General features: G+C 62.8%; 172 protein-coding genes. 102 read left to right on the top strand and 70 right to left on the bottom strand.

Translation table 11 applies throughout. From position 1 onward, the window contains the following. Together BUE39_RS11695 and BUE39_RS11690 are read left to right on the top strand one after the other, a co-directional pair. A partial coding sequence (locus tag BUE39_RS11695) for a transposase (RefSeq protein ID WP_200799511.1) occupies nucleotides 1-181 on the top strand: 181 nt, incomplete at its 5' end. A 517-nt stretch (nucleotides 182-698) separates the two neighbouring features. Beyond that, complete coding sequence (locus BUE39_RS11690) at nucleotides 699-1703, top strand: GlxA family transcriptional regulator (RefSeq protein ID WP_073428811.1); 1005 nt, start codon at nucleotides 699-701, stop codon at nucleotides 1701-1703. 90 nt (nucleotides 1704-1793) lie between these two features. On the opposite strand, the gene BUE39_RS11685 is transcribed toward BUE39_RS11690, so the two are convergent. Next, nucleotides 1794-1979 carry a hypothetical protein gene (locus BUE39_RS11685; RefSeq protein WP_073428810.1) on the bottom strand — a complete coding sequence of 62 codons (186 nt, stop codon included), beginning with the start codon at nucleotides 1977-1979 and terminating at the stop codon, nucleotides 1794-1796. 499 nt (nucleotides 1980-2478) lie between these two features. On the opposite strand from BUE39_RS11685, the gene BUE39_RS11680 reads away from it, so the two are divergent. The 6 genes from BUE39_RS11680 (at nucleotide 2479) to BUE39_RS11650 (ending at nucleotide 10169) form a co-directional block, all read left to right on the top strand. Next, nucleotides 2479-3477, top strand: a complete 999-nt coding sequence (locus BUE39_RS11680; protein ID WP_073428809.1) for a GlxA family transcriptional regulator — start codon at nucleotides 2479-2481, stop codon at nucleotides 3475-3477. Nucleotides 3478-4526: 1049 nt separating this feature from the next. Next, nucleotides 4527-5897 carry a UDP-glucose dehydrogenase family protein gene (locus BUE39_RS11670; protein WP_073428807.1) on the top strand — a complete coding sequence of 457 codons (1371 nt, stop codon included), beginning with the start codon at nucleotides 4527-4529 and terminating at the stop codon, nucleotides 5895-5897. Between the two features lie 25 nt (nucleotides 5898-5922). Further along, nucleotides 5923-6687, top strand: coding sequence for an acyltransferase (locus BUE39_RS11665; RefSeq protein ID WP_084561395.1), 765 nt, complete (start codon nucleotides 5923-5925; stop codon nucleotides 6685-6687). Next, on the top strand, nucleotides 6674-7504 hold the full coding sequence (locus BUE39_RS11660; protein WP_159442558.1) for a glycosyltransferase family 2 protein: 831 nt from the start codon (nucleotides 6674-6676) through the stop codon (nucleotides 7502-7504). The genes BUE39_RS11665 and BUE39_RS11660 overlap by 14 nt, the downstream gene beginning before the upstream one ends. Before the next feature lie 242 nt (nucleotides 7505-7746). After that, complete coding sequence (locus tag BUE39_RS11655; protein WP_235004863.1) at nucleotides 7747-8655, top strand: glycosyltransferase family 4 protein; 909 nt, start codon at nucleotides 7747-7749, stop codon at nucleotides 8653-8655. Further along, on the top strand, nucleotides 8655-10169 hold the full coding sequence (locus tag BUE39_RS11650) for a flippase (RefSeq protein ID WP_073428804.1): 1515 nt from the start codon (nucleotides 8655-8657) through the stop codon (nucleotides 10167-10169). Before BUE39_RS11655 ends, BUE39_RS11650 begins: the two co-directional genes overlap by 1 nt. Nucleotides 10170-10256: 87 nt before the next feature. Here BUE39_RS11650 and BUE39_RS11645 read toward each other — a convergent pair whose 3' ends face one another. The 3 genes from BUE39_RS11645 to BUE39_RS11635 all read right to left on the bottom strand — a co-directional run bounded on the left by BUE39_RS11645 (nucleotide 10257) and on the right by BUE39_RS11635 (nucleotide 15228). Next, entirely contained in the window at nucleotides 10257-12344 is a 2088-nt protein-coding gene (locus BUE39_RS11645; protein ID WP_143031928.1) for a hypothetical protein, read from the bottom strand. A 107-nt stretch (nucleotides 12345-12451) separates the two neighbouring features. After that, the gene (locus BUE39_RS11640; RefSeq protein ID WP_073428802.1) at nucleotides 12452-13858 is read right to left on the bottom strand and encodes a hypothetical protein; all 1407 of its coding nucleotides are present in this window, start codon (nucleotides 13856-13858) and stop codon (nucleotides 12452-12454) included. Nucleotides 13859-13890: 32 nt separating this feature from the next. Then, nucleotides 13891-15228 carry a DUF1972 domain-containing protein gene (locus BUE39_RS11635; RefSeq protein WP_235004861.1) on the bottom strand — a complete coding sequence of 446 codons (1338 nt, stop codon included), beginning with the start codon at nucleotides 15226-15228 and terminating at the stop codon, nucleotides 13891-13893. A gap of 303 nt (nucleotides 15229-15531) precedes the next feature. On the opposite strand from BUE39_RS11635, the gene rfbC (BUE39_RS11630) reads away from it, so the two are divergent. From rfbC (BUE39_RS11630) to BUE39_RS34140, 7 genes are all read left to right on the top strand, one after another. Continuing rightward, complete coding sequence (gene rfbC / locus BUE39_RS11630; RefSeq protein WP_073428829.1) at nucleotides 15532-16080, top strand: dTDP-4-dehydrorhamnose 3,5-epimerase; 549 nt, start codon at nucleotides 15532-15534, stop codon at nucleotides 16078-16080. An 18-nt stretch (nucleotides 16081-16098) separates the two neighbouring features. Then, a complete protein-coding gene (locus tag BUE39_RS11625) occupies nucleotides 16099-17418 on the top strand; it encodes a polysaccharide biosynthesis/export family protein (RefSeq protein ID WP_159442556.1) in 1320 nt (439 codons plus the stop codon). A gap of 34 nt (nucleotides 17419-17452) precedes the next feature. Next, nucleotides 17453-17905, top strand: coding sequence for an arsenate reductase/protein-tyrosine-phosphatase family protein (locus BUE39_RS11620; protein ID WP_073428800.1), 453 nt, complete (start codon nucleotides 17453-17455; stop codon nucleotides 17903-17905). Between the two features lie 41 nt (nucleotides 17906-17946). Beyond that, complete coding sequence (locus BUE39_RS11615) at nucleotides 17947-20166, top strand: polysaccharide biosynthesis tyrosine autokinase (protein ID WP_159442555.1); 2220 nt, start codon at nucleotides 17947-17949, stop codon at nucleotides 20164-20166. Between the two features lie 264 nt (nucleotides 20167-20430). Then, on the top strand, nucleotides 20431-21459 hold the full coding sequence (locus BUE39_RS11610) for a GlxA family transcriptional regulator (RefSeq protein ID WP_073428798.1): 1029 nt from the start codon (nucleotides 20431-20433) through the stop codon (nucleotides 21457-21459). A gap of 24 nt (nucleotides 21460-21483) precedes the next feature. Further along, entirely contained in the window at nucleotides 21484-22575 is a 1092-nt protein-coding gene (locus BUE39_RS11605) for an undecaprenyl-phosphate glucose phosphotransferase (RefSeq protein ID WP_073428797.1), read from the top strand. 46 nt (nucleotides 22576-22621) lie between these two features. Then, the gene (locus BUE39_RS34140; RefSeq protein WP_143031927.1) at nucleotides 22622-23155 is read left to right on the top strand and encodes a hypothetical protein; all 534 of its coding nucleotides are present in this window, start codon (nucleotides 22622-22624) and stop codon (nucleotides 23153-23155) included. A 76-nt stretch (nucleotides 23156-23231) separates the two neighbouring features. Here BUE39_RS34140 and rfbC (BUE39_RS11595) read toward each other — a convergent pair whose 3' ends face one another. From rfbC (BUE39_RS11595) to rfbB, 3 genes are read right to left on the bottom strand one after another with little or no spacing between them, the layout of a single operon-like run. Continuing rightward, on the bottom strand, nucleotides 23232-23783 hold the full coding sequence (rfbC, locus tag BUE39_RS11595; RefSeq protein ID WP_073428795.1) for a dTDP-4-dehydrorhamnose 3,5-epimerase: 552 nt from the start codon (nucleotides 23781-23783) through the stop codon (nucleotides 23232-23234). Continuing rightward, the gene (rfbA, locus tag BUE39_RS11590; protein ID WP_073428794.1) at nucleotides 23768-24661 is read right to left on the bottom strand and encodes a glucose-1-phosphate thymidylyltransferase RfbA; all 894 of its coding nucleotides are present in this window, start codon (nucleotides 24659-24661) and stop codon (nucleotides 23768-23770) included. The genes rfbC (BUE39_RS11595) and rfbA overlap by 16 nt, the downstream gene beginning before the upstream one ends. A 10-nt stretch (nucleotides 24662-24671) precedes the next feature. Next, nucleotides 24672-25733: a dTDP-glucose 4,6-dehydratase gene (rfbB, locus tag BUE39_RS11585; RefSeq protein ID WP_073428793.1), complete on the bottom strand. Its 1062-nt coding sequence runs from the start codon at nucleotides 25731-25733 to the stop codon at nucleotides 24672-24674. A gap of 560 nt (nucleotides 25734-26293) precedes the next feature. On the opposite strand from rfbB, the gene BUE39_RS11580 reads away from it, so the two are divergent. Continuing rightward, nucleotides 26294-27220 (top strand): GlxA family transcriptional regulator, encoded by a 927-nt coding sequence (locus BUE39_RS11580; protein WP_073428827.1) that lies wholly within the window; start codon nucleotides 26294-26296, stop codon nucleotides 27218-27220. Between the two features lie 871 nt (nucleotides 27221-28091). Here BUE39_RS11580 and BUE39_RS11570 read toward each other — a convergent pair. From BUE39_RS11570 to galU, 3 genes are all read right to left on the bottom strand, one after another. After that, nucleotides 28092-28466 (bottom strand): hypothetical protein, encoded by a 375-nt coding sequence (locus BUE39_RS11570; RefSeq protein WP_073428791.1) that lies wholly within the window; start codon nucleotides 28464-28466, stop codon nucleotides 28092-28094. 198 nt (nucleotides 28467-28664) lie between these two features. Further along, nucleotides 28665-29192, bottom strand: coding sequence for a hypothetical protein (locus BUE39_RS11565; protein WP_143031926.1), 528 nt, complete (start codon nucleotides 29190-29192; stop codon nucleotides 28665-28667). A gap of 80 nt (nucleotides 29193-29272) precedes the next feature. Then, nucleotides 29273-30154: a UTP--glucose-1-phosphate uridylyltransferase GalU gene (gene galU, locus BUE39_RS11560; protein WP_073428789.1), complete on the bottom strand. Its 882-nt coding sequence runs from the start codon at nucleotides 30152-30154 to the stop codon at nucleotides 29273-29275. 983 nt (nucleotides 30155-31137) lie between these two features. Here galU and BUE39_RS11555 point away from each other — a divergent pair. The 4 genes from BUE39_RS11555 (at nucleotide 31138) to BUE39_RS11540 (ending at nucleotide 36791) form a co-directional block, all read left to right on the top strand. Beyond that, a complete protein-coding gene (locus tag BUE39_RS11555) occupies nucleotides 31138-31560 on the top strand; it encodes a DUF2844 domain-containing protein (protein ID WP_073428788.1) in 423 nt (140 codons plus the stop codon). A 10-nt stretch (nucleotides 31561-31570) separates the two neighbouring features. Continuing rightward, a complete protein-coding gene (locus BUE39_RS11550) occupies nucleotides 31571-32851 on the top strand; it encodes a DUF3443 domain-containing protein (protein ID WP_073428787.1) in 1281 nt (426 codons plus the stop codon). Nucleotides 32852-33670: 819 nt separating this feature from the next. Further along, entirely contained in the window at nucleotides 33671-35923 is a 2253-nt protein-coding gene (locus BUE39_RS11545) for a YjbH domain-containing protein (RefSeq protein WP_235004860.1), read from the top strand. 136 nt (nucleotides 35924-36059) lie between these two features. Then, nucleotides 36060-36791: a hypothetical protein gene (locus BUE39_RS11540; RefSeq protein ID WP_073428786.1), complete on the top strand. Its 732-nt coding sequence runs from the start codon at nucleotides 36060-36062 to the stop codon at nucleotides 36789-36791. Between the two features lie 74 nt (nucleotides 36792-36865). Here the strand turns inward: BUE39_RS11540 and BUE39_RS11535 are convergent, their stop codons facing one another. Beyond that, nucleotides 36866-37384, bottom strand: coding sequence for a hypothetical protein (locus BUE39_RS11535; protein WP_073428785.1), 519 nt, complete (start codon nucleotides 37382-37384; stop codon nucleotides 36866-36868). A 135-nt stretch (nucleotides 37385-37519) separates the two neighbouring features. Continuing rightward, nucleotides 37520-37963 (bottom strand): VirK family protein, encoded by a 444-nt coding sequence (locus BUE39_RS11530; RefSeq protein WP_159442554.1) that lies wholly within the window; start codon nucleotides 37961-37963, stop codon nucleotides 37520-37522. 278 nt (nucleotides 37964-38241) lie between these two features. On the opposite strand from BUE39_RS11530, the gene mqo reads away from it, so the two are divergent. From mqo to BUE39_RS11515, 3 genes are all read left to right on the top strand, one after another. After that, nucleotides 38242-39945: a malate dehydrogenase (quinone) gene (mqo, locus tag BUE39_RS11525; RefSeq protein WP_073428784.1), complete on the top strand. Its 1704-nt coding sequence runs from the start codon at nucleotides 38242-38244 to the stop codon at nucleotides 39943-39945. 30 nt (nucleotides 39946-39975) lie between these two features. Next, nucleotides 39976-40473 (top strand): lipocalin-like domain-containing protein, encoded by a 498-nt coding sequence (locus BUE39_RS11520; RefSeq protein ID WP_090518751.1) that lies wholly within the window; start codon nucleotides 39976-39978, stop codon nucleotides 40471-40473. A 773-nt stretch (nucleotides 40474-41246) separates the two neighbouring features. Next, nucleotides 41247-43181 (top strand): putative bifunctional diguanylate cyclase/phosphodiesterase, encoded by a 1935-nt coding sequence (locus BUE39_RS11515; protein ID WP_073428782.1) that lies wholly within the window; start codon nucleotides 41247-41249, stop codon nucleotides 43179-43181. A gap of 12 nt (nucleotides 43182-43193) precedes the next feature. On the opposite strand, the gene BUE39_RS11510 is transcribed toward BUE39_RS11515, so the two are convergent. Next, a complete protein-coding gene (locus tag BUE39_RS11510; RefSeq protein WP_073428781.1) occupies nucleotides 43194-43817 on the bottom strand; it encodes a TetR/AcrR family transcriptional regulator in 624 nt (207 codons plus the stop codon). 146 nt (nucleotides 43818-43963) lie between these two features. Between BUE39_RS11510 and BUE39_RS11505 the strand changes: the two genes are divergently transcribed. After that, on the top strand, nucleotides 43964-44383 hold the full coding sequence (locus BUE39_RS11505) for a hypothetical protein (RefSeq protein WP_073428780.1): 420 nt from the start codon (nucleotides 43964-43966) through the stop codon (nucleotides 44381-44383). 19 nt (nucleotides 44384-44402) lie between these two features. Here BUE39_RS11505 and BUE39_RS11500 read toward each other — a convergent pair whose 3' ends face one another. Next, nucleotides 44403-45362 (bottom strand): LysR family transcriptional regulator, encoded by a 960-nt coding sequence (locus tag BUE39_RS11500; protein WP_073428779.1) that lies wholly within the window; start codon nucleotides 45360-45362, stop codon nucleotides 44403-44405. A gap of 152 nt (nucleotides 45363-45514) precedes the next feature. Between BUE39_RS11500 and BUE39_RS11495 the strand changes: the two genes are divergently transcribed. The 4 genes from BUE39_RS11495 (at nucleotide 45515) to BUE39_RS11480 (ending at nucleotide 51392) form a co-directional block, all read left to right on the top strand. Then, entirely contained in the window at nucleotides 45515-47257 is a 1743-nt protein-coding gene (locus BUE39_RS11495) for an IlvD/Edd family dehydratase (RefSeq protein WP_073428778.1), read from the top strand. A 181-nt stretch (nucleotides 47258-47438) separates the two neighbouring features. Continuing rightward, nucleotides 47439-48791, top strand: a complete 1353-nt coding sequence (locus tag BUE39_RS11490; protein ID WP_073428824.1) for an MFS transporter — start codon at nucleotides 47439-47441, stop codon at nucleotides 48789-48791. Between the two features lie 259 nt (nucleotides 48792-49050). Next, nucleotides 49051-50742, top strand: coding sequence for a purple acid phosphatase family protein (locus BUE39_RS11485; protein WP_073428777.1), 1692 nt, complete (start codon nucleotides 49051-49053; stop codon nucleotides 50740-50742). Nucleotides 50743-50951: 209 nt separating this feature from the next. Then, a complete protein-coding gene (locus BUE39_RS11480; protein WP_073428776.1) occupies nucleotides 50952-51392 on the top strand; it encodes a hypothetical protein in 441 nt (146 codons plus the stop codon). A gap of 227 nt (nucleotides 51393-51619) precedes the next feature. Here BUE39_RS11480 and BUE39_RS11475 read toward each other — a convergent pair whose 3' ends face one another. Together BUE39_RS11475 and BUE39_RS11470 are read right to left on the bottom strand one after the other, a co-directional pair. Beyond that, nucleotides 51620-52054: a YeeE/YedE family protein gene (locus BUE39_RS11475; RefSeq protein ID WP_073428775.1), complete on the bottom strand. Its 435-nt coding sequence runs from the start codon at nucleotides 52052-52054 to the stop codon at nucleotides 51620-51622. A 1-nt stretch (nucleotide 52055) separates the two neighbouring features. Continuing rightward, the gene (locus tag BUE39_RS11470; protein WP_073428774.1) at nucleotides 52056-52490 is read right to left on the bottom strand and encodes a YeeE/YedE family protein; all 435 of its coding nucleotides are present in this window, start codon (nucleotides 52488-52490) and stop codon (nucleotides 52056-52058) included. Nucleotides 52491-52681: 191 nt separating this feature from the next. Here BUE39_RS11470 and BUE39_RS11465 point away from each other — a divergent pair, with 191 nt between their 5' ends. Then, a complete protein-coding gene (locus BUE39_RS11465; RefSeq protein WP_073428773.1) occupies nucleotides 52682-53275 on the top strand; it encodes a nucleoside 2-deoxyribosyltransferase in 594 nt (197 codons plus the stop codon). On the opposite strand, the gene BUE39_RS11460 is transcribed toward BUE39_RS11465, so the two are convergent. The 4 genes from BUE39_RS11460 to BUE39_RS11445 all read right to left on the bottom strand — a co-directional run bounded on the left by BUE39_RS11460 (nucleotide 53253) and on the right by BUE39_RS11445 (nucleotide 56980). After that, nucleotides 53253-54014 (bottom strand): enoyl-CoA hydratase, encoded by a 762-nt coding sequence (locus BUE39_RS11460; protein WP_073428772.1) that lies wholly within the window; start codon nucleotides 54012-54014, stop codon nucleotides 53253-53255. The two genes, BUE39_RS11465 and BUE39_RS11460, sit on opposite strands and share 23 nt — an antisense overlap. After that, nucleotides 54011-55177 carry a CaiB/BaiF CoA transferase family protein gene (locus tag BUE39_RS11455; RefSeq protein ID WP_073428771.1) on the bottom strand — a complete coding sequence of 389 codons (1167 nt, stop codon included), beginning with the start codon at nucleotides 55175-55177 and terminating at the stop codon, nucleotides 54011-54013. The genes BUE39_RS11460 and BUE39_RS11455 overlap by 4 nt, the downstream gene beginning before the upstream one ends. A 164-nt stretch (nucleotides 55178-55341) precedes the next feature. Further along, nucleotides 55342-56232: a LysR family transcriptional regulator gene (locus BUE39_RS11450; protein ID WP_073428770.1), complete on the bottom strand. Its 891-nt coding sequence runs from the start codon at nucleotides 56230-56232 to the stop codon at nucleotides 55342-55344. Between the two features lie 277 nt (nucleotides 56233-56509). Continuing rightward, nucleotides 56510-56980 carry a hypothetical protein gene (locus BUE39_RS11445; protein WP_073428769.1) on the bottom strand — a complete coding sequence of 157 codons (471 nt, stop codon included), beginning with the start codon at nucleotides 56978-56980 and terminating at the stop codon, nucleotides 56510-56512. Between the two features lie 521 nt (nucleotides 56981-57501). Between BUE39_RS11445 and BUE39_RS11440 the strand changes: the two genes are divergently transcribed. The 3 genes from BUE39_RS11440 to BUE39_RS11430 are packed head-to-tail and all read left to right on the top strand — an operon-like array spanning nucleotide 57502 to nucleotide 59123. Beyond that, nucleotides 57502-58083 (top strand): PAAR domain-containing protein, encoded by a 582-nt coding sequence (locus tag BUE39_RS11440; RefSeq protein WP_073428768.1) that lies wholly within the window; start codon nucleotides 57502-57504, stop codon nucleotides 58081-58083. Further along, nucleotides 58080-58883, top strand: a complete 804-nt coding sequence (locus tag BUE39_RS11435; protein WP_235004858.1) for a hypothetical protein — start codon at nucleotides 58080-58082, stop codon at nucleotides 58881-58883. Before BUE39_RS11440 ends, BUE39_RS11435 begins: the two co-directional genes overlap by 4 nt. 15 nt (nucleotides 58884-58898) lie before the next feature. Then, nucleotides 58899-59123: a hypothetical protein gene (locus tag BUE39_RS11430; RefSeq protein WP_073428767.1), complete on the top strand. Its 225-nt coding sequence runs from the start codon at nucleotides 58899-58901 to the stop codon at nucleotides 59121-59123. Between the two features lie 225 nt (nucleotides 59124-59348). Here the strand turns inward: BUE39_RS11430 and BUE39_RS11425 are convergent, their stop codons facing one another. The 3 genes from BUE39_RS11425 to BUE39_RS11415 all read right to left on the bottom strand — a co-directional run bounded on the left by BUE39_RS11425 (nucleotide 59349) and on the right by BUE39_RS11415 (nucleotide 62483). Next, the gene (locus BUE39_RS11425; protein WP_073428766.1) at nucleotides 59349-60200 is read right to left on the bottom strand and encodes a carbohydrate ABC transporter permease; all 852 of its coding nucleotides are present in this window, start codon (nucleotides 60198-60200) and stop codon (nucleotides 59349-59351) included. After that, nucleotides 60197-61087, bottom strand: a complete 891-nt coding sequence (locus tag BUE39_RS11420) for a carbohydrate ABC transporter permease (RefSeq protein ID WP_073428765.1) — start codon at nucleotides 61085-61087, stop codon at nucleotides 60197-60199. The genes BUE39_RS11425 and BUE39_RS11420 overlap by 4 nt, the downstream gene beginning before the upstream one ends. Before the next feature lie 163 nt (nucleotides 61088-61250). Next, nucleotides 61251-62483 carry an ABC transporter substrate-binding protein gene (locus BUE39_RS11415; RefSeq protein WP_073428764.1) on the bottom strand — a complete coding sequence of 411 codons (1233 nt, stop codon included), beginning with the start codon at nucleotides 62481-62483 and terminating at the stop codon, nucleotides 61251-61253. 386 nt (nucleotides 62484-62869) lie between these two features. On the opposite strand from BUE39_RS11415, the gene BUE39_RS11410 reads away from it, so the two are divergent. From BUE39_RS11410 to BUE39_RS11400, 3 genes are all read left to right on the top strand, one after another. Then, nucleotides 62870-63643: an SDR family oxidoreductase gene (locus tag BUE39_RS11410; protein WP_073428763.1), complete on the top strand. Its 774-nt coding sequence runs from the start codon at nucleotides 62870-62872 to the stop codon at nucleotides 63641-63643. A 63-nt stretch (nucleotides 63644-63706) separates the two neighbouring features. Next, on the top strand, nucleotides 63707-64789 hold the full coding sequence (locus BUE39_RS11405) for an ABC transporter ATP-binding protein (RefSeq protein WP_073428762.1): 1083 nt from the start codon (nucleotides 63707-63709) through the stop codon (nucleotides 64787-64789). A 94-nt stretch (nucleotides 64790-64883) separates the two neighbouring features. Continuing rightward, complete coding sequence (locus BUE39_RS11400) at nucleotides 64884-65747, top strand: MurR/RpiR family transcriptional regulator (protein ID WP_073428761.1); 864 nt, start codon at nucleotides 64884-64886, stop codon at nucleotides 65745-65747. A 133-nt stretch (nucleotides 65748-65880) separates the two neighbouring features. Here BUE39_RS11400 and BUE39_RS11395 read toward each other — a convergent pair whose 3' ends face one another. Both BUE39_RS11395 and BUE39_RS11390 read right to left on the bottom strand, forming a co-directional pair. Further along, nucleotides 65881-66783, bottom strand: a complete 903-nt coding sequence (locus BUE39_RS11395; RefSeq protein WP_073428760.1) for an IclR family transcriptional regulator — start codon at nucleotides 66781-66783, stop codon at nucleotides 65881-65883. Next, nucleotides 66780-67679, bottom strand: a complete 900-nt coding sequence (locus BUE39_RS11390; RefSeq protein WP_073428759.1) for an IclR family transcriptional regulator — start codon at nucleotides 67677-67679, stop codon at nucleotides 66780-66782. The genes BUE39_RS11395 and BUE39_RS11390 overlap by 4 nt, the downstream gene beginning before the upstream one ends. 235 nt (nucleotides 67680-67914) lie before the next feature. Here BUE39_RS11390 and BUE39_RS11385 point away from each other — a divergent pair, with 235 nt between their 5' ends. The 5 genes from BUE39_RS11385 to BUE39_RS11365 all read left to right on the top strand — a co-directional run bounded on the left by BUE39_RS11385 (nucleotide 67915) and on the right by BUE39_RS11365 (nucleotide 73192). Beyond that, nucleotides 67915-68874 (top strand): MBL fold metallo-hydrolase, encoded by a 960-nt coding sequence (locus BUE39_RS11385; RefSeq protein ID WP_073428758.1) that lies wholly within the window; start codon nucleotides 67915-67917, stop codon nucleotides 68872-68874. A gap of 36 nt (nucleotides 68875-68910) precedes the next feature. After that, complete coding sequence (locus BUE39_RS11380) at nucleotides 68911-70620, top strand: FAD-dependent oxidoreductase (protein WP_073428757.1); 1710 nt, start codon at nucleotides 68911-68913, stop codon at nucleotides 70618-70620. A gap of 44 nt (nucleotides 70621-70664) precedes the next feature. Beyond that, nucleotides 70665-70901: a DUF2783 domain-containing protein gene (locus tag BUE39_RS11375; protein WP_073428756.1), complete on the top strand. Its 237-nt coding sequence runs from the start codon at nucleotides 70665-70667 to the stop codon at nucleotides 70899-70901. Nucleotides 70902-71084: 183 nt separating this feature from the next. After that, nucleotides 71085-72413, top strand: coding sequence for an MFS transporter (locus BUE39_RS11370; RefSeq protein ID WP_073428755.1), 1329 nt, complete (start codon nucleotides 71085-71087; stop codon nucleotides 72411-72413). 83 nt (nucleotides 72414-72496) lie between these two features. Then, complete coding sequence (locus BUE39_RS11365) at nucleotides 72497-73192, top strand: 4'-phosphopantetheinyl transferase family protein (protein WP_073428754.1); 696 nt, start codon at nucleotides 72497-72499, stop codon at nucleotides 73190-73192. On the opposite strand, the gene BUE39_RS11360 is transcribed toward BUE39_RS11365, so the two are convergent. Together BUE39_RS11360 and BUE39_RS11355 are read right to left on the bottom strand one after the other, a co-directional pair. Next, a complete protein-coding gene (locus tag BUE39_RS11360; RefSeq protein ID WP_073428753.1) occupies nucleotides 73189-74061 on the bottom strand; it encodes a 4'-phosphopantetheinyl transferase family protein in 873 nt (290 codons plus the stop codon). The genes BUE39_RS11365 and BUE39_RS11360 overlap by 4 nt on opposite strands. Before the next feature lie 12 nt (nucleotides 74062-74073). Then, nucleotides 74074-74553 (bottom strand): hypothetical protein, encoded by a 480-nt coding sequence (locus BUE39_RS11355; RefSeq protein WP_073428752.1) that lies wholly within the window; start codon nucleotides 74551-74553, stop codon nucleotides 74074-74076. Nucleotides 74554-74957: 404 nt separating this feature from the next. Here BUE39_RS11355 and BUE39_RS11350 point away from each other — a divergent pair, with 404 nt between their 5' ends. Beyond that, on the top strand, nucleotides 74958-76193 hold the full coding sequence (locus BUE39_RS11350; protein WP_073428751.1) for a YbfB/YjiJ family MFS transporter: 1236 nt from the start codon (nucleotides 74958-74960) through the stop codon (nucleotides 76191-76193). A gap of 9 nt (nucleotides 76194-76202) precedes the next feature. Here the strand turns inward: BUE39_RS11350 and BUE39_RS11345 are convergent, their stop codons facing one another. Together BUE39_RS11345 and BUE39_RS11340 are read right to left on the bottom strand one after the other, a co-directional pair. Continuing rightward, nucleotides 76203-76676, bottom strand: a complete 474-nt coding sequence (locus BUE39_RS11345; RefSeq protein WP_073428750.1) for an Lrp/AsnC family transcriptional regulator — start codon at nucleotides 76674-76676, stop codon at nucleotides 76203-76205. A 602-nt stretch (nucleotides 76677-77278) separates the two neighbouring features. Then, the gene (locus BUE39_RS11340) at nucleotides 77279-78334 is read right to left on the bottom strand and encodes a LacI family DNA-binding transcriptional regulator (RefSeq protein WP_073428749.1); all 1056 of its coding nucleotides are present in this window, start codon (nucleotides 78332-78334) and stop codon (nucleotides 77279-77281) included. A 195-nt stretch (nucleotides 78335-78529) separates the two neighbouring features. Between BUE39_RS11340 and BUE39_RS11335 the strand changes: the two genes are divergently transcribed. The 5 genes from BUE39_RS11335 (at nucleotide 78530) to BUE39_RS11315 (ending at nucleotide 84846) form a co-directional block, all read left to right on the top strand. Then, entirely contained in the window at nucleotides 78530-79555 is a 1026-nt protein-coding gene (locus BUE39_RS11335; protein WP_073428748.1) for a TRAP transporter substrate-binding protein, read from the top strand. A 79-nt stretch (nucleotides 79556-79634) separates the two neighbouring features. Continuing rightward, nucleotides 79635-81521, top strand: coding sequence for a TRAP transporter large permease (locus BUE39_RS11330; RefSeq protein ID WP_073428747.1), 1887 nt, complete (start codon nucleotides 79635-79637; stop codon nucleotides 81519-81521). A 93-nt stretch (nucleotides 81522-81614) separates the two neighbouring features. Beyond that, nucleotides 81615-82154, top strand: coding sequence for a VOC family protein (locus BUE39_RS11325; RefSeq protein ID WP_073428746.1), 540 nt, complete (start codon nucleotides 81615-81617; stop codon nucleotides 82152-82154). Further along, nucleotides 82151-83449, top strand: a complete 1299-nt coding sequence (locus BUE39_RS11320) for a ribulose-bisphosphate carboxylase large subunit family protein (RefSeq protein WP_073428745.1) — start codon at nucleotides 82151-82153, stop codon at nucleotides 83447-83449. Before BUE39_RS11325 ends, BUE39_RS11320 begins: the two co-directional genes overlap by 4 nt. Further along, the gene (locus BUE39_RS11315) at nucleotides 83446-84846 is read left to right on the top strand and encodes a four-carbon acid sugar kinase family protein (protein WP_235004856.1); all 1401 of its coding nucleotides are present in this window, start codon (nucleotides 83446-83448) and stop codon (nucleotides 84844-84846) included. The genes BUE39_RS11320 and BUE39_RS11315 overlap by 4 nt, the downstream gene beginning before the upstream one ends. On the opposite strand, the gene BUE39_RS11310 is transcribed toward BUE39_RS11315, so the two are convergent. From BUE39_RS11310 to BUE39_RS11285, 6 genes are all read right to left on the bottom strand, one after another. Continuing rightward, nucleotides 84843-85643 (bottom strand): glucose 1-dehydrogenase, encoded by an 801-nt coding sequence (locus BUE39_RS11310; protein WP_073428821.1) that lies wholly within the window; start codon nucleotides 85641-85643, stop codon nucleotides 84843-84845. The two genes, BUE39_RS11315 and BUE39_RS11310, sit on opposite strands and share 4 nt — an antisense overlap. 135 nt (nucleotides 85644-85778) lie before the next feature. Further along, complete coding sequence (locus BUE39_RS11305) at nucleotides 85779-85934, bottom strand: DUF3309 family protein (RefSeq protein WP_073428744.1); 156 nt, start codon at nucleotides 85932-85934, stop codon at nucleotides 85779-85781. 243 nt (nucleotides 85935-86177) lie between these two features. Next, entirely contained in the window at nucleotides 86178-86381 is a 204-nt protein-coding gene (locus BUE39_RS11300) for a hypothetical protein (protein WP_073428743.1), read from the bottom strand. 397 nt (nucleotides 86382-86778) lie between these two features. Continuing rightward, the gene (locus tag BUE39_RS11295; protein WP_073428742.1) at nucleotides 86779-87000 is read right to left on the bottom strand and encodes a hypothetical protein; all 222 of its coding nucleotides are present in this window, start codon (nucleotides 86998-87000) and stop codon (nucleotides 86779-86781) included. A 183-nt stretch (nucleotides 87001-87183) separates the two neighbouring features. After that, complete coding sequence (locus BUE39_RS11290; RefSeq protein ID WP_073428741.1) at nucleotides 87184-87462, bottom strand: hypothetical protein; 279 nt, start codon at nucleotides 87460-87462, stop codon at nucleotides 87184-87186. Nucleotides 87463-87550: 88 nt separating this feature from the next. Continuing rightward, entirely contained in the window at nucleotides 87551-87823 is a 273-nt protein-coding gene (locus BUE39_RS11285; protein WP_073428740.1) for a hypothetical protein, read from the bottom strand. Between the two features lie 415 nt (nucleotides 87824-88238). Here BUE39_RS11285 and BUE39_RS11280 point away from each other — a divergent pair, with 415 nt between their 5' ends. Further along, nucleotides 88239-90419, top strand: a complete 2181-nt coding sequence (locus BUE39_RS11280; protein WP_073428739.1) for a serine/threonine protein kinase — start codon at nucleotides 88239-88241, stop codon at nucleotides 90417-90419. Between the two features lie 66 nt (nucleotides 90420-90485). Here the strand turns inward: BUE39_RS11280 and BUE39_RS11275 are convergent, their stop codons facing one another. Then, nucleotides 90486-92438, bottom strand: a complete 1953-nt coding sequence (locus BUE39_RS11275) for an SUMF1/EgtB/PvdO family nonheme iron enzyme (RefSeq protein WP_073428820.1) — start codon at nucleotides 92436-92438, stop codon at nucleotides 90486-90488. Between the two features lie 394 nt (nucleotides 92439-92832). On the opposite strand from BUE39_RS11275, the gene BUE39_RS11270 reads away from it, so the two are divergent. The 9 genes from BUE39_RS11270 (at nucleotide 92833) to BUE39_RS11230 (ending at nucleotide 105474) form a co-directional block, all read left to right on the top strand. Further along, entirely contained in the window at nucleotides 92833-93231 is a 399-nt protein-coding gene (locus BUE39_RS11270) for a DUF4399 domain-containing protein (protein WP_073428738.1), read from the top strand. A 53-nt stretch (nucleotides 93232-93284) separates the two neighbouring features. Continuing rightward, on the top strand, nucleotides 93285-93719 hold the full coding sequence (locus tag BUE39_RS11265) for a DUF4399 domain-containing protein (protein ID WP_073428737.1): 435 nt from the start codon (nucleotides 93285-93287) through the stop codon (nucleotides 93717-93719). Between the two features lie 283 nt (nucleotides 93720-94002). Further along, a complete protein-coding gene (locus tag BUE39_RS11260; RefSeq protein WP_073428736.1) occupies nucleotides 94003-94278 on the top strand; it encodes a hypothetical protein in 276 nt (91 codons plus the stop codon). Nucleotides 94279-94571: 293 nt separating this feature from the next. Beyond that, nucleotides 94572-96008, top strand: a complete 1437-nt coding sequence (locus tag BUE39_RS11255) for an efflux transporter outer membrane subunit (RefSeq protein ID WP_176035765.1) — start codon at nucleotides 94572-94574, stop codon at nucleotides 96006-96008. 251 nt (nucleotides 96009-96259) lie between these two features. Then, nucleotides 96260-98860, top strand: coding sequence for an FHA domain-containing protein (locus tag BUE39_RS11250; RefSeq protein ID WP_073428818.1), 2601 nt, complete (start codon nucleotides 96260-96262; stop codon nucleotides 98858-98860). Continuing rightward, a complete protein-coding gene (locus BUE39_RS11245; protein ID WP_073428735.1) occupies nucleotides 98838-100211 on the top strand; it encodes an HlyD family efflux transporter periplasmic adaptor subunit in 1374 nt (457 codons plus the stop codon). The genes BUE39_RS11250 and BUE39_RS11245 overlap by 23 nt, the downstream gene beginning before the upstream one ends. Before the next feature lie 37 nt (nucleotides 100212-100248). Continuing rightward, nucleotides 100249-101001, top strand: coding sequence for a peptidylprolyl isomerase (locus BUE39_RS11240; RefSeq protein WP_073428734.1), 753 nt, complete (start codon nucleotides 100249-100251; stop codon nucleotides 100999-101001). Between the two features lie 61 nt (nucleotides 101002-101062). After that, nucleotides 101063-104119, top strand: coding sequence for a peptidase domain-containing ABC transporter (locus BUE39_RS11235; protein ID WP_073428733.1), 3057 nt, complete (start codon nucleotides 101063-101065; stop codon nucleotides 104117-104119). Continuing rightward, complete coding sequence (locus BUE39_RS11230) at nucleotides 104119-105474, top strand: sigma-54 interaction domain-containing protein (protein WP_073428732.1); 1356 nt, start codon at nucleotides 104119-104121, stop codon at nucleotides 105472-105474. Before BUE39_RS11235 ends, BUE39_RS11230 begins: the two co-directional genes overlap by 1 nt. A gap of 18 nt (nucleotides 105475-105492) precedes the next feature. Here the strand turns inward: BUE39_RS11230 and BUE39_RS11225 are convergent, their stop codons facing one another. Beyond that, nucleotides 105493-106263 (bottom strand): PP2C family protein-serine/threonine phosphatase, encoded by a 771-nt coding sequence (locus BUE39_RS11225; protein WP_073428731.1) that lies wholly within the window; start codon nucleotides 106261-106263, stop codon nucleotides 105493-105495. 5 nt (nucleotides 106264-106268) lie between these two features. Further along, nucleotides 106269-106556 (bottom strand): hypothetical protein, encoded by a 288-nt coding sequence (locus BUE39_RS11220; protein WP_073428730.1) that lies wholly within the window; start codon nucleotides 106554-106556, stop codon nucleotides 106269-106271. Nucleotides 106557-107015: 459 nt separating this feature from the next. Here BUE39_RS11220 and BUE39_RS11215 point away from each other — a divergent pair, with 459 nt between their 5' ends. Together BUE39_RS11215 and BUE39_RS11210 are read left to right on the top strand one after the other, a co-directional pair. Continuing rightward, complete coding sequence (locus BUE39_RS11215; protein ID WP_073428729.1) at nucleotides 107016-107513, top strand: lecithin retinol acyltransferase family protein; 498 nt, start codon at nucleotides 107016-107018, stop codon at nucleotides 107511-107513. A 46-nt stretch (nucleotides 107514-107559) separates the two neighbouring features. Next, entirely contained in the window at nucleotides 107560-107814 is a 255-nt protein-coding gene (locus BUE39_RS11210) for a hypothetical protein (RefSeq protein ID WP_073428728.1), read from the top strand. Here BUE39_RS11210 and BUE39_RS11205 read toward each other — a convergent pair. Next, nucleotides 107811-108728: a LysR family transcriptional regulator gene (locus BUE39_RS11205; RefSeq protein ID WP_073428727.1), complete on the bottom strand. Its 918-nt coding sequence runs from the start codon at nucleotides 108726-108728 to the stop codon at nucleotides 107811-107813. The two genes, BUE39_RS11210 and BUE39_RS11205, sit on opposite strands and share 4 nt — an antisense overlap. Before the next feature lie 99 nt (nucleotides 108729-108827). Here BUE39_RS11205 and bla point away from each other — a divergent pair, with 99 nt between their 5' ends. Further along, nucleotides 108828-109769 (top strand): class A beta-lactamase, encoded by a 942-nt coding sequence (gene bla / locus BUE39_RS11200; RefSeq protein ID WP_073428726.1) that lies wholly within the window; start codon nucleotides 108828-108830, stop codon nucleotides 109767-109769. Between the two features lie 112 nt (nucleotides 109770-109881). On the opposite strand, the gene BUE39_RS11195 is transcribed toward bla, so the two are convergent. Continuing rightward, entirely contained in the window at nucleotides 109882-110271 is a 390-nt protein-coding gene (locus BUE39_RS11195) for a hypothetical protein (protein ID WP_073428725.1), read from the bottom strand. A gap of 119 nt (nucleotides 110272-110390) precedes the next feature. Continuing rightward, nucleotides 110391-111359, bottom strand: a complete 969-nt coding sequence (locus tag BUE39_RS11190) for a LysR family transcriptional regulator (protein ID WP_073428724.1) — start codon at nucleotides 111357-111359, stop codon at nucleotides 110391-110393. Between the two features lie 296 nt (nucleotides 111360-111655). On the opposite strand from BUE39_RS11190, the gene oxlT reads away from it, so the two are divergent. From oxlT to BUE39_RS11135, 11 genes are all read left to right on the top strand, one after another. Further along, the gene (gene oxlT / locus BUE39_RS11185) at nucleotides 111656-112963 is read left to right on the top strand and encodes an oxalate/formate MFS antiporter (RefSeq protein WP_073428723.1); all 1308 of its coding nucleotides are present in this window, start codon (nucleotides 111656-111658) and stop codon (nucleotides 112961-112963) included. A 353-nt stretch (nucleotides 112964-113316) separates the two neighbouring features. Further along, the gene (locus tag BUE39_RS11180) at nucleotides 113317-114033 is read left to right on the top strand and encodes a GntR family transcriptional regulator (RefSeq protein ID WP_073428722.1); all 717 of its coding nucleotides are present in this window, start codon (nucleotides 113317-113319) and stop codon (nucleotides 114031-114033) included. A 401-nt stretch (nucleotides 114034-114434) separates the two neighbouring features. Next, on the top strand, nucleotides 114435-116177 hold the full coding sequence (gene oxc, locus BUE39_RS11175; protein ID WP_073428721.1) for an oxalyl-CoA decarboxylase: 1743 nt from the start codon (nucleotides 114435-114437) through the stop codon (nucleotides 116175-116177). Nucleotides 116178-116202: 25 nt separating this feature from the next. Continuing rightward, complete coding sequence (frc, locus tag BUE39_RS11170) at nucleotides 116203-117453, top strand: formyl-CoA transferase (protein WP_073428720.1); 1251 nt, start codon at nucleotides 116203-116205, stop codon at nucleotides 117451-117453. A 112-nt stretch (nucleotides 117454-117565) separates the two neighbouring features. Continuing rightward, nucleotides 117566-118000 carry a PAS domain-containing protein gene (locus BUE39_RS11165; RefSeq protein WP_073428719.1) on the top strand — a complete coding sequence of 145 codons (435 nt, stop codon included), beginning with the start codon at nucleotides 117566-117568 and terminating at the stop codon, nucleotides 117998-118000. Nucleotides 118001-118022: 22 nt separating this feature from the next. Beyond that, nucleotides 118023-118265: a hypothetical protein gene (locus BUE39_RS11160; protein WP_073428718.1), complete on the top strand. Its 243-nt coding sequence runs from the start codon at nucleotides 118023-118025 to the stop codon at nucleotides 118263-118265. Nucleotides 118266-118345: 80 nt separating this feature from the next. After that, nucleotides 118346-119593, top strand: coding sequence for a formyl-CoA transferase (frc, locus tag BUE39_RS11155; RefSeq protein ID WP_073428717.1), 1248 nt, complete (start codon nucleotides 118346-118348; stop codon nucleotides 119591-119593). Between the two features lie 110 nt (nucleotides 119594-119703). Further along, entirely contained in the window at nucleotides 119704-120483 is a 780-nt protein-coding gene (locus tag BUE39_RS11150; RefSeq protein WP_073428716.1) for a fumarylacetoacetate hydrolase family protein, read from the top strand. 1 nt (nucleotide 120484) lies between these two features. Beyond that, nucleotides 120485-122059: a Re/Si-specific NAD(P)(+) transhydrogenase subunit alpha gene (locus tag BUE39_RS11145; RefSeq protein ID WP_073428715.1), complete on the top strand. Its 1575-nt coding sequence runs from the start codon at nucleotides 120485-120487 to the stop codon at nucleotides 122057-122059. Between the two features lie 9 nt (nucleotides 122060-122068). Next, on the top strand, nucleotides 122069-123463 hold the full coding sequence (gene pntB, locus BUE39_RS11140; RefSeq protein WP_073428714.1) for a Re/Si-specific NAD(P)(+) transhydrogenase subunit beta: 1395 nt from the start codon (nucleotides 122069-122071) through the stop codon (nucleotides 123461-123463). 84 nt (nucleotides 123464-123547) lie between these two features. Further along, nucleotides 123548-124549, top strand: a complete 1002-nt coding sequence (locus tag BUE39_RS11135; RefSeq protein WP_073428713.1) for an HPP family protein — start codon at nucleotides 123548-123550, stop codon at nucleotides 124547-124549. A 41-nt stretch (nucleotides 124550-124590) separates the two neighbouring features. Here BUE39_RS11135 and BUE39_RS11130 read toward each other — a convergent pair whose 3' ends face one another. The 6 genes from BUE39_RS11130 to BUE39_RS11105 all read right to left on the bottom strand — a co-directional run bounded on the left by BUE39_RS11130 (nucleotide 124591) and on the right by BUE39_RS11105 (nucleotide 131906). Then, entirely contained in the window at nucleotides 124591-124941 is a 351-nt protein-coding gene (locus BUE39_RS11130) for a response regulator (RefSeq protein WP_073428712.1), read from the bottom strand. A 6-nt stretch (nucleotides 124942-124947) separates the two neighbouring features. Further along, nucleotides 124948-126423 carry an ATPase domain-containing protein gene (locus tag BUE39_RS11125; protein WP_073428711.1) on the bottom strand — a complete coding sequence of 492 codons (1476 nt, stop codon included), beginning with the start codon at nucleotides 126421-126423 and terminating at the stop codon, nucleotides 124948-124950. Between the two features lie 390 nt (nucleotides 126424-126813). Further along, the gene (locus BUE39_RS11120) at nucleotides 126814-128547 is read right to left on the bottom strand and encodes a tannase/feruloyl esterase family alpha/beta hydrolase (protein WP_073428710.1); all 1734 of its coding nucleotides are present in this window, start codon (nucleotides 128545-128547) and stop codon (nucleotides 126814-126816) included. A gap of 10 nt (nucleotides 128548-128557) precedes the next feature. Beyond that, complete coding sequence (locus BUE39_RS11115; protein WP_073428709.1) at nucleotides 128558-129697, bottom strand: porin; 1140 nt, start codon at nucleotides 129695-129697, stop codon at nucleotides 128558-128560. Between the two features lie 82 nt (nucleotides 129698-129779). After that, entirely contained in the window at nucleotides 129780-130952 is a 1173-nt protein-coding gene (gene mhpT / locus BUE39_RS11110) for a 3-(3-hydroxy-phenyl)propionate transporter MhpT (RefSeq protein ID WP_235004862.1), read from the bottom strand. Nucleotides 130953-131426: 474 nt separating this feature from the next. Beyond that, nucleotides 131427-131906, bottom strand: a complete 480-nt coding sequence (locus BUE39_RS11105; protein ID WP_374709801.1) for a MarR family winged helix-turn-helix transcriptional regulator — start codon at nucleotides 131904-131906, stop codon at nucleotides 131427-131429. 158 nt (nucleotides 131907-132064) lie between these two features. Between BUE39_RS11105 and BUE39_RS11100 the strand changes: the two genes are divergently transcribed. The 5 genes from BUE39_RS11100 (at nucleotide 132065) to BUE39_RS11080 (ending at nucleotide 138182) form a co-directional block, all read left to right on the top strand. Continuing rightward, nucleotides 132065-132892 carry a p-hydroxycinnamoyl CoA hydratase/lyase gene (locus BUE39_RS11100; protein ID WP_073428706.1) on the top strand — a complete coding sequence of 276 codons (828 nt, stop codon included), beginning with the start codon at nucleotides 132065-132067 and terminating at the stop codon, nucleotides 132890-132892. Between the two features lie 51 nt (nucleotides 132893-132943). Next, the gene (locus tag BUE39_RS11095; RefSeq protein WP_073428705.1) at nucleotides 132944-134395 is read left to right on the top strand and encodes an aldehyde dehydrogenase; all 1452 of its coding nucleotides are present in this window, start codon (nucleotides 132944-132946) and stop codon (nucleotides 134393-134395) included. A gap of 121 nt (nucleotides 134396-134516) precedes the next feature. Further along, nucleotides 134517-136418 carry a feruloyl-CoA synthase gene (locus tag BUE39_RS11090; RefSeq protein WP_073428704.1) on the top strand — a complete coding sequence of 634 codons (1902 nt, stop codon included), beginning with the start codon at nucleotides 134517-134519 and terminating at the stop codon, nucleotides 136416-136418. 230 nt (nucleotides 136419-136648) lie between these two features. Continuing rightward, complete coding sequence (locus BUE39_RS11085) at nucleotides 136649-137695, top strand: phytoene/squalene synthase family protein (protein WP_073428817.1); 1047 nt, start codon at nucleotides 136649-136651, stop codon at nucleotides 137693-137695. 238 nt (nucleotides 137696-137933) lie between these two features. After that, nucleotides 137934-138182, top strand: coding sequence for a hypothetical protein (locus BUE39_RS11080; protein WP_073428703.1), 249 nt, complete (start codon nucleotides 137934-137936; stop codon nucleotides 138180-138182). 226 nt (nucleotides 138183-138408) lie between these two features. Here BUE39_RS11080 and BUE39_RS11075 read toward each other — a convergent pair whose 3' ends face one another. The 4 genes from BUE39_RS11075 to BUE39_RS11060 all read right to left on the bottom strand — a co-directional run bounded on the left by BUE39_RS11075 (nucleotide 138409) and on the right by BUE39_RS11060 (nucleotide 141789). After that, a complete protein-coding gene (locus tag BUE39_RS11075; protein ID WP_073428702.1) occupies nucleotides 138409-138726 on the bottom strand; it encodes a DUF4148 domain-containing protein in 318 nt (105 codons plus the stop codon). A 314-nt stretch (nucleotides 138727-139040) separates the two neighbouring features. Then, on the bottom strand, nucleotides 139041-139883 hold the full coding sequence (locus BUE39_RS11070; protein ID WP_073428701.1) for an ABC transporter permease: 843 nt from the start codon (nucleotides 139881-139883) through the stop codon (nucleotides 139041-139043). A gap of 40 nt (nucleotides 139884-139923) precedes the next feature. After that, nucleotides 139924-140718, bottom strand: a complete 795-nt coding sequence (locus BUE39_RS11065) for an ABC transporter ATP-binding protein (RefSeq protein WP_073428700.1) — start codon at nucleotides 140716-140718, stop codon at nucleotides 139924-139926. A 51-nt stretch (nucleotides 140719-140769) separates the two neighbouring features. Further along, complete coding sequence (locus BUE39_RS11060; RefSeq protein WP_073428699.1) at nucleotides 140770-141789, bottom strand: ABC transporter substrate-binding protein; 1020 nt, start codon at nucleotides 141787-141789, stop codon at nucleotides 140770-140772. A gap of 259 nt (nucleotides 141790-142048) precedes the next feature. Here BUE39_RS11060 and BUE39_RS11055 point away from each other — a divergent pair, with 259 nt between their 5' ends. The 3 genes from BUE39_RS11055 (at nucleotide 142049) to BUE39_RS11045 (ending at nucleotide 145213) form a co-directional block, all read left to right on the top strand. Continuing rightward, nucleotides 142049-142726 (top strand): response regulator, encoded by a 678-nt coding sequence (locus BUE39_RS11055; protein WP_073428698.1) that lies wholly within the window; start codon nucleotides 142049-142051, stop codon nucleotides 142724-142726. Further along, nucleotides 142716-144110, top strand: coding sequence for a sensor histidine kinase (locus tag BUE39_RS11050; protein ID WP_073428697.1), 1395 nt, complete (start codon nucleotides 142716-142718; stop codon nucleotides 144108-144110). Before BUE39_RS11055 ends, BUE39_RS11050 begins: the two co-directional genes overlap by 11 nt. A 62-nt stretch (nucleotides 144111-144172) precedes the next feature. Further along, nucleotides 144173-145213 (top strand): ABC transporter substrate-binding protein, encoded by a 1041-nt coding sequence (locus tag BUE39_RS11045; protein WP_073428696.1) that lies wholly within the window; start codon nucleotides 144173-144175, stop codon nucleotides 145211-145213. A gap of 64 nt (nucleotides 145214-145277) precedes the next feature. On the opposite strand, the gene BUE39_RS11040 is transcribed toward BUE39_RS11045, so the two are convergent. Next, the gene (locus BUE39_RS11040; protein ID WP_073428695.1) at nucleotides 145278-146441 is read right to left on the bottom strand and encodes an iron-containing alcohol dehydrogenase; all 1164 of its coding nucleotides are present in this window, start codon (nucleotides 146439-146441) and stop codon (nucleotides 145278-145280) included. Between the two features lie 576 nt (nucleotides 146442-147017). Between BUE39_RS11040 and BUE39_RS11035 the strand changes: the two genes are divergently transcribed. Both BUE39_RS11035 and BUE39_RS11030 read left to right on the top strand, forming a co-directional pair. Next, entirely contained in the window at nucleotides 147018-148025 is a 1008-nt protein-coding gene (locus tag BUE39_RS11035) for a TauD/TfdA family dioxygenase (RefSeq protein WP_073428694.1), read from the top strand. Nucleotides 148026-148446: 421 nt separating this feature from the next. Beyond that, nucleotides 148447-150675 carry an NADP-dependent isocitrate dehydrogenase gene (locus BUE39_RS11030; protein ID WP_073428693.1) on the top strand — a complete coding sequence of 743 codons (2229 nt, stop codon included), beginning with the start codon at nucleotides 148447-148449 and terminating at the stop codon, nucleotides 150673-150675. Between the two features lie 101 nt (nucleotides 150676-150776). On the opposite strand, the gene BUE39_RS11025 is transcribed toward BUE39_RS11030, so the two are convergent. From BUE39_RS11025 to BUE39_RS11015, 3 genes are all read right to left on the bottom strand, one after another. Beyond that, nucleotides 150777-151004 (bottom strand): hypothetical protein, encoded by a 228-nt coding sequence (locus BUE39_RS11025; protein WP_073428692.1) that lies wholly within the window; start codon nucleotides 151002-151004, stop codon nucleotides 150777-150779. 391 nt (nucleotides 151005-151395) lie between these two features. Next, complete coding sequence (locus BUE39_RS11020; RefSeq protein WP_073428691.1) at nucleotides 151396-152214, bottom strand: alpha/beta fold hydrolase; 819 nt, start codon at nucleotides 152212-152214, stop codon at nucleotides 151396-151398. Between the two features lie 51 nt (nucleotides 152215-152265). Further along, nucleotides 152266-152979 carry a FadR/GntR family transcriptional regulator gene (locus BUE39_RS11015; protein WP_073428690.1) on the bottom strand — a complete coding sequence of 238 codons (714 nt, stop codon included), beginning with the start codon at nucleotides 152977-152979 and terminating at the stop codon, nucleotides 152266-152268. 408 nt (nucleotides 152980-153387) lie between these two features. Here BUE39_RS11015 and BUE39_RS11010 point away from each other — a divergent pair, with 408 nt between their 5' ends. From BUE39_RS11010 to kdgD, 3 genes are all read left to right on the top strand, one after another. Beyond that, nucleotides 153388-154716 carry an MFS transporter gene (locus BUE39_RS11010; protein ID WP_073428689.1) on the top strand — a complete coding sequence of 443 codons (1329 nt, stop codon included), beginning with the start codon at nucleotides 153388-153390 and terminating at the stop codon, nucleotides 154714-154716. A 145-nt stretch (nucleotides 154717-154861) separates the two neighbouring features. After that, the gene (gene gudD, locus BUE39_RS11005; RefSeq protein ID WP_073428688.1) at nucleotides 154862-156211 is read left to right on the top strand and encodes a glucarate dehydratase; all 1350 of its coding nucleotides are present in this window, start codon (nucleotides 154862-154864) and stop codon (nucleotides 156209-156211) included. Nucleotides 156212-156265: 54 nt separating this feature from the next. Continuing rightward, nucleotides 156266-157183 carry a 5-dehydro-4-deoxyglucarate dehydratase gene (gene kdgD / locus BUE39_RS11000; protein ID WP_073428687.1) on the top strand — a complete coding sequence of 306 codons (918 nt, stop codon included), beginning with the start codon at nucleotides 156266-156268 and terminating at the stop codon, nucleotides 157181-157183. 144 nt (nucleotides 157184-157327) lie between these two features. On the opposite strand, the gene BUE39_RS10995 is transcribed toward kdgD, so the two are convergent. From BUE39_RS10995 to BUE39_RS10985, 3 genes are all read right to left on the bottom strand, one after another. Beyond that, on the bottom strand, nucleotides 157328-158836 hold the full coding sequence (locus BUE39_RS10995; RefSeq protein WP_073428686.1) for an MFS transporter: 1509 nt from the start codon (nucleotides 158834-158836) through the stop codon (nucleotides 157328-157330). 291 nt (nucleotides 158837-159127) lie between these two features. Further along, complete coding sequence (locus BUE39_RS10990; RefSeq protein WP_073428685.1) at nucleotides 159128-159769, bottom strand: Vgb family protein; 642 nt, start codon at nucleotides 159767-159769, stop codon at nucleotides 159128-159130. Nucleotides 159770-159813: 44 nt separating this feature from the next. Continuing rightward, the gene (locus tag BUE39_RS10985) at nucleotides 159814-161034 is read right to left on the bottom strand and encodes a helix-turn-helix domain-containing protein (protein ID WP_073428684.1); all 1221 of its coding nucleotides are present in this window, start codon (nucleotides 161032-161034) and stop codon (nucleotides 159814-159816) included. 127 nt (nucleotides 161035-161161) lie between these two features. Here BUE39_RS10985 and BUE39_RS10980 point away from each other — a divergent pair, with 127 nt between their 5' ends. Further along, complete coding sequence (locus tag BUE39_RS10980; RefSeq protein ID WP_073428683.1) at nucleotides 161162-161929, top strand: DUF899 domain-containing protein; 768 nt, start codon at nucleotides 161162-161164, stop codon at nucleotides 161927-161929. Between the two features lie 156 nt (nucleotides 161930-162085). Here BUE39_RS10980 and BUE39_RS10975 read toward each other — a convergent pair whose 3' ends face one another. The 4 genes from BUE39_RS10975 to BUE39_RS10960 are packed head-to-tail and all read right to left on the bottom strand — an operon-like array spanning nucleotide 162086 to nucleotide 166552. Next, nucleotides 162086-163318: an NAD(P)/FAD-dependent oxidoreductase gene (locus tag BUE39_RS10975; protein ID WP_073428682.1), complete on the bottom strand. Its 1233-nt coding sequence runs from the start codon at nucleotides 163316-163318 to the stop codon at nucleotides 162086-162088. Between the two features lie 31 nt (nucleotides 163319-163349). Beyond that, on the bottom strand, nucleotides 163350-163706 hold the full coding sequence (locus BUE39_RS10970) for a RidA family protein (protein ID WP_073428681.1): 357 nt from the start codon (nucleotides 163704-163706) through the stop codon (nucleotides 163350-163352). 4 nt (nucleotides 163707-163710) lie between these two features. Beyond that, nucleotides 163711-165237 carry an amidase gene (locus BUE39_RS10965; protein WP_073428816.1) on the bottom strand — a complete coding sequence of 509 codons (1527 nt, stop codon included), beginning with the start codon at nucleotides 165235-165237 and terminating at the stop codon, nucleotides 163711-163713. 25 nt (nucleotides 165238-165262) lie between these two features. Further along, entirely contained in the window at nucleotides 165263-166552 is a 1290-nt protein-coding gene (locus BUE39_RS10960) for an MFS transporter (RefSeq protein WP_073428680.1), read from the bottom strand. 103 nt (nucleotides 166553-166655) lie between these two features. Between BUE39_RS10960 and BUE39_RS10955 the strand changes: the two genes are divergently transcribed. The 4 genes from BUE39_RS10955 to BUE39_RS10935 all read left to right on the top strand — a co-directional run bounded on the left by BUE39_RS10955 (nucleotide 166656) and on the right by BUE39_RS10935 (nucleotide 170872). Next, nucleotides 166656-167303, top strand: a complete 648-nt coding sequence (locus BUE39_RS10955) for a helix-turn-helix domain-containing protein (RefSeq protein WP_073428815.1) — start codon at nucleotides 166656-166658, stop codon at nucleotides 167301-167303. Nucleotides 167304-167424: 121 nt separating this feature from the next. Continuing rightward, entirely contained in the window at nucleotides 167425-168132 is a 708-nt protein-coding gene (locus BUE39_RS10950; RefSeq protein ID WP_073428679.1) for a dienelactone hydrolase family protein, read from the top strand. Between the two features lie 138 nt (nucleotides 168133-168270). After that, nucleotides 168271-169863: an alpha/beta hydrolase gene (locus BUE39_RS10945; RefSeq protein WP_073428678.1), complete on the top strand. Its 1593-nt coding sequence runs from the start codon at nucleotides 168271-168273 to the stop codon at nucleotides 169861-169863. 148 nt (nucleotides 169864-170011) lie between these two features. Continuing rightward, nucleotides 170012-170872, top strand: a complete 861-nt coding sequence (locus BUE39_RS10935) for a GNAT family N-acetyltransferase (RefSeq protein ID WP_073428814.1) — start codon at nucleotides 170012-170014, stop codon at nucleotides 170870-170872. A 117-nt stretch (nucleotides 170873-170989) separates the two neighbouring features. Here the strand turns inward: BUE39_RS10935 and BUE39_RS10930 are convergent, their stop codons facing one another. Together BUE39_RS10930 and BUE39_RS10925 are read right to left on the bottom strand one after the other, a co-directional pair. Next, nucleotides 170990-171295 carry a panthothenate synthetase gene (locus BUE39_RS10930; RefSeq protein ID WP_073428677.1) on the bottom strand — a complete coding sequence of 102 codons (306 nt, stop codon included), beginning with the start codon at nucleotides 171293-171295 and terminating at the stop codon, nucleotides 170990-170992. 137 nt (nucleotides 171296-171432) lie between these two features. After that, a complete protein-coding gene (locus BUE39_RS10925) occupies nucleotides 171433-172056 on the bottom strand; it encodes a methylated-DNA--[protein]-cysteine S-methyltransferase (RefSeq protein WP_073428813.1) in 624 nt (207 codons plus the stop codon). Between the two features lie 201 nt (nucleotides 172057-172257). Here BUE39_RS10925 and BUE39_RS10920 point away from each other — a divergent pair, with 201 nt between their 5' ends. The 10 genes from BUE39_RS10920 to BUE39_RS10875 all read left to right on the top strand — a co-directional run bounded on the left by BUE39_RS10920 (nucleotide 172258) and on the right by BUE39_RS10875 (nucleotide 183131). Further along, entirely contained in the window at nucleotides 172258-173595 is a 1338-nt protein-coding gene (locus tag BUE39_RS10920; protein WP_073428676.1) for a leucine-rich repeat-containing protein kinase family protein, read from the top strand. A 94-nt stretch (nucleotides 173596-173689) separates the two neighbouring features. Continuing rightward, on the top strand, nucleotides 173690-174694 hold the full coding sequence (locus BUE39_RS10915) for a substrate-binding domain-containing protein (RefSeq protein WP_073428675.1): 1005 nt from the start codon (nucleotides 173690-173692) through the stop codon (nucleotides 174692-174694). A gap of 270 nt (nucleotides 174695-174964) precedes the next feature. Beyond that, a complete protein-coding gene (locus tag BUE39_RS10910) occupies nucleotides 174965-176413 on the top strand; it encodes an MEDS domain-containing protein (RefSeq protein WP_073428674.1) in 1449 nt (482 codons plus the stop codon). 207 nt (nucleotides 176414-176620) lie between these two features. Beyond that, nucleotides 176621-176926 (top strand): hypothetical protein, encoded by a 306-nt coding sequence (locus BUE39_RS10905; protein WP_073428673.1) that lies wholly within the window; start codon nucleotides 176621-176623, stop codon nucleotides 176924-176926. 113 nt (nucleotides 176927-177039) lie between these two features. Then, on the top strand, nucleotides 177040-179217 hold the full coding sequence (locus BUE39_RS10900) for an ATP-binding protein (RefSeq protein WP_073428672.1): 2178 nt from the start codon (nucleotides 177040-177042) through the stop codon (nucleotides 179215-179217). Next, nucleotides 179214-180863: a response regulator gene (locus tag BUE39_RS10895; RefSeq protein WP_073428671.1), complete on the top strand. Its 1650-nt coding sequence runs from the start codon at nucleotides 179214-179216 to the stop codon at nucleotides 180861-180863. Before BUE39_RS10900 ends, BUE39_RS10895 begins: the two co-directional genes overlap by 4 nt. Beyond that, complete coding sequence (locus BUE39_RS10890) at nucleotides 180841-181473, top strand: response regulator (protein ID WP_073428670.1); 633 nt, start codon at nucleotides 180841-180843, stop codon at nucleotides 181471-181473. The genes BUE39_RS10895 and BUE39_RS10890 overlap by 23 nt, the downstream gene beginning before the upstream one ends. 114 nt (nucleotides 181474-181587) lie before the next feature. Next, on the top strand, nucleotides 181588-181854 hold the full coding sequence (locus BUE39_RS10885; protein WP_073428669.1) for a hypothetical protein: 267 nt from the start codon (nucleotides 181588-181590) through the stop codon (nucleotides 181852-181854). A 31-nt stretch (nucleotides 181855-181885) separates the two neighbouring features. Next, the gene (locus BUE39_RS10880) at nucleotides 181886-182095 is read left to right on the top strand and encodes a hypothetical protein (protein WP_073428668.1); all 210 of its coding nucleotides are present in this window, start codon (nucleotides 181886-181888) and stop codon (nucleotides 182093-182095) included. Nucleotides 182096-182258: 163 nt separating this feature from the next. Further along, nucleotides 182259-183131 carry a hypothetical protein gene (locus tag BUE39_RS10875; RefSeq protein WP_073428667.1) on the top strand — a complete coding sequence of 291 codons (873 nt, stop codon included), beginning with the start codon at nucleotides 182259-182261 and terminating at the stop codon, nucleotides 183129-183131. A 7-nt stretch (nucleotides 183132-183138) separates the two neighbouring features. Here BUE39_RS10875 and BUE39_RS10870 read toward each other — a convergent pair whose 3' ends face one another. Next, entirely contained in the window at nucleotides 183139-183351 is a 213-nt protein-coding gene (locus BUE39_RS10870; protein ID WP_310122418.1) for a hypothetical protein, read from the bottom strand. 488 nt (nucleotides 183352-183839) lie between these two features. Between BUE39_RS10870 and BUE39_RS10865 the strand changes: the two genes are divergently transcribed. Further along, the gene (locus tag BUE39_RS10865; protein ID WP_073428665.1) at nucleotides 183840-186488 is read left to right on the top strand and encodes a sensor histidine kinase; all 2649 of its coding nucleotides are present in this window, start codon (nucleotides 183840-183842) and stop codon (nucleotides 186486-186488) included. Between the two features lie 77 nt (nucleotides 186489-186565). Here the strand turns inward: BUE39_RS10865 and BUE39_RS10860 are convergent, their stop codons facing one another. After that, nucleotides 186566-189616, bottom strand: coding sequence for a hypothetical protein (locus BUE39_RS10860; protein ID WP_073428664.1), 3051 nt, complete (start codon nucleotides 189614-189616; stop codon nucleotides 186566-186568). Between the two features lie 79 nt (nucleotides 189617-189695). Here BUE39_RS10860 and BUE39_RS10855 point away from each other — a divergent pair, with 79 nt between their 5' ends. Next, on the top strand, nucleotides 189696-189950 hold the full coding sequence (locus tag BUE39_RS10855; protein WP_073428663.1) for a hypothetical protein: 255 nt from the start codon (nucleotides 189696-189698) through the stop codon (nucleotides 189948-189950). Nucleotides 189951-190046: 96 nt separating this feature from the next. Here the strand turns inward: BUE39_RS10855 and BUE39_RS10850 are convergent, their stop codons facing one another. The 3 genes from BUE39_RS10850 to BUE39_RS10840 are packed head-to-tail and all read right to left on the bottom strand — an operon-like array spanning nucleotide 190047 to nucleotide 195826. Beyond that, nucleotides 190047-193697 carry a hydantoinase B/oxoprolinase family protein gene (locus tag BUE39_RS10850; RefSeq protein ID WP_073428662.1) on the bottom strand — a complete coding sequence of 1217 codons (3651 nt, stop codon included), beginning with the start codon at nucleotides 193695-193697 and terminating at the stop codon, nucleotides 190047-190049. 31 nt (nucleotides 193698-193728) lie between these two features. Next, nucleotides 193729-195036 (bottom strand): MFS transporter, encoded by a 1308-nt coding sequence (locus tag BUE39_RS10845; RefSeq protein WP_083082261.1) that lies wholly within the window; start codon nucleotides 195034-195036, stop codon nucleotides 193729-193731. A 19-nt stretch (nucleotides 195037-195055) separates the two neighbouring features. Continuing rightward, nucleotides 195056-195826: a putative hydro-lyase gene (locus tag BUE39_RS10840; protein ID WP_073428661.1), complete on the bottom strand. Its 771-nt coding sequence runs from the start codon at nucleotides 195824-195826 to the stop codon at nucleotides 195056-195058. Between the two features lie 357 nt (nucleotides 195827-196183). Here BUE39_RS10840 and BUE39_RS10835 point away from each other — a divergent pair, with 357 nt between their 5' ends. Both BUE39_RS10835 and BUE39_RS10830 read left to right on the top strand, forming a co-directional pair. Then, entirely contained in the window at nucleotides 196184-197116 is a 933-nt protein-coding gene (locus tag BUE39_RS10835; RefSeq protein WP_073428660.1) for a LysR family transcriptional regulator, read from the top strand. Nucleotides 197117-197261: 145 nt separating this feature from the next. Beyond that, nucleotides 197262-197567, top strand: a complete 306-nt coding sequence (locus BUE39_RS10830) for a hypothetical protein (protein ID WP_073428659.1) — start codon at nucleotides 197262-197264, stop codon at nucleotides 197565-197567. A gap of 44 nt (nucleotides 197568-197611) precedes the next feature. On the opposite strand, the gene BUE39_RS10825 is transcribed toward BUE39_RS10830, so the two are convergent. Then, nucleotides 197612-198235, bottom strand: a 624-nt coding sequence (locus BUE39_RS10825; RefSeq protein ID WP_159442553.1) for a S8 family serine peptidase, incomplete at its 5' end; no start/stop codon positions are given.

Genomic DNA, 198235 nt, shown 5'->3' with positions numbered 1-198235 from the left:
CTACGCCATTTCGCAGCAAAAGCGCAAGTTGATCGAACAAGGCTTCGGGTGGGCCAAGACCGTGGGGCGCATGCGCCAGGTGGTGGTGCGCGGGTTGAAGAAAGTGGACCAGATGTTCGTGTTGAACATGGCTGCCTACAACCTCGTGCGCATGCGCTCACTGACACAAGTCCGTCTGTAGCAGCGAAAAACGCGGCAATGAAGCCAGAAATTGGCCTCAAACTGCCGAACAAGCGTGGAATTCACGTTGAAATTGCACAATGCGATAAACCTTGTGGCGAGAGCCGCGTAAGTGCAGAAAGGCTGCTTCTGTCGGACTGTATTTCAGCAGCCTGCTAGGGACGGCCGCGGCGGGCCGACGAAACCTACCAGATCGACTCGAGGCCGCATGGGGGTGGGAGCATGGGGTGGGATTCCGACTCCCAGTGCATCAGAAATCGTTAATTGGATAAATTGCCAGAATTAATCTGTCAATTAACGATTGCATGCATCGGTTAATTATAAATGCATTTTTCTGAAAAAACGAATCCCTCCCAAAACGCATCGAAGGTAAAGCCCGGCATTGACCTTGCACGCCAACATATTGGCGAATTCAGACGCCACTTAGCAACGTCATTAATGCTTATGTAGGATCGGACCGAACAAATCCGGTTCCAGGTCAGCCGGAATATTGCGACCAATTCTGAGGGAAAACTACGATGGCGTGTTCTGCGGAAGTTCACAGTGACAAGGCGGTGAGCCCGGAAGCGCTACTCAGTCCTCGACCGGTCGGACATATCGGCATCGTTTTGTTCGATGGTTTCGCGCTCCCGGAGGCTGCCGCGATCATCGAGGTATTCCAGTCGGCAAACGCGCTTGCCGGAATCGAGCGGTCTGGCCGAACACCTTATGACGTGGGTCTTTTATCGGCTTCCGGTGGCAGAGTCGCAAGTTCGTCTTCGGTGTTCGTCTGGAGTGAGAGCATTGAAACGTTCCGCCCCGCCGACAATTTCCGGGCACTATTTGTCGTAGGCGGTACGGAGGCGCACAACGCACTGCGTGACGAGCGACTGATTACCTGGCTGCGTTTGGCCTACCTGCGCAGCGAACTGGTCTTTCCAACCGGCGAAGGGCGCGTTGTTCTGGAAGCCGCTGGATTCGGACAAAGCTTCAGCGCTCGCCACTACGGCGAAAGTCATTATCAAACCGTGCGGAACGCGCCGGTTGCTGGCGTTTTGACCGTTCCGTTCAGCCCACTGCAAGCTGCATTGAGCGTTGTCGAAGCCGATTTGGGTACCGCAATCGCGGGCCAAATCGCAGGCTGGGTGGCGCCGCCCGCCGAGACACAGTTCACCGCGATTTTAAGTAAAAGTGCGTCGGCGTCCGTCAGCGAAAAAATTCAGGCGGCAGCGCGATGGTTGGAGGCAAACGGTGATCGACCGATCGTGATCGACGAGGCGGCGCAGGTCGCGGCCATGAGTGAGAGAAATTTTCTTCGGCGCTTCAAGATCGAAATGGGCGTCACGCCCTCCGACTATCTTCTGTATGTGCGACTAAACATGAGTTGCAGACTGCTTATTGAAACCAGTCTGCCGGTCGACAAAATAGCGCGCCGCAGTGGAATCGGCAGCGGCGGCCGACTTTCGAAACTTTTTCGCAAGTATCTAGGGAAAACACCTACCGAGTACCGCTCCAGCAAACGGCATTCACGGATGTCGTCATAACCGCTGATTTAAACGTATGCGTTGCGCTTTATCGGAATATCGGCCGGTCGGGCTGCGGACAATGCGCGGCCAGCACTACGCGCGAAGCGCTCAATCCAGAATCGACAAAAGATCGGCCATGGTCATATCGGGCAAGCGCTTGACGATCATGTCCCAAAAGATCACGTCGTGCATCGCGCTGGCATCTTCGACCGAATTCCACTCTCTCGCGCCTACAATGGTATTGGCGGTTTCGAGGGCGGCATCAACGATTGCCTGAATGTCTTTTTTGTGCATGAATGCGTTAACGGCTGCGCGTCCGGCTTTTTTAGCCCCGCGCGCAATCGTTTGCTGAAAGTATGGCGGCCCCGATAAATCCTGTCTGAACGAGACGTTCAGCCCGCAACTCGATGCTAACTGACTGGCAGTCGCTCATATAATAACGGCGGCATCTGTCAGTACAAACTCAGGAAAGCCCTACCTCCAAAATTCCGAATCGATCTTGAGGTGAACAAACGCCGCGCCGGAATGCTTCGGCTTCGATTCCTCAACGCCTTCTTTATATCAAACCGCATATAACTCAATTTGAATCAGGTTATATACATTCCGTCTCAGTTTTTCGTTTTCATCTGGAAGCGTCGCGCCAGGTGTCGTGGTTCAATGTCCTGAGCGGCCAATGTGTTGGCTATTTCGGCCATGTAATAACGGCGCGAGAGTCATTTGTATAGGATGGGCCAAAAGAAAATGAAACAGTCTTCAGAGAGTTTTGCAGGCCACAATATTCCGGGGGAAAAGAATGGAACTGGTTCATAGTCCGCCGCCGTGCTGCTCGCGGCAAGCAACCGTGCCGGAGCAAACGAGCGAAACGACACGCGTCGACGTAGCGTTGTTCAATGGCTTTGCGCTGCCAAAGGTCGCAGCGATCATCGAGATCTTCCAGAAGGCGAACGCGCTCAGCGTCTCTCCGCGATCGGGCTCCGCACGCTATGACGTCTCGCTGCTGTCCGCTTCGGGTGGCCGCATCGCGAGTTCGTCGTCGATGTTCGTCTGGACCGAGGGCGTCGAGTCGCACCGCGGCACGAATGACACGCACCTGCTGTTCATCGCGGGCGGCGCCGGCGTGCAGCAGGCGTGCCGCGACGAACGCCTCGGCAACTGGCTGCGCCGCAGGCATCCGTTCAGCGAGATTGTTCATCCGATCTCCGAAGGACAACTGCTTCTGGAAGCGGCCGGGCTTCCCAGCCGATACTCTCCGCTTCTCTACGGCCGCAATGAAGCGCGCGGCCTTCATCCGGCACTGCCGCTGAGCGAAGCGCCCGATGCGGTGGCGACGGCACTGCGCATTGTCGAAGAGGATCTCGGCTTTGAACTGGCGCGGCGGGTTGCCGAATCGGTCGAGCCGCGGCACGAGACGCCCTTCGACTCGTCCATTACACGCAGCGGGGCGCATCGGGTCAGCGAGAAGATCCTGGCGTCGGCGCGCTGGCTGGATGCGAACGTCGATCGGCCTATCTCGATCGACGATGCCGCGCAAGTCGCGGCAATGAGCGAGCGCAATTTTCTGCGCCGCTTCAAGAGCGAAATTGGCATGACGCCCTCCGAGTATCTGCTTCGTGCGCGTCTGAACATGAGCTGCCGGATGCTCGTTGAATCGCGTTTGCCAATCGACAAGATCGCGCGGCGCTGCGGAATCGGCAGCGGCGGTCAGTTGGCCAAGCTGTTCAGAAAGTATCTGGACACGACACCTACCGACTATCGACTACGCGAAGAAGCGTCTTCAGGCAATTTGTCCTAAGCGCGGATTTCTCAAATCTGCAGGCGGATCGCCGCGCCTCGGCGACAGAGTTGGACCGGCGATCGTTAATGCCGGGTCGGGGCGAGGTCGCCAAACGATTAATAGAAGTCGACGTTATTGGCCGAACCGATGAAGCCGCAAAAGCGTTGGTCGATCCGCTTGCCGCCAGCGCTTCGGTGGTCTTGAAGCAGGTATCGGTGGTGGTTTGAATCGCTCCGTCCCGGCCGTGAGATCGGTGGCTGTGGATCAGGAAACGATGGCGGATGCGATGAACGATGCTATGCCGATCGGCACTAGAAAAATCGTGGACAGTCTCATCCGCTTCATCCATCTGGTTCTCGCAGCCTCCCACGATCCACGCGCCCGACGCGGCTGAAACTCGAGGAATACCAGCCTTTGATAGTGTCGCCTTCCGACCTCCAAGGCGGAGAAGAAGCTGAAGATCAGATAGACGAGGGTCCACGCGAGACAAAATTTGGAAAGAAGCGAAAGAGCGATCACCATATTGCCGTCCGTTTTGCCTAACGATATTTGAAATTCAGATGAGTGGAGACTACAGAGCGACACAGTGAATTTCTTGACAAACGTTTGTCTTTATCCGCCGTCTCGTGTGTGACCTGTAGGCGCGTCTGGCTTGGGGAGCCGGCAAATCGGTGAACCGCGACCGTTTTAGCGGCCGAAGTAAAGCCGGCAACATCCCTCGCGCGACTTGCTATTGAATGTTGATTCGCCGCAGCGTCACTCGCGCAAAGTGGCGAAAGAAGCCCCGCTTTTTGGCTAGAGCAAATGCACGCCGCCTTCCGAAGGTAACGTCGCGCGTCGTGTCACGTGTGCGTTACGAATGGTTTGCGTGAACGCTCGGCGAGCCCGTCACATCTCGGCTTCGAACTTGCGATATACGGAAATTATGTTGGCGAAATCCGCCAGATAAATCTCCTCGCCGGAAGATTCGTGAAGAATGGCACCGATCGAGTGTTAACCATCGTGAGGCGTGCAGGCATGTTTGTCGCCGCTACGCCGTCTATTCTCACTTCCTGATACGCGGATCAATGAAAGTCACCATTATCGGAACCGGATACGTCGGCCTCGTCACGGGCGCGTGCCTGGCAGAGCTGGGCAATGACGTGCTATGCCTCGACGTCAACGAAGCAAAAATCGCGATGCTCAACAACGGCCAGGTGCCGATCTACGAGCCGGGTTTGGCAGACGTGATCGAGCGCAATCGCGAAGCGGGCCGGCTGACGTTCTCGACTGACGTGGCGTTGGCCGCCGCACACGGCGACATCCAGTTCATCGCGGTCGGCACGCCGCCTGACGAGGACGGGTCCGCCGATCTACAGTACGTGCTTGCTGCGGCGAAGGGCATCGGCAAGTACATGAGCGCCTTTAAAGTGATCGTCGACAAATCGACTGTGCCGGTCGGCACCGCCGACAAGGTTCGCGACGCGATTGCAAAAGAACTGACCGCGCGTAATGCCGATTTGCCGTTCGCGGTGGTGTCGAATCCCGAGTTCCTCAAGGAAGGGGCCGCTATCGACGACTTCATGCGACCGGATCGCATCGTCATCGGCTGTGATGACGATGTCTCAGGCTTGCGCGCGCGGAGCCTGCTCGAGCATCTCTATGCGCCGTTCAATCGCAATCACCAGCGCACGCTGTTCATGGACGTGCGCTCGGCCGAATTCACGAAGTATGCAGCGAACGCGATGCTGGCAACACGCATCTCCTTTATGAACGAGATGGCCAATCTCGCGGATTGCGTGGGCGCCGACATTGAAAACGTTCGCCGCGGCATCGGCTCCGATCCACGCATCGGCTATAGCTTCCTGTATGCGGGGTGCGGATACGGCGGCTCGTGCTTTCCGAAAGATGTGCAGGCGCTAATTCGAACCGCCGCGGAATACGACATGGAACTGAATATTCTCGCTTCGGCCGAGTTCGTCAACGAACGTCAGAAGACCGTGCTCTTCAACAAGGTGCGCAAACATTTTGGCGGCGAACTGGCGGGCAAGCGTTTCGCGGTGTGGGGTCTGTCGTTCAAACCGAATACCGACGATATGCGAGAAGCAACGAGCCGCCGCCTGATCGCCGATCTGCTGCGGCACGGTGCGACGTTGAGCGTCTACGATCCGGTCGCGACAGAAGAAGCCCGCCATTGCCTCAGCACGGACCTCAATGCGGAAAGCTTTTCGCGCATCGAATTCTCGCACGACCGTGACGCAGCGCTTGTCGGTGCCGATGCGCTCGTGATCCTCACTGAATGGAAGGAATTTCGCAGCCCCGATTTCGAGCAGATGAAGGTTGCGCTCAACGACACCTTGATCTTCGACGGACGCAATCTGTACGACCCGCATGCGATGAGAGAGGCCGGCTGGGCCTACTACACGATTGGCCGCGACGCCGCGCTTGCAGCAGGTTAAGCGCGACGAGCAATGCGCGTAACGCGTGTCCCGGCTGCATCGTGCCGCCGGTACGCGCATCTTGAATGGCGATGCGATGTTGAGAAAGATGATGAATCTGGCACTGGCGCGTGTTCGTCCCGGCAAGCAGATCGCCAATGAAGTGGGTGGCGTGGATCTGATGCTCTATCTCGCGGAACAGAGCTGGAATGCTCTGCGAGGCACGCTGCTGTCGCTGCGTTGCAAACGGGCGGGCGTGTGCTTTGTCGGCCGGAACGTGCGGCTGCGGTTCGCGAGGAATATCGAAATCGGACGCTACGCCACCATTGGCGACGGCGCGATTCTCAGCGGACTGGGGCGTGATGGTTTGCGGCTTGGTGCACGGGTCAACATCGGCGCGTATTCGAGGCTCATTGTCGGCACGGACGTGGCGCGGCCCGGCAGCCATATTCATATCGACGACGGATGCGGCATCGGCGAGTATTCGAGCGTCGGCGGTTCAGGGGGCGTGTCGATCGGGAAGAACACGATCATCGGTCAGTACTTCAGCGCGCATCCGGAAAATCACAATTTCAAAGATCTGTCGCGGCCGATTCGGGAGCAAGGGACGACTCGCAAGCCGATCGCCATCGAAGAGGATTGCTGGCTGGGCGCACGCGTTACCGTGCTGGGCGGGGTGACAATAGGGCGGGGCAGTGTTATCGCGGCGAGTTCGGTGATCACGCACGACGTGGCGCCGTTTTCGATCGTGGCGGGTATCCCGGGGCGTGTGGTGGGCAGCAGGCGTGGGGATGACCATGACCGCACTTGATATCTTCGTCGTCCTGTACCGATGCGATCCGGAGGCATCCGAAACTCTTGTTTCGTTGAGCCGTATCGATTTCGCCGCGCTTGGAATCGACGTCGAGGTTCATATCTGGGACAACGCGCGCTCAGTGCCTGCGCCGCCGAATCCCAACTTTCTGCCGTTCCTCTGGCGCTATCTGGCTTCTCCGGATAACGAGCCGCTATCGAAGGTGTACAACCTGCTGGTGCGTGAGTCGACGCGTCGGCATGTGGTTATCTTCGATCAGGATTCCAATGTGGGCGCGAATTTCTTCGAAAAACTGACCAACGGCATCGACAAGGTCGAGGCGGACGTATTCGTGCCCGTCATCCGTCACGGCGAGCGTTTGATCAGCCCGGGGCGCTTGCGGTGGATCAAGGGCGAGGCGTTGCGCAGCGTCGCCACGAACGCGATGTTGCCGCGACACTTTACCGCGATGATGAGCGGGCTATGCATCAGTAGCGCCTTGCTTGCACAACTTGCACCGCAGCCGTTTGATGAGCGGCTGCGTCTTTATGGCGTCGACACGCAGTTCTGCCGTGATCTGGCGCGGCACGGTGCGAGGGCTTACCTGCACGACGCGGAACTCGGTCACGATTCAGCGCTGCGCAGCACGACCGACGCGCGAGCGGCCCTGCAACGTCAGATATGGCTATGGCAGTCGTGGCTGCATGTGTTCGACCGTAACCTGCTCGAAGTACTGGCGATACGATGTTATGTGCTGTGGAAGGCCTTGCGAGTGTCGGTTGGTCCGCGCGCGCCGGGAAAGTTCTTTGACGTGATTGCCGAGGTGTTTCGATGAGTGCATCGCTTGCCATTTTGATGGTTCATCAGGGCGCGGAACTGTACGGATCGGATCGGAGTTTCGCGTCGGCGTTGGAGGCGTTGCGTGAACGGCATCCGCAGGCGGTGATCGATGTGGTGTTGCCTGAGCAAGGCCCACTGGTCGAACTGGTTCGGCCGTACGCGACGCGCTGCCTTTTCAATCGACGCGGCATACTGCGCAAGGTCGAACTGAAGGCGCGGCCGTGGCATACGTTGAGCATGCTGCTGGCCGGCTGGCGGGCCTACCGGGATATGTTTGCCTCATACGATGTGTGCTACGTGAACACAGTGGTGTGCGTGGCGGCCATTGCAGCGCTGCGTGGCCGGCGCGGTGGCGCTTATGTCCATGTGCGGGAAATTCCATCGCCCGGCGTGCGTTGGGTGTTCAAGGCGCTATTGCGGTTTTCCGGCGCAACCGTGATGTACAACTCGGGCGCGACGGCTGCTGCGTTCGGGCTGCCTGGAGCCGTGATCTACAACGGCGTTGGTGCGCCGGCCTACATGTCTGAGCCCGGCTATACGGGCGCTCGCGAATTGAGGATTGCGATCATCGGTCGTATCAATCCCTGGAAGGGTCAGCAGTTCGTCCTTGAAGCGCTGCAAACCGTAGGCCGTGCGCTGCCGGTACAGATTCGCATCATCGGCGATGTTTTCCCGGGCTATGAAGCGTTGCTCGACGCTTTGCGCGCGGCAGCCGGCGCATGCGACCAGATCGTCGAGATCGAGGGCTTTACGAATCATCCTGAGGCTCATTTTGCATGGGCCGATTTCGTGCTCGTGCCGTCGATCCTGCCAGAACCGTTTGGAAGGGTGGCGATCGAGAGCTTTGCTGCTGGGCGACCAGTGATCGCGTCCAACGCGGGCGGCTTGCAGGAGATCGTGACAGACGGGGCGACTGGTTTGCTGTTCGCTCCCGGCGACGCGGAGGATCTCGTGCGCGTCTTGCAGCGTGCCGTTGCACTCACTCCGGAGCAGTATGGCGCGATGGCGGAGGCGGCGCGACAGACGTACGAGCGCCGCTTTACAGTGCGTAGCTATATGGACGCGATAGCCGAGCACGTCAGCGCGCCGCACGTGCTGCAACCGGTGCAGCCGCAGCCTTCACCGCATTCCACGGGACAGTCCTGATGACGGGTTCGACGGAAAGAGTGGTGCCGCGGGCGGCGGGCTCGAGCCTGATGCGCAACCTGTCGTATAACATTTTTGGGCAACTACTGCCGCTGATCGTCGCCGCGGTCAGCATTCCGATGTTGATCCGGCACATCGGCAACGACCGTTTCGGCTTGTTGACGATCGCGTGGATGGTGGTGGGCTATTTCAACCTGTTCGATCTCGGGCTGGGGCGAGCCTTGACGAAGCTGGTCGCCGATCGGCTCGGGGCGGCACGGGCCGCCGAGGTGGCGCCGCTTGTCTCGACGGGACTCGTTTTGATGATCGGTCTCGGCACGGTGGGCGCCATCACCGTCGCATTCGCGACTCCCGCACTGACAGCGCTGCTGCGTGTGCCGGCGCAGTATCGCGACGAGACCGTGAACGCATTTTATCTGCTCGCGCTGTCGATTCCCGCCGTGATCCTGACAACTGGGTTGCGTGGTGTACTGGAGGCGTATCAGCGTTTCGACATCACCAATGCGGTGCGGACGCCGCTGGGCCTGTGGACCTTCGGCGGCCCGCTTTGCGTGCTGCCATTTTCCACGCGGCTCGACTGGATTGTCCTGTCGCTCGTGGCTGGACGTCTCGTGTCCGTGTGCGTCTATTGGCATTTCGCGGCACGTCAACTCGGCACGCGGTTAATCGGTGCAGCACCGGATCGCACCGTGTGCAAGGAACTGTTGTCGTTCGGCGGCTGGATGACTGTGTCGAATATCGTCTCGCCGTTGATGGTCTATATGGATCGTTTCTTCATCGGCGCATTGCTGGGCACTTCGGCAGTGGCGTTTTACACGACCCCGTATGAAGTGGTGTTCAAGCTGAACATCGTATCGGAGGGATTGTTCGGCGTGTTGTTTCCTATGATGGCAAGCCGTTTCGTGGTCGACCGCTCGCAGTCCGCCGCGATGCTGACGCTAGGCTCGAAATTGATCGCCGCCTGCCTGTTCCCGCTGGTGCTGGGGATTGTCGCGCTGGCTGAACCATTCCTCGGCTTATGGGTCGGGCCGGCCTTCGCGTTGCATAGCGCGCTGGTAATGCAACTGCTGGCGATCGGACTGTTCGTCAATGGGTTTTCGAAAGTCGCGTTCAACCTGATTCAGGCGCACGGTCGCGCCGACGTCACCGCGAAGCTGCATCTGATCGAATTGCCTGTGTATGTGCTCGCGCTGGTTCTGCTGACGCGTCACGCCGGCATCGTCGGTGCGGCCGCCGGGTGGGCGATGCGGATGCTGCTCGATGCCGGCTTGCTGTACTGGATGAGCGCGCGCGTCGCGCACGTCGGGCCGCGCGCGATACGCGATACCGTGGCGCTCGCGCTTGGAGCCGTTGCGTTGCTGTGCGGCCTGCTATTTGTGCCGATGCTGACTGCGAGAATCGGATTGGCAGCCGTTGCGCTAAGCGTATTTGGCTGGGTTTTCTGGCGCACCGTGATGAATGACGATGATCGCAGTGCGGTGATGCAGATAGCCACGCGGTCGCGGTTGCGATAACGGAGGTAAAGAGGAGACGTGTGGAACGATGCCCGATGCTGCGGCTCGGCGTGGCCGAAACCGCACACCGGGACGTAGGAGCGGCGCTTAACGCTGGGTCACGATCTCGTAACTGGCCGCGAACGGTTGCCCGGCGCCGTTCACCGAAAACGTGATGCGTTCGCCGTCGGTATGTGCTTCGATTGTTGAAATACGTTGCCCGTAAGCGTCCAGTGCATAGACCGATACATGCGCGCGGTGCACGTAGAGCGCGATGTTGGCGGGAATCCGTTCCATTTGCACGGGCGCGCTGACCGCATATAGGTTTGACGATGGCGCATTGCCGGTGTCTGGCGGGATCGTCCACCACGCATCGCGGAAGCCGGTTGATTTGAGCTGTTGTGGACCTTTGGTCGCCGTTCCCATTGTTGAGCCGGGCAATGACAACAGCATCCGTGTGGACTGCATGAGCGGTGCACTGTCGATGCTTGTCAAGAAAGCGGTGGCGAAGCCACGATTGCGCGGAGCTAGGGTCAATTCCAGCATCGAGGAGCGCACCGGCTGGTTTACCGACAGATAGCCGGAGAGTCCTGCGGCGTATGACGAACCAAACACGATCTGGCGCGCGTTCCGGTCATACGACAGGTAGGACGACGATTGCTGCGGGCCGTCTGTCGACTGAACGCCGAAGCGCGCGGCATCGCCGATCTGGATCTGCTTATCCATCGCAATCGAGGATGGCACATTGAAGTGTGTCGAAAGGTAGGAAGCGAGATTGCCCGACACGTTGTTCAGTGCTGCGGTGGTCCTTTCATCGCGCGGCAATGAAATTATCGCGCGGGGCAGCGCGGTTGCGGGGACGCCTTCGCGAAAGTAGCGCGCGCACTGAGCGAACTGCACCAACTTGGTCCAGTCGCCTTTCAGGCTGAAATCCGATGGCGTGGCCGTGTCCCACTGCTGGTCATGCGAATACGAATAAAGGATCAGCCCGTCCCAGTCCTGCGAAAGGGCGAACTGCGTGACAACCGGCAACAGGTCCGAGCCTTGCTGATTTGGCCATGGCTGGTTGAACTCGCTGACGACGAACGGTTTGCCCTGTGCGCGCGCAAAGGCGACATTGAGCAGCGTGTTCTCAAAGGCGTCACCGAGCCAGCTATTCGAAATGCGCCAGTTCGACCAGTCCCATTGACGGGCGGGAAACCAGTAGTGGTCGATATAGAAATGAGCGTCGATATAGTTCGCCGCTGCGTTGACGTCGAAATTGGCGAAGCCACCGTGCTTCCAACGCCCCGAATGAATGATCTGCGTGCCGGAGACTGCCACGCCGTCGCCGGCGACGGCGTGCACCGCCTTGGCGATGCGGGCGATGTAGCGCTGGTCGAGCGAGACGAAGAACTCCGCGGCGTGGCGGGCATCGTCGGGTGCGAGGCCGGTTCGTGCGATCGGCAGCGGCCTGCCTGCCAGTTCATGTGTCTGCTCGTATAGCGCCCACTGTTTGGCCAGTTCGTCGCGATATCGGCCGGTCACGAGCGTGGGCAGGCGTCCTTCTTGCCAGTTGTCGATTAAGGTGGATTCATTGTCGATTTCCACCAGCGCGAGGTTGAATGTATTTCGAAGATCGAGCGCGGCCGCCAGATTCCGTGTGTACTGCTCCTGCCAACGCACCATATCCCCATCGAATATCTGCAACGGTTTGCTTTGCGGCGGAATGGCATCGCCGCTCCTCAAGGCAGGAAAGGTATGGTTGACGTGAAGATTCAGGTCGGCGTAAATGCCGTGCCGGCCGAGTTGGGCAATTAAACGCTTCAACGTCTGTGCGGCACCTTGGTCTAGATCGGGGCGGGAAGCATCGACAAGAATCCCGGCGGGGTACACATCGGCATGATGAGCCGGTTGATCGATCGCATGCAGCCGTACGATGTTGACGCCGAGTGCGGCGAGGCGGCTGGCGAGTGCTTCACCGGCAGCTTGGGAAGGAAAATTGGCGGAAAGCGCGAGACTGACGCCGAAAAAGCGAATCCGTTTATCGTCTGCCGAGCCGGCTTTGAGGTCCGCGCCGACTGTGTAGAAATGTCCGTCTTTGACGAACACGCGATCCTCGGGACCGAGCGCTGGTTGGGGCGACGTCGCGACGGACTGTGCGCCGGCTAGGGCCGGCCCGGCGGAGCGGGTGGACGCGAGGGTAGCGCCGGGCATTGTCTCGTACCAGATCGCCTTGGGCGCCGGTGATGACGAACACGCGAGCACAGAGCCGAGCACAAGCAACGTGCAGCCCCGCGCGACAAGCCGGTTCGATCGCCTGTTCATCGTTCGAGCGGCGCTAATCCCGGCGCTCCGTGGTTCAACGTAGGCGCGCGCTTGGGCGAGGCATTCCGTAATCCATAGGCTACTTGAAACATAAAGATTTGCAGTAGGTAGAGGTGAGAGAGGCCGGTCGAGTAGTGAAAGCCAAACACATAGAGCTGCGCACAGAAAAAACCAATCGTGCCGACGGCAAAAGCATAGGCAGTGCGGTCGCTTTTCAGTTCGGCACGATGACGGACCCTCAAATGGGCGAGGGCGTCGATCAACGGGCTGAACATGAGCCATGCATAACCGATCGATGCGATGCCGAACACCATCAGAACCGAGATGTACCAGGAGTCCTTGTAAGTTTCGCCGTTGTTTGTGATCGCGCCGAGGCCATAGCCCTCCGGTCTGAACGCGGACGGCACCGACGCGTACTGCGCAAGCCGACCGACCGACGACGCGTCGAGATCAGCTTTGCTGACGATAATTAAAGCAAATGACAGGAGCAAAATGACAACCGGCGCGATAGCCAGTTTGCGAAACGATCTTGTTCCGAAGAAATGGACTTGGGTTGCGCAAAGCAGCGCGACCGCAAAGACGATCCAGCCGATCCGGACATTCGCCACGATTTCTCCGCCCGCCAGCAGAATCGAAATCAGTGAAAAATGAAGGCGTCCGGAGAAGCTACGACTGGTATAAATCGAAATCACCGCATAGGTCAACGCGAGTGCATTGAACAGGCTGTACTCGATTGCTGAGATAAAAAATCCGGTTGCTCTCAGTTCGTCGCCACGCATGAACTGGTATTGCAGCAGGTGCGTGTCCGTATTGATGCTTTCCTTGGCCTGGGCGACGAAGTCGTAGTACCAGAGCTTGGTGAAATCGCCGGAGAAGGTCAAATTCTCGTAAATGGCATAAACGGACATGACGCATGCCATTGACAGTAGCAGTCGCATCAGCGTACGTGCGGAGGCTCGCCTTGCGAGGCCGGACGACGTCAGCAGCACAGCGAGCAGGATCGGGACAAAGTAGCGACGCCATTGCTGAATGGCTTCGCCGAGCCCGCTGCGTGTCAAACCGACCGCGAAGCCGAGCGCCGACAGCACGAGGATCACGCAGACGATTCGCGCCGTATCGCTCGACAGCGAGAGCCGGTTATGCTGGTTGCTGCGCATCAGGTTGAGCAGCAGCAGGCCGGAGATGAAAATCTCCTTCCACGCCTTTGAGACGACCAGCAACGTGGGGCTGAGGGTATCGCTCAGCGGCACGAATACCAGATCGTTGACGGTAACGAAGAATACCGTGATGTAGAAGACGTAGTGGCGTTGTTTCGTGAACAGCAGACACACACATCCCGTGTATAGCGATAGAAAGAAGAGCGTTAACAGCGTATCCAAAGCGGCCTCGAGGTTGATCGTCATGGGCGCGTCAGCGTCATATCCGGCGCTGCGCGTTATACCTCGGTCTCCAGCCGGTCTTGGCCTGCCGCATTGCTGGCACGTTGCGCGGCAAGGGTCGCTGGCATGAGCGTGTCGGGCGCGGCCTCGCGTTGCGCCGTTCCCAAGGCCGGCCGGGGAGTCTTGTTCGGCAGGCGCGTCGCGCCCTTGTCCAGATGCCGATACAACAACGCCTCATACTGAGCCAGCACGCTATCCCAACGAAACGAACTCTCAAACCGATGCGTGCTCGCCTCGCCCATCGCCCGAGCCGTAGCGGGATCGCCTAGCAATGCCGAGATGTGCATATCGCAGTCCGCCTCCGTGGCGAAGAACCGCGCGTCGGGCCCCGCTACCCACCGATTGAATACGTTGTCATGCGCAATCACCGCGCTCCCGGCGCCAAGCGCTTCGACGAGAGACGGATTCGTGCCGCCCACGCGATGCCCATGCAGATAGAAATGGGCATGCCGCCGTAGCGACCGCACGGCCGATTGATCATAGATCGCACCGGGAAACATGACCTCGTCGCTTGCCGCTTCCAACACGTCGCGATGGTAGCTATGGACTTCAGGATCGTATTTTCCCAACACGACGAGTTTGGCCTGGCGTGGCCTGCGCGAAAAGGCGGTGACGATTTCCAGCACCGAGTTCTCCGGCTCAGGACGTGCGATCACGAGCCCGTAGAAAGTGTCTTCGAGCCCATGCTCCTTGAGGGGCGCAAGACTGGCCGCGCCGACCGGATCCGCGCCATATGGAATCGTCGTGATCTTCCTGCGATTGACGCGCGTTGCCAGGTGCGCTGCGATGGCAGGGTGATCAGCGATCAAATGATTGCCCGTCCAGCACCCGACGCGCTCGTTGAGCCACAGCCACACACGCTCATGGAATTTCCACTTCTCGCGCCGCCACTCGAGCCCATCCATGTTGATCAGGTTCGTAATGCCGTGCCAACGCAAATACGTGCAGAAGACGGCGGTGTTATAGCCGAGCGTCAGCACGAGCTCGGGCTTGCGTTCGGTCGTGTCGCGAACCGACTTCCAGTCGAATTCCATCGTGCCCATTGCGCCCTCGCGCGTGACGGGGACGATGATCCGATTTATGCCGCGCCATATGTCCTCGATGGTCTCAGTCTGGCCAGCTTCGCCCTGGCAATACACGGTCACTTTCCAGTCCCGCTGCGTGAGATAAAGCGCAAGCCTCTCGGCAAATGTTTCGAAACCACCGTGGCGCGCCGGAATACCTCGCGTACCCAAAATGAAAAGTTGCCTGACTGGCATATCGTTCGATCCCGTCGTGATTCGCGCGCCGATAATGCGCTGAACAAAAGCTACCAATGCGATAGCGTAGGGCAACAGGCATGGTGAAATCGGTCACTGTCGTCGTCGAATCCGCCAAAGTGATAGGCGCGACTTCTTTGTAGAACCATAATGGGCCAATACGGTCAGCGCACGCCCACATGTCCTTGGACGATGTCGGAATGCGCCAACGATTTGACCGAATCGGCTACTTCAACGCTCCTAACATAGCGTTCCTCTAGCCGCGCTTTTTCGTGCGGTGCGTCACTGCGTGAGTGACACAGGACCAGTGTCGGAATAGGACCTATGCAGGACCGACTATGGCCGTTATCTGTCTTCACTTCTTTCTACGGTTTCGCCATGCCAATCAACGTAAAGCACACTGCCATTCACGATGTGAAGCTAATCGAACCGAAGATTTTCGGCGACGCGCGCGGCGCCTTCTTCGAAAGCTTCAATCAGAACGAGTTCGAAGAAAAAGTTGCTCGTGGCTTCCGGTTCGTGCAGGACAACCATTCAGTGTCGGCGCGCCATGTGCTGCGCGGTCTGCACTATCAGATCCAGCATCCGCAGGGCAAGCTGGTGCGAGTGGTGGTCGGTGAAGTGTTCGATGTTGCCGTCGATCTGCGCCGCTGGTCGCCCACCTTCGGGCGCTGGGTCGGCGCGCGCGTGTCGGCTGCTAACGGGCACCAACTCTGGATTCCGCCGGGTTTCGCGCACGGTTTCGTGGTGCTGTCCGATGTTGCCGAAGTTCTTTACAGGACGACCGACTATTACTCCCCCGACCACGAACGCACGCTGTTGTGGAACGACCCGGATATCGGCATCGAGTGGGGTGTCGACGGCACGCCGCTAGTCGCGCCGAAGGATGCGGCGGGCGTTCTCTTCAGTTCAGCGGAAGTTTATTGACGTGGGCCGATGCGAGGCATGCAGGTGAAAACCATCCGGAATCGTGACGCCTGCACCGGCAGCGGTGCGACGGCTCAAGTAGTCAAGGATCGACAATTGAATAAAAGAAATGCTTTCATTCATGGGCCGTTCAAGGCGCGCCTCGCGAATCGGGCCAACGCCACGCTCGGTTTCTCACTGGCACTTCTGGCCACGCTCAGCGGTTGCGCTCTGGCGCCCGGGTCTTACATGGGCGCCCCTCCCGCACAAACCGCCAACGCACAGTCCGGTTCAGAGCCGCAGGTGACCGAAGTGGTGCAGGACGGCATCACGTTTCGTCTGCATTCACTCAACGGCGACCTGATTGCGCGTCTGTCGTCGCAGCCGGATGGTGTGGTACCGACTTCGTTGCGCTTGCCGGCGGGTACGCCTTCGGCATACCGCGTTCGCAGCGGCGATTCGTTGCGGGTGATCGTGTGGGATCGGCCGGAACTGAACAACCCCGGGTTTTCGGCGTTGAATACATCGATCGTCTCGATCGGCGGGACGGAGAGTGCAAGTGTGCCGTCAGCGACCGCGGGAGGTAACCTCGATCCCGTGGGCCGCGTCGTGCAGCCGGACGGCTCGATCTACTTCCCATACATCGGGAAGGTGAAGGTCGCCGGCGAGACGATCGATGCGATTCGCGCCGATCTCACCAGCCGGCTGAACAAAGTCGTGAAAAACCCGCAACTCGATGTGACTGTCTCGTCGTATCGCAGCCAGAAAATATATGTGTCGGGCGCGGTGAGGGCCCCAGGCTCGCTGGCCTTGACCGATACGCCGGAGACGGTCGCCGATGCCATCTCGGGCGCCGGGGGGTATAGCGCGGGTGCGGACCTTGCAGGGGCGACGCTCAATCGGGGCGGCAAAGTATTTCCGCTCGACCTGTACGCGTTTTTCTACAACGGCGATCTTTCGCAAAACGTGCTTCTCAAGGACGGTGACGTCGTCAACGTGCCAGAGCGCCGCTTCAAGAAGGTGTTCGTACTCGGCGAGGTCACGAAGCCCGTATCGCAGGTGATGCCGGTCGGGGTCCTCACTTTGTCTGAAGCGATCTCGGACGCCGGCGGCCTCAATCAGTTGTCGGCCAATGCATCGCAAGTCTACGTATTCCGGCAGGGACCCAACCGCACAGTGGACGTGTTCCATCTCGACGCGACCTCGCCGGGCATGCTGGTGCTGGCCGATCAATTTCTCCTGCAACCACGCGACGTGATCTTCGTCGATGCCGCGCACGTAACCCGCTTCTATCGCGTGGTTTCGCAGATTTTGCCGTTCGCGAGCGCCCTGTACCTTGGAGCCGAGGCCTTCAAGTAACGCGCGCGACGATCATGAACGACTGACGGAGGCCATGTTGAATCTGCTGCTGATCTGCTATGCGAACGTGTGCCGGAGCCCCATGGCCGAGTGCGTGTTCCGCGAGGCGTTGTCCGATGCGTCGGGCGCATCTATCCAGTCAGCGGGACTGGAAGCGCTGAGCGGAGTGCCGATCCATCCGATTGCACAAAAGGTTTTGACCGCAAAAGGCTACGCGGTCCCCGCCGACTCTTCCTCGATGCGTTTGGCGTCGCCGATGCTGCACTGGGCCAACCTCGTACTCGTCATGGAGATGTCCCAGCGGCGCGAAGTGCTCAGACGCTATCCGTTCGCCGCCGGCAAGGTCTGGACGCTGGGTCACTGGCTCGGCCGCGAAGTTCACGACCCGGTCGGCGGCGACGAAGCGCTGTTCGATGAGTCGTTGACGCTCATCGAGCGCAGTGCGAATAGCTGGCTGCCCGCGCTCACCATGCAACCTGCCCTATGAAGGCGACATTTACCATGAAGTCAGAATCGACTTTGCATAACATGCCGGTCCCTAACATGGCGCCCAATCAGGTGGATGAGGACGTAAGCCTTCTGATGCTCTGGCATAACGTCCGGAGCCATGCGCGGCTGTTCGCGGGCGTGGCTGCGGGGATCGCCGCTCTGGCGGTGCTCTACATACTGGTCGCGGCACCGGTGTACAAAGCAAACGCACTCATTCAGGTCGATGAACAACAGGGCTCCGCGCTCGGCGCGCTGTCGGATGTTGCCAGTGCGCTCAGCCTGAACAAGCCGATCGACGGCGAACTCGACATTCTCTCTTCGCGCGCCGTGTTGGGACCCGCCATCGATGCCACGCAGGCGCGGACCACCATAGCCGTGGCCAACCGCGTACCGCTGCTGGGGCGTCTCTATGGACGCTTCGCCACGCCGCCAGATGGCGTGGCCGATGCGCCGCTGGGGCTCACGCAGTTTGCGTGGGGCGGTGAGCGCATGGAACTGACCGTCTTCGAGGTGCCGAATACGCTCTACGGCGAGAAGTTCCGTTTGCAGGTTCAGGCTGGCGATCGCTGGACCCTCGAAGATCGCGATGGCGTGAACGTGGCGTCGGGGCGCGTCGGTCAACGCGTGGAATTCACAGTGCAAAGCGACTATGGCCCCGGCAAAGGCGTTATCGAGGTGCGTTCCTTGCGCGGTCGTCCCGGCACGTCGTTCAAGCTGATTGAAGCGTCGCTCCAGGACACGATCGAGTCAATATCCAAGCGCATGAAGGTGGAGGAAACGACAAAGGAATCGTCGATGATCGCGCTCTCCGTCAAGAACAGCGACCCGGAACGGGCCGCGCGCTTTGCCAATGAGGTTGCACGCGCTTACGTGGCGCTGAACATCCGCCATCGTGCGGAACAGTCGCGCTTGAGCCTGCAATTCCTCAACCGCAAGCTGCCTGCGTTTCGCGAGGAACTGGAGCAGTCCGAGGACCGCTTGAACGCCTATCGCATCCGCACGAAAACGATCGACGTCGAGCAGCAGACGGAGGCGCTGCTCACGCGCGCCGTGGATCTGACGAAACAGAAGACGCTGGTCGATCTTAACCTGCAGGCGACACGCGAGCAGTTCCGTGCGGGCCATCCGGCTGTCCAGACGCTGCAGGCTCAGTCCGCGGCGCTCGATCAAGGGCTGCATGAGATCGAAAAGCAGGTGCAGGCGTTGCCTTCGACGCAACAGGACTATCTGCGTCTTGCGCGTGACGTGGCGGTGAATACGCAGCTTTACACGGCGCTGGTAGCGAACGGACAGCAGCTCGAGGTCGCCGAGGCTGGCACCACGGGTAACGTGTCCATTATCGATCTGGCGGTTCCGCCCGAGTCAATGGACTGGCCGAAGGTTCCGGTTGTGATCGGTGGCGGCGTATTCGGCGGATTGCTGATCGCGTTCGTCCTGGTGCAGGCGCTGGCTGCGATCAAGGACGCGCTGCATGATCCGCTCGAGGCGGAGCGCGTGGGACAAGTGCCGATCTTCGCGGTGGTTCCGTCCAGCTCCGCCGAGTTGGAGACCGCCAAGGAAAATCACAAAGGCGGCAAGGGGGTGATGGCGCTGCTTGCGGGTAAGGACACGTCCGATCCGAGCGTGGAAGCCCTGCGTTCCCTGAGAACCACGCTCAAGTTCGCGCTGCTTGGCAAGGAGGGCGGCTCGATTCTGTTCACAGGGCCGACGCAAGGTGTCGGCAAGACGTTCGTCGCGGCGAACTTCGCCTATCTGTTGGCAATGAAGGGGCTGCGTGTGCTGATCGTGGATGCCGACATGCGGCGCTCGGGACTCAAGCGGTATTTCTCGCTGGCGCCTTCGCACGCCGGACTGGCGAATGTTTTGGCGGGCGACGTGACGCTCGATGGCGCGATTGTCAAGACCGGCCACGACGGATTCGATCTTTTGCCTGCAGGTGGCGTGCTACCGCCCAATCCTGGTGAGTTGCTCGAGCGGCCCGCATTCGCAACCCTCCTGAAAGACGCCGAAGCGCGCTATGACTACGTGATCATCGATTCGCCGCCGGTTCTGCCGGTTAGCGACGCGGTGACACTCTCACAGGTCTGCGGCGCGGTGTTCGTGGTGTCGCGCGCCAACTTGACGAGCCGGCATCAACTGGTCGAAACGATGAACCGTTTGAACCAATCGGGCACCAAGGTTACGGGGCAGGTGTTCAACGGCTTTCACGCGACACGCTACGGCTACGGCTACGGTTACCGCTATCGATACAGTAACTGAGGCCCGGTAAAGAAACGACTGCGACAGTGTCACGCGTGTGCTGCGTCCGGCTTCGCTTGAGCGGGAAACACGCGCCTGCGGCACAAGGTCGAGCAGACGCTGCAAGTTCGAAAAAATCTCGCCGCTCGAATGATGTGGTTAGCGTTCCGGATGTTGATGGGAAACGCATAAAAACCAGATTTCCTTGAACGGTCAAGATGTGGCTTCATTCGGCCACCATGGTACTTCGGTGGTTCTCCTTTCGTAACATGAACTACTTGAACGATGGCGTCGGTGTTCCGCTGTCGTGGCGTTCGTTCGCACGAGACCGCCGCAGCAGATATCGGACGCAGTCTACCCAACACTGACACAGTGAAAACAATAGGCATCGCACTATTTGATGGCTTTGCGCTCCCAGAGATCGCTTGCATCATGGAGGTGTTCCAGCGCGCGAACGAAATCGCCAGATCCGATCAACGTAACTCGGCGCACTTCGACGTTTGCCTGCTTTCTACCATCGGCGGGCGCATCGCGAGCTCGTCCTCTGTCTTCGTCTGGACGAGGAGCCTCGAAGCGCGACAGTACCCGGACGGCTTCCATGCGCTCTTCGTCGCGGGCGGTGCGGATTTGAATCAGGCGTTGCACGACGCGGAACTGCTCGCATGGCTGCGCCGTATATGTCCGATCACGGAACACGTGTTTCCGGTCGGCGAAGGGGGTTTGCTGCTGAAGGCGGCGGGATGCGGGCGTTATGCCGCGAGTGAATCGGCTGGCGACAAAGCGTCTTATCGTGGATCGGAAGGCAGGATCACGCTGGCGCCGCCGCACGGTGTCATGCCGAATTCGCTGCGCGCCGCACTGGCGATGATCCAGGAAGAGTTGGGGGCGCATGCGACCCGTCAGATCACGGACCTCGTGTCGCCGGCCGCGCCAAATCAGTTCGCCGACATCGTCCACCGCAATGCGACGCGCAAGGTCAGCGAAAACATTCAGGCCTCGGCCCGTTGGCTCGAAGAGAACGGGCACCGGCAGGTAAGCATCGACGAAGCGGCGCGGATCGCCGCAATGAGCGAGCGGCATTTTTTGCGGCGCTTCAAGGCTGAGTTTGGCGTGACGCCTTCCGATTATCTGCTCTACGTTCGGCTCGACATGTCATGCCGGCTGCTGGCGGAAACGACGTTGCCAGTCGACAAGATTGCGCGGCGTTGTGGCATCGGCAGCGGTGGGCGACTCGCGAAGCTGTTTCGTAAACACCTGGGCAAGACACCAACCGACTATCGCGCCAACCATCGACCGGCATTTCGACCCAATTAAGCCAATGTTCCTCGGGGGTTCATCATGTTCTCCGTTATCCTGAACCTGACCTATCTCGCGTTCGCCGCCATCGGCGCGTCGCTGGTGGCAAAGGCTGCATTCGTCAAATTGGCGAAGCTGGGCGGCGGCGCGCCGCGCGATCGTTCGCCGGTCGCGATCGCTCTCGGTCCCGCTTCGGCCACGCTGTTTGAGCATGTGCTCGCGTCCTCGGCGGGACCCTACTCGCCCGCGATCGTGTACGACGAGCACGCGCCGGAAGCGGGCGTCATCGCCGGTTTGCCACTCGTCTGCTCGCTTGAAACGCTGGGTGCCCAGATGCGGCGGCGTGGCATCGGTGAACTGTGGCTGCTCGGCTATCCCATGCGCCAGCCGTCAATCGAATGCTATGTTCGCGAGTTCCGGCATGATTTCGTCAACATTCGTCTGATACCGGACCTGCGCGAGTTTGCGCTCGCGAAGCCGGCTTTCGTCGACGTGCACGGCTTGCCGGCGATCAATCTGGTGGCCTCGCCCTTGACGCCGGGCGCCGAGTGGCCCAAGCGTCTATTTGATTGCCTGTTCGCCGCACTCGTACTGCTGTCGATCTCGCCCTTGCTGGCGGTGATCGCGATTGCCGTACGTTTTTCTTCACCTGGCCCGATCCTGTTCCGTCAGATGCGCAAAGGCGTGGGTGGCCGCGAATTTGCGATCTACAAGTTCCGCACGATGCGCCAGCACGTCGAGGAAACCGGCCGCTTGACGCAGGCGCGCCGCGGCGACTCGCGCATCACCCGGGTTGGTGCATTCCTGCGCAAGACGAGTCTCGACGAGCTGCCGCAGTTCGTCAACGTGCTCAAAGGACAGATGTCGGTAGTGGGACCGCGGCCGCATGCAGTCGAGCACGACGAGTTGTACAAGGATCTCGTCGACGACTATATGTACCGGTATCGCATCAAACCGGGGATCACCGGATGGGCGCAAATCAACGGCTTGCGTGGCGAAACCGATCGCGTGGAGAAGATGGCAGCGCGCGTGATGTTCGACCTCTACTACATCCAGAACTGGAGCTTCTGGCTGGACCTCAAGATCATCGGCATTACGATGCTCAAAGGCTTTTTCGGCAAGACCGCTTATTGAGTCCGCGTATGACGACGGCGTCTACCGTTTTTAATTGAGACCGCACATGACAACTTCTGCAAAGTACCTTCGGCACTGCGTGTTCGTTTCGGCGTGGCTTGCGATGCTTAGCGCTCCCGGCGTACTTCATGCGCAGCTAATGAGCGACTCTGAGGGGCTGCGCTCGGCGTTTAGGTCATCGCTTTTGCAAACGACACAACAGAAGCATCGCCGACACACGTCGTCCGATCCGTACATGGCGCTCATCGAGCAGAGCGATCCGACGCGGCGGTTGCGGGTGATCACCCAGAACTCGGACCCGCTGTCGCAAACAATGCGGATCACACCATCACAAATCGCATTGGCGGGCAGCGCCGGGTTGAGCCTCGGCGCCGCGGGCGCGCTTTCAAATCGGATGGTTCGTGGGAGCGGCGCTGGCGCGTTGAGCGGCATGATGCCCATGCCGGGTGCCGCGCCGTCGTTCGGCGTGGGCGCCGCGTCGCTTTCGCCCGCAGCCATGGCGGGAGCATTGAGCGCCGGTTGCTCAGTGTCCGTGCCGAGTATGGCGATGACGCTGCCAGGCTCGGGTCCGTGTCGCTGATCCGCACTCGCCGACCTGACCATTCACGCCAGTCAGCAGGATAGTCGCGGGTTTCCGTGTAGTCATTCAGCCATCCTCACGCGAAATGCTCGGCATCGGCCAACCGCTTGCCCGCCGCATCCTTCGCGGCCAGCAACGGCTCGGCGTCGATCGGCCACTCGATGCCGATCGCCGGATCGTTCCAGACGATGCTGCGCTCGTGCTCGGGGAACCAGTAGTCGGTGGTCTTGTAGAGAAACTGCGCGGACTCCGACAACACCACGAAACCGTGCGCGAAACCCGGCGGCACCCACAGTTGCCGGTGGTTGTCCACCGAGAGCGTCACGCCCACCCACTTGCCGAAATTCGGCGAGCTCCTGCGGATGTCGACGGCCACGTCGAACACCTCGCCTTCCACCACGCGCACGAGCTTGCCCTGCGCATGCTGGATCTGGTAGTGCAGCCCGCGCAACACACCCTTCGCCGAGCGCGAATGGTTGTCCTGCACGAACGTCACGCCGGCTTCCACGTGTTCGGCAAACTCCAGCGCATTAAAGCTCTCGTAGAAATAGCCGCGCGCATCACCGAACACCTTCGGCTCGATGATCTTCACTTCAGGCAGCGCCGTAGCGGTTACTTGGATGGCCATGCGACTTGATCCGTAAGAATGTTTTGCAGATATTGCCCGTAGGCGTTCTTCGCGAGCGGCCTGGCGAGCGTCAGCAACTGCTCGCCGTCGATCCACTGCTGGCGGTAGGCAATCTCCTCCGGACAGGCGACCACGAGGCCCTGGCGCTTCTGCAGCGTCGCGATGAAGGTTGCGGCCTCGATCAGCGAATCGTGCGTGCCGGTGTCGAGCCACGCATAGCCGCGCCCCATGATTTCGACATTGAGCGCGGCGTCCGCCAGATAACGCGAGTTGACATCGGTGATTTCAAGCTCGCCGCGCGGCGACGGCTTGATGTCCGCGGCGATATCGCACACCCGCCTGTCGTAGAAGTAGAGACCCGTAACCGCGTAGTTCGAGCGCGGCTTGAGCGGCTTCTCCTCGATCGAGAGCGCGCGGAACTGCTTGTCGAATTCGACCACGCCGTATCGCTCGGGATCGTGCACGTGATACGCGAATACGGTCGCGCCATGATCCTGCTGATCGGCGCGCTCCAGCTGCTTCGCGAGATCGTGGCCGTAGAAAATGTTGTCGCCGAGAATCAGCGCCGACGGATCGTTGCCCACGAAATCACGGCCGATGATGAACGCCTGCGCGAGGCCGTCCGGCGAAGGCTGAACCGCGTACTGGATGTTCATGCCCCACTGGCTGCCGTCGCCGAGCATGGCTTCGAAGCGCGGCGTGTCCTGCGGCGTGGAGATGATCAGCACGTCGCGGATGCCCGCCACCATCAGCGTGGACAGCGGGTAGTAGATCATCGGCTTGTCGTACACCGGCAGCAGCTGCTTGGAAACGACGTGCGTGATCGGATACAGGCGTGTGCCCGATCCGCCCGCGAGAATAATGCCTTTGCGCGCCATTGCCGTGCCCTTACGCGCGCTGCGCGTAGTTGGTTTCAACCCACTTGCGGTATTCACCCGACGCCACTTCGTCGGACCACTCCTGATTGTCCAGATACCACTGAACCGTTTTGGCGAGGCCCGTCTCGAACGTTTCCGCCGGCTTCCAGCCGAGTTCGCGCTCGAGCTTGCGGGCGTCGATCGCATAACGGCGGTCGTGGCCGGGACGATCCTTCACATAGGTGATCTGGTCGCGATACGAGCCGCCCGCCTTCGGACGCAGTCGATCGAGCAGGTCGCACAACGTGTGCACCACGTCGAGATTCTTCTTCTCGTTCCAGCCGCCGATGTTGTACGTCTCCCCCGGCGTGCCGCGCGCGAGCACTTCGCGGATCGCGCTGCAATGGTCGCCGACGTACAGCCAGTCGCGCACGTTCTGGCCGTCGCCGTACACCGGCAGGGGCTTGCCGCCGAGCGCGTTGGCGATCATCAGCGGGATCAGCTTCTCGGGGAACTGGTACGGACCGTAGTTGTTCGAGCAGTTCGTGGTGAGCACCGGCAGACCATACGTGTGATGGTAGGCGCGCACCAGATGGTCGGAACCGGCCTTGGTCGCCGAGTACGGGCTATTCGGCGCGTACGGCGTGGTTTCGGAGAATTGCGGATCGGTGGCGGAGAGCGAGCCGAACACTTCGTCGGTGGAGACGTGCAGGAAACGGAAGGCGGCCTTCTCATCGCCGGCCAGCGAGTTCCAGTAGCTGCGGGCGGCTTCGAGCAACGTGAACGTGCCGACCACGTTGGTCTGCACGAAATCAGCGGGGCCGTGAATCGAACGGTCCACATGGCTTTCGGCGGCGAAGTGCAGCACGGCACGCGGCTTGTGTTCGGCAAAGAGCGCGTCGAGCGCGGCGCGATCGCAGATGTCCGCGCGCACGAAGACATGTTTGGGATTGCCCTGTTGCGACTTGAGCGTACCCAGATTGCCGGCGTAGGTCAGCTTGTCTACATTCAGCACCGCTTCGTCCGACGCGTTGAGCCAGTCGAGCACGAAATTGGCGCCGATAAAGCCGGCACCGCCCGTTACCAGGATCATGAGGCTTCCTTTGGACGCTTACGTCCGTATTCGTTTGCTTCTCTGGAACGTCTTGGCATGACTTGTTCACCGATTAAAAAAGCGCTTCGAGGTAGCTACTCTGCGTTTGGAGTTCGATATTCAAGCTGAAGCGCTAATGCACAAAAGTAGCTCGTTGCTGCCCACGGTGATGCAGGGCGGAATCCGCCGTATCCCTATGTGGCTGCTCGTTGAGCATGCATCATTACCAATCGATAGTCACTGTAGGGAGATGTGGCGAAGAACGACCAGATAATTTCATTTTTCGACAACGCCGGATTGAACTGCCCAGGTTCTTGGAAAGCTGTCAACGCTCAAGGGTATGGAATCACGAAGGTTGCATGCACCGTCTGAACTGGCGTCTACTGGGCATATATCGGCCGGCTCGGCATTCTTATCATCACGCTTTCCTATCTCCGCCAAAGTGTTGGCGTATCAAGCCGCAAAAATCGGAGTTCGGCATGAGGTGTGTAGGATTGGTCAACCGTAAAAAACTAATAGAGACAGTTGGAACAATAGACTAGTCTTCGATGGACAGTTTGATGAAAAACTATTCGAGAGACTATCGTCGCTATGCGACGCAGCCTCGCGGCTTGACTGACGAACACACCGTTAGGCGTGTCGGACTTACGCTATTTAACGGCTTTTCGTTACCGGAAACCGCCTTGGTATTGGAAGCTTTCCATTGTGCGAATGCGATCATCAAGGCTGATGGAATCGATGGGTTGCGCTTCGATGTCTATCTGTTATCGGTTGCGGGAGGCAAAATTGCCAGTTCGTCAGCGGTCTCGGTGTGGACCGACAGTGTCGATTCGCATGTTCAGGCAGGCGATTTTTACGCACTGTTTGTCGCTGATGGCGCGGGCGTACAAAATGCGCAACAGGATGACCGCCTGATCACCTGGTTGCAGAGAGTCCATTCTCGTAGCGAACGAATATTCTCCATCTCTGGGGGACTGCAACTCCAAGCCGCAGGTTTCCACCCAGGCGACAGCGACCCACTCCAAGCCGCGCTCTCATTAATTGGGAATGATCTCGGCGTTGAAGCCGCGCGTCAAATCGCCCAGCGACTCGAGCAGCGGCTCGAGGACCAGTCGCTCGCTATAGTACGCAAAGATACCTCGATCATTGTCAGTGACCAGATCCGGGCATCGGCGCGCTGGTTGGAAATGAACGCCTACCGTCCGATTGCAATGGAAGAGGTCGCCCAGGTAGCCTCGATGAGCGAACGGAACTTCTTGCGGCGCTTCAAACTGGAAATGGGCAAGACACCTTCGGACTATCTCCTGTTGGTGCGCTTATCCAGATGCTGCCATCTACTCGCCGAAACGGATCTACCGGTCGACAAGGTCGCGCGGCGTTGTGGAATCAGCAGCGGCGGCCGTCTCTCCAAGGTTCTGCGCAAACATCTCGGCGTAACGCCCATTGAATACCGCGCAAGCAGGCGCAAATCAACTGATTCGAAATGACCTCTCTTTCCGTTCAGGGTATGCCGGCTAATGGTGAACCGCCCGGCATGCGGCGCTTAAATGACTTCCATCGGATTAATTGCCGCTGCACTGCATAGCGCATCCTCTTGTCGAGATTTGAAATTACTTAACAATTTCAAAAATCGCATTCGGGTAGACTTGCCCGCGCGACGCGCATTCATCCTGATGGGCGTTACCCGTCAATCAGCCGACTGGTCCCTCATTAACACCTGTCTTCGCTACGCTGGGCGAACCTACCTGCCCATTCGCTTACATGAGAATCGCCGTCCTCGAACCCGATATTGTGGCGCTAGATCATGCGCTCGAAGTACTGTCATCCGCAGGGCATTTCCCTTTCGGTGCGCTATGCGACAAAACGCTTCGGGTACTACTCGCAGAAGTGTCTGTCGATCTGGTCATACTCGATTGGGCGAATCCAGATGCGCTCCGATACGATACTTTGCGCGTTCTGTGCGGGCATGAACCCGCGATACCCGTCATTCTGTGCGCGATGCCTCATACACAGCAGCACGTGATTAACGCCGGGCTAATGAGTGGCGCGAACGTCTGCCTGGAAAAGCCGATCGGCGGCGCGCGGTCGCTTGCGCACATTCATGCGTTGGGACTCATCGGGCGGTCGTTTCTTCCACAGTCCTGTTCCGCACAACCCGCGTATCAGCATTAAATGACATGCCGGCATGCGCAAAAAAAGGCCGACACAAAGTGTCGGCCGAAAAACCTCCGGCTTTTCCGAGGTCATTGCCGGAAGCCAAAGAAGATATTCGCCGATAACCGCTACGTGAATCCGACATCCTGTTGTACCACCCCGCCAAAGTGAATTGCCGAGGCGCCTTATCCCCTGTATCGGCTGTCAGGTTGCGCTCGATTTGCCTGGGAATGAGAGCGTGACATGGGCCATGCAGGCGCTGTAGACCTCGACGACGGCAGGCGATTTATAGTCGAGGCGAGGATAATCGGCAAACGCGTCTGCCAAGGCTTTAACGTCAAATCGTATCTTCGACACTCGTATCACATGCGCCGCCAGTTCTTGTGCCCTGCTGGCCAGCGCTACGCGCTGCAGCAGATTCAACTCGCCGTTGACATGCATCCATAGATGCGTTGATTCGACCACGTGCTGCGTCGTGAGCCACTTTCCAATCAGACGATGCCTCAGCAATTGAGACACCACCAGATAGGTCAGCAGATCGACGCGCGCATTAATGTCGGGATAACTTGACCAGGGCATCGGAAATGTGGAGAGAGGCGAAGTTCCGCGCGTTGCGCACGACGAGCATTCTTAGGCTGGAAGAGCGCACAAAAATGGTCGCCCGTTTCGCGGGGCGGCCGCAGAGGACATCATCACGAGATCGGATAATCCTCAAAGCATATGATCCTCGCTCCAATTTATCCGTTCCGTCAAAACCGTGGCGGATTCCGCTGAGTGCTACTCGCCAGCCGAGGGATTTCGAGCACCCGCGAGCGCGACGCGGCTCACGCCATCACGTTTGCTCATACGTGGAAACACCAGCGTCCTGATGATCTCGTGAAGTGTGTCTTCTTCCGAGAGCGGCCCGGCCATTGCCCATAGGCCGTAGCGCGGCGTGGGCAGGCGGCGGGCATCACCGGAAAAGAGGGCGACGTGCAACGCAGGTCCGCCTTGCGCGCGGCGGATTGCCCGATTTGCGCCGACACAATTCCAACAAAACGGACTGAGCGCGTCGGCGGACGATCTCACGAGATGGATCATCATGTCGGCGCCCTCGCCATCCCGATCGTGCACGATCTGCCACGATAGGCGTGCGCCCAAAGTCGGGAGGTTCCCGATCCAGCGTTCCACTTCATGTTCGGTAAATCCCCACAATCGCAAGCCGACTCGAAGCTTCGGATGCGTGGCACTCAACACGTCGCCGTGTGAGCGAGAGCCTGTGCTGACCGCGCGAGTGAGGGGTCTAAACGTGCTGTCGTGGCTCATGATGGGTATTGGTTAGATCGCCGCGTCCGGGGATTCGTGAAGCGGACCGACGCTCGGGTGAGAGTGAATGCGAACGCGCGTCAGCAAGCGAATTCAACCGAAAGCGCGCGCAGATACGCGTCGAACTCCGCCGACACTTCTGGATGACGCAGCGCGAATTCCACCGTCGCCTTCAGGTAGCCGAGCTTGCTGCCGCAGTCGAAACGCGTGCCGTGGTACTTGTACGCCAGCACCTGCTCGTCGGCGAGCAGCGACTGAATCGCGTCCGTCAGCTGCAATTCGCCGCCGGCGCCCGGCTTGACCGAGCGAAGGTGTTTGAAGATACGTGGCTTGAGCACGTAGCGTCCCACCACGCCGAGATTCGACGGCGCCACGCTCGGCTCCGGCTTTTCGACGATGCCCGACATCTTGATGATCGACTTTTCCCACTCCTTGCCGTCGACGATGCCGTACGACCTGGTTTCGTGCGCCGGAATCTCTTCCACCCCGATCACCGAGCTGTGATAGTGATCGAATACCTCGATCATCTGCGTCATCACGGGCGGCTTGCCGTATAGCAGATCGTCCGCGAGAATCACGGCGAACGGGTTGTCGCCCACCAGTTTTTCCGCGCACAGCACCGCGTGACCGAGACCCAGCGCTTCCGCCTGGCGCACGTAGAAACAGTCGACGTGGCTCGGCTTGATGCCGCGCACCAGTTCGAGCAGCTTGTCTTTGCCGCGCGCCTCGAGTTCCGCCTCGATCTCATACGACTTGTCGAAATGGTCTTCGATCGCGCGCTTGCTGCGTCCCGTCACGAAGATCATTTCGGTGATACCAGCCGCCATCGCCTCTTCCACCGCGTATTGGATCAGTGGCTTGTCGACGATCGGCAGCATCTCTTTCGGGCTCGCCTTCGTGGCAGGGAGGAACCGGGTGCCGAGACCCGCGACTGGGAATACCGCCTTGGTAACTTTAAGCATGAGCGATTCCGGTGTTCGTCATAGCGACGCAAAAAAGGGGAGCCTAGGCTGTGGAGAAGGCGGGCGGTAGTTCGAAGTTGATCCAGGTGCGCTCGCGCGAGCCAATCAGATCATCTTTGGCATGCCCGAGAGCCAGCATAAGAGAGGACGCCACTGCCTGACGCGAGGTGGCGGAAGAAGCCCCGTTTTTGTCTAAAGCGAATACATGTCCGCTTTTTCTTTCGCAAGAAGGGCCGCGCCGTTGCGCGAAAAAAAAGCCTGCCACCCGAGGGAGCGGCAGGCCAGAAAGATCGAGGGTGGGGTTGCCTCCAGGAGGCGTCCCTCGAAGACCGAAGCGGAGTTTAGTCTACGGAAGCGGTCGGCGGATGGCGGTGGCGGATTGGATCAAGCTGTTGACCGAACTGGACCCGACATGTGTTGGTGAAAGCGTTTCGCTGGCGCAAGCGGCCCGTCGACGAAGCTCGCGGAATCAAAAAGACCTGCGTCCGCGTAAAGGGTCCATGCGGTATCTCCAACCAGATCGCGGATGTTGGCGACGTCGGCGGCCCCCATCGCGTCTCAATGTTGAAACAGGTTTTGCGGCACGTCACTTCCTGTTCGTTTCCGCCTCGCCGCGCCTGAACATTCGACGGACCCCCGCGTCAGCGCTCGTGCGCGCTGGAGGTGCGACTGTCAGCAGCGCCATGCCCCCCTTTGAAAGACGCGCATTTCCAACCAGATCGTCCCCCACGCGTGTAACGGTTGCGAAACATCGGGAGCCTTTCCAGCATTCGCCGGCAGCAGTGGAGCAACGCTGTTTGTCGCGTAGCAAGCGTTTGCGCCCTGATGGCACAGTCGTTGCAGTATGAGATTCACGATCAAACCATGAAAGACCGACAAGTGGTTTGCATTAGATATTAATTAAAGAGGGTGAGAACGGCCGATCCGGCTGTTTTCAGGGGGGACTCGTGAAAACGATATATCGGACTGGCATTGCTTGCGCAATGCTTGTGGCGACTTGCGCCTTGTCTTTATCCGCGCACGCCACGCTTGGCGAGAAGGTCAGCAGCGTAGGCGGCGACCAGGTTCGAATGCGTGCCACCGCACACAGCGTCGCTTCGCGGATCGCATACACCGTGCATTTGATTACGCTGCCGTCCGGCACCGTGGTGCGCGAGTATGTCGCGGGGAACGGAATCGTATTCGGCGTCGCCTGGGAAGGACCGACCTTGCCTGATCTGAAGGCCACGCTGGGTGAAGCTTTCGATCGATACGTCGCCGCCACCGCGATGCGCCGGACAACCCCGCTCGCCGTCTCGACCGATGCCCTGGTGGTCTTCTCGGCCGGCCATTTACGTGCATTCGCGGGCTACGCGTATTTGCCGCAAGCGGTCCCGGCTGGCGTCGACGCCAGCGTCATTCAATAGCGGGGCAATCATGCGCGATCCGGATTCGCTCCCTAGCTCAGGTCCGCTTCTCAAGTTGCTCGCGGCCACATTGCTCGCGGTGTTAATGGCAGGATGCGGGGGAGGCGGCGGCGGCGGCGGGAGCAGCAATTCATCCAGCGCAACGGCGCCAGCGCAGTCGCTCACGAGTACACCGCCCGCGTCGCAACTGCCGGCATCTAACACCACCTCGGTGACCGTCGATTTCGGCGTGATCGGTGTGCCGAATATGCCCTTCGTCAGCATCACGCTGTGCGTGCCGGGCACGACGCAGTGTCAAACCATCGATCACGTCCAGGTCGACACCGGCTCGTCGGGGCTGCGCGTGTTCGCCTCGCAACTGCCGCCCTCGTTGGTACTGCCGCGGCAGAAGGACGGTGCGGGCAATCTGCTCGCCGAATGCATGCAGTTCTTCGATGGTTATACGTGGGGTTCGGTACAGCTTGCCGATGTACTGATCGGCGGTGAAAAAGCGGCGTCGCTGCCCATTCAGGTAATCGACCCGAACTACGGCGCGATACCGTCCGACTGCAGCAGTCTCGGCGCGTCACGCAACTCACCCGTGAGTCTCGCAGCCAACGGAGTGCTCGGCATTGGCGTGTTCAAGCGCGATTGCGGGCCGGCTTGCGTGCGCAGTGCCGTGCCGGCGACCTATTACGGCTGCGTGGAAAACACTTGCACGTCGATCGCGGTCGCCGAAAACCTGCAGGTTGGCAATCCGATTCCCTACTTCGCGACCAATAACAACGGTTCGATCTTGACGTTGCCGGCTGCGTCGCCGAGCGGCGAAACCTCGCTTACCGGGCAACTGGTGTTCGGCATTGGTACGCAGAGCAATAACGGCTTGGGCAGTGCGCAGGTGATCGGGCTCAGTCCGTCCAACGGCACGTTCAGAACGGTGTTGAATGGCACGAGCTATTCGAGGGGCATGATGGACAGCGGCTCGAACGGGCTATTCTTTCAAACCAGCGCGCTGCCTGTCTGCGCGAGTCCGAACGACTTGTATTATTGCCCCTTATCCACCCAGCAATTAAGCGCGATGATTGAAGGTGTAAATGGCACGACGAGCGCTGTCTCGTTTGCCGTCGGCAATGCCGCGGAGCTCAAGCTGAGTCGCGGCGGCAATTCAGTGATGCCGCTGCTCGCCGGTCCGGCATTCGTCTCCTCGACGATCTTCGTTTGGGGCATGCCATTCTTCTACGGGCGTAGCGTCTATGCCGCTGTCGAGCAACAACCGACGCCCGGCGGAGCGGGTCCCTATATCGCGTATTGAGAGACGCCGCGATCATCTGGCGTCTTGCGGCGGATCGATCATTCAATGCCGATACCTGGTTGGCTCGATTGAATACCTTCAAGAACTAAAAAAACCAATTAGCATTCCACCGATTACCTGTACACGCGACGCAACGATGCGCCGCCCTCACGCATGACTGCATTCGCCAACATTGGGTCTCATTCGGACACGCGGTGTCGAAAGTTTTAATTGTTCTATAGGATCGACTCTGATGACGAAAGCGCTTCAGTGTGAAGTTCCAGACAGTTAAACGATAAAGATGTGATGCGGGCGGCAGATCGGGAAGCAGGGGCGAGTGGCGGGCGGCGCTTGAATCTTTTTGCAGAAGCGCTTCGTTGCAATCGTGCAATCGTGCGTGAAGCAAGTCTGCGGTGGTGAGCAGGTGTTGCGGGCCGATGGGCTGCCGCCGCGCTCAACGCAAGGCAACTGCGAATCGAAAAGGGCGGCGTGCCGATACGAAGACCGCCTTGCCGCTGCTCGCCGTCATTAGATGCGCCGGAACGCTCATGGCGACCTTCCACCTTGCCAGCAGGGTCTGCCCGACACCGCTCATGCGGATTCCGTTGGTGCTTCATGCGGGCACCGCATCTTCCCAGCCCGTACAGCATTTGTCTATTTGCAGAGCAACAGTCGCGCGAGGCTGGGTTGCACGCTTTCGTGCGTGCTGACGAAATTCTCTGATGCGTCGAGAGAAGCTGATTGTGTGGAGAAGTCCAGGGAGTCGATCGGTCCTGTCATGTGATCCCTGTTTGGTTAAACCATCCGTCAACGGCTTCATCACAAAAGGGACTGTGGACATTGCGCGCATATCGACCTCAATTCGCGCCGCAAGCGCTGGCACTCGGCGCGGCACTGGCATTTTCGGCGTCGGCGCATGCTGTCGACCCGGCACTGAACTCGCTCGGCCAGGCAGGCGGCCTGGTGATTCCGTATGCGTTCCCATTGCCGGAGGGGGTCGGCGAAGGACAGTTCAACAACTACATCGACCCCCGGTACGGTGCGCGCGCGACGGGTTCCCAGATCTACTGGGGGGCGGTTGGGCTCTTTCCGTATGTCGAGGTGGCCGGTGGGCTGGCGAACTATCCGGCGGAGGTGTCGTCGCGATTCGCCGGACAGGACCATATCGTCCTTCGTCATTTGATGGCCGATGTCAAATTGACCGTGCCGAAGTTCTTCAAATATCAACCGGCCATTGCGTTCGGCATGGTCGACGTCGGCGGTCAAACCCATTTCTTTCGCTCGAAGTATGGCGCGGTATCGCAACCGTTCGGGCCGCTCAACCTGACAGTCGGCTATGGACAAGGCGACCGGCTCGATGGCCCGTTTGGCGGCGCCCAGTTGTCGCTTTGGCACACGGGACTCTCGCTGCTGGCGGAACACGACTCGAAGACGCCCTACGTAGGCATGCGCTATCAGTCGCCCCGCATCAGTTGGCTGGCGGATGCCAACGTGATTGCCACGATAATGCGCGCGGTCAGATCGACAGATGGCGTGTCGCCGCGCACGTCGATCTCGGTCGGGATTCAGATACCGTTCGGCAAGCGGTTCAGTTCGGAGCGCTGCGCAGACGGTCTGTGCGACGGAACCAGCGCTCCGGTTCAACAGGCGCAAACGGACCCAGGCGCGAGCGAAGCGATCGCGTCGCATGACGTGCAGCCGCATTACGAGCCAGAGACGGCGGACCAGGCGCATCCGCTTGCGGGAGAGGCGGTTCCATTTGCGCCGCCGTCGCGATCCTACGCGTCTGTCGTCATGGCGAATGCAGCGGCTGCGGTGTCCGCTAAGGACGCGCCGGCTATCTCCGAGCCGCTGGACGCTTCCGCGCTCGATTCGATTGCCGCGCAGCTCTTTGCCGCAGGCCTCGAACGCGTGCGCGTGGGGATCAGCGGCCGGGATCTCATCGTCGAATACGAGAACCACCGGTACAACCAGAACGAGGCTGACGCGCTTGGCATCGTGCTGGGCGTGGCGAGCATCAATGCACCGCATGGCATCGAGCGAGTACGCGCGGTCGTCAAGAAGGCCAATGAGCCGCTCGCCGATATCGCCGTCGATCGTGAAGCGTACCAGCAGTTCCTCGCCGGTGGATCGCCCACGGCGGCGAGCGCATCGATGACGATGCGAACGCGACCGACTTACGACGCGGACTCGATTGCATGGCACGGCGACGATCGGCGTCATGGTCTTACGCGCATTCAGATCTCGCCCGTGACGAGTTATCTCTATGGCACCGAGTACGGCAACTTCGATATTTCGTTCGGGGCGAATATTCAAGGATTCGTGCCGCTCTGGCGGGGCGCTGAACTGTACGCAAGCTACATCGCACCGTTGTACAACACGAAGAACATGGACAACGGCCGGGTGTTCAGCCAATACCGTCTGCGCGGCGGGCTGGCCACCGCGGCGTTGGCACAAAGTTTCTGGATCATGCCGGGGGTGCTGAACGTGGCCGCCGTAGGCCGGTTCAACTACCGCTACGTCGGCATCGAGAACGAAACGACTGCATTCGTCCCCGGCCGCCCGGACCTCGTGCGACTACGCCTCGCGTATCTACGCCAGCAACCGGGTGAAGATTCGCTGCCGCACCAGGAAAACGCAATGCTCACCTACCGATGGGTTCAGCCATCGTGGAACCTATGGATCGAGGCCGGGGTGGCGCGCTATGTGGGGGGCGACAAGGGTCCCCTGATCACGCTGACCCGCTGGTTCGACGATGTCTCCGTGAGTGTGCATGGCGAACACAGCGGCCGGGCCAGCTTCGTGGGTGCAAGCATCAGCTTCCCGCTCACGCCGCGTCAAGGTATGAAGCCGGGCATTACCCAGGTCGATGGGCCCCAGTCGTTTGCATTGGATTTCCGCACGCGCGTTGGATCGACCAACTACCTCTCGCCCGGTGTCACGCAGAACCTCGGTTTTCCCTATAGCACCGGACAATTTCTGCTGAACCAGGGACGTTTTAGCGCGGCCTATTTTTCGACGCAGATGTATCGCATGCGTGACGCGTACGTCCGTTATGCGCGACCGGACGACAGGCCGTCGAAGCAGGATTGACATGGCGAGCCAACCGGTTCTTCCACTGCCACAGAAAGCGCCGCGGGTTGTTTGCGAAGCCAGTTTGCAGGAAGTAGCGACAGTGCAGGCTTATCCGCCTGTGAAATTGTGAGTGACTTTCTCTCGGAGAGAAACCATGAAGCTAGTTAACACCCGCGCGTGGCGCGCGTTGCAGCTTGGATCGATTGTGCTTGCGAGCGGCGTGCTCGTTGCATGTGGAGGCGGCGGCGATTCGCCGACTGCCACGATCAAGGGAACGGCGGCGGTCGGCGATCCGGTGGCCAACGGGGCGATCCGGATAAGCTGCAAGAACGGCTCCAGTAACGTGACTTCCGATTCGAACGGAGCATTTTCGAGTACCTTCCACTTCGACGGTCCATGTCTGCTGACGGTCACAAGTGGCTCGATCTCCCTCAATTCATTTGCCATCGCCGCGGGCACTTATAACATCACGCCGCTTACCCAACTGCTTCTGACCTACCTGGCCGGACAGCTCGGCACGACGCTCAATGGTTTGATTAGCGGCATTACGACCAATTCGACTTACCAGAGCGCACTGACGAATAGCACGGTAATAACGAATGCCGAGAACGCGGTGGCGCAACTGATAAAGAGTCTGTATGGCGTGACGTTGTCCACGAATTCGTTCTTGACTGTGTCGTTCACGCCGGGCCAACCCGGGGCGGACGCGGATCTCGACGCGCTGCTGGCCGCCGGAGCGATTACGAATAATGGTCAGCCTGTCGCATCGCTCGCCACCGCGGCGCTTGCCGCTGGCGCGGCAGCACCCATTTCGGGCGGCGGCGGCTCACCTACGCCGACTGGCGGTACGGGTGGCACGGGCGGCACAGGCGGAACGGGGACGTAGCCAGCTTCCTCGGCGGAGGCCGGCAGGTTCATTCCGATTGGAGTCGTTCAATCAGGAGGGCCTGCGGGTGACGTTTATTGCGCGTCGAAAGGCAACAAGAAACCGACGCCGCCTTGTCCTGCCATGTCGAAGTACAGCCTCCCGGGCGGATGCCTATCCACGATCCCGAACGCGCCAGTGGGATTAAAGAAGATCGTATGGGCCACGAGGCGGATGCATATCGATCCGTCCGGATAATGCACGGCTGACTCGTCAGTCAATTCTGGCACGCTCCAGTTGTCGAGACTCGCCCGTGCCATTGCCTTGATGATTTCGTCGCGCGCCTCCTCCGAACTCGATGGCGAAGGATTGATCTGGCCGAGTTCATGGCGCAAGCGATGAAGCCGCTGCCGCGTCTGCAGTGCGCGCATGAGCTTTGGCCGGTCCATCGAGGACGGCTTGCGGTGCGCGGCTGTCGACTTCAAGTCGTCCAGACCTTGACCGATCCTTGCCTTGAGATGCGCTGACGACCGTGTAGCCGTTTCCTCGGGGGTTTCTGCTGTTAGGGAATCAGTCAGCGCCTGGGTGCCGCTTCCCGCCAATACCTTCGACATGGTGAATTCTTAGCTACCGTTGCATACGCTATGGCGCGGTCCCTACGCGGCCACGCGGAGGAGGCGGCGAGGCCGGCCGCTTCCCTGGGCGTTCGGGCGCCGCGAACGGACCCGAAACGCACATCGTCGAACCGTCTAGTGACGTTCCGTGAAAAACGCGACGCCTTGATTAACCGCGCACGCGTAGTTGATCTCCGGCATTAGCCGGCTATACGACGGCAGGGAAAACAGGTCGGTCGAAAACGCAATGGTCTGGTCGGGCTTCACGCGATAGCGGATAAATTGCCAGATCGGCTGACCGCTGGAATCGACCGTGGCGTGTTCGTCGGCAAAGCTGAGGGTGCCGTCCGGGGTGATTCGGAAAGCATTGATCTTCAGGCCGCCGCGCGTGGTGCCGGGAGAAGTCGTGGTGCCTGTAGGGGCGCACTTCGTCAGGTCGACCGTTACGGATACGTCAGCGCCCCGGTTCAGGGCGTTTTCCACATCGTCCAGGCTGGATAGCTGGACGGTCTGCCCGGCATGCGCAGAGAGAGTGGGAGCGATGAGCGACAGCACGACAAGCAGCTTCTTCAAGTTCAAGATAAGGACCTCGCAATCGGAATGGATGAAACGAATTGGCGATGATTCGGCTGTAAACGAACTTCTTTGGCCCGGGAGAGGATGGTTGAGAGTGGGCGTCGCCGAAGAGTTTACGGTGCGCTTCATCGTCGAGTGTCACGCTAAACAGAACCGGTGTCCTCGAAAACGAATAAACCATTTTCTGTTTCGCCACCGGCTCACTCCTTTCGTCCCATCGAGGCCGCGCATCTCATCCATGCCGCTACGATGCGCAACTCATCATTAAGAGAGAGTGCGTCATGGGTAGCCGATTCCACAGTAACTTGCCGTCGATACGAGTACTTTTATCGGGGCTCGTTATTTCCGTGGCGGCACTGTCCGCGCATGCCGCCGAGATCAAAAAGGTCGACGTGCTGCTGGTCGGCGGCGGCATCATGAGTTCGACGCTCGGCATCTGGCTTCGTGAACTCGAACCCGAATGGTCGATGATGATGGTCGAGCGACTCGACGGCGTGGCGCAGGAAAGCTCGAACGGCTGGAACAATGCGGGCACAGGGCATTCGGCGCTCGCCGAGCTCAACTACACGCCGGAGAAACCGGACGGCGAGATCGACATTTCGAAAGCCGTCGAAATCAACGAGGCGTTTCAGGTATCGCGGCAGTTCTGGTCATGGCAAGTCAGAAACGGCGTACTTGGAAACCCCCATTCGTTCATCAATTCGACGCCGCATCTGAGCTTTGTGTGGGGCGACGACAATGTGCGTTACCTCAGGAAGCGCTACGACGCGCTGCAGGCAAGTCCGCTATTTCGCGGGATGAAGTATTCCGAAGACGTCGAGCAGATCAAGCAGTGGGTGCCGCTGATGATGGAAGGCCGCGATCCGCAGCAGAAGGTCGCGGCGACCTGGTCCCCGGTGGGTACAGACGTGAACTTCGGCGAGATCACGCGTCAGTTCATCGGCTACCTGCAAAGCCAGCCTAATTTCAGTCTGTCGCTGTCCAGCGAGGTTCGAAGCATCACGCGCAACGGTGACGGCAGTTGGCGGGTGTCGTATGTGACAACCCATTCCGATGGCCCGCAACACGACGTCGACGCGAAATTTGTGTTCATCGGCGCAGGCGGCGGTGCGCTGAAACTGCTACAGGCATCCGGCATTCCCGAGGCCAGGGACTATGCCGGGTTCCCCGTCGGTGGCTCGTTCCTCGTGACGGAAAATCCCGAGGTCGTGAATCGGCACCTGGCGAAGGCCTACGGCAAGGCGTCCGTGGGTTCGCCGCCGATGTCGGTTCCTCACCTCGACACACGGATCATCGACGGCAAGAAAATCATTCTGTTCGGCCCCTTCGCGACCTTCTCGACGAAGTTCCTGAAGAATGGCTCATACCTCGATCTTCTGAAAAGCACTAACACGAACAACGTCATGCCGATGGCGCACGTGGGCATCGATGAGTTTCCACTGGTCGAATACCTGGCGGGCCAGCTCATGCTCTCGGACGAAGACCGCTTCAATGCGTTGAAGGCGTACTTTCCTCTGGCGAAGAAGGAAGACTGGCGCCTATGGCAAGCAGGACAGCGCGTGCAGATCATCAAGCGCGATAGCGCGAAAGGCGGTGTGCTGAAACTCGGTACGGAGATCGTCAGTTCGAAAGACGGCAGCATTGCCGGCCTGCTCGGCGCGTCGCCTGGCGCATCGACTGCGGCGCCGATCATGCTCGGCGTGCTGGAGCAGGTGTTCAAGGACAAGGTCGCCACGCCGTCGTGGCAGGCCAGGATTCGGCAGATCGTCCCGAGCTACGGCACGAAACTCAATGACAGTCCGGCGAAGGTCCATGAGGAATGGACGTACACCAGCGCCGCGTTGCAACTCGCGCCACCGCCTGCGATCGACCTCGCGGCGAAGCCCGCATTAAAGCCCGCTTCAAAGCCGGATTCAACACCCGCCTTAAAGCCCGATGCCGCCGCACCGCACGCCGCCAAGGCCGCAGCTGACGTGGCGCTATAAATCACAGCAAGCGCTCATAAGAGGTAAATGATGAAATCATGGTCGATGGCGGCTGTCGCCGTCCTTATCTCCATCGCAGGTGCGTCCGGCGCGGCGCGGGCAGAACCGTCCACACTGTCGGGCTCGTGGCATCTGATTTCCTACGAGGTCGAATCGAAGGACACCGGCGGCAAGATCCCGGCGATGGGCGAGCATCCGAGCGGTCGAGTGATTTTCGCGGCCGACCATCGTGTCGCGTTCGTATTGACCGGCGACGGTCGCAAGGTAGGCAAGAGCGACGCGGAGAAGGCGGCCCTCCTGAATAGCCTCGTGGCCTACACCGGCGTCGAGCGTACCGAAAACAATCAGTGGTGCACCAACGTCGAGGCGGCCTGGAACCCCGAGTGGGTCGGCACGACGCAGTGTCGTGAATTCCATCTCGCCGGCGACCGCCTGGAAGTGCTGACGCCGTGGCGGCAGATGCCGAACTGGCCCGGCACGACACGGTCGATTATTACTTTCGAGCGCGACAGATCGATCACGCCATGATCGGTTGTAGTGAAGCAGCGGCGCCGTCTCCGCCTTCACCGCATGACGCATTCCGATGAGCAACGCGAGTCAACGGCCCCTCACTTTATTTGCGTCCTTGTTCGATCGTTTGATTATCGGATGGTCGAGCGCGGACCGCTATTCATTAGCCGCCCCCGTGACCGCGCTTGACACGTCTTTCTGACAGGCGCAGCGTTAATGCTGCATTGCAATAACCAAAATTCAAGTCGAAGCCGGCACATCGGAACGGGTCAATGGCAGGGGGCGCTCACGGGTCGAAGACCTAATTTTTCAAAGTCTCCTGCGAGGCGAATCATGTTCAAAACCGCGGTGCTTTCTAGCATCTTCGTTGTATTGGCGGCTCCGACGCTGAGCTATTCACAGGCGGTAGTCACCGAGTCGCGCGTCATTGCCGTCACGGTCAGTGACTCGCGGCCGGCAAGCGTGGACGACGGCACGTCCGGTCGGCCGACCACGTCATCTCCGGCCGCGCGAGCGGTACATGTCGACTACGAAAGCGCATGCGATGGCCGTATGCACCGAGTGCAAGTCGACATGCGCGGTTCCATAGACGGCGGCGCACGATGCGGAGCCTTTCCAAGCTGAAGCCATTTTTGCAGGGCGGTCGAACCACTGCCCTGCAATTCCGCATTCATCGCGGTGCGTGAAGTCCCTTAGCATCTTCGCGGAGCGAAACCCACCTCAGGTCTAATGTTTACGTAATAATTGCTGCGCACCATTTCGACTCACTAACCGTCAAAGATGCGCAGGTCATGGCTTTCAGCGAACCAAGGTCTCCATTTTTCAAGTGGGTCGTTTCTTCCGCCCAGCATCTGAGCGCGGACAACCGGCAAATATTGCTGGCCAATCTATTCACGCGAACCGCGTCCATCGTCTTCGCGTCGATTTGCGAAATCAGCGTCTGCGTTACCGCTTACTACCTTTATCCCACTGCGCTTTATGCGGCGTGGGGCAGCGCCGTTGTCGCGTTGCTGACAGCGCGTCTGCTGTTGATCTGGCTATGCTGCCGGCGCAGCGCCGAAGGGCGACCCACGCCCACGTCCGCGTTTCTGTTCGCGAGCCTGCTGTGGAGCGCGCTATTCGGCTACGGTGCTTTTTTGTGCAATACCAGCGGAGACCAGACGCTCTTTCTACTCGGCAACGTTTGCGCGGTGGGCGTGATCGGCGGGCTAGCCGGACGCAATGCCGGCATACCGCGGCTCGTGTTGCTGCAGATCAGCTTCATTCTCGGGCTATTAGGTTTAGGCGCGGCGCTTTCGCCCGGCTCCGGCAAACTGGTGCTGTTATTTCAGGCGCCCTTTTGCGCCGCCGGTTTTTTTGCGGTCGCACTGCGCAGCAATCGCGACACGGTCGCGTTGCTTCTCGCGCGCGAAAACAGTCATCGCCTTGCCCGCCAGGACAGCCTGACCGGCCTGCCCAATCGCGCGCGCGTCAATGAACTGCTGCTGGAGCGCACGGAAGCGGACCCGTTGCGCCAGAATCAATCGTTTGCCGTTCTGCTGATCGATCTGGACGGTTTCAAGGCCATCAATGACAGTCTCGGCCACGCCGCGGGCGATCGGATTCTGCAGGAAGTCGCGATTCGATTGCGCGACGTCCTGCCGGAAGGCGATGTGGTCGGACGCCTGGCGGGCGATGAATTCGTGGCGATTTGCGGCACGACTGGCGAGGCCCGCGACATACGTCTGCTGGGCGATCGCGTCGTGAAAGAACTGGCGCGCCCATTCACGTTGAGCGACGCGCTGGTGCATATCGGCGCGAGCGTGGGCGTCTCGCGCTATCCCGAACATGCACGAACAGGCCCGCAACTGCTGATTTGCGCCGATCGCGCGTTGTACGCGGTCAAGCGTAGCGGCAAGAGCGCGTTCACCCTCTTCGACGCCGAGAAGCACGTATCCGACGAAAGCCTGAGCCTTTTGCGAAGCGATCTGGAGGGCGCGCTGAGGTCGTTGACCGGTTTGCGCATGGAGTATCAGCCGATCGTCGATCTCGGCAACGGTGCGATTTCCGGCCGCGAGGCGCTGATGCGGTGGACGCACCCGACTCGCGGCGAACTCGCACCGTCGGCGTTCATTCCCACCGCCGAACGTACCGGGCTCATCCTCGCATTGGGCGAATGGGCGCTGTTGCAGTCATGCAAGGAAGCGGCGACATGGCGCGACCGCGTGCCGGTCGCCGTCAACGTATCGCCGGTGCAGTTGCGCGAGGAAACGTTCGCATCGAGCGTGGCTGCGATTCTTCGCAAGACGAGGCTCTCGCCCACGCGCCTGAATATCGAGGTCACGGAAACCGTGCTGTTGAGCGACGATACCGTCACTCGCCGCAACGTCGCGAGGCTGCGCGCGTTGGGTATCGGACTCGCGCTCGACGATTTCGGCACCGGTTTTTCGACTATGTCGACGCTGGTGCGTTTCTCGTTCGACAAGCTGAAGATCGACAGCTCGTTCGTCAAGGAGTCCGCGCATCGACGCGAATCCGCCGCGGTGGTGCGCGGGATCGTGGCCCTCGCGCGAGAAATCGGCATGCCCACCACGGCCGAAGGCATCGAGACACAGGAGCAACTGGATTTCGTGCGCGCGTGCGGATGCACGCACGCTCAGGGTTTTCTTCTCGGCAGGCCGGTACGCAGCAGCGAGATTGCGCAGATCGAGGAAAAAATCGCCGCCCATTCCGCCAATAAGGCTTGAGCGGCGGCGAACCTACAGGCTGCTTTTCTTCACGGCACGCGGCGCGCGTGCGGCACGCGGCTTCGTTTTGGTTTCGGCAGCCGCGGGCCATTGGCTATCGTCGAGCAGGCGATCGAACAGACGGCCGCGCTCTTTCTCCGAAAGCGGGCTAAGCCCCAACAGCGTCGTAAACACGAGACCGCGGGCCGCCGACCAGCGCAGCAGCGCCAGATCGGGATCGGCGGCCTCGGCCTTGATCCGCTTGACCTTCTGCGCGCTCATTTCCTTCGTGACGGACAACAGCGTGGGGTCCTCGACCAGCGCGGCGAGAACGGCGAACCCGCCGGCCTGCGGATTCTCGGCGGCTTCGCGCATGGTCGCGATCTCGGCGGCGAGATTGGCCTCGGGCGTCGTGTCGCCGGCTTGCGCGAGGTAGCGCTGCGAGAAGTTTTCGAAATGCGCGATGTCGTGCTCGAGCAGCGCCTTCAGCACGTCCGTCTTGGTGCGGAACTGATGCATCAACCCGCCCTTGCTAATGCCGCTCTCGCGCGACATCGCGTCGAACGTGAGCTGACCCGGACCGTCGCGAGCGATGATGGTGAGCGCCGCCTGAAGCGCCGCTCGGCGGGAGCGTTCGGAACGAGTGGGGTTGTCCATGAAGTGTGTGGTGCGTGGTGCGATGTGCGCGGTTGATGTTGTAGTGATCGACGGTCTTCTGCCGGGCCGCGATGTCGGTTACTCTTTATTTTACAGTCCATGAGCGTGCCGACTGCAGGTCGCTCGATTCCGACACGGAGGTAGGCATGGAGCCCACATGGCAATTCCAGTTGAGGATCACCGTCTCGCCCGAACTGGCGGACGCCGTGCGCCGCGAGCCTGCGAACCCGCCGCACGCGGCGCTTCGCGGGATTCTACGCAGGCATGACGCGACGTTGAAATGCCAGTTCGACGCATTCGCCGACTACGTGAGCGAAGCCGAAAGACTGGGCACCGAGAACTTTCCGCTGCATCAATGGACGCGGGCGACCATCGAGAATCCGGAGAAAAAGGCGAAGTACTTGCAGTCTTTCACGGTCTACGTGAATGGCGAAGAAGTCTACGACAAGGAAATCGCGGACGTCATCGAAGCCGAATTGCTCGCGTTGACGGGCGAGGGCGCGATCCGAAGCGTCTCAAGGTTCGATTCCAATCCGGCGAATAATCCGCAGCCGCCCCAACGTTAAGGTCCGCGCCAGGGTCCGCTTACATCGACCTTTCGGCGCCCGTGTACAACTCGCCCGCCGCCCGCTTCAATCCGCGCACGACCTGCGCCGCCGCCGGCGACAACAGCTTGCCCGTGCGCGTGATGATGCCGAAGTCGTCCATTCGCAGCGGCATGCGCAGCGGCAGGATCGACAGCATGCCGTGCCCGGCATAGTAGTGAGCGACTTCGGCGGCCAGCACCGCGACCATGTCGCTTTGTTCCAGCAGACTCGTCACGACCAGCAGCGCCGCGCTCTCGACCACATCGGATGGGGGCGCCAGGCTTTCCCGCTGAAACATCAACTCGAAGCGATGCCGCAGCACGCTCTGCGCGGGCGGCACGACCCACGACGCGCCGGCCACGTCGGACAAGGCCAGCGACGCCGCGCCGAGCAAAGGATGCCCCGGCCGCACCACCGCGCAAACCTGTTCGTCGGCGAGCGGTTCGTAGCGCAAGTGCAGCTTGTCGTGCTCGGCGGAAAGCCGGCCGATCACCAGATCGAGCTTGTCTTGCGCGAGGCTTTCGAGCAGCACGTTGCTGTTCTCCATCTCGACGCTCACGCTCAGGCCCGGATGCTCCAGCTTGATTTGCGCGATCGCCGCCGGCAGCAGGCTGACGGCCGGCGACGTAATCGTGCCGACCGCGACGCGCCCCAGTTGGCCCGACTTCAACGCGAGTACTTCCTCGCGCGCCTGATCGAGACTGCCGACCACCGCGCGCGCGTGGCGGATCATCACGTCACCGTAAAGCGTGGGCCGCATGCCGCGCGGCATGCGCTCGAAGAGCGGCGCGTCGACCATCTCCTCGAGTTCGCGCAGCAGCTTCGACGCGGCCGGCTGCGTCATATTGAGCGTGGCCGCCGCGCGGTGAATGTTGCCTTCCTCGTCGAGCGCGACGAGCAGCAGGAGTTGCCGCGTCTTCAGGCGGGTTCGCACATACCAGGGATTCGATTCGAGCATAGGGTTTACATCAATCCATAAAACGATATCGGTTCGGCTCAAAGTTTCATTAGAAGGATATCAGGCCGATCCGTACACTCGTCATTCCAGAAGCGCCCCACCCACGAACGAGGGGCGGCAGTCGAGCAGGCACCAGCATTCAGGAAGCGAGCATGTCGGATAACACGGATAAGAAACACAAACTGCGCTCCGCGCAATGGTTCGGCACGGCCGACAAGAACGGCTTCATGTACCGAAGCTGGATGAAGAATCAGGGCATTCCCGATCACGCGTTCGACGGCCGTCCGGTCATCGGCATCTGCAATACCTGGTCCGAACTCACGCCGTGCAATGCGCACTTTCGCAAGCTCGCCGAGCACGTGAAGCGCGGCATTTATGAAGCGGGCGGTTTTCCCGTCGAATTCCCGGTGTTTTCGAACGGCGAATCGAACCTGCGGCCCACCGCGATGCTCACGCGCAATCTCGCGGCCATGGACGTGGAGGAAGCGATTCGCGGCAATCCCATTGACGCGGTGGTGCTGCTCACCGGCTGCGACAAGACCACGCCCGCCTTGCTGATGGGCGCGGCAAGCTGCGACGTGCCGGCCATCGTCGTGACGGGCGGGCCGATGCTGAACGGCAAACTCGACGGCAAGAACATCGGCTCGGGCACGGCCGTCTGGCAACTGCACGAATCGCTGAAGGCGGGCGAGATCAATCTGCACCAGTTCCTCTCGGCGGAAGCGGGCATGTCGCGCTCCGCGGGCACCTGCAACACGATGGGCACGGCCTCGACCATGGCCTGCATGGCCGAGGCGCTCGGCACCTCGCTGCCGCACAACGCCGCGATTCCCGCCGTCGATTCGCGCCGCTACGTGCTCGCGCATATGTCGGGGATTCGCATTGTCGAGATGGCGCATGAAGGTTTGACGCTGTCGAAGATCTTGACGCGTGAAGCGTTCATGAACGCGATTCGCGTGAACGCGGCGATTGGCGGCTCGACCAATGCCGTGATCCATCTGAAGGCGATTGCCGGCCGCATCGGCGTGCAACTCGATCTGGACGACTGGGTGCGCGTGGGCCGCAATACGCCGACCATCGTCGACCTGATGCCCTCGGGCCGCTTCCTGATGGAAGAGTTCTATTACGCGGGCGGCTTGCCGGCCGTGCTGCGCCGCCTCGGCGAAGCGGACCTGCTGCCGCATCCGGGCGCGTTGACGGTGAACGGCAAGGCGCTGTGGGACAACGTAAAAGACGCGCCGATCACGGATAGCGAGGTCATTCGCACGCTCGACAATCCGCTGCTCGCGGACGGCGGCATTCGCGTGCTGCGCGGCAATCTCGCGCCGCGCGGCGCGGTGCTCAAGCCCTCGGCCGCGACGCCCGCGCTGTTGAAGCATCGCGGTCGCGCCGTGGTATTCGAGGACTTCGATCACTACAAGGCGCGCATCGTGGACGAGACGCTCGACGTCGACGCGGACTCCGTTCTCGTGATGAAGAACTGCGGGCCGAAAGGCTATCCGGGCATGGCGGAAGTCGGCAACATGGGCCTGCCGCCGAAGCTGCTGCGCCAGGGCGTGAAGGACATGGTGCGCATCTCCGACGCGCGCATGAGCGGCACCGCCTACGGCACGGTCGTGCTGCACGTCACGCCGGAAGCGGCGGCGGGCGGCCCGCTCGCCGCGGTGCAGGACGGCGACTGGATCGAACTCGATTGCGACGCCGGTTCGTTGCACCTCGACATTAGCGACGCGGAACTCGCGCGCCGCCTCGAACGTCACACGCCGCCGCCGGCGCCCGCTGAAGGCGGCTACCAGCGTCTTTATATCGACCACGTATTGCAGGCGGACGAAGGCTGCGACCTCGACTTCCTGGTCGGCTGCCGGGGCGCCGCCGTGCCGCGCCATTCGCATTGAGATGAGCGCGATGAGCCCGACGCGCGAACTGCTGATTCGCGACTAGACGCGACAACGGGTAACGGGCCGCGTGGGGCCGCATGGAAGCCGCGCAAGCGCATTGAAAAAACAGACGCCACGGGCGGCAGTGTTCGACGCTGCCGCCTTGCACGGCGCAATCCGCTCAACAGGAGACATGCTCATGACAACACAAACCGCCCATGCGCAGCACGCGGCGCCCGCTCCCATCGCGGGTGCGCCGTCGAGCGATGCGGCGCGCGACGAACAGCGCATCATCGGCCTGCTGACGCGGCGGCTCATTCCGTTCCTCGCGTTGATCTACGTGGTCGCCTATATCGACCGCTCGGTCGTCGGCTTCGCGAAGCTGCACATGAACGCCGCGGTCGGCCTGAGCGACGCGGCTTATGGCCTGGGCGCGGGGCTCTTCTTCATCGGCTATTTCCTGTGCGAAGTGCCGAGCAATCTCGCGCTCGAACGGTACGGCGCGCGCGTGTGGTTCGCCCGCATCCTGGTCACGTGGGGCGTCATCACGATGGCGATGGCGTTCGTGCGCGGCCCGGCGAGTTTCTACACGCTGCGTTTTCTACTGGGCGCCGCCGAAGCGGGGCTGTATCCCGGCATTCTGTATTTCCTCACGAAGTGGTTTCCGATGCGCCATCGCGCGCGCATCATCGGCTTGCTGGTGCTCGCGCAGCCGATCGCCGGCATTATCGTGGGACCGATTGCGGGCCTGGTTCTGTCGACGCATGGCGCGCTCGGCATGTCGAACTGGCAGACGCTGTTCGTGTTGAGCGGCTTGCCCGCCGTGCTGCTGTGCGTGCCGACGTTGCGTCTGTTGCCCGAATCGCCGGCCAATGCGCGCTGGCTCGAACCGGCGGATCGCGCCTGGATCGAACGCGAACTCGCGGTGGACACGGCGTCGTATGCGTTGAAGCCGCATGGCAATCCGCTTGCCGCGCTGAAGGACAAGCGCGTGCTGCTGCTCGCGCTGCTGTTCCTGCCGTTTCCGCTGAGCATCTATGGGCTCTCGCTGTGGCTGCCGACGATCATCAAGGCGTTCGGCGTCAGCGACTCGACCACGGGTTTGCTGTCCGCCGTGCCGTATCTGTTCGCGGTCGCCGGTTTGTTTCTGGTGCCGCGTCATTCGGACCGCAAGGGCGAGCGTTACTGGCACATCGTCGTCGTCTCGACGCTGGCCGCGATCACGATGGCCGCGAGCGCATGGACGCATGTGGCCGCGCTGCAATTCCTGTTCATCTGCTTGACGGCGTTCTCGCTGTATTCGATCCAGGCGGTGGTGTGGGCGCTGCCCGGCCAGTTCCTGACGGGCGCAAGCGCGGCAGTCGGCATCGCGACGATCAATTCTCTCGCGAACCTGGGCGGCTACGTCGGGCCGTATGGCATCGGCCTCATCAAGGACGCTACGGGCAATCTCGCCGCCGGTCTGTACTTCCTGGCGGCGACGCTGCTGTTCGCTGCTGCGATGACCTTCGTCGTGCGCCGCGCGTTGCCGGCGCCGAAGGGATCCACGTAACTTTTTTGCGCTGTGCGGCCCATGTTCGCGGCGTCTCCGCTCGCCGCGCAAAGGTCGCCCGCAACGCTCTGGTGTCCGCATCGCTCGCCTCGCCTCGCTTGAGCGGTTGGGCCGTTTCATCCGCTTGTCATGGCTTCGCGACTAGGATCAACGGTCACATCCGTCGCGCACGAGTAGAGCGGTGCACTCGCGGTCCATTTTGCACGGTGCAGCCGACGTACGCGTCGACCTCCTTCCACCACCGTACAAAACACCAGACATGTCGAACAGAAAAACCGATAAGGCTTCGGCGGCCGATCAGGGCGCCAGCATCGTTTCGCGTCGCGGGTTCTTGAAGCTGGCCGGCGCATCCAGTCTCGCGACCGCCGCGGGCACGCTTTCCTCGACGGCGCGGGCCGCCGGCGGCGCACCCGACGGCACACCCGAGCAGGTCCATCTCACCTGGGGCAACGATCCGACGCGCGAGGTCACCGTGTCGTGGGCGTCGCCGGCGCAGGCGGTGAATCCGCACGTGCGCATCGGCGCGGTGGGCGAGGCGAAACGCACGGTGCATGGCATTCAAAGCACGTATACCGATGGCCTCAACGGCGAGGTCGTGTTCACGTATCACGCGCGTCTGCACGATCTGAAGCCCGATACGAGCTACGAGTATGAAGTGACGGCCGAGAACGCGGGCAACGCGGCGCAGCCTTTCACGGCGAGTTTCCGCACCGCGCCGCGCGGGCGCGCGCCGTTCCGCTGGACGAGCTACGGCGATCTCGCGACGCCCAACACCGGCTGGGTGCTGTCGTCGCCGCAAAGCCGTTTCGCGGTGCAGGCCGTCGAGCGTTTTCAGCCGCTGTTCCACCTGCTCAACGGCGACCTGTGCTACGCCAATCTGAACCCGGCGCATCAGCCGGAGGTGTGGCGCGACTTCGGCAACAACTGTCAGACGTCCGCGTCGAACCGCCCGTGGATGCCGTGCCCCGGCAATCACGAAATCGAATTCCACAACGGCGAACAAGGGTTCGCGTCGTATCTCGCGCGCTATACGCTGCCCGACAATCACACGCGTTTTCAGGGACGCTGGTACAGCTTTCGCGTGAGCTCGGTGCTGTTCATTTCGCTCGACGCCGACGATGTCGTCTATCAGGACGCGGCGGCTTTCGTGGCCGGCCCGAGTCCGCTGGTGCCGGCCGCGAGCACCGGCAATCCGCCGATTCAACCGGGCACGTCGCTGTACGTGCGCGGCTATAGCGACGGCGAGCAAACGCGCTGGCTCGAAAGGACACTGCGCCGCGCGGCCGAAGACGACGAGGTGGACTGGATCGTCGTGCAGATGCACCAGGACGCGCTGAGTTCATCGAAAACCGGCAACGGTTCGGACAAGGGCATCCGCGAAGCCTGGCTGCCGCTGTTCGACCGCTACGGCGTCGATCTCGTGTTGTGCGGCCACGATCACGACTACGAGCGCAGCTATCCCGTGCGCGGTTGCCATCACAACAAGGGCACCGATATCGCCACGGGAAGGCCGGTCGACACGTTGCAGCCGAAGCCGGTGATGTCGGCGGTGTCGCCGGGGGCGTCCACATTCGATACGAGCCACGGCACGATCCACCTGATTCTCGGCGGTGGCGGCACCAGCGCGCCGCTCGACGTGTACGGCGTGAATGTCGGCACGGGGATGCCGCAAGCGCGGATTTTCACGCGGCCCAACCGCCCGGCTCCCGGCACGACGGCGGGCACCTTCGTGCGTGCCAGTGCGGATGCGGTGGAAGACGCGATCTGGTCGGCGCAACGCGATACCGGAACCGGCTACGGCATTGCGGTGTTCGATCATGATCCGGGGCAGCCGGGCGGTGAGACGACGATCACGATGAACTACTACCACGCGCCCGGCGCGGATCAGACGCCGACGCAGAGCTATGAACTGTTCGAAACGATCGAGCTGAAGAAGAAGCGGCGGCGCTGAAGTCTGGTCGAAGCGCTGCGGGCCGCTGCCGCTGGGTCAAGGCGGCGGCCCGCCGATGCCCCGAACCGGGCGCCAGGCAGGGCGCGAGCCGATCTGGTCGCCGGATCATTTTTGTTACACCTCTTACGGACCCAGACGCGGCAAGTTACAGAGGGCTTTCGAATGGCCGGTTATACTCGGCGCCATCCTAAAAAACGAAAGACCTAACTATGTCGAACAAACTCATCCAGATGGTTGCCATTGCAGCGCTCACTGCTGCGGCATCGATGTCGGCCGTGGCCGGCGATTTGAACAATGCGCTTGGCGGCGCGGTCGGCGGTGTCGCTGGCGCCGCGCTGGGCGGCGCGGTGGGCGGCAGCACGGGCGCTGTGATCGGCGGTGCGGTGGGCGGCGGCGCCGGTGGCGCGGTCACCTCGAATCGCCGCGAACGCACGGGCGCCATCATCGGCGGCGCGCTGGGCGGCGGCGCGGGCACGGCGGCAGGCAATGCGATGGGCGGCCGCACGGGTGGCCTCGTCGGCGCAGCCGTGGGCGGCGGCGCGGGCTCGGCGCTCGGCGGCAACATCTCGCGCTCCAACTCGTACGCGGACGACTATTCGCGCGGCAGCCATTCGGGCAAGCGTCGTCACAAGCATCGCCACTACGATTAAGCAGCGCGTGAAGGCGGCGCGGTTGGCTCGAGGGCAAACCTCGGGCTCGCTGCAAATGTTCAGCAAGTTGGGGCGAACGCGCTGCCGTTACCGAATTCCGAATTCCGCATTCGCAGCGGACCGTTTTCGTTTGAAAAGAATTCAGCCGGACGATGCGTTGCGATGAACTATCTCCCGATAGTTGACGCGTCGCGGCCAACCCACGGCGGCGGCGCTTCGAATGGTAGTCAGGCCGGTTTCTCTGTTCCGGCGAAGCGTCTCTCAAGCAGAGAAAAAATCTGCATCCCAACCAGCATGGCGGCGACGAACAGCACCGCCTTGGGCTCGCCACTGCCCGCGCTCACAAGCGCGGGACCGGGGCAGAAACCCGCCAGCCCCCAACCCGCGCCGAACAGTGCGCTGCCCGCAAGCAGACGACGGTCGATACGCGTTGCCTTCGGCAACGACATCGGCACACCTAACACACTGCGCTTGAGCCGGCGCGCAATCGCGAAACCCACCACGCCGATAGCGATCGCACCGCCCATGACGAACGCCAATGACGGGTCCCAGTTGCCGGCGAGGTCGAGAAAGCCCAGCACCTTCGCGGGATTGGCCATGCCCGAAACGATCAGACCGACGCCAAATATCAGCCCGGCGAGCAGCGCGTTGAGAATCAGCATGTCAAAGCCCCAGCAGATGACGGGTGACGAAAACGGTGAGGAAGCCCGCGGCCATGAACGTCGCGGTGGCGGCAAGCGATCGCACCGATCCGCGTGAGAGGCCGCATACGCCATGACCGCTGGTGCAACCGGACGCATAGCGCGTGCCGATGCCGACGAGCAGGCCGGCCACGATCAGCACGGGCGGCGATGCCGCGATGGTGACCGCCGGTAGCGACGCGAAAAACTTGAATGCCCAAGGTGCGGCGAATAGTCCGAGCACGAATGCGGCGCGCCACAAGCGATCACGGGACGTCGTGTCGAGCAGACCGCCCAGAATCCCGCTGATACCCGCAACGCGGCCGTTGCCGAGTACGAGCAGCGTCGCCGAGAAACCGATCAGCAAGCCGCCGACGAGGGAAGGAAATGGCGTGAAGTGGGCGAGGTCGATGTTCATTTCTGGCGTCGTTTGAATTGGCCGCTGGAGAGGCTGGAAAGCAATCTAGTGTATTCCAATGTGCCGGTGCGAACGGGCGATATCGGTCATAGTCAACGTGGCGTCGGCTGCGCGCGTGCGCTCCTATAATCGGTGTCTTCGAAGGGACCGTCTGCCGCCGGTCTCGATCATCCCTCAAGGAGACGTGGAAGATGCCACGAGCCTATTGCGCCGGCCCGCTCTTCAATGCCGCCGAGCGCGCGGAAATGGATTCGATCGCCCGCACGCTGGAAGCCGCGGGTTACGCGACCTTCCTTCCGCATCGCGATGGCTTGGAGTTCGCGAGGCTGAAGCCGGAACTGGAGAAACTCGGCGCGTCGGCCGACGAAGCCGCGCGCATTCTCGACCGTGCGATTTTCAGTCTCGACACGTATCAGTTGCTCAGGCGCTGCGATGTGGTCGTCGCCAATCTGAACGGACGCGTGGCCGACGAGGGCACGGTGGTCGAGGCGTCGCTCGCCTGGCACGCGGGCAAGCCGCTCGTGCTCTTCAAGGCCGACGCGCGGTCGATGCTCGGCGGTTCCGACAATCCCATGCTGACCGGCTTGGGCGAGTTCGACGTGATCGATCGACTGTCGGCGTTGCCGCAAGCCGTTGATGAAGCCATTGCGCGGGATCGCGCGCGCAGAGTCGAGGAAACGTTGAACAGAGGCGCTGAAATTGCGTCGCTTCGCGAGGGCGGCGATGACATGACCGCGCTCGCGAAGACCTTGTACGGCGCTTTCAGGAACGCGATCCCGACGTGAAGGCGATTACGGCGTCCTTGAACCGGGCGCTGCCGTAAACCTCTTCGATCAGATCTTCGTCATCGAGCCGCTGTTCAACGACGATGCGGCGCACGCTTTCCTTCACGGCCTTTTGCGTGACCGGCGAAAGCGCGATGAGCCGCTGCGCGAGCGCATGAGCGGCGTCTTGCAATGCGTCTTGCGGGCACACGTCATAGACAAAGCCGCATGCCGACGCCTCTTGCGCCGTGAGGTAATCGGCGAGCAACAACATCTTCTTGACGCGCGGCACGCCGAGCGCCGCCTGCAAGCGCGCGATGTTGCGCGACGACAGCGTGTTGGAGAGCGTCTTTGCGATCGGCGCGCCGAAGCGCGAGGCGTCGGTGCAAAGGCGGAAATCGCACGCGGTCGCAAGTGCGAGGCCGCCGCCGACGGCCCATCCGTCGATCACCGCGATCGTCGGAATCGCAATGCGTTCGACCGTATCGATCACGCGTTCGACGAACGCCTCGTAGGCGACGCCATCGCGTCCGTCGCGGAAGTTTTTGAAGTACGCGATATCGGTGCCCGAAATGAAGGACTTGCCGCCCGCGCCGCGAAACAGAATGCAGCGCACGTCGCGGTTTTGTTCGCACTCGCCGATCGACGCGAGTAGCGACTCGTACATGTCGAGCGTCATCGCGTTATGCCGCTCGGGGCAGTCGATTAGGATCTCCGCCGCGCCTGACGGATGCAGTGTGAGTTTGACTGGCTCGCTCATGACGCCGTCCCGTTGATTTCGGCAAAGATCTCGTCGTTGTGCTCGCCCAATAGCGGCGGATGACGACGCACCTGCGGCGGCGTGCCGAGCAGTTTGACGGCAAAGCCGATGTTCTTCACCTTGCCTTCGTTGGGGTGATCGATCTCCATGCACATGCCGCGGTGCCTGGCGTGTTCGCTTTCGAACGCCTCGGGATAGGACAGAATCGGGCCAGCCGGAATGCCGGTGGCGAGCATCGCGTCGACCCAGTCGGCGCTGTCGCGCCTGGCGAATTCGTGCTCCAGTACTTCGATCATTGCTTCGCGATTCTTCAGGCGCAACGACACGGTTGCATAGTCCGCGTGATGGATGAGGTCCGGGCGCTCCAGCAGTTCGCACAGCTTCGTCCAGAGCTTCTGATTCGTCGCGCCCATCACGAAGTAGCCGTCGCGCGCCTTGACCGCCTGATAGGGCGCGCTCATCTTGTTGCTGGTGCCGAGCGGCGTCGGCGGCACGCCGGTGCCCCAGTAATCCGACATGTCCCAGATCGAGAAGGCCATGACCGAATCGAACAGCGACGCGTCGATGTGCTGACCCTCGCCCGTTTTCTGCGCGCCGATATACGCCGACAACAGACCGTACACCGCGAACAGCGCGCAGCCGATGTCCGCGACGGGCACGCCGGCCTTGACGGGTTTGCCGCCCTTGTAGCCGGTCACGCTCATGACGCCGGACATGGCTTGCGCCATGAGGTCGAAGCCTGGGCGCGAGGCCCACGGCCCGCTTTGTCCGAAGCCGGAAATGCTGACGTAGACGATCTTCGGGTTGATTGCCCTGATCGTTTCGTAATCGATACGCAGACGCTGCACCACGCCGGGCCGATAGTTTTCGATGATTACGTCAGCGGTCCTCGCGAGCTTGTAGAAGAGTTCGCGACCTTCTTCGCTCTTGAGGTCCAGCGTCACCGAGCGCTTGTTGCGGTTCAGGTTCAGGAAGCCCAGGCTGTCGGGTCCCTTCATCTTGAAGCGCATTGCGCCGCGCGTCTGATCGCCTTCGGGCGGCTCCACCTTGATGACGTCCGCGCCCAGGTCCGCCAGCAGCATGCAGGCGAACGGGCCCGCCATGACCTGGCTCACGTCCAGCACGCGGATGCCTTGCAGCGGCAGATGCTTCGATTCGCTCATTGCGGGGTTCCTCCGTAGGGCAGTGAGTTTCGTGAACCGGTCGATCACGCTTTGGACGCGGTCGCCGGCTCTTTGCCTCACTGTCCGCTACTGACAAGGTCGCCGCAAGAATGGCTGGGTCATGTCTGGTTTCGTGGCTCGCGAAACCGGAGAGGGCTTCTCGACTACGCGGGTTTGCCGAGCAATTCGGCGACGACGTTGCGCAGTGTCTGTTCCTGCGCGTGCCCCTCGACGAAGGAGAGAACGTAGCCGCGCTGGTGCCAGTCGCCCTGGAGTTCCGCCGATGCAAGCGCTTTCTCGGGATGGAAACTGCTTAAGACGTCGGGCGGCATCAAGCCGACGCCGAGGCCATGACGCACCATCGCGAGCATGGTGTCGAAGCCGCTGACGGTGAAATTGTCGGGGAACAGCCGCCCGCGGCTGCGATACGCGCGTTGCACCGCGGATAGAACCGCCGAGCCTTTGCCGAGGCTTACGATGGGAAGGTCGAGGATATCGTCGATGCCGACCGGGTCGTCGTGAAACTGGAAATGCGCGCGGCTATAGACCAGCACCAGGCGGTCTTTCTTGTACGGCGATTTGGCGAGATCGAGAAAGCCGCTTTTCTTTTCGTAGATGCCCACGTCGATCACTTTATCGCGCAGCAGTTGCTGCACGATCTTGCTGTTCTCCTCGACGATCTTCAACGTGATGCCGGGATACTTGCGCTGAATGTCGGCAATCTCGCGCGCTAGAAACTGGATGACGACGGCCTTCGGCGCGCCGATGATGATGCGCCCGTCGAGGCCATGATTGAGCGCTTGTGCGTCGCCTTCGAGGCGGTCGATGAGGTTGTCGATTTGCCGGACGTATTGCAGCAGCTTCGCGCCCGATTCTGTGACTTCGACGCCGTGCGGCACGCGCTTGAACAGCTTGGCGCCGAGTTGTTCTTCGAGATCCGACACGCGGCGGGAGGCGGCCGCTACCGCGAGGCCGAGCTTGTCGGCGGCGCGGGAGATGCTGCCTTCTTCCACGATGGCGAGGATCAGTCGGACGGTGGTGGTGTCGAATTTCAACGGGGGCTCCGGGCGTGGCTTTTCGGGCTTGGGCGTTGGGTGGTTTTGGTGCGGCGCTGGACGCGCCGGGTGTTGTTCCGCGATGCCGCGTTTTGCACATGATAGCCGGGGGTGGAGTTGGGCTGAGTGCGTGGGCATTGGTGAGCCCGCGTCGATAAAGGGGGTATCGATCCGCGGGCTGTTTTGCGGTTTTCTCGCCGGCTTGAGGTCTGGACGGATTGGCGTTTGTCGCTTCTCTTTCGTTTGTTTGTCCGGGACGTTGGGCGCGGGTGGTGCGTTAGTGCTTGAGTCGGATCGGCTGACGCGCGATGTCCGCGCTCACGCTCGACGCGCTTTTGACTTTGACGGGCGTGCGTTTGCGTGGCGTGGTTTTGGCCGGCGCCGGGGTTTCCGCCGCTATCTTCGACGCGTCCGCGAGTAGGCGCGTGGCCTGGCCGGCCGTGATGCGCGTGTGAGCGATGCCCTTGGCGTCCAGGGCGATGACCTGAAAAAGTTCGCGGTCGCAGGCAAGTTCCTGCTGGTATTGCTCGCCTGTTTGGACGAGTAATTCGAGCATGGTTCGCTGGCGGCGACGTTCGTCGCTGGTGATTGCCGGGTTTTTACAGAGCGTGGCCGCGAGGGCGACTAGCGTTTCCAGTTTGCTCATCTGCCGGTCGCATAAGTCGAAGGCGGATAGGGCGAGCTTTTCGTATTGGAGTGCGTCGACTGGCGGGCGTGATGCGGGTTGTTGTTTTGTGGTTTTGGTCATGATGCGATCTCCCTTTTTGACTTGCTTTGGGGTGCCCGACACTCGCTTTAAGGTGGTGAGCGGGCACGTGATGGGATTGGAAGACCGGGATACAAACAAACCGGCGAGCCTTGCGGCTCCCCCACCACAGCCCGCCCTTTGAAATATAGACGTGCAGAGGTAGACGCACCACCCGCGTGGGCGGGTGTGCGGTTTATATCGCAGGCTTCCAAACCAGGCCGTTGAGTGTTTCCCAAGGGCTTGGTGATTATAAGCAGGGTGAGAGGGTAATGTTCAACTGGGCGGGATAAATGGTCGGGTTTGGCTGATTGGGTAAGGCTTTGATTGGCTGACTCACGTCAAGTATTGCACGCTCGGATGCGGCGTTTCTTAAATAATCTCGGTTAGCTCACAAGCTAATAAGAAAAGGCTTATTGGCGCTCGTTTGTCAGTGGTCGTCATTTGATTTTGACGAATCTTGACTTGCTGGGTATTTAAACGCGTGCTAATTGTTAGTGAACAACTAGTTCGGACCGTTATGCATGAAACGTAGCTATCTAAAGCTAGGCGATAAGTCGTCAGCCGGAGGTGTTGTTGCAGAAGGCATCCCTCTCATGATGCACGACGGAACTGAATTGACGTTCCTCGGTGCTGTGGTTGTTTGCCCTGCCTGCCGGTCAACCGGGGTTATCGCTGAAAAGGGACCGCGCTGGCCGGACCAACTGATGGGGAGACGCCCGGCACTTGAAGGCGATATCTGCGCGTGCAAATGCTACCCACCTCCAGTGATGATTGCCTCGCAGACAGATATGACGATGAGTTTTGAATCAAAAGAGCTCGTAAGCATGGGGTTCTCGTTCAATGGCTCATTACTCGAAGCGGAGTCGACAAGTGAGCACTGGATTCGGTTTGCTCTAAACGATGCTGGCAGTTGTGACGGCTTGCGCTGCCGCGCTCACTTCGCCGATGGTTCCGTAGAAGAGGGAATTTTCGGATTCGATGACACGGTACATTTTGACCGTTCAAACGCATCGACATGCCAGAAGATAGATGTCGTGCTAGACGATGCTCAGACAAGCGGCCAGTCGGTGGTGGGTAGCATTCTGATGGCGATGGTGGGATGAATATGGCCGATATAACAGCGAACAAGAGTACGATAGCCAACGGACCTTTTAACACGCAGACAACTCACGACATAAAAAGCGCGATTCTGGAAGCTGCTATCGCGGACTATGAAGCCATCGGTACCACATTCGCAGTCAATGCAATTAGCGATGACAAAGTGCGTCAGCAATATGTCAAGCACATCAAGGATATTTCCAACGAGGTAAGGCAGGAAGTGTCACGCGGGGGGATGACGGTGAAGGAGGGCGCTGAGTATTGCAGTCAGTTGCGCGACAGGTTGTTCATTGAATACCGAAAATACACCTCGGCCGTTGGCATTGCCAAAGCTGAAAAGCTTAAACTCGACGCGCGGGGCTTTGACTACTATCTCAACAAGTATGCCCAAGCTCAGTCCGGCAAGAACTTTGCCGCCTTGACTATTGAAGAGCGCAACGCGGTCTACTATACCGTACTGAAAAAGGCTGGGGGTGCAAATGCTGACGTTACAACGAAGGTTCGCCAGTTGCGGGTCAGCGCTCGGGTTGCCATCATATTCACGGCGATTCTGGCAACAGGTGAAGTGGTCGCCGCTAAAGATAAAGTGAGAGAGGCGGCGAGACAGGGAAGCATCATTGCAGGCGGTATGATTGGAGGAAGTTTGGCTGGGCTTGCCGTTTCTTTCGTCTGCGGTCCCGCTGAACCGGCGTGTGCCATTGCCCTTGTGTTTATTGGTAGCAACCTGGGCGGCATGGCGGCTGAAGCTACGAACGATATGTACCAGGAAGAGTTGTCCGTCTTCATGCACTGGATGAACGATTGAACGGACTATAGAGACATGTCAACAGTAATATTCGTGATTTTGCTCGTGCTGTTTGTGGGCGCGGCAGGGCTGATTGTCATCAACGTCACGGGGGACCAAGGAATCGACTATTGGGACCTCGATGGTGAGAAAAAACCGCCTGTATCGAGGTTGGATTTCTTGCGACGCAAGTCTGTGTTTTATTGTGCGGGTGTTGTGTTGCTGGGTACGTTCATCGTGTATCTGTTTCTGCGGCGGTAGAGTGGAATGAGCTTACTTGCTGGTCTAAACACTAGTTCCGACCAACACGCGTGAAACGCAACAATCTAAAACCGGTCGATAAGTCGTTAAGGGAGGTTTGAAAAAGTAATAGCAGGCGCGTTGCTCGTGGCGAGCTTCATCATCGCGTTGTTCATCGCATGCGTTCTCATTGCCTTGCTAAACCGTCGGAAAACGCGAAACCTTCAACCACGGCAATAAAGATCCCTACTTCACCCCCCCCAACGCCAACCCCTTAACCAAATACCTCTGCAACCACGCAAACACCACCGAAACCGGCAAAGTCGCACAAAGCGTGGCGGCCATCACAAGATGCCACTCGACAACATACTTCCCCGCGACCATATCAGTCACTTGCACGGTAAGCGTCTTATTCTCCGGCGACCGAATCAATGTATAAACAACAGCAAACTCATTCCACGCATTGATAAAAGTAAAGATCGCTGTAACGACAATCGCAGGCACGGCCAACGGCAAGAACACCTTGAAAACAGCCCTCGTCCTCCCGCACCCCTCAAGCCAAGCCGCTTCCTCGAGATCTCGCGGCACAGTCTGAAAGTAAGAAGACAACATCCAAACAGCAAACGCGATATTAAAAGCCGCATAAGAAACGATAACCCCAATCTTGGAGTCAACCAGATTCCCATCGCCATAAGGAATCATCGCGGCAAGCCGGAACAGGCCCACCACCAGCAAGATCGGCGACAACATCTGCGTCACCAGAAGAAACTGTCGATACAATCCCCGCCCGCGAAACGGAAACCGCGCCAACGCATAAGCCGACGGCAAGCTCACCGCCAGCGCAAGCAACGTCGACAGCAAACTGATCACGGTGCTGTTCCGCAAAGCCACACCGAAATTAGCCGCCTTCCACATATCGACAAAATTGCTCCACTGCCAATGCACCGGCAACCACCGCGCCGGATAAACAAAGATCTCCGAAGCCGGCTTCAACGCAGTAAACAACATCACGGCAAACGGAAACAACACCACCACAACCAGCGGCGACAACGCCAACCAGCACCACAGCGAGCGCTTCGTCTTCAAGCTGAGGCTCATGTCGGATCTCCTTCTTTCGCGGGCTGCAAGCGCAGATAGGCGATCGAGAAAACGAACAGCATGACGAGCATGATCAGCGACACCGCCGCGGCTTCGCCGGGACGTCCCAGCCGGAATCCAAGCTCATACAGATACGTGACGAGAATATGCGTGCTGTTATCCGGCCCGCCTTGCGTCATCACCCAGATAATCGGAAACGAGTTGAACACATAGATCACGTTCAACAGAATCGCCATGTTGATGAACGGCCGCAACAGCGGCATCGTCAGCTTGCGAAACTGCTGCCAGGCGCTCGCGCCATCCATGCGCGCCGCTTCGTAAATATCGCCCGGCACCGACGACAACCCGCCCAGCAGAATCGTCACCGTAAAGGGAATCGACACCAGAATGCCCACCGCGATCTCCACGGGAAACGCGAGCTCCGGCGTCGCCAGCCAATGGATCGGCCCGCTGATCAACCCCAAGCGCTGCAACGTCACGTTGACCATGCCGTAGTCATCGTTGAAGGACCAGCGCCACACCACGGCGGTCATCGTCAGCGAGACGGACCACGGCAGCATCACGATCGTGCGCGCCACGCCGCGTCCATGGAAATCCTGATTCAGCACCAGCGCAACCGGCACCGAAATCAACACCGTGCCGCCCACCACGAACACGGTCCAGACAATCGTCCGGCGAGCCGCCGCGAGAAACGTGGGATCGGTAAAGACGGTGTAGAAGTTTTGCAGACCGGTGAAGCCGCGAATCGCGCCGAAGCGCGACACCTCGTGCAGCGATTGCCACACGATGTTGAAAATCGGATAGCTGATGATGAACAGCGCCAACACCAGGCTCGGCGCAATCAGCAACCAGGGCGCTTGCAGGCGCGAAGAAGCGGAACGGCTCATGCGTGCTCGATCGTAAGAGGCGTGCGTTAATCAGCGCGCGCGACGGGATGGGCCGGATACTGCATTCGTGCAATACGAGCGAAACGCGCGCCGCCTTCGCAACGGCGGCGCGCGTTTCGTGTTCAGCAACTCACAAAGAAATCACCGCGCAACCACACAGCCATCAATGACCGAGCGACTTGTTCGCTTGCGTGGCCGCCGCGTTCAACGCATCCGCCGGTTTCACCTTGCCCAGGTAGACCGATTGCATCGCATCGGTCACGGCCTTCGCGGTGTCTTCCCAGCCGGTCACGGTCGGTGCGAAGCGGGCCGTCGGCAGCAACGCGACGAAAGCCTTGGTGTCAGGATCGTTGAACGCCGGATCGCTCGATTCCGCCTTGGTGGTCGGCAGGAAGCCTTCGGTCGTCGTGAACTCCACACGCGGTTCCTTCGTGAACAGATAGTCGACGAACTTCCACGCGGACTTCTTCACCTTGGAGTTCTTGAACATCACGATCGAGTCCGTCACCGCATAGGTGGCGTGCGTCGTGCCCATCGGAATCGGATCGATGCCGTACTTCAGGTTCGGCGCTTCCTTCTTGATCTGCTTCGCGAGGAACGGCGCGGAGATCATCATCGCGACGCGGCCCTGCTTGAACAGGTTCTGCACGTCCTCGCGGCTGAAGCCGGTCACGCCCGGTTGCGTCAGACCCTGGTCGATCATCGTCTTATAGAGCGTGGCCGCCTTGATGCCGGCCGCCGAATTGAACGCGGCCTTGCTGTCCTTGCCGACGACGTCGCCGCCGTTGGTCCACAGCGCGTAGTAATAGTAGACGTCCGTTTCGATTTCCTTGCCTTGCAGACCGAAGCCGGCAACGCCTTGGGCCTTCAGTTTCTTCGACGCTTCTATCACGTCGTTCCAGGTTTTCGGGCCGTCGGGATAGCCGACCTTCGCGAGCAGGTCCTTGTTGTAATAGAGCGCGCGCGCGGATGCGGCGATCGGCAAGCCGTACACCTTGCCGTTGATTTCTCCCGGTGCGAGGAACGGGCCGATGAAGCGGCCCTTGAAGCTCGCGTCCATGTAGCCGTCGAGCGGTTCGGCGACGTCGTCCTTCACGAAGTCGAGCAGCCAGCGCGTGCCGACGATCGCGAGGTCGGCGTTGGCGCCACCGGAAATGTCGGTTTGGAGTTTCTGTTGCAGCGTGTCCCAGTTCACGTCTTCGATCTTGATGGTCGTGCCGGGATTGGCCTTCTCGAAGTTGCGGGCCATTTTTTCGAAGTACGGCGCGGTGGCGTCGCTGTAATGCGCGACGGTGACGCGGACCGTATCGGCGTGAGCCGCCACGGCGATACCTGCAAACGCGAGCGCCACGGCAACTTTGCCTAGCGCGAGGGAAGCACGGGCATGCAACGACATTCTCTCTCTCCTGTGTCGATCGGAGTTAGCGCTTTAGCGCTTACTCCGGTCCCAACCAGCGGTGTCGATCGGAGCTAGTGCTTTAACGCTTACGCCGGTCCCATCCAACGATGGTTGGGGGTGGTCCGCTGCCGTCGCCGGCCGCTGCGGTTGAATTGTTTGAAAAAATCCTACAGGACGCAAAATAGCTTGTCACGTAGGGTCTGCGATATTTCTTCTCAGCCGTGTTTGTGCATAAGATGCTTTAAACCAAGGGTATTCTGCAGTGGGCGAAGTCATGGATACCCAATCTTCGGGATGGCTAGGCAACCGCATTGAAAGTCAGTGTGTAATAAATTTACAGGCCAGATGCGATCCCCGGCAGCGAATCAGGAGCGAGGGCAGACATGAATCGTGTGGTGTTGGTAACGGGCGCTTGCGGCGGCATCGGTAGCGTCTTGTGCAGGCGCTTCGTGGAGCAGGGCGATACGGTGCTCGCGCTCGACATCGACGCGGTCGCGCTTCACGGCTTGGCCGCGCAACTCGGCGCGGCGCACGTCACGCCGATTACAGCCGATCTCGGCGACGCCGCCGCGGTGCAGCAAGCGGTGGCCGGCGCGGTCAAGTCGCGCGGTCCGGTGGACGTGCTGGTCGCCAACGCGGGCGCGGCGGAAGGGCTCACGCTCGCTACAACCGATGCCGCGAGCTGGCAACGCGACATTCATTTGAATTTGAACGGCACGTATCACACGGTGGAAGCGGTGCGCGCGTCGATGATCGAGCGGCGCCAGGGCGCGCTCGTGTTGATCGGCTCGGTGAACGGCATGGCCGCGCTCGGTCATCCGGCGTATAGCGCGGCGAAGGCCGGGCTCATCAGTTACACGAAGGCGCTCGCGGTTGAACTCGGCCGTTACGGAATTCGCGCGAATATCGTCTGTCCGGGCACGGTGAAGACGCAAGCGTGGCAGGCGCGCGTCGATAGAAACCCGCAGGTGTTCGAGGATCTGAAGAAGTGGTACCCGTTGCGCGACTTCGCGACGCCTGACGATATCGCGGATGCGGTGTTGTTCCTTGCGTCGCCGATGGCGCGGGTGATTACCGGCGTCGCGTTGCCGGTCGACGGCGGCCTGATGGCGGGCAATCGTCTGATGGCGGAAGAACTGACGCTCGAATCGCTGTAAGAGGTTTGAGCACGTCGAACCCCGCGCGAAGTGGAACCAACGAAGCACGACGATGAGGACAGCATGGCAGCAGTGCAACTGAGCGGCATCTTCAAACGCTATGGCGACATGCAGGTGGTGCACGGCATCGATCTGCATATCGACGACGGCGAGTTCGTCGTGCTCGTCGGTCCGTCGGGCTGCGGCAAGAGCACGCTGATGCGCATGGTGGCGGGGCTCGAGGAAATCAGCGGCGGCGATCTGATGATCGGCGGCACGCGTGCGAATACGCTGCCGCCGCAGCAGCGCAATATCTCGATGGTGTTTCAGAGCTACGCGCTTTATCCGCATCTTTCGGTCTACGAGAACATTGCTTTCGGGCCGCGGATTCGCAAGGAAGCGGCGGCGAATTTTAAGCCGCGCATTGAAGCCGCCGCGAAGATGCTGAACCTCGGCGGTTATCTGGACCGCTTGCCGCGTGCGCTTTCCGGTGGTCAGCGGCAACGCGTGGCAATGGGGCGCGCGGTGGTGCGCGAACCGTCGCTGTTCCTGTTCGACGAACCGCTGTCCAATCTCGACGCGAAATTGCGCGTGCAGATGCGCACGGAAATCAAGGCGTTGCATCAGCGGTTGAAGAACACGGTGATCTACGTCACGCACGACCAGATCGAGGCGATGACGATGGCCGATCGCATCGTCGTGATGAACGCGGGGCGGATCGAGCAGATCGGGCGTCCGTTGGAACTGTATGACCATCCGGCGAATCTGTTTGTCGCAAGCTTTCTTGGTTCGCCGTCGATGAATTTCGCCGAAGGCGTGCTGGAGCGTCGCGCGCAAGGGCAGGGCCTCGCGTTGAAACTGAACGACGGCGGCGAGATCGTGCTGGAGGGCGCGCCCGCGTCGGCGGTGGTCGGCGCGAAGGTCACGCTCGGCGTGCGCCCCGAACACATCGAGACCATGACGCAAACGCCTGACGCCACGATGGCAGTGGAAGTCGTCGAGCCGACTGGCGCCGAGACCCACTTGTACGGGAAAATAGGCGGCGGCATGTGGTGCGTGACGACTCGCCAGCGCTCGAAGGTCGAGCCCGGTCAGCGCGTCACGCTGCGTCTGCCGGCCGAGCATATTCATCTGTTCGATACGCAGAGTGGACGCAGGCTGGTCTGAACCGCGTGTTGCCGCTCGAGCATGATTCGAGCCGAATGAAAGTGATTGAAGCTGCGACGCGACGCGGATTCATTTAACCCATAAGGAACACCGGGTGTCCGCACCGAACTTGATTCCTCACATCCGCAGCGCACTGGCTAATCTGCGGCCCGCCGAGCGCAAGGTCGCCGAGATGGTGCTGAGCGATGTCGACTTCGCGATGCGCGCGAGCATCACTGAACTCGCGCAGCGCGCGGAGGTTTCCGAGCCTTCCGTTACGCGGTTTTGTCGCGCGATCGGTGCGCATGGTTTGCGCGACTTCAAGATGCAACTGGCGCAGAGCGTGGCGGGCGGGGTGCCGTATGCGTCCACGGCGGTCGCGCGTGACGACGATGTGAAGACGTTGATCGACAAGGTCGGCGAGGCTGCCGTCGATGGGATCACGCATGCACAAGCTGCGCTCGATCCAGCGGTGGTCGAGAGTGCGATTGCGGCGTTGTCGAGCGCGCGGCGAGTGTTTTTCTTTGGCGTCGGCTCGGGCTCGGGGCTCGTTGCGCAGGATGCGGCGTTGAGGTTCTTGCGGCTCGATATCGCGTCGACGGCTTTTACCGATGGTCATTTGCAGCGGCTTTATGCGGGGCTGATGGAGCCGGGCGATGTGGCCTTTGCGATTTCGCATTCGGGGCGCAGCGTCGAGGTGAATGAAAGCATTCAGATCGCTAAAGAGCGTGGGGCGACCACGATTGCGCTGACTAATGTCGGTTCGCGGTTGGCGTGGCTGGTCGATATTCCGCTGTTATTGCGAGTGCCGAGTCCGATTGATCCCAACACGCCCGGCGTGTCGCGGCTCGTGCATTTGTGCATCATGGATGCGCTGGCTATCGGCGTCGCGCTCAAAGCGGGTCCCAAAACCCTGGAGAAGATGCGGCATGCGAAAGCGCGGTTGGCGTCGCATGAGCCGGAGGCGGCGGGGGATTGATGCGGTGAGTGGCGTTTAGTCGGTTGTTCGGAATGAGTGAGCCAGCCGTGTGAGAAGGGTGCGGTTTACGCCATTCGATTATTCGACTGCCAAAACGATTGTTTCCGCCAGCCACCGCCTGCCTGGCAAGCGTTCACCCCGCCCCCGCCATCCACCCAAACCGCCGCGACAACCTCAACGCCGCCGCCCGCAACGTCTGCGCTGGCGCACCGGCCGGCTCGCTATCGAAGCTGCCGCTCGGCCCCATCAGCGCGAGCACGAGGCAAATGCTGCCGGTATGGTCGAACACCGGCGCGGCCAGCGTGTCGATACCAGGCACAGGTCGGCTGAGGGCAGTATCGATGCCGTCCGCGCGGATCTGCGCAAGGCGCTGCGCGTAGGCTTTGCTCAACTGCGGCAGCGGTGGCGCGGCGTTCTTACGACCCGCGCCTTTCAGCGCCGCCGGATCGTCAAGCACCTTCCCCACGAAAACCTCGGCAGCGTGAGCCCCCGCCAGCCGCAAATGATCCTGCGCCAACAGCCCAACGCGCACATCGTCCGCGACATAGGCCGCGAACACGCGTCCAATCGCCGTATTCACCAGCGACATCACGGTGCCGACCCGCAAGCTCACATGCAGCGGCCGCGCCGATTCCTCGAGCCGCACGACGGTTGGCCCGAGCGGCCCGAGCACGGCCATCGCGACGCTCATCCCCGTCGACGCCGCCAGTTCCACCACTTCCGGCTCGGCCTCCCGCGTCGGCGACAAGCGCTGCAAGCCGATCAACCCAAGCTCCAGCGCAAGCGGCCCCGCCTGGAAACAGCCCGCCGCATCGCGATCGAGCAAGCCGATTTTCAGCAGACTCACCAGATGCGGAAACGCCTTCGCGGGCGGCATGCCCGCAGCCGCCGCCAGGTCGCGCAAGGTCAAGGGCCGCGCGGCCGCGACCAGCGCCGCGAGCAACTCGCCCGTGCTATCGAGCGATTGAATGCCGCGCTGCGGTTTCGTATCCGTGGAAGCGGCGGCGGTGTGAGAAGTGTCGGGAGAATCAGTCACGATGCGGAAGTAGCCAATAAGGAAGGCGCTGCCGCCAACTCGGCGCCGATGTCATGAGCCGCGGCGAGCAAGGCGCGAGCGATCGCACCATCGGCCGCGACGTCGATCGCGCCGGTCGAGCCGATCACGGTCAACGCGAGCGATAAGCGGCCGTCGGTATCCAGCACCGGCGCACTCAAACTGCTGATGCCCGGACTCGGCGCATCCACGCTGGTTTCCAGTCCGCGCGTGCGAATCGCGGCCAGCGTGGCCCCGAAAGCGGCGCGTTCATTGGCTGGCATCATGGCCGCGATTTTCCCTGACGACGCCCCGCCCGACTGATTCGCCCACATCGCCTCAACCGCCTCGCGCGGCAGATAAGCGCAAAATACGCGACCCGTCGACGTGGCCGGCAGCGACATCACCGTGCCCACATGCAGATTTACGTGCAACGGAAACCCCGCATGTTCATAGCGAACGATGGTCGGCCCTTGCGGCCCCGCAATGCAAATCGCGACGCTCAAGCCGATCGCTTCGGCCAACGCCGCCGCGCGCGGCACGGCGGCGCGAAACGCCGGCTGATTCTCCAGATGCAGCAAACCGAGCCGCAAGGAAAGCGGCCCCGGTTCGTATCGGCCGGATAACTCATCGCGTTTGATCAGACCTAAGCGGCTCAAACTCACCAGATACGCATGCGCCTGCCCCGGCGCGATCTGTGCGGCGGCGGCGAGATCCGACAACGCCAGCGGACCGCGCGCCTGCGCGAGCGCCAGCAACACGCGGCCACCGACCTCGACGCTCTGAATGCCGCGCTGCGTCTTGCCGCCGTCCGCCGTCTCGTTGCCGCGGGCGCCTTTGCCGGTGGCTGGTTTCGCTGCTTTGCTCACACCCGCGCTCGTCTGTGAAAAAGGGTTCATGTTAACCGAAGGCGTGCGTCTTCCTGCTTTCATCTTAGTCCGCGATGAATTTGCGTATAGCGATACACTTCGCTATTGACAAATAAACAGACGCAGCCATAAGATGCATTCACCCCGACATACCGGCGCAGTCACAGAGTCAAAACGGGGCGAGACAATCCTCCAATACCGCAGCCAGCGCAGTCGCGCGCGGTCGGCCGTCTCGCCTCATATCCAATTCTCGAGGGAGACAAGCATGGCAAAGGCATTCGCATCCCAGGCCGATCTGGAAGTCAAGAAAGTCACGTGGACGCAATTGTCCGAGAACGCCTACGCGTACACCGCCGAGGGCGATCCGAATTCCGGCGTGATCATCGGCGACGACGGCGTGCTGATCGTCGACACCACCGCCACGCCGGCGATGGCGCAAGACCTCATCGCCCGCATCCGCAGCGTCACGGATAAACCGATCAAATACGTCGTGCTCTCGCATTACCACGCGGTGCGCGTGCTCGGCGCCTCCGCGTATTTCAAGGAAGGCGCGCAAGAGGTGATCGCAAGCCGTGGCACCTACGAAATGATCGTCGAGCGCGGCGAAGCGGATATGAAATCGGAAATCGAACGCTTCCCGCGTTTGTTCGCCGGCGTCGAAACGGTGCCCGGTTTGACGTGGCCGACGCTCGTGTTCGAAAAGGAAATGACACTGTTCCTCGGCAAGCTCGAAGTGCGCATCGCGCATCTGGGCGCCGGCCATACCAAGGGCGACACGGTGGTGTGGCTGCCGTCGCAGAAGGTGCTGTTCTCCGGTGACCTCGTGGAATACGACGCGGCGTGTTATTGCGGCGACGCACAGCTCGAACAATGGCCGGACACGCTCGAAGCGCTGCGCGCGCTGAAAGCGGACAAGCTGGTGCCGGGCCGCGGCCCCGCGCTGACCACGCCGGAAGACGTCGACAAAGGCCTTGATTACACGAAGGACTTCGTCACCACGCTGCTGCAACAGGGCCGTGAAGCCGTCGAACAGAAGCTCGATCTGAAGGCCGCGATGGCGCACACGCGCAAGGCGATGGATCCGAAGTTCGGCCATGTGTTCATCTATGAGCATTGCCTGCCGTTCGACGTCTCGCGTGCGTTCGACGAAGCCAGCGGCATCACGCATCCGCGCATCTGGACCGCGCAGCGCGACAAGGAAATGTGGGACGCGCTGCAAGCCTGATAAGAAAAGCGCACCAGAGAAGGACGGAGACACAACATGAGCACCAACTACCAGACGCTGTCGTTCGAATACAAGCCGTGCCGCGAGCAATCCGAGCGCGGCGGCGCGGACCAGGCGGCCTATCCCGTGATCGTGGTCGGCGCGGGCCCGGTGGGTCTCGCCACCGCGATCGACCTCGCGCAGCAGGGCGTGCCGGTCGTGCTGGTCGACGACGATTGCTCGCTGTCCACTGGTTCGCGGGCGATCTGTTTCTCGAAGCGCTCGCTCGATATCTTCGATCGCCTGGGCTGCGGTCAGCGCATGGTGGACAAGGGCATTAGCTGGAATGTCGGCAAGGTGTTCCTGAAGGACGAACTGGTGTACACGTTCAATCTGCAACCGGAGGCGGGTCACAATCGGCCCGCGTTCATCAACCTTCAACAGTATTACGTCGAAGGTTTCCTGCTCGAACGCGCGCAGGAAATGCCGAACATCGAAATCCGCTGGAAGAGCAAGGTTGTCGGTGTAGCGCAGAACGGCGTGCCGGGTGCTCAAGACGCCGGCGTCACGCTGACGATCGACACACCCGACGGTCCATATGATCTGCGCGGCCGTTATGTCGTCGCCGCCGACGGTTCGCGCAGTCCGATCCGCAATCTGCTGGGACTCGACAGCAAGGGCGTCACGTTCAAAGACCGCTTCCTGATTGCCGACGTGAAAATGGAAGCCGACTTTCCGACCGAGCGCTGGTTCTGGTTCGATCCGCCGTTTCATCCGAATCAGTCGGTCTTGTTGCATCGTCAACCGGACAACGTGTGGCGGATCGATTTCCAGCTCGGCTGGGACGCCGACCCTATGCTGGAAAAAACGCCGGAGCGCGTGATTCCGCGCGTGCGCGCCTTGCTCGGACCGGACGCGAAGTTCGAACTGGAATGGGTGAGCGTCTATACGTTTTCGTGCTTGCGCATGGAGCGTTTCCGGCACGGCAACGTGCTGTTCGCGGGCGATTCCGCGCATGGCGTGTCGCCGTTCGGCGCGCGCGGCGCGAATAGCGGCGTACAGGACGCCGAAAATCTCGCCTGGAAACTGGCGATGGTGCTCGAAGGCAAAGCGCCGGACACCTTGCTCGATACCTATGCAAGCGAGCGCGAATTCGCCGCCGACGAGAACATCCGCAACTCCACGCGCTCAACCGATTTCATTACGCCGAAAAGCCCGGTGAGCCGCGTGTTCCGCGACGCCGTGCTGAAGCTCTCGCGCCATCATCCGTTTGCGCAGCAGTTGACGAATAGCGGCCGGCTCTCCGTGCCGGCGGTATTGCGCGATTCCCCGCTGAATACCGCGGACAGCGACAGCTTCGAAGGCGCGATGGTGCCGGGCGCGTCGTGCGTCGATGCGCCTGTGCAGCAGGAAGGACAACCGGCGTGGCTGTTGCGGCAACTCGGCCAGCAGTTCACCGGCGTGTTGTTCCGCGGTGAGCAAGGCATCGATCCCGCGACGCAGGCCGCGTTGGATGCGTTGCAAGCGAGCCCGATTCCGTTGAAGCTCGTCGTAGTGACGAGCGGCAATGCAAAGGCCACGTCCTCCGCCGGCGTGCAAATCCTGCACGACGCCGAAGGTCTTGCAAGCGCGCGCTACGACGCGAAACCCGGCACGTTCTATCTGATCCGCCCGGACCAGCACGTCTGCGCGCGTTGGCGGCAACTCGACGTGAACGCCGTGGCGCATGCATTGAAGCGCGCATTGTGCGTCGAAGGCACAGCCTGAAAACAGCACGCAAAAGCACGATTAGAAAATAGCAGGAGACGAACATGGCACTGAACACGCAACCCAATCTCGAACGCCCCGACGATTTCTACGAGGCGCTGATCGACATGCATCGCGATCTGGACGACGCGCAGAGCCAGTCGGCCAATGCGCAACTGATCCTGTTGCTCGCCAACCATATCGGCGATCACGCGACGCTGCTCGAAGCCATGCGTTACGCGCACGAAGGCGCGGCAGACACGTCGCCGCGCGGCGGCGAAGCGCATCCCTTGGCGGCGTAAACCGGCAACGTAGCGATCAGGAGAGCAAGCACGCGCGTGGCCATTTCAAAGCTCACGCGCATTCCACCACGGCAGCGCTGCGCATCCGCGCCAACGCCTGCCGTTCCAGCAGAAGACACAACGCGGCGCATCAAGACGCCGGACCCAGCGGGTCCGTTGGACCCTCACGTTTGGAGATAACCGATGAGCCAATCCCTCGCCCCCGCGCTCAAGCCGGGCGCATCCGCCGCTGCGCACGACGATCTGCTGTATCGCAAGGTCTCGCTGCGGATCATTCCGTTTCTATTCGTCTGCTACGTGGTGTCGTTTCTCGACCGCATCAATATCGGCTTCGCGCAATTGCAGATGAAGCACGACCTCGGTTTTAGCGACGCAATGTACGGTCTCGGCGCGGCGGTGTTCTACGTCGGCTACGTGCTCTGCGAAGTGCCGAGCAACTTGCTGCTCGCGCGTTTCGGCGCACGCCGCACGTTCACGCGGATCATGCTGCTGTGGGGCGTCGCGTCGGTCGGCATGATGCTCGTATCGAAGCCCGCGCACTTCTATTTGCTGCGCTTCATGCTGGGCGTATTCGAAGCCGGTTTCTTTCCCGGCATCGTGCTGTATCTGACTTACTGGTATCCGGCGCGCAGGCGCGCGGCGGTGCTGTCGATCTTCTTCGCGGGCGTCGCGGTGGCCGGCGTGCTCGGCGGACTGGTGTCCGGCTGGATCATGCGCGACATGGGCGGCGTGTGGGGCATGTTCGGCTGGCAGTGGATGTTCATCATCGAAGGTGCGCCCGCCATCGTGCTGGGTCTGATCGCGGCGTTCTATCTGGTGGACGGCCCGCAGCACGCAAGCTGGCTCAACGCCGACGAAAAAGCGCAACTGATCGCGCAACGTGACGAGGACCGCCGGCCGATCTCCGACGCGCATTCGTCGCGTGCGCTCATGCAGGCGCTGCGCAATCCGCGGGTTTATCTGTTCGCGTTCATCTATTTCTCGCTGACGTGTGCGTCGTTGACGCTGAGCTTCTGGATGCCGCTGATGATTCGCGACTTCGGCATTCACGACGTATTGGCGATCAGCCTGTATAGCGTGGTTCCGAACGCTGTCGGCGCGGTGGGGCTGATTCTGATTGCGCGTCACTCGGATCGCCGCGGCGAACGCCGCCGCCATTTTGCGGCGTGCACGATCGGCGGTGGCATCGCACTCTCGCTGTTGACGCTGCATCTGAGCAGTTTCCCGGCGATGCTCGCGATTCTCTCGCTGGCCGCGGTGTTGATCTTCGCCGCCCTGCCGATCTTCTGGACCGTGCCGTCGAGCTATCTGTCGGGCACCGTGGCCGCGGCCGGGATTGCGTTGATCAGCAGCATCGGCATTACGAGCGGCATCGTGAGCCCTTGGGTGATCGGTCTCATCAAGACGCACACCGGCAGCATGGATAACGCGCTTTATGTGTTGACCGCGTTGCTGTTCGTCAGCGGCGCTGCATTGCTGATCGGCGTGCCGAAGGAGATGAAGCGCATCTAAAGATCGAGTGGCTTCGGGCGTCAGTTCGGGTAGAGTCGCGATTATTGCCTTGCGAGCGCGTGTATCACGTCCGAACCTTTGCGATGTATTCGATCGAAGCTGTTCCATTGCCGCACGAGGGCCCGTCCGACATGATGTTGTGGCGGGTCGATTTCGCTTTCGCCGCGTCGCTGGATGACGCGGCCTTCGCACCGCTCAGCGGCGACGAGCGCGCGCGTGCCGGCAACTTCCGCCGCCATGAGGATGCATTGCGCTTTGCGAGCGTTCGCGTCGCGCTGCGTGAGCAACTTGCGCCGCGGCTCGGCATCGCGGCTAACGCCGTCCGTTTTACGCCCGATGCAAACCGCCGTCCCCGTCTCGCGGATTCCAATGCGTACGACTTCAACGTATCGCATGCGGGCGCGCATGGGCTCATCGCGATGTCGGCGGTTCGGCGCGTCGGCGTGGACATCGAGCAGCGCAGCGATGAATTCGATTGGCGTTCGATTGCGTCGTTGACGCTCGCGCCAGACGAGGCCGCGTGGATCGAGCGTCTGGACATGAGCCAGCAGATCGACGCCTTTTACGACGGCTGGGTCGCGAAAGAAGCGCTCGTAAAAACGACGGGGGTGGGCATCACGCGCGGGTTGCAGCATTTGACGGTGTTGCCGCGCGAGCGTACTCAAGTGACGCTGCGCAACCGGATTGCGGACGACATGCGCGAGATTGCCGCGTGCTGGATCGCGGCGCCGGATGGATATGCCGCGTGCGTGGCGTGGTCGGCGAAAACGCGCGGCTAGGCGTTCGCCGGATCAAACGCCGAAGCCTTCGGCCAGCCAAAGGTATGCACCTGCGTGACCGGCTGCGCGAGCGCGACCGCCGCGCGAATCTTGCCGGGCATCGGCAGATCGAGCACATGCCAGCGGCCATGCTCCGCGAGATCGAACGCGTGCGCTGTGGCATCGCTCAGGAGCAGGTCCGCATCCAGATCGACGGGCGCATGGCGCAACGCATTGCACAGGCTGCTGTAGCGCGCATGCCGGCGTGAGGCTTCGGGCAGCTCGCCAATCGCATTGCCAGGCGACGGCGCGATCACGCTCAGCCCAAGCGCCGTCGACGCAATGCCGACGACGATCCAGATGCCGCCATACGCAATATCGATCACGATGCCGCGGCCATCATGCGGATGACGCGCGCGCAGCTTCTCTTCGCCGTCGTCCAGGAGATCGATGCTGCGAGGCTCGCAGTCGAACAGATTCCCGACGATCCAGCGCGCCACCACGCGCGCGACGATAAAGCGTTTGCGCAGCGCGGCGTTCGGATGCAGCCGCGCGCGCTCGCGCTCGGTCTTCGAGAGCCAACTGTCGCCTTCCTGCACCGGCACGGGCAGCCATTCACAGCGGAATCGCCACAAATGCAGCTCGCCCGCGCGCGGCGCGGCAAGGCTGCGCGGATAGTGGCGCGTCAGCGGGTGCGATAGGAATGCGGGCGCGGCCGCGGAGGCGATGACGCGAGCGATTCGCGCGGGCTGCGCGATGCGTTCGACGCTGGCATGGACGGACGCCTCGTCCACGTCGGCCGCGCGTGGGTTGCCGCTGTCGGCGTCCCGCGCATGCTTCGACACGGGCGGCGCCGCGGACGCCAATTCCGATTCCAGTTCCAACGGCATGCGCTCCGCTCCTCAATGCATATACGTGACGCGGCGCGCTTGCACATCGAGTTCCACGCCGGCGTCGAGCAGATCGATCGCGAACCAGCGGATCAGCTTCAACACGCCGCTGACGGCAGGCCCAGGCAGCCACTCGCTCAGCATGCGCAACGCGGCGCCGCTATGCGTTTTTTGCAGCAGCGCGATGGTTTGCAGAATCACGGCTTCGTCCTTGCCGAGATCGCTCGCGCAGCGGCAGCGCATGTCGAGCGGACGATACGACACATGCATCAGCGAATGCATCAGCAGGTCGAAGTGTTCGATGCCGTCTTGCCGCAAGCCCACGCCGCGCAGAATGTCGCGCCAGTGCACGCCGCCGCGCGCGGTTTCGCAAGCCGGCCGAAGCCATGTGCGTACCGCGCTGAGGACCGTGCGGTCGGGGGCGTCGGTGCTGTCGGCCGGATGATCGTCGATCAGTTCGGGACGGCTGCTGTAGTGAGAGCGGAAGTTCATCGATGCTCCTGAATGGACACGGTCCAATGCGTCGCGCCGGCCTGAGCGGATGAGTGCCGCGTCGCAGGCCAGCGCTTGTTGCGTGCGACGGATAGGCGATGACGCGGCCTCTGTTCAGCTGCTTGCGGCTACCGCTGCAATTGCGCGGCGTAGGCGTTCGGCCTCGGCGCGGCTGACGTTCGGCGTGGTCATGAATTCGTGTGTTCGGTTTGCGGCAAGGGCTTCATGATGGAGTAATTTGCGTCTAGATGCAAATCATTCTCATTTGGAGGGTGTTCGACGGTTCGTTGCCCTGCAACTAACTGTCAGCCCCGCCAGGCGTCCACGGATATGATGACGAAGCGGCCGTTCCACACGCCCGCCGCAATCGGTCTGCAGACAATCGTTGTCTATCGCGCCAGCCAATGCCGACAAAATCAATCGACACCGCATCGACCTCCGCCGCCATCGAAACGGCCCAACGTCTGCCCACGTTGGCGCTCGCCGCCGCGCTATCGCTCGGCAGCGCGATCGCGCTCGGGTTCGCCCGCTTCGCGTACGCACTGCTGTTGCCGTCGATGAAACTCGATCTCGGCTGGAGCTTCGCCGAAGCCGGCGCGATGAACACGGCCAATGCGCTCGGCTATCTGCTCGGCGCGCTGGCTTTTCCACGTCTTGCGCGCCGCTGGTCGGCCGGCGCATTGTTCGGCGCCGGTTGCATCGTCACGGCGTTGCTGATGGCGTGTAGCGGCCTGCTCGCCGATACGCATTCGCTGCTCGTCTTGCGCGTGATCACCGGCGCAAGCAGCGCGGCGATTTTCATCAGCGGCGGCGTGCTGGCAGCGCGGCTCGCATCGGCGAGACCATGCGATGCGGGGTTCGTCCTCGGCTTGTATTACGGCGGCACGGGATGGGGCATCGTGGCTTCATCGCTGCTCGTGCCGCTGACGATCTTCAACGTCGCGCACGGCTGGCAGTTCGCCTGGTTCGCGCTGGCCGCGGCGTGCATGGCGTTCTCGATCGTGGCGATAGGCGCGGCCAAAAAAATCGAAAGCGTGCACGCGACAGTGCATACGGCAGCGCAGTCGGCCAACGCCGCGGATGCGCCGCGTTGGCCTCGCTTCATTGCCGCGCTGGCGGGCTACACGTTGTTCGGCGTCGGCTATATCGGCTACATGACCTTCATCGTGGCGCTCCTGCGCAACACGGGCATGAGCGCGTCGATCGTGACCGGCTTCTATCTGCTGCTCGGCGTGGCGACGGTGGTCTCGGCACGCGTATGGTCGGGCTTGCTGGACCGCATGCGCGGCGGCCAGGCGCTCGCGGTGCTCAACGCGTTGCTCGCGATAGCGACGCTGTTGCCCGCGCTGTTCGCGCAGCCGTGGGTGGCGTTCGTCTCGGGCGTGCTGTTCGGCGCGACGTTTCTCTCGGCCGTTGCATCGACCACGGCTTTCGTGCGCCACAATCTGCCCGCGAGTCACTGGGCCAAGGGCATCAGCGCATTCACGATCGTGTTCGCGTTCGGACAGATCGTCGGGCCGATGGTGATCGGTTGGGTCTCGGACGGCGCGGGCCTCGCGCGCGGTTTGATCTATTCCGCGCTGCTGCTCGCGGCCGGCGCGGTGCTCGCCGCGTGTCAAAAGCCGTTGCGTGAAGTGTGAGCCGTCGTTTCAAACCTGCACGGAAGGAATGCTCTTCATGCAGCGCAGCGCGAACATCGAGCGGCTGTGACGAATGCCGGCGATCTTGTAGAGCTTCTCGCGCAGAAAGCGCTCATAGCCCGCTGTGCCGTCGACCGCCACTTTCACCAGATAGTCGTAGTCGCCCGAGACGAGATACGCTTCGAGCACTTCAGTCAGCGTCGCCAGTTCGGCGCCGAAGCGGGCGAGGGCGTCGTCGTCGTGGCGATCGAGCGTGACCTCCAGCAGCACCACGTCCGCGAAACCGAGCTTCTGCTGATCGAGCAACGCGACATAGCCGCGGATATACCCCTCGGTTTCCAGTTGACGCGTGCGATTCCAGCACGCGGTGGTCGACATGCCGACCAGTTCCGCGAGTTCGGCATTGCTCAGGCGCGCGTTCTTCTGCAGCTCGCGCATGATCTTTCGATCCTGGTTATCCAGTGGACGATTACGGGCAGTCATCGCATTTTCGGAAGCTTGTTCAGATAAATGCCATTCTAGCGGAAGATCGTTCTAATGCCCGCCGATGCGTCAACTGCTTTAAGAAGCCTATCCAGCCCACCTCCAGGTATATTTTCAGGGTGCATTCGTGCTCGGAACAACCAACTGGTCCGCAAGGCGACAAGCCTGCGGCGTCGCGGCCACAAGCCGCGCTCCGGTGTTCTCGCTGCTTTTACCCAAGGCGGCACGCGGGCGAATTCCGGCATCGACCCTCGCCTGAAGACGGCGCTCGCCGGGCATGGACGCATATTCCTCGCCGCTGTATGCGGAAGAAAACAGGAGAAGAAACGCCCGCATGCGGACGCCGAGAAATGCGCGGCGACGTAAAGACGTGCCGCCGCGCCAGGACCCTCTTCGGACCCACTGCGTGGGTCGAGCGTTAATGGAAAATGAGGTACAGGATGACCAGTACGATCAACGGAACGCCGAGAAGCCAGCCAAGTAGATAAGGCATGATGGTTCTCCTTGTGGAAGTTTGAAGACGCTCGTAATTCAGCATCTGTCGTGCCCGACATAGGCGCGCCCACAAACCCTTCTCGTACAAGAAGAGAAAGCCTCGCACCTCAAGGCAGATTCTCCCGTAGAACGATACTGAATTGCACCGGCTTCACATCGCTCATTGCATCGCGTTTGTCCCGCACGTTGCGGAAAATCCGCAGACAATTTCCCACCATCGCTTGCGGCGTTTGCGTGATCAACGCGTCCATCGTTCCGTCGATCAATAGCGCTCGCGTATCGGGCGTCAAGCCGTGACCGACGAACAGAATCTTCTGCTCGGAACGCGCTTCGACAATCGCGCGCGCGACGCCATCCGATCCACCGCCGCTGTTGTAAATGCCGGCGAGATCGGGATGCTGCTCCAATAGCTTGCGCGTCTGCATGTAGTTGCGCTCGCTATCGTCGTGTCCTTCGCGCAGTCCGATCACGCGCACTTGCGGAAAGGTCGATTCGATCAGATGCAGAAAGCCGATCTCGCGTTCTTCATGCCCGCGATAGTTGAGGCTGCCCGCAAGCATCGCAATCTTGCCGCTCGGCCGCGGCCCCATGAAACGCCCCAGCAGCAACGCCGCCGTGCGTCCGGCGGAACGATTGTCGATGCCCACATAAGCGAGCCGCCGCGCATTCGATAGATCCGAAATCAACGTGATCGCCGGCACGCCCTGGTCCGCGAGCGCATTCACCGCGTCGCGCACCACGGGATGCTCGAGCGCCATGAACACCACGCCGTCCGCGCGTTGTCCGTAATGCAGCAGACGGTCGGCCAGTTCCCTGGGGTTGAAACTCTCGACGTAATGCACCCGGCACTTCATGTCCAACGCGTTCCACTGAGCGTGAGCGAAGTCGATATAGTCGCCGAGCATGCGCAAGTAGCGATTGGTGCCGGCAGGCAGCAGAAACGCTATACGCATCGGTTTGGAAGCGGACGCGGCAGGCGCGCCAGGCGTGAGCAGATAGCCGAGTTGCGCGGCCGCGTGCATCACGCGTTGCGCGGTGACGGCGCGCACGCCTTCGCGGCCATTGAGCACACGATCCACGGTGGCGGTCGACACACCGGCGGCGCGCGCAATGTCGGGAATGCGCGCGCGCGCGGCGGCGGTGAGGTGAAGCGGTTCGGACATGGCAGTCCTTCGCAGGGGAAGTCCATCAAAAAACATCAGGTTCGCGGTTTGACAGCGGTTGCCGCGCACGCCTAGTCTTGCAGCTATCACGCGACGACTCAACACCAGCGACAGGAAATCAAGGCGTTGTTCAGAGCGATGAGGGTTTTTGATGGATTCGACAGTCACATCAATTATAAGCAAGGAGACACTCAAATGACCAATCTCGCGAGACGCACGCTGCTGCGTGCCGCGGCCGCCGTACCGGTGGCGGGCGCGCTGGGCTTTCCGTCGATCGTGCGCGCTGCGTCCGGCCCGGAGTTCGTGTTCAAGTACGGCAACAACTTGCCCCTCACGCATCCATTGAACGTGCGCGCGCAGGAAGCGGCGAATCAGATCAAGGAGGCGTCCAAAGGGCGCATGGAGATCCGCATATTCCCCAACAACCAGTTGGGCGGCGATACCGACATGCTCGCGCAGGTGCGCAGCGGCGGCATCGAGATGTTCACGCCGTCGGCGCTCGTGGTGTCGACGCTCGCGCCATCCGTTGCGATCAACGCGGTCGGCTTCGCGTTCAGCGACTACAACCAGGTATGGAGCGCGATGGACGGCAAGCTCGGCGCCTATGTGCGCGCGGCGATGCAAAAAGCCGGTCTCGAATCGTTCGAGAAGATGTGGGACAACGGCTTCCGTCAGACCACCACCAGCAACGGCCCGATCACGAGCGCGCAGAACATGCGCGGCCTGAAGATTCGCGTGCCGGTGAGCCCGCTCAGCATCGACATGTTCAAGGGTCTCGGCGCCGCGCCGACCAGCTTGCAATTCAGCGAAGTGTATTCGTCGCTGCAAACGCATATCGTCGATGCGCAGGAGAACCCGCTGCCGATCGTGCAAGTCGCGAAGCTCTATGAAGTGCAGAAGTACTGCTCGCTGACCAATCATATGTGGGACGGCTACTGGTTCGTATTGAACCCGCGCGCCTGGCAACGCTTGCCGAAAGACCTGCAAGGCATTGCGAGCGACGCCTTCAATCAAGGCGCGTTGAAACAGCGCGAGGATGTGCGCAAGCTCAACGACGCGGCTATCGCCGATCTGCAAGGCAAGGGCCTTGCGATCAACCGTACCGCGCCGGATACGTTCCGCGCGGCGCTGCGTCAAGCGGGCTTTTACGCGCAATGGAAGGGCAAGTTCGGCAATGAGGCGTGGGACCTGCTCGAACAATCGGTCGGCAAGCTCGCTTGAGTTCGGCTTACGCCAGCGAGCACGAGCGGTGAGTGCGCAAGAGACGAAGCGCGGCGGCCCGTCGCGAGGAGACTTCAGGATGTCGAATCACGCATTGAATCCAGCGGATGCAGCGGTTGCGCTGCCCGCGGCGAGCACGCCGCGCCGCTGGCTGAGCAGCTTCGATCGCGGTTTGATCGCGCTGGTGGAGGCCTGCGCGGCGGCGCTGCTCGCGGTGGAAATGATCGTCATGCTGGCGGGCGTGGTGAGCCGTTACGCGCTGCATCAGCCGCTGGTGTGGTCGGATGAACTGGCGGGGATTCTGTTCCTGTGGCTCGCCATGCTCGGCGCGGTGCTGGCGTTGCGGCGCGGCGAACATATGCGAATGACGGCGCTGGTCAGCCGCTTGTCGCCGCGGCGGCGCGCATTCGTCGATACGCTGGCGATCGCGGCGTCGATTGCGTTGCTCGCGCTGTTGATCGTGCCCGCGTACAACTATGCGTCCGGTGAGGCGGCGATCGTCACGCCCGCCTTGCAGATCAGCAACGCGTGGCGCGCGCTCGCGTTGCCGGTCGGCGCCGCGCTCATGCTGCTGGTCGGCATGATTCGTCTCGCGCAGGTGAGCCGCGCGCGCGACGTCGTGATCGTGCTTGCGATTGCCGCGCTATTGGGTCTCGTCGCCGTATTCGCCGGGCCGTGGTTCCAGAGCCTTGGCAAGATCAATCTCGTGATCTTCTTCGTCGGCGTGGTGGCGATCGGCATTTTTTCGGGCGTGCCGATCGGGTTTTCTTTCGCGCTGGCCACGTTCGGCTATCTCGGCCTCTCGACTTTCACGCCGCTCGAAGTAGTGGTCGGCCGCATGGACGAGGGCATGTCGCATCTGGTGCTGCTGGCCGTGCCGCTCTTCGTATTCCTCGGTTTGCTGATCGAAATGACCGGCATGGCGCGCGCGATGATCGAATTTCTCGCGAGCCTCGTCGGTCACGTGCATGGCGGTTTGTCGTTCGTGCTGATCGGCGCGATGTATCTGGTGTCGGGCATCTCCGGTTCGAAAGTGGCGGACATGGCGGCGATTGCGCCGGTGCTGTTCCCGGAGATGAAAAAACGCGGCGCGTCGGAAGGCGATCTCGTCGCGCTGCTCGCCACCACCGGCGCGCAAAGCGAAACGATTCCGCCGAGCATCGTGCTGATCACGATCGGCTCGGTCACGGGCGTGTCGATCGCCGCGCTCTTCACCGCGGGCATGCTGCCGGGCGCCGTGCTCGCGCTGATTCTGTGCGTGGTGGTGTGGTGGCGCTATCGCAACGAAGACCTGAGCGGCGCGCAGCGTTTCAGCAAGCAGCAGATCGCGCGGCTGTTCGTCGTGTCGCTGCCGGCGCTGGCGCTGCCGTTCGTGATTCGCATGGCGGTGGTCGAAGGCGTGGCGACGGCGACCGAGGTGTCGACCATCGGCATCGCCTATTCGATGCTGATCGGTCTGCTGGTCTATCGCCGTTTCGAATGGCGGCGGCTCGGCCGCATGCTGGTGGATGCGGCGACTTTGTCGGGCGCGATTCTGTTCATCATCGGCTGCGCGACCTCGATGGCGTGGGCGCTCACCCAATCCGGTTTCTCGCAGGACCTCGCGCAATGGATCGCTGCGATGCCCGGCGGCGCGTACGGTTTCCTCGCCGTGTCGATCGTCGTGTTCGTGATGCTCGGCAGCGTGCTCGAAGGGATTCCCGCGATCGTGCTGTTCGGTCCGCTGCTGTTTCCGATCGCGCGGCTCGCGGGCGTGCATGAAGTGCACTACGCGATCGTCGTGATTCTGTCGATGGGCGTGGGGCTTTTCTCGCCGCCGTTCGGCGTCGGCTACTACTCGGCGTGCGCGATCAGCAAGGTCAATCCCGATGCGGGCATTCGCCCGATCGTCGGCTACATGGGCGCGCTGATCGTCGGCCTGATTCTGGTCGCGGCGATTCCCTGGATCTCGATCGGGTTTCTCTAGGCTTTCTTCACAGGTTCGACACTCGGGCGCTGCATTGCCGCCGCGCCGGGGCGTCGCTCGTCCTTTAAAAACTGGCAGCATCGGGAGAGTTTCATGAGTCGTTTCTTTGGCGAGATTCGTCAGGCCGGGTACGTGGTGCGCGATATCGAGGCCGCGATGGAGTACTGGAGCCGCGTGCTCGGCGTGGGCCCGTGGTTCTACAACGAACGCGTGCCGATCGAGAACTACATGTATCGCGGGCAATCGTACGAGGTGCACAACTCCGTGGCGTTGGCGAACTCGGGGCCATTGCAGGTCGAACTGATCCAGACGCGCAACGACGCACCCTCGATGTACCGCGATTTTCTCGCCGCCGGCAACACCGGCTTGCAGCACAACGCATACTGGACGACCTCGTTCGACGCGGACCTCGCGCGCTTGCAGGAGCAGGGCTTCGAGGTCGCGATGAGCGGCGAGGTGGGCCGCAACGGGCGCTTTGTCTACTTCGACACCGAGGATCATCCGGGCACGGTCATCGAACTCTCGGAGATCGCCGGGCCGAAAGGCAGGCTGTTCGACATGATCTACACGGCGTCGCGCGATTGGGACGGCCGTGAGCCGGTGCGCCGCTTTCCTGATCTGAACGCGCTATGAACGCCACGCTGCAACGGAACACCGTTCACGACGACACGCTCGAAGCCGACTATCTGATCGAGACGCCGCTCGATCCCGCCCGCGTTGCCGACGTGATGGCGGGCGAGCAGTCGAGCGGCACATTCGTGCGCGTCGCCAACGAATCGGATGCGCTGCGCGCACGCAGCCGCGCGAGCGTGCTGCGCATCGAGGAACTCGAACCCGCGTCGCAACCCAGCTTGCCGAGCGCATGGCTCGCGCGCCAGGGCACGCCGGGACCGTGGCGTCGCGCGCGCGTGACGCTGTCGTTTCCGCTCGCCAACATCGGCGCGAATCTGCCGACGCTTGCCGCCACCGTCGCCGGCAATCTGTACGATCTGGGCGAGGTCACCGGCATGCGGCTGCTCTCGCTGCGCTTGCCTGTCGCGTATCGCGCGCGTTTCGAACTGCCGCGTCATGGCGTGGCGGGCACGCGCGTGCTGACCGAAGTGACGGGCGGGCCGATGATCGGCACCATCATCAAGCCGAACGTGGGCTTGAGCGCGGCGCAAACGGCGGCGCTGGTGCGCGAGTTGTGCGAAGCGGGCGTCGATTTCATCAAGGACGATGAAGTCTGCGCGAACCCCGCGCATGCGCCGCTCGCCGAGCGCGTGCGAGCGGTGATGGCGGAAGTGCGCCGCTACCGCGAGCGCAGCGGCCGCCGCGTGATGGTCGCGTTCAATATCACCGACGAACTCGACGCGATGCGCCGTCATGCGGAACTGGTCGAGTGTGAGGGCGGCACCTGCGTGATGGCGAGCATCAACTGGTGCGGTTTTTCCGCAATCCAGGCGCTGCGCCGCGCCACGCCGCTCGTGCTGCACGCGCACCGCAACGGCTACGGGATGATGTCGCGCGATCCGGCGCTCGGCATGTCGTTTCAGGCGTACCAGACGCTATGGCGTTTGACCGGCGTGGATCACATGCACGTGCACGGCCTCGCCGGCAAATTCGCGCAGAGCGACGCCGAAGTGATCGAGTCGGCGCGCGATTGCGCCAAGCCGCTCGCGTCGGGTTGCGACGACCCGGTGCTGCCGGCGTTTTCGTCGGGCCAGTGGGCCGGCACCGTGCAAGCCACATTCGACGCGGTGCGCTCCACCGACTTGCTGTTCATGTCGGGCGGCGGCATCCTCGCGCATCCCGATGGTCCGGCGGCAGGCGTGACGAGCGTGCGTCAGGCATGGGCGGCCGTGCAGGAACACACGCCGTTGCCGGTGTTCGCGGAGCATATGCCGGAACTGCGGCGCGCATTGGCATTTTTCGGCGGGCGAGCGTGAGCGAGGCACAGGTCATCAAAGAGATCAGCGACTCGCGCCGGTTGCATGGCAACGGTCCGCATTACGCCTTCTATGGCGACGACTTCACAGGCGCGACCGACACGCTCGCGCATCTCGCCCGCGCCGGTCTGCGCACCATGCTGTTCTTCGCGCCACCCGATGCCGCGCGTCTTTCGACGCTGGGGCGGCTCGACGCGCTCGGCGTTGCCGGCGCGGCGCGGACGATGTCGCCGGCTGAACAGCAAGCGGAGCTGTCGCGCGCCGGCGCCGCATTTGCCGCGCTCGGCGTGCGCGTGATGCACTACAAAGTGTGCTCGACATTCGATAGCGCGCCGGAGATCGGCAGCATCGGCGTGGCGATTCGCACGCTGCGCGAGCACTGCGCGAATCCGCTCGTGGCGGTGGTCGGCGGGCAGCCGAATTTGCGGCGCTATTGCGTGTTCGCCGAACTGTTCGCGGCGGCGGGCGCGGACGATCATCAACAGTCGATCTACCGGATCGACCGTCATCCGACGATGAGCCGTCATCCGGTGACGCCGATGCACGAAGCGGACTTGCGTGTGCATTTGCAACGGCAGGGCGTGGAAAACGTGCAATCGGTCGATTGGCGCTGCTACACGGCCGGCGATGCCGCGTTGCAAACCGAGGTGCGGCGTCGGCTCGAATCGAAACCCGACGCATTGCTGTTCGACGTGCTCGACGACTCGCATCTGCAAGCGATTGGCCGCGTGATCGCGCATCACGCGGCGGAATCGGCGCCCTTGCTCGCGGTAGGCGCGAGCAGCGTCGCGCAGGCTTATTCGCTGGCGCTGGATCCGCGCGCTGAACATCAACACGCCGAAGCGCGCGAGCACGTAACGCTGGCGCGCGCAGAAGGACCGGTGTTCGTGCTGGCAGGCAGCCTCTCGCCATTGACCGAAGTGCAGATTGCCGCCGCGCATTCGTATCTGCGCGTGGAACTGGACCCGCTGCAAATGACCGGCGATAGCGCGTCCGACTATCTGGCAACGCGCGCCGCGGCGATAACAGGACCATTGCGCGACGGACGCAACGTCCTCGCCTTCACGACGCGCCGTGCCGAACACACGGCAGGCGCGTTGCCGCGGCTCACGCACGCATGCGCCGCGCTGCTGCGACAGGTGCTCGGCAACGCGCACTTGCGACGCATCGGCATTGCGGGCGGCGATACGTCCAGTTTCGCCGTGCGCGTGCTCGGCGCCTGGGGCTTGTCCTATCTCGCGCCGCTCCCGGCAGGCGTCACCGTATGCCGCCTTCACGCCGACCGTGCTGAACTCGACGGCATGGAGATCATGCTGAAAGGCGGACAGATGGGCGACGCGGATCTTTTCGAGCAACTGCTCGCCGGTGACGACGGCGAGAAAGCACCTGGACGTTAGCCGTTGTCGGCGAACTCCGGATAAAGCGTCATGCCGCCGTCGACGAACAAGGTCGTGCCCACCACATAATCGCTTTCATCGGAAGCGAGCCAGACGGCGGCCTTGCCGATATCGTCCGGGTTTCCGACGCGACCGTAGGGAATCAACTGCAGCAGCCTGTCCTGCTCGGGCTTCGATTCCCAGGCGTCCTTGTTGATCCGCGTGCGAATCGCGCCCGGCGCGATGGAATTGACGCGAATGCGCTCGGGCGCCACTTCTTGCGCGAGGGATTTCATGAACATCAGCACGCCGCCTTTGGACGCGGCGTAATTGACGCGCCTCGCCCAGGGAATCACTTCGTGCACCGAGCTCATGCAGATGAGCTTGCCGAGCGCCTTTGACACGGGCCGTGGCCCGCGTCGCCGGAATTCCTTCACGGCTGATTGCGCCGTGAGAAATTGCCCGGTCAGATTGGTCGCCAATACCGTTTGCCAGTCTTCCAGCGTCATCTCGGCAAATGCGCTGTCTCTCTGCAAGCCCGAATTCGCAACCACGATATCGACGGTGCCGAATCGCGCGCGGCACGCATCGAACATGCTCTCGACCTGGTCGCGATCGGCCACATCGGCCCCAACCGCGAGCGCTGCGCCGCCCGCCTTTTCAATCTCGTTGGCGAGCTTTTCGGCTGATTCGGCATGCGTGTGATAGTTCAGGACCACCGCCGCGCCCGCGTTGGCAAGCGCTTGTGCAACGCCGTATCCAATGCCGGAACTGGCGCCGGTCACCAGCGCAACCTGATTCTCGAGTAGCTTTTCCATCGCGTTCTCCGGCTTCGCCATGTGAATCCAATCCGGCAATCGACACGGCAAAGCCGCCGGATATCGATGCGGCGACCTGCATCGACAGCAGCGGCCGGCCTGGTTCGAAGTATCGAACCGGGCGTTTCGATCGGGCTATATCACCCCGGCGACCAGCAGCACGATCACGACGATGAGTACGACGCCGATACCGCCGGTAGGCGCGTAGCCCCATGAACGGCTATGCGGCCAGGTCGGCAGCGCGCCGAGGAGGAGAAGAATCAGCACAATCAGAAGAATGGTTCCCAGCATGTTAAAGACCTCCGCTTGGTTGACGGACCTTCTTTCACGACAGCCACGCAAGGCGCGCCCTCGGGGCGCCTGGCGAAAGGCGGCATCGATGTCGTGAGTGAGCAAGGCGCGTGCCCAGGATGGATGTCGAAACGGAGCCGTTTGAAGCCGATACGCTGCGACATCCGTTCTTGACGGGCGGTCTGACGCCCCTGCGCGTTTGCTGGCGCAGGGGTGTTTCCAATTGCGGACATCTCGCGCGTCCTACAGGTAGGACCCTTTGATGCGGCCTTCGAAGATGGCGGTGTTGATTTCCCAATCGTCGACCTGGCCCAGGCCGCCCTTGTCGACGGTGACGACAACCGAACGGCCGCCGTGCAGCGCTTTCATCTGTTCGGCGGTGAGCGTGTCGTCGTGGGCGGGGTCCGCTGAACGCGGCAGGTCTTTGATGATGACAGTGGATTTCATGGCGTTACTCCAGAAAGTGGACGGGCGAGCACGATGCGGTGCTCAGCCTGACTTCTGCAAGGGCTATGCCATTTTGCGTGCGGCCGGCGCGGAAAAAACGGGCGGTTCGGCAACGCGCGTCCTGTCTAGGCGGCGCGGCATGGCCCAGCCAAACGCCGCATTCGATCGACCCGGAATTGAATCGGAGTGTGCGGCGCGGTCCCACAGCTCGCGCGCCGGTTGTTGGCTGGCGGCGCTCCATGCGGCGGTTGCGGATGGCGACCGGACGCGAGGGATGCGAGGGATGCGAGGGATGCGAGGGATGCGAGGAACGCGGGCGCACACGCGCCCGCCGCTCAAAACGCGAACGGCACGCGCATCGAGCGCGTGCCGTTGCGGACAACAGTGGAATCCAAATCTAGTAGCGGCGCAATGCCCTGCGCTGCATGGCCGCCGTGACGACCGTCTGGTGCGCGGCGGGAAAGCCGGGCGGATATTCGACGACGCGCGCCGAGGCCGGCACGAGTGGCACCGCGCCATTCAATCGCGCACCGATGCGCGCTCCGCCAACAATGGCGGCCATCGCCTGGCGGTCGAGTTCGACGCTGTCGGTGAGATCCTTGATCATGAGCTTGGCCATGAGGGCTCCGGAAAAAATGCCGAGCGGGCGGCCGGTGCAATTGTCCGGTCGCCGCTTCGATATGTCGTTAAGTGTGCGGTGGTCTCGTCGCACTATGAGTATAGGAAATCTGTTTGCAGCGCGCCGCTTCATTATGAACAGGCGGCAGTAGGGAAGCCCCCGGTCCTTCGCTACCGCACGCCGTCACACGGCGGCGAAGTTGCCGCCAAAGAGTTCCGGGCTGACGTTCAGGTGCAGCGGCACCACGCCCGCGCCGATCACGCCGATGTTGTTGAGCGCGGCGACGTTGACGGTCTGGAACTGGGTGAGGTTCTGGTTTATCGCGACGTTGACGTTGGCAATGGTGCCGAGGCCGGCCACGGACGGCAGACCGGGCGTGCCGGTGCCGCCGGCCACCGCCGACATGGCACGGCGGTCGAGATAACAGGTGCGAGACAGATCGCGAATCATGAGGGATGACATGGTGAATCTCCAAGGGTGCGCGGAAGACGGGCGTGGACGACGCGAGGCGAAGAGACCCGTGAGCACGGGCGCTTCGCCTCGTCGCGCTTTACACGTGGATGTTGTTGCTCGACGTGATGCTCGGGTCGATCGTCGAATGGATGCCGGCGGCGAACGCGACGTTGTTGCCGTTGGCGTTCTGGATGTCCATCGACGTGTTGATCAGTTGCGTCGCGTCGACCTTCTTGCTGTTGTTCGGAGCGAAGACCGGGCTGAAGTTGTAGTACGAGGTCGAGGGACCGAAACCGCCGCGCACGGCGCTCATGGCTTTGCTGTCGAGTTGTTCGGTGATGGACAGGTCTTTGATCATCAGTGCGTTCATGGTAAATCTCCTGGAAGAAAAAATGAGAGTCTTGCGATTGGGTTCGAGCAACTTGTCTGCTCGAGTGTCACTAATGCACGGCCTGTGCCAGTTTTATTCGGGCATCCAAAGAAAGTTTGCGCAGGCTTGCTGCATGGGGCGTTCGAGCCGCACTCACGCGTTCGAGCCGATCCATGGACGCGCTTCTGCCTCTCGCTACTGGTGGGACGCGCCCGACAGAGCGCCGCATGCTGTTGGATGCCGCGCGACACCGTCACGGCGCGCACGCAGCGGGGCAATCCTGGTTTGCGAAAGCGTGGGCCGGGGGCTAGTATCGAAGCGGCACATGTAACTGGTTACGACAGGTTTTCTATCAGCCCGAGCGGTTTCGGTCGCATGCGATCCGGCCCAACGGCAGCGGCGGCGCTTCGCACAAATGGCTAGCCTTGCGCGTGTGATTCACGACTTCCAGAGCGGCGAGCTGTCGCGTGACGAGCTCGTCGCTCAACTCGACAGCACGTTGACGACCGAAGGTCTCGGTCCCACGCAGCTGCTGGAGATGCTCGGCACGGCGCATCGCAAGACACCGCTCCCCGAGGATCTTTACGCGGAAGTGCGGCGGCGCATCGAGCAGTTGCGCGTCTCGAACGTGGCCGCGGGCGGCGAGGAAACCGGCATTCAGACCACGGTCGATATTCCGTCGGCACGCTCCGCAGGCGCGGGCCAAAAGCCGGGTGGCGCAAGTACGCCGGGTGCCGCGAATCCTCCCGGCCACGACCAGATCAAAGGCACCGGCGACACATTGAACAACCGCTTCGTGCTGGAGGAATGTCTCGGCGTCGGCGGCATGGGCACGGTGTATAAGGCGCTCGACTTGCGCAAGCTGGAGGCGTCCGATCGCAAGCCGTATCTCGCGGTCAAGGTGCTCAACGTGCAGTTCCGCGGCAATCCGAATTCGCTCGTCGCGCTGCAACGCGAGGCGCGCAAGGCGCAGGTGCTCGCGCATCGCAACATCATCACGGTGTACGACTTCGACCGCGACGGCCCGATCGTCTATCTGACGATGGAGTACCTGAACGGCAAGCCGCTCAGCCAGTTGCTGCGCACGCCGGGCTATCAGGGCATGCCGGTGCGCGCCGCGCTGCCGATCGTGCGCGGCATGTGCAGCGCGCTCGCCTACGCGCATGAACGCGGCTTCGTGCACTGCGATTTCAAACCCGCCAATGTATTCCTGACGACGAATGCCGAAGTGAAGGTGATCGACTTCGGCATTGCCCGCGTGTTCCAGCGGCCGGAGGAAGAGAGCGACGCCACCGTGTTCGATCCCGGCAGCCTCGGCGCGCTGACGCCCGCGTATGCGAGCCCGGAAATGATCGAGCATCGCGAGCCCGATCCGCGCGACGATATTTATGCGCTCGGCTGCATCACCTACGAGTTGTTGACGGGCCACCATCCGTTCGATCGTTTATCGGCGACGCAGGCCCGCAACGCCGACTTCAAGCCGCAACGGCCGCCGAACCTGGACGCGCGACAGTGGCGCGCGTTGCGTGCCGCGCTCTCGTTCGACCGCACCACGCGCATGCCGAGCGTGGTGCGCTTCATCGCGGAGTTCGACAACGAAGCGCGCGCGGAGAAGTCCGGCAAGCTGGCGAAGGTGGGGCTCGCGGGTTTCGCGGTGGTATGCGCGGCGGCGGTCGGCGTGTTCGCGCTGCGCTCGGCGCCGGATCGGCAGAAAGGCGTGCAGCCGGTCGATAGTGCTTCGCAGGCGTCGGCGGATCGGGCGGCTTCGTCGTCGTCGAGCGAGGCTGCAGGAGGTAAGGTGGAGCCCGCGCCAGCGGCGACGGCAGGTTCCACCGCGGGTTCCACTACGGAGCCCACCGCTGGGTCCGCCGCGGCACCGGCCTCGCCACCCGTTGCAACGCCACCCGCTCCCAAACCGGCGCTGACGCTCGCCGCCGTCACGCCGGTACTCGCGCAAGTGCCGTGTTCGGCGCTCGCCGCTTCCGCGCAGGACCACGCGTTGACCGTGCGTGGCTACATGTCGCAACGCCATGGCGCGGCGCGTCTGAAGGACACGCTCAGCGCCTTGCCAGGCGTCGATGCCGTCGCGCTCGAAGTCGAGCCGGTTGCCGACGACAAATGCGACACCGTCAAGGCGCTCGCACCGTACTGGATTCACAACTGGCAAGCCGGCCGCGTGGCGGCGCTGCATGTGCGGCCACCCGGCGGACAGTTGAGCGAAGGCGACTCGCTCGTCGTCGACGTCACCACGCCCGCCTACGATTCCTACGTGAACCTCGACTACTACCAGCTCGACGGCAACGTCGTGCACATGGTGCCGAGTCCGCGCGCGAAGGACAATCAGGCGCCGCCGCGCTATGCGGCGACGGTCGGCAGCGCGGGCGACTGGGTCATTTCGAAACCGTTCGGATCGGAGATGGTGGTGCTGCTCATCACGCCGGCGCCGCTATTCGACAAGCCGCGCCCGGAGAGCGAATCGCGCGCCGATTATCTGCGCGCGCTCGATGCGCGGCTCGCGCAGATCGGCGGCAAATATGGGCAGGAGCGTATCGTCGCCGACTTCGCGCCGATCACGACGAAGCCGCGTGCGCCTTGAGCGAGCGCGAACCCGACGCGCCCGGATTTCGCCGCGCGCCGATGATTCGAGCGCAAATCGCCCGCCTCACCTGAGGTCTTTCACGACCCGAAAGCCATCCTGCGATTGCCGCACGCCCGCGCTGTACTTGAAGCGCGTCGCGCTCAGCATGTAGCCGCCGCCTTCACGCCACGAACCGCCGCGAATCACGCGCATGTCGCAAGCGGGGTTCTCCCACGCGCGGCCATCGGCGGGCGCGCCCTGGTAGGAGTTGTGCCAGCAATCGGCTGTCCATTCCCAGACGCTGCCGTTCATGTCGTACAGGCCGAACGGATTCGGCGCGAACGAACCGGCGGCCTCGGGTCCTTCCTTATGCCACGGGTCGCCGCAGTCCTTGCAATTGGCGTTGCCCTTGCGCATCTGATCGCCCCACCAGTAGGCGGTCGACGTGCCGCCACGGACCGCGTATTCCCATTCCGCCTCGGTCGGCAAGCGGTACGGTTTGCCGGTGGTCTTGCTCAGCCACTTCACGTATTGCTGCGCGTCGTCCCAACTGATGTCGCGCGCCGGCGCGGCTTTGTTGGCGTTGCTCTCGGGTGTCAGCTTCGGACAGGCGTTGGCGGCGACGCACGCGTTCCATTGCTCCACCGTCACCTCGTATTTGCCGATGGCGAACGGCGCGCCGATGTTCACGTGATGCACGGGTTTTTCGGAAGGATCGTCGGTGCCGCTGCCCATCGGGAACGAGCCGGCCGGCAACGCGATCATGATCGGGCAGGTGGCGCAATCGCGGCTCTCGCCCGCGCTCGGTGGACGCGTTGCGGGCTTTTGCGCGGCCGATGCGGTGGGCGGAGCCGTAGCCGGCGCCGCGCTTGCGCCTGGCGTGGGCGTCGCGCGCGGGCGTTCTTGCGGTGGCGCGCTGGCCGGAGCGATTGGAGCGGTTGGGGCGGTTGGACGCGCGGCTTGCGGCGCGGGCGCGGTAGCCGGCGCATTCGACGCCGCCGCGCGCAACCGGTCAATGCGTGCATGCGCGAGCGTGGCGAAGCGGCCGTTCGGGTACGCCTTCAGATAGGCCTCGTAATCGGCGGGGTAGTTGCTGTCCTTGATCGAATTCCAGAACGTGATTTCGTATTGCTCGCTGCTGTCTTTCGGGAGAATGCCTCGGCTGCGCAGTGCCACGACGTGATCGGTTTCGTTGACGGCCACGAGCGATGCGGGATGGACATTCCCCGCGAGGCGAAATGGCTCGGTCAGCGACGAAGCCATCCACGGCTGTTGCTCACCGCCGGTCATGTCGCGGACCCGAGCGGCGACGCGCTCCAGCAGCGCGGAAAAATCCTGCGACGAAGCGCCGTCGAGCGCGCGCAGCAATGCATTGGTGTAGACGCCATGACGCATGCCATCCGCGGCAAAACCGCCGGGCGCGGTGGCATAGGCAACCAGTGTGTTAGCGGAAAGTGCCGGTCCGGCGAACGTGACGTCAGTTGAAAAGGGATTATTCAGGCAGGCATCGAGGATCGCGAGATTGAATCCGCCTGTATGCATCGCCTGAAGCACGCTATTCAGGTCGACACTTTCGTTGATGAGCGAAGCGGGCGAGCGTGCATCGAGTCCGGCGGGAATGAGCAGCGTCTGCCGGCCGACTTGCACGCCATGCCCGGCGAAATAGAACAGACCGGTGCCGCCCGCGCGCAAACGCCGATGGAATTCACCAATGGCCTGCTGCATTTGCCGAGGTGTCGCATTGGTGCGCAAGATCACATCGAAGCCGAGCGCGCGCAATGTATCGCGCATGGCTTCGGCATCGCGCGGTGCGTTATCGCGAAGCGGGTCCGCCCGATCGCCATACGCGCCGTTGCCGATCACGAGCGCGACGCGGGGAGAAGCCGCATTGTTCTCGTGTGGCGCGAACGCGGAGACCGCCATGCCGGGCGCCGCCGCGATATGTTCCGCCCGGACATTTGGCGCAGTCGCGCAAGCACTGCCCCAATGCGCCTGCATGACCCCGGCCACGCACACCAGCACGAATATTCGCCACATCTTCACATCCTGTTTGTTCCGGACAGAACCCAGGCATTCGAGCACCGCGCCGCTCGCGGCAACCGCCAGAGTGAACCGGAGAGAAGTATCGACGCCGCCACGACTATCCATCTGCAACCTGCTAACAACGATAGCACGCGCTTCGAACGCCACAACTGTCGCTTATCCTCAGTGCGTTATACGGTTAACGAGCATTGCGTATCTTTTTGGCAAGTTACGTCCTAAGCTGATTCACAAAGTAACGCGGCATGTCGTTTTAATCAGGCGGCCGTTCAACAACGCGCGCGCTCGCGACATCCAGCAGGACGCCCGGCAGCCTTGCGGCCGAGGCGGCCATGACCACTCTTCGGGAGAGTGCGCAATGAGAAGAACCCACACACTCGTCGTTCTCGCGATGCTAGGCGGCGCGGTGTTCTGCGGGCCCGTGCTCGCCGAGCAAACCGCCTCGCCGCAGACCGCCGAGGAGTACATCATCTGGCCGCCGGACGGCGCGGTGATTCACGGCGGCAAGCTATGGGTGCGCATGGGACTGCGCAACATGGGCGTGTGCCCGAAGGGCGTCGCGTTTCCGAACTCGGGGCATCACCATCTGCTGATCGACACCGATCTGCCGCCGCTCGATCAGGAAATTCCGTCGGACCGCAATCACCTGCACTTCGGCGCGGGCGAAACGGACGCGCGCATCGAGTTGCCGCCGGGCAAGCATACGTTGCAACTCGTTCTCGGCGATCACAACCACGTGCCGCACGCACCGCCCGTGCACTCGAAAAAGATCACCATCACCGTGCAATAAGACCAGCGCGAGCCGTTTATTCAAAACGGGTCCGTCAGGACGGAGAGACCAATATGTACAAGATCATCGCGGCCGCCGCGTTCATGACGCTGTCGGCCCTGGCGTCGCCGAATATCGCCACAGCCGGGCCGACGGCGGCGCCGGCCGGCGCGTATGCGTATATCGGCTATCCGAACGACGGCCAGGTGGTGCCGGCGAACAGGCCGTTCAAGGTATGGTTCGGCTTGCGCTATATGGGCGTCGCGCCGAAAGGCGTCAAATTTCCGAACACCGGCCACCATCATCTGTTGATCGACGCCGATCTGCCGCCGCCGGATCAGGAAATTCCCTCTGACCGCAATCACCTCCATTTCGGCGCGGGCGAAACGGAAACCACGATTCAACTGCCGCCGGGCAAGCACACGTTGCAACTGTTGATGGGCGACGCCGCGCATGTTCCGCACAATCCGCCGGTGTACTCGAAGAAAATCACGGTCATTGCGCGGTGAGCCGGCGCGAGACACGGCTTGCCGATGCCGCTGTCTCGCCGCAGCCAACAAGTTCTCGCGCGTTGTTGGCTGCAATCCACCACTCGCGGCTGATCGTTTCCCCCTCGTTGCATCGGCTCTCGCGGCGGATCGTACCGCAAGCCCTTTATCTAAAGCATTCCGGCAAATTTCTTAGGATCGGGAAGCAAGACTGGCACAGCCCATGCATTAGTGACACTCGAGCAGACAAGTTGCTCGAACCCAACCGAAGCACTGTGCAGTAACCCCTTCCAGGAGATTTACCATGAACGCACTGATGATCAAAGACCTGTCCATCACCGAACAACTCGACAGCAAGGCCATGAGCGCCGTGCGCGGCGGCTTCGGCCCCTCCTCGTCGTACTTCAACTTCACGCCGGTGTACGCGCCGAACAACAGCAAGACCGTCGACGCCACCCAACTGATCAACACGACGATGAACATCCAGAGCGCGAACGGCAACAACGCAGCGTTCGTCGCGGGCGTCTCGACCACGATCAACCCGCATGTGACGTCGAGCAACAACATCTTCGTGTCCTGAACGGCGCACGCCGCCGCGGAGGCTTCAAGGCCTCCGCGGATCGCGCACCGGGAATAGCTGAAAAAGTTCTCGCACCAATCGTTCTTTTCATACGACCTCGCGTCACCGCCGATCCCCGCGCTTCATCTTCCTGCATCGCTTCGATGGTGAAGCCGCGCGGGAGATGCTTTACTTGAAGCGTGCGCTCTCCTCGTGCAGCGAAGCCGGTGTCATCGGAGAAAATCGTGTCAGCGTTGCTTGATTCATCGGTTCGTCAGCGCTTCTTCGCGACATCGGCGCCATGCTGTCCGGCAATGCGGCCGGCGAATTCAAAGCGCGTGGTTCAGGCGTTTCGCGGGCTCTGCGCGGCAACGCTATGCGCGCTCTCGCTGTCTGCGTGCGTCGATGTCAGCATGCCCGATTACAAGCGGCCCGACACGCCGGAGAAGACCTCGTGGTCCGATCGGCAAGGCGCGCCCGTGTCGGCCACGGCGACCATCGAGCCGGATTGGTGGAAGGGCTTCCACGATCCGTATCTCGACACGCTGATCGGCAAAGCGATCGCGGGCAACTTCGATATCAAGGTGCTGGCCGCGCGTATCGAGGTCGCCAGCACGCAGATCGGCGAAGCGAGAGCCGGCGCGTTGCCGACCATGGACCTCGGCGCCGGCGCCAGTTTCCAGAAGACCACCGGACAAACCTTCGCCAAGCAGTACAACCTCGGGACCCAGGTGAACTGGGACATCGACATCTGGGGCAAGGTCGCCAAGGGCGTGCAGGCGCAAAAGGCCGAATTCCACGCAAGCGAGGCGGATTGGCGCGCCGGCTATCTGGAACTCGTGTCGAATGTGTCCAGCACCTATTTCCAGATCCTGCAATTCGACGATCAGATCGAGCAGCAGCAGAAAACACTCGTCACGAACCGACAGATTCTCGCCATTTACGACGGCCAGCGCCGCAGCGGCCTGGTGCCGCAAACTCAGGTGTTACGCCAGCAGGCGGAAATCAACCGCTTGACGAATCAGTTGCTCGAACTGCGCCGCTCGCGCGACCTCGCCAACAACGCGCTCTCCACGCTGCTCGGCGTGCCGGCGGGTGAATTCCAGCTACCCAAGGGCCATTTGCAGCAACGTGTGCAACTGCCTCCCGTACCCGGCGGCTTGCCCGCGCAACTGCTCGCACGCCGTCCCGACGTGGTGGCCGCGGAATTCAGAGTGCTGGAAGCCTACGACCTCGTCGGCCAGGCCAAGCTCGCGCAACTGCCGACCATCAGCCTCACCGGGCACGGCGGCACCGCCAGCTTCGCGTTGACCGACCTGCTGAAGTCGTTCACCTACGGCTTCATGCCCAGCATCAACATTCCGTTGCTCGATCCGGGCGTGAGGGCGCATGTGAAGGTCACGAAAGCGCAATCGACGGTTGCCGAACAGCAATATCGCGTGGCCGTGATGGGCGCATTCGAGGAAGTGGAAAACGCGCTGGTCAATCTGAATTCGCATAAGGCGCAGCGCGTGGAATTGCAGGAGGAAGTGTCGCGTCTGCAAATCGTCGCCGATCAGATTCAGTCGCAATTGCGCCTTGGCGTGGTATCGCAACTCGAAGTTTTCGAAACCGAGCGGACGTTGCTCGAAGCGCAACAGCAACTGCTTGCCAATCACCAACTGATTCTGTCCGACACGGTGCTGCTTTATAAGGCGCTGGGCGGCGGCTGGCCGAGCGTCGATGTACAGGCCGAAGTAAAGGAACACTGAGGGAACACCGAGGAAACACCGAGCCGACCCGCGATGCGGCGCGCAGCGAGAGCATGTCGGCTCGATGTGGCGCGCTCGTCGCTTTGATCAACCACATTCGAAATTGACTCTTGCGATGCGTGACTTACAATCATTGAGGGGCCGAATTGTGTTCGGCTCACACCAACAACATTGTCTTTTCGCCGTCGTCCCTTATTCCGTTTTCGCCGCGTTCCTCACGCAGCGCGAAGACGATTAGCGATCCGCATAAAATGGCCGCCGGCGAAGCTCCGATTGCTGAGATGCGCGCGACAGTAGACGCTGCGTTCGACGTGGTGTTGTCGCCGGTTGCGTGCGCGCAGCGTCCGCCGCTCGACGCGATCCGTATCGTCGACAGTCTGTTCGCGATCGGCCGCAGCGAGGCGCCGTTCACCGACTACCCCACCGAACGGATCGCGCGCCTGTCCCGCCGCCATGCGCGGGTTTTCACGGAGCATGGCGCGGTATACGTCGCCGACCTCGGCAGCAAGAACGGCACGACGTTGAACGGCAACGCCGTGCGGCAAACACCGGCCCGCGTGCGCGCCGGCGACGAATTGTGCTTCGGCGGCGAACTCTGCTACAGGGTAGGCATCGAGCCGCGCGCGCGCATCGTGGCGGCGGCAAGTTCAGCGCCCGTGCCCGGCTTGCTGCTCGTGCCGCAGCGTGACGATCTCGGGCTGCAACCGGTCGAGGTGCATGCGTTTCCGTTCCTCGTCAGCAAGGCCGATGAGATCTTCTCGCGCTATAAAGAGCGCTACCCGCATCAGGTCAATTACATCTCGCGGCGTCACGCGCACATCTTCATGAAGGGCGGCGAGCTGTACGTCGAGGATCTCGGCAGCACCAACGGTACGTTCGTTGGCGGAAGACGCCTGGACGAATCGGCCGTGCCGCTGGCGGAAGGCGACGTCGTTGCATTTGGCGGCGACCACTTCGTCTACAGGGTGTCGCTGCACAAAGCGCCTGAAGTCGAGCCCACCGTGACCCAGCTATTGCTCAACCCGGCCGTCGAAGAAGCTGCCGATGCCGACAAGACAACATTCGTCGGCGCGGCGCATTCGTTCCTCGATATCTTTTGCGTGGACCCAGGGCTACAGCGCGAGGACGAAGTCAACGAGGCGGCGCAGTCCGTCTCCGCGCATGCGAAGCGTGACGCGCCGACCGGCGCCGCGCGAGGGGCGCACGGCACGAATGGCGCCCACGATGCCAAAAGCCCAGGTGGCGCGAACGTAGCGAACAGCGCGCACGCTGGAAAAGGCGCAACGCGGCGCTGGCGCCTGCTGACGGGCGAACTCGCCAAGGCGTTCGCCGGCAGCGATCGGGCGATGCTGAAGCGCATCGCGGGATGGGGCGGCGTGGGCGTCGTCGTGCTGCTGGCGATATCGGCGGCGCTGTACATGCGCGGATCGTCGGAGCGGGAATTGAAGAACCTGCTGGCGAGCGGCGACTACACCAGCGCGGTGGCGGCGGCGAACGGCTATCTCGCGAGCCATCCGGCGGACACGAAAATCAGCGCGCTCGCGAGCGAGGCGCTGCTGAAGGCGAAGCTCCCCGCCTGGCTGAACACACTGCAAAAGGCGCAGTTCGACGGGGCCGACGCACAGTTGAAGCAGATGAGATCGTTGAGCGCGAACAATGCGGACGCCGCATCCCTCGTCGGCGAATTGCAATGGGTGGCCGATCTCGAACGCTTCGTCGCCGGGCGCGGCGGCGTGGATGCGCCTATCCGCATGTACGCGGACGAGGCCGTCATTAGCGGCCTGCTGCAACGCTGGGAAGACGACGCGAAGAACCATCAGCGCACGCTCGACCGGATCGCCTCATACGTGCCCGTGTTCGCGGAGCCGTACGCGCAGGCGCTGAGCCATCTGCGCAAACTGGAAAGCGACGATTCGGTGTACCTCCCCGCCATCGACCGCTTGAACGGAACGATCCGCACCGAACTGGCGCGCGACAAACCCGATGCGCTGCCGCCTGTGCTCGACGATTATGCGCAGCGCTATCCGCGTCTCGCGGGGCTCGACCGCTTGCGCGAGGACTTGCGCGTCTACACCGACTTGCTGAACGCGGCGGTCAGCCGTCAACTGACACCCCTGCTCGCGATGTTGAAGAAGGCTCGCTTCAGCACACCGCCGTTTCAGGCGCAGTTCGAGCAACTGTCGGCAAGCCGGCTGCCTTCAGCGGATGTCATTGCGCGTCATGACGCGGTGAGCGCAGCGTGGCAGCGCGGCGACGCACAGCAGGCATTGAACGGCTTGCAGGCGATGCCCGCCAGTCAGTGGTCGGACGTGCTCGCGGCGGAACTGTCACACAAGAAAGCGCTGCTCGATCAATTCGCGGACTTGCAGAAAACGCGCGGCGGCAAGGATTACGACCAGCGCTTGCTGTCGTTTTACGCGAGTCTCGATCCGACGGCGGACGCGTGGTTCGTGCAGTCGATCCAGAAAGACGTCGCAGCATTGCACGACAAAGCGCTGGCTCGCGCGCAAGACCTGCTGCTGCGCGCACAAAGTCTGTGGAAGCAATACCGCGCGAGTGGTTCGATTGGCGGCACGCAACGGCTCGAAGCGGGGATTTCGCCGGGTTTCCGCAATGAGGCGCGTCTGCTTTCGGAGGCGCAGGCCGCGGCGCAGCAAGGCATGCGCATCTACACGCAACTGAAGGCCGACCACCCCGCCGACTTCGACCGCCTGCTGGCGGACGTCGAAGCCGAAACGAATTTGCAGCGCCGTTCACTGACGGAACTGCGCATGGTGCTGGACCCCGGACTGTTGAAGGCGAAGCTGGCGTTGATCGGAGGCGAGCAGAGTGAAACGCGACAGTCACCCTAGACCGTTGTCGGAGGCGCTGGAGGATCACAGCGTCGAAGGCATCGCCATTCTCACCGCCGAACCGGTGCGGCTCGCGCGCGCGCTGATCTGGGCGATGGTCGCGCTGGTGCTGGCCGGCTTGCTGTGGTCGTTCGTGGGGCGCGCGGACGTGATCGTCAGCGCCCAGGGCACGTTGTCGCCGGAATCGGAAGTGCGCCGCATCTATGCGCCGATCGACGGCGAACTGGCCGACCTGTATATCGCCGAGGGCCAACCGGTGTCGAAAGGCGACGTGCTGGCGCGGCTGAATGCGCGCGGCGCGATCGAGGCGGCCAGCAACGCGCTGCAAGCGCAGTTGAAACTCGAGGACGCCGAGCGCGACTGGAAACAGTTTCCCGAGAAGAAGGCGCTCATGGAGCGCAAGGCGGCCGCGCTGAAAGCGCAGTTGGAAGTGGAGGCGCGCCAGCACGAAAACCGTCTCTCCGAAGGCACGACCAAGCTCGCCGAAGGACAGAAGGCCGAGCTCGACGAAGCGCGCAGCGTGCTCGACAACGCTCGCCGCACGCGCGAGGCGGCGCGTCAGGAACTGGACCGCTACTCGCGGTTATTCGCGCAGCCAGGCGGTGGCGGCATCGCCGAATTGCAGGTGGAGCAGAAACGCACCGCCGCGATGGAAGCGGACAACGCGTACCGGGTCGCGCAATCGAAACTCGCGGAACTGGATTTCCGCCTGAGCCATCAATACGCGCAGGCCAACGCGCAACTCGAAACCAGCGGCCAGCAAACCGTCGATCTGCAACTTCAATATGACGCGGCGGTGCGCGACATCACCGACGCGCAAGACAAGCTGCGTCTGCAATTGCAAACGGCGCGCCTCGTGTCGGAAGCCGCCGCGCGAATTCGCTTCGAGAACATCGACAAGGACAATTTTCTGCTGATTCTCGCGCCGGTCGCGGGCGTCATCACCGACGTCACGTCGACGCAGCGCGGCGACAAGATCCAGGCGAACGCGCCGCTCGGCGGCATTGCGCCGAAAGACGCGCGGCCCGTGCTGAAGATCGAGATCGCCGAACACGACCGGGCCTTTTTGCACGAAGGTTTGCCGGTCAAGCTGAAATTCAATGCGTTTCCGTACCAGCGTTATGGCTTGATCAGCGGCACGCTCGCCTATATTTCGCCGGCCACCAAGCCGTCCTTGCAGGACAAGCAGCCGGTGTACGAAGGCCGCGTCACACTCGAAAAGAACTACTACCAGATCGCCGACACGCGTTATCCGTTGCGCTACGGCATGACGGCCAGCGCGGAGATCGTGGTGCGCGAGCGCCGCCTGATCGATCTGGGTCTCGATCCGTTCAGACAGGTTGCGGGTTGACCGCGCGGATCACACGTCAATTAAAGGAGCGGATGACATGACCGAGATAGTGCGAATCGATGATGAGGTGGTGTGCGTGGGCGAATTCATCCGTCTTTTGAAATTGACCGGCCAGTTCGAGAGCCTCATCGAACAGATCGTGCGCGACAAGCTCACGGTGCATGCGGCAAAAAAGCAGGGCATTGCCGTGAGCGCGGAAGAAATCCAGGAGCGCGCCGATCAGTTTCGCCGCGTGCGCGGCTTGCATCGCGCGACGGATATGAATCAGTACCTCGATGCGCTGAATGTGAGTCTCGATGAATTCGAGGCGTTCATTACCGACGGGCTGTATCAGGAGAAGATGCTCGACCAGGTCGGCAACGAGGCGGCGATCAGGGATTACTTCGCGCTGAACTCGCCGAAGTTCGATGCGATCGAGGTGAGCCACATCGTGCTCGACAGCGAGGGCAAGGCGAAGGAAATGATCTCGTATCTGCGCGACGATCCCGATAGTTTCGCCGACATGGCGCGCGAGCATTCCATTGCGGATACGCGCGAAGCGGGCGGCGTGATCGGCAAGGTGCTGCGCGGCTCGCTGAAGCCGGATATCGAGGCGAAGATTTTCAACGCGGCGGTGGGCGATCTGCTTGGGCCGTTTCCGTCGGCGGATCGCTCGTGCTTCGAGATTTTCGCCGTGACCGCCAAGTACCCGGCCACGCTCGATGCGGACGTCGCCTCGGAGGTGAAGCGGCTGTTGCGCGAAAGCTGGCTGATCGCGCGCGCCCAGGAACACGTGATCGAAGCGCGCTAGCCGATCCGCGCGCTTTTTAAACAACGACGCAACGCAAAGCCGAATCGAGGTCCGCAAGCACATGGATGCACCCCAGACCGCGCCCTCCGCCGCGGAGTTTCTCACCTCGGTGGAAATTCTCTCGCCGTTTTCGCGCGACGAAATCGAGCGTCTTGCCGAATATGCGCAGGCGCGCTTCTATTCGTTCGGCGAAACCGTGTGCTCCGCGGGCGAGACGGCCGATGGCCTGTACGTGGTTCGCTCGGGTTCCGTGCGCATCTTCACCGAGGAACACGGCAAGGAAACCAGCATGGGCGTGCGCAAGGCCGGCGAGATTTTCGCCGACATCGCGATGTTGCGCGCCTATGTTCACGAAGCGTCGGTGCGGGCGTCCGCGAAAACCGAGTTGCTGTTCATTCCGCGCGCCGCGATCGAACCGGTGATGGCGGGCAATCCCGCCGCGCTGGCGTTTGTCGCCAGCTATGTGGCGATCAATTCGGCGGGCGGCTTCGTCGCGCAGTTATTCGACTTGCGCGGCAAACTGAACAAGGCGGAACTCGAAGAGTATGTGCGCAGTGTCGGCGTGAAACGGGTGTCCGCGGGCAAGGAGATTCTCAAGCAGGACGGACGCGACGACCGGCGGCTCTACGTGGTGCGGCAAGGCGAAGTGCGCATCGTCCGTCATGAGGAAGGCCACGACTACACGCTCGCCACGCTCGGCGAAGGCGAGATTTTTGGCGAGAAGGCGTGTTTGATGCGCCAGGAGCAGATGGCCTCGGTGGTGGCGAGCACCGATACGCGCTTGCTGGTGATTCCCGAGCGCACGGTTCATTTCATTCTCGAACGCAATCCGAAACTGCGCGAAGTACTGGACGAGCGGATTCGTTACGGCGACCGCGAATTGCAGCGGCAAAAGCGGCTCGAACAGCGGCGCAAGCTGCCGCTGATGCTCGATCTGCAAAGCAAGCCGGAATTCGGCGAGAAGGTGATCAAGCGTTTTGCGCTGGTCGAGCAGGCCGAGGAAATGGATTGCGGCGCCGCCTGCCTTGCCATGGTGTGCCGGCACTACAACATTCCGATGACGCTCGGCAAACTGCGCGAGCTCGCCAATGTGACGACTCAGGGCGCGACGCTCGACAGTCTCGCGCGCGCGGGCGAATCGCTCGGCTTCACGGCGCGCGGCGTGCAGTGCACGTTCGATTCGTTGCGCGGCTTCGATCTGCCGTTCATCGTGCATTGGGAGGGTTACCACTACGTCGTGGTGTACGGTCTCTCGAAGGAATACGTATGGGTGGCCGACCCGGCGATCGGCTTCAGAAAAATGGCCGTTGAGGATTTCGAGCGCGGCTGGAGCGGGACGTGTCTGCTGTTTACCGGCGGGCCGCATCTGCTGCAAATGTCGGCCTCGCGTTCGCCGTGGATACGCTTTGTCGGTTACCTCAGGCCGTACAAAAAGATTCTGGGTCATCTGTTTCTCGCCACGTTCGTGATTCAGGTACTCGGCGTGATTCCGCCGCTGATCATCCAGAACATTCTGGACGGCGTGATCGTGCATCAGAACGTGAGCCTGCTGCATCTGCTGATAGGCGGCTTGATCATCGCCAACGTATTTTCGCAACTGATGTCGACGATTCGCGCATATCTCGCGAACTTCATGGTGCGCAACATGGACTTCGCGATGATGTCGCAGTTCTTCAAGCACACCATGTCGCTGTCGTTTTCGTTCTTCGCGAAGCGCAAGACCGGCGACATCTTCGCGCGCTTCCAGGAAAACCAGACTATTCGGGCGTTCCTGACCGAATCCACGGTGACGACCGCGTTGAATCTGCTGATGGTGTTCATCTACTTCACGATCATGTTCGTCTACAACGTGAAGATGACGCTGGTATTGATCGCATTCGTCATTCCGATCATGGCGCTGACCTTGCTCGCCACGCCGAAGATCAAGAACTATGCGCGCGAGGTGTTCACCGCGTCGACCGATTCGAAGTCGTTCCTGATGGAAGCTTTAGCGGGCGTTGAGACAATCAAGGGCATGGGTATCGAGCGGCCAGTGCGATTGCGCTGGGAGAAGAAGTACGCGAAAGCGCTGGAAGTGCAATACCGCGCGCACGCCTTCAATATTCTCGTCGGACTCGGCAGCCAGTTGCTGAATGCGGCGACGACGATTGCGATTCTCTGGGTCGGCGCGAATCTGGTACTCGCGCGCGAAATGACGATCGGCCAGTTGATCGCGTTCAATGCGTTCATGGGCAGTGTGCTGGGTCCGCTGATGGGACTCGTCGGCTTATGGAGCATGCTGAACGACGCGGGTGTGGCGATGGAGCGCTTGGGCGACGTGCTCGACATCGAGCCCGAGCAAAAGCCGCAGGACTTGCCTTCGCGCGTGATGCTGCCGGAACTGCAAGGCGAAATCAGCTTCAGCGGCGTCTATTTCCGTTACGGCGACAACGATTCGGCCTACGTGCTGGAAAACATCAGCTTCGACATCAAGCCCGGCGAGCTGGTGGCGATCGTCGGACGCAGCGGTTCGGGCAAGACGACGCTCGCCAAATTGCTGGTCGGCTTCTACACGCCGAGCGAGGGCAAGATGAGCATCGACGGCTACGATCTCGGCGTGGTCGATAAAAGTTATTACCGCGCGCAGATCGGCTATGTGATGCAGAGCAATCTGCTCTTTTCCGGCACGATCGCGGAGAACATCGCGAGCGGCGACGATTCACCCGACCGGCGCCGCATCGAGGAAGTCGCGAAGATGGCCGACGCGCATGCGTTTATCAGCAAGATGCCGCTCGGCTACGAGCAGATCGTCGGCGAACGCGGAATCGGTTTGTCCGGCGGACAGATTCAGCGGCTGTGCATTGCGCGCGCGCTGTATCACGATCCGCGTCTACTCGTATTCGACGAAGCCACCTCCGCGCTGGATTCGCAATCGGAAAGCAATATCCTCGGCAATATGCACGACATTCTGAAGGGCCGCACGGCTGTGATCATCGCGCATCGGCTCAGCACCATCATGCGGGCGGACAAGATTCTCGTGCTATACGAAGGCGCAATCGTGGAGCAGGGCCGTCACGAGGAACTGATTCAACGCGGCGGCATGTATTACCAACTGGTCCAGAAACAGTTGAGTGCATGATGATGAAGATACTCGACCAGATCGAAGAGGCCAGCCCCGCGATTTCGTACGCGGGCCTGATCGAGCGGATCGAGATTTTGCGCTCGACGCTGCGCTGGTCGTCGCGGCTGGAGCGCGCCGATATCGACAAGCTGCTCAGGCAAGCCACTTCGCTGCGCGACGAGGTCATGCAGCTTTCGCACAAGGAGCGCTTCGTGCAAGCGGCGGTGGCCGCCGAACCCGAGGAGCGTGTCGACCAGTCGCGCGGCGCGCGCAGGAAGGCGCTGCTCGAACGCAGTTTTATTTTCGAAGGGACGTTCGGCGACAATCCGCGCCTGCTCGAATCGCTCGAAATCGCAGAGAAAGCCGCGCCCACCGATTTGCCGGTGTTGATCGACGGCGAAAGCGGCACCGGCAAGGAGTTGATGGCGAAAGTGATTCACGCGAACGGCTCGCGTTCGGACAAGCCGTTCATCTCCGTGAACTGCGGCGCGATTCCTGACAATCTGCTGGAGTCGGAGTTGTTCGGGCATCGCAAGGGTGCGTTCACGGGTGCCTCGAATGACCGCAAGGGCAAATTCGAAAGCGCGCATACGGGTACGATCTTTCTCGACGAAATCGGCGAGTTGCCGTTGGCTGGCCAAGTGAAATTGCTGCGCGTGTTGGAAGCGCACGAGATTCAACGCGTGGGCTCCGACGAAACGATTGCCGTCGATACGCGCATTGTCGCGGCGACCAATCGCAATCTGCGGCAGCTCAGCGAAGAGGGAAAATTTCGCGAGGACCTGTTCTACCGGCTCAGCGTGATCCACGTTACGTTGCCGCCGCTGCGCGAGCGTCGTGACGAAATACCGCTGCTGATCGCATGGTTCGGCGACGAGGCCGCCGGCACGTTGAAGCGCCGGCCCGTGCGATTAACCCCGCGTCTGCGCGACTTCCTGCTGAATTATGCGTACCCCGGCAATATCCGCGAACTGCGCAACGTGATGTATCGCGTGTCGTGCCTCGCGGGCGACATGGCGGATGTCGATCATCTGCCGGTGGATATGCGGCCCACGGCGCCGGGTTCGGCTGCTGCTCTGTCGAATGCGTCGGCGGCCGGTCAGCAGCCGATCAGCGTGGCGAATCTGATGTCGTTGAGCGATGCCAAACGTGCCGCCAGCGACGACGCCGAAAAAGCCTTTCTCGAACGCGGCCTTCGCGAAGTGAGCGGCACCGTGGCCGAACTGGCGCGGCGCATCGACATGAACCGCTCGCACTTGCAGATGCTGCTGAAGAAGCACGGCCTGCATTCGAAGGACTTTCGCAATCGGAACATGCCGCCTACAGGCAGGAACGGCGTTGATGAAGGCGACGAGGAAGACAGCGAGAGTTGAAGCCTGGAAGCGGCGCATTCAAGGCGCGGGATTCAACAAGGTTTTGTCGGATGCATACGGATCTTCGGCCCGCACCACGACGGCGGTGATGTTGTCGCGGCCGCCTCGCGCGAGCGCCAGATCGACCAGTTCCTCGCAGGCGTTTTCACACGCCGCCGCCGTCAGCACCGCCAGCATTTCGTCGTCGCTGACCTCGTTGCTCAGACCGTCGCTGCATAACAGAAAGACATCGCCGTCCGCGACTTCGATCACGTCGTCGTCGAGTTCCAGCAGGTCGGTGGCGCCCACCGCGCGCGTGATCATATGCTGCGCCGGATGATGCCGCGCCTCTTCGTCGGTGATGACGCCGAGCGACTTCAGCGCTTCCACCTGGCTATGATCGCGCGTCAATTGCCGCAAGCGCCCTTCGCGATAAAGATAGAGGCGGCTGTCGCCGGCCCAGACATAGGCGCAGAAGCGGTCGCACGCAAGCAGCACGACAACCGTGCTGCCGATGCGCTGCACCTGGCGGCGCGCGGCTTCGTCGCGCAACTGGCGGTTGGCCTTTTGCAGCCGCGTGCGCGCGTCGGCGACGAAGCTCTTCATGCTGAGCGGCGGCGCGAGCCGGCTTAGCGAATCGATCACGAGCCGGCTCGCCAGATCGCCAACCGCGTGACCGCCCATGCCATCGGCGACGGCCCAGCGTCCGAGTTCGGGCTGGTCGAGGCAGGCGTCTTCGTTGATTTCACGAATGCGTCCCGCGTCGGAACGCGCGGACGACGTCCAGCGAAATTGGCTCGCGCAGGTCACAACGGCTACACCATATCGTTTCTACTGCGGGCGTCGGGAGAAACCGTGATGTTCGAGTTCGCGCCGGTGTTGCGGACGTCGACCGACTGGAACTGGTTGATCATCTGGTTAGCATAGAAGTTGTTGGAGACCTCGTACAGGTTGACGACCGGCCCGATGCTAGGCGTTTCCCGCACATAGGGTTGAATCCAGCCGTATACCCACGGTGCACCGCCGCCGCCGCGAATTGCCGCCATCGCCTTGCGGTCGAGCGCGAGGTTCACTGAGAGGTCGCTTACTGTAATCGAAGCCATGTCGTTCTCCGGTTGCCGCGTGCGCAACGCGCGCGGTCTAAATGGATCTGAGCATGATGGTGCAAGTGCCATGCCAATTCGCGGCTCGCGTTCCCCCGTTTTCGCAACACGTTGATGGCAAGGCGATTGCGCGCGCCGACGCACGCCGCGCAGGGTCATGGCGGCGTTCACAGGTTGGCCTGTAGCCAACACGATCCAACTCGAAGCGGTGCGACACCCAACACATTCAGGCGACTCGCGGCTTGTCATCCATAGACGAAAAGCGCCGACGCCGATTGCAATGGATGATCGACGTTCGCCAACACATCGGCGCGAATTCTGTCGGCTTGCAACCCACACCCGGCTCGCCCTGAGCGCGTCATTCTCTCTCTCAGTCCTTTAAATCAAGGCTTTCCGGCGCATGGCCCGGATGATGCAAATAACCTCGCAACAGTGTTGGAAATCGAAGCGAGGCCAGCCATGAACACCGATCTTCTTCAGACGAGCAGCGAAGGCGGCGATGAATCGACCATCGACCTGCCGATCGGCGCGCACCTCGTCACGCAACGGCGCGGTTACGAACACCACGGCATTTATGTGGGCAATGGCCGCGTGGTGCATTACTCGGGCTTCGCAGGTTCGGCGCATCGCGGCCCGGTCGAGGAAGTGGAATTGGAACGCTTCGCCGCCGGTCATCCGCTGGCGGTGCGCGCCGCGCCGAGCGCTCGCTACGTCGGCGATGAAGCGGTGCGCCGTGCGCGCTCCCGTCTCGGCGAAAACCACTATCGCCTGCTGACCAATAACTGCGAGCACTTCTGCGCGTGGTGCCTGCTCGGCGAAAGCCGTAGCGAACAGGTGCATTGCTGCTTGCGGCATCCGCGCGTTGGCGTGCTCGCGCTGGTGTGTCTCGTGAAGGCTTTTGTCGAAAGTGGAGCGAAGGGCACTCACGGTGCTCCGGTTGCCGCTCAGTTGATGTGAACCAGCAGGAAAGCATTCAGGCATTCAACGATTCAAGGAGAACGTCATGTCAGCAGCGGAAAAAACCTTGCACTGGGCCGTCGACAAATGGCTCGCACCGACCCCCTCGATGCCCGCGCGCGTCGTGCAGTTTTGCCACCGCGCTTCGCAACATCAGCGTTACGTTTGCGTGGAAGCGCTGCGGCCGGGCGGCTTGCTGTCGATCTTCTTCTTTCGCCATGACGACGGTTCGTGGAACGTGTTCCCGCCGCAAGCCGAGCGGCCTGCAATGAACGGCCATCTGCGCAGGGCGCTTGCCTAAGCGCTTTGCGGGTATTGCGGGGTTTGCCGGGTTTGCCGGGTTTGTCCACCCGAGGCCGCTTCCCCGACGATCCACTGACTGAACTGCAGCATGGCCGGCGTCATCGGTTTGCCCTTCAATCCTGTGAGCCAGTAACTGCCTGCATGCACTTCCACCTCGAAGGGGCGCACTAGCCGCCCGGTGTTGATCTCGTGATCGAACATCAACGCGGGCGCGAGTGCGATACCCGCTCCCTGCATCGCCGCTTCCACCATCAGCCGCGACGAATCGAACACGGGTCCGCGAATCGGCCGCGGCGGAATGCCGGCTGCGGTGAACCAGCTCATCCAGTCGTCGGCGCGATAGGAACGCAGCAAGGTTTCGTTGATGAGGTCCTCCGGCGCCGATAGACGCGCGGCGATTTCAGGCGTGCACAGCAGCGCGAGCGGCGCATCGAGCAGCCGGGTCGCGAGCGAGCCGGGCCACGTGCCGTCGCCGAAGCGGATCGCGAAGTCGAGGCCCTCGGTGGCGAGGTCGACCCGATTGTTATTCGTCAGCAGCCGCAATTCGACGAACGGATGCGCGTCGCGAAACGATTTGAGGCGCGGCATCAGCCAGCCCACCGCGAACGTGCCGACCACGCCGACCGTCAATACTTCGTGAAAGTGGCCGCCTTCGAAGCGCTTGAGCACGGCCTCGATGCGATCGAACGCGTCGGTGAGGACCGGGCGCAGCGCGAGTCCTTCGTCGGTCATCGCGAGGCCGCGCGGCAGGCGCTTGAAGAGCGCGGTGCCCAGGCGCTCTTCCAACATTCTGACCTGCTGGCTGACGGCCGCCTGGGTGACGTTCAGTTCAAACGCGGCGCGCGTGAAGCTCAAATGCCGCGCGGACGATTCGAAGGCGCGCAGCGCGTTCAACGGGAGGTAAGGTCTCATGGCGAAGGCATAAGATTTTCTTGTGGGTCGGCTAACTTATCATCGTTTGTCAGCGGCTCGCGGAAAACCGATAGTTGCGGCTCACACAAGGAGCGGCAAATGATAACCAGACGGAAATTCGCGGGTGCATTGCTGGGTGCGTCGATAGCTGGGGTTGCGGTTGGCAGTGCCGGCGCGTTCGCGAAAGTGGTGAAGACAGGCGCGACGGCGCCGGGGCGTGGCTTGGCCAAGGCGGATGTGATTCGTCAACGGCTCAAGGACATCGAGGCGGAAAGTGGTGGGCGACTGGGCGTGTCGATTGTCGATACGACGTCGGGCTTGAATGCCGGCTTGCGCACCGATGAACGCTTTCCGATGTGCAGCACCTTCAAATTGCTGGCGGCGGCGGCCGTGCTGGCACGCACGGATCGCGGGCAGGAGGATTTGCAGCGGCGCATCGTGTTCTCTCAACGCGATCTCGTGTCGTATTCGCCGGCCACGAGCCAACACATCCGCGAGCGTACCGGTGAGGCCGGCATGAGCGTCGCGCAATTGTGCAAGGCGGCGATCACGCTCAGCGACAACACGGCGGCCAATCTGTTGCTCGCGAGCATGGGCGGTCCGGCGGGATTGACGGCATTCGCGCGCAGTCTGGGCGACGGCATCACGCGGCTCGATCGCAACGAGCCGACCTTGAACGAAGCCATTCCCGGCGATCCGCGCGACACGACCACGCCCAACGCGATGCTCGGCAATCTGCGCGAGCTTGTGTTGGGCGAGCGTTTGTCGTCGTCGTCGAAGGCGCAATTGCTGGCGTGGCTCGCCGCCAACGAGACGGGCGGCGCACGGATTCGCGCGAAGCTGCCGAAGGATTGGGGCGTCGGCGACAAAACCGGCACGGGCGATCGCGGCACCGCGAACGACGTGGCGATTCTGTGGCCGCCGGGACGCGGTCCGGTTCTCGTGGCCGTCTATCTGACCGAAACGAGCGGCAATGCGGCGCGCTGCAATGCGGCGATTGCGAATGTGGGCGCGCTGGTGGTGGCGTCGGTTCAGGCTTGACGGGCGAACGGGCCTATCAGGCGCGCAGCGAACGTGCTTGCTTTAGACGGCCCGACGCAAGCAGCACGCGGTTCCGTGCTGATGAGCCAATGTGCGCCAGCGCGCGCTGCCGTTAAACGCCCGCCAGCGCCGGCAGTTCCACGCCGTACGACAGGTGCTCGCGACGGTTGGTCGTTTGTGACGGACGTGTCGCGTGGTTCACATGCTGTGCGTTTTCGACTCGCGTCGCGAGGCACGCCGGATAGCGCGCGTTCTTTTTCTCGAGAATCGCGCGGCTCAGAAACTCCGCGCTGTACGCATTCAGCAAATGGGCATGGTGCGCTTCGATGTAAGCGGCGATCCGCGCCTGCTCGCCGTCGATTGCGGCCAGCGACGTCAGCGTGTGGGCGTCCCAACGAAAGCGCAGGCCGAGTTCATCGAAAGCGGTGTTATAGGCGCACAGTTGCGCCTGGATGTCGGCATCGAGCGCGCTGTCGTGAGCGTCGAATTGAGAGGGGTTCATGATCGTCTCCTTCAGACAGGTGGCATGAACCCAGAATAAAAGCGACGGCGAATAAACAACAGTTAAAGTTATTGTGAATGACGATAGTGTTTTGTTTATGCAGCCCGAAATGCACGCCCCTAAACCGTCGCCCTCAAGATACTTTCGGACTGCCCATGCAGCAGGTCTGCGTCGATGTGAGTGATCTGGGCGATGCGCGCCGCGCCTTCGCTGATCAGAAAGTCCTTGAACGCCGCGGCCACCGGCGGCAAGCGCTTGTTCTTGCGATGCACCACGTACCAGTCGAGCATCAGGGGAAAGCCGACCACATCCAGCACCGCGAGATTGCCGACCTGCAATTCGAGGCTGATGGTATGCGCGGACAGAAACGCGAGACCCATGCCGGCAATCACGGCCTGCTTGATCGTCTCGGTGCTGCGGATTTCCATGGCGATGTTGAGGCGCCCCATGCCGCCGGCAAAACCCTCTTCCATTGAATGCCAGGTGTCCGAGCCCTTCTCGCGAACAATGAACGGCTCCTTGCAGAGTGTCGAAAGCGCAATGCGCTTCTTGCCGACCAGCGGATGCCTGGGCGGCGCAACGATGACATAAGGATGCGGCGCGAACGATTCGTTGCGCGTGTCGAGATCGAGCGGCGGACGCACCATGATCGCCAGATCGGTCAGGTTGTGCGTGAGTTGTTGCAGCAGTCCCTCGCGATTGTGCACCGCGAGATTGAGTCGCACGCCTTCATTGCGCCGCGTGAATTCGCCTAACAGGCGCGGGAAAAAATAATCGCCCGCGCTGATTACCGCGATGTTGAGCTGACCGCCCGCGATGCCTTGCAAGCGGCCCATCGCACCGTCCATTTCCCGGAACTGTTCGATGATCGAGCGCGCGTAGTGAAGCATTTCCGAGCCCGCCGGCGTCAGATAGATTTTTTTGCCGAGTTGCTCGAATAGCGCGAGACCGGCATGCTCTTCGAGTTGCTTGACCTGGGTGGAGACGGCGGGCTGCGTGAGGCACAGTTCATCGGCGGCACGCGAAAAACTCAGGTGCCGGGCGACCGTCTCGAAGATCTTCAGTTGGCGCAGCGTCGCGTTTCTCATGGACGTTACTCAGTAAGGGCAAACCCCACGTATTAGGGATACCTAATGCAAACCATAAAATGTTTTAACTTTCGCTGATTGCTGTTCTCGCGCAGCATGCCTTCAGACCTGCTGCCCGCGCAACTCTTTTATTCCAGTCGCCGCGCGGTCAACGGGGACAAGGGTTTTCATCAATGCAATTCCTCTGGCCGACCATTGGCGTCTCATCGCAGCAGATCAAACGGCGATGAGGCAATTCGATCAGTCAGTCCAACGCGCCGATCGAGCGCGACGGAATCCACAGGAGAGACGGAGACATGGGATATCCCAACGTAGCCCAGCGAGGCACCGCGCCATTCACGCATAACCGCTGGGTGCAACTGGCAATCGGCATCGTGTGCATGGGGCTGGTCGCGAATCTGCAATATGCGTGGACGCTGTTCGTCGTACCAATGGACAACGCGCACCATTGGGGCCAGGCCGCGATTCAGACGGCGTTCACCATTTTCATCGTCACGGAAACGTGGCTCGTGCCCGTTGAAGGATGGCTCGTCGACAAGTTCGGGCCGCGCCCCGTTGTGATCGGCGGCTCGTTGTGCGCGGCGCTAGGCTGGATCATCGACGCGCATGCAAGCAGTCTCACCGAGCTTTACGTCGCGGCGGTGATCGCCGGTATCGGCGCAGGTTGCGTGTACGGCACCTGTGTCGGCACGGCGCTCAAATGGTTTCCCGACAAGCGCGGTCTCGCGGCCGGCTTGACCGCGGCGGGTTTCGGCGCGGGCGCGGCCGTCACCGTGATTCCGATCGCCAACATGATTCAGCGCTCGGGCTACGAGCACACGTTCATGTTCTTCGGCATTTTCCAGGGCGTCTGCATTTTGCTGCTCGCCACCATGCTGATACGCCCGAAGCCGCCTGCAACGGCAGTCGCGGCCAAGCGCGTGGTCGCCACCAAGATCGACTACACGCCCGGCCAGATGATCCGTTCGCCGCTCTTCTGGGTGCTGTATCTGATGTTCGTGTTCGTTGCCGCCGGCGGCATCATCGCGACCGCGCAGCTTGGACCCATCGCGAAGGAATACGGCTTTGCCAAGCTGCCTGTCAGTTTGATGGGCATCACGCTGCCGCTGTTGACGATGACGCTGTCGATCGACAATCTGTGCAACGGCTTCACGCGTCCGTTGTGCGGTTTTCTGTCGGACCGAATCGGCCGCGAAAACACGATGTTCATGATCTTTCTCGGCGAAGGCGTCGCGCTGCTCGGGCTGATGGAATTCGGCCATAACCCGTACGCGTTCATGTTCTTCGCGGCCGCCGTGTTCCTGTGCTGGGGCGAGATCTTCTCGATCTTCCCGGCGACCTGCGCGGACACGTTCGGCAGTAAATACGCCGCCGCTAACGCGGGCACGCTTTACACCGCGAAGGGCACTGCGTCGATGCTGGTGCCGATCGCCTCGGTGTTGTCGGCGAACGGCGGGTGGAGCACGGTGTTCATTTCGGCGGCGGTGGTGTCGATCGCGGCGGCCGTGTCTGCGAAATTCATCCTCGCGCCAATGAGAAAGCGCTGGATCGAGAACAGTTCCAGCGCGTCGGCCAGCGTGGTCGTCGCGGAAGCGCGGTCGTAGCCATTGGCTGCTCTCGCCTGGGTCAACGCGTGAGCCTGTAGTCGCTCGCTCACGATTCAACGGAAGGTGATGTCCCATCGTGGCGTGAGCTGCGGCGGCGACAACACACCCTCCACGGCGTTATTCGACAGCGCCGCGTCGCGACCTTTGCAGCTTCGCCTGCAAGGGTCGCTTTCCGCATTCCCTCTTCATATAGGTAAAGCGCGGGCCGCGCGGCATCCGCACGTCTGTCGATACGCGTGGATCGCACTCACTAGACTTATGTAGATATGTGATATATGGTATATAAAAAGCCCAATGAGTAGCACAGGTGCCCCGGACAACGGCCACCTTGAACCTGGAAAGCACTGTCAATGGCTGATACGCAAACCGATGTTCGCCCAATGGCGTTGCCATTGACGCTCGAGCCGATCAACGCGACGGCTTCGCTGCGCGACCAGGCCTACGCAAAGCTGAAGCAGGCGATTGCCGAAGCCGACATCTATCGCTCGCGCGAAGAGATCCGGCTCGACGAAAGAGAATTGACGGAGGCGCTCGGCGTAAGCCGCACGCCGGTTCGCGAAGCGATGACGCTGCTCGAACAGGAAGGTTTTCTGCGCACGGTGCCGCGCCGCGGCATCTACATTCAGCGCAAGACGAAGAAAGAGATCGTCGACATGATCTACATGTGGGCGGCGCTCGAAAGCATGGCCGCGCGCCTGGCGACGCGGCGCGCATCGGAGAGCGAGATTGCCGGTCTCAGGCGCATGTTCGATGACTTCCGCGATACCACGCCGGCCGAGCATATCGACGAGTATTCGGAAGCGAACATCGCGTTTCATCAGGCGATCGTGCAGCTCTCGCAATCGCAGATTCTGCTCGACACGATGAAGAATCTGTTCGTACACGTCCGCGCGATCCGCAAAATGACTATTTCGCAAAGCAACCGGGCATCGCGCTCGATTGTCGATCACATGCGCATTATCGAGGCGTTGGAGCGGCGCGATACCGAGTTGGTCGAGAGCCTCGTGCGCCAGCATTCGCTCGAGCTGGCGGCGTTTGTCGAGGCCAACTGCGATTTCCTCGACTGAGCTTCCGGCTGGTTGGTGGGGCGGCGTAGCCGCTAGCTGTATCAAGCCAGCAGTCGGCACGTACCTATAAGAATCCCTGAAGAGCATCCCTAAAGGCACTGTCACGCGTCGAGCGTTGCGGTGCTTTTTTGCGTCCACGGGCATGGCGTACCCCGCGACCAACGCAGCCTGCAAATTCCTTTCATCCGGCGCTCGCCCGCCGGCGCTACAGAGAAAAACGCCGTCTTTGTGGTTTGTGCAATGCAAACCTTCTACCCCGAATACGCCTTAAATCCAGACCTCGCGTACAAGCTGCAATGCAGCAATCCCATCTCTTCCGCAAAATAGGCTTGAACTAATACTGTGTGTGGAATATTGTATATCACGAACCACACAACGCCCCGTCACGGAGGAGAGACGTCATGGCAGAAGCCGACAGCACGACAGTAGAAGAGACATTGAAACAACAGGCGACCGAGACGACCGACGGATTCCATCTCGTCATCGACGCGCTGAAACTGAACGACATCGACACCATCTTTGGCCTGGTCGGTATCCCCATCACCGATCTCGCACGGCTCGCGCAAGCGGAAGGCATGCGCTTCATCGGCTTTCGTCATGAACAGCACGCGGGCAACGCGGCGGCGATCGCCGGCTTCATGACGCAGAAGCCGGGCATCTGTTTGACGGTGTCGGCGCCGGGCTTTCTGAACGGCCTCACGGCGCTCGCCAACGCGACGACCAACTGCTTCCCGATGATCCTGATCAGCGGTTCGAGCGAGCGTGAAATCGTCGATCTGCAGCAAGGCGATTACGAGGAAATGGACCAGTTGAATGCGGCCAAGCCTTACGCGAAGGCCGCCTATCGGGTGCTGCACGCGGAAGACATCGGCGTCGGCGTGGCGCGCGCGATTCGCGCCGCGGTGTCCGGGCGTCCCGGCGGCGTGTATCTCGACCTGCCGGCCAAGCTGCTCGCGCAAACGCTCGATGCGGTGAAGGCCCAGCAGTCGCTGATCAAAGTGGTCGACGCCGCGCCGCGCCAATTGCCGGCGCCTGACTCGGTCAAGCGCGCGATCGATGTGTTGAAGAGCGCGAAGCGTCCGCTGATCTTGCTCGGCAAGGGCGCGGCCTACGCGCAGGCCGACGCGGAGATTCGCGCGTTCGTCGAGCAAAGCGGCATTCCGTATCTGCCGATGTCGATGGCCAAGGGCCTGTTGCCGGATACGCACGAGCAATCGGCGTCGGCGGCGCGCTCGTTCGTCCTGCTGGAAGCGGACGTGGTCGTGCTGATCGGCGCGCGCCTGAACTGGCTGCTCTCGCATGGCAAGGGCAAGACGTGGGGCGCGGAGCCGAAGAAGTTCGTGCAGGTGGATATTTCGCCGACCGAAATCGACAGCAACGTCGCGATTGCCGCGCCGGTGATCGGCGACATCGGCTCCTGCGTGGCGGCGCTGCGCGCCGGGCTCGATGCGGGCTTCAGGAAGCCGGGCACGGAATGGACGGGCGCGATCGCCGAACGCAAGAACAAGAATCTCGCGAAGATGGCCGCGACGCTCGACAAGAATCCGTCGCCGATGAATTTCCACAGCGCGTTGCGGGCGATCCGCGATGTGCTGAAGACGCGCCCCGACATCAACGTCGTCAACGAAGGCGCGAATACGCTCGACTACGCGCGCAGCATCATCGACATGTACGAGCCGCGCAAGCGCTTCGATTCGGGCACGTGGGGAATCATGGGCATCGGCATGGGCTTCGCGATCGGCGCGGCGGTGACGAGCGGCAAGCAGGTCGTCGCGATCGAAGGCGACAGCGCGTTCGGCTTCAGCGGCATGGAACTCGAAACCATCTGCCGTTACGACTTGCCGGTTTGCACGATCGTGTTCAACAACAACGGCGTGTATCGCGGCACCGACGTGAACCCCACCGGGGGCAAGGACGTCGCGCCGACCGTGTTCGTGAAGGGCGCGCGCTACGACAAGATGATCGAGGCATTCGGCGGTATCGGCCACAACGCCACCACGCCGGAAGAACTGACGAAGGCGCTGCTCGAGGCGATCGCATCGGGCAAGCCGACCTTGATCAATGCCGTCATCGATGAAGCGGCGGGTACCGAAAGCGGCCGCCTGACGAATCTGAATCCGCAAAGCGCGGCGATGAAAAAGTAACCCAGAGCAACCACGGAGATACAAAGTGACCAAACCTCTCGAAGGCATCAAGATCATCGACTTCACCCACGTCCAGGCCGGTCCCGCGTGCACGCAGTTGCTTGCCTGGTTCGGAGCCGACGTGATCAAGGTTGAAAGGCCGGGTTCCGGCGACGTGACGCGCAACCAGTTGCGCGACATTCCCGACGCCGACGCGTTGTACTTCACGATGCTCAACAGCAACAAGAAGTCGTTGACGCTGGACACGAAGAAACCCGAGGGCAAGGAGATCCTCGAAAAGCTCGTCCGCGAATCGGACGTGCTGGTCGAAAACTTCGGCCCCGGCGCATTGGACCGCATGGGCTTTTCGTGGGAACGCCTGAACGAACTCAATCCGAAGATGATCGTGGCTTCGGTGAAGGGCTTCAGCGACGGCCATCATTACGACGATCTGAAGGTCTACGAAAACGTCGCGCAATGCGCGGGCGGCGCGGCGTCGACCACCGGCTTCTGGGACGGTCCGCCGACCATCAGCGCCGCGGCGCTGGGCGACAGCAACACCGGCATGCATCTGGCAATCGGCATCCTGACCGCGCTGATCGGCCGCGACAAAACCGGCAAGGGCCAGAAGGTCGCGGTGTCGATGCAGGACAGCGTGCTGAACCTGTGCCGCGTGAAGTTGCGCGACCAGCAGCGTCTCGAACGCGTGGGCTATCTCGAGGAATATCCGCAATATCCGCACGGCGAATTCAGCGACGTGGTGCCGCGCGGCGGCAATGCGGGCGGCGGCGGCCAGCCGGGCTGGGTGCTCAAGTGCAAGGGCTGGGAAACCGATCCGAACGCGTACATCTACTTCACGATCCAGGGCCATGCATGGGAGCCGATCTGCAGGGCAATCGGCAAACCCGAGTGGATCGACGATCCGGCCTACAAGACCGCTGAAGCGCGTCAACCGCATATCTTCGATATCTTCGGCACCATCGAAACCTGGCTCGCCGACAAGACCAAGTTCGAAGCGGTCGACATCCTGCGCAAGTTCGACATTCCCTGCGCGCCGGTGCTGACGATGAAGGAACTGGCGAACGATCCGTCGCTGCGCGCGAGCGGCACGATCGTCGAGGTGCCGCACAAGAAACGCGGCACGTATCTGACGGTCGGCAGCCCGATCAAGTTCTCGGACCTGAAGCCGGAAGTCACCGCGTCGCCGCTGCTCGGCGAACACACCGACGAAGTGCTGGCGAGCCTTGGCTACAGCCAGCAGGAAATCTTCAATCTGCGCGAAGTGAAAGCGGTTTAACGGTGTCACGCAGGGCCGGCTTCATGCCGGCGCCTGGCGGATACGGCGTCTGTCGCGGACGCCGTATCCGGCTCAACGATCAGCGTCATAACTTGTGAGGGGAGCGCCAACCATGCAAACAACAACCATCGACTTCGAGCAGCTCGTCAACGCAATCGGCGACGCGATCATCATCTCCGACGCCACCGGCAGCATCACGTTATGGAACCCCGCCGCCGAGCGCATGTTCGGCTTCACGCAAGCCGAGGCGTTGGGAAAGTCGCTGGATCTGATCATCCCCGAGCGCTTGCGCGGCCGTCACTGGGACGGCTATCACAAGACCATGACAACGGGCGAAACTCGTTATGGCAACGACGTGCTACGCGTTCCCGCCGCGCATAAGGACGGCCGCTCGCTGTCGATCGCCTTCACGGTTGCGTTGCTGCATTCGCCGCAAAACGAATTGACCGGCATCGTCGCCGTGATTCGCGACGAAACCAGTCGCTTCCAGGAAGATCGCGCGCTGCGCAAGCGCCTCGCGGAACTGGAAGCGTCGGCAGGCGCTTGAGTGGTCGCACAGGAGAATTCCGATGCACGTAGAAGTATTGGGCAAGTACCGGCTCGAGTTGTCCGCGATGCAATGGATTCACAACGGCGGTTGGGCCGCCTACGTGGCGATTCGCACGGTCGAGGAAAACCATTCGGCGCAGCCCGATCTGCTGCCGTATCAGCAGGTGGTCGACGAAGCGATTTTTGAAAGCGAGGCGGCGGCGATTGCCGGGGCGCGCCGTGTCGCGATGGCATTGCTCACGCCCGCCGCCCGAAAACGCTAAGCCCGCATTGCATACGACGTCGCGGCACGCGCCCGGCCGGCTCGTCCAGAACAACCACGATTAATTCAGGGAGACCCGACATGGGCAAAGCATTGGAGGATGTGAGAATCCTCGACTTCACGCATGTGCAGTCGGGCCCGACCTGCACGCAGTTGCTGGCATGGTTCGGCGCCGACGTCATCAAGGTCGAGCGGGCGGGAGCGGGCGACATCACGCGCGAGCAATTGCGTGACATCCCCGAAGCGGACAGCCTTTACTTCACGATGCTCAACCACAACAAGCGCTCGATCACGATCGACACGAAGCATCCTGAAGGCAAGCTGGTTCTCGAGGAACTGATCCAGTCGTGCGACGTGCTGGTGGAGAATTTCGCACCCGGCGCGCTCGACCGGATGGGCTTCACCTGGGAGCGCATCCAGGAACTCAATCCGCGCATGATCGTCGCCTCGGTGAAGGGCTTCGGCCCCGGTCCCTATGAAGATTGCAAGGTGTACGAGAACGTGGCGCAGTGCGTCGGCGGCGCGGCCTCGACAACCGGTTTCGACGATGGCCCGCCCGTGGTGACCGGCGCGCAGATCGGCGACAGCGGCACGGGCCTGCATCTCGCGCTCGGCATCGTCACGGCGCTCTATCAACGCAAATCGACGGGACGCGGCCAACATGTGCTGGCCGCGATGCAGGACGGCGTGCTCAATCTGTGCCGCGTGAAGTTGCGCGACCAGCAGCGGCTGGAACGCACCGGCGTGATGAAAGAGTACCCGCAACATCCGAACGGCATATTCGGCGAAGCGGTGCCGCGCGCGGGCAACGCATCCGGCGGCGGTCAGCCTGGCTGGATTCTCAAATGCAAGGGCTGGGAAACCGACCCGAACGCGTATATCTACTTCATCGCGCAGGCCCCTGTATGGGCCAAAATCTGCAACGTGATCGGCCGTGAAGAATGGACCACGGACCCGAACTACGCGACGCCCGCCGCGCGCCTGCCGCATCTGAAAGACATTTTCGCCGAGGTCGAGCGCTGGACCATGACCAAGACGAAGTTCGAGGCGATGGCCATCCTCAACAAATACGACATTCCGTGCGGCCCGATTCTCTCCATGAAAGAGATCGCGGAAGAGCCGTCGCTGCGCAAGACCGGCACGATCGTCGAAGTCGATCATCCGGTGCGCGGCAAGTATCTGACGGTCGGCAATCCGATCAAGCTGTCGGACAGTCCCACTGAAGTCACGCGCTCGCCGCTCCTCGGCGAACACACCGACGAGGTGATGGCCGAACTCGGCTACACCGCCGACCAGATCGCTCATTTGCGCACCGTCGGCGCGATTTGAGCGCGTCGGCGGCGACCGCCCACGGCGTTCCGACGCACGCATAACAAGACCTTGCGGCGCGACCTTTCCGGTCGCGTCATCGCAACACCAATATTGCAGGAGACAATCCGATGACAGCGTGGATACGTTTTCGTCTTGCCGATGGCCATACGCGCTTCGGAATACTCGATGCGGAAAGCGTCACTGAATACGCCGGCGACATGTTCGGCGATGCCATATCGACCGGCCACGTGCACGGCGTCGATGAACTGACGCTGCTGAGCCCGTGCGTGCCGACCAAGGTCGTCGCGTTGTGGAATAACTTCTATGCGCTCTCCGAGAAACTCGGCAAGGCGCCGCCCGCGCATCCGCTCTTTCTGATCAAGCCGCCGACCTCGGTGATCGGTCAACGCGAACCGATCCGGCGGCCGCCTGCATACGGCGGCAAGATCGCCTACGAAGGCGAGCTCGCCATCGTGATCGGCAAGCGTTGCGGCAACGTATCGGTCGAAGCGGCGAGCGACCACATCTTCGGCTACACCTGCATCAACGATGTCACCGCCGCCGAACTGCTGAACGAAGACGTCAATTTCGCGCAGTGGTGCCGCTCGAAGGGCTTCGACACGTTTAGCTGCATCGGCCCCGCGATCCAGCGCGAGTTCGACTGGCGCGCGGCGCGCGTGGTGACGACGCTCGACGGCGTCGAGCGGCAGAACTATCCGCTCGCGGACATGATCTTTTCGCCCGCCGAACAGGTGAGCCTGATTTCGCAGGACATGACGCTGGAGCCGGGCGACGTGATCGCGTGCGGCACGTCGATCGGCGTGGGCTCGATCAAGGACGGCGCGACGGTCGACGTAGCGATCGACGGCATCGGCGTCCTCTCGAACACGCTCGCGCTGGAGAGTTGACATGCCGATGACGATTGCCGTGCCGCGCGAGATCCGCGACGGCGAAAGGCGGGTGGCCGCGACGCCCGAAACGGTCGGGCAGTTGCTGAAGCTCGGCTTCGCGGTGAATGTGGAAACCGAAGCCGGCGTGCGCGCGTCGTTCGATGACGATGCGTACCGCGCGGCGGGCGCGCAGATCGTGAGCGACCCCCGCGCGTTGTGGGCCGATGCCGATATCGTGATCAAGGTGCGCGCACCGGAATATCACCCCGCGCTCGGCGTCAGCGAAACCTCGCTGCTCAAAGCGGGCGCCACGCTGATCAGTTTCATCTGGCCCGCGCAGAACGCGGCGCTGCTCGAACAACTCGCCGAGCGCGGCGTGAACGCGATGGCGATGGACAGCGTGCCGCGCATCTCGCGTGCGCAGAAGCTCGACGCGCTGAGTTCGATGGCGAACATGGCCGGCTATCGCGCGGTGATCGAGGCGGCGCAGCACTTCGGCCGCGTCTTCACCGGGCAGATCACCGCGGCGGGCAAGATGCCGCCGGCGAAGGTGATGGTGATCGGCGCGGGCGTCGCGGGGCTGGCGGCGATCGGCGCCGCGCGCGGCCTCGGCGCGATCGTGCGGGCGTTCGATACGCGCCCGGAAGTCGAGCAGCAGGTCGAAAGCATGGGCGCCGAATTCCTCAAGCTTGACGTCGAGGAAGAGGGCAGCGGCGCGGGCGGCTACGCGAAGCAGATGAGCGCGAAGTTCATCGAGGCGGAAATGGTGTTGTTCGCCGCGCAGGCGAAAGAGGTCGACATCATCATCACGACCGCGCTGATTCCCGGCAAGCCGGCGCCGAAGCTGATCACCGCTGCGATGGTGGCGGGCATGCGGCCGGGCAGCGTGATCGTCGACATGGCGGCGGAGCAGGGCGGCAATTGCGAACTGACGCAGCCGGGCGTCGTGGCCGCCGTCAACGGCGTGACGATCATCGGCTACACCGACTTGCCGAGCCGGATGGCGACGCAATCGAGTCAGCTTTACGGCACCAACATCCGGCATCTGCTCACCGATCTGACGCCGCAAAAAGACGGCATCGCGCGTATCGACATGAACGACGACGTGATGCGCGGCGCGACCGTGGTGTACGAAGGGCAAATCAGTTGGCCGCCCCCTCCGCCGAAACAGGCGGCGATCGCGGTGCACAAGCCAGCGCCCGCGAAGGCCGCCGCCATTGCCGCCGATGCGAAGGAACCGGCTCGCGGCTCGCGCTCTACGTCGCTGATTCTGCTCGCGGTCGCCGCCGTGGGGCTGCTCGCGTTGGGCGCGGTCGCGCCGCCCGCCTTCGTCGCGCACCTGACCGTGTTCGTGCTCGCGGTGTTCGTCGGCTATCAGGTGGTATGGAACGTGACGCCCGCGTTGCACACGCCGCTGATGAGCGTGACCAACGCGATCAGCGGAATCATCGTGATCGGCGCGCTGCTGCAACTCGGCACGCCGAACGCGCTGGTCACCGTGCTCGGCGGCATCGCATTGCTGGTCGCCACGATCAACATCGCCGGCGGGTTCCTCGTGACCCAGCGGATGCTGAAGATGTTTCAGCGCAACTAAGGAGAAGTCATGCTGAACGGAATCGGCAACATCGCGTATCTCGGCGCAAGCACGCTGTTCATTCTCAGCCTGCGTGGCCTGAGTCATCCGAGCAGCGCGCGGCGCGGCAATCTGTACGGCGTCGCCGGCATGCTGATCGCGGTCGTCGCGACACTTCTGATCGCGCAAGGCGCGGGCATCGAGGTCGTGCTCGCCGCAGCCGTGATCGGCGCGGCAATCGGCGCATTGCTCGCGCGCCGTGTCGAGATGACGCAAATGCCGCAACTGGTCGCGGTCCTGCACAGCTTCGTCGGACTTGCCGCGGTGCTGATCGGCGTCACCAATTATCTGATGCCCGCCGGCGAGCTCGGCGGAGCCGAACGCGCGATCCATCTGATCGAGATCTACCTCGGCGTGTTTATCGGCACGGTCACGTTCACCGGCTCGATCGTCGCGTTCCTCAAGCTGCAAGGCACGGTGAGCGGCAAGCCGCTCGTCATTCCGGGCCGGCATCTGCTGAATCTCGCGGTGCTCGTGCTGTGCATCGCGATCGGCTATCGCTTTCTTGCGGTGCCGGCGGGTGCCGACGGCGTCGTTGCGTTGCTCGCAATGATCGTGCTGGCCGGCGCGCTCGGCGTGCATCTGGTGATGGCGATCGGCGGCGCGGATATGCCGGTCGTCGTCTCGATGCTGAACAGCTATTCCGGCTGGGCGGCGGCCGCCACCGGCTTCATGCTGAGCAACGATCTGCTGATCACGACCGGCGCGCTGGTCGGCTCTAGCGGCGCGATTCTCAGCTACATCATGTGCCGCGCGATGAACCGCAGTTTCATCTCGGTGATTCTCGGCGGCTTCGGCGCGGCAAGCGGCACCAGTTCGGCGGATATCGCGGGCGAAGTCGTGCCGACCACCGTCGATGAAGTCTGCGCGATTCTGCGCGACGCGTCCGAGGTGATCATCGTGCCGGGCTACGGCATGGCGGTCGCGCAGGCGCAAACGACGATCAGCGACATCACGCGCAAGCTCGAAGGGCTCGGCGTGCGCGTGCGCTTCGGCATCCATCCGGTGGCGGGGCGCTTGCCGGGCCACATGAACGTGCTGCTCGCGGAAGCGAAAGTGCCGTACGACATCGTGCTCGAAATGGATGAGATCAACGAGGACTTCACCAACACGGACGTCGTGCTCGTGATCGGCGCGAACGACATCGTCAACCCCGGCGCGCTCGAAGATCCGGGCAGCCCGATCGCGGGGATGCCGGTGCTCGAAGTGTGGAAGGCGCGCACGGTGGTCGTGTCGAAGCGCAGCATGGCGACCGGTTACGCGGGTGTCGACAATCCGCTCTTTTACAAGGACAACACGCGGATGCTGTTCGGCGATGCGAAGGGCAGCGTCGACGCGTTGCTCCGGCAATTAGAGGCCGCCTGAAGAACGCATCGAGGAACGCAGCGAAAAACAACACGGAAAGCGGCCCGAGAAGCCCCACCGCCGCCAACGACGGAGACAAAAAACGTGCCTAAAAAGAACTTGGCCTCTGCCGCGGTGCGCTGGCTGCTGAGCTTCGCGCCGCATCCGGTGACGGCGAAATGGCCGGAGCGTTTCCGATCGTGTGTCGGCGCGCTCTTCGGCATCGCGTTCACTGGCGGGTCGATGTATTTTCTGGTCGGCGCGGACGCGGCGATGCCGCTGCTGGTCGCGCCGATGGGCGCATCGGCCGTGCTGCTGTTCGGCGTGCCGGCGAGCCCGCTGGCGCAGCCGTGGTCGATCATCGGCGGCAATCTGGTATCGGCCGTGGTCGGCGTTGCCTGTGCGAGCTGGATCGCCAACCCGGTTGCGGCCGCGACGCTCGCGGTGTCGCTCGCGATCTGCGCAATGTTTGCGCTGCGCTGTGTGCATCCGCCGTCAGGGGCGGTTGCGTTGACGGCGGTGTTGGGCGGTCCCGCGATTCATGCAATGGGCTACCGCTTCGTACTCGAGCCGATTGCGATTCAGTCGATCGCGCTGCTCTGCGCGGCGCTCGTGTTTCATGCGCTGACGGGGCATCGGTATCCGCACGTTCCCGCGCAGAATCCGCAGCCCGGCGCGGCCCTGACGCCGGGTTTCACACGGGCCGATCTGGATGCGGTGCTCGCCAAACGCAGCGAATGGCTCGACATCGACGCGGACGATCTCGAAGCGCTGCTGCACGAAACGCAATTGCAGGGCTACACCCGCGCGCTGAACCAGTTGACGTGCGCCACCATCATGTCGCGGCCGACAGCGGCAAGCGCGGCAAGCGCGGCAAGCGCGGCAAGCGCGGCAAGCGCGGCAAGCGCGGTAACCGCGCACGCCGAGCCGCGCGCGGCCAGCGTGAACACGCCGATCGCCGAACTCGTGCCGCTGTTCGCGACTCACGGCCATCATCACATTCCGGTGCTGGACGCCGAGCGGCGACTCGTCGGGATGGTGACGCCGAGCGATGTGATCGCCGGCTTGCATCGTCACGCGCAACGCTCGCCGCGACGCGCCGCGTAGGCTCGAATGCGAACCCCGTGCGGACAGCGCAACGGATCGGATCAGACCGCCATGCGCCGAAGCATGTTCAGCAGCGTGTCGAATGAAAGCGGCTTGCGCGCGTATTCGATCACGGGATTCGGCTGCACGGGAATGTCCGCCGCCGCGCTGCACAGAATGATCGGTATCGCGCGCAGTTCCGGGTCCTCGTACAGCGCCGCGCACAGTTGCAGCCCTGACATGACCGGCATCATGCAGTCCGACACGACGACGTCGGGGCGAGTCTTGCGTATCTGTTCGAGCGCGGCGGCGCCATTCGACGCCGTCAGCACCGTGTAGCCGTGCCGCTCCAGCAGCAGTCGCCAGACCGTGAGAATGTCGAACTCGTCGTCCACGACCAGGATGGTTTTCATGAGCGGCTACGTCATGCGTCGCGGCTGTAGCGTGGCGGACAGGCCGGGACTCGAATACACGCTCGCGGGACTGAGCGCGCACTCCGCTACATCGAGGCCCTGCGACGAAATCACGAGTTCGCGCAGGGACGTCTCGTGCGCGCTTTCGCGCTGCTTGACCACCGAGATCATGCGCCGCAACCCCGACTCGGTTTCGGCGTAACGCAACAGCACCAGGTTTTCGGTCAACGCCGAAACCCGCACGCCTCTCGCATGGCCGGGGTCGGCGTAAAGCGGCAGCTCTTCTGTCACCAGCGTGGTGACGGCGGCTTCGCGAAGCTGGTGCAGCAGGGCGTTGAGAAACAGCCCGAAGCGTTCGGTGCGCAACGCCGAATCGCGGAAACCTTCCATGCCGTCGATCACGATGCGCGACGCGCCGATCTTCCTGACCGTGGCGAGCGCGGTCGCCGCGAGTTCATCGACCGCAAGCTCGATCGCGGGTTGCCATTGAATGACGAGACGGCCGTCGTCGTACGCGTCGGTCAACGCGATCGACACCGCCTCGGCTTTGCCGATGAGCCGCTGCGGTCCTTCGTAAAAGCCGAGATAGACGCAGCGTTCGTCGCGCGCCACGCCGGCGGCCAGAAACTGCAGACCGAGCAGGGTCTTGCCCGCGCCCGACGGTCCCATCAGCGTGGTGGTCGAACCTTGCGCGAAGCCGCCGCCGAGCAGGCTGTCCAGATGCGGCAAGCCGAAACCCAGGCGCGCTTTCAGATCGACCGGACCCGGCTGCGCGGCGCACTGCGCTTCGAGGCGCGGGAACATCAGCAGCCCGCTTTCGGCGATGCGAAAGAAGTGCCTGCCCATCAGGTGATTGCGGGCGCGCATCTTGTGCACTTCGATTTCGCGGGCGCGGCGCATGCCGTCGCCATGGCGGTTCAGTTCGATCTGGCCGTCGACGAGCGTGTGTTCGGGATGCGGCTCGTTGCCGGAAAGCGGGGCGAGCAGCAAGGTCGTGCAATTCATGGCCGCGACCAGCGCGTTCAACTCGTGAATGAACTTCGACAGCGCCAGTTCGGTTTCGCTGAATTCACGCGCGCTGCGAAAGCCGTCGATGATCATGAGGCTCGGGCGATAGTCGTAGATGCTGGAGGCGATCAGCCTGAGAAAACCGTCGAGACCGTCCTGCATCAACTCGTGATAGCCGGAGATGAACAGCATTTGCTGCGCGACCGCTTTCTCGTCGAAGAAGGCGAGGCCCTTGAGGTGCGCAAGCAGCTTGTCATGCGACTCCGCGATCAAGGTCATGTACAGCACCTTCTCGCCCCGGCTCACACGATGAAAACCGATCTGGCTCGACAGAATCGTCTTGCCCGCGCCGGCCATGCCTTCCAGCAGATACACGCCGCCGCTCACCAGACCGCCGCCAAGGATCTCGTCGAAACCGGGCACGCCCGTTTCCACGTTGGAGCGGGAAGATGTCTGCGATTCGTGAATGGTCATGGCGCGGTGTCGTTCAAAGGGCGGCGAGGCTGCGGCTCGGGGGGGAGCCGTCGATCGCTCAAATGAACACGAGTCAGCAATCGCTGTTCCCGCCTTGTCGGAGATCGCGCGTGACCGGAGCGGGCTGGCGTGGGAATGGTTCGACCGGCTGCGGGCTTCGCCGTGAACGGGCTGTGAGCTGGCTGTGAGTGGGCAATGGGCGTGGCGCGCGGTGCAAACGATTCGCAGCGGGCGCGCTGTATAGCGAAGGAATGCGGGCTTTCAAACCCGGCGCTGCGAAGGCGTTGAGGAAGTGCGCGGGAAAGAAAGTCTCCCCGCGCAGGCAAAACTACAAATCATGCGCGAGCGATGTGTTTTTGCGTGTTCATCCGCGCTCGCGGACACCTCATCTCAACTACAGGCGAAACTGCTCGCGGCGTTGATGTCGCCGCCGCGATAGCGGGCCACCTTCGGATACGGACACAGCGGCCGCGTGCGTCCCGCGCCCCAATCCGCGGGGACGTCCGTGTTCGGCGTCACATTGCTCGCGTCGCGCGCCGTGGCGATCACGCTGTCCGGCGCCTTGCCCTGCTCGACCCACGAGATCATCGGCGTGAGCATGTCGAACTGATCGGCGCTCGGGCCGCCGCTGCAATGGTTCATGCCGGCGATCGTGTAAAGGCGCGCGAAGTTCGACGCGTCGCCGCCGTTGGCCGTCATGAGCCGCTGATACCAGTCGGTGGTGTCGTTCGATGAAAACACCGGGTCGCTCGTGCCGTGATAGACCATCAGCTTCGCGCCGCGTTGCTTCAGTGCGCCGAGGTTGGTCTCGTCGGGCGGCGTCATGAACGACCACGACGATTCGCCGTAGACGCCGCTGGTGGCGAAGATCTTCGGCGCGTCGGTGTCCATGCTGAAGTTGAGCGCGTAGGCGGACAGTTGGCTCAACACCGAGACACTCTGCGGCGGCGTGGTGAACGTGAAGGCCGCCGCGGCCGGATCGAGCGTGATGGAGTTCGACTGCTTCCACGCCGACCAGCCCTGGCCGAGACCCGCATCGTACGGAAAGCTCGCGTACAAAGCGGTGCCCGCGCTGTTGCGCGCGCCCGAGAACACGTTGCCGATCGCGTCTTTCTGCGCGCTCGTCAGACAGGTTCCGTCGCGTGCGTTGCTTGCGCAGGTCGGGACGTCATTGGCGAGGCTGAAATTGGCCTGGCATGCCTTGATGTCCTGGATGAGGCCGTCGCTCGCGCCATCCAGCGCGTCGCATTTCGCCAGTATCTTCGACGCGACCATCTGGCGTTCCGTGGCGGTAAAGCCTGTCGTGATGTCGGGTAAGCCGCTTGCTGTCGTCGCGGTCGCCACTTTCGCCAGTTGCTGCGCGCCCCACATTTCGCCGATGGCCGCTTTCGGCAAATGGAAACCTGGGTCGCCGGCAATGATCCCGTCGTATTCCGCCGACGAACGCGCCGCCGCGACCAGGGCATGACGGCCGCCGTTCGAGCAACCGTCGAAGTAACTGCGATCGGGCGCCTTGCCATAGGCCAGCCGGATCACCTGCTTGGCCATCGGCGTGAGCGTGGCGACCGCGTTGTAACCATAGTCGAGACGCGCTTGCGGATCGAGGCCGAACAGCGGATTCTGCGACGCGCTGTGCCCGGCGTCCGAACTGATCACCGCGAAGCCCATGTTGAGCGCGTCGTTGGTCGGACCGCCGCCGCCGATCTCTCCCTTGGCGGTGACGATGTTGCCGTCCAGCCCGCCATTGGCCTGGTAGAAGAAGCGCCCGTTCCATGCAAGCGGCAGGCGCATCTCGAAGCCGATCGCATAGGTCTTGCCGTCCACGCTGCTCACGCGCTGGTTCATGTTGCCTTGAATCAGGCAGTGTTCGGCGATCGGTTTGCCGGCCACGCTGAGCGTGCCCGCCGCCACGTCCGTTACGGACGTAAAGACCGTGTTGGTGAACGCGAGCTTCGCGCCGAGCGTCGTGCAATTGCCCGCCAAGGTGCCCGGCGTGGCCGCGCTCAGTTGCGGCAGCGCGTTGGCGTTGGTGCTGGAATTGCCGGCGCCGCCGGTATCGTTGCCGCCGCACGCGGCGAGCGTGAGTGCCGCGGCTGCGGCGAGCGCAATGGCTGTGTGCTTCATGCGATGTCTCCTAGAACGAGTGCCGGACGCCGATCATCGCGCCGGTCTGGCCGGTGCCCGCGGTGGGCGTCGTGCCGCCGCCGCCCGAGCTGACGGAGTAGCGCGCCTTCGCGCTGTTGGCGAGATACGAGGCTTGCGCGTAGACGGCGGTGCGCTTCGAGAGCAGATAGGTGGTGCGCAAGGTGCCCATCGTGGCGCGCGTGTCGTGCTGGGTGTTGACGATGCGATAGACCTCGCCGTCGACGATGAAAGCCGGCGTCACGAAGTACGACGCGCCGACGAAAAACAGATTCGAGCGCACGCTCGCGACCGTGCCCGCCGACGGCTCCACGCGTCGATTGAGCCAGCCGGCGCCGAGCTTCGCTTTGCCGATGTTCGCGTAGGCGCTGACGTGGGTGCGGATGTCCTTGTCGGCCGCGTTGACGATGCGGGCCGGCGTCACGCCGTCGAAGAAATTCGCCGCCGCGGTGCTGCCGCCGCGCTGCTCTTCATACGAGGCCGCGACGCCGAACAGCGGCGCGTCGTACTTCAGCATCACGGACCATTCGCGGCATTCGGTTGCATGACCCGCGACAGAACCGGTGCAGGTGCCTTGTCCCGGCGAATTGCCGGTGCCCGCCGAGTCGCGGCCGAACGAATAGTTCGCGCCGAACGTCACGCCCGCATAGTTGCCCATGTAGACCACCGAGTTGTCGGCGCGGGCGTTCGGCACGTAGGCGTCGAGCGAGCCGAGGCCGTAGATGTCGGGGCCGATCAGGTCCGCGCCCATCAAGGCGAGGTACGTCATCGTGTATTGGCGGCCGAACGAAAGCGTGCCATACGGACTCTTGATGCCGACGAACGCCTGGCGGCCGAACAGTCTGCCGCCCTGGCCGAGATCGCCGCCGCGCACGTTGAAGCCGCTTTCCAGCGTGAATACCGCGCTGTAGCCGCCGCCCAGATCTTCGTTGCCGCGCAGTCCCCAGCGCGACGGGAATTCGCCGGTGATGCCGGGCATGCGGAAAACGCTCTTGCCCGCGGCGTTCGCGTGCGAGACGTATTCGATGCCCGTGTCGATGATGCCGTAGAGCGTCACGCTCGATTGGGCCGTTGCGGCGCCGCTGACGGCGCACAACGCGCCGCAAAGAAGAAGACGTGCGGATGCTTGCATGAGGGGTGTCTCCAAACCGTTGATTGAATTTGTGTTGTTGTCGTTGATCGTTGCGCCGGCTTGCGCCGGCTTGCGCGGCCGCTCAGTCGGCGCGCGGGCGGCGCAGCAACAGCAGCGCGGCCGCCGCCGCGATCAGCGTGACGGGAATGCTCGCGCCGATCACCGTCGACGAACTGCGGCCCATCGCCAGTAATTGACCCGCGGCGAGCGGGCCGACCACCGAGCCGATGCGGCCCACCGCGACCGCCGCGCCGACGCCGGTGCCGCGCATCGCCGTCGGATAGAACGCCGCGGACAGCGCGTACAGCACCGATTGCCCGCCGATCACGAACATGCCGGCGAAGAAGGCGGAGGCCGCGAGCGCGCCGAAGCCGGGCGCCATCGAGAGCGCGGTGAGCGACGCGATGATGCCGACATACATGCCCGCCACCACGGCGCCCGCGCACATGCGATCCATCAACATGCCGATGCACAACGCGCCGATCCCGCCGCCGACGTTGAAGAAGATCTGCACGTAGCCGACCTGTGCGCGCGTCAAACCGCTCGCCGCCATCAGCGAGGGCAGCCAGTTGAGGAGGAAGTAAAGGACGATCAGCGTGCAGAAGTAGCTGATCCAGATCTGCACGGTGGACAAACCACGCGTGCCGCCGAACAGAACTTCGCCGACCGGCGCGGGCTTCGCGTGTCCGTCGTGCGAGGCCATCGTGAACGCCTTGGAATCCGCGAGAAACACTAGCAGCAACGGCACCAGCAACAGCGGGCCCGCACCGCCGACATAGAAGATGTGACGCCACTCGGCATCGCCCGCGCTCATCAGGCCGATCACCGAGGCGATCACGCCGCCGAACGGAATGCCGCAATACATCACGCTGACCGCGGTGCTGCGCGAGCGCGGCTCGACCGCTTCCGACGACAACGCGATCAGGTTCGGCAACGCACCGCCGAGGCCGATGCCCGTCAACACGCGCACGATCACCAGCATGTGGAAGTCGCTCACCAGCGCGGTCATGATCGAGAGCAGGCCGAACAGGCACGCGGAAATCACCAGCACGCGTTTGCGGCCGATGCGATCCGCGAGCCGTCCGCCGAACATCGCGCCGGGCAGCAAACCGAAAGTGCCGGCGCTGAACGCAAGCCCCATCTGTCCGACCGACAGACCGAACTCGCGCGCCATGCGCGGCGCCGCGACGCCGACCGATTGCAGGTCGAGCCCTTCAAGCAGCGCGACGGCAAAGCACAATCCGAGCGTGACCAGGGCGCTCGTCCGGCTGGATGCGGCGGGGGCGGCGGCGCCGTTGGTCGAAGGTAGTGTTCCGGCTCTTTTCACGTTAGCGATCCTTATCAAGATGCGTGGTTTTCCGGGTTCATTGAAGGACGGCTGCACTTGAGCGCCGTCTTGCTTGCCCGATAGAGGCATGAGCGGTGCGTTTGCCCGCGTCGAAGTTCGCCTGGATCTCAGGCGGCTTCGGCGAAGCGGGATTCAGTTCACTGTCGAACTCGCGATGGCGTGCGCGTCGGCATACCCGTTGTGCACACCGATACGCCGCGCAGCGAACACCGCAGCGCGCAACGCATCGAGTCGATGCCCGCGTGGCTGTCCGATTGTTTCGAGGCGATGCGGCGCGTCTCCAAACGCTGCATCGTGGAGTGGATTTAATATCAGGTAGGCTGATAACACAAGCGCAAATCGTTCGGTGAAAACACCTAGCGATCTGGCGGCGCGGTTAATTTAACCGCGTAGATTACGAACGAAAGTTTCGAGGTGGGTTTGCAGGGCGCCGGCCGCTTCGAGTTCGATGCCCGCCATCATCTGCTTCTCGATTGTCTTGACGGCCTGCTCGCATTCGCGCAGCACGGCGCGTCCTTCGTCCGTCAATCGCAGCAGCACGATGCGGCCGTGGGTCGGGTCCGGCTCGCGGCTCACCCAGTTGCGGCTCGCCATCGCGTTCATGACTTCATTGGCGGATTGCGGCGTGATGAACGAGCGTTCGGCCACTTGCGCATTGGACGCCTGGCCCTTTGCCTCGAGTACGGACAGCGCGGTGAACTGCGCGAGCGTCAGACCGAGCGGCGCGAGCGCTTCGGTCATGCGCCGCCGCAGGATGCGGTCGAGACTGCCGATCACATAGGCGAGTCGCAGGCTGGGTCGGCGAGTGCGGGTGACAGCGGGCTCCGCGGGCGAATTCTGTTTTTTGCTCATTGTCGTCAGGAGATTCGGTCTATGCCGCATCTTAGCGCGCCTCGCCGCCGATTCCGCCGCTAGGGGTTTGCACCGAGCCGCCGATTTTCCGCTTTACATATCAGGCAGCCTGATATTAAATAAGCTCATCGGGCCGCTGCGGCGGTCAACGTTCATGGAGAAAACAGATGGGTTACGAAGGTCGCTGGAAAACCGTCAAGGTCGATGTCGCTGAGGGAATCGCGTGGGTGTCGCTCAATCGTCCCGAGAAACGCAACGCGATGAGCCCGACGCTCAACAAGGAAATGATCGAGGTTCTGGAAGCGGTCGAACTCGACGCGGAAGCGCAAGTTCTGGTGCTGACGGGCGAGGGCGACGCATGGACCGCCGGCATGGACCTGAAGGAGTATTTCCGCGAAGTCGACGCCGGCCCGGAAATCCTGCAGGAAAAGATTCGCCGCGATGCATGCCGCTGGCAATGGCAGTTGCTGCGCATGTACGCGAAGCCGACCATCGCGATGGTCAACGGCTGGTGTTTCGGCGGCGGCTTCTCGCCGCTGGTGGCGTGCGATCTCGCGATTGCCGCCGACGAAGCCGTGTTCGGCCTCTCCGAAATCAACTGGGGCATTCCGCCGGGCAATCTGGTGAGCAAGGCGATGGCCGACACCGTCGGGCATCGTCAGGCGTTGTACTACATCATGACGGGTGAAACATTCACGGGCCAGGAAGCGGCGCAGATGGGCCTCGTCAACAAGAGCGTGCCGCGTGCCGAACTGCGCGAAGCCACGCGCGTTCTCGCCGGCAAGCTGCTCGAAAAGAATCCGGTGGTGCTGCGCGCGGCCAAGAACGGCTTCAAGCGTTGCCGCGAACTCACGTGGGATCAGAACGAAGACTACCTGTACGCCAAGCTCGATCAGGCGCAGCATCGCGATCCTGAAGGCGGCCGCGAGCAGGGCCTGAAGCAGTTCCTCGACGACAAGGCGATCAAGCCGGGTTTGCAAACCTACAAGCGCTGATCGAGCGCGCGCGGATGCGCGCGAGAAAAGACAAGCGAGGAGACGAGCAACATGCATGAAGTGACGTTATTGATCGGCGGCGAGAGCCGCGGCGCGTCGGACGGCAAGACGTTCGAGCGCATCAATCCCGCGAGCGGCAAGCCTGCCTCGCGCGCGGCCGCGGCAACGCTCGCCGATGCCGACGCGGCAGTCGCCGCAGCCGCGCGGGCATTCCCGGCATGGTCGGCGCTCGCGCCGACGGAGCGCCGCAAGCGTCTGTTGGCCGCCGCCGATCTGATGGATGCGCGCACCGCGCAATTCATCGAAACCGGCGTCGCCGAAACCGGCGCGATGCCGAACTGGTACGGCTTCAATGTGATGCTGGCCGCCAACATGCTGCGCGAAGCCGCCGCCATGACCACGCAGATCGACGGCGACGTGATTCCCTCGGACGTGCCCGGCAGTCTCGCGATGGCGGTGCGTCAGCCGTGCGGCGTGGTGCTCGGCATGGCGCCGTGGAATGCGCCGGTGATTCTCGGCACGCGCGCGATCGCCATGCCGCTCGCGTGCGGCAATACAGTCGTGCTGAAGGCGTCGGAAGGCTGTCCGGGCGTGCATCGGCTGATTGGCGGCGTGTTGCAGGAAGCGGGCCTGGGCGAGGGCGTGGTGAACGTCATCACGCATTCCGCCGAAGACGCACCGGCGATCGTCGAGCGGCTGATTGCGCATCCGGCGGTACGGCGCGTCAACTTCACCGGCTCGACGCGGGTGGGGCGCATCGTCGCGCAACATGCCGCGCAGCATTTGAAGCCGGCTTTGCTCGAACTCGGCGGCAAGGCGCCGGTTGTCGTGCTCGACGATGCGGATCTCGATGCGGCCGTCGCCGGCATTGCGTTCGGCGCGTTCTTCAACCAGGGGCAAATCTGCATGTCCACTGAGCGCGTGATTGTCGACCGGAAGATCGCCGATGCGTTAGTGGAAAAGCTCGCGGCCAAGGCGCGCACTTTGAGAGCGGGCGATCCCGCTGCGGCGGATTCCGTGCTTGGCGTGCTCGAAAGCGCGGCTGCGGCGGGGCGCATCGAGGCGCTGGTCAAGGACGCGCATGAGAAGGGCGCAAGGCTGCCGGTCGGTTGTCATGTGGAGGGCGCGGTGATGCAGCCTGCGATAGTCGACGGTATAACGCCCGCGATGAAGCTATACGCCGAGGAATCCTTCGGTCCCGTGGTCACGGTGCAGCGTGTCGACGGCGACGATGAAGCGATTCGCGTCGCCAACGACAGCGAATACGGTTTGTCGGCAGCGGTATTCAGCCGCGATGTGTCGCGCGCGTTGAACGTGGCCAAGCGCATCGAATCGGGCATTTGCCATATCAACGGACCGACCGTGCACGACGAAGCGCAGATGCCGTTCGGCGGCGTGAAGAAGAGCGGCTATGGGCGCTTCGGCAGCAAGGCGTCGATTGCCGAATTCACGGACCTGCGCTGGATCACGATTCAAACCGGACCGCGGCACTATCCGATCTGATTCGCGTGCGGCTGATACGCTGCAATCAGAGCCGTATCAACGCATGGAGAAGGTGGCTCCGCCGCATGACGCAGAGCGCCCCCCGATGCCGTCATAGGCGGCGCGTAACAGGAGACAGGCTTTGCATTCCGAGCCAAAACAATCGAATGCCCCCGGCACGCCGACGCGCTATCGCGCCACGGCGATCGGTACTTCGTCGGTGCATGCGCAACGGCGCGGCGATACGTGGTATCTGCGCGCGGCCGAGCCGCTCGGCGAACATCCGCGGCGCATGACAGACCGGCTCGCGAGCGGTGCGCAAGCGCATCCCGAACGCTGGCTGGCGGCACGCCGCGGTATCGACGGCGAATGGATCGGCGTGAGCTATGCGAAGGCGTTGCAAAGCGCTCGCGCTATCGGGCAGGCTCTGCTGGCCCGCAATCTTTCCGTCGAGCGGCCGGTCGCGATTCTCTCCGGCAACGATCTCGAGCATCTGCAACTGGCGCTGGGCGCAATGTGGGCCGGCATTCCGTATGCGGCGATTTCGCCGGCCTATGCGCTGGCTTCGGGCGACTTCGGCAAACTGCGTCATACGATCGATCTGCTCACGCCGGGACTCGTTCTCGTCAGCGACTATGATGTGTTCGCCAGGGCCATCGCGGCGGTGGTGCCTGCCGACGTCGAAGTCGTATCGGTCAACGGACCACGCGAGGCGCGCGCGGCGCATAGCGTGACGTCGTTCGACGACCTGCTGAACACGACGCCCACCACCGTCGACTCGGTTCACGCAACGGTGAGCCCCGACACCATCGCCAAATTTCTCTTCACGTCGGGCTCGACCAAACTGCCCAAGGCCGTGCCGACCACGCACCGCATGCTGTGCAGCAACCAGCAGATGCTGCTCGAAACCTTTCCCGAGTTCGCGCGGGAAGCGCCGGTTCTGGTCGACTGGCTGCCCTGGAACCACACCTTCGGCGGCAGCCATAACGCCGGCATCGCGCTCTACAACGGCGGCACGATCTATATCGACGACGGCAAACCCGTCAACGGCAAGTTCGAGCAAACGTTGCGCAATCTGCGCGAAATCGCACCGACCATCTACTTCAATGTGCCGAAGGGTTGGGAAGAACTGGCGATCGCGCTGGAGCACGACGCGCAATTGCGTGAGACGTTTTTCTCGCGCGTGAAGGTGTATTTCTTTGCGGGCGCCGGCCTCTCGCAAGCCGCGTGGGACCGGCTGGAGCGGGTCACGGAAAAATACTGCGGCGAGCGCATTCGCATCATGGCGGGACTCGGCATGACCGAAACGTCGCCGTCATGCCTGTTCACCACGGGGCCGATCATGCGCGCCGGCTATGTCGGCTTGCCCGCGCCTGGCTGCGAGGTCAAGCTTGCGCCGGTCGGCGACAAACTCGAAGCGCGCTATCGCGGCCCGCACGTGATGGCCGGCTACTGGCGCGCGAACGCCGGCGAGTCGGACAACGCATTCGACGAGGAAGGCTACTTTTGCAGCGGCGACGCGTTGCGCTTTGTCGATGTCGAGCGGCCGGAACTCGGCTTGCTGTTCGACGGACGCATTGCCGAGGATTTCAAGCTGAGTTCGGGCACCTTCGTGAGCGTCGGTCCCATGCGGGCGCGTGTGATTTCCGAGGGCGCGCCCTATGTGCAAGACGTGGTGGTCGCCGGCATGAATCGCGACGACGTGGGCTTGCTGGTGTTTCCGCGACTCGCCGATTGCCGGCGTCTAGCGGGACTGCCCGAATCGGCGAGCGCGCGCGAAGTGGTGGAAGCGCCGGCGGTGCGGGCGCATTTCGCGGCTTTACTGGCGACGCTCAATCGCGGCGCGACCGGCGGCGCGACCACGATCGCGCGCCTGCGGCTCATGGACATCGCGCCGTCGCTCGATCTCGGCGAGATCACCGACAAAGGCTCGATCAATCAGCGCGCGGTGTTGACGCATCGGGCCGCGCTCGTCGAGGCGATGTACGATGCGGCGCGGCGCGATCCCGCGGTGATTTACGCGGTCGCGGGTGGCGCGGCGTAGTGCATGCGCCGGCGTGATCGGTGATCGGCTTGCGTTTCAGGGAACACGAAGTGGCAGCCGCTGGTTCTGAAAGAGAACGGTCTACTGGGGTAGAAAAAGGCACTTAAGCAGAAGTGCTCGCAACAAAGTTGGCGCGGGTCAGCGTCAATCCGCTGCCGCGCGGCGAAAGCGCTTCGCCGTATACAATTCGGCAGCGCCTGATTTTTGCCCCTACTGACCTGATCCCACTCATGCCGAATCCGACCCGGGCCTTCCTTCTCGGTCCGCTCCTGAAAGGCGTTTCACGCTCCTTCTACCTTACGCTGCGCGTGCTGCCCGCCGGCATGCGCGACCCGATCGGCCTCGCGTATCTGTTGGCGCGCGCGGCCGATACGATCGCCGACACGTCGCTCATTTCGCCGGAACAGCGCCTTGCGCTGCTGCTGTCGTTGCGCGACCAGGTGAACGGCGCAGCCGACGACGGCGCGCTGATCCGGCGCATGGCCGCGGAAGTGGCGGGCCAGCAGGCGCAGTCGGATGAAAAGGTGCTGCTCGAATCGCTCGGACCCGCGCTCGAAGTCTTGTCGCAACTCAGCGAGCCCGATCGCAAGGCGGTGCGTGAGATCGTATCGACGCTGACCGAAGGCATGGAATTCGATCTTCGCACCTTCCCCGACGAACGTTCCGGCCGGATCGCCGCGCTGCGCGAATACGACGAACTGGATCGCTATACGTATCTGGTGGCGGGTTGCGTCGGCGAATTCTGGACCACGATGACTTATGCGCACATGCCCGGTACGCTGAAGGAACGGCCCGAGACGATGGCGCGCCGCGGCGTGCGTTTCGGCAAGGCGTTGCAGATGACCAACGTGCTGCGCGATTGCGGCAAGGACTTGCGGATCGGCCGCTGTTATCTTCCCGAGACGCTGCTGGTTCGCCACGGGCTGAGCGCGCAAGATCTGCTGCTGCCGGGCAACTCCATACGCGCGCGTCCGCTGCTGGTCGAACTGCTGCGCAAGACGCTCGATCATTTTCGTGACGCGCTGGACTACACGCTGGCGATTCCCGCGTTCTCCGTGCGTTTGCGGCTCGCCTGCTTGTGGCCGATTCTGATCGGTCTGGAGACGCTGCTGTTGCTGGTGGATAACGACGCCTGGCTCGATCCGCAGAAGGTCTCGAAAGTGCGACGCAATCGGGTGTATCAGATCATCGCGTCGTCGCTGTTCATGGTGCCTTCGAACGCGCTGGTGCGGAACTCGATCGAGCAGCGCATCAGACGGATCGAAGCGCGGCTCTGAACGTGGCGACATGAAGATGTAGCTAGCCCGGTGCGGAAACACCGATACGATGTGCACCCGGCTACTCGTTGAAAAATGAATCTTGGCTGGATGGTCGCCTAAGCCGCCGACAACGCCAGCCCAATCGCGCCGCAATCTCACTTGATTTAATCTGCATCATTGAAAGGCGATCGATCGGGAAACCCCTAACACCGTGCATCGGTGGTTCGCGTTAGTCTCTTCGACAGAGGAGGCGGACATGAGACAGGCTTTCAATATTGCCGTGGTGTTGCTGCTGGGCTATCTGCTGGCGGATAGGGCATTGATGCGCGCGCAAGCGGGCGAGACGGGAACGATAACCTGTCACCAGGGCGCGGAGATGGTCAAGGCTAACGCGTTGAAAAAAGGCTTCGGTGACGTCGGCGCCAGCAGTCAGGGGGAAAATTTCCTGTCGAGCTGTCTTGTCACCGGCCGTGGCGAAGTGGGCGGTCTGGTCGCACGCGACTGAGCGGTTCATTACACAGTGCATCACGGAGACACGCAGGCGGGCATCGCCAAAGATGCGCCGCGAAAAAGCGCCTGGACCGTGGAGATCCAGGCGAAGTCACCGGGAGCCCGATGACGGAGGTATCGAATAAACCGCTGGCCCGCGATCGCCATGCTCGGTCGCGGGCCAGTTCGTTTGAGTCAAAGCGCGCGTTTCATTAGCGCTCGCCTGGCGCAAGAGCTAGCGCTTATTGCCCGAAGTAAATCGACTTCTGTCCATTGGCGGCAGCCGCGCGGCCCACTTGCGACGAGCCGCCTGCCACACCACCGTAACCGCTTTGCGCCGGCTGTGCGGTGCCGTTTTGCGCATCGACGCGAGCTTGCGCGGCCTGAATGTCAGCCGGGTAGTGCGGGTCGTCGCGGCCCGGTTGATAACCGGCCTTTTCGAGTTGAATCAGTTCGGCGCGCACTTGCGCGCGGGTCACGGGCTGGTTGGACTGTGCAAACGAGGCAACGGGAGCGGCCAGTGCAGCGGCGATAACAACAGCTTGAATGAGCGATTTCATGATGAACTACCTCCAGTTCGGGTCTTTGTCGCGTTACGAACGGTGTTGTTCGTAACCAGTGAGTGCATTGTAGGTTTGCGACTTCGACGGAGTAACCACCGACTCAGGTAATCTTTGTTGCTGGATTTGAGACAAACCAGCGGCATCTTGTGATGGCAGGGCAGAGGCACGCGACAAGCTGCTGCGTCCTCGCGTGCTGTTTTCAATCGCCGCCTTCCACGCTGCAAAAACAAAAATGCCGTTCAGTCAGAGACCGAACGGCATTCGCTCACAACGCCCGCGTTCCACGCGGGCTCAAACCTGAAACCGATCGCTCAAACCGCGGCCGGCCGCCACTTCAACAAGCGATGTTCGACGGCGGTCAACAGATAATCCGCGGCGAGTGCGACCACCGCCAGCACGATCATCGCCGCGAACACGCCGCTTGCGTTGAACGCGCCTTGCGCGGTGGAGATCAACAGGCCGATGCCCTGCTTCGAGCCGAGAAATTCGCCCACCACCGCGCCGACGAGAGCGAAGCCGAAGCTCACATGCAAGCTCGCAAGAATCCAGCTCAACGCCGACGGAATCACCACCGACGTCGTCACCTGGCGGCGCGACGCACCGAGAATCTGCGCATTGGCGATCATGAACCGGTCCGCTTCACGCACGCCCTGGAACGCGTTGGCGAACACGACGAAGAACACCATCACCACGGCAAGCGCCACTTTCGACGCCATCCCCAGACCCAGCGCGATCACGAACACCGAGCCGAGCACCACGCGCGGAATCGAGTTGGCGATCTTGATGTAGAGGCTGAACACGTCGGAGAGCAGCTTGTTGCGGCCAAGCACGATGCCGCAGAACACGCCCGCCACCGAGCCGATAAGGAAACCGAGCGCGGTTTCCTCGAGCGTCACCCATACCTGCGTCAGCAGCGGCCCTTGCGAAGTGCCGTTCACGAACCAGTCGACGATCTGATCGAAGATCGCGCTCGGCATCGAGAAGAAGAACGGGTCGATCCACTTCAGGCGCGCGGACAACTCCCAGCCGCCGAGCACCACCACCAGCACGACGATGCGCAGCGAAATCACCAGTGCATGGCGCTGCCGGATGCGTTTTTGCGCGACGCGTTCGACATGAGCGAGCGACGCGGCGTCGATGCCCGAAGGCATCATCTGTTCAGAGGTAGTCGTAGACATGTTTGCCGTTCCTTGATTAACCGATCTGCACTTCTTCGCGCAGGTCATGCCAGATGTCGCGCGAGATTTCGATAAAGCGTGGGTCGTAGCGGACCTCCGACGTGACGCGCGGACGCGGCAGATCGATTTCATACACTTTCTTCAGCGTGGCGGGGCGCGCGGTCAGCACGAACACGCGGTCGGCGAGCGCAATCGCTTCCTCCAGATCGTGCGTGACGAACACCACCGAGCCGGCGCCGGCCCACAGTTGCAGCAACTCGTCCTGCATCAGCGTGCGGGTTTGCATGTCGAGCGCCGAGAAGGGCTCGTCCATCAGCAGGATTTCGGGCCTGTTGATGAAGGTTTGCGCGAGCGCCACGCGCTTTCTCATGCCGCCGGAGAGTTGATGCGGGTAGTGCTTGCCAAACTTGTCGAGGCCCACGCGGCGCAGCCATTCATTGGCTTCGTCGTACGCGGCGGATTTCGAACGACCGCGATACAGCGGACCGGCCGCCACGTTGTCGAGCACCGAGCGCCACGGGAACACGGCGTCCGCCTGAAACACGAAGCCGATGCGCGGATCGATGCCGTCGACCGGCGCGCCCATCACGCGCACTTCGCCGGTGGTGGGCTTCAGCAAGCCGGTGATCATGCTGAGCGTGGTCGACTTGCCGCAACCCGTCGGGCCGACAATCGCGACGAATTCGCCGCGCGCCACCGACATGCTGAAGTCGCGCAACGCGATCGTCGCCTTGCCGTCGGGAGAAATGAAACGGCACGATACGTTGCGCATCTCGATAGCTGGCGTATCGCGTGACATGGATGGATTCATCGGCTGGGGCCTCGCTGTTCTCGTGATGTGTCTCGTGATGTCGAAGGGGTGTTACTTCGCCGCGGTTTTGACCGGCGCCGACACGTAGTCGTTGGTGTACGTCTTGGCGAGGTCGATATGCTTGCCCTTCACCGACGGATTGAATGCCGACAATACTTTCAGCACCGTGTCGGGGCCGTCGGCGGGCATCTTGCCGTCCTTCGTGAACATCGGCAGCGACGCCTTCAGCGCGCCGACATAGAGGTCCTTGTTGTTGCCGTAATAGTCCTTCGGCATCTTCGCGGCGATCTCCTCGGCGCTATGCGTCGCAATGAAGTTCAGCGTCTTCGCGAACGCATGCGAGAGTTTCGCGGCGTCGTCCTTGTGCGACTCGGCCCACGCGCGCTGCACGTAGAAGCTCGAAGCCGGATAGGTTCCGCCGAGCGCGGCGCGCGTGCCTTCCAGCGTGCGCATGTCGACCAGCACCTTGGCGTCGCCGGTCTTCAGCAGTTGCGAGACGGTCGGCTCGGTCGTCATGCCCGCGTCGATGCGGCTTTGCTTGATGGCCGCGATAAAGCTGTTGTCCGCGCCCACCGGCAGCAACGTGTACTGCGAGCTCGGCACGCCGCCGCGTTGCGCGAGATATTGTGTGAGGAAGCTCGTCGACGAACCGAGGCCGGTCACGCCGAGCGTCTTGCCCTTGACGTCGGCCATGCTCTTGAGCGTGCCCGCGGCCTTGGTGGAGACCATCTCCACCTCGCCCGGCACCTGGCCGAAAATCACCAGCGCCTCCACTTCCTTGCCCTTGCTCTGCAGATCGATGGTGTGGTCGTAGAAACCCACCACGCCTTGCACCGCGCCCGCGAGCAGTTCGTTTTCCGCGTCGACGCCCGCCGGTTGCGAGAGGATTTCGACGTCGAGGCCTTCGTCCTTGAAGTAGCCGAGCTGCTCGGTGAGCTTGGCCGGCAGATAGATGATCTTGGTGGCGCCGCCGACCATGATCGTCAGCTTCTCGGCATGAGCGGCAGCCGAGGCGGCGGCAAGGGTGAACGCAACACCTGACACAGCGGCAATCTGGCGCAAGGTACGCATGAAGCAGTCTCCGTAGGTTTGTCGCCGCTGGGTGGAAAATGCGGCGCTTTCTGGGTGAATGGAGGCGAGTATAGAAATCGCAAACCTTCTGCCAGCTTTCGGGGACGTGGCTAAATCATGGGTGTTAACCCGAAAACCCGCCGAGAACCCGCCGAGAGACTTGCCGCGAATACTCGAAGGCCTGCCGCGAACCCCATGCGGTGCGCGCAAAGCCCTTGTTTTACGGCACAATCGACGATCTGACTTTCGCGTTCCCGCCATGAAGCTGCTGCTCATCGAAGACAATCCCACGCTCGCGCACTGGCTCGCCAGGATGCTGGAACAGGAGGCGTTCGCGCTCGACGCGGTGCAGGACGGCGACTCCGCCGACCGTCTATTGCGCACGAATCATTACGACGTGATTCTGCTCGACCTCAATCTGCCGCAACTGTCCGGCAAGAACGTGCTGCGCCGTCTGCGTCAGCGCGGCGACTCGACGCCGGTGCTGATCCTGACGGCGAGCGGCTCCATCGACGAAAAGGTGGAACTGCTCGGCGCCGGCGCGGACGACTACCTCGTCAAGCCGTTCGAAGTGCGCGAGCTGGTCGCGCGCATCAAGGTGGCGATCCGCCGCCAGTCACCCTCGAAGGCGAGCGAGGTGGTGTGCGGCGATCTCGCGTTCGACATCGACACGCGCCAGTTCACGCTGAAGGGCGCGCCGCTGAACGTCACGCCGCGCGAGCGTTCGGTGCTCGAAACGCTGATCCTGCGTCTGGGCAAAACGGTGACGAAGCCCGCGCTGGTCGACGCGATCTTCACGCTCGCGGACGAACCGAGCGAGGACGCGGTGGAAATCTACATCTCGCGGCTGCGCAAGAAACTCGACGGCAGTTCGGCGGCGATCGTCACGCTGCGCGGGCTCGGCTACCTGTTGCGCAAGAAAGAAGATGACCAATAGCTTGCGCGTGCGTTTGTTGTGGTGGCTGCTCGTGCCGCTCGCGCTATACGTGTTCGTCACCGGCAAGGCCGAATACGACAACGCGCGGCGCACCGCGGATCTGGTGCAGGATAACCAGTTGATTTCGTCGGCGCGCATGATCGCGGGCGAAGTGCAATGGGTGGACGGCTTCCTGCGTGTGGACGTGCCGCCCGCCGCGCTCGAAATATTCGCGTCGCCTTATCGCGACCAGGTGTTCTACAGCGTGAGCGTCGACGACGGCCGCCTGCTCGCGGGCACGCCCGACTTCCCGCCGCGCCCGGCGCAGCGCCCCGATACCCCCGATCATTACGACGCCGCTTTGCAAGGCCGTGCCGTGCGCGCGGTCGGCCTCGTTCGTCTCATGTACGACAATGGCGTGACGCGCCGCGTGCGCGTGACGGTCGGCAAGACCGTGCGCTCGCGCGATGCGATGGCGCAGGAATTGTGGCAGCCGCAACTCGTGCGGCAGATCGAAATGATCGCGCTGGCGGTGGCGCTGGTTTGCATCGGCCTCACGTTCGAATTGCGGCCCTTGATGAAAGTGAAGGACGAGGTCGCCGACCGCGATCCGATGCAACTGGAGCCGATTCGCGTCGAGCGCCTGCATACGGAGTTGCGGCCGATCGTCGAGGCGATCAATCAGTGCATTGCGCGGCTCGGCGTGCAAGTCGCCGCGCAACGGCGCTTCATTGCCGACGCCGCCCACCAGTTGCGCACGCCGCTCACGCTGCTCGGCACGCAATTGCAGTTCGCGCGTCAGCAGGACGGCTTGAATCCCGCACTCGACGAAGCGCTCGCGGCCATGCATCGCAGCAATCGTTCGATGGTCGGGCTGACCAACAAGCTGCTGTTGCTGGCGCAGGCCGAAGCCGCCGACAACACGCAACTGGCCGTTGAAACCGTGGACCTCGTCGCGCTCGCCATGGAAGTGGTGGAAGACCTGGCGCTGCTCGCGCAGGCTCGGGACATCGACCTGGGTGCGGAATTGAGCGGCGTTGCGCCGGTGGCCGGGCATCGCGGCATGCTTCAGGCGCTGATCGCCAACCTGGCCGAGAACGCGATCCGTTATACGGGCAGCGGCGGCCATGTCACGGTTGCGGTGCATGCCGGCGCCGATACGGTCAGCGTGAGCGTGCTGGACGACGGCCCCGGCATTCCGGCCGAGTCGCGCGGCCGCGTGTTCGAACCGTTCTTCCGCGCGTCGACGGATACCGAAGGCACGGGGCTCGGTCTCGCGATCGTGCGCGAGATCGCGGACGCGCATCATGGCGAGATCACGCTCAAGCCGGGCGAAGGCGGCAAGGGCGTGCACGTGACGGTGTCGTTTCCGCGCGCCAAGGCGCAGCGGGCGGAGAAGGCTTGAAAGTTTGAATCGCCCATCGAGCGCTTCTCGCGGATGCGCGATAGGAAGGAGACACTCACACAATGCGCAACGCTTCACTGAGCTTTTCGCGCGCGTTCCATGCGGCAGTCGCGGCGTTTCTCACACTCTTTCTGCTGGCCCCGGCGGCGGCGTCCGCGCAGGACGATGCGCCCGGGAAAATCGCGATCATGGTGGGTGGCATCACCAAGCTCATCTATCTTCCGGTGTTCCTGACGGAGCAGCTTGGCTACTTCAAGGCCGAAGGTCTCGACGTGGAACTGCTGTCGCAAACGGCGGGCGTCGACGCGGAGAATGAATTGCTGGCGGGCGCGGTGCAAGGGGTGGTGGGTTTCTACGACCACACCATCGTTTTGCAGAGCAAGGGCAAGGAGGTAAAGAGCATCGTCGTGCTCGGCCAGGTGCCCGGCGAAGTGGAAATGGTGTCGGCGAGAGCCGCCGATTCGATCAAAAGCATGGCCGACGTCAGGGGCAAGACGCTCGGCGTGACCGGGCTCGGTTCGTCGACCAATTTTCTGACGCAGTATCTGGCGAGACTCGAGGGCGTGCCGAACTCGCAATACACGGTGCTGCCGGTGGGCGCGGACAACAGCTTTATCGCGGCGATCAGGCAAGGCCGCATCGACGCGGGCATGACGACCGAGCCGACCGTGTCGCAACTGCTCAAATCCGGCGATGCGAGGATTCTCGTGGACATGCGTAACGTCGAGGGCACGCGTGCCGCGCTCGGCGGCACGTATCCGGCTTCCAGCCTGTACGTGCAGAGCGCATGGCTCGATACGCACCTGCGGGAAGCGGCCAAACTCGCGCGTGCTTTCGTGAGGACGCTGCAATACCTGCATACGCACAGCGCCGAGGAAATCGCCGCGCGGATGCCGAAAAACTTCATCGGCAACGACAAGGCGCTTTATGTCAGCGCATTGAAGGCGTCGTTGCCGATGTTTACCGCCGACGGCAGGATGCCGGCCGACGGCCCGCGCACCGTGCTCAAGGTGCTGTCGGGTTTCAATCCCTCGGTGAAGGGACGCCACGTCGATCTGTCGAGAACGTTCACCAATCAGTTCGTCGACGAAGTAAAGCCCTAAGCTGGATGCGTGCGTATCGCGAGACCGCGGCAACGCCCGCCTTTTAATAACGCCCAGCGCAAGATCAAAACGCGGCACTGTAAATCGCCAATGCATCGTCCTCGGTGAGCGGCCTGGGATTGTTGACCAGCAGCCGCGTTTGCAACATGGCGTCGCTCGCCATCCGTTCGAGTCCGCTGCGTTCGATGCCGACATCGCGCAGCCGCGCCGGAATCGCCGTCGCGGCGATCATCTGTTCGAGCCGTTCGATCAGCGCCTGCGTCTTGCTGGCGGCGCTGCCGGTCGCGCCCGGCATGATCACGTCCGCGAGTTCCGCATACAGATGCGCCGCCGTCTCGGCGTTAAACCGCAACACGTGTGGCAGCACGAGCGCATTCGAAAGACCGTGCGGCACGTGGTAAATGCCGCCGATCGGATACGCGAGCGCATGCACCGCGGCCACCGGCGAATTGGCAAACGCCTGGCCCGCGAAGGTCGCGCCGAGCAGCATGGCTTCGCGCGCCTCGCGGTTCTGGCCGCTCTCGCACGCGGGCAGCAGATTGCGCGACAACAGTTCGAGCGCTTTCACCGCGAGCATGTCGGAGATCGGGTTCTTCAGATGCGCGGACGTGTACGCCTCGATCGCATGCACCATCGCGTCGATGCCGGTTGCGGCGGTCGCGGCCCTGGGCAGGCCGAGCGTGAGTTCGGCGTCGAGAATCGCCAGATCGGCGATCAACTGCGGGGCGACCACGCCCATTTTCTTCGCCTCGCCAACCGTCACGATCGACACGGCCGTCACTTCCGAACCGGTGCCCGCGGTGGTCGGCATCTGCACGAGCGGCAGGCGGGAGACCACGATCTTGTTCACGCCGTACATGTCGGCGAGTGTTTGCTGTTCCTGCGGAGCCAGCACGGCGATCAGCTTCGCCACGTCCATCGACGAGCCGCCGCCCAGGCCCAGCACGATCTGCACACCCGCCGTCTGCGCGCGCGAAGTTGCTTCGAGCACGATGTGTTCGGGCGGATCGGCGATCACGTCGTCGATTACGGTGGCGTTCCAGCCGTGCGCGGCGAGGTCGGCGAGCGCGGGATTCAGGAGCCCGCTCTTGTGAAGGAAAGCGTCGGTGACGACGCACAGGCGCGTAAGCGCTGGAAATTGCGCGCGCAATAGAGCGCCGAGGCGGCGCGCGGCGCCGAACTCGACCAGCATGGCCTGCACGGTCTGGAAGCGGAATGCGTTCGTCATTTAGCGTCTCCTTGCATCGCATGGCTCGCGGCGTGGCGCCGATCGGGCTGCGGAATGGTGTTTTTTGCGGCGGTAAAGGCTCGCGGCCTCGCGGGAAAAATGCGGGAAGCGAGAGCCTGAGCGCAGGCGTTAGTTGTACCAGATTCGGATCGGCTGCTCGCGTGCCTTTGATGTTGCGCGGTTGGATTAAGCGGGAAACGAGGCGGGCGAACGAAGCGGCCAACTACGGCGGTGAAGCGCCCAAACACCACGAACGCGGCCACATGAAGCCGACGGGCGAGCGCCAAAACCATGCGATTCAGCAGGACATTCGAGGTCTTTGTTGAGAACGGTTCGCATTTGGGCTAGATTGATGCCCTGTCCTTTGAGAACGCGGAGCGAATTCATGGCCGAAGTGCTGATTCGACGGGAGTCTTGGGCAACGACACCCACGCCGGTTCTCGATGCCGGAACCGCCTGTCCGCCCGCGTTTCAAGCCGGCTCGCGCGACGCAGCCGGCGTGAGCGGTCCGCAAGCCGGATGCCTCGCTTGTTTCGGCGCGCCGCCGACCCCATCGCTCACGCAAAAGGATCCCCTATGACCACGCTTTCGATGCCGCAAATCACCCTTGCCGATCTCTCGATCGAGCCGGGACTGCCGACCGTCGTCTCGCCGCGCGCCGGCGCGGAGATTTCTCTGCAAGCGGTTGCGCCGCTGCTGCATGCGATCGTCGACGACACGTTGGAGCACGCGGGCGGCGTGCTGTTCACCGGCTTTCGCGTGGACTCGATCGAGGCCTTTCAAAGCTTCGCGGGCTCGTTCGGGCATCCGCTGATCGGCTATGAATTCGCGTCGACGCCGCGCAGTCAGGTGGAGGGGGCGGTCTACACGTCGACCGAATATCCGCCGCATCGCTCGATTCCGTTGCATAACGAGCAGTCGTACACGCGCGAATGGCCGCTGCGCATCTGGTTTCACTGCGCGCTCGCCGCGCGTGCGGGCGGCGCGACGCCGATTGCGGACAGCCGCGCGATCCACGGCGCGCTCGATCCGGCGCTCGTCGCGCGCTTTGCCAAACGTGAGCTGCTTTACGTGCGCAACTTCGGGCAAGGGCTCGATCTGCCGTGGGAGCAGGCTTTCGGCTCGGATGATCCGCGCGTGGTCGAGCGCATTTGCCGGACTCGCGGCATCGAATGCGAATGGCGCGACAGCGACGACGGCGAACTGCTGTTGCGCACGCGCGAACGCTGCCAGGCGGTGGCGCGTCATCCGCGCACGGGCGAGCTTGTCTGGTTCAACCAGGCAAATCTGTTCCACCTGTCATCGCTCGACGAGGACATGCAGGAGGCGCTGATCGATTCGGTCGGGCTCGAAAACGTGCCGCGCAATGTCTATTACGGCGACGGCGAGCCGCTGGAGGCCGAGGCGCTTGCCGAAATCCGCGGCGTGCTCGATCAGCAGCGGATCGTGTTTCCGTGGCGGACGGGCGACGTGCTGATGCTCGACAACATGCTGACCGCGCACGCGCGCGATCCGTTCGAAGGACCGCGCAAGGTCGTCGTGGCGATGGCGCAGAGCTACAGCGAAGGCCGGGACCGGGGATAAGCGGTCACGCGGACGGCCGCGCCAGCGGCTCGAAGCGCTCGTCGTGGGATTTCGCGGGACTTGCCCCGCTGGTCCGGGCGCGGCTCGGAACGCCCCCGGCGCGACCAATGGCCCAGGCGGCCAATATGCGAGCAATTCGCAGGCGGGCATCGGTTTCACCGCCCAAGTCCTCTATAAGACATCTGAATTTCGGCATAGGGCATTCGCCTGAAAGCCTTATCTGGCGGGGCTTTTGCCTGTCGGGCATGTTTCCGGGATATGTTTGTTTAGCAGCGAGTCGAGGAAAACGCGCATATACTCTCGGTCGGGCCGTAAAAAGTAGTGCTGCGGGTTGCGCTGCGTTTTTGCTGCTTCGTCGCGAATTCGCTGGCTCAGCGCTATCCACGCTCTGTCCCTCACTTCACCTAGCAAAGCATTGAACATGTCCACACCGCCGAAGATCATCTACACCCTGACCGACGAAGCCCCCGCGCTGGCGACTTACTCGCTGCTGCCGATCGTCAAGGCGTTCACGCGCTCGTCCGACGTGATCGTTGAAACGCGCGATATCTCGCTTGCCGGCCGGATCATCGCTGCATTTCCGGACTACCTGACCGCGGAACAGAAGGGCTCCGACGATCTGGCGGAACTGGGCGGACTCACCACGCGTCCCGAAGCGAACATCATCAAGCTGCCGAACATCAGCGCGTCGGTGCCGCAACTGAAGGCGGCGATCACCGAACTGCGCGATCAGGGCTACAAGCTGCCGTCCTATCCTGACGAAGCGAAAACCGACGCGGAAAAAGACGTCAAGGCGCGCTACGACAAGATCAAGGGCAGCGCCGTCAACCCGGTGCTGCGCGAAGGCAATTCGGACCGCCGCGCGCCGTTGTCGGTGAAGAACTACGCGCGCAAGCATCCGCACAAGATGGGCGCATGGTCGGCTGATTCCAAGTCGCACGTCTCGCACATGAGCGGCGGCGATTTCTACGGCAGCGAAAAGTCCGCGCTCATCGCGGCAGCGGGCAGCGTGAAGATCGAACTGGCGGCCGCGGACGGCAGCAAGACGGTCCTGAAAGAAAAGACGGCGGTGCAGGCGGGCGAGATAATCGACGCTTCGGTGCTCTCCAGGAATGCGCTGCGCAGCTTCATCGAAGCGGAAATCGCCGATGCGAAGAGCAAGGGCGTGCTGTTCTCGGTGCACCTGAAAGCCACCATGATGAAGGTGTCGGATCCGATCATCTTCGGTCACGTGGTCTCGGTGTTCTACAAAGACGTGCTCACCAAGCATGCCGACGCGCTCGCGCAAGCCGGCTTCAACCCGAACAACGGTATCGGCGATCTGTACGCGCGCCTGAAAGACCTGCCGGCGGAAACGCGTGAAGCGATCGAGGCGGACATCAAGGCGCAGTACGAACAGCGCCCGCCGCTCGCCATGGTCAACTCGGACAAGGGCATCACCAGCCTGCACGTGCCGAGCGACGTGATCGTCGACGCCTCCATGCCGGCCATGATTCGCGAGTCGGGCAAGATGTGGGGCGCGGACGGCGCGCTGCACGACGCCAAGGCGGTGATTCCGGACCGTTGCTACGCCGGCGTCTACCAGGCTGTGATCGAAGACTGCAAGAAGAACGGCGCTTTCGACCCGGTCACGATGGGCACGGTGCCGAACGTCGGCCTGATGGCGCAAGCCGCCGAAGAATACGGTTCACACGACAAGACGTTCCAGATTCCGGCGAACGGCGTGGTCCGCGTGATCGACGCAGCCGGCACGGTGCTGCTCGAACAAGCGGTGGAAGCCGGCGACATCTGGCGCATGTGCCAGGTCAAGGACGCACCGGTCCAGGATTGGGTCAAGCTCGCGGTGAACCGCGCGCGCGCCACCAATACGCCGGCCGTGTTCTGGCTCGACTCCGCTCGCGCCCATGATGCGCAGATCATCAAGAAGGTCGAGCAGTACCTGAAGGACCACGACACCAGCGGTCTGGACATCCGTATCATGACGCCGGTCGAAGCCACGAAGTTCTCGCTGGAGCGTATCCGCGCCGGCAAAGACACGATCTCGGTGACCGGCAACGTGCTGCGCGACTATCTGACCGACCTGTTCCCAATCATGGAACTTGGCACCAGCGCGAAGATGCTGTCGATCGTCCCGCTCATGGCCGGTGGCGGCATGTTCGAAACGGGCGCGGGCGGTTCGGCGCCGAAGCACGTTCAGCAACTGGTCGAGGAAGGCTTCCTGCGTTGGGATTCGCTCGGCGAATTCCTGGCGTTGGCTGCGTCGCTCGAACATTTGAGCAACGCGTACCACAACCCGAAGGCGCAGATTCTGGCGAAAACGCTGGATCAGGCAACCGGCAAGTTCCTCGACAACGACAAGTCGCCGGCACGCAAGGTGGGCGGTCTCGACAATCGCGGCAGCCACTTCTACCTCGCGATGTACTGGGCTGAAGCGCTGGCCGCTCAAACCGAGGACGCCGCGCTGCAGGCGCAGTTCGCCGGCGTGGCGAAGGCCATGGCCGACAACGAAGCAAAGATTCTCGTGGAGTTGGCTGCGGCGCAAGGCAAGCCGGTGGATATCGGCGGTTACTACCGTCCGAATGTCGAGCTCACGAGCAAGGCCATGCGCCCGAGCGCCACGCTGAACAAGATCGTGGATGCGGTTGCCTAAGCCGTGAAGTAACGCATTGAAGCAGGCAGTAGATATGACGATGGCGCTCTCGAGCGCCATCGTCGTTTCCGCCTTCAGGTGATGGCCAGTCATGCCGGGCATCACACGTGAACGATTTCCCAGTCGCTGAGTTTTTCCGGAATTTCCAGCGTCGACGTATCCACCTCGGACAGATGCGGGCAGGTCAAGCCGCGTGCGACTTCATCGGCAGCCTGTTGCGGGCTGGAAAACTCTCCGAGCGTCTCGTTGCCGTAGGTTGCTTCCCAACCTCCGTGCCCCGGCAAAATGTAGAACGCTCCCTGGGTCGAGCCAAAGCGAAAGCCTTTCATTTTTAGTCTCCCAATTGCCAATTAAAAACCGCGAGGTCGGGACGGCTTCCTGCGTTCGGCCGGAGACGGCGTGACTGCGCTTTTGTCTCGTCAACCCGGCTTGACCACTTGAACCGCCGACTCATGTAAAGGAGTCTACGTCAGCGGGCAGCGGCGCAAGCCGGTGTTCGACGGCTAATTCCATCTAAAAATTTTGTTTAAAAATAATGGCTTGCAGGCTTTGTTCCGCGATGTGCAACGTGGGGCGGCATTGCGAAATGGCCGGTTTGTGCCACGCACCACGACTTTTTACGAAGCAATGGCTCATGCCGCATCGTGAAATATTGGCGTCTTGCGGGGAAGCGTTGCAGCGCGAAAGCAAAGTCATGCGGCTTGCCCTCGCCGTCCGCGATCAGAAAAGCAAACGGCGCAGAAAGCCGAGCATCACTCGATTGAATTGAGCCGGCCTCTGTAGCGGCGCGAAATGGCTCACGCCCGGCAGCAGAACGAACTCCGCATCTGGAATGCTCTGCGCGAGATAGTCGGCGTGTTCCCGCTTGATGAACTCGTCGTGCTCGCTCAGCACGATCGCGACGGGCACCTCGATCCGAGCCAGATCGTGAGCGCCGTAGTTAGGTTCGGTCTTCATCATCTCGCTGACCGCGCCGACGAATGCGTCGAAGTCGCGAGGCGTCGCGGAGAGTTGCGCATAGTCTCTGGCGTGCCGACTGAAGCAGCGATCGATCACCGGTGTCGGCACGAATTCCTTCGTGCCGCTCGGGTCCATGTTGCAGCCGAAGAAGAACACCCCCGCAACGCGTTCGGGAGCCGTGATGCCCAGCACCATCGCGATGCAGGCGCCGTCGCTCCAGCCCACCATGGCGGCGCGCGCGATTTGCAGCGCATCCATGACGGCGAGTACGTCGGATGCCATCAACTCGTACTTGTAAGGCCGCGCGTCGCGCGTGCTGCGGCCGTGGCCGCGGCTGTCGACGACCACCACGCGATGTCCCGCGCCAAGCAGCGCCGGCACCTGGTAGCCCCAGTTGCCGCTGTGCCCGAGGCCGCCGTGCAGCAGAATCACCGGCGCGCCGACGCCATATGACGCGTACCAGATGCGCGCCCCTTCATGCTCGACGTAGCCATGATCGTTCGAGACGGGCAGCGGCGGCGCGCCGTGTGCTTCGAACTGTTCGAGGTTGTCGTCGTGGGATTCCGTGGTGGGTTCCATCGCTGTTGTCTCCGCTGCCGTTGGAGCCGCCAGATAATCGCGCGGAACGACTTATTGCCCGCCCGGCTTGCTCAACTCATGCGCGCGGCGCAGTCTTTCGCGGCTGTTGCTCAAATGCATGCGCATGGCGGCGCGCGCGTCGTCCGGGTCCTGACGTTCTATCGCCCGATAAATCATCTGATGCTCGTTGAGTACATTGCGCAGGTGCTCGATATGGTCGAGCTCCGCGATCTCCGCCGAGCCGAGCCGCGTGCGCGGACTCACGGACCGTCCGAGTTGACTGAGCACATCGAAGAAATAGCGATTGCCGCTGGCGCGCGCGATCTGCAGATGGAACTCGATGTCGTGCGCGAGCGTGTCGGTGCTGCCGCGCTCGAGTTCCGCTTCGAACCGCTCCAGCGCGCCGCGGATCTGCTTGAGATTCTGCTCGGTGCGGCGTGCCGCGGCGAGCGCCGCCGAGGCGGCCTCCACGTCGATACGGAATTCGATGATCGCCATCGCGTCCAGCATGTTGGACAGATCGGCGGTGGGCAACTGCATGGTTTTTTCCGCGGACGGCGCCAGCACGAATGTGCCGATGCCGTGACGCGTCTCCACCACCTTGGCCGCCTGGAGGCGCGAAATTGCCTCGCGGACCACGGAGCGGCTCACCGAGAGCTGCTTCATCATCGCGACTTCGGTGGGGATGCGGTCTCCCGGCCTCAGCGCGCCGCGGCGGATTTCATCGGAAAGGGTGGCCACCACCTTCTCAGTTAGGCTGCTCATTGCTGGGACTTGTTGGCTAATCGACTGGAAATGCGCAGGACGCGCGGGCGAGCGGCCTCATTGGACGGCTCAACGTCGCCATCATAACTGGGAACGACGCGTGCATCGCGACGCGGGTTCTCGGCCGGAAATGAGCCGAGGGGCTGCAAAGGCCCGGGGGCGGATGGTAGCAGAATCGCAAATGTCATCGGACGTCTTAGTTCGAGATGTTTTCCATTGTCGCGTGTCGCAACAGGGAGCCTTAGCCCATATGAAGGCAGGGTAAACACCGCATTGGAATCGTTGTATCGAAAATTGTAGACTGTCGTCGGACAACGTATCACAAATTCGGCGAGGCGCGATCCCACCAGGACACCCGCCGCGTGACGTGACATCAGGCCGCTTGACGGCCCCAATCGGAGACCACCCTTGACACCAGCTCTCACCACGACGAACCCGCTCGACTCCGCGGTCTCGAAGGTCAAGCGGCACGTGCTGCCGCTTTTCCTGATCATGTTCATCGCGAACTACATCGACCGCGTGAACATCGGCTTCGCGAACGCCCACATGCAGACCGATCTCGGCATTGGCGCGGCGGCCTATGGTTTGGGAAGCGGTTTGTTCTTCATCGGCTATGCGCTGTTCGAGGTGCCGTCGAACGTGTTGATGCAGAAGTACGGTGCGCGCGCATGGCTGACGCGCATCATGGGGACATGGGGGCTCGTCGCGGCCGGCATGGCCTTCGTATGGAACGACACGTCTTTCTACGTGCTGCGTTTCCTGCTCGGCGTCGCCGAGGCCGGCTTCTTCCCCGGCGTGGTTTTCTACTTCACGCAATGGCTTCCGCAAAAAGAGCGCGGCAAGGCCATCGCGGTGTTCCTTGGCGGCTCCGCGCTCGCGTCGGTGCTGTCGGGACCGATCACCGGCAGTCTGCTGTCCATTCGCGGACTCGGCCTGCACGGCTGGCAATGGATGTTCCTCATCGAAGGCGGTTTCTCGGTCGCCCTGTGCGCCGTGAGCTGGATGCTGCTGAAGTCGCGCATTCGCGACGCATCGTGGCTGACCGCTGACGAACAACACGCGCTCGAATCGTCGATCGCGGCGGAGCAAGCCGAGCGCGAGGCCGCCGGCAGCGCGCATCTTCCCGCGATAAAACTGTTGAAGGATCCGCAGATCCTGCTGTTCTGCTTCCTCTATTTCTCGATTCAATTGACCATTTACGCGGCCACGTTCTGGTTGCCGACGATCATTCGCAAGATGGGCGGGCTGTCCGATTTCCAGGTCGGGATGTTCAATGCGATTCCCTGGCTGATCGCGATGGTGGCGATGTACTGCTTTGCTATGTTGTCGGCGAAGTGGCGCTTTCAGCAGGCGTGGCTGGCGGTGGCGCTCGTCATCGCGGCATGCGGGTTGTTCGCGTCGACCTCGGGCAATCCGGTTCTCTCGTTCGTCGCGATCTGCTTCTCGGCAATCGGCTTCAAGGCGGCGGCTTCGCTCTTCTGGCCGATTCCACAGGGCTATCTCGATGCGCGCGTGGCCGCCGCGGTGATCGCGCTGATCAACTCGGTGGGTAATCTCGGCGGGTTTTTCGCGCCGGCCACGTTCGGTTATCTCCAGCAGCACACCGGCTCGATTACCGGCGGTCTTTATGCGTTGGGCGTGGCTTCGCTGATCGCGGCGGCAGCCGGTTTCCTGACGCGCAATCGGCGGGTCAATCGCGACGTGCTGCCGGAGGTTCTCCACAGCAAGGCGCATTGACTACCATGATCTTTGGAACCGCCGATCATGAAGCGCGCGCTTTCCTTTTCCCTCCGGCACGGGTGTTGAACGCGAAGGCGAACGCGAACGCGCGCCGCAATGATCCTCGCCCTGCCGCCCCACTCATTCAACCGCTTCCATTCTTATGCCAACGAACACAACTCAATTGAACGCCACACCCACGGTCACCGAATTGCGCGTCGTCCCCGTTGCCGGCCGTGACAGCATGTTGATGAATCTGAGCGGCGCGCATGGCCCGTTCTTCACGCGCAACATCGTCATTCTGCGCGACAGCGCCGGCCATACCGGCGTCGGCGAAGTGCCCGGCGGCGAGAGCATCCGCAAGACGATCGACGATGCACGTCCGTTCGTGGTCGGCCAGTCGATCGGCAATCTGCAAGCAATGTTGAACAAGGCGCGCACGCAGTTCGCCGACCGCGACGCGGGCGGGCGCGGCCTGCAAACCTTCGATCTGCGCACCACCATTCACGCGGTCACCGCGCTCGAAGCCGCGCTGCTCGACCTGCTCGGCCAGCATCTCGGCGTGCCGGTTGCGGCCCTGCTCGGCGAAGGCCAGCAACGCGACGAAGTGGAAATGCTCGGCTACCTGTTTTATATCGGCGATCGCAACAAGACCGATCTGCCGTACGCGAGCGGCGCGCAAGGGCGCGACGACTGGGAGCGCGTTCGCACCGAGGAAGCGATGACGCCCGAAGCGGTCGTGCGTCTCGCCGAGGCGGCGCAGGCGCGTTACGGCTTCAACGACTTCAAGCTGAAAGGCGGCGTGCTGCCCGGCGACGCCGAGATCGAAGCCGTGACGGCGCTCGCCGAACGCTTTCCCGATGCCCGCGTCACGCTCGATCCGAACGGTGCGTGGTCGCTGGCGGAAGCCATTCGCCTGTGCCGCGACAAGCACGACGTGCTCGCTTATGCGGAAGACCCATGCGGCGCGGAAAACGGCTACTCGGGCCGCGAAGTCATGGCGGAATTCCGTCGCGCGACCGGCTTGCCGACGGCCACCAACATGATCGCCACCGACTGGCGTCAGATGGGTCACACGATCCAGTTGCAGTCCGTGGATATTCCGCTTGCCGACCCGCATTTCTGGACCATGCAGGGCTCGGTGCGCGTGGCGCAGATGTGCAACGACTGGGGCCTCACGTGGGGCTCGCATTCGAACAATCACTTCGACATTTCGCTCGCGATGTTCACGCACGTCGCGGCCGCGGCGCCCGGCAAGATCACCGCGATCGACACGCACTGGATCTGGCAGGACGGCCAGCGTCTGACGCGCGATCCGCTGCAAATCGTCGGCGGCAAGGTGAAGGTGCCGCAGGCGGCGGGACTCGGCGTCGAGATCGACATGGACGAGATCGAGAAGGCGCACGCGCTGTATCAGCAACACGGCCTGGGCGCGCGCGACGACGGCGTCGCCATGCAGTACCTGATTCCCAACTGGAAATTCGACAACAAGCGCCCCTGTCTCGTGCGCTGAGTCGCCGGGCGATTTGAACGGCGGCGCTTATCTACGTTTGACCTTAATCACACCATGACCTCACCTCAAGAACTCAAAGCGATTGTTTCCGAAGGCCTGTTGTCTTTCCCCGTGACCGACTTCGATACGAACGGCGATTTCCGTGCCGACACCTATGCCGCGCGTCTCGAATGGCTCGCGCCTTATGGCGCTTCGGCGCTGTTCGTCGCGGGCGGCACGGGCGAATTCTTCTCGCTGACCAGGAGCGACTACACGAACGTGGTGCGCACCGCGACCGAAGTCTGCAAGGGCAAGGTGCCGATTCTCGCTGGCGCGGGCGGCCCGACGCGCGTGGCGATCGAATACGCGCGGGAAGCGGAGCGTCTGGGTGCGAACGGCATTCTGCTGATGCCGCACTACCTCACGGAAGCGTCCCAGGAAGGCATCGCCGCGCACGCGGAGGAGGTCTGCAAGTCCGTGCCGAACCTGGGCGTGATCATCTACAACCGCGCGAACTCGAAACTGAACGCGGACATGCTCGAACGTCTCGCGGAGCGTTGCCCGAACCTGATCGGCTTCAAGGACGGCGTCGGTGAAATCGAAGCGATGGTGACGATCCGCCGCCGTCTGGGCGATCGCTTTTCCTATCTCGGCGGCCTGCCGACCGCGGAAGTCTATGCGGCGGCTTATAAGGCGCTGGGCGTGCCGGTGTATTCGTCGGCGGTATTCAACTTCATTCCGAAGACCGCGATGGAGTTCTATCGCGCGATTGCCGCGGACGATCACGCGACCACGTCGCGACTGCTGGATGAATTCTTCCTGCCGTACCTCGCGATCCGCAACCGCCGCGCGGGCTACGCGGTGAGTATCGTGAAGGCGGGCGCGAAGCTGGTGGGCCGCAGCGCCGGTCCGGTGCGCGCGCCGCTGACCGATCTGACCGAGGAAGAAATGGACAAGCTCGACGCCCTCATCAAGAAGCTCGGCGCGCAGTAAGCGGGCCGGTCGCTATCTCTGGACGCGCCGCGACGAAACGTCCGGCGCGCGTCACGCCGCCGCAATGGCGTCGCGTCGACCTGTCGTAGCGAGACGTGACCGCAAGCGCTTAGCCGCTCAACCGCAGCGGCCAGTCCATCACGCTCAACTCCGTCGAAACACGACGTGCGAGATCCGCTGCACGAGCAGCGCAGCGGCAAGCGCCGCGACGGCGGTGAGCCAAACGCCGATATGAATCGACTGCACCAGCGCATCGCGAGCCGTATCGATCAAGGCGAGCGTGTTGAGCCCCGAAGGCTTCATATCCGCGATCAGCTTCAGGCGCAGTTCCTCATCGATCAGAATACGCAGATCCACAAAACGCGGCAGCCATTGCGAGGTGGCCGGCTCGCCGAGCACGCTCATCGTGCGCGTGACCACGTTGCGGTAATGATGCGACACCACCGTCGCGACAATGCTCGTGCCCAACATGCCGCCCACCATTCGCGTGGACTGCAGCAGCGCGGTCGTGATGCCGAACCGCTCGCGCCCGGCAATCTCCTGCCCGAACACATTCAGATTGTTGAGGATGAAACCCAGACCGATGCCGACCGCCGCCATCGGCAATTCGAGCCACAGGTGCGGCGTGTCCGGATTGGCGAACGCCAACGCAACCGACGCGAACAGCAGCAACGCGAAGCCGATCGACAGAATGCGCGTGGGCTTCTTCATGTGAATGACGATGCGCGTATTCAGCAGACTGCCGAGCGCGATGCAGGCGGCAATCGGCGTGGCGAGCAAACCGGCCTGTTGCGGCGAGAGGCCGAAGCCGCCTTGCAGCAGCAGCGGCGCGAAGAAGATCAGCGAGAACATCACGAAGCCCGACAGCATGCCGAGCGTGAAGAGCGTGACCAGTTGGCCGTCCTTGAACAGGTCGAGCGGAATGATCGGATGCGTGGCGCGCTTCTCGCACACCAGCAATGCAATCGTGCCGACGATCACGCATGCCGCCAGCGTGAGATTGCCGGCGGTCAGGCCGTCTTTCGGCACCGCTTCGATGAAAGCCTGCAGGCCGCCCAACACGGCGGCGACGAGCGCCGCGCCGAGCCAGTCGATCTTGACCTCGCCTTCGTGCGGACGCCGGAAGCTCGGCAGATGCGCCCAGATGAAATAGAGCGCCGCGGCGCCCACCGGCAGATTGATCAGGAAGGTGGAGCGCCAGCCCCAGTGCTCGCTCATCCAGCCGCCGAGCGACGGCCCCGCCGCGGTGCCGATGCCATACGCGGCCGCCATCACCACCTGCCAGCGAACCCGCGCGCGCGGATCGGGAAAGAGATCCGGTATCGACGCGAACGCCGTGCCGACCATCATGCCGCCGCCGATGCCTTGCAGGCCGCGCGCGATCACCAGAAACAGCATGTCGTTGGCGACGCCGCAGAGCACCGACGCCACCGTGAACGTGATGACCGCGGCGATCACGAAACGCTTGCGGCCGAAGTAGTCGCCGAGCCGGCCGAATACCGGAACCGTCACCACCGACGCCAGCAGATAGGCGCTGGCGATCCACGCGTAGTACTCGAAGCCGTGCAGCTCGGCGACGATCGAGGGCAGCGCGGTGCTGACGACTGTTTGATCCAGTGCGACCAGCATATTGACGAGACCGATGCCGAGCATCGCGAAGAGGGCGTTTCGGAAAGGCAGGGCAGTCGCTGTTGGGTTCACGGATCGGGAGAATAGTTTTTCAGGGAAGACGCTGCGGGGCCAGGCTCGGCCCGCGGTCTCGACGACTCGCGTCTTCTTGTTGTCTGACTTCTTGACAACAATTATACGGGTTATCCCTTATCTGAAACTATTCAGTCTGAGGAAACAGACAACCGCGTTGCGCCAATGTGAAAAGCAACAACGCGGTGACCGCCGCGCCACCAACCCGCGCTTGGCCGTCGAGCGAACAGACCTGCTGCCTGCCTACGCGCCTCGCCTCGGCCGGCGAACGGCTCTCACCTTTCCGCTGCTTCCGCCGCCGCAGAAGAACCGGTCGCCGCCATCGGATTCGAGCCCCGAGATGCCCACGCCGGCCGGCATCTGAACCTTCTCCTCGACCTCGCCCGTGCGCGGATCGATTCGCCGCAATTCGCTCTCGTCGCCTTCCCACGTGCCGTGCCAAAGTTCTCCGTCGACCCACGTCACGCCCGTGACGAAACGGTTCGACTCGATCGTGCGAAGCACCGCCCCTGTCTCCGGATCGACCTGATGGATTTTGCGCTCGCGGTACTGCCCCACCCAGAGCGTTCCTTCGGCCCACGCAAGCCCCGAGTCACCGCCGCCGCCGGGCGCCGGGATCGTGGCGAGCACGCGGCCGGTCGCCGGATCGATTTTCTGGATGCGGCTCTCGGCGATCTGAAACAGATGCTCGCCGTCGAAGGCCGTTCCCGCATGCGCGGCGACCTCGAGCGAGCGCACCGTCTTGCCGCTCGCCGGGTCGAGGGCGTTCAGCTTGTCGCCGGTGGCAAACCATACGTGCTGACCGTCGTAAGTGACGCCATGCACGCTCTCTACGCCCGGAAAGGGCCCGTATTCATTCACGATTTCAGCTGCGGATCGGTTCATGGTTTCATCCTCGTCGACGGTTGCGGGTGGTTCATGTGGCCATCCTAATCGCCCGGCAACGGAGCCGGGAGTAACAAGGTGGTCGTGAATCCCGGCATGGGCGGCGTGATCCAGCGACGCGCGCGCCCCTTTCCGAACGACTGCGCCTTGCCCGCCGCCGCGAGCGAATCGAGCGCCCGCTGCGCACTGCGCTGGCTGGCGCCGAGCGCCAACGCGAGCGCTGAACTCGACCACGATTCGCCGTCGGCGAGCAAGGCCAGCGTCGCCGCGTGCTTGTCCTCGACGGGCCGCGCCAGCACCACGACCTCGCGCGCGTGACGCGGCGCCAGCGCGAAGCCTCGCTTGGTCGCGCTTACGCCGGCCACCGGTCGAAGCAACGAGCGCAACCGCCCGAGTTCCACGCGCAAGCGCGCGCGATGTGATTCGTCGGCGAGCTTCGCCCTGAATGCGCGGGCGACGAGCGTGTCTCGCGACACGTCAGCCGGCCACGCTTCGGCGAGAGCCCGGGCAAGCACGAATAGCACCGGACGGCTTGCCAGCGAGATCACGGCGTCTTCATGGCGCACGACGTGACGGCATGCGTCCACGACGAGCGCTTTCGACGCCAGCAACGCTTCGACTTCATCGAGCAGCAGCGGCCGCTCTTCGCCATGCGCGAGCAGCCGCGCGGCCGGCGTGTTCAGCATGCGCGACGCGCTTTCCGCTTCCGCCGTCAGCGCGGGAATACCTGCGCGGTGCGCAGCCTGCACGGCGCGCGCGAGGGCGGCGCGCGCCGCCTGCGTGTGGATGCGCCGCATCGCGATCCCCGCCACGACCAGTTCGTGGGCGGCTCGCAACGCGGGCGGGAAGGGTTCGGGGTCGAGCGCGGCGAGCGCACGCTCGGCGTCGTCGAGACGGCCGATCAGTAGAAGGCGTCGCACGTCCAGATACCGCGCATGCGCGGCGTTCACGCGGTCGCCGTGCGCTTCGAGCGTGACGCGCGCCGCGTCCAGCGCTTTGGCGGGCCAGGCCAGGTCACGCGAAGCGAGCGCGATTTCGGCTTGCGCGACGACGCAGCGCGCACGCGATACCGGCTCCCTCGCGCCGAAGGCGCGCGCCGCGCTTCGCAATAGCGCCTTCGCTCGAACGAGATCGCCGAGCTGCGCCATCGCGATGCCTCGCAGCGCGAGCGCGGGTGCGTCGTCGCGCAAGGCAACCCGGTTCAGCGCGCCGAGCGGATCGCCTGCGGCGAGCGCGCGCGCCGCGGCCGTGACTAGCGAGTCCATGATTTATTCGAATCGCGCCACACTTGTCACTCCCCGTGTCCGAAGCCGGCGACTAATCTAGCACGACCCCAACCCGCATTTCGTGGCGAGCACCGCGCGAACGGCGAAGGACATCAAGGAGAGACGCATGACGACGAAACACATCACCGGGACACGAGACGAGTGGCTGGCCGCGCGGCTCGAATTGCTCGAAGCGGAAAAGGCGCTGACGCGGCAAAGCGATGAACTGGCGCGGCGGCGTCAGCAATTGCCGTGGGTGCGGATCGACAAGGCGTATCGCTTCGAGACCGATGAAGGCAGCGCCTCGCTGGCGGATCTCTTCAGAGGACGCTCGCAACTGCTGGTCTATCACTTCATGTTCGGGCCGGACTACAAGGCGGGATGTCCGTCGTGTTCGGCGATCGCGGACGGATTCGACGGCCTCGTCGTTCACCTCGCGAATCACGATGTCGCGCTTGCGGCCGTGTCGCGCGCGCCGCTCGCGAAGCTGCAGGCGTACAAAGAGCGAATGGGATGGACGTTTCCGTGGGCGTCGTCGCTCGGCAGCGACTTCAACTTCGACGTCAACGTTTCATTCACGGAGGCGCAGCAGCGCGAAGGCAGCGTCGAATACAACTATCAGCGCGGCGGCCATGCGATGGATGCGACGCCGGCCCCGGAGCCGGTCGTTCAGTTCGCGGCCACCTGCGGAACCGACGCCCCGACGTATTCGCGCGACCGGCCCGGCATGAGCGCGTTCGTGCTGGAGGATGGTGTCGTCTATCACACGTATTCCACTTATGCGCGCGGCCTGGACGGGCTGTGGGGCATGTATCAGTGGCTCGATCGCGCGCCGCTGGGGCGCAACGAGACGGGCGTGTGGTGGCGTCGGCATGATGAGTATGAGCGGCGTTGAGTCGTTCTCCGATCTGCGGTCGGTGCGCGGCGCGGCAAGCACACGTTTTCGCAACTGGCGATTCAGGCGATTGCGATGCTCGAAGCGAGGGTCTTGCCGCTGTACGGGAAGAGTTCATAAAGCGCGCTTCCAAACCCGCGCTTTTAACCCCCGCGTCTAAAACCGCTCGACCCTGAACGGCCGCGTGTCCACCAAGGTATCTTCGCCGGTCATCATCTCCGCGATCAACCGGCCCGTGACCGGACCCAACGTCAGCCCGTGGTGCGCATGGCCGAACGCGAACCACAAGTCCTTATGTTTTCGCGCGGGTCCGATTATCGGCATCATGTCGGGCGTGCAAGGGCGGCGCCCCATCCAGGCTTCGTCGTCGAGGCGCTTGTCCAACGGGAACAGCGTGCGCGCGACCGGCTCGACCGCGGCGAGTTGCGTCGGGGTCCTGGGCGCATCGCAGCGCGCGATTTCCGCGCCTGTGGTCAGGCGAATGCCTTTTGCCATCGGCGCGAGCAGGTAGCCCTTCTCGGCATCCAGCACCGGGTGATTCAAACGAGCCTGCCCACGCGGCGCATAGTGCATGTGATAGCCGCGCTTGACGCCAAGCGGCAGCCGGTAGCCGAGCCGCGAACTCACGCGATCCGACCACGGACCCAGCGCAACCACCGCCGACGAAGCCGCGATCGTGCCGTCGTTCGTGTCGACTTCCCAACCGTCGCGCAGCGAACTCGCATCGCCAATCAAAAACCGCCCGCCCAGCGACTCGAAATGCCTGGCGTACGCGGTGACGAGCGCATGCGGATCGCTCACCGAATCGGAGGCCGTATAGCGCAAGCCGCCGAGCAAGGTCGTGTCGAGATCGGGTTCCATCTGTTGCAGGCGGGCGGCGTCGAGCGATTCGAAATCGACGCCGTATTCCCGATGCCACTGTTCAGCGAGCCGCGTTTCCGCATCCCGCACGGCTTCGCTGCGAAACACCTTGATCCAGCCGCTTGGCCGCAATAACGCGCTTGCCCCGGCATCGGCCGCCAGCGCGCGGTGCTCGCTGACGCAGTGTTCGATCAGCGTCGAGTACGACTTCGCGATCGCGGCGTGCCGCGCCGGATGCGAATTGCGCCAGTATTGCCACAGGAACGGCGCGGCTTGCAGCATCGCGTCGGCATGGTAGCGAACATCCGGCGACCGATTGCGCGCATAGCGAAGCAAGCTGCCGAGTCCGCGAGGAAACGCATACGGATAGACGCCTTCGCGCTGGATCAACCCGGCGTTGCCGAACGAAGTCTCGTTGCCGGGCAGCTTGCGATCGACCAGCGCGACCTGGCGTCCGCGCTTCTGTAGATGCACGGCGACGCACACGCCCACGATGCCCGCGCCGAGTACCACGGTGTCGAATTTCATTCTCGTCATCAGCGAACTCACACGTTGCCGGTTATGCCGCGAGCGCCGTCACCGCGACTTCGACATCGCAACCGGGCTTCATCAGCAAGGCCTGCACGCAGGCGCGGGTCGGCGCATGACCTTGCGGCACCCACGCATCCCACACCGCGTTGAATTCGGCGAAGTGCTTCGGATCGCTCAACCAGATGTTCGCGGACACGAGCCGCGTGCGATCCACGCCCGCCGCTTCGAGCAACAGGTCGATCCGCGCGAGAACTTCGTTTGCCTGTTCGGTGATGGACACGTTCGCCGTGTCGGGCACCTGGCCGGCCAGATGAACGACGCCGTTGGCGATCACCACCTGGCTCATGCGCGCATTCGTTTGCAGACGTTTGATTTCGTTCGACATGGTTTTATACCGTTGAAACGCCGGCGCCTTGCGCGCCGGACTCGTTGAAAAGAGGCGGCGAAGTCACGATCGACTTCAGCGACGGATTCGGCTGCGCGAGCTTTGACAGATCCGGGCACGGGCGGCGCAGCACCGGCGACTGGTCGAAGACCTGCTCCATGGCGTGCGCGACGGCGAGCGTCTTGCGGTCGCCATGAAACGGTCCGACGATCTGCATGCTGAACGGCATGCCCGCCTGATCGACGCCGCACGGCAGCGACAGCGCCGGGTGCGTGGTCAACGTGACGACGTAGGTCAGCGCGAGCCAGCGGTAATAGTTGTCCTGCTCGCGCCCGCCGACCTGCGCCGCGTACAACTGCTGCCACGGAAACGGCGACACCGGCGTGGTCGGCGAGAGGATCACGTCGTATTGATCGAACGCGCTCTGGAAGCGCTTGAAGATGCGCGTCTGCTCGGCTTGCGCCCATGCGCTGTCCGCGAGACTCATGGCCGCGCCCAGTTCGTAGTTCGAGCGCGTGTTCGGGCCGAGCTGGTTCGGGTCGCGCGTGTAGGCCTCGTGCAGACCGGCGACGAAACTCTCGGCGCGGATCACGTCGAAGCAGCGGTGCACGTCGCCAAGATCGAAGCGCACTTCGTCGCAGGAACGGAACGACGGCGCGATCAGCGCGATGCGTTCGCGGAACAGTTGGCGGATCTCGTCGTCCACGTCGCAACTGCCGAAGTCTTCCGTCCAGCCGACCCGCAGCGCGCCGAGGTCGATGTTCTCCGGCATCGCGAAGCCAAGCGGATCGACCGGAAAGCTCAACGGATCGCCCGCGGACATGCCGGCTGTTGCCGCGAGTTGCAGGCACGCTTCGGCGACGCTGCGGCCCATCGGCCCGACCACCGAAATCGGCGTCCAGCCCACCAGCTTACGCGAGTTCGGCACGAGTCCGGGCGTCGGACGAAAACCCACCACGCCGCATTTCGACGCGGGAATGCGCAGCGAGCCGCCGGTGTCCGAGCCGGTGCAAACCGGCAGCATGTCGCAAGCGAGCGCCGCCGCGGAGCCGCCCGACGAGCCGCCCGCATTCAACGCGGTATTGAACGGATTGCCGGTCGCGCCCCACACCGGGTTGCGCGTGTTCGCGCCCGCGCCGAGTTCCGGCACGTTGGTTTTGGCGGTGACGATCGCGCCGGCGGCGCGCAGCCGTTGCACGAGCACGGCGTCCTGTGTCGGCACGTTGCCGCGCGACATCGGCGAGCCGTAAGTCGTGAGCAGGCCGGCTGTGTTCTCAAGGTCTTTCACGCCGACCGGCAAACCGTGCAGGAGCCCAAGCGGCGCGCCGTCGAGCACCTGCTTTTCGGCGCGCTTCGCGGCTTGTCGGGCAGCGGGAAAGTCCGTCGCGGTGACCGCGTTCACCGCGGGATTGACCGCCTCGATGCGCTCGATGCAGGCTTCGAGCAACTCCACCGGCGAAATCTCTTTCGCGCCGATCATCCGGCGCAGTTCGACCGCGCTGCGGCCCACCAACTCATGGTTGTGACTCATTGCATCCTCGTTCATCGCATTCGATTCATTCGGCGAGCGCTTCGCCGGTACGGTCCCGCAGCCAGATCACCGGCACCAGCGAAATGACGCACGCGGCGGCGACGTACCAGGCCGGCGCGAGCGGATTGCCGGTCCGTGCGACCAGCCAGCTTGCAATAAAAGGCGAGAAGCCGCCGAAGAACGATGCGCTCACGACATACGTCAACGCAATGCCGGTCGCTCGCACATGCTTGGGAAACAGTTCGGGGATCATCACCAGCACCGGCACGATCTGCCCCGCGACGAACACCGCGAGCAGCCCCGAGACGACGCACAGCGCCGTGATCGACGGATGCGCGCTGAGAAACGCGAACGCGGGATAGACGAGCAGCAGCATGATGACACGCGATGTCACCAGCACGCGCTTGCGGCTGAAGCGGTCCGCGAGCATGCCGGCGAACGGCGCGGCGGCGAACAGCACGAGCGAGCTGACGATGCCCGACGTGACCGAAGCCGTGGGCGAAAGATGCAGCGAGCGCACCGCATGGCTCGGCAGAAAAAATGCGGTGATGTAGACGGACACCGAGCCGCCCAGTTCCGCGAAGGTGCCGAGGATCGTCAGCTTCAGATGCGTGGTCAGCGCCGCTTTCAACGCGCCGCGCGGCGCGGCCTCGCCGGGCTTGCGCTCGGCCAGCGTTTCCTCGAGCCGCTTGCGGATCAGCATGCCCGCGGGCGCGGCGACGATGCCGAGCAGAAACGGAATGCGCCAGCCCCAGTCGAGTACCGCCTGCTTCGGCAGCAAGCCGTTGACCAGCGTCGCGACCACCGCGCCGAGCACGAGCCCCGCCGCCGTGGCCGCGAAGTTCCAACTGGCGAAGAAGGCGCGCGTGCTGTCGGTTGCGTATTCCACCAGCAGCGTGGTGCCGGGGCCGAATTCGCCGCCGGCCGCGAAGCCCTGGATCAGACGCGCCGCGAGCACGATGAACGGCGCGACGAAGCCCGCCACCGCGTAAGTCGGCGCGAAGGCGATCATCGCGCAACTGAGCGCCATCAGCATGATGGTGAGCACCATCGCCTTTTTGCGGCCGGCGCGGTCCGCATAGGCGCCGATCACGATGCCGCCGAGCGGCCGCACCACGAAACCGACGCCGAACACGCCGATCGACAGCAGGAACTGATTGACCGGCGATGCGCCCGGAAAGAACAACTGGCCGATCTGGATCGCAAAGTAGCTGTAGATCGTGAAGTCGTAAAACTCCAGCGCGGTGCCGATCGTCGTGGCGGTGATGACGTGAGTTTTCGTCAGGCCGGACTTGCTGAGTGCGAGCGTGGACACAATGAGCTTCCCACAGGAAAAGGGTGGAATCGACGTGAGTTATCATATACGAGAAAAAATAAATTCTCGTATGCGAGAAAATTTCCGCGTGGAATCCAGCAAGATGGCCAAGGCAGTGATGAAACAACCGGACGCGAACGCGCATGAAGCGCCGCCCGCGCTCGACCACAAGCTGGTAGGCGGGCACTTGCGCCAGGCGCGCAAGGCGCGCGGCATGACGCTGAGCGAATTGTCGGAGCGCTCGGGCATTGCGGTGTCGACGATCTCGAAGGCCGAGCGCGGCGACATCGCGCTGACCTACGACAAATTCGCGGCGCTCGCGCATTCGCTCGAACTGGAGTTCGACGCGATTTTCGGGCGGCGCCGCAAGCAGGCGGGCGGCGCGATGAAGCCGTCGTTCACGCCCGCCGGCAAGCAGGAAATCTACGACACGCCGAACTACGAGTACGGCATGCTCGCCAACAACCTCACCGGCAAGCGAATGGTGCCGATGCGCGCGCATATTCACGCGCGCGCCGTGTCGGACTTTCCGGAGTACATCCGGCATTCGGGCGAGGAGTTCGTGTTTCTGCTGAGCGGCAAACTGGAATTGCGCTTCGAAAACGGCAAGGCGTTCAAGCTGACGCCCGGCGACAGCCTGTACTTCGACAGCTCGGTCGGGCACATCTACCTGAGCCTCGGCAAGGAGGATGCGGAGGTGCTGGTGTGCTGCGTCGATACGGACGAGCATCGGCCGAAAGGCGCGATCTGACTGGCGGAACGAGGGCGGAACGAGGGCGGATCGGGGCGAACCGGCCGGATATGGCAGCGAGGCTGAAGCGCCTGGACGCATCCGCTATGCTAGCGATTCGGTCTACCTCAAGGAGCAAGTGATGACACAGGCACACGGTTCGATGATCACCTTCAGCCGCCCCGACGGCAAGCAGGTTCAGGGCTATCTCGCCAAGCCGGCGAAGCTGGAGGGCGCGCCCGCCATCGTCGTGATTCAGGAGTGGTGGGGGTTGAACGACCAGATTCGCGGCGTGGCCGACCGGCTCGCGCAGGCCGGCTACCTCGCGCTGGTGCCCGATCTCTTTCGCGGCAAAACGACGGTGGAAGAAGAAGAGGCTCACCATCTGATGAGCGGCCTCGATTTCGGCGACGCCGCCAGTCAGGACGTGTACGGCGCCGTGCAGTATCTGAAGCAGCACGCGGCGAAAGTCGGCGTGACCGGCTATTGCATGGGCGGTGCGCTCACGTTGCTCGCGCTATGCAATGTGCCGGATGTTTCGGCCGGCGTGGTGTGGTACGGCTTCCCGCCGCTGGAATACATCGACGCGTCGAAGATCAAGGCACCGGTCATGGGTCATTGGGCCACGCAAGACGAGGCTTTCTCCATTGAAACGGTCGACGCGTTGGAGAAAAAGCTGATCGAGGCCAAGGTCGACGTCGAGTTTCATCGCTATCTCGCGCGTCATGCGTTCGCGAACGAAACGGCGGTCGGGCCGGGCCGTATCGCCGTTACGCAATTCGATCCGGTCTGGTCGCAGCAGGCCTGGGATCGCACGCTGACTTTCTTCGGCCGCACGCTCTGGAAGTAAAACGGCGCGCGAGCCGGTGCGCCGCTGGCCGCGTCGCTTTTGTCCGTTGGTCCCGTTGGTCCGGTTGGTCCCTTCGTCCCTTCGTCCCTTTTGTAAGGCCGCCTCGTCGCAGCAAATACGAACAAGACGGAGCCTCACATGGCTGTAGCAATGCGAAACGCCGCTCTCGGGCTGTTGACGTGCTTCATGCTGGGCGCCTGTGTTCACGTGCAGGCCGGCGCCGGGTGCGGTAAGGGATGCAGCGACAACGCCCGGGGTCAATTGCTCGATCACCACGTCACCGCGAAGCTCAGCGCGGCGGCGTTTGCAAAATTGCTCGAAGCGAATCCGTCCGGCCGGCGATTCGCGCAGATCGCCGGCGCGCCCGTTTGCGGCGTCGAGGTCGTGTACTTCCGCTACCGGACCATCGGCGGCGCGGGCGAGCCCACCACGGCAAGCGGTGCGTTGATGATGCCGGACGGGCCTTCCGCTGCTTGCGGCGGACCGCGTCCGCTGATGCTCTATGCGCACGGCACCACCGCCTACCGAAACTACAACCTCGCCGACATTACGCAAACCGATCCGGGCAATCGAGGCGGCGCGGGCGAGGGCCTCGCCATTGCCGCCACCTACGCGGCGCACGGCTATATCGTGGTGGCGACGAATTATGCGGGCTACGCCGGCTCCGATCTGCCGTATCACCCTTATCTGAACGCCGATCAGCAATCCGCCGATGTGATCGACTCGCTTCGCGCGGCACGCCTCGCGATGAGCGATGCGAAACCGGCAAGCGGCGTGCGTCAGAATGGCAAGCTCTTCGTCACCGGTTATTCGCAAGGCGGTTTCGTCGCGCTCGCGACGCACCGCGCGCTGCAAGCGGCCGGCGTCGAGGTGACGGCGTCCGCGCCGGGATCGGGTCCGTATGCGCTCGCCGCGATGGCCGACGCGCTGATCGAAGGCGACGTGAACCTGGGTTCGACGCTGTTCACGACACTGACCGTAACGGGCTACCAGCGCGCTTACGAGAATATCTACCGCGCGCCCGGCGATTTCTTCGAAGCGGCTTACGCACCGGACATCGAAAAGCTTCTGCCCACCACGCAACCGCTCGATACCTTATTCGCCCAGCGAAAGCTGCCGTCCGCGCAGCTCTTCAGCCGTGTTCCTCCCGCGCCGCAGTTCGCCTCGATGACGCCGCCTGCTTCACCGCCGCTCACGCCGCCCGCGTTGACACCCGTGTTCGCCGGCGGATTCGGCGACGCGAACCTCGTGCGCAACGCGTACCGTCTGGGCCTGTTGCAAGACGCCGCCGCCAATCCCGATGGCGCGTTCCCCAATGCGACGACGGCCATGACGCCGGCAGCGAATCCGGCGCATCCGCTGCGTCGGGCATTCAAGCGCAACGACCTGCGCAACTGGTCGCCGCGTGCGCCGGTTCTGCTGTGCGGCGGCGAGGCGGACCCCACGGTGTTTTTCTTCAACGCGCGCATCGAACAGGCGTACTGGCTGAACGCGAACGTGCCGGCGGGGCTCACTTCCGTACTGGACGTGGACTCGGCCGCCACCGGAGCCGACGATCCCTACGCGCCCGTCAAGCAGGGTTTCGCGAATGCAAAGGTGGCGCTCGCGAGCGAGGCTGTCGCCGGGGGCGCGACGGACGGCGGCGCATCCGCGGTGCTGCGCTCGTATCATGGTGGACTGGTCGCGTCGTTTTGCATGATTGCCGCGCGGGCGTTCTTCGCGAAGTTTTGAACGGGCGCGGTGCTTCAACAGCGCATCGGATTTCAGCCGCGCGTTTCGCCGGGCCTATGACATGTCGCCGAGCGATTTCCGGCATCTCACGCGATAGAACATGCAGCGGAAAACCCTGTGTTTCAAGAACGAGGCAATCATGACCAGCATGAACGAGCAGAATGATTTCATCGTGCGCACGATGTCGGCGCACGAGGTTGCATTAGCGGTCGAATGGGCGGCGCTCGAAGGATGGAACCCCGGCCTGCACGATGCCGAATGCTTTCGCGCGGCCGATCCGCAGGGTTTTTTCATCGGCGAGTGGCATGGGGAGCCGGTCGCGTGCATCTCCGCGGTCGCCTACGGCGAGGACTTCGGGTTCATCGGGCTCTATATCGTGAAGCCGGAGTGTCGCGGCAAGGGCTTCGGCATGCGCATCTGGCGCCACGGCATGGACTACTTGCGCAATCGCAACGTCGGTCTCGACGGCGTTGTCGCTCAGCAGGCGAATTACGGCAAGTCCGGCTTTCGGCTGGCGTATCGGAACATCCGCTTTCAGGGCGTCGCGCGAAAGATCGACCAGCGCGCGGCGGCGCGTTCGACTCTGCTGAATGCTTCGGCGCTGCCCTTCGAGCGGCTGCTCGATTACGATCGACAGTGCTTTCCCGCCACGCGTGAGCGTTTTCTCGCGGCATGGCTTGCGCAACCCGATGCGATTGCATTGGCTGCAATGCAAGCAGGCGAGATTGCGGGCTACGGTGTCATGCGCCGCTGCCGGACAGGCTGCAAGATCGGCCCGCTCTTCGCCGATAGCGACGACATAGCAGGCGATCTGTTCGACGCGCTGGCGGCGCGCATGCCGGGTGAGGCGATTTTTCTCGACGTGCCCGAGACCAACCCGGAGGCGGTTGCGCTGGCCGAACGGCGCGGCATGACGAGCGTGTTCGAAACCGCGCGGATGTATACGCGGCAAGCTCCGGCGCTATCCATTGAACGCGTGTTCGGCGTGACTTCGTTCGAACTCGGATGATCGGCGCGCGGCGGTTCGTTTGGACTTGCGTTGCCGTCGGCGGCCTATCACATGGTCTCAAACGAACCGCGGACGGCAAGCGCATGACGCTGTGCGCGGTCGACGCCGCGGTCCATGCTATTGCCATTTCGTGCCGAGATTCTCCAGCCCGGATTTCATGAGATCGGCTGACAGCATCGCGATCCGCAACTCGCAGTCGGCGTTGAATTTCAGAAACCACGGTTCCGCGAATGCCGGAATCTGCGATGCGTCGTCGACGTTCACCACGAGCACCGCGCCGCGTGCGCCGTTCTGTTCGGTGAAATAGGCGGCCTCCGGTTTTGCGTCCTCGAGTATTCTCGCCAGCACCTCGCCGGCGGTGCCGTCGCGCACCATCGTGTTGAACGGTTCGTGCGGAATTCGTATGTTCAGAAGCATGCGCATGTCATCCTCCTTGTGGATGCCCAAAAGGGCTTCTTAAGGATAGAGGCTTTATACGCTGCTGGCGGCGGCGATGGCCGAGGCTGTCTTTGTGTTGTCGGGTGCTCGATGATTCATCGCAACGGCCCCGCCGCGCGTGGTCAGTTTCCGAACAACGAGGCCTGGGTTCCGCGACCCGGCGCCGGGCGCGCGGGTTTCTTCGGCGCGTGTTCCGCTTGCGGTGTTTGCGGTGCGTGGCGATTGCCTTCCACGGTCTCCACGTTAGCCGCCGCTTCCAGCGAAGTCTGCCCGGCTTCGAGCGACAGCAGCAGCATCTTGTTCGCCAATCCGCCGGCGAAGCCGGTCAACTCGCCGGACGCGCCGATCACGCGATGGCACGGCGCGATGATGGAAATCGGATTCCTGCCGTTCGCCGCGCCGACGGCGCGCACCGCGTTGAGGTTGCCGACCTGCAGTGCGATTTCGGTGTAGCTGCGCGTCTGGCCGAACGGGATCGTCAACAGCGCTTCCCATACTTTCTTCTGGAAGTCGGTTCCCTGAAAGTCGAGCGCGAGGTCGAACTTCCGCCGCGTGCCGGCAAAGTACTCGTTCAATTGACGCTCGGTGTCGATCAGGATCGGGCGGTCGTTCGCTTCGATCATCGCGCCGAGACGCACGCGGTTCGGCTTGTCGTTCTCCCACAAAATGGCGGTCAACCGCTCGCCGCTGGCGACGAGTTTCAACTGGCCGACGGGCGAGTCCATCAACTTGAATGCGTAGGTCACTGCGCGCTCCGAATATTGCCGTTCAATTCTTGCGACCGCCGCGCATCTGCTCCTCGCGCGGCGCATTTGTCCGTTCATTGGCCGATTATGCGCGAAAAGCCTTGTCGATTCCGCACGTCGGTTCTTGCGCCGGCCGCGACTCAGTAGAATTGACAGCTTCGCTACGACACGCAGCGGCAACCGGACATCTCTTCCACGACTTTGAACACGACACTCGAACAACTGCGGGCCGGACAACTGGCGGGCACGCGTCACCTGAAACTAGCGTGCGGACTCAGCGAATTTCCACGCGAGATTTTCGATCTGGCCGACACGCTGGAAGTTCTCGACTTGTCGGGCAATGCGCTCACCACGCTGCCCGACGATTTGCCGCGACTCGCCAGGTTGCGCATTCTCTTCGCCTCCGACAACCCGTTCACCGAGTTGCCCGAAGTGCTGGGCCAGTGCTCGCAATTGAGCATGGTCGGCTTCAAGGCGAACCGCATTCGCCAGGTGTCGGGCAAGGCGCTTGCGCCGCAACTGCGTTGGCTGATCCTCACCGACAACGAGATCGATGCGCTGCCGCCCGAAATCGGCGGCTGTGCGCGGTTGCAGAAGCTGATGCTGGCCGGCAACCGGCTGCGCGCGCTTCCCGATGAACTGGCCGCCTGCACGCGGCTCGAACTGCTGCGTCTCGCGGCGAATCGACTCGACGGACTGCCGGCGTGGCTATTGCGTCTGCCGCGGCTGTCGTGGCTGGCGTATGCCGGCAATCCGTTCAGCGAAGCGCTGGAGACGGCGGCGTTGAGCGACACGCCGATCGCCGATATTCAATGGGACGCGTTGAAACTCGAACAGCAATTGGGCGAGGGTGCGTCGGGCGTGATCTATCGTGCGGCGCTTCTCGATCAGGAAAGCGGCGCGCCGCGGCCGGTCGCGGTCAAACTGTTCAAGGGCGCGGTGACGAGCGATGGTTTGCCCGACTGCGAGATGGCCGCCTGCATTCGCGCGGGCGATCATCCCAACCTGATTCCGGTAGCGGGAAAAGTGCAAGACCATCCGGCCGGCTCGCATGGTCTGGTGATGGAATTGATCGATCCGCGCTTCGGCAATCTCGCCGGTCCTCCGAGCCTTGATTCATGCACACGCGACATTTATGGCGCGCACACACGCTTCGACCTCGCCTGCGCATGGGGTATCGCATACGGCATCGCGTCGGCGGCGAGTCATTTGCATGCGCGCGGCGTGATGCACGGCGATCTGTACGCGCACAATATTCTGCACGGCGGGCAGGGGCGCGCGCTGCTGGGCGATTTCGGCGCGGCATCGTTTTATGCCGCCGACGATCGCGCCGGCGGCGTCGCGCTTCAGCGCCTGGAAGTGCGGGCGTATGGTTGCCTGCTCGAAGAACTGATCGACCGCTGCGACTGGCGAGATGCGCAGGCGCACGCCGCAACGAAGCTGATCGAACTAAAGGACAATTGCCTGAGCGAAGATATCGACAGCCGCCCGTTGTTCGATGAAATCGCTTCCGCCTTGCTGGCGCTGCAGGTTCAATGATGAGCGGAACGCCGCGGCGTGGCGGACAGTTAAAGCCGCTTTCGCCCCTATGCAAAACGGCCGTTCACCGGCTGTGCCGACGAGGAGAGAAGCCATGATGCAGAGAATGCGCCGCCGCGTGGTGTTTGCCGGCGCGCTGGCTGCCGCCGGCGTGACTGGCGCGGCGCGTGTCGGCGCGGTTCCGGGCGGCAAGGCCAACCTCGCGCTCGTGTTGAAGTCGCTCGCCGATCCGTTCACCGTGGCAATGGAGCAGGCCGCGCGTAACTACCAGCAGCATTTCGCTTCGCAGTTCAGCTTGACCGTGCGGGGCACGGCAACCGAGACCGACACGTCCGCGCAGGTTCAAATGGTGGAGGAGATGATCAAGGCCAGGATGAGCGCGATCGTCATCGCGCCGACCCACTCGAAGGCGTTGACGTCGGTCGTCGCGCGGGGAATCAGGGCGGGCATCATCATGGTCACGATCGACAATCCGCTCGACGACGCGTCGCAGCAGGCAGCCGGCATTTCCGTGCCGTTCGTCGGTCCGAACAATCGCAAGGGCGCGATGCTGGTGGGAAACTATCTGGCAAGGCGGCTCGCGGCGGGCGATCAGGTCGGCATCATCGAGGGCAGTTCGGCGGATCGCAATGCGCAGCAACGCACGGCCGGCTACAACGATGCGATGCGAGCGGCAGGCGTGAACGTCGTCGCCGTCGAGACCGGCGAGTGGGAATACGGCAAGGGACGGGACGCCGCGTCGAAAATGCTCGGCGCCTATCCGCGCATGCGCGGCCTCTTGTGCGGCAACGACAACATGGCGATGGGCGCGGCCGACGCCGTTCGCGACGCCGGCAGAACCGGCAGCGTTTATGTCACCGGCTATAACGACATCGCGGCGATCAAGCCGCTGATTGCCGACGGCCGCGTACTCGCGACGGTCAATCAGTTTGCCGACAGGCAGGCGGTGTTCGGCATCGACGTGGCGTTGAAGGCGGTGACCGAACTGAAGAAGCAGAGCGAGTTGTCGAGGACGATCGAAACACCGCTGCAACTCGTCACCGCCGCGAATCGCGAAACGCCTCGGCAATCCCTGCCCGGCACTAGCGGCGCAGATTGACATGCGTATGAATAAATCCATTCTTTTCGTATGAAAAAACGTGACTAGGGAAAACAACTATTCTTTCTACAATCGCCGTCACGTACTTTGAGACTGCTGGTAAATCCCATATAGCGGAGCCCGAACGCGGCTGTTTCCGCATCCTCTTCTTCAGGATGCGGTGAACGCGCGCGCGAGGTGCCGCCACCTTGTTTTATTTTCGAGCGCGCGGGCAATTGGTTTCGGCTTAGCGCGCCTGTGGTTCTTGGCCCACGTACTTTCAGGGAAGCGATGACCACCGGAACTCGTCAAAGCGGTTTTTCCGCGCTTGGGCCCATTTCCTGGGGCACCCATCTGTGTCACTTCTACGAATCGCGTAGCGAATTACTCAGCGTCACGGCGGATTTCCTGCACGCGGGACTCGCCAATCACGAAGTCGGCGTGTGGGTCGCGCCCGCTTTGCTCGGACCCGACAAAGCCCGTTACATGCTCACGCGAACCGAGCCCGCGCTCGCGGAATATATCGATGCGGGTCAACTGCAAATTCTCGACGGCGCGCAACTCTACGCGCGGCCTAAAAGCGGTTTCAATGGCGGCGCCACGGTCGGCTTGTGGTCGGCCGCGATCAACGAGGCGCTGGGGCGCGGCTTCGAAGGGCTGCGGGTGGCCGGCGACGCCGTCTGCGACGAAAGCACCGATTGGATCGCGCTGCTCGACTACGAAGCGTCATTGAAAGACAGGCTCGCGTCGCGGCCGATCATCGGCTTGTGCACTTACTGCGTGCAACGGCTGCGCAGCGCGCAGAGCCAGGAAATCGCGCGCCTTCACGATGCGACCATCGAGCCGCGCGCCGAACCCCTGGAGCGTTCACGCACGCAGGCCGCGAGGCAAGGCGTGCGGCAGCCGCCAATCGCATCCTTTGGCGCCGCGCGCGATGAAGCGAAAGACCGCGCCATGGGTCCGATGATCGGTCATGAGATTCGCAATGCAATCACGCCGCTTGGCTTGCTCGCCCATTTGCTGAACACGCAGTACGGCCACGACGACCAACTCAAGCGCTATGCGCTGCTGCTATCGCGGCAAGCCAGCCTGCTTGGCGAATTGGCCCAGCAATTGATGGAGCCGGCTCAAGCCGAATTCGCCAATGTGCACGCGCCCGCGCTGGCGGAGCCGCCGCGCGCGTCGCCGGAGACAGGAAGCGCTCAGCCCGAGCCTGTGGATATCGACGATCTGATCGCGCATTGCATTCAGGTCGCCGAAGCGGGGTTTCCCGACCATGCGCCGATCCGTCTGGTGAAAGGCCACGCGCCGCTCGTCGTGCAGGGCCACTTCGGCAAGCTCACGCAGGTGTTCGGCAACCTGATGGTGAATGCGCTCAAGTATTCGGCGGCGGAGCATGCCGTCGACGTCGCGGTGTCTCGCGCCGGACGTTACTGCTATGTCCGCGTGCGCGATCACGGCATCGGCATCGCGCCCGGCGAACTGGCGAGCATCTTCGAGCCATACGAGCGCGGACTCGGCGCTTGTGCGTCGGGCGCCAACGGTCTCGGGCTGGGATTGTCGGTGGTGCGCGACATCGTCGCGAATCATGGCGGCGCAGTCGAAGTGTTCTCCGACGGTCCCGGTTGCGGCTCGGAGTTCGTGGTGCGCTTGCCGTTGGCGAGCACGACAACCTCAGCCGATGCGGCCTTGCATGAGGCAAACGAACGCCAGGCGGTTTGCGCCGCGCCGGCGGTCTGAGATCGCTTGATTCCAGGTGCCTGCCGGCGCGCCGATTCGCGGCGCCTGGCGCTGGCCGGTACCGCTTCCAGCACGGGCATTCACATTCGGGATTTCCTGACACCAGATTCAGGAGACCGCCTGCGCATTTTTCCGGCGTTCCTTACTGTGAGCGGCTCTTGGCCCCTCTAGGATGGGCTATCGAATTTTCTTTTCGGCGGTCCCGTTATGACCGGTCACCCGGCAGACCACGACGATGCAGTCGCGCAGGTCAACAGCGCATGCCTGCGGCTCTTCGACACGTGGTGCGAAAGCAGAAGCGTCATACCGCTTGGCTATCTGTTGCACTGCTGGCCCTTGCCGGACAATCAACCCGCCTCCTTGCGGCGGCTGGCCGACGGCTTGCGCGAACTGAGCAGGGCGCACCCGGGGGCATTGGACGGCCGCATCTGGCCGATATTCTGCGAACTGGCTTTATGTATCGACGAGATTCTGCCGAATCCCTCGCTGCGCATGCCGAACATGCTGCACTAGGCGATAACCGTCACCCCGCGTCTTTGCTGGCGCGACGAGCGGCGTGCATGGACTCCGCTTTGGCAACGAGTGCAGAATAGACGAGACAAGAACCGTAGCACTCGCGGGGACGTATGGCAGACAGCATGTTCGACGCATGGTGGAATTCGGTTGGCCGCTTCCGAAGCAGCGTCGTGTTGCGGCTCTTCGCAACCGTGCTGCTCTTCAGTTGCGCGGTCACGCTATTGCTGACCGGATTGCAGCTTTACCGCGACTACCACCGCGGCGTGGAACAGATCGAAAACCGCCTCGCGGACATCGAGCGCAGCAATCGCGACAGCCTCGCCGAAGCGCTATGGCGGCTCGACAATGCGCAACTCCAACTGGAACTGAACGGCATCTTGCGCATGGCCGATGTCCGCGCGGTGGAGATTCGCGAGACGGGCAAGCCGCACGGGCCCGCTTTCCTGAGCGCCGGGCGGCGCACCGCCGGTCCGGTGATCGTGCGCGAGTTTCCGCTCGTCTACAGCGTGCAGGGCAAGGAGCGCGAGATCGGCCGGCTTTACGTCGAGGCGACGCTTGCCGATCTTTATCACGAGCTGACCCACGCCGCCGTGACGATTCTGCTGACCCAGGCCGCCAACACGTTCCTCGTTTCGCTCTTCACGATCTACATTCTGTCGCGCCTCGTCATGCGGCATGTCGCGGCGATCGCGCGCACGGTGGGACGCTACGATTTCCGCGAGCCGCATCGGCCGTTCACCTTGCCGCGCCGCGGCCCGCGTGAGCCCGACGAACTCGACCGCATGGTGGCCGCGTTCAATGCGATGGGCGAGCGTCTGCATCACGCGTATCTCGACGAACGCGACGCGGCGGCCGAGCGCGAAGCGCGCCACCTGGCCGAGGCGGCCAACCGCGCCAAGGGCGAATTCCTCGCGAATATGAGCCATGAACTCCGCACGCCGCTGAACGGCATTCTCGGCTATGCGCAGATACTCGGACGCGACACGACGCTCAACGAGTTGCAGCAGCAGCGTGTCGCGGTGATCCGCCGCAGCGGCGAACATCTGCTGACGTTGATCGAGGACGCGCTGGATTTCGCGCGGATCGAAGCGGGCAAGCTGCGCGTGGAGATTTGCGACGTGCCGCTGGCGGCGCTCGTCGACGTGATTCGGGACATCATCGGCGTGAAGGCGGAGCAGAAGGGGCTCGCTTTCGTCTGCGAAATCGACGCCGACGCGCCCGCCGGCGTGCGTGCCGACGAGCGGCGCTTGCGGCAGGTGTTGCTCAACCTGCTGGCGAACGCGGTGAAGTTCACCGATCGCGGCGGCGTCAGCCTGCATATCTCCCAAGCCGCGTCGGGTCGCGTTCGTTTCGACATTCGCGATACCGGCATTGGAATCGGTCCCGACCAGTTGGCGAGCATCTTCGAGCCGTTCGAGCAACTGGGCGCGCCTGAGCGGCGCGCCGGCGGGACCGGCCTCGGCCTCGCGATCAGCCGGCAGTTCGTGCGCGCGATGGGCGGCGAGATCGCGGTCGAAAGCGAGCCAGGGCGGGGCAGCGCCTTCTGGTTCGAACTGGAGCAGGCCGGCGTTGCGGCAATCACGTTCCCGACGATAGCGCCCGCGCCGCTTCCGCATCGGCTCACCGGTTACGACGGTCCGCGCAGGAAAGTGCTGATCGTCGACGACGTGGAGGTCAATCGCGCGGTGGTGGTCGATCTGCTGGGCCGCCTCGGCTTCGACACCGTCGAGGCGCACAGCGGCCGCGACGGGTTCGAGAAGGCGCAACGCGAACGGCCCGAACTGATCCTCACCGACATCGTGATGCCCGGCATGAACGGGCTCGAATTGGCGCGCAGCCTGCGTCGGCTGGACGACTTCGCGAGCGTTCCGATCATTGCGATGTCCGCCAGTTCGTCGGGCAGCGACAAGGCGATGAGCGTCGCTGCCGGCGTGAGCGGGTTCGTCTCCAAGCCGGTCGAGTTCGACGCCTTGTTGACGCAAATCGCCACGCTGCTGCGCCTACACTGGATTTATGCGCCGCCGTGCCCGTCCACGTGCGAGGAGGCGTTCGCTCATTCGTCATCGTCGTCGTCATTGCCTGTGCCGCCCGAGCAGATGAGCGAACTCCATCGACTCGCGCGCCTCGGCGACATGCAGGCCATCGTCGCGTGGTCCGAGGGCATCGCGGCGCTCGATGGGCGCCATCGACCGTTCGCGGCGCAACTCAGCGCGCTCGCGAGGGGGTATCAGTCGAGGGCGATCCTGCAACTGGTGGAGCGGCATATGAGCGGCGAGCTACAGCCATGAGCGAGCAAGGCGCGGATACCGGCGAGCGGCCGACGATTCTCATCGCCGACGACACACCCGCGAACTTCGGCGTGGTGGTCGACAGCCTGGTGAACCGCGGCTATCGCGTGCTGGTTGCGCTCGACGGCGAGGAGGCGCTGGAGCGCGCATTGTTTTCGCAGCCCGATCTGATCCTGCTCGACGTGACGATGCCCGGCATCAACGGTTTCGAGACTTGCAGGCGGCTCAAGGCGGATGAGCGCACGCGCGACATCGCGGTGATTTTCATGACCTCGTTGACGGGCAGCGAGGACATGATCGAGGGCTTTTCGGCCGGCGGCGTCGATTATGTGACCAAGCCGGTGCAGGTCGATGAAATGATGGCGCGCATCGAGACGCATCTGGCGCTGCGCGGCATGCACCGGCAACTGGTCGAGCAGAACCGCCAACTGCTGAGCGAAGTGGCGGTGCGCATGCGGGCGGAGGCGGCTCTGTCGCGCGCGCGCGATGAACTCGAACAGCGGGTCGAGCAGCGCACGCAGCAGCTCGCGCAGTCGAATGCAAGGCTGTCCGCCCAGGTCGACGAGCGCCGCCGCGCCGAAGCGAAACTGCTGTCCAGCGAGGCGCGCTTTCGAACGATTGTCGAGACGAGCCCTATCCCGCTGTGCATCACGTCGATGCCGGAAGGCGTCATCCTCTATGCGAACGAGCCGCTGCGCGAACTGTTCGGGCTCGAGGTGCGCGCCGGCACGCTCGTCAATATCGTCGACTTCTATGTGAATGCGAGCGACCGCGACCGGCTGGTGACGCATTTGCGCCGCGAGGGCAGCTTTCGCAACTCCGAGGTCCATTTGCGGCGCTCGGACGGCACCGAGTTCTGGGCGATGGCGACCGCGCGTGTGGGAACGTTCGGCGACTCGCCCGCGATCTACGTGGGGCTGAACGACATCACGGCGCGCAAGCGCATCGAGCAGGAACTGCTCGAATCGCGCGAGCAATTGCGCGAATTGTCCGCCTACATGGAAGCGATTCGCGAGGAGGAGCGCAAGCGCATCGCGCTGGAGATTCACGACGAACTCGGGCAGTTGCTGACCGCGCTGAAGATGGACGTCTCGTTGCTGAAGATGCGTCTCGGCGCCGATCCCGACGCGATCCGCAAGGCGGACGACATGCGCGAGCTGGTCGAGAAAACGATCTGGATGGTCCGCAATGTCGCTAACCATCTGCGGCCCGCGGCGTTAAACTTCGGCATCGTTTCCGCGCTCGAGTGGTTGATCGAGGACTTCGGCCGGCGCAACAGCATTCCGTGCCAGTTGCACATCAACGGCGGCGAGCCGGTGCTGCCGGATGCGTACGCCACGGCGGTATTCCGCATCGTTCAGGCTTCGCTCACCAACATCGGGCGCCATGCGGACGCCACCCGGGCCGACGTGACGCTGACCAGCACCGAGGCGACGCTCGACCTTCACGTAAGCGACGACGGCTGCGGTTTCGAGCCGGAGAAGGCGCACATGGGTTATTCATACGGCCTGCTCGGCATGCAGGAACGCGCCCGGCTGATCGGCGGCGAGATGACGATCGACAGCGCACCCGGCATGGGCACGGCCATTTCCATCCACATTCCGCTCGCAGGCGGGACCCAAAATGATCCACATCCTGATTGCTGACGACCACGCGATTGTGCGCGGCGGCCTGAAACAGATCATCGCGACGACCACCGATATCGTCGTCGCCGCCGAGGCCGCGCAAGGCTCCGAAGTGCTCGAACGTCTGCGCACGGGGCAGTTCGATCTCATGCTGCTCGACATGACGATGCCGGGCATCAGCGGGGTCGATCTGATCCGTCGGGTGCGCGCCGAGGAGCCGCGCCTGCCGGTGCTGGTGCTGAGCATCCACAACGAGGCGCAAGTGGTGTCGCGCGCGCTGCGGGCCGGCGCGACCGGCTACGTGACGAAGGACAGCGACCCGGAGGTGCTGCTCACCGCGATCCGCAAGCTGGCCGCCGGCGGCCGCTTCATCGATCCCAAGCTGGTGGACGCAATGGTGTTCGAGACGCATTCGGGCGATGCGCCGCCGCACGAGATCCTGTCGGACCGCGAATTCCAGGTATTGCGGATGCTGTCGGCGGGCCAAAGCATCAACGACATCGCCGAATCGTGCTCGCTCAGCGCCAAGACGATCAGCACCCACAAGATGCGTCTCATGCAGAAACTCGGCCTCACCAACAACGCCGAGTTGATCCGCTATGCGATCCGGCATGGCCTCGTTGCGGAGTGACAGACGCCTTTAGGGGAATCCTGAACCTTTAACCAGCATTTCCTGACTTCACAATCCGCCGCCGCCGACTGAAAAGCGCCTTGCATTGGCTCACGATGATTCAATGCGAATCGGATGGTCGAGGGGGCGGACGTGGTTGCGACGACAAGCTTACTACGCGGGCTGCGCGAGAAATTGCAGGCCATGGCGGGCACCCTGCCGGTCCGCGTGCTCTCGCTGCACGGTTCGCAGGACGGCCTGACATGCCGGGCCTGCATCGAGATCAGCCGGCCCGACGGCCCGTTGGTGCTGTTCTTCTTCAGACATGACGACGGTAGCTGGCATGCCTTCCCGCCGGAACTCAACCTGTGCAGGATGAGCTTCGAACCATTCGTTGCGTGACATGAACATTCCGCCACAAGGGAGATCATGGATGACCGCGGACAACTGTGGAGAACTGTCGAACTACGAGACGCAATTGCGGGCATGGATGAGCGAATGGTATGACCATGCATTCGCGAGCGGCTTCATCCAGCCGCCGTTCGTGCTCAATCATGCAACCGCGGTGAGGCTCGAAGGCTACTTCAACGTGGGCCTGACTCCTGCTGAAGGCGCCAACGTGATCTTCGGCGTGGTGCATTGACCTGCCGGCGGCGTCCTGCCGCCGTCGTTGCATCAGCGGGATATTACGGTTTGTCAGGATAGGTGGCGCGTGGCACGATGGGGAACCGCACAGGCTCGGTGCCTGTGCGGAGATGCGCCAATCCCGGCGCGGCATTCCTCCCGTGTCGAGACGCTATCCATCCATGCATCGCAGGCGCTTCCTGCTGGCCGCGCTCGGCGCAACAGGCGTCACGCTTGGCGCGCATGCCGCGCCGGCCGGCCACTTCGATATCGTCTATCCGCGCATTCGTCCGGGCGGCGACGTGCACGCCGCGTTCGCTCTCGCCGTCCTCGACCTGGCGTTGAACACGGCGAACGTCTCCTATTCCGTGCGTCAGGCCGAAATCGTCATGGAGCGCGGCCGCGCGCTCGCCGAACTGGCGAACAGCAACGGTGCGATCAATCTGCATTGGACGAGCATGGAAGCGCGCGCCGAGCGCGGCCTGAATGTCGTGCGCATTCCGATCCATCGCGGGCTGATCGGCTACCGGTTATTCATCATAAGGAAGGACCGGCAACGGGATTTCGACCACATCGAGCGCTTGTCGGATCTGCAGGCGTTCACGGGCGGGCAGGGACTCGGCTGGATCGACACCGACATCCTCAAGGCGGCGGGTCTGACGATTCAGAGTTCGACCTACGAGACGATGTTCGAGATGACGCAGAGCGGCCGCGTCGATTACTTTCCGCGCGGCATCGTGGAAGCGTATGCCGAACTGGACGCACGCGGGCGCCGCGAGCCTGACCTCGTCGTCGAAAACAGGTTGATGTTGAGATACCGGTCCGATTTTCTTTTTTACGTCGCTACAGGCCAGGAAGCCCTGGCGGGGGAGATCGAGCGCGGGCTTGTCCTGGCGTATCGCAACGGCGCCTACATGCGGCTCTTCAACTCGCATCCGTACATTCAGGACGCGCTGGCGCGCGCGAGGCCCGCGTCGCGCAAGACCTTCGAGCTGGACAATCCCTATCTCTCCGACGCCGACCGCCGCATACCGGCCGCGTACTGGATGAGCTGACGTTCCACTACCCGTTGTGCGCCGCCCATGTCGCCGGCGCGGAGGGGACGAGCAGATCGTCGACGCAATCCGACAACTCGCACAGTTGCTGGAAAGATGCGCGATCCAAACCGTGCAGCGGATGCCGCCGCAATTCGCGCAGCGCGCCGCCGAGGCGGCGGAACGCTTCCGCATCGCTGTTGATCAGCGGCCAGCCTCGCAACAGATACGTGAGCGGCATGAGCCTTCTGCTTTCGCACCACCGATCGAACAGGCGCGTACAGATCGCGTTGATGTGCTCGACCGCATTTTCTCGTTCGGACAGATAGGGGACCATGGCGGCACGCGCAAGCAGGACGTTGATGTGTGTCCATCGTATGTGGACAGTTATCGCGGTGCTGTCAGGACATGAAGAAAAAAGCTCAGGTCGATGCTGATCTTCGGGTAGGGAAATCCTTAAACGCGGCTTGCACCCCGATGCGGTTCCGATGCGGCCGTTTTGCCTCAACTGCCGCCATTGAAGCCGCCACCTGCAAATCTTCCTGGGCTATGCTTGCCGGGTAAGCCGCACCGTGCCCTCGGCCTTTCCGCTGACCAATACTCAACTGGCGCGCCGGCCCGATGAATCTCCGGGAGACGCCCGTCGGGAGGGTGTTGCGCAGCATGGCGCGCATGCGGCGGCGGTCGTGGATGATCGCGCAATCTCTGACCTGATATGCACGGAACTCGATGAAAAAGATCAGCCGGGAGCCGCCACAGGGGCTGGATGCCGCAACGCGGCGGGAGGATGGGCGCGTCGAGCGAACCGCGGCCGAGCCGGATGCGCTCGCCTATCTGAAGAATCGCGCGCTCAATCTGGTCCGCGAGGCGGCCTATCTGATCGACCGGAACGCGCGCTTCATTTACGCCAACGACGAGGCTTGCCGCACGCTGGGTTACGACCACGCGCAACTGCTGCGAATGCGTGTGATGGACGTCGATCCCGAGTGGAGCCTCGAGCGCTGGCAAACGGCCTGGGCGGAGTTGCGCGAGAAGGGCTCGCTCCTCGTCGAGTCGACACAGCGGCGCCAGGACGGCACCACCTTGCCGGTGGAAATCAACGCAAGCTATTTCGAGTTCGACGGCGAGCCGTACAACCTGGCGCTCGTGCGCGACATTACCGAGCGCAAGCGGACCGAGGCGCTGCTGATCGGCCAACTTCAGATGGAAGCGCAGTTCCGCCGGCTCGCGGAAAGCACGCCCGATATCATCTGCCGCTATGACCCGCAGTGCCGGCTCGTGTACGCGAACTCCGGACTCGCCTCGATACTTCGCCGTCCGTTGCAGGATCTGCTTGGCGGCACGCCGACCGAACACAGTGCCGATCCGCAGTTCGCCGTCTATCAGCGCGCCCTGGCGGCGACGCTCGAAACGGGCGCCGAACGCACGCTCGAACTCGCGCTGCAAGACGGCGCGAGCAGCGTGAGCTATCACCATGTCCGCATCCTCGCCGAGCGCGGACTGCGCGACGAAATCACGAGCGTGCTGGCGCTCGGACGCGACATTACCGAACGCAAGAAGGCGGAAGCGGATCTGCACGCAAGCGGACAGGCGTTCCGCGCGCTGGTCGAGCATTCTCCCGACTACATCGCCCGCTACGATCGCGAGTGCCGGCGCGTCTACGCGAATCCGGCGCTGCGCGCGCTGCTGCCGCAAGGCATCGACGAAACCGCCGACGCGGGCACGGTCGACGACTCGCCCGTGGTCGACGTGCCGCGGTACCGCGACCGGCTGCGCCGCGTCGTCGAGACCGGCACCGAACGCATGGACGAAATCCGCTTCCGCAATGCCAAGGGCGAAGTGCGCTGGGGGCATATGCGGATGGTGCCCGAGTTCGCCGCCGACGGCCGGGTGGCCACCGTGCTCGCCATCTGCCGCGACATCGACGAACTGAAGCGCAGCGAGCAACTGTTCCGCACGCTCACCGAGAGCTTTCCGGACTTCATCGCCCGCTTCGATCGGGAGGGGCGTCATACCTATGTGAATCCGCGTGTATCGAAGGCATTCGGTATGCCGCAGGAAGACTTCATCGGCAAGCAGCTTCACGAATTGCAGACGGGCGGCAGCAGCGCGCAGAACGAACTGCTCGAAGCGAGCGTTCGCCGCGTGGTGGCGACCGGTGAACCGGCCGACCACGAAGCGCTATGGGCGACCGATGAAGGCTGGCATGTCTTCGAGGTGCGGCATATTCCCGAGAAAGACGCGGAGGGCGACGTGGTCAGCGTGCTCGGCGTGGCGCGCGACGTGACGCGGCTGCGAACCACCGAACTCGCCTTGCGCGCGAGCGAGGTGGCGTTTCGCACGCTGGCCGAGAACGCGCCGGAGATGATCGTCCGCTACGACCGCGACTGTCGCTATAGCTACGTCAACCCGCGGTTCGAACAGATCAACGGGATTCGCGCGGCGGATGCCGTCGGCAAGACGCCCGCGGAGTTGTCGGCCGCCGCGATGCCCGAATTGCAAATGATCACCGCGACGCTCGAGCAGGTGATGACGAGCGGGATCGGCGCAAAGGTGGATCTTACGTGGGAGCGCGACGGCAAGCCGGTGGGCTGGCACGTGAGCGCCGTTCCCGAGCACGACGCCGACGGCGAGACGCGTGGCGCGCTGACGATCTGGACCGACATCACGGCGCGCATGGAAGCCGAGCTCCGCTTGCGCGAATCGTATGCGCTGTTGCAGGAGTTGACCTCGCTGCGTGAAACGGCGCGCGAGGAGGAGCGCAAGCGCATCGCCCGCGAGATGCACGACGAACTGGGCCAGCAACTGACGGCGCTGCGGCTCGGCGTGTCGGCGATGCGCATCGAGTTCGCCAGGGATGATTCCGTCCTGGCCGAACGGTTTCAGGATCTGCTGAGTCTCGCGGACGGCACCATGCAGGTGGTGCGCAACGTGGTGGCCTCGCTGCGGCCGGCCGCGCTCGATGCGGGCATCGTCGCCGCGCTGGAGTGGCTCGCGGCCGAGTTCTCGCGCGACGGGCGCGTTGTCTGCCGCCTGCGAATTCCCGACGACAATCTGGTGCTCGACGAAGAGCGCGCCGTGGCGCTGTTTCGGATCGTGCAGGAAGCATTGACGAATGTCGCGCGCCACGCCGGCGCTAGCGAGGTGACGATTTCGCTCGAACAGGTCGAGCAATACTGGAACCTCGAAATACGCGACGACGGGCGCGGCTTCGATTTGACGGCGCCGCGCGCCAAATCGTTTGGGCTGGTCGGCATGCGGGAGCGGGCGCTGATGCTGGGCGGCGAGATATCGGTGCATAGCGCGCCGGGCAGCGGCACGTCGATCGCGGTGCGGATACCGGCGGATGACGAGGCTTCGGGGAGGCGCATGGAGTGAGTGGGGCGCATGGCTGTTTGCGGCACGTCGAGCGTGGGAGGTGCGCCGCGGCGTGCGAGGCGACCGCCCCCCGCATCTCACTTGCGCTTCGCCTTGCCTTTATTGCCCTTGCCCTTGCCAGGCTGCGACGGCCCCGCCGCCGCAGACGGCTGCTGCGCCGCCGCTTCGCGCGCCGCATGGCGAGCGCGTTGCGCTTCCTGCCGCGATTCCAGTTGCTCCCTGCATTGCTGCACCCCACGTCCCAGCGCGACGTTTTCTTGCATCAACGCCCTGCATCTATCCTTGTCGCCCGTTTCCGTGGCGTAGTAAAGCAAACCTTGCGTGCTGATGGAGAGGTCCTCGTTGAGCAGGTCGAGCAAATCGTTGGCGTCCTCCGGCAGGTTGCTGCCCGTGTCCATGACGACGGCCTTCAGCGCATCCAGAGTGACGCGCATCCATTGACGTTGCGCCGTGTCGACTTCCAGCGTCGCGCGCCATTCGAGGCTGTTCGCGAGCTGGTCGACGACATGCTGCTCCACCCGGGCTCCGCCGGCCATGCCGGGCTGGTCTTTTGAGGCGTCGATCTGCTCCGTCAGTCTTCCATGGACCTCGCGAATCTTGCCGACGGTGTCCTCATTGAGGCTGACCAACGCATCGCTTTGGAATTTATAGCTGCCGGCATCCCGCGCCGGACGTCCGGCAAGATTGTGCACGCGGTTATGCATATCCGCGAACCGGCCCAGCACATCGAAGCTCAGTCGCATGCATTCCGCCTGGCGCTCGCTGCGCGATGCCAGGGAGCCGAGAATCTGGGCCAGTTGGTCCGCCGTGCCGGCGCCCAGGTCCAGCCTCAGCGTCGCGCATTGACCCAACACCGCGCCCGCATTCACACCGGCCGCGCGTGCGCGCTCGGCAAAGCCGTGAGTCACTTTTGCGCGCCGGGACAAGGGCGCGTTGCCGATGGCTTCTCGCGCTTCGCCGTAACACTCGGTCAGGTCAGCCGTGAGGCGGCAGGACATGGCGAGACCGCTCAGCATCAGCACGGTATTCGCCCGCTCGTGCACCATCGTTTCCGGCGCATCCGGGGGCAACTGGAGCACGGTCTCGCGATAGGCATCCACCCGACTGGCCAAGGATCGTGCAAGACCGATGAATTGCGCGTCATCGCCAGGGTTCGCGATGGCGCTCGCGGGCGCGTCGTCGCGCAGCAGGTCAGGAAGTTCGCCGAGGATGTCCTGGAGACGCGCCGCTCCGCTTTGCCGCTCGGTTGCCACGCGAACGCAAAGCGATTTTACGTCGGCCTGCTGAGTGGCGTATGCGGCTCGGATCAGCTCTGTTCTGAGCGCGGAACACAAGTTCAAGAATGCACGCAACGTATCGTTCAACGCGGATGCCGCGTTGGTGAGCGCGCCTCGCGCGAGTCCGGCTGCCTGTTGGATGCGGTCCGCCGTGGACATCAACCGATGCATGTCAGCGGGGCGGTTTTTCGTCGCGTCGAGAAAATCGGCCAGTGCCGCAAAGGGCGTGCTTAACCGTTCCACGTCGATATCGGTCGCTCGTCGAAGGAAAGCCGAGTCTTCGGCCAACGCGAGCAGTGCACGGCAGCGGCCCGCCAGGTCCTCGATGAACGGCTCGGCTGATCCGCCCGTTATCGCTCGCGGTTCGCCGATGCCGATTCCACCGCGGCTTCCCGTGAGTACCTGCGGAATATCGCGCCACAGGGTCGCGAATGCCGCGCCAACCGCCGTCTGCATCTGCGTGATGGCCGTGGCGCGACCCTGGCGAATTTGCGCATGGAGCGCCTGCGGTTCGGGCGTCTCGCGCGCTTCGGGGGACCATTCCGCGGTCGCGCTATCGAATGTATGGGCCGCGTCGTCGTAGGCTTCGGCGGCGTCATGCCACGCGACGATCGCCTCAAGAGCGCCGTCGACAGACTGCGCCGCGGCCTCGTGATTTGCGCTCGCCGAGAGAGTCGCGCCTTCGGCGCGCGCGAGGAGCGGCGCGAGGCCGGTTTGCAATGCGACAAGCCGCGCAACCTCGGGCGGTTCGCCCATGACGGCCTCCACGGCGGCCTCCACGGCGGCCTCCTGCTCGGGAGCGATTGGCTCCGCAACCGTCTCCGCGACCGTCTCCACAACCGCCTCCACAACCGCCTCCACAACCGGCGCCTGTACGAACTCGCCTCGCAGCGCCAACGTCAGGTCACCCGTGAGCTTTTCCAGTTCGGCACAGCGAGCGAGGAGTCTCGCCCGCAACGCCTCGCGTTGGTTCGGACTCGCCTTCAGCAGCGCGGTGACGCGGCGCTCCGTTGCAGGCGGCGGAGCACGCCCGTCTGCATCCACGCCGGGCAGTTCCACGTCCATGCCCTCGACAGATGGATCATGCGGAGGCGGTGCGGCCGGTTCTTGCGCAAGGCGGTGTATCGCCTTCGACAGATCATGCGCGCTGGCGCCGATGTTGCGCAGTTCCACGTCGAGGCCTTCGATCGGCGCGTCATGCAACGGCAGTGCGGCCAGTTCCTCTGTCCCGCAGCGCGCGAGTGCGCGGCGCAGCGGCTCGATGGTCAGTTCCAGCGCGCGCACGTAGCCTTCGCCGAACGGGGTTTGCTCGCGCTTCACGCAAAGAATGCCGCGCAGCACGTCCCCTTTGATGTCGAGCCGCGCGACATGAGCATCGCACTCCTCGACCGCCTCGTTCAGGCGAGCGATGTCCCGAACGGGCAGGCTGATTTTGCTGGCGACCTCGACTGCCGCCTGGTAATGATCCGCCGCCGCCTGCCAGGCCCGCGCGGCATCCTCGCATTGCACCACGGCTCGGCCGAGCAGAGAGAAGTTGCTTTTGAAGTTGTCGTCGGCCGGTACGAACTCTTTGCTAAACCGTGTCGCGGAGGTAATCGGGTGGTGCGTGGCTGCAATCGATCGCAAGGCCTGCGCGTCGCGGACGAGCGCCGCGACATCGGCCGGCGAATTCGATCGCTTGCCGACTTCGGACAGGCGGTGCAAGCGCCGGGTACGTTCGTCCGGATCGGAGCGGACGAGCACGGAGAACTCGTCACTGGAATCCGATTCGGCGTCGCTGACATCATCCGGCGAGGCGTCGCCGGATTGCGCCATGCCATGCGCGGCCGATGACGTTTCGGCGGGCCACATCGCGCGAAGCTGCTCCGCGAGCGCACGGGTCGACGGAGGGGGAGAGCGCCTCGGTGGCGGCGAGCCGGAGGGGCGGCGCGTGCGCGCTTCCGGCAACACTGCCAGCGAGCCCGCGCGCGCGGATGCGTGCGAGCGCGATACGCCGGGTGTGTCGCTCATGCCCGCGGTGCTGGTGGCGGCGGCAGTGCGGCGGCTCTCTTCGGAAGCCGACGCGGCCGCGTCCGTCGAGGTGGGCGAGATGGGCGATGCGGGAGTAGAGCGAGGAATCATGGTGGGCGTGTCCGCATGGCGGGCATGCTGCCCGCGTTCGAAGACGCTCACCGTACCGCGATGACATCGCGCAAGCGCCGAGCCAGCCGAAATTCATGGTTGCCCAGCGAAAGCGCCAAACCCAGCCTCGCAAGGTGCGAGGCTGGATGCAGGCCGCGACTTATTCGACCTCGGACGCCGCTCCATATCCGCCACCGCCAGGCGTCTGAATCACGAAAACATCGCCGGCCTTCATCTGCACCTGATGACGCGCGCCGAAGGTTTCACGCTCCGCCGAACCGGCTCGTTCGACCCAGTTCACGCCGACCTTGCCCGGCGATCCGCCCGCCATGCCGAACGGCGCAACGCGTCGGCGATTCGACAGGATGACGGCGGTCATCGGTTCGAGAAAGCGGACGCGCCGCTCGGTGCCGTCGCCGCCTCGCCATTGCCCCGCGCCGCCGCTGCCGTGACGCACGCGGAAGTCGTCGAGGCGAACCGGGAAGCGCCATTCGAGCACTTCGGGATCGGTGAGCCGCGAGTTGGTCATGTGCGTCTGCACGGCGCTGCAACCCGCCGCCGACGCACTCGCGCCCGAGCCCCCGCAGATGGTCTCGTAGTACTGGTACTGCTCGTTGCCGAACGTGAAGTTGTTCATCGTGCCCTGGGCGCCCGCCATCACGCCGAGCGCGCCGTAGAGCGCATCGGTCACGACCTGCGACGTCTCGACGTTGCCGGCCACCACCGCGGCCGGATAGCGCGGGTTGAGCATCGAGCCTGCGGGAATGCGAATGTCCAGCGGCTTCAGACAACCGGCGTTGAGCGGAATGTCGTCGTCGACGAGTGTGCGGAACACATACAGCACGGCCGCCTTGCAGATCGCGGAGGGCGCGTTGTAATTGTTCGGCTGCTGTTCGCTCGTGCCTGCGAAATCGATCACCGCCGAGCGCGCGTCGCGGTCGATCGACACCGCGACGACGATCTTCGCGCCGTCGTCAAGTTCGTATTCGAAGCGTCCGTCCTTGAGCACCGACAGCGTGCGCCGCACGACTTCTTCGGCGTTGTCCTGCACGTGCCGCATGTACGCCTGCACCACGTCGAGTCCGAACTGCCCGCACATGCGGTCAAGCTCCTGCGCGCCCTTCGTGCACGCCGCGACCTGTGCCCGCAAATCCGCCATGTTCTGTTCGACGTTGCGAACCGGATAGCGGCCCGAGGTCAGCAACTCGCGCATTTCGCCTTCGAGAAAGCGGCCCTGCGCGACCAGTTGCACGTTATCGAGCAGCACGCCTTCCTGATCGACGTGCGTCGAGTCGGGCGGCATCGAGCCCGGCGAAATGCCGCCGATATCCGCATGATGCCCGCGCGCCGCGACGTAGAACGTCGGCGTCGCATGGTCCTCGACGAAAACCGGCATGACCACCGTCACGTCCGGCAGATGCGTGCCGCCGCCATACGGCGCGTTGAGCACGTAGACATCGCCGGATTGCATGGTGCCCGCGCGCCGCTCGATGATCGTCTGCACGCTTTCGCCCATCGAGCCGAGATGGACCGGCATGTGCGGCGCGTTGGCGATCAGGTTGCCGTCGGCGTCGAACAGCGCGCACGAGAAGTCGAGGCGTTCCTTGATGTTGACCGAGTACGACGTGTTCGCCAGCGTCACGCCCATCTGCTCGGCGATCGACATGAACAGGTTGTTGAACACCTCGAGCAACACCGGATCGGCTTCGGTGCCGATCGCATGACGGTTCACGAGCGCGCTCGTGCGGTTGACCACCAGGTGATTGTGCCGGCTGACCTCGACTTGCCAGCCCGGCTCGATCACGGTCGTCCCGGTCTTTTCGCTGACGATGGCCGGGCCGTCGATACTCGCGCCGGGCGCGAGCGATTCGCGGTCGAACACGGGCGTGTCGTGCCACTCGCCGCCGGAAAACACGCGTGTCATGGCGAGCGGTTCGGGATTCGCGGAAGCACCCTCGGCGAGCGGCCAATGTTCGTCCTCGGCCTCGTGCGCCTGGCCGATCGCTTCGACGGCGACGGCTTCGATCACCAGCGCCTTGTTCGGCATCAGGAAACCGTAACGCGCGCGGTACAGACGCTCGAACGTCGCGACGATCGCGGGTGCGTCGTTGCTGAATTCGATTTCGAGCGCGGTGTCGGTGCCGTCGTATTTCACGTGAAGCGTGCGGCGCAGCGTGATGCAGTCTTTCGCGATGCGCTGCTGCGCGACTTCGTCTTGCGCGGCGCTTTCCAGCGGCGCGAACGCGTCCTCGCAAGCGGCGAGCGACGTGCCGTCGAGCCGCGTTTCGACGGCTTGCTGACGCAGCGCGCGCACGTCGGCGAGACCCATGCCATACGCCGACAGCACGCCCGCGAGCGGGTGGATGAACACGCGCGTCATGCCGAGCGCGTCCGCGACGAGGCACGCGTGCTGACCGCCCGCGCCACCGAAGCAGGCGAGCGTGTACCGGGTCACGTCGTAGCCGCGCTGCACCGAGATCTGCTTGATCGCATTCGCCATGTTCTCCACGGCGATCTTCAGAAAGCCCTCGGCGATTTCTTCCGGCGTTCGTTGCGCGCCGGTCGCCTTTTCGACCTGCGCCGCGACGTCGGCAAACTTGCGCTGCACGACGGCGGCATCCAGCGGCAAGTTACCTTCCGGTCCGAACACGTGAGGGAAAAACTGCGCGCTGATCTTGCCGGTCATCACGTTGCAATCGGTGACGGTCAGCGGGCCGCCGCGCCGATACGACGCCGGCCCCGGATTCGCCCCGGCGCTCTCGGGACCCACGCGCAAGCGCGCGCCGTCGAAGCTGCAAATCGAGCCGCCGCCCGCCGCCACGGTGTGGATTTTCATCATCGGGGCGCGGATGCGAACGCCCGCCACTTCGGTGGCGAACTCGCGCTCGTATTCGCCCGCATAGTGCGTCACATCGGTCGAGGTGCCGCCCATGTCGAAGCCGATGATCGACTCGAAGCCCGCGAGCTTCGACACCTGCGCCGCACCCACGATCCCGCCCGCGGGACCGGACAGGATGGCGTCCTTGCCCTGGAAGCGGTGAGCGTCGGTGAGGCCGCCGTTGCTCTGCATGAATTGCAGCGGCACCGCGCCCAGATCGCTTTCCACCTGCTGAACGTAGTGGCGCAGAATCGGCGACAGATACGCGTCCACGACGGTCGTGTCGCCGCGTGACACCAGCTTCATCAGCGGGCTGACCTCGTGGCTCACGGAGATTTGCGTGTAGCCGATGTCCTGCGCGATTTCCTTGAGCTTGCGTTCGTGTTCGGCGTACCGGTAACCATGCATCAGCACGATCGCGCAGGAGCGGATGCCGCTCTCATACGCCTGCCGCAATGCCGCGTAAGCCTGCTCCGTATCCAGTTCGCGCACCACTTCGCCGCGCGCGCCGATCCGCTCGTCGATTTCCACCACGCGCTGATACAGCAGCGTCGGCAATTCGATGTCGCGCACGAACAGCTTCGGACGGCTCTGATACGCGATTCGCAGCGCGTCGGCGAAACCCTTCGTGATCGCCAGCACCGTGGGCGCGCCCTTGCGTTCGAGCAGGGCGTTGGTGGCGACCGTCGTGCCCATTCGCACGCTGTCGATCAGATGCGCCGGCACGGGCTCGCGGGCCGCGACGCCCAGCAGATCGCGAATGCCTTGCACCGCCGAATCGCGATATCGCTCGGGATTCTCCGACAGCACCTTGTGCGTGACGATCCGTCCATCGGGGCGGCGCGCGACGATGTCGGTGAACGTGCCGCCGCGGTCGATCCAGAATTGCCAGCGGCGATCACGCGGTAGCTGGGTGTCGGCTTGATGTGTCATCAGAAGAGTTCTCCGGTGAATGTTGAGGTGCTCACGATTCGAGTTGCGCGCCGCGCGTTTCGGGCAGCGTCAGCGCCGCGAGAATCACGACGCCGTAGGCGGCCGCGGCGAAGGTGCCGATCGCGACGCCGAGCGCCATTTTTTGCGCGACGAAACCGATCAGAAACGGGAAGGTCGCGCCGACCGCGCGGCCGAAGTTGTAGCAAAAGCCCTGGCCCGAACCGCGAATCCGCGTGGGGAAGAGTTCGGTCATGAACGCGCCCATCCCGGCGAAGATGCCCGAGGCAAAGAAGCCGAGCGGAAAGCCGAGCACGAGCAGCAGCGCGTTGCTCATCGGCACGCGGGTATAGACGAGGGCAATCGCCATCGAGGCGATCGAGAACGCGATGAAGTTCAGCTTGCGGCCAAAGCGGTCGCTGAGAAAAGCGCCGCACAGGTAGCCCGCATACGAGCCGGCGATGATGACCGCGAGATAGCCGCCCGTGCCGACCACGCTCAGGTGCTGTTCGGTCTTGAGGTACGTGGGCAGCCAGGTGGTGATCGCGTAGTAGCCGCCTTGCGTGCCGGTGGCGAGGATCGCGGTGCGCAGCGTCGTCAGCCAGACGCCGGGGCCGAAGATCTCGAAGAACGAACTCGTGTTGCCGGCTTCGGCGTCACGCTGCTTCTGTTGCAGATGAACTTCGGGTTCCTCGACGAAACGGCGAATGAAGATCACGAACGGCGCGGGCAACACGCCGAGCGCGAACAACGCGCGCCATGCGATATCGCCGGGCAGCAGCGAAAACACCAGCGTATAGAGTCCCGCCGATGCCGCCCACCCAATCGCCCAGCCCGCCTGCACCATGCCGACCGCCTTGCCGCGATCGCGCGGCCGGATCACCTCGCCGATCAGCACCGCGCCCGCGGTCCATTCACCGCCGAAGCCGAAGCCCATCAAGCCGCGAGCGATCAGAAGCTGGCTGTAGTTCTGCGCGAACGCGCACAGCAGCGTGAAAAACGCGAACCAGACGATGGTGATCTGCAGCGTCTTGACCCGGCCGATGCGGTCGGAAAGAATGCCCGCGACCCAGCCGCCGAGCGCCGACGTCAGCAGCGTGACCGTGCCGATCAAGCCGGCTTCGCCCTTGGTGAGACTCCACGTCGCGATCAGCGTCGGAATCACGAAGCTGAGGAATTGCGTGTCCATCGCATCGAGCGCATAGCCGACCTTGCAGCTCCAGAATGCCCGCCGCTCGCTCGCATTGGTGTGCCGATACCAGCCGAACATGCCGCGGCTCGCGGTGGTGTCCGCCGTTGCGTCGTCGGCGGGCGTGCTTGCGTATTGCGCTTCCGTAGTCATGCGTTTCTCCTGAGATGCGTCAGAACACCGCGAGCGATGCGTTGGGGATGTCGGTGACCAGCATGTGGCCAGGACGATGCGCGATCGCGAACGGCAGCCGCGCGCTTTCAATGGCGCTTTGAGGCGTCACGCCGCAGGCCCAGAAGACCGGCAGCTCGTGTTCATGGATCGATACCGGATCGCCGAAATCCGGGCTCGACAGATCCTCGATACCGAGCACGGCGGGGTTGCCGATATGCACCGGCGCGCCATGCACCGCCGGAAACCGGCTCGTGATCTGCACGGCGCGAATCGCGTGGGCGCCGCTCATCGGCCGCATGGAGACGACGAGCCGGCCGCCGAACCGGCCCGCCGCCTGGTTCGCAACGTGGGTGCGGTACATCGGCACGTTGACGCCTTCATCCACGTGGCGCAGCGGAATGCGTTCGCGCGCGAGCATCTGCTCGAACGAGAACGAGCAGCCGATCGCGAATACGACCAGATCGTCGCGCCACACGTCGCGGATATCGGCGGGCTGCTCGCACAACACGCCGTCGCGATAGACGTTGTAGCCGGGCACGTCGGTGCGGATATCGAGGTCGCGGCCCAGCATCGGCAGATCGAATTGCCCCGGTTCGCCGACGCCGAGCAGCGGACAGGCTTTCGGATTGCGCAGGCAGAAGCGCATGAAGTCCTCAGCGTAGGCGCTCGGCAGAATGGCGAGGTTGGCTTGCGCGAAGTCGCCGCAATAACCGGCCGTGGGCCCTGAAAATTCCTTGCTGCGAACTTGCTGGCGAAAGGTGTGCGGCATGACGGCGATTCCGTTCGTGAGTGCGATGGGGTGCAGAGTAGGACCAACAAAATAGCTGCGCCAGCGAGTTATTCGTGCCGCTGGCGTTCAGGTTTTCTTAACGGTTTCGTGCGGGTTTTTACGTAGCTGATGCTTGGGGGTGCGTCGCGGCAAGCGCTTGCTTATTGCCCCGAAAGCATTGATGGACGGGAAATCTGGGTGGGCTAGGTCGAGGCATTTCGATGCATGGCGAATACCTCGCGTCGTTTCGCCCTAGCGGCCACAAAAGCGGCCGGTTTCGTGTAAACGGCGCTTTTTGTTAAGGCATACTGCAAGCCGGAAACGATAAAAAAATCCGCCAATCTTCAGACCTGCCCCATGAACACGCGCTTTCTCGAAACCTTCGTGACGCTCGCTCAACTCGAAAGCTTTCGAGCGACGGCGCGCGTGCTGCACGCGACCCCGGCGACGATTTCGCTGCGCATCCGCTCATTGGAGGACGAACTCAAGACAGAACTCGTCGACCGTTCGACAACGGGCTTCCGGCTGACGCCCTCGGGCCAGAATCTGCTCGGGCCCGCGAAGAACGTCGTCAACGCCGCGCGCGCATTGCGGGAGGCGGCGGGCCAGGAAGTCGTGGTCGGCGGCAAGCTGCGGTTGGGCGTCATCGAAACGGTCGTGCATAGCTGGCTCGCGCACTACGTCACGCAGTTGAACGCGAGCTTTCCGCGGCTCGAAGTGGACCTGACCGTCGATTCGAGTTCGGTGCTGCAACGGCGTCTCCTGAGCGGCGATCTCGACCTCGTGATACGGGTCGAGGGCATCGACAGCACGAAGATCGTCTCCCGCGCGATCGCCAGTTATCCGGTTCGCTGGATCGCGAAACGGGGCTTGCTGTCGAAACGCGCCGAAGGGCTCGCGCTGCGTGTGCTGGAGCGTCCGGTGCTGACCTTTGGGCGCGGCACCGCGCCGCAAGTCGCGCTCGAAAGCATCGTTCATGCGCTCGCGCAGCAGCTCGGCATGCCGGCCGGGCAAACGCGCATCACCTGCTCGCCGTCGGTCGCCGCGATCGTTCAACTGGTGCGCGACGGCTATGGCGTCGCCGCCATTCCGGGCCTGTTCGTCGCGGAGGCCTTGCAGAGCGGCGAATTCATCGAGTTGCCGCTCAAACCCGTGCCGCCGCCGATCATCGTGTCGATTTGCAAGCCGGTGGACGCGAGTCCGATGATTCATGCCGCCGCGAATGCGGCGCAGCTTGCGTGCTCGGCGTATTGTCAGACGCGGCGCAAGGATCTGGTCGAGGCGCTTTGATCGCTTTGGTCGAGCTTGAGCAGCAGGTTCATTTCACGCGGTGAGAAAAGCGTTTCGTCTCGCGCCAACCCGATTCGCTATCGGCGCGGTGCGGATGGGCCATCGGTACGAGGATGGTTTTTTTCAACCGTGAGCGGGATTCGGAATGTTGCTGCTGCGTTCACTCAACCTGACCGCGGGCGTTGCTTGCGCCTTGTTGCTCGCCTCCGCGAATGCGTTTTCACAGCCCTGTTCAACGGCTGACGACTGCGCGAGCTTGCTGCGCGTCAGCACCCACGACGACAATGTGCGGGCCGAACGTCACCGGGAAGAACAGCTACGCGAGGAACGCCTGCGTTCCGAGCGCTTACGTTCCGAGCGGTTGCGCTCGGATCGCCTGCGTGAAGAGCGGCTACGTTCGGATCGATTGCGCGCCGATCGCTTGCGTGAAGAGCGCCTTCGCGAGGATTAACCAACGCCGCGCCGCCGGGTCGCCGCATCGCCGCGTTCTCCCGTTCAACGAGCCGCCTCGACGCACGTGTGATGAAGCGCCTCGACCGCCCGGCATGCGTTGATGACCCGGACATGCTGCCGGCTCGGACCGCTCGTCTGGTCGAGCAACGTTTCGATCGAGCGCGCGTCGAGGTTGGGCTGCAAGCCGAGCAGCAACGCGATGGTGCCCGTCACGTTCGCTGTCGCGAACGACGAGCCCGAGACAAAGTCGTAATGTCCGCCGGGTGTGAGCGTCAGGATGTCGTGGCCGGGCGCGTAGAGCACGCGCGCGGCGGAATCGGAGGCGGGGCCATTCGTCGCGCGTGCCGAGTCCACCGCGATCACGCCCGGCACGCCGACCGGAAACGCCTTGAGGTTGCCGTCCGGCAGCACCGCGCCCACCACGATCACGCCTTTTCTCACCGACAGTTCGATCAGTTGAGTGAGCAGCGGATCCTTCGGCCCGCCCAGGCTCAGATTGATGATCTGTGCATGCGCTTCGAGCGCCGACTGGATCGCCTCCGCGAGCGTGAACGAATTGCAGCGCGAAGGTCCGCTGCGATTGTCCGCTTGCCAGCAGGCCTTGACCGCGATCAGTTTCGCGTGCGGCGCGACGCCTTCGATGCCGGCCTTGCCGTCCGCGCCGCC

The sequence above is a fragment of the Paraburkholderia terricola genome (genome assembly GCF_900142195.1).
Classification (GTDB): Bacteria; Pseudomonadota; Gammaproteobacteria; order Burkholderiales; family Burkholderiaceae; genus Paraburkholderia; species Paraburkholderia terricola.
This window is presented reverse-complemented; position numbering and strand designations above follow the sequence as displayed.

Bases quoted from the DNA above. Each gene is read 5' to 3' on its own strand.
- BUE39_RS11690 (WP_073428811.1), top strand. From the start codon at position 699: ATGGCGTGTTCTGCGGAAGTTCACAGTGACAAGGCGGTGAGCCCGGAA.
- BUE39_RS11685 (WP_073428810.1), bottom strand. From the start codon at position 1,979: ATGCACAAAAAAGACATTCAGGCAATCGTTGATGCCGCCCTCGAAACC.
- BUE39_RS11680 (WP_073428809.1), top strand. From the start codon at position 2,479: ATGGAACTGGTTCATAGTCCGCCGCCGTGCTGCTCGCGGCAAGCAACC.
- BUE39_RS11670 (WP_073428807.1), top strand. From the start codon at position 4,527: ATGAAAGTCACCATTATCGGAACCGGATACGTCGGCCTCGTCACGGGC.
- BUE39_RS11660 (WP_159442558.1), top strand. From the start codon at position 6,674: ATGACCGCACTTGATATCTTCGTCGTCCTGTACCGATGCGATCCGGAG.
- BUE39_RS11655 (WP_235004863.1), top strand. From the start codon at position 7,747: ATGCTGCTGGCCGGCTGGCGGGCCTACCGGGATATGTTTGCCTCATAC.
- BUE39_RS11650 (WP_073428804.1), top strand. From the start codon at position 8,655: ATGACGGGTTCGACGGAAAGAGTGGTGCCGCGGGCGGCGGGCTCGAGC.
- BUE39_RS11645 (WP_143031928.1), bottom strand. From the start codon at position 12,344: ATGCCCGGCGCTACCCTCGCGTCCACCCGCTCCGCCGGGCCGGCCCTA.
- BUE39_RS11640 (WP_073428802.1), bottom strand. From the start codon at position 13,858: ATGACGATCAACCTCGAGGCCGCTTTGGATACGCTGTTAACGCTCTTC.
- rfbC (WP_073428829.1), top strand. From the start codon at position 15,532: ATGCCAATCAACGTAAAGCACACTGCCATTCACGATGTGAAGCTAATC.
- BUE39_RS11625 (WP_159442556.1), top strand. From the start codon at position 16,099: ATGCAGGTGAAAACCATCCGGAATCGTGACGCCTGCACCGGCAGCGGT.
- BUE39_RS11620 (WP_073428800.1), top strand. From the start codon at position 17,453: ATGTTGAATCTGCTGCTGATCTGCTATGCGAACGTGTGCCGGAGCCCC.
- BUE39_RS11615 (WP_159442555.1), top strand. From the start codon at position 17,947: ATGCCGGTCCCTAACATGGCGCCCAATCAGGTGGATGAGGACGTAAGC.
- BUE39_RS11610 (WP_073428798.1), top strand. From the start codon at position 20,431: ATGGCGTCGGTGTTCCGCTGTCGTGGCGTTCGTTCGCACGAGACCGCC.
- BUE39_RS11605 (WP_073428797.1), top strand. From the start codon at position 21,484: ATGTTCTCCGTTATCCTGAACCTGACCTATCTCGCGTTCGCCGCCATC.
- BUE39_RS34140 (WP_143031927.1), top strand. From the start codon at position 22,622: ATGACAACTTCTGCAAAGTACCTTCGGCACTGCGTGTTCGTTTCGGCG.
- rfbC (WP_073428795.1), bottom strand. From the start codon at position 23,783: ATGGCCATCCAAGTAACCGCTACGGCGCTGCCTGAAGTGAAGATCATC.
- rfbA (WP_073428794.1), bottom strand. From the start codon at position 24,661: ATGGCGCGCAAAGGCATTATTCTCGCGGGCGGATCGGGCACACGCCTG.
- rfbB (WP_073428793.1), bottom strand. From the start codon at position 25,733: ATGATCCTGGTAACGGGCGGTGCCGGCTTTATCGGCGCCAATTTCGTG.
- BUE39_RS11580 (WP_073428827.1), top strand. From the start codon at position 26,294: ATGAAAAACTATTCGAGAGACTATCGTCGCTATGCGACGCAGCCTCGC.
- BUE39_RS11570 (WP_073428791.1), bottom strand. From the start codon at position 28,466: ATGCCCTGGTCAAGTTATCCCGACATTAATGCGCGCGTCGATCTGCTG.
- BUE39_RS11565 (WP_143031926.1), bottom strand. From the start codon at position 29,192: ATGAGCCACGACAGCACGTTTAGACCCCTCACTCGCGCGGTCAGCACA.
- galU (WP_073428789.1), bottom strand. From the start codon at position 30,154: ATGCTTAAAGTTACCAAGGCGGTATTCCCAGTCGCGGGTCTCGGCACC.
- BUE39_RS11555 (WP_073428788.1), top strand. From the start codon at position 31,138: ATGCTTGTGGCGACTTGCGCCTTGTCTTTATCCGCGCACGCCACGCTT.
- BUE39_RS11550 (WP_073428787.1), top strand. From the start codon at position 31,571: ATGCGCGATCCGGATTCGCTCCCTAGCTCAGGTCCGCTTCTCAAGTTG.
- BUE39_RS11540 (WP_073428786.1), top strand. From the start codon at position 36,060: ATGAAGCTAGTTAACACCCGCGCGTGGCGCGCGTTGCAGCTTGGATCG.
- BUE39_RS11535 (WP_073428785.1), bottom strand. From the start codon at position 37,384: ATGTCGAAGGTATTGGCGGGAAGCGGCACCCAGGCGCTGACTGATTCC.
- mqo (WP_073428784.1), top strand. From the start codon at position 38,242: ATGGGTAGCCGATTCCACAGTAACTTGCCGTCGATACGAGTACTTTTA.
- BUE39_RS11520 (WP_090518751.1), top strand. From the start codon at position 39,976: ATGAAATCATGGTCGATGGCGGCTGTCGCCGTCCTTATCTCCATCGCA.
- BUE39_RS11515 (WP_073428782.1), top strand. From the start codon at position 41,247: ATGGCTTTCAGCGAACCAAGGTCTCCATTTTTCAAGTGGGTCGTTTCT.
- BUE39_RS11510 (WP_073428781.1), bottom strand. From the start codon at position 43,817: ATGGACAACCCCACTCGTTCCGAACGCTCCCGCCGAGCGGCGCTTCAG.
- BUE39_RS11505 (WP_073428780.1), top strand. From the start codon at position 43,964: ATGGAGCCCACATGGCAATTCCAGTTGAGGATCACCGTCTCGCCCGAA.
- BUE39_RS11500 (WP_073428779.1), bottom strand. From the start codon at position 45,362: ATGCTCGAATCGAATCCCTGGTATGTGCGAACCCGCCTGAAGACGCGG.
- BUE39_RS11495 (WP_073428778.1), top strand. From the start codon at position 45,515: ATGTCGGATAACACGGATAAGAAACACAAACTGCGCTCCGCGCAATGG.
- BUE39_RS11490 (WP_073428824.1), top strand. From the start codon at position 47,439: ATGACAACACAAACCGCCCATGCGCAGCACGCGGCGCCCGCTCCCATC.
- BUE39_RS11485 (WP_073428777.1), top strand. From the start codon at position 49,051: ATGTCGAACAGAAAAACCGATAAGGCTTCGGCGGCCGATCAGGGCGCC.
- BUE39_RS11480 (WP_073428776.1), top strand. From the start codon at position 50,952: ATGTCGAACAAACTCATCCAGATGGTTGCCATTGCAGCGCTCACTGCT.
- BUE39_RS11475 (WP_073428775.1), bottom strand. From the start codon at position 52,054: ATGCTGATTCTCAACGCGCTGCTCGCCGGGCTGATATTTGGCGTCGGT.
- BUE39_RS11470 (WP_073428774.1), bottom strand. From the start codon at position 52,490: ATGAACATCGACCTCGCCCACTTCACGCCATTTCCTTCCCTCGTCGGC.
- BUE39_RS11465 (WP_073428773.1), top strand. From the start codon at position 52,682: ATGCCACGAGCCTATTGCGCCGGCCCGCTCTTCAATGCCGCCGAGCGC.
- BUE39_RS11460 (WP_073428772.1), bottom strand. From the start codon at position 54,014: ATGAGCGAGCCAGTCAAACTCACACTGCATCCGTCAGGCGCGGCGGAG.
- BUE39_RS11455 (WP_073428771.1), bottom strand. From the start codon at position 55,177: ATGAGCGAATCGAAGCATCTGCCGCTGCAAGGCATCCGCGTGCTGGAC.
- BUE39_RS11445 (WP_073428769.1), bottom strand. From the start codon at position 56,980: ATGACCAAAACCACAAAACAACAACCCGCATCACGCCCGCCAGTCGAC.
- BUE39_RS11440 (WP_073428768.1), top strand. From the start codon at position 57,502: ATGAAACGTAGCTATCTAAAGCTAGGCGATAAGTCGTCAGCCGGAGGT.
- BUE39_RS11435 (WP_235004858.1), top strand. From the start codon at position 58,080: ATGAATATGGCCGATATAACAGCGAACAAGAGTACGATAGCCAACGGA.
- BUE39_RS11430 (WP_073428767.1), top strand. From the start codon at position 58,899: ATGTCAACAGTAATATTCGTGATTTTGCTCGTGCTGTTTGTGGGCGCG.
- BUE39_RS11425 (WP_073428766.1), bottom strand. From the start codon at position 60,200: ATGAGCCTCAGCTTGAAGACGAAGCGCTCGCTGTGGTGCTGGTTGGCG.
- BUE39_RS11420 (WP_073428765.1), bottom strand. From the start codon at position 61,087: ATGAGCCGTTCCGCTTCTTCGCGCCTGCAAGCGCCCTGGTTGCTGATT.
- BUE39_RS11415 (WP_073428764.1), bottom strand. From the start codon at position 62,483: ATGTCGTTGCATGCCCGTGCTTCCCTCGCGCTAGGCAAAGTTGCCGTG.
- BUE39_RS11410 (WP_073428763.1), top strand. From the start codon at position 62,870: ATGAATCGTGTGGTGTTGGTAACGGGCGCTTGCGGCGGCATCGGTAGC.
- BUE39_RS11405 (WP_073428762.1), top strand. From the start codon at position 63,707: ATGGCAGCAGTGCAACTGAGCGGCATCTTCAAACGCTATGGCGACATG.
- BUE39_RS11390 (WP_073428759.1), bottom strand. From the start codon at position 67,679: ATGAACCCTTTTTCACAGACGAGCGCGGGTGTGAGCAAAGCAGCGAAA.
- BUE39_RS11385 (WP_073428758.1), top strand. From the start codon at position 67,915: ATGGCAAAGGCATTCGCATCCCAGGCCGATCTGGAAGTCAAGAAAGTC.
- BUE39_RS11380 (WP_073428757.1), top strand. From the start codon at position 68,911: ATGAGCACCAACTACCAGACGCTGTCGTTCGAATACAAGCCGTGCCGC.
- BUE39_RS11375 (WP_073428756.1), top strand. From the start codon at position 70,665: ATGGCACTGAACACGCAACCCAATCTCGAACGCCCCGACGATTTCTAC.
- BUE39_RS11370 (WP_073428755.1), top strand. From the start codon at position 71,085: ATGAGCCAATCCCTCGCCCCCGCGCTCAAGCCGGGCGCATCCGCCGCT.
- BUE39_RS11365 (WP_073428754.1), top strand. From the start codon at position 72,497: ATGTATTCGATCGAAGCTGTTCCATTGCCGCACGAGGGCCCGTCCGAC.
- BUE39_RS11360 (WP_073428753.1), bottom strand. From the start codon at position 74,061: ATGCCGTTGGAACTGGAATCGGAATTGGCGTCCGCGGCGCCGCCCGTG.
- BUE39_RS11355 (WP_073428752.1), bottom strand. From the start codon at position 74,553: ATGAACTTCCGCTCTCACTACAGCAGCCGTCCCGAACTGATCGACGAT.
- BUE39_RS11350 (WP_073428751.1), top strand. From the start codon at position 74,958: ATGCCGACAAAATCAATCGACACCGCATCGACCTCCGCCGCCATCGAA.
- BUE39_RS11345 (WP_073428750.1), bottom strand. From the start codon at position 76,676: ATGACTGCCCGTAATCGTCCACTGGATAACCAGGATCGAAAGATCATG.
- BUE39_RS11340 (WP_073428749.1), bottom strand. From the start codon at position 78,334: ATGTCCGAACCGCTTCACCTCACCGCCGCCGCGCGCGCGCGCATTCCC.
- BUE39_RS11335 (WP_073428748.1), top strand. From the start codon at position 78,530: ATGACCAATCTCGCGAGACGCACGCTGCTGCGTGCCGCGGCCGCCGTA.
- BUE39_RS11330 (WP_073428747.1), top strand. From the start codon at position 79,635: ATGTCGAATCACGCATTGAATCCAGCGGATGCAGCGGTTGCGCTGCCC.
- BUE39_RS11325 (WP_073428746.1), top strand. From the start codon at position 81,615: ATGAGTCGTTTCTTTGGCGAGATTCGTCAGGCCGGGTACGTGGTGCGC.
- BUE39_RS11320 (WP_073428745.1), top strand. From the start codon at position 82,151: ATGAACGCCACGCTGCAACGGAACACCGTTCACGACGACACGCTCGAA.
- BUE39_RS11310 (WP_073428821.1), bottom strand. From the start codon at position 85,643: ATGGAAAAGCTACTCGAGAATCAGGTTGCGCTGGTGACCGGCGCCAGT.
- BUE39_RS11305 (WP_073428744.1), bottom strand. From the start codon at position 85,934: ATGCTGGGAACCATTCTTCTGATTGTGCTGATTCTTCTCCTCCTCGGC.
- BUE39_RS11300 (WP_073428743.1), bottom strand. From the start codon at position 86,381: ATGAAATCCACTGTCATCATCAAAGACCTGCCGCGTTCAGCGGACCCC.
- BUE39_RS11295 (WP_073428742.1), bottom strand. From the start codon at position 87,000: ATGGCCAAGCTCATGATCAAGGATCTCACCGACAGCGTCGAACTCGAC.
- BUE39_RS11290 (WP_073428741.1), bottom strand. From the start codon at position 87,462: ATGTCATCCCTCATGATTCGCGATCTGTCTCGCACCTGTTATCTCGAC.
- BUE39_RS11285 (WP_073428740.1), bottom strand. From the start codon at position 87,823: ATGAACGCACTGATGATCAAAGACCTGTCCATCACCGAACAACTCGAC.
- BUE39_RS11280 (WP_073428739.1), top strand. From the start codon at position 88,239: ATGGCTAGCCTTGCGCGTGTGATTCACGACTTCCAGAGCGGCGAGCTG.
- BUE39_RS11275 (WP_073428820.1), bottom strand. From the start codon at position 92,438: ATGTGGCGAATATTCGTGCTGGTGTGCGTGGCCGGGGTCATGCAGGCG.
- BUE39_RS11270 (WP_073428738.1), top strand. From the start codon at position 92,833: ATGCTAGGCGGCGCGGTGTTCTGCGGGCCCGTGCTCGCCGAGCAAACC.
- BUE39_RS11265 (WP_073428737.1), top strand. From the start codon at position 93,285: ATGTACAAGATCATCGCGGCCGCCGCGTTCATGACGCTGTCGGCCCTG.
- BUE39_RS11260 (WP_073428736.1), top strand. From the start codon at position 94,003: ATGAACGCACTGATGATCAAAGACCTGTCCATCACCGAACAACTCGAC.
- BUE39_RS11255 (WP_176035765.1), top strand. From the start codon at position 94,572: ATGCGGCCGGCGAATTCAAAGCGCGTGGTTCAGGCGTTTCGCGGGCTC.
- BUE39_RS11250 (WP_073428818.1), top strand. From the start codon at position 96,260: ATGGCCGCCGGCGAAGCTCCGATTGCTGAGATGCGCGCGACAGTAGAC.
- BUE39_RS11240 (WP_073428734.1), top strand. From the start codon at position 100,249: ATGACCGAGATAGTGCGAATCGATGATGAGGTGGTGTGCGTGGGCGAA.
- BUE39_RS11235 (WP_073428733.1), top strand. From the start codon at position 101,063: ATGGATGCACCCCAGACCGCGCCCTCCGCCGCGGAGTTTCTCACCTCG.
- BUE39_RS11230 (WP_073428732.1), top strand. From the start codon at position 104,119: ATGATGAAGATACTCGACCAGATCGAAGAGGCCAGCCCCGCGATTTCG.
- BUE39_RS11220 (WP_073428730.1), bottom strand. From the start codon at position 106,556: ATGGCTTCGATTACAGTAAGCGACCTCTCAGTGAACCTCGCGCTCGAC.
- BUE39_RS11215 (WP_073428729.1), top strand. From the start codon at position 107,016: ATGAACACCGATCTTCTTCAGACGAGCAGCGAAGGCGGCGATGAATCG.
- BUE39_RS11210 (WP_073428728.1), top strand. From the start codon at position 107,560: ATGTCAGCAGCGGAAAAAACCTTGCACTGGGCCGTCGACAAATGGCTC.
- BUE39_RS11205 (WP_073428727.1), bottom strand. From the start codon at position 108,728: ATGAGACCTTACCTCCCGTTGAACGCGCTGCGCGCCTTCGAATCGTCC.
- bla (WP_073428726.1), top strand. From the start codon at position 108,828: ATGATAACCAGACGGAAATTCGCGGGTGCATTGCTGGGTGCGTCGATA.
- BUE39_RS11195 (WP_073428725.1), bottom strand. From the start codon at position 110,271: ATGAACCCCTCTCAATTCGACGCTCACGACAGCGCGCTCGATGCCGAC.
- BUE39_RS11190 (WP_073428724.1), bottom strand. From the start codon at position 111,359: ATGAGAAACGCGACGCTGCGCCAACTGAAGATCTTCGAGACGGTCGCC.
- oxlT (WP_073428723.1), top strand. From the start codon at position 111,656: ATGGGATATCCCAACGTAGCCCAGCGAGGCACCGCGCCATTCACGCAT.
- BUE39_RS11180 (WP_073428722.1), top strand. From the start codon at position 113,317: ATGGCTGATACGCAAACCGATGTTCGCCCAATGGCGTTGCCATTGACG.
- oxc (WP_073428721.1), top strand. From the start codon at position 114,435: ATGGCAGAAGCCGACAGCACGACAGTAGAAGAGACATTGAAACAACAG.
- BUE39_RS11165 (WP_073428719.1), top strand. From the start codon at position 117,566: ATGCAAACAACAACCATCGACTTCGAGCAGCTCGTCAACGCAATCGGC.
- BUE39_RS11160 (WP_073428718.1), top strand. From the start codon at position 118,023: ATGCACGTAGAAGTATTGGGCAAGTACCGGCTCGAGTTGTCCGCGATG.
- frc (WP_073428717.1), top strand. From the start codon at position 118,346: ATGGGCAAAGCATTGGAGGATGTGAGAATCCTCGACTTCACGCATGTG.
- BUE39_RS11150 (WP_073428716.1), top strand. From the start codon at position 119,704: ATGACAGCGTGGATACGTTTTCGTCTTGCCGATGGCCATACGCGCTTC.
- BUE39_RS11145 (WP_073428715.1), top strand. From the start codon at position 120,485: ATGCCGATGACGATTGCCGTGCCGCGCGAGATCCGCGACGGCGAAAGG.
- pntB (WP_073428714.1), top strand. From the start codon at position 122,069: ATGCTGAACGGAATCGGCAACATCGCGTATCTCGGCGCAAGCACGCTG.
- BUE39_RS11130 (WP_073428712.1), bottom strand. From the start codon at position 124,941: ATGAAAACCATCCTGGTCGTGGACGACGAGTTCGACATTCTCACGGTC.
- BUE39_RS11125 (WP_073428711.1), bottom strand. From the start codon at position 126,423: ATGACCATTCACGAATCGCAGACATCTTCCCGCTCCAACGTGGAAACG.
- BUE39_RS11120 (WP_073428710.1), bottom strand. From the start codon at position 128,547: ATGAAGCACACAGCCATTGCGCTCGCCGCAGCCGCGGCACTCACGCTC.
- BUE39_RS11115 (WP_073428709.1), bottom strand. From the start codon at position 129,697: ATGCAAGCATCCGCACGTCTTCTTCTTTGCGGCGCGTTGTGCGCCGTC.
- BUE39_RS11100 (WP_073428706.1), top strand. From the start codon at position 132,065: ATGGGTTACGAAGGTCGCTGGAAAACCGTCAAGGTCGATGTCGCTGAG.
- BUE39_RS11095 (WP_073428705.1), top strand. From the start codon at position 132,944: ATGCATGAAGTGACGTTATTGATCGGCGGCGAGAGCCGCGGCGCGTCG.
- BUE39_RS11085 (WP_073428817.1), top strand. From the start codon at position 136,649: ATGCCGAATCCGACCCGGGCCTTCCTTCTCGGTCCGCTCCTGAAAGGC.
- BUE39_RS11080 (WP_073428703.1), top strand. From the start codon at position 137,934: ATGAGACAGGCTTTCAATATTGCCGTGGTGTTGCTGCTGGGCTATCTG.
- BUE39_RS11075 (WP_073428702.1), bottom strand. From the start codon at position 138,726: ATGAAATCGCTCATTCAAGCTGTTGTTATCGCCGCTGCACTGGCCGCT.
- BUE39_RS11070 (WP_073428701.1), bottom strand. From the start codon at position 139,883: ATGATGCCTTCGGGCATCGACGCCGCGTCGCTCGCTCATGTCGAACGC.
- BUE39_RS11065 (WP_073428700.1), bottom strand. From the start codon at position 140,718: ATGAATCCATCCATGTCACGCGATACGCCAGCTATCGAGATGCGCAAC.
- BUE39_RS11060 (WP_073428699.1), bottom strand. From the start codon at position 141,789: ATGCGTACCTTGCGCCAGATTGCCGCTGTGTCAGGTGTTGCGTTCACC.
- BUE39_RS11055 (WP_073428698.1), top strand. From the start codon at position 142,049: ATGAAGCTGCTGCTCATCGAAGACAATCCCACGCTCGCGCACTGGCTC.
- BUE39_RS11050 (WP_073428697.1), top strand. From the start codon at position 142,716: ATGACCAATAGCTTGCGCGTGCGTTTGTTGTGGTGGCTGCTCGTGCCG.
- BUE39_RS11045 (WP_073428696.1), top strand. From the start codon at position 144,173: ATGCGCAACGCTTCACTGAGCTTTTCGCGCGCGTTCCATGCGGCAGTC.
- BUE39_RS11040 (WP_073428695.1), bottom strand. From the start codon at position 146,441: ATGACGAACGCATTCCGCTTCCAGACCGTGCAGGCCATGCTGGTCGAG.
- BUE39_RS11035 (WP_073428694.1), top strand. From the start codon at position 147,018: ATGACCACGCTTTCGATGCCGCAAATCACCCTTGCCGATCTCTCGATC.
- BUE39_RS11030 (WP_073428693.1), top strand. From the start codon at position 148,447: ATGTCCACACCGCCGAAGATCATCTACACCCTGACCGACGAAGCCCCC.
- BUE39_RS11025 (WP_073428692.1), bottom strand. From the start codon at position 151,004: ATGAAAGGCTTTCGCTTTGGCTCGACCCAGGGAGCGTTCTACATTTTG.
- BUE39_RS11020 (WP_073428691.1), bottom strand. From the start codon at position 152,214: ATGGAACCCACCACGGAATCCCACGACGACAACCTCGAACAGTTCGAA.
- BUE39_RS11015 (WP_073428690.1), bottom strand. From the start codon at position 152,979: ATGAGCAGCCTAACTGAGAAGGTGGTGGCCACCCTTTCCGATGAAATC.
- gudD (WP_073428688.1), top strand. From the start codon at position 154,862: ATGCCAACGAACACAACTCAATTGAACGCCACACCCACGGTCACCGAA.
- kdgD (WP_073428687.1), top strand. From the start codon at position 156,266: ATGACCTCACCTCAAGAACTCAAAGCGATTGTTTCCGAAGGCCTGTTG.
- BUE39_RS10995 (WP_073428686.1), bottom strand. From the start codon at position 158,836: ATGCTCGGCATCGGTCTCGTCAATATGCTGGTCGCACTGGATCAAACA.
- BUE39_RS10990 (WP_073428685.1), bottom strand. From the start codon at position 159,769: ATGAACCGATCCGCAGCTGAAATCGTGAATGAATACGGGCCCTTTCCG.
- BUE39_RS10985 (WP_073428684.1), bottom strand. From the start codon at position 161,034: ATGGACTCGCTAGTCACGGCCGCGGCGCGCGCGCTCGCCGCAGGCGAT.
- BUE39_RS10980 (WP_073428683.1), top strand. From the start codon at position 161,162: ATGACGACGAAACACATCACCGGGACACGAGACGAGTGGCTGGCCGCG.
- BUE39_RS10975 (WP_073428682.1), bottom strand. From the start codon at position 163,318: ATGAAATTCGACACCGTGGTACTCGGCGCGGGCATCGTGGGCGTGTGC.
- BUE39_RS10970 (WP_073428681.1), bottom strand. From the start codon at position 163,706: ATGTCGAACGAAATCAAACGTCTGCAAACGAATGCGCGCATGAGCCAG.
- BUE39_RS10965 (WP_073428816.1), bottom strand. From the start codon at position 165,237: ATGAGTCACAACCATGAGTTGGTGGGCCGCAGCGCGGTCGAACTGCGC.
- BUE39_RS10955 (WP_073428815.1), top strand. From the start codon at position 166,656: ATGGCCAAGGCAGTGATGAAACAACCGGACGCGAACGCGCATGAAGCG.
- BUE39_RS10950 (WP_073428679.1), top strand. From the start codon at position 167,425: ATGACACAGGCACACGGTTCGATGATCACCTTCAGCCGCCCCGACGGC.
- BUE39_RS10945 (WP_073428678.1), top strand. From the start codon at position 168,271: ATGGCTGTAGCAATGCGAAACGCCGCTCTCGGGCTGTTGACGTGCTTC.
- BUE39_RS10935 (WP_073428814.1), top strand. From the start codon at position 170,012: ATGAACGAGCAGAATGATTTCATCGTGCGCACGATGTCGGCGCACGAG.
- BUE39_RS10930 (WP_073428677.1), bottom strand. From the start codon at position 171,295: ATGCGCATGCTTCTGAACATACGAATTCCGCACGAACCGTTCAACACG.
- BUE39_RS10915 (WP_073428675.1), top strand. From the start codon at position 173,690: ATGATGCAGAGAATGCGCCGCCGCGTGGTGTTTGCCGGCGCGCTGGCT.
- BUE39_RS10910 (WP_073428674.1), top strand. From the start codon at position 174,965: ATGACCACCGGAACTCGTCAAAGCGGTTTTTCCGCGCTTGGGCCCATT.
- BUE39_RS10905 (WP_073428673.1), top strand. From the start codon at position 176,621: ATGACCGGTCACCCGGCAGACCACGACGATGCAGTCGCGCAGGTCAAC.
- BUE39_RS10900 (WP_073428672.1), top strand. From the start codon at position 177,040: ATGGCAGACAGCATGTTCGACGCATGGTGGAATTCGGTTGGCCGCTTC.
- BUE39_RS10895 (WP_073428671.1), top strand. From the start codon at position 179,214: ATGAGCGAGCAAGGCGCGGATACCGGCGAGCGGCCGACGATTCTCATC.
- BUE39_RS10890 (WP_073428670.1), top strand. From the start codon at position 180,841: ATGATCCACATCCTGATTGCTGACGACCACGCGATTGTGCGCGGCGGC.
- BUE39_RS10885 (WP_073428669.1), top strand. From the start codon at position 181,588: ATGGTCGAGGGGGCGGACGTGGTTGCGACGACAAGCTTACTACGCGGG.
- BUE39_RS10880 (WP_073428668.1), top strand. From the start codon at position 181,886: ATGACCGCGGACAACTGTGGAGAACTGTCGAACTACGAGACGCAATTG.
- BUE39_RS10875 (WP_073428667.1), top strand. From the start codon at position 182,259: ATGCATCGCAGGCGCTTCCTGCTGGCCGCGCTCGGCGCAACAGGCGTC.
- BUE39_RS10870 (WP_310122418.1), bottom strand. From the start codon at position 183,351: ATGCCGCTCACGTATCTGTTGCGAGGCTGGCCGCTGATCAACAGCGAT.
- BUE39_RS10865 (WP_073428665.1), top strand. From the start codon at position 183,840: ATGAAAAAGATCAGCCGGGAGCCGCCACAGGGGCTGGATGCCGCAACG.
- BUE39_RS10860 (WP_073428664.1), bottom strand. From the start codon at position 189,616: ATGTGGCCCGCCGAAACGTCATCGGCCGCGCATGGCATGGCGCAATCC.
- BUE39_RS10850 (WP_073428662.1), bottom strand. From the start codon at position 193,697: ATGACACATCAAGCCGACACCCAGCTACCGCGTGATCGCCGCTGGCAA.
- BUE39_RS10845 (WP_083082261.1), bottom strand. From the start codon at position 195,036: ATGACTACGGAAGCGCAATACGCAAGCACGCCCGCCGACGACGCAACG.
- BUE39_RS10840 (WP_073428661.1), bottom strand. From the start codon at position 195,826: ATGCCGCACACCTTTCGCCAGCAAGTTCGCAGCAAGGAATTTTCAGGG.
- BUE39_RS10835 (WP_073428660.1), top strand. From the start codon at position 196,184: ATGAACACGCGCTTTCTCGAAACCTTCGTGACGCTCGCTCAACTCGAA.
- BUE39_RS10830 (WP_073428659.1), top strand. From the start codon at position 197,262: ATGTTGCTGCTGCGTTCACTCAACCTGACCGCGGGCGTTGCTTGCGCC.